General features: G+C 70.7%; 149 protein-coding genes and 11 pseudogenes (1 of these 160 running past the window's edge). 74 read left to right on the top strand and 86 right to left on the bottom strand.

Annotated elements, in window-relative coordinates:
- The 9 genes in view from ABIA35_RS06365 to ABIA35_RS06405 are tightly spaced (each overlapping or abutting the next) and all read right to left on the bottom strand, a layout consistent with a single transcriptional unit that may run on beyond the window.
- Positions 1-2,018: the beginning of an amino acid adenylation domain-containing protein gene (locus ABIA35_RS06365; protein ID WP_370357244.1), read on the bottom strand. Its footprint begins 5,980 nt before the window's first position; the window shows 2,018 of its 7,998 coding nt (coding positions 1-2,018); the start codon lies at positions 2,016-2,018; its stop codon lies beyond the left edge, outside the window.
- Positions 2,011-3,630 carry a hypothetical protein gene (locus ABIA35_RS06370; RefSeq protein WP_370357245.1) on the bottom strand — a complete coding sequence of 540 codons (1,620 nt, stop codon included), beginning with the start codon at positions 3,628-3,630 and terminating at the stop codon, positions 2,011-2,013. Before ABIA35_RS06370 ends, ABIA35_RS06365 begins: the two co-directional genes overlap by 8 nt.
- A complete protein-coding gene (locus tag ABIA35_RS06375; RefSeq protein WP_370357246.1) occupies positions 3,630-5,489 on the bottom strand; it encodes a condensation domain-containing protein in 1,860 nt (619 codons plus the stop codon). The genes ABIA35_RS06370 and ABIA35_RS06375 overlap by 1 nt, the downstream gene beginning before the upstream one ends.
- Entirely contained in the window at positions 5,476-12,336 is a 6,861-nt protein-coding gene (locus tag ABIA35_RS06380) for an amino acid adenylation domain-containing protein (protein ID WP_370357247.1), read from the bottom strand. Before ABIA35_RS06380 ends, ABIA35_RS06375 begins: the two co-directional genes overlap by 14 nt.
- The gene (locus ABIA35_RS06385) at positions 12,333-15,914 is read right to left on the bottom strand and encodes an amino acid adenylation domain-containing protein (RefSeq protein WP_370357248.1); all 3,582 of its coding nucleotides are present in this window, start codon (positions 15,912-15,914) and stop codon (positions 12,333-12,335) included. Before ABIA35_RS06385 ends, ABIA35_RS06380 begins: the two co-directional genes overlap by 4 nt.
- Positions 15,911-21,757: a beta-ketoacyl synthase N-terminal-like domain-containing protein gene (locus ABIA35_RS06390; RefSeq protein WP_370357249.1), complete on the bottom strand. Its 5,847-nt coding sequence runs from the start codon at positions 21,755-21,757 to the stop codon at positions 15,911-15,913. The genes ABIA35_RS06385 and ABIA35_RS06390 overlap by 4 nt, the downstream gene beginning before the upstream one ends.
- Entirely contained in the window at positions 21,750-25,154 is a 3,405-nt protein-coding gene (locus ABIA35_RS06395; RefSeq protein ID WP_370357250.1) for an amino acid adenylation domain-containing protein, read from the bottom strand. The genes ABIA35_RS06390 and ABIA35_RS06395 overlap by 8 nt, the downstream gene beginning before the upstream one ends.
- Positions 25,151-31,585, bottom strand: a complete 6,435-nt coding sequence (locus tag ABIA35_RS06400; protein WP_370357251.1) for an amino acid adenylation domain-containing protein — start codon at positions 31,583-31,585, stop codon at positions 25,151-25,153. The genes ABIA35_RS06395 and ABIA35_RS06400 overlap by 4 nt, the downstream gene beginning before the upstream one ends.
- On the bottom strand, positions 31,582-34,797 hold the full coding sequence (locus tag ABIA35_RS06405; protein ID WP_370357252.1) for an AMP-binding protein: 3,216 nt from the start codon (positions 34,795-34,797) through the stop codon (positions 31,582-31,584). The genes ABIA35_RS06400 and ABIA35_RS06405 overlap by 4 nt, the downstream gene beginning before the upstream one ends.
- 360 nt (positions 34,798-35,157) lie before the next feature.
- Here ABIA35_RS06405 and ABIA35_RS06410 point away from each other — a divergent pair, with 360 nt between their 5' ends.
- From ABIA35_RS06410 to ABIA35_RS06440, 7 genes are read left to right on the top strand one after another with little or no spacing between them, the layout of a single operon-like run.
- Positions 35,158-36,744, top strand: a complete 1,587-nt coding sequence (locus tag ABIA35_RS06410; protein WP_370357253.1) for an amino acid adenylation domain-containing protein — start codon at positions 35,158-35,160, stop codon at positions 36,742-36,744.
- Between the two features lie 6 nt (positions 36,745-36,750).
- Entirely contained in the window at positions 36,751-38,616 is a 1,866-nt protein-coding gene (gene asnB / locus ABIA35_RS06415) for an asparagine synthase (glutamine-hydrolyzing) (RefSeq protein ID WP_370357254.1), read from the top strand.
- Between the two features lie 58 nt (positions 38,617-38,674).
- Positions 38,675-40,246 (top strand): carbamoyltransferase C-terminal domain-containing protein, encoded by a 1,572-nt coding sequence (locus ABIA35_RS06420; RefSeq protein ID WP_370357255.1) that lies wholly within the window; start codon positions 38,675-38,677, stop codon positions 40,244-40,246.
- Positions 40,243-41,262, top strand: a complete 1,020-nt coding sequence (locus ABIA35_RS06425; protein ID WP_370357256.1) for an LLM class flavin-dependent oxidoreductase — start codon at positions 40,243-40,245, stop codon at positions 41,260-41,262. The genes ABIA35_RS06420 and ABIA35_RS06425 overlap by 4 nt, the downstream gene beginning before the upstream one ends.
- A 32-nt stretch (positions 41,263-41,294) precedes the next feature.
- On the top strand, positions 41,295-41,723 hold the full coding sequence (gene panD / locus ABIA35_RS06430) for an aspartate 1-decarboxylase (RefSeq protein ID WP_370357257.1): 429 nt from the start codon (positions 41,295-41,297) through the stop codon (positions 41,721-41,723).
- A gap of 5 nt (positions 41,724-41,728) precedes the next feature.
- Positions 41,729-42,961 carry a glycosyltransferase family 87 protein gene (locus tag ABIA35_RS06435; protein ID WP_370357258.1) on the top strand — a complete coding sequence of 411 codons (1,233 nt, stop codon included), beginning with the start codon at positions 41,729-41,731 and terminating at the stop codon, positions 42,959-42,961.
- Complete coding sequence (locus ABIA35_RS06440) at positions 42,942-44,258, top strand: sulfate adenylyltransferase subunit 1 (protein ID WP_370357259.1); 1,317 nt, start codon at positions 42,942-42,944, stop codon at positions 44,256-44,258. Before ABIA35_RS06435 ends, ABIA35_RS06440 begins: the two co-directional genes overlap by 20 nt.
- 43 nt (positions 44,259-44,301) lie before the next feature.
- Here the strand turns inward: ABIA35_RS06440 and ABIA35_RS06445 are convergent, their stop codons facing one another.
- Positions 44,302-44,892, bottom strand: a complete 591-nt coding sequence (locus tag ABIA35_RS06445) for a TetR/AcrR family transcriptional regulator (RefSeq protein WP_370357260.1) — start codon at positions 44,890-44,892, stop codon at positions 44,302-44,304.
- Positions 44,893-44,975: 83 nt separating this feature from the next.
- Between ABIA35_RS06445 and ABIA35_RS06450 the strand changes: the two genes are divergently transcribed.
- Positions 44,976-45,887 (top strand): alpha/beta fold hydrolase, encoded by a 912-nt coding sequence (locus tag ABIA35_RS06450; protein WP_370357261.1) that lies wholly within the window; start codon positions 44,976-44,978, stop codon positions 45,885-45,887.
- 247 nt (positions 45,888-46,134) lie between these two features.
- Here ABIA35_RS06450 and ABIA35_RS06455 read toward each other — a convergent pair whose 3' ends face one another.
- Positions 46,135-47,640 (bottom strand): glycoside hydrolase family 76 protein, encoded by a 1,506-nt coding sequence (locus tag ABIA35_RS06455; RefSeq protein WP_370357262.1) that lies wholly within the window; start codon positions 47,638-47,640, stop codon positions 46,135-46,137.
- Positions 47,641-48,031: 391 nt separating this feature from the next.
- On the opposite strand from ABIA35_RS06455, the gene ABIA35_RS06460 reads away from it, so the two are divergent.
- The 3 genes from ABIA35_RS06460 (at position 48,032) to ABIA35_RS06470 (ending at position 52,797) form a co-directional block, all read left to right on the top strand.
- On the top strand, positions 48,032-50,362 hold the full coding sequence (locus tag ABIA35_RS06460; RefSeq protein ID WP_370357407.1) for a ricin-type beta-trefoil lectin domain protein: 2,331 nt from the start codon (positions 48,032-48,034) through the stop codon (positions 50,360-50,362).
- A 40-nt stretch (positions 50,363-50,402) separates the two neighbouring features.
- The gene (locus tag ABIA35_RS06465) at positions 50,403-51,518 is read left to right on the top strand and encodes a ricin-type beta-trefoil lectin domain protein (RefSeq protein ID WP_370357263.1); all 1,116 of its coding nucleotides are present in this window, start codon (positions 50,403-50,405) and stop codon (positions 51,516-51,518) included.
- A 175-nt stretch (positions 51,519-51,693) separates the two neighbouring features.
- Positions 51,694-52,797 (top strand): FAD-dependent monooxygenase, encoded by a 1,104-nt coding sequence (locus ABIA35_RS06470; protein WP_370357408.1) that lies wholly within the window; start codon positions 51,694-51,696, stop codon positions 52,795-52,797.
- A gap of 89 nt (positions 52,798-52,886) precedes the next feature.
- On the opposite strand, the gene ABIA35_RS06475 is transcribed toward ABIA35_RS06470, so the two are convergent.
- The 3 genes and pseudogenes from ABIA35_RS06475 to ABIA35_RS06485 all read right to left on the bottom strand — a co-directional run bounded on the left by ABIA35_RS06475 (position 52,887) and on the right by ABIA35_RS06485 (position 55,391).
- Positions 52,887-53,729 carry a fumarylacetoacetate hydrolase family protein gene (locus ABIA35_RS06475; protein WP_370357409.1) on the bottom strand — a complete coding sequence of 281 codons (843 nt, stop codon included), beginning with the start codon at positions 53,727-53,729 and terminating at the stop codon, positions 52,887-52,889.
- Positions 53,730-53,939: 210 nt separating this feature from the next.
- Positions 53,940-54,584, bottom strand: a pseudogene (locus tag ABIA35_RS06480) (amidohydrolase); the annotation flags it as partial.
- A gap of 135 nt (positions 54,585-54,719) precedes the next feature.
- Positions 54,720-55,391: a GntR family transcriptional regulator gene (locus ABIA35_RS06485; protein WP_370357410.1), complete on the bottom strand. Its 672-nt coding sequence runs from the start codon at positions 55,389-55,391 to the stop codon at positions 54,720-54,722.
- A gap of 181 nt (positions 55,392-55,572) precedes the next feature.
- On the opposite strand from ABIA35_RS06485, the gene ABIA35_RS06490 reads away from it, so the two are divergent.
- Entirely contained in the window at positions 55,573-56,676 is a 1,104-nt protein-coding gene (locus tag ABIA35_RS06490) for a hypothetical protein (RefSeq protein WP_370357264.1), read from the top strand.
- 67 nt (positions 56,677-56,743) lie between these two features.
- On the opposite strand, the gene ABIA35_RS06495 is transcribed toward ABIA35_RS06490, so the two are convergent.
- Positions 56,744-57,181 carry a DoxX family protein gene (locus tag ABIA35_RS06495; protein WP_370357265.1) on the bottom strand — a complete coding sequence of 146 codons (438 nt, stop codon included), beginning with the start codon at positions 57,179-57,181 and terminating at the stop codon, positions 56,744-56,746.
- Between the two features lie 684 nt (positions 57,182-57,865).
- Between ABIA35_RS06495 and ABIA35_RS06500 the strand changes: the two genes are divergently transcribed.
- From ABIA35_RS06500 to ABIA35_RS06510, 3 genes are all read left to right on the top strand, one after another.
- The gene (locus ABIA35_RS06500; protein ID WP_370357266.1) at positions 57,866-58,099 is read left to right on the top strand and encodes a hypothetical protein; all 234 of its coding nucleotides are present in this window, start codon (positions 57,866-57,868) and stop codon (positions 58,097-58,099) included.
- Between the two features lie 92 nt (positions 58,100-58,191).
- Positions 58,192-58,884: a response regulator gene (locus tag ABIA35_RS06505; protein WP_370357267.1), complete on the top strand. Its 693-nt coding sequence runs from the start codon at positions 58,192-58,194 to the stop codon at positions 58,882-58,884.
- Positions 58,884-60,719, top strand: a complete 1,836-nt coding sequence (locus ABIA35_RS06510; protein ID WP_370357268.1) for a sensor histidine kinase — start codon at positions 58,884-58,886, stop codon at positions 60,717-60,719. The genes ABIA35_RS06505 and ABIA35_RS06510 overlap by 1 nt, the downstream gene beginning before the upstream one ends.
- Positions 60,720-60,785: 66 nt before the next feature.
- Here the strand turns inward: ABIA35_RS06510 and ABIA35_RS06515 are convergent, their stop codons facing one another.
- Positions 60,786-60,923 (bottom strand): hypothetical protein, encoded by a 138-nt coding sequence (locus ABIA35_RS06515; protein ID WP_370357269.1) that lies wholly within the window; start codon positions 60,921-60,923, stop codon positions 60,786-60,788.
- Here ABIA35_RS06515 and ABIA35_RS06520 point away from each other — a divergent pair.
- Positions 60,917-63,190, top strand: coding sequence for a hypothetical protein (locus ABIA35_RS06520; protein ID WP_370357270.1), 2,274 nt, complete (start codon positions 60,917-60,919; stop codon positions 63,188-63,190). The two genes, ABIA35_RS06515 and ABIA35_RS06520, sit on opposite strands and share 7 nt — an antisense overlap.
- A 16-nt stretch (positions 63,191-63,206) precedes the next feature.
- Positions 63,207-64,481: a S8 family serine peptidase gene (locus ABIA35_RS06525; protein ID WP_370357271.1), complete on the top strand. Its 1,275-nt coding sequence runs from the start codon at positions 63,207-63,209 to the stop codon at positions 64,479-64,481.
- Here ABIA35_RS06525 and ABIA35_RS06530 read toward each other — a convergent pair.
- A pseudogene (locus ABIA35_RS06530) lies at positions 64,478-64,652 on the bottom strand (IS630 family transposase); the annotation flags it as partial. The gene ABIA35_RS06525 and the pseudogene ABIA35_RS06530 overlap by 4 nt on opposite strands.
- Before the next feature lie 200 nt (positions 64,653-64,852).
- Here ABIA35_RS06530 and ABIA35_RS06535 point away from each other — a divergent pair.
- Positions 64,853-64,933 (top strand): annotated as a pseudogene (locus tag ABIA35_RS06535) (hypothetical protein); the annotation flags it as partial.
- 433 nt (positions 64,934-65,366) lie between these two features.
- On the opposite strand, the gene ABIA35_RS06540 reads toward ABIA35_RS06535, so the two are convergent.
- The 4 genes from ABIA35_RS06540 to ABIA35_RS06555 are packed head-to-tail and all read right to left on the bottom strand — an operon-like array spanning position 65,367 to position 68,849.
- Positions 65,367-66,575, bottom strand: coding sequence for an ABC transporter permease (locus ABIA35_RS06540; RefSeq protein WP_370357272.1), 1,209 nt, complete (start codon positions 66,573-66,575; stop codon positions 65,367-65,369).
- Positions 66,572-67,258 carry an ABC transporter ATP-binding protein gene (locus tag ABIA35_RS06545; RefSeq protein WP_370357273.1) on the bottom strand — a complete coding sequence of 229 codons (687 nt, stop codon included), beginning with the start codon at positions 67,256-67,258 and terminating at the stop codon, positions 66,572-66,574. Before ABIA35_RS06545 ends, ABIA35_RS06540 begins: the two co-directional genes overlap by 4 nt.
- Positions 67,255-68,343, bottom strand: coding sequence for a peptidoglycan-binding protein (locus ABIA35_RS06550; protein WP_370357274.1), 1,089 nt, complete (start codon positions 68,341-68,343; stop codon positions 67,255-67,257). Before ABIA35_RS06550 ends, ABIA35_RS06545 begins: the two co-directional genes overlap by 4 nt.
- Positions 68,344-68,345: 2 nt before the next feature.
- The gene (locus ABIA35_RS06555; protein WP_370357275.1) at positions 68,346-68,849 is read right to left on the bottom strand and encodes a hypothetical protein; all 504 of its coding nucleotides are present in this window, start codon (positions 68,847-68,849) and stop codon (positions 68,346-68,348) included.
- A gap of 128 nt (positions 68,850-68,977) precedes the next feature.
- Here ABIA35_RS06555 and ABIA35_RS06560 point away from each other — a divergent pair, with 128 nt between their 5' ends.
- Together ABIA35_RS06560 and ABIA35_RS06565 are read left to right on the top strand one after the other, a co-directional pair.
- Positions 68,978-69,637 (top strand): response regulator transcription factor, encoded by a 660-nt coding sequence (locus ABIA35_RS06560; RefSeq protein WP_370357276.1) that lies wholly within the window; start codon positions 68,978-68,980, stop codon positions 69,635-69,637.
- Positions 69,634-70,755, top strand: a complete 1,122-nt coding sequence (locus ABIA35_RS06565; RefSeq protein WP_370357277.1) for a sensor histidine kinase — start codon at positions 69,634-69,636, stop codon at positions 70,753-70,755. Before ABIA35_RS06560 ends, ABIA35_RS06565 begins: the two co-directional genes overlap by 4 nt.
- Before the next feature lie 421 nt (positions 70,756-71,176).
- Here ABIA35_RS06565 and ABIA35_RS06570 read toward each other — a convergent pair.
- Positions 71,177-71,389: pseudogene (locus ABIA35_RS06570) on the bottom strand (amidohydrolase); the annotation flags it as partial.
- A gap of 491 nt (positions 71,390-71,880) precedes the next feature.
- Entirely contained in the window at positions 71,881-73,152 is a 1,272-nt protein-coding gene (locus ABIA35_RS06575; protein ID WP_370357278.1) for an alpha/beta hydrolase family protein, read from the bottom strand.
- Positions 73,153-73,281: 129 nt separating this feature from the next.
- Here ABIA35_RS06575 and ABIA35_RS06580 point away from each other — a divergent pair, with 129 nt between their 5' ends.
- Entirely contained in the window at positions 73,282-73,878 is a 597-nt protein-coding gene (locus ABIA35_RS06580; RefSeq protein WP_370357279.1) for a TetR/AcrR family transcriptional regulator, read from the top strand.
- Between the two features lie 32 nt (positions 73,879-73,910).
- On the opposite strand, the gene ABIA35_RS06585 is transcribed toward ABIA35_RS06580, so the two are convergent.
- Complete coding sequence (locus ABIA35_RS06585) at positions 73,911-74,099, bottom strand: hypothetical protein (RefSeq protein WP_370357411.1); 189 nt, start codon at positions 74,097-74,099, stop codon at positions 73,911-73,913.
- 394 nt (positions 74,100-74,493) lie between these two features.
- The gene (locus ABIA35_RS06590) at positions 74,494-75,825 is read right to left on the bottom strand and encodes an FAD-dependent oxidoreductase (RefSeq protein ID WP_370357280.1); all 1,332 of its coding nucleotides are present in this window, start codon (positions 75,823-75,825) and stop codon (positions 74,494-74,496) included.
- Between the two features lie 114 nt (positions 75,826-75,939).
- Between ABIA35_RS06590 and ABIA35_RS06595 the strand changes: the two genes are divergently transcribed.
- The gene (locus tag ABIA35_RS06595; protein ID WP_370357281.1) at positions 75,940-76,419 is read left to right on the top strand and encodes a MarR family winged helix-turn-helix transcriptional regulator; all 480 of its coding nucleotides are present in this window, start codon (positions 75,940-75,942) and stop codon (positions 76,417-76,419) included.
- A gap of 1,542 nt (positions 76,420-77,961) precedes the next feature.
- On the opposite strand, the gene ABIA35_RS06600 is transcribed toward ABIA35_RS06595, so the two are convergent.
- The 6 genes from ABIA35_RS06600 to ABIA35_RS06625 all read right to left on the bottom strand — a co-directional run bounded on the left by ABIA35_RS06600 (position 77,962) and on the right by ABIA35_RS06625 (position 84,098).
- Positions 77,962-78,696 (bottom strand): hypothetical protein, encoded by a 735-nt coding sequence (locus ABIA35_RS06600; protein ID WP_370357282.1) that lies wholly within the window; start codon positions 78,694-78,696, stop codon positions 77,962-77,964.
- Between the two features lie 239 nt (positions 78,697-78,935).
- Positions 78,936-79,985, bottom strand: coding sequence for a hypothetical protein (locus ABIA35_RS06605; RefSeq protein WP_370357283.1), 1,050 nt, complete (start codon positions 79,983-79,985; stop codon positions 78,936-78,938).
- Positions 79,986-80,775: 790 nt separating this feature from the next.
- Complete coding sequence (locus ABIA35_RS06610) at positions 80,776-81,372, bottom strand: WHG domain-containing protein (RefSeq protein ID WP_370357284.1); 597 nt, start codon at positions 81,370-81,372, stop codon at positions 80,776-80,778.
- Entirely contained in the window at positions 81,365-82,201 is an 837-nt protein-coding gene (locus ABIA35_RS06615) for an alpha/beta fold hydrolase (RefSeq protein ID WP_370357285.1), read from the bottom strand. The genes ABIA35_RS06610 and ABIA35_RS06615 overlap by 8 nt, the downstream gene beginning before the upstream one ends.
- Before the next feature lie 85 nt (positions 82,202-82,286).
- Positions 82,287-82,409 carry a hypothetical protein gene (locus ABIA35_RS06620; RefSeq protein ID WP_370357286.1) on the bottom strand — a complete coding sequence of 41 codons (123 nt, stop codon included), beginning with the start codon at positions 82,407-82,409 and terminating at the stop codon, positions 82,287-82,289.
- A gap of 486 nt (positions 82,410-82,895) precedes the next feature.
- A complete protein-coding gene (locus ABIA35_RS06625; protein WP_370357287.1) occupies positions 82,896-84,098 on the bottom strand; it encodes a hypothetical protein in 1,203 nt (400 codons plus the stop codon).
- Positions 84,099-84,687: 589 nt separating this feature from the next.
- Between ABIA35_RS06625 and ABIA35_RS06630 the strand changes: the two genes are divergently transcribed.
- A complete protein-coding gene (locus tag ABIA35_RS06630; RefSeq protein ID WP_370357288.1) occupies positions 84,688-85,002 on the top strand; it encodes a hypothetical protein in 315 nt (104 codons plus the stop codon).
- A gap of 149 nt (positions 85,003-85,151) precedes the next feature.
- Here ABIA35_RS06630 and ABIA35_RS06635 read toward each other — a convergent pair whose 3' ends face one another.
- The 5 genes from ABIA35_RS06635 to ABIA35_RS06655 form a co-directional block, all read right to left on the bottom strand.
- Positions 85,152-85,373 (bottom strand): hypothetical protein, encoded by a 222-nt coding sequence (locus tag ABIA35_RS06635; RefSeq protein WP_370357289.1) that lies wholly within the window; start codon positions 85,371-85,373, stop codon positions 85,152-85,154.
- A gap of 51 nt (positions 85,374-85,424) precedes the next feature.
- The gene (locus tag ABIA35_RS06640; protein WP_370357290.1) at positions 85,425-86,708 is read right to left on the bottom strand and encodes a multidrug effflux MFS transporter; all 1,284 of its coding nucleotides are present in this window, start codon (positions 86,706-86,708) and stop codon (positions 85,425-85,427) included.
- 56 nt (positions 86,709-86,764) lie between these two features.
- Positions 86,765-87,409, bottom strand: a complete 645-nt coding sequence (locus tag ABIA35_RS06645; protein WP_370357291.1) for an NAD(P)-dependent oxidoreductase — start codon at positions 87,407-87,409, stop codon at positions 86,765-86,767.
- A gap of 105 nt (positions 87,410-87,514) precedes the next feature.
- Positions 87,515-88,153 carry a winged helix-turn-helix transcriptional regulator gene (locus tag ABIA35_RS06650; RefSeq protein ID WP_370357292.1) on the bottom strand — a complete coding sequence of 213 codons (639 nt, stop codon included), beginning with the start codon at positions 88,151-88,153 and terminating at the stop codon, positions 87,515-87,517.
- A gap of 89 nt (positions 88,154-88,242) precedes the next feature.
- Entirely contained in the window at positions 88,243-88,737 is a 495-nt protein-coding gene (locus tag ABIA35_RS06655; protein ID WP_370357293.1) for a TetR/AcrR family transcriptional regulator, read from the bottom strand.
- A 40-nt stretch (positions 88,738-88,777) separates the two neighbouring features.
- Between ABIA35_RS06655 and ABIA35_RS06660 the strand changes: the two genes are divergently transcribed.
- Positions 88,778-89,224: an N-acetyltransferase family protein gene (locus ABIA35_RS06660; protein ID WP_370357294.1), complete on the top strand. Its 447-nt coding sequence runs from the start codon at positions 88,778-88,780 to the stop codon at positions 89,222-89,224.
- Positions 89,225-89,606: 382 nt separating this feature from the next.
- Here the strand turns inward: ABIA35_RS06660 and ABIA35_RS06665 are convergent.
- Positions 89,607-89,756, bottom strand: a pseudogene (locus ABIA35_RS06665) (IS256 family transposase); the annotation flags it as partial.
- A 306-nt stretch (positions 89,757-90,062) separates the two neighbouring features.
- Here ABIA35_RS06665 and ABIA35_RS06670 point away from each other — a divergent pair.
- From ABIA35_RS06670 to ABIA35_RS06690, 5 genes and pseudogenes are all read left to right on the top strand, one after another.
- Positions 90,063-90,245 (top strand): annotated as a pseudogene (locus tag ABIA35_RS06670) (hypothetical protein); the annotation flags it as partial.
- Positions 90,232-91,612, top strand: a pseudogene (locus ABIA35_RS06675) (amidase). The pseudogenes ABIA35_RS06670 and ABIA35_RS06675, both read left to right, overlap by 14 nt.
- 9 nt (positions 91,613-91,621) lie before the next feature.
- Positions 91,622-92,182, top strand: a complete 561-nt coding sequence (locus ABIA35_RS06680) for a TetR/AcrR family transcriptional regulator (RefSeq protein WP_370357295.1) — start codon at positions 91,622-91,624, stop codon at positions 92,180-92,182.
- A gap of 285 nt (positions 92,183-92,467) precedes the next feature.
- Positions 92,468-94,135, top strand: coding sequence for an APC family permease (locus tag ABIA35_RS06685; RefSeq protein WP_370357296.1), 1,668 nt, complete (start codon positions 92,468-92,470; stop codon positions 94,133-94,135).
- A gap of 147 nt (positions 94,136-94,282) precedes the next feature.
- Positions 94,283-95,296 (top strand): annotated as a pseudogene (locus tag ABIA35_RS06690) (DNA cytosine methyltransferase).
- A gap of 395 nt (positions 95,297-95,691) precedes the next feature.
- Here the strand turns inward: ABIA35_RS06690 and ABIA35_RS06695 are convergent.
- Positions 95,692-97,137, bottom strand: coding sequence for an ATP-binding protein (locus ABIA35_RS06695; RefSeq protein ID WP_370357297.1), 1,446 nt, complete (start codon positions 97,135-97,137; stop codon positions 95,692-95,694).
- A 331-nt stretch (positions 97,138-97,468) separates the two neighbouring features.
- On the opposite strand from ABIA35_RS06695, the gene ABIA35_RS06700 reads away from it, so the two are divergent.
- Positions 97,469-98,131 (top strand): class I SAM-dependent methyltransferase, encoded by a 663-nt coding sequence (locus tag ABIA35_RS06700; RefSeq protein WP_370357298.1) that lies wholly within the window; start codon positions 97,469-97,471, stop codon positions 98,129-98,131.
- Here ABIA35_RS06700 and ABIA35_RS06705 read toward each other — a convergent pair.
- Together ABIA35_RS06705 and ABIA35_RS06710 are read right to left on the bottom strand one after the other, a co-directional pair.
- Positions 98,113-99,669 carry an FAD-binding protein gene (locus tag ABIA35_RS06705; protein WP_370357299.1) on the bottom strand — a complete coding sequence of 519 codons (1,557 nt, stop codon included), beginning with the start codon at positions 99,667-99,669 and terminating at the stop codon, positions 98,113-98,115. The two genes, ABIA35_RS06700 and ABIA35_RS06705, sit on opposite strands and share 19 nt — an antisense overlap.
- A 39-nt stretch (positions 99,670-99,708) precedes the next feature.
- A complete protein-coding gene (locus ABIA35_RS06710; protein WP_370357300.1) occupies positions 99,709-100,542 on the bottom strand; it encodes an alpha/beta fold hydrolase in 834 nt (277 codons plus the stop codon).
- A gap of 71 nt (positions 100,543-100,613) precedes the next feature.
- Between ABIA35_RS06710 and ABIA35_RS06715 the strand changes: the two genes are divergently transcribed.
- Entirely contained in the window at positions 100,614-101,456 is an 843-nt protein-coding gene (locus ABIA35_RS06715) for a helix-turn-helix domain-containing protein (protein WP_370357301.1), read from the top strand.
- Positions 101,457-101,524: 68 nt separating this feature from the next.
- On the opposite strand, the gene ABIA35_RS06720 is transcribed toward ABIA35_RS06715, so the two are convergent.
- On the bottom strand, positions 101,525-102,523 hold the full coding sequence (locus ABIA35_RS06720) for a phosphotransferase family protein (protein ID WP_370357302.1): 999 nt from the start codon (positions 102,521-102,523) through the stop codon (positions 101,525-101,527).
- A 348-nt stretch (positions 102,524-102,871) separates the two neighbouring features.
- Complete coding sequence (locus tag ABIA35_RS06725; RefSeq protein WP_370357303.1) at positions 102,872-103,573, bottom strand: hypothetical protein; 702 nt, start codon at positions 103,571-103,573, stop codon at positions 102,872-102,874.
- A 168-nt stretch (positions 103,574-103,741) separates the two neighbouring features.
- Between ABIA35_RS06725 and ABIA35_RS06730 the strand changes: the two genes are divergently transcribed.
- Entirely contained in the window at positions 103,742-104,290 is a 549-nt protein-coding gene (locus tag ABIA35_RS06730) for a DUF1707 domain-containing protein (RefSeq protein WP_370357304.1), read from the top strand.
- 150 nt (positions 104,291-104,440) lie between these two features.
- Positions 104,441-104,686 carry a DUF6289 family protein gene (locus ABIA35_RS06735; protein WP_370357305.1) on the top strand — a complete coding sequence of 82 codons (246 nt, stop codon included), beginning with the start codon at positions 104,441-104,443 and terminating at the stop codon, positions 104,684-104,686.
- Between the two features lie 65 nt (positions 104,687-104,751).
- Here the strand turns inward: ABIA35_RS06735 and efeB are convergent, their stop codons facing one another.
- The 17 genes from efeB to ABIA35_RS06820 all read right to left on the bottom strand — a co-directional run bounded on the left by efeB (position 104,752) and on the right by ABIA35_RS06820 (position 124,496).
- Positions 104,752-106,074 carry an iron uptake transporter deferrochelatase/peroxidase subunit gene (efeB, locus tag ABIA35_RS06740; RefSeq protein WP_370357306.1) on the bottom strand — a complete coding sequence of 441 codons (1,323 nt, stop codon included), beginning with the start codon at positions 106,072-106,074 and terminating at the stop codon, positions 104,752-104,754.
- 57 nt (positions 106,075-106,131) lie between these two features.
- Entirely contained in the window at positions 106,132-107,367 is a 1,236-nt protein-coding gene (efeO, locus tag ABIA35_RS06745) for an iron uptake system protein EfeO (RefSeq protein ID WP_370357307.1), read from the bottom strand.
- Positions 107,368-107,452: 85 nt separating this feature from the next.
- Complete coding sequence (gene efeU / locus ABIA35_RS06750) at positions 107,453-109,006, bottom strand: iron uptake transporter permease EfeU (protein WP_370357308.1); 1,554 nt, start codon at positions 109,004-109,006, stop codon at positions 107,453-107,455.
- 107 nt (positions 109,007-109,113) lie between these two features.
- Positions 109,114-110,220 carry an LLM class flavin-dependent oxidoreductase gene (locus ABIA35_RS06755; RefSeq protein WP_370357309.1) on the bottom strand — a complete coding sequence of 369 codons (1,107 nt, stop codon included), beginning with the start codon at positions 110,218-110,220 and terminating at the stop codon, positions 109,114-109,116.
- Positions 110,217-111,038: an alpha/beta hydrolase gene (locus ABIA35_RS06760; protein ID WP_370357310.1), complete on the bottom strand. Its 822-nt coding sequence runs from the start codon at positions 111,036-111,038 to the stop codon at positions 110,217-110,219. Before ABIA35_RS06760 ends, ABIA35_RS06755 begins: the two co-directional genes overlap by 4 nt.
- 8 nt (positions 111,039-111,046) lie before the next feature.
- Positions 111,047-112,207 carry an LLM class flavin-dependent oxidoreductase gene (locus tag ABIA35_RS06765; RefSeq protein ID WP_370357311.1) on the bottom strand — a complete coding sequence of 387 codons (1,161 nt, stop codon included), beginning with the start codon at positions 112,205-112,207 and terminating at the stop codon, positions 111,047-111,049.
- 64 nt (positions 112,208-112,271) lie between these two features.
- The gene (locus tag ABIA35_RS06770) at positions 112,272-113,465 is read right to left on the bottom strand and encodes an acyl-CoA dehydrogenase family protein (protein ID WP_370357312.1); all 1,194 of its coding nucleotides are present in this window, start codon (positions 113,463-113,465) and stop codon (positions 112,272-112,274) included.
- The gene (locus ABIA35_RS06775) at positions 113,462-115,801 is read right to left on the bottom strand and encodes a molybdopterin-dependent oxidoreductase (protein WP_370357313.1); all 2,340 of its coding nucleotides are present in this window, start codon (positions 115,799-115,801) and stop codon (positions 113,462-113,464) included. The genes ABIA35_RS06770 and ABIA35_RS06775 overlap by 4 nt, the downstream gene beginning before the upstream one ends.
- A gap of 24 nt (positions 115,802-115,825) precedes the next feature.
- Positions 115,826-116,944, bottom strand: a complete 1,119-nt coding sequence (locus ABIA35_RS06780; protein WP_370357314.1) for an LLM class flavin-dependent oxidoreductase — start codon at positions 116,942-116,944, stop codon at positions 115,826-115,828.
- Positions 116,945-116,997: 53 nt separating this feature from the next.
- Positions 116,998-117,780, bottom strand: a complete 783-nt coding sequence (locus ABIA35_RS06785; protein WP_370357315.1) for an ABC transporter ATP-binding protein — start codon at positions 117,778-117,780, stop codon at positions 116,998-117,000.
- Positions 117,777-118,739, bottom strand: a complete 963-nt coding sequence (locus tag ABIA35_RS06790; protein WP_370357316.1) for an ABC transporter ATP-binding protein — start codon at positions 118,737-118,739, stop codon at positions 117,777-117,779. Before ABIA35_RS06790 ends, ABIA35_RS06785 begins: the two co-directional genes overlap by 4 nt.
- Positions 118,717-119,607 carry an ABC transporter permease gene (locus ABIA35_RS06795; RefSeq protein ID WP_370357317.1) on the bottom strand — a complete coding sequence of 297 codons (891 nt, stop codon included), beginning with the start codon at positions 119,605-119,607 and terminating at the stop codon, positions 118,717-118,719. Before ABIA35_RS06795 ends, ABIA35_RS06790 begins: the two co-directional genes overlap by 23 nt.
- Positions 119,604-120,797 carry an ABC transporter permease gene (locus ABIA35_RS06800; RefSeq protein ID WP_370357318.1) on the bottom strand — a complete coding sequence of 398 codons (1,194 nt, stop codon included), beginning with the start codon at positions 120,795-120,797 and terminating at the stop codon, positions 119,604-119,606. The genes ABIA35_RS06795 and ABIA35_RS06800 overlap by 4 nt, the downstream gene beginning before the upstream one ends.
- Positions 120,794-122,353 (bottom strand): ABC transporter substrate-binding protein, encoded by a 1,560-nt coding sequence (locus ABIA35_RS06805; protein WP_370357319.1) that lies wholly within the window; start codon positions 122,351-122,353, stop codon positions 120,794-120,796. The genes ABIA35_RS06800 and ABIA35_RS06805 overlap by 4 nt, the downstream gene beginning before the upstream one ends.
- A 397-nt stretch (positions 122,354-122,750) precedes the next feature.
- Entirely contained in the window at positions 122,751-123,602 is an 852-nt protein-coding gene (locus tag ABIA35_RS06810) for a DsbA family protein (protein WP_370357320.1), read from the bottom strand.
- Positions 123,599-124,036, bottom strand: a complete 438-nt coding sequence (locus ABIA35_RS06815) for a cupin domain-containing protein (RefSeq protein ID WP_370357321.1) — start codon at positions 124,034-124,036, stop codon at positions 123,599-123,601. Before ABIA35_RS06815 ends, ABIA35_RS06810 begins: the two co-directional genes overlap by 4 nt.
- A 22-nt stretch (positions 124,037-124,058) precedes the next feature.
- Positions 124,059-124,496: an Rrf2 family transcriptional regulator gene (locus ABIA35_RS06820; RefSeq protein ID WP_370357322.1), complete on the bottom strand. Its 438-nt coding sequence runs from the start codon at positions 124,494-124,496 to the stop codon at positions 124,059-124,061.
- Positions 124,497-124,836: 340 nt separating this feature from the next.
- Between ABIA35_RS06820 and ABIA35_RS06825 the strand changes: the two genes are divergently transcribed.
- Positions 124,837-125,433: a flavin reductase family protein gene (locus ABIA35_RS06825; RefSeq protein WP_370357323.1), complete on the top strand. Its 597-nt coding sequence runs from the start codon at positions 124,837-124,839 to the stop codon at positions 125,431-125,433.
- A 60-nt stretch (positions 125,434-125,493) separates the two neighbouring features.
- Here the strand turns inward: ABIA35_RS06825 and ABIA35_RS06830 are convergent, their stop codons facing one another.
- A complete protein-coding gene (locus tag ABIA35_RS06830) occupies positions 125,494-125,739 on the bottom strand; it encodes a hypothetical protein (protein ID WP_370357324.1) in 246 nt (81 codons plus the stop codon).
- Between the two features lie 102 nt (positions 125,740-125,841).
- Between ABIA35_RS06830 and ABIA35_RS06835 the strand changes: the two are divergent.
- The 6 genes and pseudogenes from ABIA35_RS06835 to ABIA35_RS06860 form a co-directional block, all read left to right on the top strand.
- Positions 125,842-126,426 (top strand): annotated as a pseudogene (locus ABIA35_RS06835) (DUF1295 domain-containing protein); the annotation flags it as partial.
- A gap of 120 nt (positions 126,427-126,546) precedes the next feature.
- Complete coding sequence (locus ABIA35_RS06840; RefSeq protein ID WP_370357325.1) at positions 126,547-127,737, top strand: tyrosine-type recombinase/integrase; 1,191 nt, start codon at positions 126,547-126,549, stop codon at positions 127,735-127,737.
- Between the two features lie 68 nt (positions 127,738-127,805).
- Positions 127,806-130,331, top strand: coding sequence for a tyrosine-type recombinase/integrase (locus tag ABIA35_RS06845; RefSeq protein WP_370357326.1), 2,526 nt, complete (start codon positions 127,806-127,808; stop codon positions 130,329-130,331).
- Positions 130,321-130,899 carry a DUF6262 family protein gene (locus tag ABIA35_RS06850; RefSeq protein WP_370357327.1) on the top strand — a complete coding sequence of 193 codons (579 nt, stop codon included), beginning with the start codon at positions 130,321-130,323 and terminating at the stop codon, positions 130,897-130,899. Before ABIA35_RS06845 ends, ABIA35_RS06850 begins: the two co-directional genes overlap by 11 nt.
- 65 nt (positions 130,900-130,964) lie before the next feature.
- Positions 130,965-132,422, top strand: a complete 1,458-nt coding sequence (locus ABIA35_RS06855) for a hypothetical protein (RefSeq protein ID WP_370357328.1) — start codon at positions 130,965-130,967, stop codon at positions 132,420-132,422.
- Between the two features lie 98 nt (positions 132,423-132,520).
- Positions 132,521-132,760: pseudogene (locus ABIA35_RS06860) on the top strand (DUF1295 domain-containing protein); the annotation flags it as partial.
- A gap of 5 nt (positions 132,761-132,765) precedes the next feature.
- Here the strand turns inward: ABIA35_RS06860 and ABIA35_RS06865 are convergent.
- The 3 genes from ABIA35_RS06865 to ABIA35_RS06875 all read right to left on the bottom strand — a co-directional run bounded on the left by ABIA35_RS06865 (position 132,766) and on the right by ABIA35_RS06875 (position 138,409).
- Positions 132,766-133,122: a hypothetical protein gene (locus tag ABIA35_RS06865; RefSeq protein ID WP_370357329.1), complete on the bottom strand. Its 357-nt coding sequence runs from the start codon at positions 133,120-133,122 to the stop codon at positions 132,766-132,768.
- Positions 133,119-137,618 (bottom strand): DUF6531 domain-containing protein, encoded by a 4,500-nt coding sequence (locus tag ABIA35_RS06870; RefSeq protein ID WP_370357330.1) that lies wholly within the window; start codon positions 137,616-137,618, stop codon positions 133,119-133,121. Before ABIA35_RS06870 ends, ABIA35_RS06865 begins: the two co-directional genes overlap by 4 nt.
- Positions 137,619-137,767: 149 nt before the next feature.
- On the bottom strand, positions 137,768-138,409 hold the full coding sequence (locus ABIA35_RS06875) for an MBL fold metallo-hydrolase (RefSeq protein ID WP_370357331.1): 642 nt from the start codon (positions 138,407-138,409) through the stop codon (positions 137,768-137,770).
- 86 nt (positions 138,410-138,495) lie between these two features.
- On the opposite strand from ABIA35_RS06875, the gene ABIA35_RS06880 reads away from it, so the two are divergent.
- Positions 138,496-138,996, top strand: coding sequence for a MarR family winged helix-turn-helix transcriptional regulator (locus ABIA35_RS06880; protein ID WP_370357332.1), 501 nt, complete (start codon positions 138,496-138,498; stop codon positions 138,994-138,996).
- 96 nt (positions 138,997-139,092) lie between these two features.
- Here ABIA35_RS06880 and ABIA35_RS06885 read toward each other — a convergent pair whose 3' ends face one another.
- Positions 139,093-140,040 (bottom strand): helix-turn-helix domain-containing protein, encoded by a 948-nt coding sequence (locus ABIA35_RS06885; protein ID WP_370357333.1) that lies wholly within the window; start codon positions 140,038-140,040, stop codon positions 139,093-139,095.
- A gap of 40 nt (positions 140,041-140,080) precedes the next feature.
- On the opposite strand from ABIA35_RS06885, the gene ABIA35_RS06890 reads away from it, so the two are divergent.
- From ABIA35_RS06890 to ABIA35_RS06900, 3 genes are all read left to right on the top strand, one after another.
- Positions 140,081-140,953 carry a sterol desaturase family protein gene (locus ABIA35_RS06890; RefSeq protein ID WP_370357334.1) on the top strand — a complete coding sequence of 291 codons (873 nt, stop codon included), beginning with the start codon at positions 140,081-140,083 and terminating at the stop codon, positions 140,951-140,953.
- A gap of 99 nt (positions 140,954-141,052) precedes the next feature.
- Entirely contained in the window at positions 141,053-141,517 is a 465-nt protein-coding gene (locus ABIA35_RS06895) for a hypothetical protein (protein WP_370357335.1), read from the top strand.
- A gap of 135 nt (positions 141,518-141,652) precedes the next feature.
- Complete coding sequence (locus ABIA35_RS06900; protein WP_370357336.1) at positions 141,653-143,134, top strand: serine/threonine-protein kinase; 1,482 nt, start codon at positions 141,653-141,655, stop codon at positions 143,132-143,134.
- Here ABIA35_RS06900 and ABIA35_RS06905 read toward each other — a convergent pair.
- Both ABIA35_RS06905 and ABIA35_RS06910 read right to left on the bottom strand, forming a co-directional pair.
- On the bottom strand, positions 143,124-144,146 hold the full coding sequence (locus tag ABIA35_RS06905; RefSeq protein ID WP_370357337.1) for a zinc-dependent alcohol dehydrogenase family protein: 1,023 nt from the start codon (positions 144,144-144,146) through the stop codon (positions 143,124-143,126). The genes ABIA35_RS06900 and ABIA35_RS06905 overlap by 11 nt on opposite strands.
- A gap of 211 nt (positions 144,147-144,357) precedes the next feature.
- Complete coding sequence (locus tag ABIA35_RS06910; RefSeq protein ID WP_370357338.1) at positions 144,358-144,825, bottom strand: hypothetical protein; 468 nt, start codon at positions 144,823-144,825, stop codon at positions 144,358-144,360.
- A 126-nt stretch (positions 144,826-144,951) separates the two neighbouring features.
- Between ABIA35_RS06910 and ABIA35_RS06915 the strand changes: the two genes are divergently transcribed.
- From ABIA35_RS06915 to ABIA35_RS06930, 4 genes are all read left to right on the top strand, one after another.
- A complete protein-coding gene (locus tag ABIA35_RS06915; protein ID WP_370357339.1) occupies positions 144,952-150,699 on the top strand; it encodes a S8 family serine peptidase in 5,748 nt (1,915 codons plus the stop codon).
- A gap of 219 nt (positions 150,700-150,918) precedes the next feature.
- Positions 150,919-151,413, top strand: a complete 495-nt coding sequence (locus ABIA35_RS06920; protein ID WP_370357340.1) for a SigE family RNA polymerase sigma factor — start codon at positions 150,919-150,921, stop codon at positions 151,411-151,413.
- Entirely contained in the window at positions 151,413-151,886 is a 474-nt protein-coding gene (locus ABIA35_RS06925; protein WP_370357341.1) for a hypothetical protein, read from the top strand. The genes ABIA35_RS06920 and ABIA35_RS06925 overlap by 1 nt, the downstream gene beginning before the upstream one ends.
- Positions 151,883-153,100 carry a hypothetical protein gene (locus ABIA35_RS06930; RefSeq protein ID WP_370357342.1) on the top strand — a complete coding sequence of 406 codons (1,218 nt, stop codon included), beginning with the start codon at positions 151,883-151,885 and terminating at the stop codon, positions 153,098-153,100. The genes ABIA35_RS06925 and ABIA35_RS06930 overlap by 4 nt, the downstream gene beginning before the upstream one ends.
- Here the strand turns inward: ABIA35_RS06930 and ABIA35_RS06935 are convergent.
- The gene (locus tag ABIA35_RS06935; protein ID WP_370357343.1) at positions 153,075-153,497 is read right to left on the bottom strand and encodes an STAS domain-containing protein; all 423 of its coding nucleotides are present in this window, start codon (positions 153,495-153,497) and stop codon (positions 153,075-153,077) included. The two genes, ABIA35_RS06930 and ABIA35_RS06935, sit on opposite strands and share 26 nt — an antisense overlap.
- 156 nt (positions 153,498-153,653) lie before the next feature.
- On the opposite strand from ABIA35_RS06935, the gene ABIA35_RS06940 reads away from it, so the two are divergent.
- Positions 153,654-154,598, top strand: a complete 945-nt coding sequence (locus ABIA35_RS06940; protein WP_370357344.1) for a helix-turn-helix domain-containing protein — start codon at positions 153,654-153,656, stop codon at positions 154,596-154,598.
- A 173-nt stretch (positions 154,599-154,771) separates the two neighbouring features.
- Here ABIA35_RS06940 and ABIA35_RS06945 read toward each other — a convergent pair whose 3' ends face one another.
- Positions 154,772-155,125, bottom strand: a complete 354-nt coding sequence (locus tag ABIA35_RS06945; RefSeq protein ID WP_370357345.1) for an ArsR/SmtB family transcription factor — start codon at positions 155,123-155,125, stop codon at positions 154,772-154,774.
- Positions 155,126-155,230: 105 nt separating this feature from the next.
- Here ABIA35_RS06945 and ABIA35_RS06950 point away from each other — a divergent pair, with 105 nt between their 5' ends.
- Positions 155,231-157,246, top strand: coding sequence for a heavy metal translocating P-type ATPase (locus ABIA35_RS06950; RefSeq protein ID WP_370357346.1), 2,016 nt, complete (start codon positions 155,231-155,233; stop codon positions 157,244-157,246).
- Positions 157,243-157,659 (top strand): (2Fe-2S) ferredoxin domain-containing protein, encoded by a 417-nt coding sequence (locus ABIA35_RS06955; RefSeq protein WP_370357347.1) that lies wholly within the window; start codon positions 157,243-157,245, stop codon positions 157,657-157,659. The genes ABIA35_RS06950 and ABIA35_RS06955 overlap by 4 nt, the downstream gene beginning before the upstream one ends.
- Here the strand turns inward: ABIA35_RS06955 and ABIA35_RS06960 are convergent.
- The gene (locus tag ABIA35_RS06960; protein ID WP_370357348.1) at positions 157,610-158,200 is read right to left on the bottom strand and encodes a GtrA family protein; all 591 of its coding nucleotides are present in this window, start codon (positions 158,198-158,200) and stop codon (positions 157,610-157,612) included. The genes ABIA35_RS06955 and ABIA35_RS06960 overlap by 50 nt on opposite strands.
- A gap of 362 nt (positions 158,201-158,562) precedes the next feature.
- Between ABIA35_RS06960 and ABIA35_RS06965 the strand changes: the two genes are divergently transcribed.
- The 6 genes from ABIA35_RS06965 (at position 158,563) to ABIA35_RS06990 (ending at position 167,679) form a co-directional block, all read left to right on the top strand.
- Positions 158,563-160,539, top strand: coding sequence for a ricin-type beta-trefoil lectin domain protein (locus ABIA35_RS06965; RefSeq protein ID WP_370357412.1), 1,977 nt, complete (start codon positions 158,563-158,565; stop codon positions 160,537-160,539).
- A gap of 328 nt (positions 160,540-160,867) precedes the next feature.
- Positions 160,868-162,280 carry an ABC transporter substrate-binding protein gene (locus ABIA35_RS06970; protein ID WP_370357349.1) on the top strand — a complete coding sequence of 471 codons (1,413 nt, stop codon included), beginning with the start codon at positions 160,868-160,870 and terminating at the stop codon, positions 162,278-162,280.
- 333 nt (positions 162,281-162,613) lie between these two features.
- Positions 162,614-163,504 (top strand): carbohydrate ABC transporter permease, encoded by an 891-nt coding sequence (locus ABIA35_RS06975; protein ID WP_370357350.1) that lies wholly within the window; start codon positions 162,614-162,616, stop codon positions 163,502-163,504.
- The gene (locus ABIA35_RS06980) at positions 163,501-164,418 is read left to right on the top strand and encodes a carbohydrate ABC transporter permease (protein ID WP_370357351.1); all 918 of its coding nucleotides are present in this window, start codon (positions 163,501-163,503) and stop codon (positions 164,416-164,418) included. The genes ABIA35_RS06975 and ABIA35_RS06980 overlap by 4 nt, the downstream gene beginning before the upstream one ends.
- A 59-nt stretch (positions 164,419-164,477) precedes the next feature.
- Entirely contained in the window at positions 164,478-166,568 is a 2,091-nt protein-coding gene (locus ABIA35_RS06985) for a glycoside hydrolase family 2 protein (protein ID WP_370357352.1), read from the top strand.
- A gap of 58 nt (positions 166,569-166,626) precedes the next feature.
- On the top strand, positions 166,627-167,679 hold the full coding sequence (locus tag ABIA35_RS06990) for a LacI family DNA-binding transcriptional regulator (RefSeq protein WP_370357353.1): 1,053 nt from the start codon (positions 166,627-166,629) through the stop codon (positions 167,677-167,679).
- A gap of 96 nt (positions 167,680-167,775) precedes the next feature.
- On the opposite strand, the gene ABIA35_RS06995 is transcribed toward ABIA35_RS06990, so the two are convergent.
- The 7 genes from ABIA35_RS06995 to ABIA35_RS07025 all read right to left on the bottom strand — a co-directional run bounded on the left by ABIA35_RS06995 (position 167,776) and on the right by ABIA35_RS07025 (position 175,741).
- Positions 167,776-168,600, bottom strand: a complete 825-nt coding sequence (locus ABIA35_RS06995) for an alpha/beta fold hydrolase (protein WP_370357354.1) — start codon at positions 168,598-168,600, stop codon at positions 167,776-167,778.
- 83 nt (positions 168,601-168,683) lie between these two features.
- The gene (locus tag ABIA35_RS07000; RefSeq protein WP_370357355.1) at positions 168,684-169,481 is read right to left on the bottom strand and encodes a SagB/ThcOx family dehydrogenase; all 798 of its coding nucleotides are present in this window, start codon (positions 169,479-169,481) and stop codon (positions 168,684-168,686) included.
- A gap of 2 nt (positions 169,482-169,483) precedes the next feature.
- Entirely contained in the window at positions 169,484-171,739 is a 2,256-nt protein-coding gene (locus ABIA35_RS07005; protein ID WP_370357356.1) for a TOMM precursor leader peptide-binding protein, read from the bottom strand.
- A 124-nt stretch (positions 171,740-171,863) separates the two neighbouring features.
- Positions 171,864-172,178, bottom strand: coding sequence for a hypothetical protein (locus ABIA35_RS07010; protein WP_370357357.1), 315 nt, complete (start codon positions 172,176-172,178; stop codon positions 171,864-171,866).
- 226 nt (positions 172,179-172,404) lie between these two features.
- Complete coding sequence (locus ABIA35_RS07015) at positions 172,405-174,027, bottom strand: hypothetical protein (protein WP_370357358.1); 1,623 nt, start codon at positions 174,025-174,027, stop codon at positions 172,405-172,407.
- Between the two features lie 74 nt (positions 174,028-174,101).
- Positions 174,102-174,947: an ABC transporter permease gene (locus ABIA35_RS07020; protein WP_370357359.1), complete on the bottom strand. Its 846-nt coding sequence runs from the start codon at positions 174,945-174,947 to the stop codon at positions 174,102-174,104.
- Entirely contained in the window at positions 174,944-175,741 is a 798-nt protein-coding gene (locus ABIA35_RS07025; RefSeq protein WP_370357360.1) for an ABC transporter ATP-binding protein, read from the bottom strand. The genes ABIA35_RS07020 and ABIA35_RS07025 overlap by 4 nt, the downstream gene beginning before the upstream one ends.
- A 124-nt stretch (positions 175,742-175,865) precedes the next feature.
- Between ABIA35_RS07025 and ABIA35_RS07030 the strand changes: the two genes are divergently transcribed.
- From ABIA35_RS07030 to ABIA35_RS07060, 7 genes are all read left to right on the top strand, one after another.
- Positions 175,866-177,125 (top strand): sensor histidine kinase, encoded by a 1,260-nt coding sequence (locus ABIA35_RS07030; RefSeq protein ID WP_370357361.1) that lies wholly within the window; start codon positions 175,866-175,868, stop codon positions 177,123-177,125.
- The gene (locus tag ABIA35_RS07035; RefSeq protein WP_370357362.1) at positions 177,122-177,781 is read left to right on the top strand and encodes a response regulator; all 660 of its coding nucleotides are present in this window, start codon (positions 177,122-177,124) and stop codon (positions 177,779-177,781) included. The genes ABIA35_RS07030 and ABIA35_RS07035 overlap by 4 nt, the downstream gene beginning before the upstream one ends.
- A 146-nt stretch (positions 177,782-177,927) precedes the next feature.
- The gene (locus ABIA35_RS07040; protein ID WP_370357363.1) at positions 177,928-178,851 is read left to right on the top strand and encodes an ABC transporter ATP-binding protein; all 924 of its coding nucleotides are present in this window, start codon (positions 177,928-177,930) and stop codon (positions 178,849-178,851) included.
- Positions 178,848-179,645: an ABC transporter permease gene (locus tag ABIA35_RS07045; RefSeq protein ID WP_370357364.1), complete on the top strand. Its 798-nt coding sequence runs from the start codon at positions 178,848-178,850 to the stop codon at positions 179,643-179,645. The genes ABIA35_RS07040 and ABIA35_RS07045 overlap by 4 nt, the downstream gene beginning before the upstream one ends.
- Positions 179,645-180,496, top strand: coding sequence for a hypothetical protein (locus ABIA35_RS07050; RefSeq protein ID WP_370357365.1), 852 nt, complete (start codon positions 179,645-179,647; stop codon positions 180,494-180,496). Before ABIA35_RS07045 ends, ABIA35_RS07050 begins: the two co-directional genes overlap by 1 nt.
- A 28-nt stretch (positions 180,497-180,524) precedes the next feature.
- Positions 180,525-181,760 carry a sensor histidine kinase gene (locus ABIA35_RS07055; RefSeq protein ID WP_370357366.1) on the top strand — a complete coding sequence of 412 codons (1,236 nt, stop codon included), beginning with the start codon at positions 180,525-180,527 and terminating at the stop codon, positions 181,758-181,760.
- Complete coding sequence (locus ABIA35_RS07060) at positions 181,757-182,455, top strand: response regulator (RefSeq protein ID WP_370357367.1); 699 nt, start codon at positions 181,757-181,759, stop codon at positions 182,453-182,455. The genes ABIA35_RS07055 and ABIA35_RS07060 overlap by 4 nt, the downstream gene beginning before the upstream one ends.
- 16 nt (positions 182,456-182,471) lie before the next feature.
- Here ABIA35_RS07060 and ABIA35_RS07065 read toward each other — a convergent pair whose 3' ends face one another.
- The 4 genes from ABIA35_RS07065 to ABIA35_RS07080 are packed head-to-tail and all read right to left on the bottom strand — an operon-like array spanning position 182,472 to position 186,148.
- Positions 182,472-183,263 (bottom strand): cytochrome c biogenesis CcdA family protein, encoded by a 792-nt coding sequence (locus ABIA35_RS07065; protein ID WP_370357369.1) that lies wholly within the window; start codon positions 183,261-183,263, stop codon positions 182,472-182,474.
- A 31-nt stretch (positions 183,264-183,294) separates the two neighbouring features.
- Positions 183,295-184,848: a sigma-70 family RNA polymerase sigma factor gene (locus ABIA35_RS07070; protein WP_370357370.1), complete on the bottom strand. Its 1,554-nt coding sequence runs from the start codon at positions 184,846-184,848 to the stop codon at positions 183,295-183,297.
- A complete protein-coding gene (locus ABIA35_RS07075) occupies positions 184,845-185,438 on the bottom strand; it encodes a hypothetical protein (RefSeq protein WP_370357371.1) in 594 nt (197 codons plus the stop codon). Before ABIA35_RS07075 ends, ABIA35_RS07070 begins: the two co-directional genes overlap by 4 nt.
- Positions 185,435-186,148: a thioredoxin family protein gene (locus tag ABIA35_RS07080; RefSeq protein WP_370357372.1), complete on the bottom strand. Its 714-nt coding sequence runs from the start codon at positions 186,146-186,148 to the stop codon at positions 185,435-185,437. The genes ABIA35_RS07075 and ABIA35_RS07080 overlap by 4 nt, the downstream gene beginning before the upstream one ends.
- Positions 186,149-186,289: 141 nt before the next feature.
- On the opposite strand from ABIA35_RS07080, the gene ABIA35_RS07085 reads away from it, so the two are divergent.
- Complete coding sequence (locus ABIA35_RS07085) at positions 186,290-186,907, top strand: hypothetical protein (protein WP_370357373.1); 618 nt, start codon at positions 186,290-186,292, stop codon at positions 186,905-186,907.
- Here ABIA35_RS07085 and ABIA35_RS07090 read toward each other — a convergent pair.
- Both ABIA35_RS07090 and ABIA35_RS07095 read right to left on the bottom strand, forming a co-directional pair.
- The gene (locus tag ABIA35_RS07090) at positions 186,904-187,974 is read right to left on the bottom strand and encodes a TauD/TfdA family dioxygenase (protein ID WP_370357374.1); all 1,071 of its coding nucleotides are present in this window, start codon (positions 187,972-187,974) and stop codon (positions 186,904-186,906) included. The two genes, ABIA35_RS07085 and ABIA35_RS07090, sit on opposite strands and share 4 nt — an antisense overlap.
- Before the next feature lie 35 nt (positions 187,975-188,009).
- The gene (locus ABIA35_RS07095; RefSeq protein WP_370357375.1) at positions 188,010-188,780 is read right to left on the bottom strand and encodes a GntR family transcriptional regulator; all 771 of its coding nucleotides are present in this window, start codon (positions 188,778-188,780) and stop codon (positions 188,010-188,012) included.
- Between the two features lie 321 nt (positions 188,781-189,101).
- On the opposite strand from ABIA35_RS07095, the gene ABIA35_RS07100 reads away from it, so the two are divergent.
- Positions 189,102-189,911, top strand: a complete 810-nt coding sequence (locus ABIA35_RS07100) for a phosphotransferase (protein WP_370357376.1) — start codon at positions 189,102-189,104, stop codon at positions 189,909-189,911.
- 35 nt (positions 189,912-189,946) lie between these two features.
- Here the strand turns inward: ABIA35_RS07100 and ABIA35_RS07105 are convergent, their stop codons facing one another.
- From ABIA35_RS07105 to ABIA35_RS07120, 4 genes are all read right to left on the bottom strand, one after another.
- On the bottom strand, positions 189,947-191,011 hold the full coding sequence (locus ABIA35_RS07105; RefSeq protein ID WP_370357377.1) for a class I SAM-dependent methyltransferase: 1,065 nt from the start codon (positions 191,009-191,011) through the stop codon (positions 189,947-189,949).
- Positions 191,012-191,220: 209 nt separating this feature from the next.
- Positions 191,221-192,375 carry a lactonase family protein gene (locus ABIA35_RS07110; RefSeq protein WP_370357378.1) on the bottom strand — a complete coding sequence of 385 codons (1,155 nt, stop codon included), beginning with the start codon at positions 192,373-192,375 and terminating at the stop codon, positions 191,221-191,223.
- Between the two features lie 138 nt (positions 192,376-192,513).
- A complete protein-coding gene (locus ABIA35_RS07115) occupies positions 192,514-192,813 on the bottom strand; it encodes a hypothetical protein (RefSeq protein ID WP_370357379.1) in 300 nt (99 codons plus the stop codon).
- Positions 192,810-194,027, bottom strand: a complete 1,218-nt coding sequence (locus ABIA35_RS07120) for a molybdopterin-dependent oxidoreductase (RefSeq protein WP_370357380.1) — start codon at positions 194,025-194,027, stop codon at positions 192,810-192,812. The genes ABIA35_RS07115 and ABIA35_RS07120 overlap by 4 nt, the downstream gene beginning before the upstream one ends.
- Positions 194,028-194,441: 414 nt before the next feature.
- On the opposite strand from ABIA35_RS07120, the pseudogene ABIA35_RS07125 reads away from it, so the two are divergent.
- From ABIA35_RS07125 to ABIA35_RS07160, 8 genes and pseudogenes are all read left to right on the top strand, one after another.
- Positions 194,442-195,329, top strand: a pseudogene (locus ABIA35_RS07125) (glycosyltransferase 87 family protein); the annotation flags it as partial.
- A 309-nt stretch (positions 195,330-195,638) separates the two neighbouring features.
- Positions 195,639-196,292, top strand: coding sequence for a glycosyltransferase family 2 protein (locus ABIA35_RS07130; protein WP_370357413.1), 654 nt, complete (start codon positions 195,639-195,641; stop codon positions 196,290-196,292).
- Positions 196,289-197,002, top strand: coding sequence for a DUF2064 domain-containing protein (locus ABIA35_RS07135; RefSeq protein WP_370357381.1), 714 nt, complete (start codon positions 196,289-196,291; stop codon positions 197,000-197,002). The genes ABIA35_RS07130 and ABIA35_RS07135 overlap by 4 nt, the downstream gene beginning before the upstream one ends.
- Positions 196,999-197,652: a class I SAM-dependent methyltransferase gene (locus tag ABIA35_RS07140; RefSeq protein ID WP_370357382.1), complete on the top strand. Its 654-nt coding sequence runs from the start codon at positions 196,999-197,001 to the stop codon at positions 197,650-197,652. The genes ABIA35_RS07135 and ABIA35_RS07140 overlap by 4 nt, the downstream gene beginning before the upstream one ends.
- 56 nt (positions 197,653-197,708) lie before the next feature.
- Entirely contained in the window at positions 197,709-198,776 is a 1,068-nt protein-coding gene (locus ABIA35_RS07145) for an NAD-dependent epimerase/dehydratase family protein (protein WP_370357383.1), read from the top strand.
- An 11-nt stretch (positions 198,777-198,787) separates the two neighbouring features.
- A complete protein-coding gene (locus ABIA35_RS07150; protein WP_370357414.1) occupies positions 198,788-199,606 on the top strand; it encodes a purine-nucleoside phosphorylase in 819 nt (272 codons plus the stop codon).
- An 897-nt stretch (positions 199,607-200,503) separates the two neighbouring features.
- The gene (locus ABIA35_RS07155; RefSeq protein WP_370357384.1) at positions 200,504-202,375 is read left to right on the top strand and encodes a flavin monoamine oxidase family protein; all 1,872 of its coding nucleotides are present in this window, start codon (positions 200,504-200,506) and stop codon (positions 202,373-202,375) included.
- A 32-nt stretch (positions 202,376-202,407) separates the two neighbouring features.
- On the top strand, positions 202,408-202,560 hold the full coding sequence (locus ABIA35_RS07160; RefSeq protein WP_370357385.1) for a hypothetical protein: 153 nt from the start codon (positions 202,408-202,410) through the stop codon (positions 202,558-202,560).
- Positions 202,561-203,294 lie beyond the last annotated feature (734 nt).

Genomic DNA, 203,294 nt, shown 5'->3' on the forward strand with positions numbered 1-203,294 from the left:
GTGTAGACGAGGTACGCGAGCTGGTCGGGGTGCGCGGGCAGACCCAGGTTCCGGGCACTGTGCGCGCTGATCTCCGCACGGTCGCGATCGAGCAGCACGACCGGGACCGGCATCTCGGCGACCGTCTCGCCAAAAGCGCTGGTGCTTATCAGAGCCCTAAGTCCGGCGTCGGCAGCCAGGTCCGCGATCCGGCCCGCCGGATCGGCCGGATCGAACATGACGAACGCCGCGCCCGCCTTGAGCACCGCCAGCACAGCCGTCACCGCATCGGCCGACCGGGCCAGCAGAATACCGACCCGGTCCTCACACCCGGCACCGATCCCCCGCAGGAATCCGGCCAGCTGGTTGGCACGCGCGTTCAACGCACGATAGGTGAGCCGCTGCCCACCCTCGACGACAGCGACGGCATCCGGACGCGCCGCGACAGCAGCTTCGAACGCAGCCGCGATCGAAGGCTGATCGAACCCCGCCGCCGGAAGCACATCCGCAGCACCAGCCGCGAGCAGCTCCGGAACCGGAACGTCGAGGTCCTCCACAGCGCCCCGCAGCACCTGCTCCAACAGCTCGGCCAGACGCCGAACAGTGGAATCGGTGAACAATGCCCCGTCGTACTGTAAGGAAATCCGAAGCCCGTCGTCGGTCTGCCGCGCCTCGATCACCACGTCGAAGGGCGCGTTGCCCAGATCGACATCGAGCGCCGACGTCCCCAGCCCGGCCAGCGCGGGCACCGGCGCCGGCGCGTGCGGCAGACACAGCACCCTGATCGGAGCACGCAGGCCGATGCCCTCCTGGGCCCGCAGCATCTCCATGACCTTCTCGAACGACATCTCCTGATGGGCATAGGCCTGCGTGGCCTGCTCGCGGACCGCCTCCCACAACCGGCGGAACGTCGGGCTCCCGGCCACCCGGAACCGCAGCATCAGAACATTGACGAAGTACCCGACCAACGGCTCCAGCTCGGGACGGGTCCGCCCGGAGGTCAACGTCCCGACCACGACATCGTCCTGGCCGGTCACCTCGCGCAAAACCGCGACCAACGCAGCCAGCACCAGCATGAAGTGCGAGCCGCCCTCGGCCCGGCGCAGCCCGTCGAGGCGGGCGGCCAGCTCGGCGTCGAGCACGGCCGTGTGGTTGGCACCGATCCGGTCGCCGCGCTGCGCGGCGTGTACGGCATCAGAAGGCAGCGCCGGCACTGGCAGATCACGGATCTGCTCGGCCCAGAACTCCTCCAGCGCCGCCGCCTCGGATCCGCTGACCCGCTCACGCTGCCACACCGCGAAATCGCGATACTGCACCGGCAACGGCGCGTGAGACCAAGGCCGCCCGGCGACGGCGTCCGCGTAGCCCGCAGCCAGCTCACCGACCAGCACGCCGTTCGACCAGCCGTCAGTGACCGCGTGGTGAATCGTCAGCAGCAGGCAATGGTCCTCGGCCGCGAACCGCAGCACGGTGACCCGCATTAGCGGCCCCCGCTCCAGATCGAAGGGCCGGCGCACCTCGCGCCCGATGAGCGCGCCGACCTCGGCCGGCGGCTCCTCCCCCGACCCGAGCCCGAGCCCGGTCAGATCGACGGTCCGCCACGGCACGCGCGCGCCGGGCTCGACACACTGCACCAGCGCCCCGGAGCGCAGCGCGAACGTCGTCCGCAACGCTTCGTGCCGCTGCACCACGCGCAGAACGGCAGCGTGCAGCGCCGGAAGGTTGAGCGGTCCGGTCAACCGCAGGCCGGTCGCGTAGTTGTCGGTGGCGGTGGCGACCGTGTCGTCACTGCTGCCGACCCACATCCGCTCCTGACCGAACGAGGCCGGCCACGGCCCCGCCCCCGCGGCTCGGCCCACAGCCGCCGGATCAGGCCGGTCGAGCCGGTCCCGCAGCAGCTTCTCGAAGCGCTCGCGCTGCGCCGGGGACAGCGCCGCGATCCGAGCGGCCAGCTCGGGATCGTCGACGCCGACGCCAACACCGACACCGACACCGACACCGACACCGGCGACCTGGTCCGGCGACCGCGGCTCAGACATCGCCGCCGACCACCGTTCCCGGCCGCGCACCCGTACTCGGAACGAGCGTCGCGGGACGCTCGACCGCGAAGTGCACGATCACGAACGGCTCGGCACCGTCAGCGCCGCCAGCGCCGTCATTGACCGCGAGCAACGTCTGTCCGCCCTCGAAGACCACACACCGGCCGGCGGGCAGCGCCTCAAGACCGGATCCGACCCCCAGGCGCGCACCGTCAGGAACCCGGACACCCCAGCAGACAGTGAGTGCGTCCGGGGCGGCGACCGATGGCAGATCCCTGCTCTCCCCCGGTGTCAGAACACTCATGCGCACGGTACTACCAGCCGGAAGTGTCGCTTCGGGAATCGCCGCCAGAACATCCATCGTCACCTGGGCCGACGCCAGGGCCCACGGCGTCCACTGGCCGTCGTCGACCAGCAGCACCGAGCCATCCTCGGAGGTCAGGCCCCCGGAGGTCAGGCCCCCGAGTTCGGTGCCGACCCGGTCGAGCTGCTCGGCGAGGTAGGCCGTGAACCAGAACTCTTCGGCGTCGAGCGTCGCAGAGCCCGAAGTGTCCGCGACGGCCGGCAAGCCCGCGGAACTCGCAGAACTCGCAGAACTCGCGGAGCTCCCAGCACCGCCCGCAGCGTCGATCACCGCCTGAAGCTTCGCGGCGTCGGCCACCCGCTGCCCGGTCGTGCGCAGGAACAGCGCATGGTCGGCATAAGCCTTCTGCGTCGTCATCCGGTGTCGCTGGTAGGTCTCGTCGAACGGCGCCTTGTAGTCCTGGTAGTGCAGATGCTCCACCAGGACCCCGGGCACCGAGTACAGCCGGTCCAGCCGCTCGGCGATGTCGAAGACCCAGGTCTCCACCTCCCACTGGGAGAACATCGTCGGGGTGAAGTAGCCGACCGTCTCGTACCAGACGCGGGTCAGGATCGGGAAGTCGTGGGCCCCCTCGGGGTACTGGCCGCCGTCGAAGAACAGGCACAGCACCTCGTCCGGGCGCTCGGCGGTCAGCTCGGCGACCCGCGCGTCGAGCACGACGTCCCAGCCGAAGTCGACGTAGAGCTGGTCGTCGTTGGCCATCATCAGCAGGTCGCCGCGGGCCGCCGCGGCCAGCTCGTTCCACGCCGCCGGCACCCCGATCGGCTCGCCGACCAGCATCTCGCAGCGGCCCAGCGCCCCGAAGCGCTTGCCGATCCCGGCGAACAGTGTGCGGTACTCCTCAAGGCTCGCATCGTCGGAGTCGACGTAGAACAGCACCTCGACCCGGCCCGGCACGGCCGCGGTGTCCTGGATGCTGCTGAGCATCCGGACCACCTGGGCGGTCCGGCCCCGGGTCGGACACAGCAGCGTCATCGTGCGCTGCGGACCGGTGTACCGGCCCGCCGGCAGACGGCGGAACGCCCGCTGCGAGCGGGTGCGCCGGGCACGCAGCAAAGCGATGCGGGCCGCGCGGCGGATCCACAGGCTCGCGTTCAGCAGCGACACCGTCCACACCCGCTCGCCGTCCGCGGCGCGCAGCGAACGCGCCGCGATCTCCTGCAGTTCGCGCTGCCGGAACCGCGCGCTGTGCCCGAGCAGCAGCCGGGCCAGGTCCTTCAGCGTTCCGGACCGCTTACCGTCGCTCATCAGCCCTCTTCCCGAGCCTCGGACAGCGGTCGCCGGCGCGCGCCGTCGAGCCGGTTCAGAGCCAGACCGCGCCGTTCGCGGCGGCCCTCGTCACGCTGCGCGTGCCACACCCCGGCCACCCGCTCGCGAAGTTCCCCCAGCCGGGTGTCCGGCTCGGCCGTCACCAGTTCCAGCCAGGACAGCAGCGCCCCGGCGGCGGAACCGACCTGCGCCGCGCTCATCCGGCCGTCGTCGTAGCGGGCGCGCAGCACCGGCGCCGCGCCGGGGGCGTATTCCAGGACGAGCGGGTAGCCCTCCTCGACGACCACGGACAGGCCGTCCACCCGCAGCCCGGCCACGACGTCGCCGTCGCCGATCCAGGCCGGGAAGTTCTCCACCACCAGGATGTTGTCGAACAGCCCCGCGCCGAAGCCGAGCCCGGCGGCCCGCTCGACCCGGCTCAGGCCCTCGTGCTGGTGTCCGCGCAACTCGACCAGATCGCGCTGGACGCCCGCCAGCCACTCCAGGGCCGGGACGTCTGGCTGGTAGCGCACGCGCAGCGGCAGGGTGCTGACGAACATGCCCACGCACTCGGTGGCCCCCGGCAGCTCCGGCGGCCGGCCGGACATCGTGGAGCCGAACAGGACGTCATCCTGGTCGCAGTGTTCTGAGAGCAGCAGCGCCCAGCCGCCGTGTACCAGGGTGCTGACGGTCAGTCCGTGCTCCCGCGTGAACGCGGTGAGCCGGGCCGCCGCCGCGGGCTCCAGCGGAACCTCCACGACCGGACGCGCGGCGGTCACGACCCGGCCGTCGGCACACCCGGGCCCGGCGACCCTGGTCCCCGACGTCACCCCGGCGAAGCGATCGCGCCAGTACTCGTCCGGGGTCTCGGCCTGCTCGGCCAGCCAGGCCAGGTAGTCGGTGAACGCCGGACGCACGCGGGGCTCGGCGGGCGATCCGGCGCGCAGCCGCTGGTAGCAGTCGAAGACGTCGCGCAGCACCAGCTGCTGCGCCCAGCCGTCCAGCACCAGGTGGTGATACGTCCACACACAGCGGTAGGCCGCGGATCCGGCGCGGACCAGGGTGAACCGCATCAGCGGCCCGGTCTGGAGGTCGAAGCCGCGGCTGCGGTCCGCCTCCAGCAGGTCCTCGAACGCCGCCTGCTGCTCCGCCGCGCTCAGCGCGGAGTGGTCGAGCACGTCGAAGGGCAGCACCAGATCGGACCGGAACTGCTGGGTCGGCCGGTCGCCGGAGCTCCAGCCGATCACCGCGCGCAGTGCGGCGTTGGCCGCGAAGACCGCGCGCCAGGCGGCTTCGAACGCTGCGACGTCCAGGTCGCCGGTGAGGTCGCAGCGGAGCTGGACGACGTACGCGCCCGGGGTGCTGCCGCCGACCGAGTGGTACAGCATCCCTTGCTGAAGAGGGGTGAGCGGAAACGGTCCCGTCTCCGCGGCGGCCGCGCCGGCGCGCGCGGCAACCGGCGCGCCGGCGCCATCGTCACCGTCGCCAGCACCGTCGCCGTCGCCGTCACCCATGGCCGCAGACCGCTCGGCGAGCTGGCGGATCGTCGGGAACGCGAACAGGTCGGGGGTCTCCAGCTGGACCCCCGCCTCCTGGGCGCGGCCGACGATCAGGATGGCGTGGATGGAATCGCCGCCGAGCTCGAAGTAGTCGTCGTCGATCCCGACCGGCCCTGCTTCGAACTGCTGCTGCCAGATGTCGGCGAGGATCTGCTCGCCGTCCGTGCGCGGCGCGACGTAGTCGGCCGAGGCGCGGCGCTCGGCCCCGGCGGCCGCCTCGTCGTTCTCGGCGGCCAGCCATTGCTCCAGGAGCTCGCGCTTGGCCGGCGACAGCGCCGCCACCCGCTCATCGGGTTCCATCGGTGCCACTTCCCCTCGTCCCCCTCGTCGTCGCGACGGCGCGCGGCCGTCGTCCGGCCAGCAGCGCGGCCGCCTCCTGGTCGGTCAGCCCGGCCAGCCGGTCCAGCAGGCGTCCCAGGTCGTCCTCCGGCCGGTCCGGCGCGGCGGTCGGCGGGGCGGTCTGGGCGGCGAGTTCGGCGGCTGCTGCGGTATCCGATTCGGCAGCCGGTTCGGCGTCCGCGATGCCGGCGAGCGCCCGTGCGTAGCGCTGCCCGATCTCGGCCACCCGGCGCGCCCCGAACACCCGCGGATCGAAGTCCAAGGCCAGGCCGAGTTCGCCGGACCAGGCGTCGACGTGCGCGTGCGCGGTCAGCGGGACGTAGGTCTGGTCCGGCGCTTCCAGGCCCGACACCTCGAGCCCGGCCAGCCGCCGGTAGGCGTGGAAGTGCGTGAACACGAACAGCGTGTCGAACAGGTCGGCGCCCCCGAACCGGCGCTGGAGCTCCAGCAGCGGGAACCGGCGGTGCGGCGCCAGCCGCAGTTCGGCGCGCGCGGCAGCGCGGGCGAGGTCGGCCCAGCCGGCGCCGGGCAGCGACACGCACAACGGCAGGATGTTGTTGAACATCCCGATGACCCGGTCGCCGTCGGCGGCCTCGGGCCGGCCGTTGAACTGCAGGCCGGTCACGACCTCGGCCCGGCCCGCCAGCTCGCCGACCACCTGGAGATGCGCGGCTAGCAGGACGTGCTTCAGACCGGTCCCCCACTCCACGGCCCGCTCGCGCAGCCGTTCGGCCAGCGCCCCGGACAGCGGGACCGCCAGGCGCCGCTGGACCGGATCGTCCTCAATGTCCTGCGACGTTGCCACCAGCGTCGGGGCCCGCCCGGCGAGCTCCAGCCGCCAGAACCGGCGGTGTTCCGTTCCAGCCGTGGCCGCGCGCTCGGCGGCGACGAAGTCGCGGTAGTCCGCGCGCGGCGCGGCCAGGCCGGCGTCGGTCCCGGCGCACCGGGCCGCGTAGTCGGTGAGCAGTTCGGTCAGTACCGTGGCGTCGCACCAGCCGTCCAGGGCGAAGCTGCTCACCGAAAGCCGGAAGCGCGCGCCGAGGTCGTGGGCGGCGAAGCGGACCAGCGGTCCGGTCGCGGTGTCGAAGCGCCGCCGTCGTTCGGCGGCGAACCAGGAGCGCATTGCCGCGGACTGCGCGTCGGCGGTCAGCGCGGTGAGGTCGACGACTTCGAAGGGGGCCGGGCGCTCGGCGTGCACGAGCTGCATCGGCTCGGCGTATCCGGTCAGGTCGAACGAGGACCGCAGGTAGGGATGCCGGCGGCACAGGTCGCGGATCGCCGCCTCCAGGAGCGTGCGCTCCAGCGGCGTGTGGACTTCGAGGCTGGTGAGGTAGACCTCGTATCCGGCGTTGACGTCCTGTTGGAAGAGCAGGGCACGCTGGCCGGCCGAGATCGGGTAGGCGTCTTGCAGGCCCGGTTTCCCGGCCGCCTCCGGACACAGGTGGAACGGCGCGGTGCAGCCGTTGCCGTCCGGCGCCGGGGCGCGCGCGGCGAGCAGGTCTGCCAGGGCACTGACGGTGCGGTCGCGCAGCAGGTCGGTGACGGTCAGCGCCAGCCCGCGCTCGCGCGCGGCGCCGACCAGGCGGACGGCCAGGATCGAGTCGCCGCCGAGGGCGAAGAAGTCCTCGTCGGGGTCGATCGACTCGCGGTCCAGGTGCGTGCGCCACAGGTCAAGGAGCAGGTTACGGACCGGGTCGCCATCGGTCATGGTGATGTCGGTGGCTTCGCTCGCCTGAGCGGGGGCAGCAGGCAGCGCGCGCCGGTCCAGCTTGCCGCTGGCGGTCAGCGGCAGTGCGGCCAGGAGCGTCACCTCGGCCGGGACCAGGTGCGCGGGCAGCTGCGCACGCAGCTCGGCACGCAGCCGTACCGGGTCGATGACCGTGTCGGCGGCGGGGACGACATAGGCGGCGAGCACCATGCCGCGTCCCCGGTCGACGGCGATGACGGCGACGTCCGCGACGCCCGGCTGCCGGCGGATCGCCGCGGCGGACTCGTCCGGCTCCACCCGGGCGCCGCCGATCTTGACCTGGTCGTCGCGGCGTCCCAGGAACTCCAGGGCTTCGTCGGTCCGAGAACGGACCAGGTCGCCGGTGCGATAGAAGCGCACACCCGGCGCGGCGTCCGGGACCGGCACGAAGGACCGCGCGGTCAACGCGGGCTGATTCAGGTAGCCCCGCGCCAGGCAGACGCCGCCGAGGAAGAGCTCCCCCCGGGTCCGCACCGGGACGACGTGCCGGTTCCGGTCCAGGACCCGGCACTCGACGTGGGCGATCGCCCGCCCGATCGGCACCGGGCCCGGATCGCCGGGCTCGCAGCGCCACGCGGTCACGTCGACGGCGGCCTCGGTCGGGCCGTACAGGTTGTGCACCTCGGTTCCCAGGACGGCACTCGCGGCCGAGGCCAGCGTGGCAGGCAGCGCCTCACCGCTGCACACGACGCGCCGCAGCACCCCGCCCGGGCCGCCGGAGTGCGCCGCCTCGGCCACGACCGGACCGAGCATGGTCGGCACGAAGTGCGTGGTGGAGACCCGCTCGCGCGCCATCGTGTCGAGCAAGTAGCGGGGGTCGCGGTGCCGGCCCGGCTCGGCGAGCACCAGGCACCCGCCGGCGGCCAGCGGCCAGAAGATCTCCCACATCGACACGTCGAAGGTCATCGGGGTCTTGTGCAGGACCCGTTCGCCCGGGGTCAGCCGGTACTCGTCCTGCATCCACAGGATCCGGTTGACGATGGCGGCGTGCGGCACCACCACGCCCTTGGGCGTCCCGGAGGAGCCGGAGGTGTAGAGCACGTAGGCAGCCTGGTGACCGTGGACCGGCGCAGGGGCCTGCGGTTCGCGATCGGCTGTGTCCACTGGGACCGGGGCGCGATCGGCCATGTCCGCCGGGACCGCCTCGGCCGGCCATCGCTGTGCCCGCTCCAGCAGGCTCGTCGGGGTCACCGCCAGACGTGCCCCGCTGTCGGCGATGACGGCGGCGACCCGCGGATCCGGATCGGCGGGATCGATCGGGAGCACGGCCGCCCCGGCGTACAGAACACCGAGGTACGCGACGATCATGTCCAGACCGCGCTCGGCGACCACCGCGACGGGCTCGTCCGACCGCACTCCGCGGGTCCGCAGCCGTGCCGCCAGCGCCGCCGCCGACCGATGCAGGGTCCGGTAGCTCATCTGCCCAGCCCGGCCGTCCGGCCCGGGTGCCGCAACCGCCACAGCGTCCGGGCGGCGCCGAGCAGCTTCGGCGACCAGGTGGTGCAGTCCTACCTCCGGACGTACCGGTCCCGGGGCCGGACCGCTGAGGCTATCGGGCAGGGCCCGCGTCAGCGGCAGGTCTGCGATCGGAGTCCCCGGCCGTTCCACCGCCGCCGCGAGCAGACGCACGTAGGCGGCGCCGAGCTCAGCGATCACCGCCTCGGAGAACAGGTCGGTCCGGTACTCCCACACACCGACGAGTTCACCGCCGACCTCAGCGAGCGCCAGCCCGAGGTCGAACTGCGACCAACGCCGGGTGATCGGCACGGTCCGCCAGCCCGGTTCGCCGGACCGCGCCGACCGTGACGCCGCACGCTCGCCCGGCACGCCGAGCGCCAGCGCACGCAACAAGTCGTCCCGCTCGCCGTACTCGGCGTGCATCGTGAACAGGCTCTGCACCAAAGGCGCCCGGCCCGGCGCACGCTCCGGAGCCAGGTCGGCCACGATGCGGCCGAACGGGTACCACCCGTGCTCCAAGGCCCCTGCGACAGAGCGGCCGGCAGTGCGCAGGAACCGGTCGAAGGGCTGCCGGGCGTCGAAGCGCGAGCGGAGCGGCACGACGTCGACCAGATAGCCGACGGTCTCGGTCAGCGCCGGGTCGGCGCGGCCGGACAGCAGGGTGCCGACGACGAGGTCGTCCTGGTCGCACCAGCGGTGCAGCAGCACCTCATACGCGGCCAGCAATAGCGTGAAAGGAGTGCAGGATCGTTCTGCGGCAAGGGTTTTCAGCCTTGTGGTGAGCTCCGGTGGCACGGTGAAGGTCAGTGCTGCGCCGTCGAATCGGCGCTCGGCCGGTGCCGGGCCTTCAGCGGGCAGGTCCAGCAGTGCCGGGACGCCGGACAGTTCGGCACGCCAGTAGCCGGCGCCGCGATCGGCACGCCGGGACTCCATCTGTGAGCGCTCGGCGGCCAGGACGGCGCGGTGCCCGGCGTCGGCCGGCAGCGCCACGGCGGCAAGCTCGACGGCTGTGTCGTCCCCCATCAGGGCACGCAGTTCGCGCATCAGCACGACCAGCGACCAGAAGTCGGCCACGAGATGGTGCGCCACCAGAAGCAGCACCGCCTCCTCGGGCGACCGGCGGTAGACGGTGAAACGCACCGGCGGCCCAGCAGCGAAGTCGAAGGGCCGCTCCGATTCGCGCAACAGCAGGCCGGCGAACTCCTCCTCGGTGCGGTTCGCCGCATCGATCACGCGGACTTCGCCGACCTCGGAGACGACGTGGCAGCTGGGAATCGAGTCCTGGACGGCGAACTCCGTGCGCAGTCCGGGATGCGCGACGATCAGGCGGGAGAGCGCCTGGGCCAGGCGGTCGGCCGGGACTCCGGTCACCGACAACGCGCGGGCCAGGTGGTAGGCGGCCGAGTCCGGCGCCAGCTCCTGTTCGAACCAGAGGGCCTGCTGGCGGAATGTCAGCGGCAGCCAGGCGTCCGGATCCGTCGGCAGCGCCTCGGGCTCCCGGGCATCGCCGTCCGCTGATACCGCCGATGCGGCTGATACGGCTGATACCGCACCGGCCGCGAGTTCGCGCACCACGCGCGCCGCGAGTTCGCCGACCGTGCTGCCACCGAGCAGTTCCCCGACGCCGAGCTCGACCCCGTAGGCCAGGCGCAGGGCGTGATCGAGTTCCTGGGCGGCCAGCGAGTCCGCTCCCAGCTCGGGCACGGTCCGTTCGAGGGTCGGCGGGGTGTCGGCGGGGCCCGTCCCGACGCGTGCGGCGACCAGGCCCATCAGGGCCATGCCGAGCACGTCGGCGGCCTCGGGGCCGGGCAGGGACCGCAGCCGGCCGGCGACCGGCAGCGCGACCGCCGTCGGCCGTTCGGGAGCCGCCTGGCGGTAGACCGGCAGCTCGCCGGCCAGGTAGGACAGCCGGCACTGCTGCCGCCGCAGCTTGCCGCTCGTGGTCTTCGGGACGCCGCCACGGCGCAGCACCACCAGCCGCTCGAGCTCGACCCCGTGACGCCGGCGCAGCTCCTCGGCGATGAGCCGGGCCGCCTCGGACACCTGGAAGTCGGACTTGTAGGCCCGCAGCTCGGCGCACAGCACGACCCGTTCGCCGCCGTCGGCCTCGACCGAGAAAGCGGCGGTGCATCCGGGGCGGAGCGCGGGGAAGGCGTTCTCGGCGTCGAGTTCGAGGTCCTGCGGATAGTGGTTGCGGCCCTGGACGATGATCACGTCCTTGAGCCGGCCGGTGACGTACAGCTCGCCGTCCAGCAGAGTGCCCAGGTCGCCGGTTCGCAGGAACCTGCGTCCCGGTGCGCCGGGCAGGCTCGCGCCCAGCGTCGCCGCCGACGCTTCGGGATCGCCCCACAGGCCCTGGGCCACGCCGCCGCCGGCCACCCAGATCTCGCCGACCGCGCCGGGCCCGTTCTCGGTGACGGTCGACGGATCGACGATCCGCACCTCGGTCTCAAGACCCGGATACCCGCTGCCGACCAGCGGCACGGCCTCGGCGTCGGGAGCGGCTTCGGCGAGCCGGCCGGCACGCAGCGCCACGGGATCGGCGCGGCGGATGCGGGCCGCCGCGTACTTCGGCGGCGCGGTGACCAGCAGCGTGGCCTCGGCCAGGCCGAAGCACGGGAAGTGCGCGGCGTCGGCGAACCCGTACGGAGCGAAGGCCTTGGTGAAACGGCGCAGACTGTCCTGCCGGATCGGCTCGGCGGAGTTGAACGCCACCCGCCAGCCTGACAGGTCCAGGTCCATCTCCGGAGCCGTCCCGTCCGGGCCGCCATCACCGGCCTCGCCGCTTCCGGCCGCCTCCAGCCGGTCCACGCACAGGTCATAGGCGAAGTTGGGACCGCCGCTGGTATGCGCGCGGTAGCGGGACACCGCCTCCAGCCAGCGCAGCGGCCGCTGCAGGAACGCCATCGGCGGCATCAGCACCGACAGCGAGCCCAGGAACAGCGGCTGCATGATGTTGGCGATCAGGCCCATGTCGTGGAACAACGGCTGCCAGCCGACGAACGTGGACTGCTCGTCGTGCTCGCACGCCGCCGCGATGAGCCGCTCGTTGGCGACGATGTTGCTGTGGCCGACCATCACTCCGCGCGGAGTCCGGGTGGAGCCGGAGGTGTACTGCAGGAACGCCAGGTCCTCCGGACGCACGCGCGGGTCGGTCCAGCTGTCGGCTGCCTCATCGGGCACCCGGGCCGTGTCGATCCGCGGCAGCCCGGCCAGTTCCTCAGCCTCCTGCACCGCGTCGGTGAGCACGGCGGCCGGCGCGCAGTCCGAGCGGATCGCGGCCAAGCGCTTGCGCCCGGCCGCCGCCGAGGGCGAGTCGGCGGGCACTGCCACGACGCCGGCGTACAGACAGCCGAGGAACGCCTGGACGTACTCCAGCCCGGAGGGGTAGGCGATGATCGCACGCTGTCCGGCCAGCCCTTGCTCCTGCAAGGCCGCGGCGATGGCCCGGGCGCGCACGTCCAGACCGGCGAAGGTGCAGCGCTCCTGCTCGGTCTCGCCGTCGCCGAGGAAGACGTAGGCCGGCCGGTCCGGGGTGCGCAGCGCATGCCGGCGCGCGATGGCGACAATGTCGCCGGCGCCGTCGGACGCGAAGTCGGTCACGGCGCCCCCACGGTATTGCCGTCGCCGTCGCCATCGCCGTCGCTGTCGGCGCCGACCTCGGCGAGCACGGCCAGGATCGCCTCGCGTTCCCGCTCGGCGCGCATCGTGTCCACGGCCGCCGCGAGCGAGGCGATGTCCAGGGCCTGATAGACCCGGCGCACCGGCGGGTCGATGCGGAAGTCCTCGACGATCCGGGCGTGCAGCTGGGTCACCGTCAGGGAGTCCCCGCCGAGCTCGAACAGGCTGTCCCGGACGCCGACCGCCGAGACCGGGCAGCCCAGCAGACCGGCCACGATCTGCGTCAGCGCCTGTTCGGTCGGCGTACTCGGCCGCTCGGCCCCCGCCCGTCCCGCCGGATCCCGGTCGGCAAGCTCGGCCAGCCGGGCGCGGTCGGTCTTGCCATTGCGCGTCAGCGGCAGCTCCTCAAGCAGGAGCACGTGGGCCGGCACCATGTAGCGCGGCAGGCGTTGAGCCACGTGGTCGCGCAAAGTCCGCTCGTCGGGCGCGGTATCGGCGGCGGGGTCGGCAACGACGTAGCCGACCAGGCGGCTGCGACTCTCATCGGCCCGCAGCACCACAGCCGAGGCGGCCACGCCGGGATGCGAAAGCAGCGCCGCCTCCACCTCGCCGGGCTCGATCCGGTAGCCGCGCAGCTTCACCTGATTGTCGACCCGGCCGAGGTAACCGAGCTCCCGCCCGAGCTGCCGCGCCTGGTCGCCGGTCCGGTACCAGCGCGCGCCGGCACTGGCTCCGGTGGTCGCTCCCGTAGTAGCTCCGGCACCGGCCCCGGTAGCAGCTCCGGTAGTAGCTCCGGCCCCGGTGCTAGCTCCGGTACTGGCTCCGGTACCACCGGCCGGGACGAACCGAGAGGCAGTCAGCCCGGGCCGGCCGAGATAGCCCCGAGCCAGTCCGACCCCACCCACGTGCAGATCCCCGCGGCCGCCGACCGGCACCGGGGCTCCTGCCTCGTCGAGCGCCGCCACCACCTGGCCGGGGATCGGGCCGCCGATCGGGCTGACCGTTCCGGCGGCGTCGGCCGGGACGAGCGTGCGGACCATCGCGTGCACCGTGGTCTCGGTGGTCCCGTAGAGGTTCACCAGCGCCGGCCGTCCGGCCGCGGGCAGGTCGAACCACGGCGCGAGTCGGGCCACCTGGCACGCCTCGCCGGCCAGCAGCACGGTGTGCAGCGCGGCGACCGTCCCGGACTTCAGGATCATCGGCGCCAGCTGACCGAAGGCGCTGGGCGTCTGGCTGAGCACGGTCACCTGCTCGGCGGCCAGGTACGCCCAGAGCTCGTCCGGGGTGCGCGAGAGCCCTGCCGCCGGTATGACCAGGCGCCCGCCGCTGGTGAGCGCGCCCCACATCTCGAACACGGACACGTCGAAGGCCGGCGAGTGGGTCAGCGACCAGGTCTGGTGCGCATCACCAAGATGCCCGCCGAGATGCCCGCCGAGCTGCGGCAGGGCGGCCCGGGTGCCGGCGATCAGGGCGCTGATGTTGGCGTGGGTCACCACCACGCCCTTGGGCGTGCCGGTGCTGCCGGAGGTGTAGATCGTGTAGGCGACGTTGTCGGGCACGGCGCGGCGGCCGGGTACCGGCTCGGCCGGGAGGGTCCAGCCCGCCGGGTCGTCGGCGTCGAGGCGGTCGATGTCCGGGGCGGTCAGCGCGCTGTGCGTCACCAGGATGCCGACTCCGGCGTCGGAGCAGATCGCCGAGCGTCGGGACAGCGGGTCGGAGGGGTCCATCGGCAGGTACCCGGCGCCGGAGCGCAGGATCGCCAGCGCCGCGACGACCAGGTCGATCGAGGGGTCCAGGCACAGCCCGACCAGGGTCTCCGGGCCGGCGCCGCGCGCTTGCAGGGCTGCGGCCAGCTTGCCCGCGCGGGACAGGAGCGCCCGGTAGCTCAGATTCTGCCCGTGGTGCGAGACAGCGATAGCGTCCGGCTGAACGACGGCGACTGCGGCAACCAGGTCCGGCAGGCAGCCCACGGAGTCCGCGGGGAGCTCGACGGGAATCGCGGCCGGCATGCCGGGCACCGCCAGGGCCGCCACCGGCAGGTCGGCCTCGCGATCCGCAGCAGCGGCCACAGCGGCCTCGACAGCAGTCCGGACCAGGGCGGACACCTGCTCCGCGACCTCCGGCGCCAGCCGTCCCGGGTCGTATTCGAGCTCGAGCTCGAGGCCGCCGTCGGCAGCGGCCGATGCAGTGAGCGAGACCGCGAACTTCGGCATCACCGGCGGCGACGGCGCCACCGAGAGCATCAGGCTGGCCGAGGCCAGCCGGGGCTGCGGAAGGTTCTGCAGCGCGAACACCGCCGCGAACAGCGGGTTGTCGTTGAGCGTGCGCTGCGGCCGCAACCGCTCGACGAGCTGCTCGGTCGGCGTCTCCTGGTCCTCCAGCGCGGCCTGCACGACCGGGTGGCTGCGTCGCAGGACCTCGCCGACGGTCGGGCGCCCCGACAGGTCCAGACGCAGCGGCAGCATCGTGACGAAGGACCCGATCAACGGCTCCAGCCGGGTCCGGGTCCGGCCCGCCGCCGGGCTGCCGATCACCAGGTCCGACTGTCCGCCGATGCGGTGCAGCGCGCTGGCGAAGGCCGACAGCAGGACCGTGAACAGAGTCGTCCTCTCCTGCCGTGCCAGGGCACGCAGGTCCTCGACCAGCGGCGCCGGCAGGGTGCTGCGCAGGCACTGGGCCACCGGACGCTGCGCACCCGGCGCGGGCTCGGCCAGCAGGCCCAGGCCGTAGTCGGCGCCGCGCAGCCGCTCGACCCAGCGCTCCAGCCGCTCATCCCCGCCCGGGGCCTCGGCTCGCGCACGCTGCCAGGCTGCGAAGTCGCCGTACTGGATCGGCAGCTCGGCCAGCCGGGGCGCGGTGCCCATGGCGCCGGCCAGATACAGAGTGCTGAGTTCCTCAAGCAGGATGCCCAGGGACCAGCCGTCCCCGGCGATGTGGTGCCGGGTCACCATCAGGCAGTGCCGCTCGGGACCGAGCCGGACCAGCAGCGCCCGCAGCACCGGGCCCTTGGCCAGGTCGAAGGGGCGCCGGGCCTCGGCGGCCGCGAGCTGCTCCAGCGCCTCCTCGCGCCGGGGCTCGGCGAGCGCGGCCAGGTCGATCAGCGGCAGCGGCGGCACGAATGCCGGGTCCACCACCGGCCGGGGCCGTCCGGCCACGGCGCGGTAGCGGGTGCGCAGCACCTCGTGCCGCTCGACGACCCCGGCCAGGGCCGCGCGCAACGCCGCCGGGCGCAGCCGCCCGACCAGGTCGACCCGCAACGGCAGGTTGTACGCGTTGTCCTCGGGGTGGAGCACGGCCTGCAGCCACATGCGCTCCTGTGCGAAGGACAGAACGCTGACCGGCTCGGCGGCCTTCGGGATGTCCGACTCGGCGCGCACCGCCGCCAGCAGCTCGGCCTTGGCCGCGCGCAGGCGCTCGACCAGCGGCCCGGCCAGGACTCCCGGCGGAGCCGAGACCCTGAGCTCGTCCCCGTCGGGGGTGAGCACGACGCCGAGGCCGCGGACCTCGGCGAGCAGCGCCGCGGTCTGCGCCGGGCCGGCCGCCACGCGGGTCTGGCTCACAGCACCACCTCCTCGTGGTCATTCGGCCAGTCCTGATGTCCGGTATCGCGGATGCGCAGCAGAGCCTCGGCGATACCGGCGACGGTCGGACTCTCGAATATCCGGGCGATGGGGATCTCCACCCCGTACTCCTCTCGCAGTCCGGCCAGGAGCCGCAGGGCCAGCAGTGAGTCCCCGCCCAAGGCGAAGAAGTCGTCGTCGGCCGCCATCATCGGCAGGCCCAGCAGCGTCGAGGCATGTTCGGCGACGCGGCGCTGCACCGGGTCGGCCGGCGCCTCGCGGTCCTCGGACGAGGGGGACGAGGGGCCGGACGCCCGCTGCGGCCCGGCGTCCTGGCTGACGCTGAGCCTGCTGACCGCCGCGAGGTGGTCCCCGGTGCTGAAGGCGTCGTGCCGGGCGAGCAGCGCGTCGAAGTCCTGGGTCGAGATGAGCGCACGCGGCGAGACCCGCGCGGCGAGCAGCCGGGCGAAGACCTCCTGGCCCTCGGCGCGGGTGATGCCCCCGAGGATGTCCTCGTTGGGATCCGCCCCGGCCATGGCCGCGCCGCCAGCCACCGCGTACCGGCCGGCCAGCCGTTCCTGCGCCGCGGCCCACATGCCGTCCTCGAGCCAGTCGCTCCAGGCCACGGCCAGGGTGAGCCCGGGGCTGCGGGCCGCGCGGTACTCGGCGAAGGCGTTGACGAAGTCGTTGCCCGCGACGTAGCCGACCTCGCCGAACTTCAGCTTGTACAGCGCCGCCCCGATCGAGGAGCACATGACGAAGAAGTCCAGCGGCCGGTCCGCGACCGCGTCGTGCAGCACGCGGTTGCCCGCGGTCTTGGACCGGATCGCCGCGTCGGTCTCGGCTTTGCCGCGCCGCTGGATCATGCCCGCGGTGTCCAGGACGCCCGCGGCGTTGACCACGCCGCGCAGCGGTCCGAGCTCCTGCTCGGTGCGGCGCACGACCTCGGCCATGCCCGCGGCGTCGGCCACGTCGACCCGTTCGGTCCGGATGTCGCAGCCGGCGGCGGACAGAGCACGAAGCCGCGCGATGGTGCGCGATGTCGCGTCGCCGGTGTCCGGCCAGGAGTCCCAGTCGGCGGCGGCCGGGAAGGCCCGGCGGCCGGTCAGGATCAGCCGGACCGGGACGCGGCCCAGGCACTCGGCGATGCTCAGGCCCACGCCGCCGAGTCCGCCGCAGATCAGGTACACGCCGCCGGGCTCGGGCTGGATTCCGGTGCCGGACGCCGGGGCTGGTGCTGGTGCCGGGGCTGACGCTGGTGCTGGTGCTGGTGCCAACCGATCGGCCGCGAACGACGGACCGAAGCGCCGACGACCTCGGTAGGCCACGATCGCCGACTCGCGGGCGCCGAGGAGTTCGGCGGTCACGAGATCGGCGAGTTCTTCAGGGTCCTGCGTCCCCGATGCGAGGTCAACGGCAGCGCAGGAGATCCACGGATACTCGCGCGGTATGACCTTCACGGCCGAGGAGACCGTCGCGTATTCGGGGTGCTCGGTGTCGCCGCCGAGCACTTCCTGGGCCCCGCATGTGACCGACACCAGCCGGACCGGGTCGCGGCTTTCGGCCTCGCCGAGCGACCTGGCCACGTCCAGCAGCGCGTGCAGGCCGCTGTCCTGGCTGTGCTGGAGGTCGACCGGGCCGCTGGCTGAGACGTTCTCCAGTGGCCAAAGGTGCACGACGAGCCGGACCGGCGTTCTCGCCGCCGCAGACTCGGCCAGGTCCTCAATCCGGGCCACCTCGACGACACGCAGCCCGAGCGCGCTGATCCGTTGCGCGACGGCTGCGGCCAGTGGTCCGCTGCCCAGCAGCAAGCAGTTGCCGGACTCCGGCGCCGGTTCCGGCTGCACCGGCGGCAGGCTGCGCCACCCGGGCCGGTAGCACCACGTGGACAGATCGGACCGCTTCTCGGGCCACGCCGGCTCGTCGGCCGCTGCGGACGCGGACACGCGGGTCCGCGTGGTCCGCTCCTCGCCGGCCGTCTCCTGCGCCAGGATCAACGCAGAGTCCTGCGGTCCAGACGGCAGGACCACATCACTGGCAGCGAAATCGAGGCCTGCCATGAGCCGGTGCCATTCCTCGGCGGCCAGCAGCGGCCCCGCGGACCGGGTGTCGGTGTAGGTCCACCAGTCCTCGGTCAGGCCCCAGATCAGCGAGAGCCAGCGGTCCGCCGCCGTGGTCTCCACCAGCGCCAGCAGGCCGCCGGGGGCGAGCAGCGAGCGCAGCTGGGTGATGCTGTGGCGGACGTCCGGGGTCGCGTGGACGACGTCGAGTCCGCAGATCAGGTCGTAGCGGTGTCCTGCGAATCCCTGCTCGGCGGGGTCGCGCCGGATGTCCAGGACGCTCGTGCGCACCCAGTCCATGCCCCGTTGCCGCGCCTGCGCGGCCAGCCTGGTCGCGAACGCCGAGGAGATGTCGGTGGCGTGGTAGACGAGCCGGTCCGCGTCCGGCCTTCCGGCCAGCACCCGGGTCAGGTTGCCCTCGCCGGCGCCGACCTCCAGCACGCGCACCGGCCGATCGAGCTCCGTGGCCAGCCGGTCCAGCAGCGTTCCGGCGAGCGCCGTGAGCGCGTCGATCGAGCGGTGGTTCACGGTCTGCTCGCCGAGCGTGCGGACCAGCAAGTCGGAGCTGCCGTCGGGGTACAGCACGCCGAGCGCCGCCCCCGGCCGGGACAGCGCCTCGGGGTAGGCCTCGGCGCAGTGCACCACGAGTTCGACGAGCCCTGCGAAGCCGGGGAAGTCGCGCGTCAGCCGCGCCGCGAGCTGCGGGACGGCACTGTCGGCGAGTTCCTCCGGCAGCGGCTCACGCACCACGGTGAAGACCTCACCGGTCCGGCGCACAAGACCGTCGGCGGCCAGCGCGTCGATCAGGGTGTCGATCATCCGGACGTATGCCGGCCGGACCTGCAAGGCCCGTACGACGTCCGCGATCTGGTGCTCGGCACCGAGGCTCAAGCCGATCCCACCGCGGACGAAGTAGCGCAGCGACACCGCCGCGCACAGCTTGTCCAGTCCGGCGCGCAAGCCGGGATGGTCGTCGATGCCGGGCCCGGCGGGTGCGGCCGCTGCTGTCTCGCGCAGCTCTGCGGTGAGCTCGGCCAACGGTGAGAAGTCCGCCGGGAGCGGCGGGGGGCCGATCCAGTGCCGGCGCCGGTCCAGCCGCCCGCTGGGCAGCGCGACCCGCCGGGGCTCGGGGTGTCCGGCGGCTTCCCGGATTGCTGTCCAGTCCACCGCGCAGCCCAGCTCCCACAACCGCGCCAGCACCGGCGCCGGCCAGCCGCGTCCGGCCGCGTCTGCATCTGTAGCTGTATCTGTATCTGTAGCTGCTTGGCGCGGCAGGCAACGCACGGTGTGGTACGGCCCGGCCGGGCCGTCGGGCAGGGCGTCGGCGACCCGCCGGGCCAGTTGCTCAGTGCCCTGATCCGGACCGATCTCGACGACCACCGACGGTCCGAGCTCCAGGCAGTGGCCCAGCGCCTCGCCGAACCGCACCGTGCGGCGCATGTGCTCCAGCCAGTAACCGGGATCGACCACCTGCGCGGAGCCGACCCACTGCCCGGTCGTCGCCGAGGCGAAACGGATCGCCGGCCGGCCGAAGCCGACCCCGGCCAGCACCTTCGCGAAGCGCTCCCGAATCGGTTCGACAGCGGCGGTGTGGAAGGCCGCGCGCACCGGCAACATCCGCCGGGCAATGCCCTGCTCGGCGAGTTCGGCGGCGAAGGCGTCCACGAGCTCTGCGGGACCGGACACCACGCAGCGATCCGGCGCGTTCACCGCAGCGAGCTCCACACCCGGCGGCAGGCGGTCGGCAAGATCCGCCGCCGACGCGGACACCGCCACCATGCGACCCGGGGGCAGGTCGGCGCACAGCTCCTCGCGCGCCGCCGTCAAAGCCAGCGCGTCGGGCAGTTCGAGGACCCCGGCCACCACGGCGGCGGTGTACTCGCCGAGGCTGTGGCCGACGACGGCGGCCGGAGCGACGCCGGAGGCCATCAGGGCCTTGGCGAGCGCGTACTGGACCGCGACCAGGACCGGCTGCGCGGGCACGCCGGAGGCCGTGCGCGATCGCAGATCGAACCCGACGGCGGCCAGATGCCCGGCGCACTCGTCCAGGACCCGGCCGAAGGCGGGGTCGGCCTGCGCGAGCCGGGCCACCCGGTCCAGGTCGAGATCGCCCTGACCGGAGAAGACGAATACCGCATTGCGGTCCGCGCGTACCGGAGGCAGATCGGCCGGCCGGCGTTCGAGCAGTGCGGCGGCGCCGGCGATGTCGGCCACGGACACGGCACGCCGGTAGGGCAGAACGCGGCGGCCGGCCAGCGTGGCGGCGACGTCCGCAAGGTCTGGGGCGGGCTCGGCGCGCGGCCGGGCGGCCACCTCGCGGGAGGAGGAGGCGAGTGCTTCGGGGCTCGCCGCCGACAGCACCAGCACCTGCTCGGCAGCAGCCGCATCCGACAACGACTCCGGCGGCTGCTTGCCAACGACCGCACTCGATCCCGGCTCCGGCGGCTGCTCCAAAACCAGGTGTGCGTTGGTCCCGCCGATCCCGAAAGAACTCACACCGGCCCGGCGCGGACCGTGCTCCGGCCGCCAGTCGGCAGTATGCACGGGCACGTAGAAAGGACTGCGGTCGAGATCGATGTCCGGATTCGGCTCCCGGAAGTGCAGCGTCGGCGGTATCACCCCGTCGCGCACCACCGAGGCGGCCTTGATGAGGCCGGCGATGCCGGCGGCGGCGTCCAGGTGCCCGATGTTGGCCTTCGCCGAGCCCAGGGCGCAGAAGCCGGTGCGCTCGGTGGTCGCCCGGAAGGCCCCGGTGAGGGCGTCGGCCTCGATCGGGTCGCCGAGGCGGGTCGCGGTGCCGTGCGCCTCGACGTAGCCGATCGTGTCCGCGGTGATGCCGGCGACGGCGTGCGCCTCGATGATCGCGGCCTTCTGGCCGGCGGCGCTCGGTGCGGTGTAGCCGACCTTGTCCGAGCCGTCGTTGTTCACCGCCGAGCCGATGATCAGGGCGTGGATCCGGTCGCCGGCCGCCTGCGCGTCCGACAGGCGCTTGAGCAGCACCAGGCCGGCCCCGCTGCCGCCGACGGTGCCGGACGCCGAGGCGTCGAAGGGGGCGCAGCGGCCGTCCGGGGAGTAGACGCCGTCGTCGGTGTGGATGTAGCCGTTCCCGGAGGGGATCTGGAGGTAGACGCCCCCGGCCAGCGCCTGGTCGCACTCGTAGTCCTGCAGGCTGCGGCAGGCCAGGTGGACCGCGACCAGCGAGGAGGAGCACGCCGAGCCGACGGCCATGCTCGGACCGGTGAGCCCGAGCTTGAACGACACCGTGGTCGCCGCGAAGTCCTTGTCGTTGTGCAGCAACAGGTGCATGCCGTCGCGCTGCTGGATGCGCCGCTGGCGGGCCCGGTCGCCGGACATCAGGTTCCGGACCAGGTACGTGCTCAGTCCCGCAGACAGGAAGACGCCGGTCGCCCCGGCCTGCCGGCTCGGGTCCAGACCGATCCGGTCGAAGGCCTCCCACGCCAGTTCCAGGCAGACGCGGTGCTGCGGGTCCATGACCGCGGCCTCGCGCGGGGAGTATCCGAAGAACCCCGCGTCGAACAGCGCCGGATCCTCCGGGAAGAGCCCTTCGGCGCCGACGAAGCCGGGGTGCAGCACGTGCTCCGGGTCGTGGTCGGCCAGCAGCAGGTCGCCGGGGCGGGTGTGGGTGATGGACTCGACGCCGTCCCGGGTGTTGGCCCAGAACCGGTCGGCATCAAGGGCACCGGGGAAGCGTGCGGCCATGGAGACGATGGCGATCGGCTCGGGGCCTTCGCCCTCGTCAGGAGCCTGAGTCTGGTCAGTCATCGCTGGAGCTCCGTCGCCGTCGGACGCCGACAGCCCGGCGCCGCCCGGCCCGGGCCATCGCCGCGGCCGCATCGTCATCGGCGCCGCCGACGGATCCGTCCGAGCCCTCGTCGGAGATGAACCGGGCGAGCGCGGCCACTGTGGGGTGACTGAACAAGTCGCGGACGCTCAAGGCCGGCGCCACCGAGCCGACCAGCTCGCGGTGCAGGCGCAGCAGGGTCAGGGAGGTGCCGCCGGCTTCGAAGAACCGGTCGGTCACCCCGACCTCGTCCAGCTCCAGCACCCGCGACCACACCTCGGCGACCTTCCGCTCCAGATCGGTACGCGGGCCGATCCCCCGGCCCGCACCGACCACCGGCGCGGCCAGGTCGCGCAGCGCCGCCAAGTCCGTCTTCGCGCCCTTGCGCGGCAGCCGCTCCAGGATCGCCAGCCGCAGCGGGACCAGCGCGGCGGGGAGTTCGCGATGCAGGGCCTCGGCCAGCTCTTCGGCCCCAGGACGCGCGCCGCCCTGCGGATCCAGAACCACGAACCCTGCCAAGCCGTCCTCCCGGGACACCACAGCGGCGTCCAGCACGCCGGGCAGCCGGCGCATCGCCTCGGCCACCTCGCCGGGCTCGACCCGGCGTCCGGCGATCTTCACCTGGTGGTCGCGCCGGCCCACGAGCTCGAGGTGTCCCTCGGCGTTCCAGCGGCCGAAGTCACCGGTGCGGTAAAGCCGGCCGCCACCGATTCCGGGAGCGGGCCGGAACGCCCGAGCCGTGGCCGCCGGCCGGTTCAGATAGCCGCGCGCCAGGCACCGGCCGGACAGATGGACCTCGCCCAACGCCCCGCGCGGAACCGGGGACAGCGCCTCGTCGAGCACCGGGCATTCCACGTTCGAGATCGGCCGCCCCAACACGACCGGCCGACCGCTCGGCGGCTCGCATCGCCAGTACGTGACGTCCACCGCGGCCTCGGTCGGGCCGTACAAGTTGTAGACGTCAGCGTCCACCAGACCGAGGGCCCGATGACTCAGCTCGGTGGACAGCACCTCGCCGCTGCACACGACCGTCCGCAACGCCGGCAGCCGCGTCCCGGCGGCCTGCACCTCCGGCAGCAGCATGGCGAACATCGAGGGCACGAAGTGGCAGAACGCGATGCGCTCCCGCTCCATCAGCGAGACCAGATACTGCGGATCGCGCTCGCCGCCCGGCTCGGCCAGGACCAGCGTCGCCTCGGCGATCAGCGGCGCGAAGACCTCCCCCATCGAGACGTCGAACGACAGCGGGGCCTTGGCCAGCGCGCTTTCGTTGGGCCGCAGCGGGATCGTCCTTTGCAACCACTGCATCCGGTTGACGATGGCGCCGTGCGGCACCGTCACGCCCTTGGGCTCGCCGGTGGATCCGGAGGTGTACAGCAGATAGGCGGCCTGCTCGGCGTGGACCGCCCCGGACGGCAGCGGCACGCCCGGCGCCGGAGTGAGGAAGTCCTCGATGACGACCGGCCGCAGCCCCAGCTCCTCGGCGCGCGCCGCCAGGTCCCGATGCGTGACGGCCACGACCGCTCCGCTGTCGGCGACCAGCCGGGCCAGACGCCGGTCCGGGTCGCCGGGCTCCAGCGGGAACATGGCGCTTCCGGCCGCCAGCACCCCGAGGTAGGCCACCGGAAGCCCGATGCCGCGCTCGAGCAGGATGGCGACCGGCTGGTCCGGGACCGCCCCGGCGGTCCGCAGCGCGGCCGCGAGCCGGGAGGCCGCGCGGCGAAGCCCGGCATAGGTGAGGTGCGTCCGGCCGCCGCCGGGGCCAGCGGGACCGTCAGGACTGTCAGGACCCTCAGGACCCTCAGTGGTGCGCACCGCGGCGGCGATGGCGTCCGGGCTGCGGCGCGCGGCGGCCAGGACCAGCTCGTGCAGCACCTCGATCGGTTGCTCGACGTCCACGCCGCGGGCCAGCCGCGCCAGCTCGGCCTGCTCGGTCGTGGAAAGCACCGGCAGGTCGGTGAGAGCACGGTCCGGATTCTTGGCGACTGCGGGAATGAGGGCGGCCAGGTGCCGGGCCACGTCGTCCAGCTCCCCCGGGGAGCAGACCCGGGCATCGCTTTCCAGGACGAGCTCGATCCCGTCCGGGGTGATCGTCGAGGTGACGCTGAGTCCGAATTTGGCGGCTGCGGCCGGGATCGGGCGGACGACGGCGCGCAGCCCGTCCAGCTCCGGCAGCACGGCAGGCTCCTGATGCGCCAGCAGGATCTGGAACAGCGGGGTGTCCGCCGGCGATCCCGAGCGCGGCCCGCCCAGGGACTCCACGATGCGGTGAAAGGCGACGCCCCGGTGGTCGAGCGCGTCCAGCACCGTCCCGCGGGTCCGGCGCAGTACCGTGCGGAAGGAGTCGGTCGGCTCCGCCCGGACGCGCAGCGGCAGAGTATTGACCATCAGGCCGACCACCCCGGCGTCCTCGGCGCCGCGGCGCAGCGTCACCGGGGCGCCGATGACCGCGTCGGTCTGCCCGGTGTGCCGGGCGATCAGGCAGCCCAGGACGGCCAGAACGGCGCTGAACGTCGTCGCGGCTTCCTGGCGGCACAGCATGGCCAGCGGGCCCAGCGCGGCCGGCGCGATCGCGACGGTTCTGCTGATCGGCGCCGGCTCCCGGCCCGCGGTCCTCGGCGGGCCGTCGAACAGCCGCGTCTGGCGCGGGGCGTCGGCCAGCGCGTCCTGCCAGTACCGCAGGCCCGCGTCATCGGTATCGGCACCGGCGCTGTCACCGGCACTGGCACTGGCATGAGCGCCGGTACTGGTCCCGGCCGCGGGCGTCCACGCCTGAGCGGTGACGGCGATGTCGCCGGGCCAAGCCTCGTCCGCTGCGGCCGGAGACGGCACACCCCTTGCCGCAGCGGTGTAATCCGCCTGCAGTTCCCGGCAGACCACACCGAGCGAATCGCGGTCGAACACGAAGTGGTGCACGTCCAAGACCAGCACATGCCGCTGCGGGCCCAGCCGGAACAGCGTCCAGCGCGCCGGCGGGCCTTGGCGCAGGTCGAACGGGACCGCGGCCAGGCCGGGCAGCCGCCGTTCGAGCTCTGCTTCCCGCGCCGCTTTCGGCAGCGCGGTCAGATCCACCAGAGGCATCGCGGGCGGCTCGGCGGCACACACCAGTTCCGGCTCGACGTCCCCGTCCCGCACCACCGCGCGCAGGCTGTCGTGCCGCAGGCCGATGCCGGCCACCGCGGCGCGCAGCGCGGCCACGCTGAGCCGACCGCGCAGCTCGATCGCGGTGCAGGTGTTGTAGGCGACGTCCCGCGGGTCCAGCTGGTGCAGGAACCACAGGCCGCGCTGCCCCGGGGTCAGCGGCCGCGGGGTCGTCCGCGACCGCTGATCGTCCTGCGGCGGTGTCGGTGTCGGAGTCCCGCCGAGCCGGCCGCTCATTGCTCGCGGGCCGTCCGCATGCCGTCGGCCAGCAGCGCCTTGCCGACCTCGGCGGCCAGCTCGCCGACCGTGGCGGCCTCGAACAGCTGGCGCACCGACAGCGAGGTGCCGAAGACCTTGTTGGTCTGGGCGATGGCCTCCATCGCGCGCAGCGACTCCCCGCCGAGGTCGAAGAACTGCTCGTGCACCCCGACCCGCTCCACGCCCAGGACCTTGCTCCAGATGACCGCGACGGCCTCCTCGATCTCGTCGCGCGGCGCGACGTACTCGGTGCCGCCGGCCAGCTGCTCGCGGTCCACCTTCGGCAGCGCGGAGCGGTCCACCTTGCCGGTGGCGGTCAGCGGCACCGCGTCCATGACCACGACCATGCCGGGGACCATGTACTTGGGCAGGTGGTCGCGGACGTAGGTGCGGACCTCGTTGGGCTCCACGTTCTGGTCCAGGGCCGGCACGACGTAGCCGACCAGCGTCTGGCCCGAGCCCGAGCCGCGGGCGACCACGATCGAGCGCTCGATCGCCGGGTACGCGTCCAACAGCGCCTCGATCGCGCCGAGCTCGATCCGGAAGCCCTGGATCTTCACCTGGTGGTCGCGGCGGCCCTGGAACTCCAGCTCGCCCTCCGGCAGCAGCCGGCCGACGTCGCCGGTGGCGTAGCAGCGCGCGCCGGGCGGGCCGTAGGGGTCGGGCCGGAACACCGCGGCCGTGGCCGAGGGCCGCCCGAGGTAGCCGCGGGCCACCCCGGCGCCGCCGATGTGCAGCTCGCCGCTGACCCCGACCGGCACCAGGTGGCCGTGGTGGTCCAGGGGCAGCACCTCGGCGCCGGCGACCGGGCGGCCGATCGGCACCTGCAGCAGCTCCGACACGCCCAGCGGAGTGCCGGGCCGGCTGACCCACCTGGTGGCCCAGACGGTGGCCTCGGTCGGACCGTACTCGTTGGCGAACGCCGCGCCCGGGATCCGGGCGGCGAAGGCCTCGGCGAGGTCCGCGGGGCACGCCTCGCCGGCGGAGATGACCAGGCGCAGGCTGTCCAGCTCCCGGTCGCCGCCGGCGTCGAGCACCATCTTCAGCAGCGAGGGGATGCCCAGGGTGTGGGTCGGCCGGCGCTCGGCGGCCAGCCGCACGAGCGCGGCCGGCTCGCGCTGGAGCCCCTCGGCGGGGAGCACGAGGGTGCCGCCGCAGGTCAGGGTCCAGAAGATGCCGGCGATCGAGCTGTCGAAGGCGTAGGAGGACAGCAGCAGGTACCGTTCGGCGGCCTGCTCGTAGCCGGTGTGCCGGGCAAGGGTGGAGGCCACCGCGTTGCGGTGCTCGACGGCCACGCCCTTGGGCTCCCCGGTCGAGCCGGAGGTGTAGATGACGTAGGCGGTGTTGGCCGGGGTGACCGTCGGCCGCGCCGCCGGCACCGGGGCGCCGTCCAGCACGGACAGCTTCGGGTCCAGGGCGATCACCGAGGCGCCGCGGGTGATCGTGGAGGCCAGGTGCTTCTGGGCGATGACGACGTCGCAGTGCGCGTCGGCCAGGATCGCGGCCAGCCGCTCGGCCGGCAGCGACGGGTCCAGCGGCAGGTAGGCGGCGCCGGCCTTGAGCACTCCGAGCACTGCGACGATCTGCTCGATCGAGCGCTCGGCGAGGATCGCGACCACGGTCTCCGGGCCGACCTCGCGCGAGCGCATCATCGGGCCGATCTTGTCGGCCAGCAGCAGCGCGGCCAGCTGGTCGGCCCGCCGGTTGAGCTGGCGGTAGGTCAGAGCCGCCGGGCCGTACTCGACGGCCACCGCGTCGCCGGCGGTCCGGGCGCGCTGCTCGAACAGCTGGTGCAGGCACACGCTCTCGGTTTGTGAAGTCTCTGTAGCCTGCGCGGCCGGTTCGGCGGCCAGAGCGCGCACCGCGTTCTGGTCCGCCTCCGGTGCGTAGGACCGGGCGTCGTACCGGCCCTCGGGGTCGGCCGCCAGCGCCGCGAACACCTCGGCGTAGCACTGCCGGACGCCGTCCATCAGCTCCTCGGAGAACTGCAGGGCGTCGTACTCCAGCCGGATCTCCAGGTCGCCGGTCTCGCGGTTGAGCCGGTTGATGGCGCAGAACGGGAACGTGGACTCCCCGTACAGGTCGGTCGCCACGTGGCTGACACCGCGGTTGACCCACTGGTCGAGCACGCCGAACACGTGGTAGTTCGTGAAGAAGAACAGCGTCTCGGCCAGCGGCTCGCTGCCCTGGTGCCGCTTGAGCTCGGCCATCGGCAGCCGGCGGTAGGGCATCGAGGCGCGCTCGGACTCCAGGCAGCCGGCGATCAGCTCGGGCCAGGTGCCGCCGGGGGTCGGGACCCGCAGGGCCAGGCTGTTGACGAACAGGCCGATGGAGGTGCTGCCGTCGGCGGACTCCGGCCGGCCGTTGCCGACGGTGTAGGTCAGGGTGTCGGCGTTGCCGCCGTAGGTGGACATCACGACCATGTGCCCGGCCATCAGGACGTTCTTCAGGGGCACGGCGTTGGCCACGGCGATCTTCTTGAGCTGCTCGGACAGCTCCACCGAGACCGGCACCTCGATGCGGACGATCTCGCGGGCGCCCTTGTCGGCGACCGCGCCGCGGCCGAACCGGGGCAGGCGCATCATGGTGGCGTCGGCCAGGTACCGGTCCCAGAACTCGACGTTGGCCGGGTCCTTCAGCGCCTCGATCTCCAGCGCGACGGCGTCGCGCATGGTCGAGGTCGGGGCCTTGATCGAGATCGGCTCGTCGTAGACCACGGAGAAGTACTGGCTGAACAGCTCGGCGATCATCAGCGCCTCGCTCCAGCCGTCGACGATCTCGTGGTGGAAGCCGTAGGTGAACTGCCACTCCTCGTTCGACAGCCGCTGCACCATGAACCGGATCAGCGGGAACTCCCACAGCTCGAAGCCGCGGGCCTTCTCCTCGGCGACCCAGCCCACGACCCGCGCCTCGCGCTCGGCCTCGGGCAGGTCACGCAGGTCCTCCACGATCAGCGGCGTCTCGAACTCGGTGTGCACCAGCTGCATCGGGTGGCTGAAGGTGGTCATGTCGAAGGAGGTGCGCAGCATCGGGTGCCGCTCGACGAGCTGGTGGATCGCCATGCGCATCACCGCGTGGTCCCACGGGGCCTTCAGCCGCAGCGAGGCCAGCGCGTGGTAGACCGCCGACTTGGCCGCGAAGTCCCGGTGGAAGATCATCCCCTCCTGCAGGAGGTTCAGCTGGAAGGCGTCCTCGACGTTCTCCGGCACCCGCGCGCGGTCCTCGGCCGAGATCAGCGAGAACGGCTCGGTGTCCGGGACCCCGTCCTCGTCGTCGCGGGTGGTCAGGTGCTCGGCCAGCCGGCGCACGGTCGGGTGGGCGTGCACGTCGGCGACGGTGACCCCGACGCCGCGGGCCTGCGCCCGGCTGGCGACCATGACGCTGCGGATGGAGTCGCCGCCGAGCACGAAGTAGTTGTCGTCGATGCCGACCGCGTCCAGGCCCAGCACGGTCGCGACCGCGCCGCTGAGCACCTCTTCCAGGTCGGTGCGCGGGGCGACGTAGTCGTCGGTCCGGCTGCCCAGGTCCGGCTTGGGCAGCGCCGCGCGGTTCAGCTTGCCGTTGACCGTCATCGGCAGCGCGTCCAGCACCACGAAGGCCTTCGGCACGAGCTGCTCGGGCAGCCGGTCCCGGCACAGCTGCGCCAGCGCCGCCGGGGTCGGGACCCGCGCGCCGCGCGCCGGGACCACATACCCGACGAGCGTCGGGACGGCCGACAGCGGCGAGGACGAGCCCGGGTCCTCGTCCCGGCGCACGATCACCGCGGCCCGCGCCACGCCCGGATCGGCCAGCAGCACGGCCTCGATCTCGGCGGGCTCGGCGCGCACGCCGTGGACCTTGATCTGGTCGTCGATCCGGCCCAGGTACTCCAGCTCGCCGTCGGCGCGCCAGCGGGCCAGGTCGCCGGTGCGGTAGGTGGTGACGCCCGAGCCGAGGCCGGCCACGAAGCGCTCGGCGGTGCGCTCGGGGCGGCCCAGGTAGCCCAGCGCCACGCCGGCGCCGGCGATGCAGAGCTCGCCGACCGCGCCGTCGGCGACCAGCGCGCCGCGCGGGTCCAGCAGCCCGACGACGGTGTTCGCGATGGGCGTGCCGATCGGCACCGGGCCCTGGCCCAGCGCGCCGGCCGGCAGCCGGTGGACGGTGCTGCCGACCACGGTCTCGGTCGGGCCGTATTCGTTGACGATGACAGTGCCCGGCGAGGCGAACAGCGCCGCGACCCGTCCGGTCAGCGCCTCGCCGCCGACGACCAGCGTGCGGGTCGCCCCGGCCAGCTCCTCGGCGGTCAGCAGCTGCCCGAGCACTTCCAGGTGGGTCGGGGTGAGCTTGACGACGCTCAGGTCGCGGTGCGAGCGCAGCGCCTCGGCCACGGCGCTCACCGCGCCGGCCGACTCCCGGACCAGGATCACCTTCTGGCCCGCGACCAGCGGGCTGAGCAGCGTGGTCAGCGTGAAGTCGAAGCTGATCGAGGAGTGCGCCAGGACGCCGGTCCCCTCCCCCATCCGGTAGGCCTCGGCGCTCCAGGCGAGGTAGTTCGCCAAGCCGCGGTGCGGCACGACGACCCCGGAGGGCTGCCCGGTGCTGCCGGAGGTGTACAGGACGTAGGCCGGGTCCTCGGGGTCCACGGTGACGGCCGGGGCCTGGTGGCCGCCGGCGGCGATCGCGGCCCACTCCTCTTCGAGCACGACGATGCGCGTGGACGCGGATTCGGTGAGGCCGGAGGCGCGCGCGGCGGTGCACAGCAGCACGGCGGCCTGGGTGTCTTCGAGCACGTAGGCCAGCCGCTCGCGCGGGTGCGCCGGGTCGACCAGGACGAACGCCGCGCCGGTCTTGAGCACGCCGACAATCGCGACCAGCAGGTCGGCGGTGCGCTCCAGGCTGACCACGACCTTCGCGCCGCGGCCCACGCCGTGTCCGGCCAGGTAGCCGGCGAGCGCGGCCGAGCGGCTGTCGAGGTCGCTGTAGCTCAGCTGCGCTCCGGCCAGCGAGTCGGCCACGGCCACCGCGTCCGGCGTGGCGGAGCACGAGGCGGCGAAGGCTTCGAGGACCGGCGTGACCTCGGCGTCCGGTCCGGCGCCGCGCCGCAGGACCCGGCCCCGGTCCGCCTCGGTGGTCGTCGCGAGCTCGCCCAGCGCGGCGGCCGGACGCTCGAGCAGGTCGGCCAGCAGGATCCGGAAGGACGCCAGGAGTTCCTGCGGCCGCGCCAGGACCGAGCCCGGCGTGTCCAGTTCGAGGTCGACGGCGTCGCCGGTGCGGATCGCGGTGAGCTGAGCGGCGCCGGCGACGCCGGAGCGCTCGGCGAGGACCTTGGCGCCGGAGGGCAGCTCGGGCTCGGCGGAGTACCGGACCGTGATCAGGCCGGACTCAATGTCCTGAAGCCGGGCCGGGTCCAGGTAGTCGACACGGTCGCCCCAGGTCTGCGCGTCCGTGGCGAAACGGCCGATGAACTCCTCGGCGCCGTCCTGCGCGGAGGGGGCGCACAGCAGCGGGACGACGCGCTCGTAGGCGCCGATCGCCTCGCGCACGGCCTCCGGACGCGCCGGGACGACGACGCCGGCCAGCAGGTCGCGCTCGCCCTCGAAGCGCCAGCACGCGGTCGCGAAGGCGCCGGCCAGGACGTGGCCGGGCTCCAGCGAGCGCGACTGGGCGAATGCGTCGAGCGCGCGCACCAGGTTCTCGTCGAGGTGCGCGGTCGCCGGCGCGGAGGTGTCAGAGTCTGCGGATCCGGGCGCCGACGTATTCGTGGCGGTGGCGGTGGCGTGCTCGGCCGCCACGTTCCGCAGTTCCTCGAGCCGGCCGGCCCAGGCGGCGCGCTCCTCGGCACCGTCGGCATCGGCGAGCAGGTCGTGGTGCCAGGCCGCGAAGTCGGCGTACTGGAAGACTTCCTCAGTGTCAGCCTCAGTGCCAGTTTCAGTGTCAGCGTTCGACCCGGTCAGCAGCTCGTGCGCCAGCAGCCGCAGCGAGGCCTGGTCTGCGATCGCGCCGTGCGCCGTCAGGACCAGCTGCGTGCCCGCGTCCGGGCCGGTGGCCAGCAGCACTCGGAAGCCGGGGCCGGCGGCGACATCCAGCGCGTCCCGCTCGGCGCGGAGCAGAGCGGCCAGTTCCTCAGCGCTGCCGGCCGAGGCGGTGCGCACCGCCTGCGATGCGGTGTCAGCGTCCGCCTCTGACACCGCCTGGCCGACCTCGCCGCCGGGCGTGGCCGTCAGGGTGCTGCGCAGGATCTCGTGGCGGGCGGCCAGGCGTCCGGCTGCCGCGCCCACCGCCGCCGCGTCGGCGGTCCCGGCCTCGACGACGAGCTGGACGAACGATCCGGTCGGCGCCCCGGGACGCCGGCTCCCCACCGCCTCCTGGGTGTACAGACCGCGCTGCAGTGGCGAGGCCTGGAAGACGGAACTGTGCTGGCTGGTCGTCATGTTCCAAGCTCCTGGGGTTCTGGAGGCCACGAGTCCGATCCTGGCTTCAAGTCGTCGAGCTGGGCAGCGATGGCGTGCACGGTGACGCCCTCGTAGATCACCGACACCGGCAGCTCGGTGCCGAGCAGTCCCTCGAGCAGCCGGCTGAGCCGGAGCCCGGTGATCGAGGTGCCTCCGAGGTCGAAGAAGTCGTCGTGCAGGCCCACCGGCGAGGTGCCGAGGATCTGCTCGAAGGCGGTCGCCACCGCCGTCTCCGTGGGAGTCGACGGGGGCACGTAGCGGGCGATGAGTTGGAGCAGGTCGGCGGCGGCGGGCTCGGGCAGCGCCGCCGGGTCGATCTTGCCGGTGGCGGTGCGGGGCAGCTCGGCGAGCTCCACCAGGACGGCCGGGACGGCGTGCCGCGGCAGGCGCTCGCGCAGGTGCAGCAGGACCTCGTCGCGGTCCAGCGCGGCTTCCGGGTCGGCGGCGACGGCGTAGGCGCACAGCGCGTCGCCGTCACGTCCCGGCACCGGCCGCACCACGACGACCGCCTGACGGATCGCCGGATGCGCCGACAGCACGGCTTCGGCCTCGCCGGGGTCGATGCGCCGGCCGTTGAGTTTGACCTGGCGGTCGACTCGGCCGACGAAGTACAGGTCGCCAGCGCCATTACCATCGCGATTGCCATCGCTGTCAGCGTTGGCTTCGCGCCGGCCGAGGTCGCCGGACCGATAGCAGAGCCCGTCGGGTCCGGGCACGAACCGCTCCGCGGTCAGCTCTGGAGCACCGGGGTAGCCCCGGGTCACGCCGGGTCCGGAGATGACGAGCTCGCCGACGAAGCCGTCCGGCAGGGTCCGCAAATGCCGGTCGGCCACCCGGATCCCGACGCCGGGCAGCGGTTGGCCGATCGCCGGCCGTCCGCTTCCGGGCCACCGGTGCGCGGTGGCCCAGACCGTGGTTTCCGAGGGGCCGTAAAGGTTCCAGACCGGGCCGCCGAGCTCTGCTATCCGCTCGGCGAGTCCGTCGCTGAGCACCTCGCCGCCGGACGCGCACACCGTGGGCGGACTGGCTAGCGGTGCCAGGTGCGGCAGCAACGCCTCCCAGACCGTCGGCGTGGCCTCGAAGAAGCCGACCTGTTCGGCGTCGAGCCAGCGGGCCAGCCCCCTGGGGTCGCGCCGGACCGGGGCCGGGGCGACGCTCTGGCATCCGCCGACGCGCACCGCCAGCAACATCTCCAGCAGCGCCGGGTCGAAGGTCGGCGCGGACACCTGGGCGATCCGTGCGCCGGCGGCGACCCCGACGGCGTCCTGGAACGCGCAGACCGCGAACCAGAGATTGGCGTGCGTGGCTTTCACAGCCTTCGGCGATCCGGTCGAGCCGGACGTGAAGACCACGTAAGCAGGCTGATCCGGCCCCGGCGGCACGAAATCAGGGTCCTGTTCCGGGTCTGCCGCGGGGGCTTCGGCGGTGAACAGCGCGAGCTCGGGGAAGTGCTCCCGGTACCACGGCGCGCGATCGGTGACGACAGCCTCGGCCTGGCACGCGTCGAGCAGATAGCGGACGCGCTCGGCCGGAAGGTCGGCGGTGAAGGGGACGTAGACGGCTCCGGCCGCCCAGATCCCGTAAGGGATCTCCGGCGCCGTCCCCGGCTGAAGGTCGACGGCGACGGCCACGCCCGCGCCGATCCCCCGGCCGGCGAACGCCTGTGCCCACCGTGCCGACAGCGACAGCAGGTCGCCGTAAGAAATAGTGCCGGCAGGAGTTCGGATCGCCGGGCGGGCCGGATCCACGCGCCGTATCGCGGCGAAGACGTCCGGGGCGTCGGCGGGTGCGGACCACGGCTGCGGCGCGGCGCTCTCCTTACCGGCCATGGGCAGTTCCCGCACCGGCCGCGACGGCTCCTCGGCCGCAGCCGCGCAGAACGCCACGAAGCCGTCAACCAATGCCGCGACAGCCTCTGGCGGAATCCGGTCCGGGCGGAAACCCAACCGGCAGCCCAGCGAACCGGGACGCCCGGTGATCCATAAGTCGAGGTCGAACTCCGAGGTCCACAGCGGGGTGCGCACCTTGACCGCCTCGATGCCGGCCATCGGCGGCGCCACGAAGTCGCCGGCGCCGGGCAGCCACTGCACGATGACCGTGGGCAGCGTGTCGGTACCCGAGGCGCGAGCAGCGGTCCAACCCGCGAGCGCGCCATAGGGATTGCGCATGCCGAACAGCACCTTGCGCTGACACAGCCGCGCGAGCTCGACGGCTCCCGCCTCCGACGCGACCGGAAGCCGCACGATGCCCAGCGTGGTCGCACCGGAGTCGGCGACGGCCTGCGGCGGCAGCGGATAGGCGATGCATATCTCCTCCTGGCCCGCGAGCAGGGCCAGGTAGGCGCCGAACAGCGCGGTGACCGTGCTGCCGCCGGTGGCCTGCGCGCCGCCCACCGCCGCGACCGCCAGATCAAGGTCGAACTCGACCTCGTCGTGCAGCAGCAACCCCTGCTGCGGCGGCACGGCCCCGGAGCGCGCCAGAGGCAGCTCCAACTGCTCGACCGGCTCGGCGAACTCGCGGGCCCAGTACTCGGCGGACCGCTCCAGCACCCGCGCCGGAACCGGAGCAGCCAAGCTCTCGGCGACCGGGCTCCCGGCAATCGCGCTCTCGCCGGCCGGCCGCTCGGCAACCACGCTCCCGCCGGCCAGACTCTCGGCGACCAAGCTCTCGACGACTGGGCTCTCGGCGATCGACCCGTCGTACAGCCCCAGCAGGTCCCGCATCAGCCGGTCGAAGCCCGTGGCGTCGGCGGCTATGTGGTGCACGCCGACCACGAGCAGCGAGTCCTCGGGTCCGAACTCCCACAGGGTGGCGCGCAGGTGCGGCGGCTCGGCCAGGTCCCAGAACCAGTCCGCGATCGAGTAGCCGACCAGTGCGTCCAGGTCGGTGTCCGGCTCGTCCTGGTTGACCTGTAGGAACGCCTGCGCCTGCGGTGCGGGCGCGCTGCTCAGTTCGCCGTCGGCCAGTTCGTACCGGATGGCCAGCGCCGGATGCAGGGCCGGCAGTGCGCGTACCGCTGCCGCCAGCCGGTCCTGGTCGACCGGGCCGCGCAGGCGGTAGGCGGCGGTGATGACGTAGGGCGCGGAGTCCTGGTGGATGACGCTGGTCAGCCACAGTCGGCTGGCTGCCGCGGTCCAGGGTCCCGCGGACCCGGATGACGGAGCGGGCCCGAAACCGTCCATCGTGTCCATTCAGCCGATGTTCCCGTGGCGGAAACCGGGCCGACATCGGCCGGACACCGAATAAGAAGCCTGAGTCGGATCGGCCGTGTCGGCCGAGGCACTGCGACGCGGCGTAGTAGCCGTCCGTTCGTGGCAGCCGTGCACCCGGACCCCCCTCAGGACCTCGAGTTTCATCAAGATCGCAGGTCGCTGCGGGCGGTCTCGCCACTTTGATCGAACTCTGCGACAGCCATCATAAGGAGTCTGGCTCGCGGGGTGTCAAGCATCTCCGACGGCCCGTAAAAATGCCGTCCCGCCGCCGCTGAGATGTCGTGGTAGCGTGCCGTCCCGTAGGCAGCGACCTCCCCTTCGCACCGAGAGGGCAAGCGCGTGTCCGTCTGGCCGCAGGACCCCGCGAACCCGCCGATGACGATGCCGGACCGGCTCGCGGCGCAGGTCAGACGCACCCCGGACGCGATCGCGGCCGAAGATGGAATCAATACCCTCACATACGCCGGGCTACACCGCCGGGCCGTGGCCCTGGCCCGCGCGCTGCGCGCGGCGGGCGCCGGCGGCGAACGCACGGTGGCGGTTCGCGTGCACCGGGATGTCAATCTTCTGATAGCGCTGACGGCGGTGGCCCGCAGCGGCTCGGCGTACGTCCCGATCGACCCCGGGCAGCCGCCGCGAAGGCAGCAGGCGATCATCGCCGACAGCCGCGCGTGTCTGCTGCTCACCGATGACCCGACCCCGGTCCCCGGCGGCCCGCCGATCGTCCCGGTCAGCGCCCGCGGCCCCGCGGAGGTTCCGGACAGCGGCCCGCCGATCCACCCGGATCAGACCGCTTATGTGCTCTACACGTCCGGATCGACCGGCGAACCCAAGGGCGTGGCGGTGTCGCACCGCTGCGCGCTCAGCTACCTGGAGTGGGCCGCCGAGCGGTACCGCTGCCGCGGCCCGGCGGTCGTGCAGACCTCCCCGGCCTTCGACCTGACGCTCACCGCCTTGTTCGCACCGCTGTTGGTCGGCGGGAGTGTCAGGCTGCTGACGCAGGACGGTCCGGCGGCGCTGGCCGAGCTGCTCCCCACCCGGCCCTGGTCCCTGCTGAAGATCACCCCGTCGCATCTGGACGCGCTCAACGCGCTCGCGGCGGCCGGCCGGCTCGGCCCGGTGTCGGCGTCCGTATCAGCGTCCGTATCAGTGTCGGTGGAAACCCTGATAGTCGGCGGCGAGGCACTGCACCGCAACCACGTCGAGCCGTGGCTTCGCGACCGGCCCATGACAACCATCGTCAACGAGTACGGGCCCACCGAGGCGACCGTCGGCTGCTGCGTCCACGAGGTGACCGCGAACGACCGGGGCGCCATCCCGATCGGTGCACCGGTGCCCTACGCCTCGGCCCGGATAGCCGACGACGGCGAGCTCCTGATCGGCGGCCCCGGTGTGGCCCGCGGCTACCTGCGCCGCCCGGCCGCGACCGCGCAGCGCTTCGTCCCGGATCCGCACATCCCCGGCGCGCGCCGTTACCGCACCGGTGACTTGGCCCGGCTCGACGACCGGAACGTGTTGCACTACCTCGGCCGCACAGACCGGCAGCTGAAAATCCGCGGCCACCGGGTCGAACCGGCCGAGACCGAAGCGGTCCTGCGGTCCGCGCCCGGCGTCCGCGACGCGGCGGTCCGCGGCGAGGTGGTCGCCGGCCGGCTCACTTTGGTCGGGTACGTGGTGCCGCGCCCCGACACGGCTTTCGACCCCCACGCCCTGCGCATTGCTCTGGCCCGGGAAGTCCCCGAGCCCTGCCTGCCCAGCCGACTCGTGCAGCTGCCCGAGCTGCCGCTCACCCCCAACGGCAAAGTGGACTACGACCGGTTGCCCGCCGCCGCGCGCGAAGCCGGCCTGCTCGCCCGGATCGAGGCCATCAGTGAGGCGGAAGCCGAGGCCGCCGGCCGACTGCCCACCAGCCGGGCCGCACGGTAGCCGTCGATGTGCGGAATCCTCGCCATGCGCTCGACCGGCCCTGCCCTCGACCGCACCGCACTGGCGCCCATCGAGGTGCTCCACCACCGCGGCCCGGACTCGGTGACCACGTGGGTGTCGCCATGCGGCACCGTCGGGCTGGCGCAGACGCGGCTCGCGGTCGTCGGCGTCGCCAACGGCGCCCAGCCGGTGTACGACGAGTCGCGGACCGTGCACGCGGTCGTGAACGGCGAGTTCTACGGCTACCGCGAACAGCGCCGCGAGTTGGCCGCCCGCGGCCACACGTTCCGCACCGACACCGACAGCGAAATAGCAGTGCATTTATACGAGGAGGATCCGGACGGATTCGTCGGCCGGCTGCACGGCGAGTTCGCCTTCGTCCTTTGGGACAGCCGGCGGCGCACACTGCTCGCGGTCCGCGACCGGTTCGGCATCAAGCCTCTGTATTACACGTGGATCGACGGCCGGCTCGTCCTGGCCTCGGAAATCAAAGCACTGCTGTCCGCCGGCGCGGCTCGGCGCTGGGACGCCGAGTCCTTCCACGACTACCTGCACGCCTGCTTCGCACCCGACCGGACGCTGTTCGACGGCATCTTCCAGATTCCGCCCGGCAGCCTGCTGCGCGCCGACGACGAAGGTGTGCGCGTCCAGCAGTACTGGGACCTCGACTACCCGCTCGCCGAGGCAGCGGAGTCACTTCAGACAGCCGGGCCGGAGTCGGTCGAGCGGATCGGCGAGGAGATCCGGGCGGCGGTGCGCACCCGGCTGGTGGCCGACGTACCGATCGGCTTCCAACTCAGCGGCGGCATCGACTCCTCCAGCGTGGTCGGCGCAGCCGCCGGGCACGCCGCGCTGCGGACGTTCACCGTTTCTTTCCCCGGCAGCCCGCTGGACGAGAGCGGAACGGCGGCGCGCACCGCGACGATGCTGGGAGCCGAGCACCACGAAGTCCTGCTGGATCCCGGCCTGCGCGCGGAGGCGGCTGCCGAAGCGGTGATCGCCGGCGAGATGCTCCAGGAGAACGACCACGGAACCGCGCGGCTGCTGCTCGCCGGAGCGATCTCCGCCGCCGGACTGCGCGTGGCCCTGGCCGGCGAAGGCGGGGACGAGCTCTTCTGCGGCTACGGACATCTGCGCACTGACGCGGCCCTGTCCTCCCCGCAGCGATTGGCCGAGGCACGCAAGTCCTGGGCCCGCCTGGCGGCCGGCCCGGCACCGGCGACGCTGACCGGCGCCCTGGACCGGCTCGGGTTCGTCCCGGGCTGGCTGATCGACCGGAGCATGACCACCGGTATGCCGTCGGCACCGCTGCTCAGTCCGGCGTTCCGGCAGCGGTTCGCCGGACGCGACGCCCTGGCCGGCCTGGCCGAAGCCGCCGGGGACCAGCTGTCCGGCCGGGCACCGCTGCACCAGTCGCTGTACCTCTTCTTCAAGACGTGGTTCTGCAACTACATCCTGGCCGCCGAACGGCTCGACATGGCCCGGTCGGTGGAGGTGCGGCTGCCGCTGCTGGACGACCGGCTCTTCGAGCAGGCCAAACGGCTGCCCCCGGCCGAGCTGGCGGCCGAGCCCGCCAAGCGGATCCTGCGGGAGGCCATGCGCGACCGGCTGACCGACGAGGTGTACCGGACCGCCAAGCGCCCGTTCTTCGCACCGCCGCCGGGCGACGCCCGCAAGGCCGCCGCCCGGCTCGCGCAGCACGTCGGCGACGGCGCCCTGGACGGCGTCCCTTTCTTCGAACCGGCCGCGGTACGGGCCTTCCTGCAACGCGTCGAGGCCGGCCGGGGTCCGGTCTCGGCGGTCCAGGACCGGCTGACGCATCTGGTGAACAGCGTCGCCGTGCTGCACGACACCTATCTGGCGCGGACCTGAGCCACGCCCCCCGATCTGCCGAACCGGACCACCGCCAAGGAAAAGGACGCCACCGCCGATGCTGATAGTGGGAATCAAACCGGGCCACGACGGGACGCTGGCAGCCATCCGCGACGGCGAGCTGATCCTGTCGCTGGAGGCTGAGAAGGACTCGTTCAAGCGCTACTCCGCGATCACCCCGGCCACGCTGCTGGAGTTCGCCGAGCAGCTGGACGAGCTGCCCGACGTGCTGGCCTTCGGCGGCTGGGACAGCCCCGGGCAGCTGCGCCACCGGCCGTTCGGGGCCGGCTACCTGGGCATCGACGACGGCGAGCAGCGCCCGTCGAGGTTCTTCGGCAAGGAACTGCGGTACTTCACCTCCACCCACGAGCGCTCGCACGTCATGGGCGCGATCGGGATGGCCCCGCGCACCGAGCCCGGCCCGCAGGCGGTCCTGGTCTGGGAGGGCGTCATCGGCGGCTTCTACCTGGTCGACGAGCGCTTCACCGTGGTGAAGAAGCTTCCGGTCCTGGACTTCCCCGGGGTGCGCTACTCCTTCTTGTACGACCTCGCCGACCCCAAGCTGCGCCAGCACCGCGACGTCCCGCATCCGGAGAACGCCGGCAAGCTCATGGCGCTGGCCGCCTACGGCCGTGCCGAGGACGCCGACGACGCCGTCATCGACACGGTGGACCGGATCATCGCGAACGTCGGCTGGGGCCCGCGCACCAAGCCCTCCTTCCGGGGCAGCCCGGTGTACGACGCCGGGTTGCGCTCGCCGGTCCTGGCCACGGCCGCGGCCCTGCTGACCCAGCGCGTCTTCGCCATGTACGCCGAGGCCGCCACCAGCCTGCTCCCGGCCGGGCTGCCGCTGCGGATCTCCGGCGGCTGCGGCCTGAACTGCGAGTGGAACCGGAGCTGGACCGAGCTCGGGCACTTCTCGTCGGTGTTCGTCCCGCCGTGCCCCAACGACTCCGGCTCGGCCATCGGCACCGCGATCGACGCCCAGACCGCGCTGACCGGCGACCCGCACATCGCCTGGGACGCCTACCGGGGCATCCCGATGCGCCACGACACCGAACCGGACCCGGCCGGCTGGACCGCACGGCCGGCCGAGCTGCCGGCCCTGGCCGAGGCGCTGGAGGCGGGCCGGATTGTGGCCTGGGTCCAGGGCCGCTCCGAGATCGGCCCCCGCGCGCTGGGCAACCGCTCGCTGCTGGCCGAGCCGTTCCGGACGTCCACCCGCGACCGCCTCAACGAGGTGAAGCAGCGCGAGGATTATCGGCCGATCGCACCGGTGTGCCGTCTGGAGGACGCCGGCCGGATCTTCGACATCGCCTCCCCCGACCCGCACATGCTGTACTTCCGGCACGTCACCGACGACCGGCTCGGCGCCATCACGCATGTCGACGGCACCGCCCGCGCGCAGACCGTCACCGAGCAGGAGAACCCGCGGCTGCACGCGCTGCTGTCGGCGTTCGCCGAGCGGACCGGCCTGGGCGTGCTGTGCAACACCTCGCTGAACTTCAAGGGATACGGGTTCATCAACCGGGTGTCCGACCTCGTCGTGTACTGCGACGAGCGGGGCCTGGACGACTTCGTGGTCGACCAGACCTGGTACACCCGCCGCACGGAGGCGGCGAGCGCGTGAGGACCTTCGCGATCAGCCCGCGCAACCACGACCCCGGGACGGCCTGGCGGGACATCGACACGACCGTCCGGCTGGCCGACTGCTTCGGCTTCACCGGGATCCTCGCGCACACCGGCAACGACACCATGGTCGACCCTTGGCTGGTCGGCCAGCACGCGCTCGACGTCTCGCCGCGCCTGCGGCCGCTGGTGGCGGCGAACCCGATGTACCACCACCCGTTCGCGGTCGCGCAGCTGGCGGCGTCGCTGTCCTACCGCTACCAGCGCGGCATCTTCCTGAACCTGGTGGCCGGCACCTCCACGCCGGACCGGCTGGCGCTCGGCGACCAGACCGAGCACGACCGGCGCTACCACCGGCTGCGCGAGTTCGGCCAGGCGGTGCTCGGCCTGCTGGGCACCACCGCGCCGCTGACCGTGGACGGCGAGTTCTACCAGCTGCGCGCCGCCCGGCTGCGCTGGCCCGGCCCGGCGGAGTTCAAGCCCATCCCGTTCATCGCCGGAGAGTCCCCGATGGCCCAGGAGTGCGCGCGCGAACTCGGCGCCGTGCGCATCACGATGTTCGGCGCGCAGACCCCGAAACCGAGCACCGGCCTCGGCGAATACGCCGGCCTGCTGGTCCGCGCGACCGACGAGGAAGCCTGGCAGGCCGCCCAGGACCGCTACCCGGCCGACCCCGACCTGCTGGCGGCCGGCGAATCAGCACTGCGCTATACCGACGCGGTCTGGCGGCGGCAGGCGTTCACCGACGCGGCCCGCACGGACCTGGACGCACCGCCCTGGTTCTGGACCGAGCCGATGCGCAGCCTGCGGCTGGACTGCCCGCTGCTGGTCGGCGGCGTGGACACGCTGGCCGGGGTGCTGGCCGAGCACCTGGGCAGCGGGGTCGAGGACTTCATCTTCGATCTGGCGGCCGCCGAGGAGGACTTCTCCTGGGCTTCCGAGGCGCTGCGGCGGGCTCGCGAGCTGGCCGGGCTCCCACAGGCTGACGACTCACCCGCCACGCACTTCGAACACTGACGACCGCCGAGAATCCACCGAAGGTGACGCCGATGTTCCGCACCATGCTCAAATCCAAGATCCACCGCGCCACGGTCACCCAGTGCGACCTGCACTACGTCGGGTCCCTCACGATCGACGCGGACCTGATGGAGGCCGCCGACCTGCTGCCGGGCGAGCTGATCCACCTCGTCGACATCGACAACGGATCCCGCCTGGAGACCTATGTCATCGAGGGCCCCCGCGGCAGCGGGATCATCGGCGTCAACGGCGCCGCGGCCCGCCTGGTCCAGCGCGGCGACCTGGTGATCATCATCGCCTACGCGACCGTCGCCGACGCCGAGGCCGCCGCGCTGGAGCCGCAGGTGGTGTTCGTGGACCGCGACAACCGCGTGGTGAGCCGGGGATCGGCGCTCGCCGCCGTCGAGCCGGGGTTCGGATTGGTCGCCGGCGACGTGCCCGAGCCCGTCGAAGCACAGTGACATCTGTGGATCTCACCTCGTTCCGGCAGTATCTCGTTCGAGCACCCCGGGAACTGTATGCGGCCGCCGGATGGCTCATCACCCGCGTCGCGCTGTACCTGGCCGCCACGGGGCACATCCCGAACCCGTGGCGCGTGCAGGAGAACACCGACGTCAGTGCCTTCTACACGGGCTGGTCCCAGATCCTGCGCAACGGCCACTTCCCACCGAGCAGCGACGTCTTCTGGCAGTACCCGCCGGCCGCCGCGTGGGCGATGCTCATCCCGCGCTACCTGGCGGACTGGACCGGTATCGACTACGTGCCGGCGTTCATGCGGTTCATGCTGCTGGCGGATCTGGTCACCACGGTCCTGCTGGTCCTGCTCGCGCGCCGGAACGGCCGCTGGGCCGGGGTCTTCTTCTGGCTGGGTGTCATACCCCTGATCGGGCCGATGGTGCTGGCCCGGTTCGATCTGCTGACGGCGGTGTTCGTCGCAGCGTTCTGTCTGAGCCGGTCGCCGTTCGTCGCGGGCCTGTTCGGCGGGGTCGGGGCGGCGGTCAAGGTCTGGCCCGGAGTGCTGGTGCTCGGAGTACCTCTTGATCGCAGGCAGCTGATTCGATCGGTCGCCGGATTCGTCACGGGAGCGGCCGTCGTCACGGCGGTCACGATGGTGCTGATGTCCGGCGGAACGGGTTTCCTGCACGCCGAGAAGTCGCGCGGGTTGGAAATCGAGTCCGTGGCCGCTTTCCCGTTCCTGTTGCTGGAGCACACGAATCCGGATCGGTGGAGCAGCGGCTTGTCCTATGGATCCATCGAGGTATCAGGGCCCGGAGTTCAGGCGGTCGCCGCATGCATGGTGTTCGTCACGGCCGCCGCGCTGATCGCATTGATGGCGTCGGTGTGGAAGTTCCGTTCACGACGCCGGGACTCGTGGGCGGTCGAAGTCCCGTTGGTCGCGCTGCTGATCCTGTTGGTCACCAGCCGGGTGCTCAGTCCTCAGTACATGGTGTGGGCCGCCGTCCTCATGGCGGCCTGCCTCTGTTATCCGGACCATCGGCAGAAACGGGCTGCGCGCTACCTCGTCGCAGTGTTCATACTCACCACCCTGGACTTCCCGATCGGCTTCCCCGACCTGGTGAACGGCGATCCGAGCGGCATCGAGATCGTCTCGCTGCGCAACGCCGCGCTGGTCGTCGTGCTGGTCGTCGCCTGGTACGGGCTGCTCAGCGGACGGAGCGATGACTTCCAATCCGCCTGACGCAGGCCTTTTACGGCTGGCCACCGCCGGTTCGGTGGACGACGGCAAGTCGACCCTGGTGGGACGACTGTTGTATGACACCAAGTCGGTACTGGCTGATCAGTTCGAGGCTGTGGAGCGCACCTCGCGCGATCGCGGTCTGGAGCAGGCGGACCTGGCGCTGCTGACTGATGGCCTGCGCTCGGAGCGGGAGCAGGGCATCACCATCGATGTGGCCTACCGCTACTTCGCCACGCCGCGTCGTCGGTTCATCCTGGCCGACACGCCTGGACATGTGCAGTACACCCGCAACATGGTCACCGGCGCCTCGACCGCTGAACTCGCCGTGATCCTGGTGGATGCCCGCAAGGGTTTGGCCGAGCAGACCCGCCGGCACACTGCTGTTTCGGCACTGCTGCGGGTGCCGCGGGTGCTGCTGGCCGTGAACAAGATGGACCTGGTCGACTTCGACAAGGACCGCTTCGCCCAGATCGAGGCCGACTTCGCCGCCTACGCCACCGCCCTGGGTATCGAGCACTACGCGGCACTGCCGGTGTCGGCACTGCGCGGCGACAACGTGGTGGAGCCCTCGGCGGATCTGGCCTGGTTCGAGGGCCCGACGCTGCTGGAGTATCTGGAGAACGTGCCGGTGGCCGCCGAGCACCGCCCGGCCGGCCGGTTCCCGGTGCAGTACGTCATCCGCCATCAGCCCACTGACTACCGTGGCTACGCTGGCACCGTCGCCTCCGGACACTTCCAAGTCGGCGACGAGATCGTGGTCCTGCCGTCCGGTCAGCGTTCCACCATCGCCGCCATCGACCTCCTCGGCCACCCCACCGACCGCGCCACCGCCGGCCAAGCCGCCACCATCCTGCTCACCGACGCACTCGACATCTCCCGCGGCGATTTGATCGCCCCGGTCGATGGTGCACCGGCCGCGGTGCAGGACGTGGTGGCCACGGTGTGCCACTTGTCGGAGAAGCCGCTGGCTGCGGGAGACAGGGTCCTGCTCAAGCACACGACGCGCACGGTCAAGGCGATCGTCAAGGAGATCTCCGCCAAGCTCGACATCTCCGACCCGCTGGCCGCCTCGGGGGCGGACAGCGGTGACGAGTTCGACTGGGACGACGCCCCGGCCACGCACACCCTCCACGCCAACGACATCGGCCGCGTAACCCTCCGCACCGGCGCCCCGATCCTCCTGGAGCCCTACACCACCGACCGCGAAACCGGCAGCTTCCTGCTGATCGACCCGGCCACCGGCGACACCCTCACCGCCGGGATGTCCGGCGACCCGCTGGGAGTCTTCTCGCGCTGACGACCGAGCACTCGCCGACGCTGACGACCGCCACGCGGGCGCGTCACGCCACGCGCACCGCATGCGACAGCGCGTCGAGCGTCACGCCGACGACGGCCCGAAGCTGCGCCGCGTTCGCTCCGCCTCTGCTCATGACGGCCAGAGACTGGTTCACGGCTACCGCGTGCACGGCGAAGTTCTCAGCGTCCTGATCGGCTAGGTGGCCGCCGGCCTTCAGCGCGGTGCGCAGGCGCTGGAGTTGGAAGCCGAGCGATTCCTTGACGCGCGCCGCGACGCTCGTGCTCAGCGCCGGAATCGCCATGGTCGACTGCGTGACCAGGCATCCGTCGGGCACGTCGGGGTCGGCGATGCGCGCGAGCGTGACATCGAAGAACGCGCGCAGGGCGGCGACGGGCTCCGCGGCGGCGCACGACAACGCATTGTCATACATCTCGCCGAAGCGCGCGGCGTAGCGGTCCAGGCAGCGCAGGAAGAGCGCGTCCTTGTCGCCGAACGAGGAGTAGATGGAGCTGCGGTTCAACCCGGTCGCCCGGGACAGGTCGTCGAGCGAGGTGTCGGCGTAGCCGGCACGCCAGAACTGGATCATCGCGGCGTCGAGTGCCGTGTCCACGTCGAACTGCTTCTTGCCTGCCACGTGGCACTCCCCTGTCTGCTTGCTGTCCTGCGCACCATCCTATCTTGAACCAATCAGTTCAGGATGTGCTAGCGTTCGGCCCCATGACGCGCCAGAGCAACCCCGTCCAGGACCTCCCCCTGCACGACCTGCCCGGGTTCACCCACCGCTGGGTCGACGCCGACGGCGTCCGCCTCCATGCCGTCGAAGGCGGCGAGCCGACCGGGCCGGCCGTCGTTCTGCTCGCCGGGTTCCCGCAAACCTGGTGGGCCTGGCGCAAGGTCATGGCCGGCCTCGCCGACCGGTTCCGCGTCATCGCGATCGACCTGCCGGGCCAGGGCCACTCCGAACGTCCCGAGCACGGCTACGACACCCACACCGTCGCCGCGCACGTCCAAGCCGCCGTGGACGCCCTCGAAGTCCCGGCCTACTGGCTGGCCGGCCACGACATCGGCGCCTGGGTCGCCTTCTCCCTGGCCCTCAACCACGAGAGCCGCCTGCGCGGGCTCGCGCTGCTCGACGCCGGAATCCCCGGCATCACCCTGCCCGCGGCGATCCCCCTGGACCCGAACGTGGCGTGGAAGACCTGGCACTTCGCCTTCCACCTCGTGCCCGACCTGCCCGAGACGCTGCTCGCCGGCCGCGAGCGCGAATACGCCGGCTGGTTCCTGACCACCAAGGCCCTTGCTCCCGACGCCTTCGACGAGGCCGAGCTCGACCACTACGCCGCAGCCCTGGCCACCGACGGCGCCCTGAGCGCCGGCCTCTCCTACTACCGGGACGCCGCCGAGTCGGCGCGCAGGAACCACCAAGCGCTCGAACAGCGGCGCCTGAGCGTGCCGGTCCTCGGCATCTCCAGCAGCCACGGCTCCATCCCGGACATGGCGGCCTCGATCGGTCCGTGGGCCGAGAACGTCACCGGAGTCGTCGTCCCCGACGCCGGACACTTCATCCCCGACGAGCAGCCCGATGCCGTCGCCGCCGCCCTGGCCGGTTTCGTCGGCGCGGATCGCTGAGGCTTGCCCGCGTCGCCGCCGGACGCGCACCTGGCGGGTGGCGGCCGTGATCGCGAGAGTGGCCGTCGCCAACGCGGCCAGCGCGCTGAGGGACGTGCGTATTCGTTCGTGCATGGAGTTAGTGCATGGAGGTAGAGCCCTTTCTTAGGGAGCAGCCGGGAGACCGGTCCGACGGGGAACCGGGCGCCAGGCTTTCCGCCAGGGCTCTACGTTCAATCCACGAGCAGCTCAGGGACGCAGGCGCGCGCTACGGAAGCGCCCACTTCTGGTTGGCGCCGCCGTTGCAGTCCCAGATCTCCAACTGCGTCCCGTCGGTGGTGCTGCTGCCGGGATCGTCCAGGCACCGGCCGGACTGCGGATTCACCAGCGAGCCGTTCGACTGGGCCTGCCAGACCTGGGCGCCGGTGCCGTTGCAGTCGTAGAGCTGGACCTTGACGCCGTCGGCGGTGCCGCCGCTGATCACGTCCACGCACTTGCCCAGGACGGACAGGCTGCCGTTGCCGTTCACCGTGAACTGCTGCGCCGCCGACCCGTTGCACGTCCACAGCTGGATCGCGGTGCCGTTCGCGGTGCCCTGATGGTTGTCGTCGACGCACTTGCCGGCCAGGCCGGAGGTGATCGGCCCGACCGGGGCCGCCGGGGCGCCGAGCGCGACGACCAGGGCGGCCTCGGCGCTGGCCTGGGTCCCCGAGGTCGGGTCCTGGAACGGACCGGCCCAGCTCAGACCGAGTTGTCCGGAGCTGTTCGTGTCGTTGGCGATGATGGAGTTCGCCTGGGCTTGCAGGTAGCCGTCATAGGCGGTGGTCCCGGCCGCGGTGGCCAGTGAGCGCAGACCGCGTACGAAGACGCCCTTGAACGACGGCCCGTCCGAGCCGCAGTTGGGCTCGCAGGGTTCGATGACGATCCCGTTCTGGTTGAAGTGCGCCGTCGAGGCGTTGGCGAGGGTCTCGGCGGTGCTGAGCAGGCCGGAGTTCCCGGTGGCGCGGGACAGCTCGGCCAGACCGGCCAGGACCACGCCCTGGTTGTAGGTCCAGACGGTGCCGCCGTTGTTCTGGCAGGAGCTGCTGAGCCCGTCGTTGACCAGGTGCGAGCCGTTGATCATGCCGCTGCCGTTGAACCAGTTCCACTCGGCGTTCGCCCAGCCCAGGTAGGTGGTGTCACCGGGGACGCGGTTGTGCAGCGCCGCGGTGAGTGCCAGGAAGAGCTCGTTGGGGATGGCGTTCTTGTAGGACTTCGCCGTGCTCCACCAGACCCCGCCGCCGCAGGTGGAGTCCCAGTAGCCGTGGATGTAGGCGGCGTCGGTCTCGGCCATGTTCAGGTAGTCCGTGTCGCCGGTGACGTCGTAGGCCTGGACCCACACCAGGCCCCACCAACCGGTGTCGTCCATGTAGGAGTTCTCGAAGTTCGAGCCCTTGTTGGCGTTGAAGGCGCCGGAGATCGCGTAGCTGTAGGACGTGTCGCCGGTGGTCTGCTGGTACGTCATGATCGTGCTCAGCGCGACCGCGGACGTCCACCACCCGTCGCCGCCGATGAGCCCGGTGGTGGAGTCGTAGCTCTCCATCATCACCTTGGCACCGGAGGCCGCCGCCGGGCTGGTCGCCGCCGGTTTGATCGGGGCCGGTTTGATCGCGGCCGATCCGGTCGCGGCCGGGGCCAGGGCCCGGGCGGCTGCCGTCGAACCGGCTCCGAACGCCGCGACGGAGGCCGCCAGCGTCAGCGCGACTGTCAGACTCCTGATCTTTTTCCAGACCATTTCGCCTCCTGAATGCGAGGACGGTCCCAGCCCACGATGTGAACGTTCACACTGGGGTGAGTATCGAGTCGTCTCAAAGTCCTGTCAAGCCCGCGGAGGTTCCGGAACCGGGCACCGTGCCGGGATCGCTCGCTGTTCAGATCTGGTCGATCTTGTTGAAAAAGTCGATCTCATTGCAGACCATTGACAAAACTGCTCAAGAATAACCACGATGCACCACGCACACGAGCCCCGCCCCAGCTCCCGCATCACCGGTCGGAGCTGCGCAATCGTCGCCGATCGGCGCGGGGACCGGTCGGCCCTTCGGAGAGGAAGCCTTGTGAGCACGATCTCCACCCGAACACCGAGATCCCTGTTGTACCTCGCCCTCACCGCCCTGCTGGCGTCGGTGATGTTCGTCGTGCCCGGCGTCCCGGCGCGCGCCGCGACGTCCACGACGATCTCCGCGAACGGCGCCGGCGGCGGCCGCACCTTCGACGGCATCGGCGCCATCAGCGGCGGCGGTGGGAACTCCCGCCTGCTCAAGGACTATCCGGCGGCTCAGCAGTCGCAGATCCTGGACTACCTGTTCAAGCCCGGCTACGGCGCCGACCTGCAGATGCTGAAGCTGGAGATCGGCGGCGACGCCAACTCCACCGACGGCTCGGAGCCCTCGATCGAGCACACCCGCGGAGTCGTCAACTGCAACGCCGGCTACGAGTTCTGGCTCGCCCAGCAGGCCAAGGCCCGCAACCCCAACATCGCCTTCTACGGCCTGGCCTGGGCCGCGCCGGGCTGGATCAACGGCGGGTTCTGGTCCACCGACACGATCAACTACCTCATCAGCTGGCTCGGCTGCGCCAAGGCCGACGGCGTCCCGGTGTCCTACCTCGGCGGCTGGAACGAGCGCGGCTTCAACGCCGACTGGTACATCCAGCTGCGCACCGCGCTGAACAACGCCGGCTACGGGAACGTGAAGATCGTCGCCGACGACTCCGGATGGGACGCCGCCGATGCCGCGGCCTCGAACTCGGCGTTCAACAACGCCGTGTCCATCTGGGGCGCGCACTACTCCTGCAACGGCGGTGACGGCGGCAACGCCGACAGCTGCTCCAGCGACGCCGCCGCACAGGCCAACGGCAAGCCGCTGTGGGACAGCGAGCAGGGGTCGCAGGATGAGAACACCGGCGCGCCCGCGCTGATCCGCGCCATCACCCGCGGCTACATCGACGCCAAGATGACCAGCTACTTCAACTGGCCGCTGACCGCCGCGATCTACCCGAACCTCCCCTACTCGACAGTCGGCCTGTCCAGCGCCAACTCACCCTGGTCCGGCGCCTACACCATCGGCGCCAACACCTGGGCCACCGCGCAGGTCACCCAGTTCACCCAGCCCGGATGGCAGTTCCTGGACTCGGGGTCCGGCTACCTGGGCGGCGCGGAGTCCAACGGCAGCTACGTGACGTTGAAGTCCACCAACAACAGCGACTACACCACGATCGTGGAGACCACCACGGCCGGCGCCGCGCAGAACGTCACGATCAACCTCAGCGGCGGGCTGTCCACCGGCACCGCGCACGTCTGGTCGACCAACCTGAACAACCCCAGCACCGGGGCTTCGCTGGTCCACTCCCAGGACATCACCCCGTCCAACGGCTCCTACACGCTGACCGTCCAGCCCGGGTACGTCTACTCGATCACCACCACCACCGGCCAGGGCAAGGGCACCGCGACATCGCCGGCGGGCTCGGCGCTGGCGCTGCCCTACAGCGACAACTTCGACAGCTACGCCACCAACACCGAAGCCAAGTACCTGTCGGACATGCAGGGCTCCTTCGAGGTCCGGCCATGCACCAACGGCCGCTCCGGCCAGTGCGTGCAGCAGGTCACCCCGGTCATACCGATCGAGTGGCAGAACGACTCGGACGCCTTCTCCCTGATCGGCGACCCGACCTGGTCCAATTACACGGTGAAGGTCGACGTGAACCTCCAGCAGGCCGGCACCGCCGAACTGCTGGGCCGGGCCGGCACCCAGTCCCGGCCGCAGGGGAATCAGAACCTGTACAAGTTCCGGGTCTCCGACACCGGCGCCTGGTCCATCGTCAAGAACTACTCCAGCGGCAGCGCCACCACCCTGGCCAGCGGCACGACCACGGCCCTGGGCACCGGCACCTGGCACACCCTGGGGCTGACGTTCCAGGGCACGCAGATCACCGCCACCCTCGACGGCGCCACAGTCGACACCGTCAACGACAGCACGTTCCTGTCCGGCCAGGTCGGCATCGGGGTCGTCGGCTACCAGACCGACGAGTTCGACAACCTCACGATCACCCCGGGCAGCGGCACCGCGCAGCCGCCGACCGGCCCGATCACCTCGGGGATCGCGGGCAAGTGCCTGGACGACAACGGCGGGTCCACCGTCAACGGCACCAAGGCCCAGATCTGGGACTGCAACAACACCGGGGCACAGCAGTGGACGTACAACGGCGGGGCGCTGCAGGTGAACGGCAAGTGCCTGGACATCACCGGCTCCGGCTCGACGGCCAACGGGACGCTGGTGGAGATCTGGGACTGCAACGGCGGCGGCAACCAGCAGTGGGAGCAGAACGGCAACACGCTGGTCAACCCGGCCTCCGGCCGCTGCCTGGACGACCCCGGCTTCAGCACCACCAACGGCACCCAGCTCGACATCTGGGACTGCAACGGCGGAGTGAACCAGCTGTGGACGCTGCCCTCGACCTGACGCGCGCCCGCGCCCGAAACTCCGAAAGCGAGGACCATCCATGAAACGACCGGCAGCGCTCCTGACCGCCGCCGCCCTGGCAGCCTTCGGCCTGGTGGGAACCGGTGCGGCCACGGCCGGAGCCTCCGCCGCGCCGGCGGCCTCCACCACCGTGCGATTGATGCCCCTGGGCGACTCGATCACCTGGGGAGTCGGTAGCAGCACCGGCGACAGCTACCGCGGCGACCTGTGGAACGAGCTGTCCGCCGAAGGCCACGCCCCGGACTTCGTCGGCAGCGGCCAGAACGGCACCATGTCCGACCCCGACAACGAAGGGCACTCCGGCTACCGCATCGACCAGATCTCCGCGCTCGCCGACGCCACCGTCGACCACTACCGGCCCAACGTCATCACCCTGGAGATCGGCACCAACGACCTGAACCAGAACTACCAGGTGTCCACCGCCCCGGCCCGACTCAGCTCCCTGATCGACCAGCTGACCGCCGACGCCCCCGACGCCACCATCCTGGTCGGCTCGGTGATCGTCTCCACCAGTTCGGTCGAGGAGCCCAACCGCGGCGCGTTCAACCAGCAGATCCCGGGCATCGTCCAGGCCAAGCAGGCGGCGGGCAAGCACGTCGCCTACGTCGACATGAGTGCCCTGACAACCTCGGACCTGTCCGACTCCCTGCACCCGAACGACGGCGGCTACCAGAAGATGGCCGACGCCTTCAACACCGGCGTCCAGGCGGCCGACGCCGCCGGCTGGCTCAAGGCACCGGCGCCCACCGGCGGCGCGGTCCAGTCCGGCATCGCCGACAAGTGCCTGGACGACAACGGCGGCAGCACCACCGACGGCACCGCCGCCCAGATCTGGACCTGCAACGGCACCAACGCCCAATGGTGGTCGGCCTACGCCGACGGCACCCTGCGGGCCGAGGGCAAATGCCTGGACGCCACCGGCGCAGCCACCGCCAACGGCACCAAGATCGAGCTCTGGACCTGCAACGGCGGCGGCAACCAAGTCTGGCAGGCCTACAACGGCGGATACCGCAACCCGGTCTCCGGCCGCTGCCTCGACGACCCGGGCCTGTCCACCACCGACGGCACGCAACTGGTGCTGTGGGACTGCAACGGCGGCGCCAACCAGAAGTGGACGACGCTGCCGGCGGGGTGAGGTAGGCCGGTCGGCGGGAGGTGGGCTGATCGGCCGGAGCCGAGCCGAGCCGGTCGGCCGGAGCTGAGCTGGTTGGCCGGAGCCAAGCCGAGCCGGCAGCAACTTCTGTGCGCGGCCCGCACTGCCTGCGAATGGCAGCGCGGGCCGTTCAGAGCCTCAGCAATCGTTCGTCTGGCTGCGAGACGACGCCGGCGAACGGTCCACGGTCACCGCGGACTACGTGCTCGGCTGCGACGGCCCCCGCAGCGTCGTCCGCGAGCAGATCGGCGCGGTCTACGTCGGCGGACAGGCGCTGCGGCCGAACTTCGGCATGGTGTTCCGCAGCGAGAAGCTGTGGGAGCACGTCCGGCACGGTCCCGCAGTGCAGTACTGGGTCGTCAACCCGGACGCGCCGGCACTCGTCGGCCCCCTGGACCGCACCGGCCTATGGTGGGCGATCGCCTTCGGCGTCGAGGCCGAGGACGGACACAGCCGGGCGCAGCGCATCATCGACGCGCTGGCCGGGACCACGATCGAGGCCGAGGTGCTCTCGACCGATCCCTGGACGGCGCGCATGCAGATCGTGGACCGCATGCGCTACCGCCGCGTCTTCCTGGCCGGCGACGCAGCGCACCTGAACCCGCCCTTCGGCGGCCACGGCCTGAACACCGGCCTCGGCGACGCGGTCGACCTGGGCTGGAAACTCGCCGCGGTACTCGCGGGCTGGGGCGGCGAGCGCCTGCTGGACAGCTACGAGATCGAGCGCCGCCCGATCCAGGAGCGCGTCATCGCCGAGGCGAGCGCGAACATGGCGGTCTTGTCGACGGAGTTGCTCGCCGACAATCTGGAGAACGCCGACGAGGCCGGTGCCATGGCTCGTGAGGCCGCGGGACGGCGGATCCAGGAGACGAAGAAGGCTGAGTTCCATTCGCTGGAGCTGGTTCTGGGGCAGCAGTTCGGCGCCTCGCCGGTCGTCCCCGATGCCGAATCCGGCGATGCGGTGGCTGGCGATGCGGTGGCCGGCGCGCGCCTCACCCATCGCTTCCTGACCGACGGCCGGTCGCTGTTCGACGTCCTGGGACCAGAGCTGTCGCTGCTGGTCCGGCCCGACGGCGCAGCCCGGGCGGAGACCATCGAGCAGGCAGCCAAGGAATGCGGTGTCCCACTTACCCGCGTGGATCTGGAGGACGTGCGGCTGCCGGCCACGCTGGTGCTGGTGCGCCCGGATCAAGTGGTGGCCTGGCACGGCGACGAAGCCCCGGACGCCCGCGCGCTCATCGAGCAGGTACGAGGCGGCTGAACACCGAAGCCCACAAAGCAGTCCCGGCAAAGCAGTCCCGGCCCTGCCTCGTGTGAGGACAGGGCCGGGACTGCTGGTGCTGGAAGTTCTCAGCCGACGAAGGTCTGCGTCAGCGTCCCGATCCCCTCGATCTCGCTGACCAGCACGTCCCCCGGCACCAGCCAGCGCGGGGGTGTCCGCCCGAGCCCCACTCCGGCGGGCGTCCCGGTGAAGATCACGTCCCCGGCGTACAGCGGCAGCAGCGCGGACAGCCGCGACACCAGCTCCGACACCGGGAAGATCAGCTCGCTGGTCCGGCCGTCCTGCATCTTCTCCCCGTTCAGCGAGCAGCCCAGCGCGAGGTCGTCCGGGTCGGCGAACTCGTCGGGCGTGACCAGCCAGGGTCCGGTCGGAGCGAAGCCCGGCAGCGACTTGCCCAGGCTGAACTGCGCTGCCGGTCCCTGGAACTGCGTGATGCGCTCGGACAGGTCCTGCCCGACGGTCAGTCCCGCGACGTGCTCCCAGGCGCGCTCAGCCGGTACGTCCCGGGCCTCGGTGCCGATGACGACGACCAGCTCCACCTCCCAGTCGGTGTGGCCGCCCTCGGGAAGGCGCACCTGGGTCACGGGACCAGCGATGCTCGCGCGGAACTTGGTGAACACCGGCGGCAGACCCTCGGGGACGTCGAACCCTGATTCCCCGGCGTGGTCGCGGTAGTTGAGGCCGATGCCGAAGATCTGCGCCGGCGCCGGGGCCGGAGAGCCCAGGTCCGCGGCCGCGATCGGCTCGCCCTCGGGCAGGTCGGCGGCCTCGGCCCAGGCGCGGAACTGCGGCCAGCGCGCGTAGACGGCCTGCGGGTCGGCGGCGAACATGCCGCCGCTGGCCTGCTCGACGTCCACGGCTCGGTCACCACGGACCAGCACCAGCCGTCCGGCCAGGTTCGCGATACGCATCAGGGTTCTCCTTGTTCTCGTTCTCTGTTCTGCGGTTTTTCGCTCAGGCAGGCAGCGGATATTCAATACCGCCGGCCCAAACCCGCTGGATATTGCGGGTCTGCGTGATGTCGGTCGTGGGGTCGCCGCCGAGCAGGACCAGGTCGGCGAGGCGCCGGGGCGGATGACGCCGCGGTCGTACAGGCCGAAAGACTCCGCCGGGGAGATCGTCGCGGCGCGCAGTGCCTCCACGTTACTGAGGCCGGCCTGCACCAGCAGCTCCAGTTCCTGGTGCAGGCTGGCGCCGTATGCGGGCTGCACCGGAATACCCGGCGTCATGTTGGCGTGGGTCCCGGCCAGGATCGTGACGCCCGCCTGATGCAGCGCCGCGACGCTGCCACTGGCCGCGGCGTAGTTCAGGCCGGGAATGCCCAGCTGCGAGAAACCCTGCATCATCGTCAGTGTCGGCACGGAGACCTTCTTTCCGGACACGTACTGCCCGACCGTACTCGCACCGAGCGCCACGTCCAGCGGTGTGTGGTGGACGGTGTCGACGCCCGCGCCCACCGCGGTCTCGATAGCCTGCGCCGCGGTCGCGTGCGCCATCAGGGCCTTGCCGTACCCGTGGGCCGCGGCGGCCAGCGCCTCGATGATGTCCGTGCTCAGGCCGGGCACGTCGACGATGACCTTGATGTAGTCCGAGCCCTCGGCGACCCGGGCGCTCACGAACGGCAGCGCCTGCTGCGGGCTGGTCAGCAGGGCCGAGGCGGGGAAGCCGGGCAGCCGGCTCTGGATGCTGCCGGGTTCGGCGGCCGGGACGCCGGCGGCTGCCGTGTTCTTGAGGAAGTACCGCCTGGTCCACTCCGTGCTGCACATCGCCTCGATGTCCTTTCTGTGAAGAAGAGGGTCACGTGACGTTCAGGGGTGGTGCGGCACTGAACCTAGCCATGATATTTGATAACAACAAGGGCCCGCCAACGGAGGCGCCGGTCGGGGCGCCGACGGGATCGGTCAGGCGCGCGGCGTCTCGGCGTCCGGCTCGGCCAGCGCGGCGAAGGCGATCTGCTCGTTGCGGGCCAGATGCTGCTCGATGGCCGCCGCGACGGCGTCCGGCTCGCGGGTCCGGAAGGCCGCGACCAGGTCGACGTGCGCCTTCTCGCGCCGCTCGTGCTCGCCGGGGTCGGGGTCGAGCTGGCCGAAGCCGATGCGGATGTAGCGCTCGCCGGCCCGCCACAGCGTGGTCAGCACCCGCAGGTCCCAGGTGCTGGCCGCGGGGGCGAGCAGCGCGAAGTGGAATTCGTGGTGGCCGTCGTAGATGTCGTCCATGCCGCGCCGGACGTCGCCGAACCCGGCGGCCTGCGCCTGCAGCCGGTCCAGGTCCGCATCGGTCAGCAGCAGGCAGGAGCGCCTGGCGATCTCCGGCTCCAGGGTGCGGCGCAGCCGGTAGATGCCGTGCAGGTCCTCCAGGTTCAGCGGGGCGATGACGATGCTGCGGCCGGGCCGGGTGACGACCAGGCCCTCGCTCTCCAGGCTGCGCAGCGCCTCGCGGATCGGGATGAAGCTGACGTTCAGCATCCCGGCCAGCTCGCGCAGCGAGTACTCGGCGCCCGGGGCCAAGGTGCCGGCCAGGATCGCGCGACGCAGCTCGTCGGTGGACTGCTCGACCACCGACCGCGAGGTGATGGGCTGTACGGCCCGGCCGATCGTCGACGCCACGGGGGTCCCTTCCTGATCAAACTCAGTCCAACTCAGTCCTGCTCGGCCCTGCTCAGCGCTGCTCGGTCGAGCCTGCCGATATCAAGTATAGCTTTCAGCACCCGCCACCCGGCATGCTATATGTGATAACAGCTGAGGAGGCGATGCCATGACGGCGGTGATACCGGAGTCCGACGTGGGACGGACGGCGGTCCTGCGCGAGGTGGAGCAGCGGGTCCTGTGGTTGTCGACCGCGATGGTCAACCACGCCAACCGGCGGCGGCCCGCCGGTTCCGGGCTGAAGGTCGGAGGCCACCAGGCCTCCAGCGCCTCGATGGTCACGATCATGACGGCGCTGTGGTTCGAGAGCCTGCGCTCCCGCGACCGGGTCTCGGTCAAACCCCACGCTTCGCCGGTGCTGCACGCGATCAACTACCTGCTGGGCGACCTGGACGAGCGCTACCTGACGACGCTGCGCTCCTTCGGCGGGCTGCAGAGCTACCCGAGCCGGTCCAAGGACCCGGACACCGTCGACTACTCCACCGGCTCGGTCGGCATCGGCGCCACCGCGCCGGTGTGGGGTGCGCTGGCCCGCCGCTACCTGGATTCCCGCCCCGGCACCAGTCCCGTCGGCGAGCCCGCGGGACGGCAATACTCCCTGGTGGGCGATGCCGAACTCGACGAAGGGGCCTGCTGGGAGGCCCTCTGCGATCCGATGGTCGCCGAGCTCGGCGAGGTCTGCTGGATCGTCGACGTGAACCGGCAGTCGCTGGACCGGGTCGTCCCCGAGATCGCCGCCACCCGGCTGGCCGGGATGTTCGCGGCGGCCGGCTGGCAGGTCATCACGGTGCACCTGGTCGGCGGCATCCTTGGCGTGCTGCTGATCGGCCTGTTCGCCACGAAGGAGATGGCCGGCGGATTCATCAACGGCGCGAAGGCCGGCCTGCTCTACGGCGGCGGCTTCACGCAGCTGACCCGGCAGGCCGAGGGCGCCGGCATCGTCTTCCTCTACTCCTTCGTGCTCTCGCTGCTGCTGGGCTTCGCCGTGCACAAGACCATCGGCCTGCGGGTCTCGGCCGAAGCCGAGATCGAGGGCATCGACGGCGCCGAGCACTCCGAGACCGCCTACGACTGGGGCCGGCTGGTCGGCTCGCTGCGCACCGCGTTCGCCGACCATGGCGATCTTGTCGGGCACGGCGATCTTGTCGGGCACGGCGATCTTGTCGGGCACGGCGACCACGGCGGGCACGGCGGCCACCGCGAGCCCTCCTGAAACTCCGCGCTGGATCCGAAGCAGCCACTTCGGATCCAGCACTGCGCCCGGTCGCCCTACGCCTGCCTCACACCACCGCCACAGGCTCGCTGCCGGCCGCCACGGGGACCTTCGCCTTCACCTTCGCCCTGAGCGCGTCGAAGGCCAGCGGCCCCGGCCCGACGATCGCGACCATGAGGAACGCCCACGAGAACAGCGCGGCCGGTTCGCCGCCGTTCTGCATGGGCAGCAACGCCTTCTCCTGGTGCACGGAGAAGTAGGCATAGGCCATGGTCCCCGAGAGCATCACCGCCGACGTCCGGGTACCGAGCCCGATCAGCACGAGCACTCCGAACCCGAACTGCAGAGCCGCGGCCACCCCGCCGGGCCACACCAAGGGGGAGACCGTGTGTCCGTTGACGGGGAAGGCGAACAAGGTGGAGGCACCGTGGCAGGCGATGAGAAAGCCGACCACTATGCGGAACAGTGATGCGCCGTACTCCGGCGCGAGCTTAAGGGTGGACAACTGGTTCTCCGCTTCCGTGTGGCGTCCGCCGGCCGGCGCCGGCGGAGGCGTGGTGGGGTCCCCCGTTTCGGCCGGGTGCGGCCGACTGTCGCAGAACGCTGAAATCAGGGTTCTGGTTCAACGCTCGGAAGTGAATTCTCGGGCGCGGATGAAGGGACTGTTCAGGGACCTTCTGCCATCGGCCTCGGGGGAATCCTGCGCCCTCGCGTTCGCTCACTGGGTGGTCGTGAACGCGACGGTCGCGGCGACGAGCCCGAGCGCGGGTTTCGCGCGCCAGCTGGAGCGAGCGTCGCCAGGTGCGCGCGCTCGATCTCGGCGGCATCCGGCCGGCCGGCCGCGAACAGGACGTCCCCAGCCAGCAACCCGCGCCCGACTCCGTTCCAGTTCGACAGCCCATGGCGGCGCGGCCGTAGCGGCCGCAGGAGCCGTCTCGGCGCGCGATCTGAGATCCGATGGCAAAGCGAATCGCCGCGCCGGCAACTTGTATAGCGCCTTGAACCTCCCTCAGCCCTTGATGGCGTGTCATCCGGCAGTAGGACGGCCGCGAGCTCAAGCCGACAGACGGTTCTTCGCCGTGAACCGTCGCGGTTCGCGGGCTCGGTGCACAGTTGCCCGTCGAGTTCGTCGGAGAAGACCGATTGAGCCACGAACCACAGAAAGCGTGGCAGCGCCGGGGGCCGACCGGTGTCCTTCGACGGCGAGCGGCATCGGGACCGCAACACCGTGGAACGCTGCATCAACAAGACCAAAGCCTGGCGCGACATGGCTATCCGCTATGGCAAGACACCCGACAGCTACATGGCAGGGCTCCAGCTACGCGGATCGCTGATCTGGATCAGGAGCCTTCGCCCCGCCACATGGACACGACTCCGGACGCGGCCCAACCCCCACATCAAACCCATTACACCGCTGCTTTGACAGACCCCCGGCCCGACGATGAATCTTTAGGAAGCTGTCAGGAATGCTGATCTCGCTATCCCGCCACCCTTGACCTTCCTAGAGTCGGTGCGGTGAGTGGCCACATCCTGATCGTCGAGGACGACCCCAAGCAGGCGGAGCTGATCCGCATCTCGTTGGCGAGCGAAGGGTACAGCGCGACCGTCGTCCACGATGCGCCCGCCGCGTTCCGGTGTATCGAGGAATCGCCGCCAGATCTGGTGGTGCTGGATGTGATGCTGCCCGGCACTGACGGACTCGGCATCTGCCGATGGCTGCGCGGCCGGGGCGATACGCCTGTGCTGATGCTGACCGCGCGGTTCAGCGAGGACGACGTGCTGGCCGGCCTCGACGTCGGCGCCGACGACTACATGACCAAGCCGTACAGCCCCCGCGAGCTGGTCGCGCGGATCCGCACCGTCCTTCGCCGGGTCCGGGGCAGTGCCGCCGATCCGAACGCCGCGGTGCTCCGGGTCGGCGGCCTGCTGGTCGACCGGGCCAAACACCTGGTGATCTGCGACCGGCGGCCGGTGGCCTGCACGCCCGATGAGTTCGCCCTGCTGGCGGTGATGGCCGCGGCCCCGGGTCAGGTCTTCACCAGGGCTCAGCTGCTACGGCACACCCGCGGCTTCAACCGGGCCTCCACCGAACGCGCGGTGGACGTCCACGTCATGAACCTGCGCCGGAAGATCGAGCCGGATCCGGCCAAACCGGTCCGGCTGGTGACCGTCTACGGCGTGGGCTACAAACTGGTTGAGAACTGCTGATGGCCGCACCGGTCCCGATGTATCGCAGTCTGCTGGTCCGTCTGCTGGCCGCGTCCTGTCTGATCGCCGGCTGTGCCATCGCGGCCACCGCATGGCTGGCCACCTCGACCGCCACCTCCGCGCTGGCATATCAACAGGGGCAGAGCCTTCAGGCCGATGGTGAGATCGTCGAGCGGCTCAGCGGATACGCCGCGGACCACGGCAGCTGGACCGGCGTCGCGCCCTTGCTCGACCAGCTGTCCGCGCAGTACCGAATGCGGATCGCGTTGGTCGGGGACGGCGGTTCGGTGATCAGCGACTCCACGAAGCAGTCGGCGTCGCTGCCGCCGACGGCCACCGCCACGATCGACCCGCTGAGCTTCGACACCTCCACCACGCCGGGGGCTCAGCGGCCGGGTATCGATCCGCGGGTGGTCGGCCCGTACCTGCTCACCGCACAGGAATCCTCGGCGCTGCGGCAGCTCGCCGACCATGAGGTGAGCTGTCTGACGTCCAACGGGGCGCAGGCTCAGGCGGTCGAGTTGCCCACCGGGAGGTACACGGTCCAGAGCAACGCGTCGGATCAGGCAGTGGCCGGCTGCGGGGGACTCGGCGCACGCGTGAGCGCGCCGACGGCGACCGAGGCGGGGCCGGCGCCGGCCTCGGTCGCGTTCGTGCCGACGGCGACCGAGGCGAAGCCGTTGGCCGATCTGGCGGCGGCCGCAGCCGCCTGCCTGACCCGCCAAGGGGTGACGGTGAAGTTCGACCTGACCGTCACCCCCGGCTTCCAGCTGCGCTCCCGACAGACCGAGGTGCTCGAACAGGGCGGACAGTGCCTGCAGGCCGCTCGTATCGATCAACTGCGCCCCTATGTGGCTCCCCCAGCCCAGCTCTACCTCGGCATCGGCACAACCGCCCGTGAGCATTTCGACCTGACCGGGCAGAACCGAGCCAAGATCATTTGGACGGCGGCGCTCGTGTTGGCGATCACCCTGGCCGTGACCACACTGGTCGGGCTGCGGTTGGTCCGGCCGCTGAGAGCGCTGATCCACACCGCCCGGCAGGATCCGGCCGACTTCGCCCGGGCCCCGGTCACCACCCGGGACGAGACCGGCTACCTGGCCATGGCGTTCAACCAGCAGACCGAGCGCCGCCAGCAGATGGACGCCCAGCGCAAGGCGATGGTCGCGGACATCGCGCACGAACTGCGCTCGCCGCTGACCAACATCCGCGGCTGGCTGGAGGTCACCCGCGACGGGCTGGTGGAGCCGACGCCGGACCTGATCACGTCGCTCCACGACGAGGCGGTGCTCCTGCAGCACATCATCGACGATCTGCAGGACCTGGCCAGCGCCGATGCCGGGACGCTGCGGGTGCATCCGCAACCGATTCCGGTCCTGGCGCTGCTGCGACGCATCGTGGTCGCGCACCGTGCGCAGGCCTCGGACCTCGGGGTCGAGGTGGTGGTACAGGCCGAGCCCGGGCTGGAGATCCACGCGGACCCCGAACGTATCAGGCAGGTACTGGGGAACCTCGTGTCCAACGCGCTGCGGCACACGCCGCGCGGCGGTCACGTCACCCTGACCGCGATCGCAGATCCGGAGGCCGTCGAGATCAGCGTGGTGGACACCGGAACCGGGATCTCCGAAGCCGACCTGCCGTACATCTTCGACCGGTTCTGGCGTGCGGAGAAGTCACGGAGCCGCAGCACCGGAGGCAGCGGGCTGGGCCTGGCCATCGCACGGCATCTGGTGCAGGCCCACAGCGGCACGATCCGGGCGGAAAGCGCTATAGGGGTCGGAACGAATATGACGGTGCGACTACCGTCGCAGACCCCGGAGTATCGGCGCGTGTGACCTCGGCACCCAGCTCCGCCGCCCCGACGGGCGCGATGAGCCGGGCCACCTCATCAGCCGGCTGATTCAGTCGGCGATGCTGACAAGTTCCGAACAAGCACCCGTCACGCTGAAAATGCCGTCGCTTTCAGCGAGCGTGCCGAGATCCCTCGCGCGTTCGCGGCGATCGGCATTGCCGTACTCCGAAAGGATAGAAGTTGACATCACGACCTTCCCGCAGGGTCGCCACCGCGGCCAGGCTCGCGGCGGCGGCGGTGCTGACCGCGACGTCCGTGGCGGCGGCCATGGACACTCCGGCAACCGCGGCGGGTGCGACCGCCTACGCACTTCCGGCGTCCTTGGCCGGCCTGGCGGCGTCCGTCACACTGCCGACCGGCGAGCAGTTCGAGCTCGGCGCGCACGGGACGATCACGCCGCTGGACCCCGGCCCGCACTCGGACCTGACCGGCTTCGACGACCCCAGGGGGGATCGCTATCTGATCCCGTCCGAGGCGATGCCCTATGCCGGCCACCAGTTGGACCTGTCGTTGTTCGATCTGACCAAACTCGCCACCGCGCAGGCGGCTCAGGGCTCCGGCCCGGGTCGGATCCCGGTGCGGTTGTCCTACCAGTCCGGTGTCACCCCGACCGCACCGGCCGGGATCACCCTCACCTCGACCAGCGGCGCCTCGGCCACCGGCTATTTCACGCCGGAGTCCGGCAAGGCCCTGGCGGCGGCGCTGCGTCAGCGACTCGCGGCGGACGTGGCCGCGGGCCGCTCGCCGGGGGCTTCCGGTCTGCCGTCCGGCTTGTCGTCGATGGCGCTGGCCGGCACCACGACGCCGGCGTCCTCGATGGCGCCGGACTCTCGGATGCGGGTCCTGCAGATCAACGCGATCGACGGGTCCGGTCTGCCGGCGAACCTGCCGATCCTGCTGGAGAACACCGACAACTCGCAGATCTCCAGCGTGGTCGCCCCGGTGGTGGACGGCGTCGCGCGAATCGCCGTCCCGGCCGGGAACTACGCCGCCTTCGGGGAGTTCTACCAGGTCGACGCGAACGGCTTCCCGACCAAGGACAGCCTGGTCACGCTTCAGGACTTCCAGGTCCCCGCGACCGGTGACGTCCCGGTGCGGACGCTGGACGCCCGCACCGCGACCTCGCAGGTGAACGTCACCACCGACCTGCCGTCGACGCCGACGGCGTTCGTCGATTTCGCGGTCCGCACCCCGGCCGTCGGGAGAAGTTTCACCATCTACCAGTTTGAGGCGCCCCCGACCGTGATGGCGGTGACGCCGGCGCCGAAGGCGGCCGTCGGGCAGTTCAGCTTCCAGACCCGCTGGAATTCAGCCGGCCCGGCCACCGGCCCGCAGTACCAGTACAACGCGTATTTCACCTCCGATCACGTGGACGCCGACCAGTCCCACACGGCCCACGCCGCTGATATGGCAAAGGTCTCCGACACTTTGGCGGGTGAGCCGGCTTACGGGTCTGAGCCCAGGCGCGTGGAAAGCGCCCCGCAGATACCGGGGCAGGACGCGTTCGGCATCCTGATCGGCAGCACTTTCGCGAACGGGACCACGGGGACCGGCTATTACACGCCCGGCCGGTGGGCCCGCGGGGTGGTCGGGCCGCCCGAGGACGCCGAGGGGCACCCCATCGACCGGTCCTTTGCCCAGGTCGATCCGGTCCAGCTTTCCCACGGAGATCACGAGAAGCACGTGTGGACTCAGGGCCCTTCGACGCCCGGGGTGCGACGGCACGACTCCGAAGACGCCGTCACGTACTGCGGCGCCTGCGTGGGTGGCGGCGGGCTGAATCTGAGCCTGAGCGACATCGGCGACAGCAACGAGGACACCTCGGGGCAGCAAACCGGAAACGTGCAGTCTGCCTACTACTGGAACGGCCGGCCGGTCACCTCGCCCGCAGGCTTCCCGAGCCAACTGGGCCTTGTGCTGGCGACTGTGCCGACGGGTCCGGCGACGGTGCGGGCCGTCATCGACGTGAATCGGGCGCCCCAGGGGGCGACGCAGTCCACGCAGTCCCACACCGATGTGTCGTTCCCGTACACCGGCCAGACCGATCCCGGTGCCACGTTGCCGGCGTCCGACGAGTGCCTGGCGGCCGAGATCGCCGGACATCCGACCGCGGCCTGTCAGATCCTGCCGGTGCTGACGGTCACCTACCAGCTGGCGGGCCTGTCGACGATGAACACCTCGACGCAGCCGGTGCAGACGCTGGCTCTGGACATCGGCCACGAGCACTTCGGCAAGTTCGGGCCGCGGGCGGCGGTGACCTGCGCGCAGGTCTCCGTCTCCACCGACGGCGGCACCACCTGGTACGACGCACCGACTGTCGGCGCCGACGGGCACTACGTGGCCTTCTGGCACAACCCCGCCGCCGGGACGTCGATCACGCTGCGGGTCACCGCGAAGGACGCGGTCGGCGGCACCATCACCCAGACCGTCACCAACCCCTACACCGTCGGCTGACGCGGGAGTAAGAGGAATGATGAAGATACGCAGCCTTGTCGCCGTGGCCGGAGCCACGGCATTGACAGCGGCGCTGACTGTGGCGATGACGACGACGGCCACAGCCGCGACGCCTGCTCAAACCGCGGCGCGGCACACCACGAACGTGATGGACGCCTGCGGCCGCCCGGCACCGGGACAGATGCGGTGCTACGCGCAGGTCCGTACCGACGTGGCGGGCGGCCCCGCCGGAGTTCGCGGCGTCCACGGCGGCGCCCGCACCGCTGTCAGCGCGGCCGCCGCGCCGTTGCCGTCCGGGCTCGGGCCGGCGGACCTGCACTCCGCCTACAACCTGCCGACCACCGGCGGAGCTAACCAGACCGTGGGCATCGTCGATGCCGGCGACGACCCCACCGCCGAGGCCGACCTCGCCGTCTACCGGGCCACCTACAACCTGCCGCCCTGCACCACCGCCAACGGCTGCTTCCGCAAGCTCGACCAGAAGGGCGCGGCCACCCCGCTACCGCCGGATGCCGGCTGGGGCGTGGAGGAAGCGCTGGACCTGGACATGGTCTCGGCGGCCTGCCCGGAGTGCAAGATCGTGCTGGTCGAAGGCGACTCCCCCGATGTGGCCGACCTGGCCGCCTCGGTGGACACCGCGGTGGCGGCCGGCGCCACCGAAGTCTCCAACAGCTACGGCACCACCGAGAACACCGAATCAGCCGCCTACGCCTCGCACTACAGCCATCCCGGCGTCGCGATCCTCGCCTCCACCGGCGACAGCGGATACCAGATACCGAGCTCCCCGGCGGTGTACCAGAGCGTGATCGCGGTCGGCGGGACCTCGCTGGTCAAGGCCGCGAACGCCCGGGGCTGGAGCGAGACCGCGTGGAGCGGGGCCGGCAGCGGCTGCTCGGCCTGGTTCGACAAGCCCGCCTGGCAGACCGACCCCGACTGCCCCGGCCGCATGGTCGCCGACGTCTCCGCGGTCGCCGACCCCCAGAGCGGTGTGGCCGTGTACGTCACCGACAAGACCAGCCTGGGAGGGCGCCTGGTGCCCGGCTGGAACGTCGTCGGGGGCACCAGCGCGGCATCACCGATCATCGCCGGCGTCATCGCGCTGAGCGGCCACCCCGGCCGCTTCCCGAACGCGGCATACCTGTACGCGCACACAGACGGGCTGCACAACGTGGTCGGCGGCAACAACGTCCTCGGCGACCAGGACTGCGGCGGCGACTACCAGTGCAACGCCCTGCCGGGGTACAACGGGCCCACGGGCCTCGGCACTCCGAACGGACTCGCGGCCTTCTAGTGTCCTGAGTCGTTGATCCGTCGGCAGTAGGTTGCCAAGGTCTCAAGGATCTGGTCGGCGGGTCTTGGTCCAGACATCCGGCCCTGGGTCGTCGTTCCAGTCGGCGACCCAGGGCCGGATGTCGCGCTCGAGAGCCTGGACGGAGCGGTGGACGCCGCAGCGCAGCTTCTTGTGGCCAGGAACTTGGGAGGCCCGCTTCCGCTCGGCAAGGCTGCACGCGATCACCGCCTTCCAACCAGCCAGGGCTCGCGCTCATCGGGGCCGGCGCGCAACCGCTCGAGCCCCGGGCCGAGGCCCAGGCCGTACTGGGACAGATCCTGGCGGACCGGCAGGCGCGTTGTACCCGCGTCCTCGACGGATCGCCGTCCTCGGTGCTGCTCACCCAGACAGCCCGTGCCGACTCGATCGTCGCCGGCGCCCGACGAGGCGACGGCGAGCGGCACGGCGTGCGAATCGGCCCGGTGACGGACGCGCTTCTGCAGCACGCCGCCTGCCTGGTGCTCATCGTTCCTCATGTCCGACCCCGCGCACAGCTGAGGGTTCGCAGCCCACCAAGCTGCGCTACTTCGCGTTGTGCGGCACCCGGCGGGCCAGACCAGCATGATTGGCTACAACGTCGGCGGGAGCCATCAGGGGCCGATCTAGCTGCAGGGGCCATGCCGTCGACTACCGGATCGGGAGACCGGACACGGCCCATCAAGGGGCCTATGAGACAAAGCGAATTGTGCCTGCCTGAACAGGGTGGCTCATCATCAGCCCTCAGAGAAGTCGGCTCTCCTGATGCGAAGCATAAGTCGTTCCAACGCAACGCCTACCATCCGCACAAACTCAGTCCCGCCAGACCCAGTGGGGGGACCGCCACCGCGGCGGTCCCCCACGGTTCTGTCAGGAGAGGGCTTGTGTGGGTGGCAGCTTCGCGGCGCGCATTGCTGGATACGCGCCGGCGATGGCGCCGACCAGGGCGGATATCACGACTCCACCTGTCAGCGCCGGCACCGGCAGTACCGCGGGCCAGCTTTGGGACAGGGCGTAGCCGGCGGTCACCAGGACCCCGATCAGCACGCCGACCAGCCCGCCGAGTCCGGACAGCAGGACCGACTCGGCCAGGAACTGACCTCGGACCTGGCGTCTTGTCGCCCCGAGGGCCCGGCGCAGGCCGATCTCGCGGCGTCGTTCCAGCACTGAGATGACCATGGTGTTGGCCACTCCGACTCCGCCGACCAGGAGCGCGATCCCGCCCAGACCGAGGAACAGGGCGCTGTATGTGCTCTGCGTCAGTGCCTGTGCCTGGAGCACATCTGACGGACGCTGCACGGCGACCCCGAATGGTGATTGCGGGTTGATCGTCGCGCCCAACACCGCACGGACGTCGGCGACCGCAGACTCGACCGCTTTCACGTAGACGATCGTGGGGTGTCCGTCGAAGCCGAGCAGCTTCTGCGCGACGGCGCGTCCCACCAGGGCTGAGCGTTCGATCTCCGGGGCCAGGGGCATCGAGTCCAGTACACCGACCACGGTGAACCAGTGGCCTGCGAGGTATACCTGGGTTGGGTGGGCCGGGTCGACGTGGTCGATACCCAGGCGGCTGGCCGTGATCGCCCCGAGCACCACTACCGGGAAATTGTCGTTGCCGGCACCCAGGAATGAACCGCTGTGCATCGTGCCGCCGATGACGTTGAGCAGGTTGGTGTCGGCGGCCAGCACTGACACTCCGGACGTGTCCTCCAGGGGGACCTTGTCCGACCGGCGGATCGTGGCGTTCGGCACCTTCCCGGTCGCGGTGGCGCCGGTGACCGGGCCTATCCGCTTGGCCATGGCTGCGGCGTTCTCGGGCAGTTGCGTGTTGCCGCCGGCCGGCGAGCGGCCGGGGGCCGCGGTGAGGAGGTCGGTGCCCAGGGCCGCGAGTTTGTCGTGCAGCGCTCGCGCGCTGGAGGCGGGCACCGCGAGCACGGCGACCATCGCGGCGATGCCGATCGCGATGCCCAGGGCCGAGAGCACCGCGCGCAGCGGACGGGTCCGCATGCCGTGCGCGCCGAGGGTGAGTACGTCGGTGACGGGCAGCCGGTGGGAGTCCGGCAGGGTGGGTGTGGTCACAGCGCCACCGCCGCTCCGGTGTCCAGCTGGATCCGCCCGTCCAACACCTCGATGCGGCGCGGCATGCCGGCGGCGATCTCGCGGTCGTGCGTGATCACCACGATCGAGGTGCCGTCCGCGCGGAGGTCGCCCAGCAGCTCCAGGACGGCCGCCCCGGTGGCGGTGTCCAGGTTGCCGGTGGGCTCGTCGGCCAGCAGGATCGACGGCTCGTTCACCACCGCGCGGGCGATCGCCACCCGTTGCCGTTCGCCACCGGACAGCTCGTTGGGGAAGTGCTCGGCCCGATGGCCCAGCCGTACCCGGTCCAGCGCGGCCAGCGCTTTGGCCCGGCGCTGCCGCCTCGGCACGCCGGCGTACAGCAGCCCGGCGCAGACGTTGTCGACCGCGCTCACCCCCTCGGACAGGAAGAACTGTTGGAACACGAAACCGATCCAGGCCGAACGCAGCGCGGACAGCCGGCGGTCCGGCAGCCTCGCCACGTCGTGGCCGCGGACCTCGATCCGGCCGGACGTCGGGCGGTCCAGCGTGCCCATCAGCTGAAGCAGCGTGGACTTGCCCGAGCCGGACGGACCGACGATGGCGACCATCTCCCCCTCCTCGACGGACAGTGAAACCTCCCGCAGCGCCTGCACGCCGCCGGGATAGGCGCGCGAAACCCGGTCCGCGCGCAGCACCGGGATCACGATGTCGTCACCACCATCGTGCCGGGGGCCAGCCCGGGCCCGGATATCTCGACCCGGCCGCCGGAGAACAGCCCGGTCTTGACCGGGACCAGGTGGCGCTGCCCGCTCTGGTCCTCGACCTCGACGGCGTAGCCACCCTCGGCAAGCGCGAGCAGCGCGCCGACCGGCACCACCAGCACGCCTTTATGGACGTCTTTCACGAAATGAACGGTGGCCGGCACGGAGTCCAAACCGCCGCCCAGGTTCGGGTCGTCGAGCATGATCCTGACGGTGATCACCACCTTGCCGTTGGGCTGTCCGGTGGCATCCTTGTCGGGTACGGCGACGCGCCCCACGTCGACGACCTTGCCGGTGCCGGTCGCGCCGTTGACGTCGATCTTGACCACGTCGCCGACCTTGGCCAGGTTCTGCTTCGCCGCGTCGAGCTTCACCTCCACGATCTTGCTGGTGCCGGTCGTCTTGACGACGGGGCCGGCGGCGGGTCCGCCAAGCGAGCCGGTCACCGTGGACACGCGGATCGGGCCGGTCGCGAGCACCACGTCGCCGGGTGTGAACGTGCCCGTCTGCGGGAGCCCTTGTGCCTTCTGCCATTGCTTCAACGCCGTCGCGGTCGCAGCGGTGAACTTGTTGTCCGGCGTGCCGAACCCGGTATAGCCCAGGTCCTTGAGGTTCTTCTCAAGCTCCTCGACGTCCGGGCCGTCGGGGACGCCCGCGGACAGATCGCGGTAGAACGGCAGCATGCCGTAGAACAGCGTCACCGGTGTCGCGTCCACGCCGTACACCTGCTTGCCCTGGGTGATCTCCGTCCCCAGCGCTGGCAGCGCCGTGATGGTGCCGGTCCTGCGTCCGGTCAGGTCCGTCTCCGCGCCGAACCCCAGCGTGCCGTCGGTGTCCTCCTGCTCGCTCAGATCGGTCTTGGCGATGGCGGCGGTGGTGACCGGCGGCGGCGGAACCGGCGGCGCCTGCGCCTCCGACACCTGTGTCAGCACGACGACCGAGCCAGTACCCGCCACCATCACCGTCACCGACGCGCCCACGAACCACCGAGCCCGGTGCCCGCGGTGCGGCGTGCTCTGATCGGACATCGTCACCCTCCCACCGACCCGCAGGCCTTCGCGCCTGCCTGGACTTTCGGATCGGCGCCGTCTGGCAGGGGCAAGCCCTCGCCGGGCTGCGGATCGGGGATGTCGACGCCGTGGTCGCGCATGCACTTCGCCCACTCGCGCATCTGGTCCAGCTCGGCCGGGTCCTGCGACGTGGGCTGGCCGCCGTTGGGCAACTGCGACTTGCACTTCTCGTTGGCGCCTGCGAACTTCGGGTCGTCCGGCTTGACCCCCGGCATGTCTCCGCTGCCACCCGGATCGGGCATGTCGTAGCCGTTGTCCCGCATACACTTCGCGTAAGCGCGCATCTGGTCCATGTCGTCGGCCTGGTTCGTGGTGCCGCCGCCGGGAACCGGCGCGGTGCTGACCGTCGGTCTCGGCGACGACAGCGATGCCACCTTGGCCGAGCTGCTGCCGTCGCCACAGCCGGCCAGCAGCACCGCGGTCGCCGCACCGGCGACGGCCAGGATCGTGATGTGTTTCCGCATGACACCCCATCAGTTCAGGACTCTCGGGTTCAGGATTCGAGGAATCCAGTAGTACCGATCGGGCAATCCGGGCCGGTTAAGCAGAATCGTTTATCCCCTGCCTATCCCGACGCCTCTAGCATCGGGACGTGAGAGTGCTTGTTGTTGAGGACGAACGGTTGTTCGCCGACTCGATCGCCGAGGGACTGCGCAAGTTCGCGATGGCGGTCGACGTCTGCTACAGCGGGGAATGCGCGCTGGAGCGGATCGGCGTCCATGAATACGACGTCGTGGTCCTGGACCGCGACCTGCCCGACGTGTCCGGCGACCGGGTGTGCGCCGCCACCGTCGCCGACGGCGGCCGGGCCCGGGTGCTCATGGTGACCGCCGCCGTCGCCGTCGCCGATCGGGTCGCCGGCCTCGGCCTCGGCGCTGACGACTACCTCACCAAACCGTTCGCGTTCAGCGAGCTGGTCGCCCGCGTACAGGCGCTGGCCAGGCGGACCCGGCCCGCGCTGCCACCGGTGTTGGAACGCCACGGCGTAGTGCTCGACCTGCCCCGCCACCAGGCGTCCCGGGAGGGCCGGTTCCTGCCGCTGGCGCCGAAGGAGTACGCGGTGCTCCAGGTGCTGATGCGCGCCGGCGACAGCGTCGTCAGCGTCGAGTCCTTGTTGGAGAGGGCATGGGACGAGAACGCCGATCCGTTCACCAACGCGGTGCGCATGGCCGTGATGACGCTGCGCCGCAAACTCGGCGACCCGCCGCTCATCCACACCGTGCCCGGCGCCGGCTACCGGTTCGGCGCGTGAGGCCGCTGTCCGTGCGGGGCAAACTGACCGCGCTGTACGGCGGGATGTTCGCACTTTCCGGGATCGTGCTCCTGGTCATCGTCTACCTGCTGGTGAGCCAAGCCCTGCCCTCACCGACGAGATTCGCCGATACCTCGATGGGGCAGGTGCCCGCGGACGACACATCCCAGAAATCCCCGACGGTGCCTGCTCTGCCGGAGCAGAACTTCGCGCAAGTCATCCAGTCGCTGACCGCCTACCGCTCCTCGACGCTCACCACGCTGCTGGTCCAGTCCGGCGCGGCGTTGCTGATCACCGCCGTGCTGGCCGTGCTGCTCGGCTGGTTCGTCGCCAGGCGGGTTCTGCGTCCGTTGCACGACATCACCGACACCGCGCGCCGGCTCGGCGCCGAGGACCTCACCCGCCGGATCAAGCTGAACGGGCCCCACGACGAGCTCAAAGAACTCGCCGACACCTTCGACGGCATGCTCGACCGGCTGTCCCGGTCCTTCGACAGCCAGCACCGATTCGTCGCCAACGCCTCACACGAGCTACGCACCCCGCTCGCGCTGCAACGGACCCTGATCGAGGTCGCACTACTCGCCGACGACGTCCCACCCGAGACGCGCCTGCTGGGCTCGCGGCTGCTCGACACGAACGCTCGCACCGAACGGGTACTGGACGGGCTGCTCATCCTGGCCCGCAGCGACCGAGGCCTGTCCGACCGCGTCCCCGTCCGCCTCGACCACTTGGTGGAGACCGCCGCGAAGGACTTCGACGGCGTCGAGGTGCGCACCGGGCCGCGAACCGTGGCCGGCGATCCGGTGCTGTTGGAACGCCTCGTCGTCAACCTGATCGACAACGCCGTCACCTACAACCACACCGGCGGCTGGGTCCGCGTCGAAGTCGCCGACACCCCGGCACTGGCAGTCAGCAACACCGGCCCCCAGATCGACCCCGAAACCGTCCCGGCCCTCTTCGAACCCTTCCACCGAGGATCCCCCGACCGCACCGGCGACACCAAGCACTCCGGCCTCGGTCTGTCGATCGTGCGCTCAGTCGCCGACGCCCACGGTGGCCGTGCTGACGCCCGCTCCCGGCCCGACGGCGGGCTGGACGTCACTGTCTGGCTGCCGTGAGCGGCTCTTGCGCGATCGGCCGGAGGTTGTGGGCACGTTCGGCGCTCGGCGCCGCGCCCCGCGCACGTCCAGGAGCACCCCGTCGATGCCGCCTTCGCCATCCCCGTGTCGATCGCGTTCACCCCTCCTTCGCTTTCATCCTGCTCAGAGGCCGGCACTATGACCGGCTGCGCCACGACGAGCGCGTCCAGGCGTTCCTGTCCGGAGCGGGACCGGCGGCGGTCGGCGCGATCACCGGTGCCGCGATCCCGCTGGGCCTGGCCCTGACGCATTGGTAGCAGGCCGTAGTCCTCACCGCAGTAGCGCTGGCTGCTGGCCACTCGCCGCAGCGTAGTCACCGCCCTGCTCGGGACCGCCGTCATCGGGATCATCGCAGCCCTGGCCGGGGCCCCGAGCAACGGCTGAGGGCGGCAGATAAGCCGTGTGGGCCCATCGTGGCGTGCACGCCTCGGATGCCGCTGTCGCGCAGGGCTTCGATGGCGGCATCGGAATGTGCCGGGGTGCTGGAGTTGTGGGAGAAGTCGAGCATGGTCGTGACGCCGCTGTCGATCGCGGTGAGGGCGGCCAGCTTGGTGCCGGTTTACATGTCCTCGGGCCGGTAGACGGTGGCGTAGCCGGCCAGGGTGGACCTGACATCGACGGGGTGGAAGGTCCGGTCTGGGTCGTTGATCATTTCTCCGCGAATCATGCGCAGGTCAACGGTCTGGGCAACGGCGTCTGGCAGGCGCAGCAGGTCTCGGGCTTCGGTTAGGCGGGTCGTCGCGTAGGCATGGGTCTGGTTATTTGCCGGGGATAACGGCCGGCGCGAAGCCTTTGAACGTGCGGCCGGCGGTCTCCTTGTTCAGAATCAGCTGCTGGGCTGGCGTCGGGCTCCAAGGCGCTGCCGGCACGAGCGACGGCCGCCTCATCAACCAGTGTCAGGAGCTGCTCACCGCGCTACCGGGCCCGCAGTTCGCTGAACGTAGCGCCCTGACGCGTGGTCAGCGAGGCTTGGACGAGGGTTGGCATCTTCCGGGGCAGCACTCGCGTCTGAGCGCCCGACTACGAACTCTCGCATCGAGCGACGGCGGATCAATCGGCGGCGCGGAGCTCGCTCGGAAGCCGCAGCACTGGGCCGTTCCCGAGCTACTCGCCGGTGGCGAAGACCTCATCCAGGAAGTCGAACTCGATCTGGTTGGCCAGGCTGCGGTTGTTCACCGCGCAGTGCGCCTCGCCGCCCTCGAACTCTTGGATGAATCTCTCGGTCTTCGGGCAGGACAGTCGCTGGAAGAACTGCTGGGCTTGGCTCACCATCGAACCCTCCCCGGCGCCTGCGATGTTCAGCAGCGGGCAGGAGATCTCGTCCTCCAGCCCGGCGAGGTCGAACTCGGCGAGGTAGTCGAGGTAGTCCTTGACCGGGCGGTCGAGCATGCCGAACCGCTCCCGCACGTCCCCGAGCAGCAGCCTGGCCATGGGCGAGGACAGGTTGACGCGTGAGTCGAGGTCCTTGATCGCGCCGTACGGCTCCTGCGGGTCGAGTCCGATGAGGCTGAGGATCGATGGGACGAAGGATGGTGTGAGGGAGCTGGCGATGACCGCTTTGATCCGCTTCTCGCGGGCGACTGCTCGGGGAGCGAACAGGCCGCCCATGCTGTAGCCGGTCAGTGACAGGCGTTCGGGGTCGACGTCGGTACGGTTCAGGGCCCAGTCGACGATGTAGCTCATCTGGACGTCCGTGTCGGGCCGGAACGTCAACTCGGGATCGGCGTAGTAGGCGCCGCGCTGGCCCGGGAGCTCGACGAGGAAGGCGTTGTAGCCCCGGCGAACGGCCGCGGCGCCGGTGGTGAAGTAGAGCTCCTCGGCGGTCATGTCCCCTCCCCCGATGATGATCGCCGTGGCCCTCGGCGTCATCGCGGTGTCGGGTTTCACGAAGTATCCGGGCAGGAACTTGCCCGCCTCATAAGGAACCTGAACCGCCTCGTAGCGGATCTCGAGAAGTTCCATGCCCGACTGGAAGCAGACCCGGTTTCGCTTCCAGTTCGGGATCCGGTCCTCGTCCTGCCTCTCCAGGAAGAACCCGGCCGAGCGCCAGTAGGTCGACGCTCGCAGGAACGCCTCGCCCGCGCTGACCGTGTGGCCGCGGGAAAGGCACTGCTCGGCCAGGTCCTCCACCCGCTTCGCGGTTTCCGTCCATGCTCCCTGCCACGCCTGCAGGTCGGCGTCGGGAACCTTCGAGATGCTCGCAAAGCATTCCCCCGCCGCGGAACCTCCGCTGTCCGCGGTCCCGAGCGCGAGCGCCAACTGGAAGTCGAAGTTGGACGCGAACCGGCCCGGCATGCCGGCGGTCGCCGTGAAGACTGTCGTCTCCCGCCGCACCGCGGTGGCCGGCGAACCAGTCGTGGCGTTGTCTGTGGTCATCAATCAGGCCTTCCTGCTTCGCGGAGCGCTCGCCCCGCCGACGAACAGCCGAACAACGCCGGACGCTACTCCATAAGATGCGGACCCGCATCTTAGGCGTTGAGGTAGCCGGCACTGTAAACTCCGTGCGTGATCGCCGAGGAAGCCCAGCCGGCACGGCGCCGGCACGGCGCCGCACTGGAAGACGCAGTACTCGAAGCGTCATGGGCTGTGCTGCGCGAGAACGGCTATGCGGGATTCAGCCTGGGAGCCGTGGCCAGCCGAGCCGGCACAAGCCGTCCGGTCCTCGCCCGACACTGGCCCAGTCGGCACGACCTGGTGCTCGCGACCATCGCGTTCATCGGCGCGGCCCAACCCTCCCCGAGGCCCGACACCGGAAGTCTGCGCGGGGATCTCATGGCCCTGATGCACGGCCTCAACAACTCGCGCCTGGACGTCGCGACCGTCTTGGGCGTGCAGCTCGGCGGCTACTACCAGGAGACCGGCAAAACCCTGGCCGACCTGCGCGACGTGTTGTTGAGCGGCGAAGAATCCACGCTCGACCACATCCTCGACACGGCCGTCGCACGCGGCGAAGCCGACGCGGCACGGCTCACGCCGCGAGTGCGCTCACTCCCGGTGGATCTCCTACGCCACCACGTCTTCACGACCTTCCAGCCGATGCCCGACGAAGGCATCGAGGAGATCGTCGATGACATCTTCCTGCCCTTGGTCCGCACCCGCTGACAGGGTCGTGCGCCGCCCTTCGACCCGCCCTGTCAACCCATCGTCTTCGCACCGTCGAGCGACTCGCGGAGGATGTCGGCGTGGCTGCGGGGTGCGGAGCCCACGGTGATGGTGAAGGTGACCTTGTCCGTGGCGGTGTCGATCACGGCGACGGTGTTCGAGCCGCCGGGACCGGTGTCGCACGTCTTCGGCCTGGTCTCGGTCCGTGCAACGACTGGGATAGAAGGCGTCGAGCACGCGGTGGGCCTGCGCGGCGGTGTCTGCCAGGACGTGGGCGAGCTGGATCGACCGGAACGCGCTCAGCTGCAGGCCGCGCACCATCGCGAGCGCGTCGGTCGTGAGTACAAGCGCGGCGGCTGGAACAGCCACCGAGACCGTGGGCTGCACGCCGATCGCGCGCGTGACACCGACAGTGACGCCAGCACCCCGATCGCGAACCCCGGAACGCGCCACACCAGCGGATCGGACCGGAACAGGGCCAACCGAGGTGTGAAGGCTCCCGAAGCCCACTACACCACCAAGAACAGGACGGAATGGACCAGCGCGGTCACACCCAGCAAAGCGCACCACCCCGTTCACGCTGTACTGCTACACGATCGTCGCCGGTTGTCTGGTTCAGCTCTCTTCGAAACCGCGGTAGGTATAGAGATCGGCCAGGAACTTCCGGCGGAACGCCGGGATCTTGCCGGTGAGGCTGAAGTAGGCACGGGCCGCGAACAGGGTCGCCCGGCGGGTGGCCGGCTTGTACAGCGGATCGTCGCCGCTGGTGCCGTTGCCGGACAGCGAGTCGGCGACGCGGGCGAAGCCATAAGGGATCATCTCCGCCTCGTAGGCTCCGATCGCGTCCAGCAGGCCCTTCTCGCCCCGGTCGGCGGCGGTGAGCTGGCGGCACAACAGGGTCGCGTCACGTAGCGCGGTGTTCGCCCCGACACCCTGGCCGGGGGTCATGGTGTGGATCGCGTCGCCCAGCAGGGTGATGTTCGTGGGCTCCCACGGCTCGACCGGGACCGAGGTGGCGATCTTCACGGCCCAGGCCGCGGAGGGGTCGGAGAGCTCGAAGATGCGGCGCAGGGCCGGGTCCCAGTTCCCGGTCATGGCCAGGGCCGTGCGGACCAGGTCGGCGCCGCGCTGCTTCAGGACGTCGGGCGGGAAGGCGTCGGTCGTCGTCCACATCGAGAGGTTGATGTAGTCGCGGGTGTTGTCGTACTGCAGGCCGTTCCAGCGGGCGACGGTATCGGCGCCGGGTATGCCCGGCTTGGGACGGCCCTCGGCGTCCCACTTGAACTCCATCACGTGCAGGATGCCCATCAGCCCTTTGGTGGCGAAGATCAGCGACAGGCCGTTGAGGACCTCCGGCGGGAGCAGGGCGCGGGTCTCGGGCGTGAGCGGGGTCTTCGTGCCGATCGACAGGATGCCGGCGTCCTTCACCTCGGCCTGCGGGAGGTACTGGGCCCGCACGGCGGAGCGCGTGCCCTCGGCGGAGACGAGCACGTCGCCGGTGGCGATGGTGCCATCGGCGAAGTGAGCGGTGACCATGCCGTCGTCGCGCTGCTCGTAGTGGGTGAACACCTTCCCGAAGTGCAGGACGTCCTCCATGCCGGTGAACAGCAGCTGCCGTAGTGTGGAGCGGGAGACCGACCGTTCGCTGTTGACGTCGTCGCTGTCGTCCCGCAGGGGGATCGACGCGGTCCGCTTCATCTTCTGCGTCAGGACATTGAAGTACTTCGGCGACCGCGCGCAGGTGGCGATGAAGGTCTCGAACAGGTCCGGCGGGAGGCATTCCTTGAGGGCCCGGTTACCGGTCGGGTCGATGCCGACCCGGTAGCCGTACAGCCCGTCGGTGCGGGCGGCGTAGCGCTCGTAGACCGCGACCGAGACGCCGGCCTGCTTGAGGCCGTGGGCCAGGCACATGCCGCCGGTGCCGCCGCCGATGATCAGGACATGCATGAGAACTCCTCAGAGACGACCGGTGCGCGGAGGGCTACGTCGGGTAGGATCCATCTTGAGGATCAAGTATCTTGAAGCTCAAGATATCTCTATGGGATCACTACGGAGGCGGCCATGTCAACCGAGGACCTGAACGAGCTCCGGTCCGGAGTGGGGAGCGGCATGCAGGCGCTGCAGTCGGTGGTCGACGCCTATGACGAAGCCGCGGCGGCGGTGCTCGGGGTCAACCGCACCGACCTGCGTTGCCTGGAGCTTCTGTTCCAGGATGGCCAGAGCACGCCCGGAGCGCTCGGCCCGGCGCTCACCCTGACCACGGGCAGCGTCACCGCGATGCTCGACCGCTTGGAGAAGCGGGGTCACCTGACCAGGTCCGCGGACCCGTCTGACCGGCGCAAGACGCTGGTCCGGATCGCGGACGCGACAAAAGCGCGGCTGTGGGACCTCTACGGTCCGTTCGTGACCGAGGGTGGTGCCATCATCGATGGTTACTCCGGGGCGGAGCTGGAGCTGCTCACCGGCTTTCTACGGCGGTCACGGGAGTTGTACGAGCGGCAGCTGGCGGGACTGCGGGAGCTGTCCGGATCAGGTGGCTGACACACCGCTGGGCAGGCGCTGACGGCCTTCCTTCCGCCGTCGGCGGTGATCTCGACCTTGCACGGCTTGACTGTGGACCAGGGGCCGCCTTGCTCATGCACAGCGTTCGCCGCCGGCCTGAAACTGTGTCGCTGCCTCGAGACGGTGGCTGAGCACTTCCAACGTGGAGGAGAGGTCGTGCTCATCGACGGCACCCTCATTCCCACCCGCCGCCGCACCGGCCAGGCGAACAGGCCCAACTACTCCAGTCAGGCTTCGGCGGGCAGTTCGCCCTCGTCGACGGCGCGTCGCAGCCGGTTCAGGATCGCCGTGTGCAGCCCTGACGCCAACGGCATCTGGATCCAGTCTCCAGCTTGCGCCTTCATAACACAGAGCATGCCGGTCTGGTTTGGAAAGGGGAACCGCATCACGCTGGATGGACGCCGCCAACCGATCGAGTTGGCCACGGACGGTCATGGACCGGGTGGTCTCCTCCTCCACCTCCGCCGTGCGGGCGCTGGCTCACACTCGCAGCCGCCCGGCCGCCGCCTCCGAACCCGCGCTGATCGTCACCGTCCCCGATGCCCCCCGGCACCAACCCGCTGCCCGGCGTGTATACGGAGGCCGACGCCCTGGCCGCTCTGATGCCCGGCGCTTTGCGTCTTGACCATCCCGAATATGCCAGTGTCTTGGCCGCCCTGCCGGACTACCAGACGGAGTCGGCATTCCGGCGCTGAGAGCGGGCTTCGCCGCACCTTGGCCTCGTTACGATCCGCGGGGAGGCACGAGCCCGGACCGAAACGGCTTGGCGCAGGTCATGGCGCGGGTCACGGTATTCGAGTCGCGGGTGAACAAGAAGTCGCCTCGCTGTACGCCCACGTCCTGTCCGTATCGTCCGTCATCACGGCGGCGCGCAGCAGCGGACGAAGTCGTGGAAGTAGCGGTAGCGGTAGCGGTTGCCTCAAAGACCCATACCTCGGCCGCGACGATCGCGGAGCGGGTGCGCTCCATCTCGTTGCTCAGCCGTTGCGGCTGATCCTGGCTGGCCTGTGTGCGCGGCGAAACGCCTCTGCACGCCGGCGACCGGCTGCACGACCGCGCGGGCAAAGAGGTTGACCCGCCGCAGATCACGTATCGGGTCGACGGCGATCCGACATTGGCCGAAACGGTCCTCGACCGCCTGGAGAGCTACCGCGGATCGGCGCCGGTCCGCGTCGGCAACGCGGCTGCCGACCAACTTCACCTGGACACCTACGGCGAAGCCCTTTACCCCCTGTCCGAGGGCGCCGTACTTCAGCGCAGCACCGGGTACTCGGGTGAAAGTCGTTGGCGCACACCTTGGAACTGGCTCGCGGGGTTCCTGGGACCGTCCCGACGGGGGCGTGTGGTAGAGCCCCGGGCGAGTGCCAGGACTTCACGTTCAACCGCGTGATGTGGGCTGATATATCAACAAACGGGACGGACCGCAGCGGCCATCGATAGGGTGGCGTCAGCCCAGCCCTGACGCCACCCCGAGTCGATCTCCCCGAGATTCACCCGCACCCCGTCGCGGGGCTGCCGCTGTCAGCGGTGGTGGCCGTGGATTTCGTTGTGGGCGTCGGCCGCGGCCTTCGTGTCGGCGCTGGCGATGCCGCCGTTGACGTCGCTGATGTGGCCGTTGCCGTTGGCGGTGGCGCCGGAGGAGTCGCCGCCGCGGCCGCCGTTGTTGTTGCCGTTGACGGTCACATGCACGCCGTCCTGGTCGTGCTCGTGGCGGTGGCAGGGCAGGTTGAGCACGTCCTTGGTGAGGTGGACGACGTGGTCACGGTCGCCGCGGCGGTTGTTGGCCCGGTAGTCCTTGTGGTCGCGGTCCCCGCCGATGACGGCGGCGACGTTGATCAGCTGGCACGAGTCCTTCTCGGTGATGCGGGTACGGATGGTGATGGGCTGGCTGGTTTCCCCAGGGGCCAGGTTTTCATCGCTCTTGCAGGTCACCATCTGGTGCGCGGCGTCGCTGTCGCAGTCCCAGTTTCGGCCTTCGGCGGAGGTCTCGGTGAGCCCGTCGGGCAGCGTGTCCGTGACAGCGTAGGTGCCGTGAGTATCGGCGTTGCCGTCGTTCTTCACCCACAGGGTGTAGATCACTGCGTCGTCAGCCGGGTCCTGGTGCGACTTGTGGATCGTCAGCGACGGCGCCTGCAAGGAGCCAGGCTGATGGATGGGACTCGCGTGGGTCGCGGCCTGCGCGAGGCTGGGACAAGCCAGCGCGCCGCCCAGGGTGATCGCGGCCGCGCCGCCGAGCAGCATCCTGCGTAACACCATCATTCCGTCCTTTCTGGTGGATCCCAGCATGGGAGTCCTGTTGTGTCCCATGAGGCGTCGCGCGCCTTACGGGATGTTTGTCCTATAGAAACCATTTGAGTGGTCTCGCACACGTACCGCTAGTTCATCTAGGCCACAGGAGTTAACTCACGCAAGACGAAGCACACTCGACCGCCCGACGAACGCTCGTTCGTACTGACTCTCAGCCAGCCGCGCGGCAGCCACACACGCGGCCCTGATCAACGGCGCCTGCCGATGCGCCGGAGGGGCATGTGGCAACGGACGGCGTGCTGGATGCGGTGGGGCGTGTGCTTGACGATGCTGACGGCGCGGCCGCCGCGGGCCTTGGCCTGCGCCTTCGCCCTGGCCTGTGCCTGCGCCTTCGCCCTGGCCTGTGCCTGTGCCTGCGCCTTCGCCCTGGCCTGTGCCTGTGCCTGTGCCTTTGCCCTGGCCTGCGCCTGCGCCTTGGCCTTCGCGTCTGCGGCGGCTTTGGCTCTGGCCGTGGCGGAACCGCCGGTGACATCGTGGATGTGGCCGTTGCCGTTCGCAGTGGCGCCGGAGGAGTCTCCGCCGCGGCCCCCGTTGTTGTTGCCGGTGACGTTGACTGTCACGGTGACGTTGCCCTTGTCACCCTCGCGGTGACAAGGCAAGCTGAGCACGTCCTTGGCGAGGTGGATGCTGCTGCCGTCGTGACCTTCGCGGCGGTTGCCGGCGCCGGCACCGCTGCCGTAACCGCCCCGGTGGTCGCCCCCGTCCACGGCAGCGATGTTGATCAGCTGGCACGGATCCTTGTCGGCAATGCCGGTGTGCACAGTGATGGGGTCGCTGCTGGCGCCGGGGGCCAGGTAGGCATCACTCCGGCATGTCACCGCCGTTCGCGAGGCGTCGGTGTCGCAGTTCCAGCTCTGGCCGGCGTCGACGGACCTGTAGGTGGCCCCGTCCGGCAGGGAGTCCACGACGGTGTAGGTACCACTGGTGGGGGCGTTGCCGTCGTTCTTCACCCACAGGGTGTACGCCACGGCGTGGTCGGCCGGGTCCTCGTGGGCTTTGTGGATCGTCAGCGACGGCGCCCACCTGTTTTCGACCGGCTGCGCCGGGCCGACCTGGGCCGCAGCCGCGTACGGCACCAGGGGCGCATCCGCGGACTGCACAACGCCGGGACTGGCCTGGTCCGAAGCCAACGACGGCGCCTGGGGTACATCCGCGGCCTGTGCCACGCCGGGGCAGGCCACGCCGCCGCCTATCGCGATCGCGGCGGCACCGCCGAACAGCATCTTCCGAAGAACCATCTTCTACGCCCTTCCGTCTGTGGGGTTTTTGATCTGTCGCAAGGCTTTTGATGCCTATGTGACACATGGTGCGCTAAGGTTGATTTCATATGATTCCCGTCTGCACCGCGAATCGGCATCGGCCACAAGGGCTACTTGCGCAACACCGCAGCGCACCCTCGTGCCCGCCTCCGGCAAGTAGCGGTTCGGCACACTCGCTTCCCGTCGCGATGAGGCAGAGCGTGGAGAGTTGGGAACACATTCAGCGAGCTGTCCGAAGCCCGTGACGGGCGCATCGCGCACCCCGGCCAGAGGCCGCCGCCCGCGTCGGCGCAGGCTGTCCACACTGGTCAGGCAGCTTGCCGATGTCCGTGGATGACTCCACCGGGCAGTTCGGCAGAGCCGTCGTGCTGCCCTCGATCAGGCTGAGCGATCGACGCCCCGGAGGCCACCCTGGCCAGGGAGACGAACCGCCCCGCCACTTGCGCACCGTGTTCACGCGGTGGCGGACACTGGCTCAGCACCGACGGCGGCGGCCACGACACGTTCTCCCAGCGGGCGGATCGCGGCCGATACGCAAGTGGGTCAGATTCAAGCAGTCGCCGGCGTGCTGGTCGGCCTGGCCTGGACGTGCTGTCGCGTTCCCGTCGTTGCTGCTGGCGATACTCGCCGTGACGCTGTTCGGCAAGGGCCTGGGCGCGCCGGTCGTCGCGTACATGTCCTACACGGCCGGGATGGTGCGCGGGCTCACGGCACAGGAGTGATGGCTGTCGGGACCGGCGGGGAGACTCGGTGGCCGCGGCGATGTGCGTCAGCGGGCGGTGGCGTTGTCTGTACTGGCGGCGGTGAACGCTTGCAGGCCGTGGTCGACGAAAGTGATCATCCAGGTGAAGCTGTCGTCGACGTCGGTGCTGTGCTGGAACCCGCCGGCTGCTTCCAGGGATGCGTATCCGTGCAGGACGGTGCGGAGCATCCGCAGTGCGTGTCGCTCCTGGCTGGGATCGATCCGGTACCCGTGCAGCATGGCCGCCCAGGAGGAGACCACCCGCTCCAGAGCCGGGATGAGCGGGTCGTCGGGCCCGGTCGGGCGGGCGGCATTGGCCAACGCGTACCGGCCGTGGTGTTCGTTCACGAACGTCCGCATCGCCTGTGCGCCGGCGAACAGGGCCTCGCTGCCGGCCCGGCCCTGGATCGCGTCGCGGATGGCGTCGGCGCACTGGTTCGTGGCCAGAAGGGCAACCCGGTGGACAAGGTCGGCTTGGCCGGCGACGTGTTTGTACAGCGAGGGCGTCTTGATCCCGAGTCGTTCGGCGAGCAGGCCCATGCTGAGCTGCTCGAAGCCGACCTCGTCGGCCAGCGCGGCGGCGGCCTCGGTGATAGCCGCCGCGGTGAGTCCGGACCTAGGCACTGGCGGCCGTCTTCGCCAGGAACGGCAGGGCCACCGCCAAGACCTGGTCGGGGGTCTGGGCGTGCGGGTAGTGTCCGGCACCGTCGATCACGACCACCTCGCCGAGACCGGCGGGCAGGTCGGCGACGATCTTCTCGCCCTCGGCGCGGGGCTCGGCCCAGTCGGGGTCCAGGCTGCCTTCGACGATCAGGACCGGGCAGGTGACATTGGCCAGCTGGGCGCCGGCGTCGCTGGGCTTGGACTTGCACATCGCCTGCAGCGCCTCCATGCGTCCGGGCTCGGTCAGTTTGGCCTGGATGCGGGCCAGTTCGCCGTCCCAGTCGGCGGGCTTGACCGGGTAGGCCACATCAAGATACTTCATCCAGTTCGCCACGCGTCCCCGCATGATGACCATCGCCATCTGCGTGTAGCCGGTCCGGAAGCGCTTGACCCGCATCAGGCCGCCCAGGCCCATCGGCTGTGCACGGGTGAACGGGGCCAGCTCGATGACACCGTTGATCAGGTCGGGTGCGGTGGCGGCGGCGATGGTCGCTGCGCCGCCGCTGATCGACTGCCCGATGATCACAGCCGGGCCGCCGAGGTGGCGCACGACGGCGACCAGGTCGCCGGCGATGTCGGTGCGGCTGTATCCGTCCCAGCCGAGGCTGGAGTCCCCGCACCCGCGGATGTCGACGTTCGCGACCCGGTAACCGGCGGCGGCCAGGGCGGGAGCCAGGAAGCGGTAGGAGTGCCGGCTGTCGCCGATACCGTGCGCGAGGACGACCAGGGGCCCCTCCCCGGTCACGTCGTAGGCGATGGTGTTCTTGCCGATTCTCAGGTTCTCGGGCATGACGTCCTCCATCGACGGCTAACTTGATTAGCTTTAGGCTATCTAGATTAGCCATCTAGGTCAACACCCTTCCAAGCTGCACCAGTCACTCGCAGGACATCGCCCGCAACGTCGCCATCGTCACCAGGACCACTTCCATGAGCAGTTCGTGGGGCCGCTGTGTGCCCCCGACGTCGCGGATCAGCTGCTGGCATCGCGAGGTTGCCACCGCTGCGCGGCGAGCCGATCGGGAGCCGCATGGAGGAAGCAAGCCGCAATCCAGATGCGGTGGGGTGCGTGATTTCGATCGCCGCCGCAAACGCGCACGCCGAAGGCGTGGGGACGCGGGTTCGTCGTGTTCGTACTCGTCGCGGGCGGTTGTCTGGCGTATCTGATCGTCAGGCGTGGTCAGCGTGGGCGACCGGGTTACCCATCTGGGCTGCCGACGAACGATCTCCCGATAGCACGCGGTTTTGGACTGGTGGCAATCGTCGTTCGAACCATAGGTGGGCCACTACTACCAGGGCCAGGCAGGCCACCAGCGTTCGGCCACTGACTGCGTTGGCGAGCAGGCCGAGCAGAAGCGGGACCGAGTTGGCGGCCGACGCCGGCCTTGGCCCGCGGAAACCCTGCCATGAGACCTGCGGCGGGATTGTCGTCGGCGATGATGCGGCCTGGTCAGTGGGCCCTGCGGCCCCGGCGCAGACCCCGTAGGCTACGGCGTCGAGGCCCGAGCCCGCAGTCGCGACATGGCCTCCGGCTCCGGCCAGTCGCTCACCAGGTATCGGGTGGGGTGGTAGCCGGGCTCGGGGACGAGTCCGGTCTCCTCCGCCACGACCTCCCAGGTGGCGAAGAACTGTTCGTCGTCGCCGTTCTCCGGGAAGGCGATCCACTCCGCCTCCGGCAGCAGTGTGGGCTGGTCATTGCTCCACGTGGCCAGGGTGAACGTGGTGTCGGTGCCGGGTCGGCCGTAGCGCGAGAAGGCGGCGGCAAACGGGTCGCCGGGCCTGGCCGCGGCCCGGAGCCGTTCGGTCTGGGTCGAGTAGACGACCGAGGCCAGTGCTCCCCAGCCGCGGCGGACCACGTCGCGCGCGGGGTGGCCCGCCGGCACGTCGTATGGCACGACCCGCCCGGCGTCGTCGAGTGTGTAGGCGACCGGGGAGATCGAGCGGACCGCCTCGCCCCATCGTGTCTGCTCGCGGTCCAGCAGTGCGATCAGATCATCAGGGCTCTGCGGTTCCGGCACGACCAGCATCCCGCCCTGGTCCGGGACGAACACCAGCGGCCGCCGGTCCCAGCCCGCCGACCAGGTCGCGAGCCAGCCCTCCAGGAGGATCAGCGAGCCGAGGTAGGTGTGGGTCACTCCCATGAAGTCGGTGGCCGCGGGTGCGGCGTCGCCGCGCTCCTCCAAAAGGTTGCGGAACTCGTGGGCCAGGTTCTCGTGCGCCGCCGCGAAGACCTCCTGCGCGCTCACCCCCCATTGGTCGAGGTCCCGCGGGGTCGGGTACGCCATCGCCTCCGGCGTGTCGATCACCACGAACTCACTGAGACACGGCTGCGCGGGCCGCGACAGCACATCCGGTATGCCGTCATGGCCCATACCGAAGTCGGCTTGGCGCAGCACCGGACGCAGCGCCGGCCGGACTTCGGCCCAGCCGGTGGGCACCGGCGGCGGTGCCACGTTCGAGGCGAGCCGGTCCAGCTGCACGCGCCGCTCGTCGGCGTCGAGGCGTTCGCGCTCGCGGAAGGCGTTACCGAGGAACACCTCGCCCTCGCCAGCGCCGTCGTGCCGGCGGACGGTGACTTTGAAACCGTCGGGATCGTATACGGCCGAGGCGACCCGGTTGTCGGCGGCAATACGCGCAGCGACCTCCTGCCCGAAGCGATCCCGTTCCGACAACCGCTTGAATATCCCCATGATCGGCGACCTTAGCGAAGATCACCACCAAACGCTCGGATACTTGGTGAGCAAACCCTAGGACCCTTGGTGGCTGCGGCACCAAATCACGACTGTTTCACCCGGTATGTGCGCAACGTGGTCGTCGCGGCGGCCGGCGGACAGAACACGGTCTTGAAACTCACGATCCGGCGCTTGTTCTGCGACGACGCCGACTATAGGAAGTGACCTTCGGCGAGCAGGTCCCGCACCTGACATTCCACTGCGAACGCTCGACACTTCAGCTGCGGCTGCGCGAGCACGTCGCACGCTGGCGCCAGGCGCACCGAGGCAACATCCGCCGGCCCAGGCAAGGACGCGATGCTGCGACTGGTCCGAGCCCTGCCGGACCCGCCGGCTGGTCCCGCCCAACAGCGCAGGATGGGCACAGCTGGGGACCGGATCCAGATTCGGTCCCCAGCCCGGACATGTGCCGCAGTATCAAGGTGCTCGCCTTCTCGCCCGGCCGGCTAGTGCCATGACCGAGAAGGTCTACCGGCTGGCGCTGGCGGGCTGTGTGCCGGTTGGATGTGGCGAGACGTCTCAACTCGATGGAGCGAGGACCCGACAAATGACCTCTGACGACCTGTTTGACGAGATCGCCACCGACCTCGCTGTACGCGGTGCCACCGCCGGAGCGATGTTCGGCAAACGCGGCCTCAAAGCCCACGGCAAGGCATTCGCCTGCCTCAAGGGCGACCTGTTGGCTTTCCGGTTGGGCGACGGCACCCCCGCGCACGCCGAGGCCCTTGCCCTGTCCGGAGCCGAACTCTTCGATCCCTCCGGCAAGCACCGCCCGTTCAAAGACTGGGTCGCCATCCCCGTCGCCCACGCCCACGCCTGGCCCCACTACGCCGAGACCGCGCTCGACAGCCTCGACGACTGAAGGAGGAAGGCCAGCGGCACAGCCGGTCAAGGTCCGCAGGCTCACGGACCAAGCGGGCCCGCAGTTCCAGCAGGCCGCTGGAGACCGTGCAGGAATGCGGTCACCGGGCCGGTGCATGAATCACAGAGCACTGCGAGTCATGCGCCCGGTCAATGAAACAGCCATCTGAAATGGTGGCATACGGCTTCAAAAGCATCGGCGGCGGGACGCTGACCGAGCAGCACGTTCAATCCGAGCCCAGCGGACATCGCCATCAGGACCACGGCTCCACGATGGATGTCCTCACCAGGATCGATGTCGCCGACTCGCTGGGCCCGAAGGCGTGGCAGGCTCGCCCCCGTGGCGATAGCGCGGCTTCGCAGGCTGGGCACGGAGGTTCTCCTTCATGAGACGGATGGACGGTCATGACCGCGCGTTGTTGATCAGGTTGGGTTTCCCACCCGGGACGCGGCCTCGGGCTCGGGCGTCGTCGAGAGCGGCGACGCCGTGTTCCCGTTCTGCGATGAGCGGATCAGCAGAGTGAAGACCAGCAGAGAGGCCACGCCCAATGCTGCGACGGTGACGGCCATTGGTAGGGCGCTCCTCGCACCGGCTGCGCCCGCCAGCGGGGCAAGCGCACCGCCGATCAGGAACTGGGAGAAGCCCAGTAGTGCGGCTGCCGACCCGGCGTGCTCGCCGTGGTTCTGCAATGCGAGAGCCGCCGCGTTCGGCAGGACGAGTCCGACACTGGCGACCATCACGAACAGCCCGGCCAACAGGGCGGTGAGTCCCGCGTCGGTGAGCACCACGGCCAGTACTGCCAGACCGCCCACTGCGGAGCCGGTCAGCCCGGCGGACAGCAGGGTCCGGGCGCCGACCCGGTGCACGATGCGGCCGCTCACCTGGCCGGCTGCGACCAGGCCCAGGGCGTTCCCGGCGAATACCGCGCTGTACTGCTGCGGGGTGAGCCCGTGGATGTCCTGCAGGACGAACGGCGATCCGGAGATGTAGGCGAACATCGCCGCGAAGGCGAAGCCGTTCGCCAGGACGTAGCCGGTGAATACGCGGTCGGAGAGCAGCTGGGCGAAGACCGGACCCACGGTGCGCAGGCCACCTCGGTGTCGGCGCTCGGTCGGCAGGGTCTCCGGAAGCCCGATAGCGGAGACGAGAAGCATCGCGGCACTCAACACCGCGAGGGCCACGAAGATCCCCTGCCAGGACGTCACCCGCAGCAGTTGGCCGCCAGCGATCGGCGCGAACACCGGCGCCAGCCCGCTCACCAGAATGAGCAGCGAGAAGAACTTCGCCGCGGCGGTGCCGGAGGTGCGGTCGCGGACCACGGCGTTGGCGATGACGATGCCGGCTGCGCCGCCGATGCCCTGCACGGCGCGCAGCCCCACCAGCACCCAGACATCGGGGGCGAGGGCGCACAGGAGGCCGGCCACGGTGTAGAGCGCGAGCCCGGCCAGCAGCGGGCGTCGCCGCCCGAGTGCGTCACTGAGCGGTCCGGCGAGCAGCTGCCCGGCGGCGAGGCCCAGCAGACAGGCGGTGATCGTGAGTTGGGTGCTGGAAGTGCTGGAGCCGAGGTCCCGCGTAAGCTCTGGCAACCCGGGCACATACGCATCGGTGGACAACGGACCCAGCGCGACCAGCGCGCCGAGGATGATGACGAGCCGGGTTCGGCTGGCGGTGCCGCGATCCGACGCGGCAGGCGATGAGGCGCTCATGGACGGTCCTGCCTTTCTCCACCCGCCGGTCGCGAGCGGCGTTGCGCGGTACCGGGTCAGTAGGCGACGGTGATCCGGCGGCGGATCGCGGTGTTCCGTCCGAGTTCGTCGACGAAGGCGACCGCGTAGTCGGCATAGGTGATCTCGCTCTTGCCTGCGCTGTCGGTGAGCAGCTGGTCGCCACCGATGCGGAAGACGCCGGTGCGCTCGCCCGGACCGATGTGTGCCGCAGGCGATATGAACGTCCATTCCAGGTCGTCGACCTCGCGGTAGAGCCCGAGTGCCTCGATCTGCGCCTCGGCGTTCGCCCTCCACAGCTGGGGGAAGTCCGGGTCGTCAATGACGCGTCGTCCCGGGGCCGCCTCAAGGCTGCCGGCGCCGCCGATCGTCACGAGCCGGGTGACGCCTGCCTCGCGCAGTCCTGCTATCAGAGCTTCGGTGGCGCCGACGATCGTGTCCCGGTCGCTCTCCCGGCCCACCTTGGGACCGACCGCGGAGGCCACGGCGTCGTGCGACACGGCGAGATCAGCGACGGTGGCGGGATCGGTGGCGTCGCCGGCGACGGCGGTGAAGCGCTCGTGGACCAGTCCTTCGATCGCGCCCCGACGGGTGACACCGGTGACGGAGTGCCCGCGGGAGAGCAGCTCCTGGGCGATGGCCAGGCCGATGTTGCCACTGGCGCCGAACAGTAGAACCTTCATGTCAAATCCTTTAGTTATGGGTACGATCCATGACGTGGTCAGGGCTGATCACAGGGCCGTCCACGTACGACGGTCCAGGTATGTGGGTGGGTGCTGCGACCGAGATCAGTGTGCGGTGCGCGGCAGCACCCGGAGCAGCGCATCGGGGTCGCCGTCGAGACGGAGTCCCTGGTCCTGCGCCTCGGCGAGGTCGAGCTCCCCGCTCAGCACCGCGGTGAGGAGCTCGGGAGTGCCGGTCAGCGCGGCGGACGGGCTGTCGGCTCGCCCGGGGTGCGTGTGGACGGCGCCTCCGATGACCTCGATGACCAGATCCTCGTTGCCGTCGGCGTGCAGTTGCAGCAGAACCGGCGGCCGGTCCGGGGTGTGATCGACCAGGCGCCGGGCGGGTACCGCGAGCCAGTGGGTGCGGAAGCTGTCGGTGGCGAGAGGTTCGTGCAGGAGCGGAAGGCCCCACCGGCCGAGTTCCTGCAACACCGACTCCAGCTCCAGTCCCCGGTCCGTCAGCGAGAACAGGGTGGTGGCGACCGGTGGCGGTGCCGCTTCGCGCTGGATCAGGCCCGCCTGCTCGAGTTCCCGCAGCCGTTCCACGAGCAGGTTGCTGGCGATGCCGGGCAGCCCGTTACGCAGATCGGTGTGCCGGCAGGGCCCGAGGGCGAGCAGCTCCCGCACTATCAGCAGGGTCCACCGGTCGCCGACCAAGTCCAAGGCTTTCGCGATGCCGCAGAACTGTCCGTAGGTGCGCATGGGTGAGACCGTACACCATGTAGTTTAGAAAAGAGAGCCAGTTGTTGAGTTTCTAAACTTCGATGGGGAAGACATGCCGGTGTTCTTCATCAGCGCCGAGCCTGGACGTGCAACCCCTCAAGCAGAGCTGTCAGGTAACGCTGAGCGACCTCAGCGCGAGCGGCGTAATCGCCGTCGTGGACGTTCGCGGCAAAGGCGATCCTGCACATGAGCGGGACCATGTCGTCGGAGGTCAGATCGCCGTGCACGACTCCGGCGACGCGGGCTCGGTCGAACAGGCTCGCGCCGACCGACCACAGGGTCTGCTTCAGTTCGGTGGTGCGCGGCAGGGCGTCCGTGGACGCGGCGACGACCGGCGCCAGAGAAACCTCCGCGGCCTGTGCTTCGACGGTGCGGGACAGGAATCCGGCGAAGGCGCGCCAGGGATCGTCGTCGACCAGCGCCCGCTCGCCGTGGGCGGCGAGGGCCTCCAGGCAGGGCGTCGCGAGGGTCTCCACCAGCGCCTCGGCAGTGGGGAAGCGACGGTAGACGGTGCCAACGCCCAGTCCGGCGCGGCGGGCGACGTCGTCGAGTTGCAACGGCACGGCTTCGACCAGTGGACTCCGTTCAAGCCTCTCTTGAGGCGTGCTTGTCTTCCGTGAGGCCGGTCTTGACGATTTCGAACACGTTCAACGCCTTTACCGACAGTTGAACCCAAACGGCCCGGAAGTCACGGACGGCTCGGACGCGACCGCGTTCGCCGCGATCATCGATCGGCAGGGCCTGCACCTGTTCGTCCTCGAAGTCGACGGCGCCGTCGTTGCCTCCACCTACCTGAACTTGATTCCCAACCTCACCCGATCCGCCGCACCATACGCGGTCATCGAAAACGTCGTCGTCGAAAAGGCGCTGCGCGGAACTGGCCTGGGCAAACGCATCATGGCGGACACGCTCCAAGCCGCATGGGACGCCGGCTGCTACAAGGCGATGTTGATGACCGGCTCCCAACGGCCATCCACCCACGCGTTCTACAAGGCATGCGGCTTCGACCCCGACGCCAAGTTCGCATTCCTCGCCCGCCCACCGCGATGACCTGACCGCGGGAACGGCAAGATTAGTCTGAACAGACTTCCCGTCAGTCGACCGGACCAATCTTGCCAACTACAAGGCCAACGAGCCTGCGCCTGGCAGCCCTCCGCCGGAACGGACACCAGGGATCTTGCAAGCCATGGTCCAGGATGGTCCAGGGAGCATCTCGAAACACCGTCCCTGACCGGCCCTTCAAACTCGGCTCCGGATCCGCTCCTGTTCTCGGACGGCGATTCAGCCAGCACCGCTGACAGCTGCTGTACGTCGGCGGCGGCGGCCCGATCGAGCCGCCCCGGCAGCGCATCTCGCCGCTGGCTCAGCCGGCCGCGTCCGCGCTGGTGGTGCATGAGGTGGCCAGCGAGCGATCTGTGTTCAGGTTAGGCACTCAGGGCGCTGGTTCGGTGATCGGCTCGCCGTCCTTATTGCCGGTGGCGGTGAGGCATCGGATCGTGGCCAGGACTTCCAGGCCTATGTAGCGGCGCCCTTCGGCCCATTAGTCGTTCTGCTCCGCCAGCACGGCGCCGACCGGCCGGATCCTCGACCAGCCGCAACGACCGGCCTTGGCGAGACGTCCGCCTCCGTTCGCGGACGCGGGCCTGATCAGGTGGGTCGAGCCTGGCCGAGCCGTCGTCCCCGGGATCTCGCTGATTCCCACGGCCGGGCGCACTCCGGGCCACGTCTCGGTGCTGATCGAGGACGCCGGCGAGAGCGCCGTCATCACAGGCGACCTGCTGCACTTCCCGATGCAGATCGCCCACCCCGACTGGTCGGCGGAGATGGACACCGGCCCCGACGCGGCGGCCCGTACCCGAAGAAACTTCGTCGAGCGGTTCGCCGATTCCAGGCGGCCCGCTGGGCCGCCCGCGCCGGGCTCCACCTGCCCGCCGATCGCCACGCGGCGGTCGCGGCCGTCGCCAACCACATCAGCTCCGTCGTGGAGGTGCTGCGCGAGCTGGACTTCGGCGACACCCCGCCGGCCACCGCCTACCGCGCGGGAAGGGAGATCCACGATGCAGCCGTATGAACTGTCCCTGGCCGCAGCCGCCGACGCGATCCGGGAACGGCAGCTGTCCCCCGTCGAGCTGGTGGGCTCGACCCTTCAGCGCATCGCGCAGTTGGAGCCGCAGCTTCAGGCCTACGTCACCATCACCGCCGAGCGAGCCCGCAAGGCCGCGCGTGAAGCAGAACACGAGATCGCGGCCGGCCGCTATCGCGGTCCGCTGCACGGCATCCCCATGGGTGTCAAAGATCTGATCGACGTCGCGGGCGCGGCGACGACGCCCGGCTCCCGAGTCCGCGCCGGCCACCGGGCGCAGACCGACAGCACGGTCGCCACGCGCCTGGCGCAGGCCGGTGCCGTCCTGCTGGGCAAGACGCACACGCACGAGTTCGCCTACGGCCTGACCACCCCGCAGACCCACAACGCGTGGGACACCGACCGGGTCGCGGGCGGCTCGAGGGGCGGATCCGCCGTCGCCGTCGCCGCCGGCATGGCCACGTTCGCCCTCGGTACCGACACCGGCGGGTCCATCAGGGTGCCCTCCGTGCTCAACGGGGTGGTGGGCCTCAAACCGACCTACGGCCTCGTCCCCCGCCACGGCGTCACCTCCCTGTCCTGGTCACTGGACCACGTCGGCCCGATCACCCGAACCGTCGAGGACGCGACCCTCGTCCTGACTGCCCTGGCCGGACACGACCACCGGGACGCCGCCTCCCTGACCGCACCCGCCGTGGACTACCGGCCGACCGCCGGCCCGGACCTGACGGGGCTCCGCGTCGGCGTACCCCGCGACTACTACTTCGACCACACCGACCCCGAGGTCGAAGATGCCGTCCGGCAAGCCGTCGACCTTGCAAGCTCCCGGCGCACGCCTCGTCGACGTGCAGATCCCCATGACGCGCTATATCCAGGCAACCCAGTGGGCTCTGATGGTGCCCGAGACCACCGCGTACCACGAGGGCACCCTGCGCACCGTCCCCGAGCTCTACCAGGCCGATGTCCGGATCCTGCTCGAGGCCGGCGAACTCATGCCCGCCGGGGACTACCTGCGCGCTCAGCGTTCCCGCACCCTCATGCGGCAGGAATGGGCCCACCTGCTGCAGCAGGTCGACGTGATCGCCGCCCCCACCGTCCCGGCGACCGCCGTCAAGGCCGGCCAGGAGACAATCACCTGGGCCGACGGCACCGTCGAGGGTGTCTCCGACGCCTACGTATGTCTGTCGTCCCCCGCCAACATCACCGGAATACCGTCGCTCTCCGTACCGGTCGGCCAGGACACGGCGGGGCTGCCGATCGGCATGCAACTCCTCGGGCGACCGCTCGAGGAGAGCGTTCTCCTACGGATCGGCCATGCCTACGAGCAGTCACTAGAAGCAATGATTTCGCTTTAAAGTGAATCCATGAGCAGAGAAATGGTTCGCCCCGGCGGACGCAGCGCACGCGTCCAGGCCGGGGTGCACGCCGCCGTACGCGAGCTGTCCGCCGAGGTGGGCCGGGACGCCCTGACCGTGCCGATGATCGCCCAGCGCGCGGGGGTGACCCCGTCGACGGTCTACCGGCGGTGGGGGGACCTGCAGGAACTGCTCTCGGACGTCGCGGTCGAGCGGCTACGACCCGACACCACACCCGGCGATCACGGCACACTCCGCTCCGACCTGACGGCCTGGGCCGAGCAGTTCCTCGACGAGATGTCCTCCCCCTCCGGCCGCGCCTACGTCCGCGACGCCCTGCTCGGCGACCCGGACGGCGGCAACGCCGGCCGCTGCTCCGCCTACGCCGCCGAACAGATCGACGTCATCCTCACCCGCGCCACCGAACGCGGCGAGCAGACACCCGCCGTTGAGACCGTCATGGACCGTGTCGTCGCTCCCCTGATGTACCGCATCCTCTTCCGCCCCGACGGCCTCGACGCCGTGTACGCCCGCCAACTCGCGACAGGAATCCTCGAGGTGACTGGATAGGTGCTCCTTTGAATTGGGGCCCGGCTTGATCGTGGCCTGAGATACCGGCGGGATGGCGATCGTGTCGAGACCCTTGACCCGCGTGGTTCAATCCATTGCCGGAGAAGCGGCACCTGGATGCCCCGGGCGGTCAATCGAAAAGTCTCAATCGAATAACGGCGCCTGTCCTTCGCATGATGTTCGGTCTACTTTGGGGCGACTCGTCCGCAAACATTCCGCACACAAGCCGAACACGGCAGTACACGCGGACCCGCCCCCCATGCCATGACCGAAAGGTGCCCCACCTTGGCATCCGTCGAAATCCTCACTCCGCGGGCCGGCTCCGGCTCCTCCGGCGGCCCCGGCCGCTCCTCCCGATCCCTCAAGCGCGAAGTCGGCCTCATCGGCCTGACCTGGGCCTCCGTCGGCTCGATCATCGGTTCCGGCTGGCTGTACGGCGCCCAGAAGGCCGTCGTCGTCGCCGGCCCCGCCGCGATCGTGTCGTGGATCATCGGCGCCGTGGCGATCACGCTGCTCGCCTTGGTGCACGCCGAGCTCGGCGGCATGTTCCCGGTGGCCGGCGGTACCGCGCGGTATCCGCACTACGTCTTCGGCGGGTTCGCCGGCATGTCGTTCGGCTGGTTCTCCTGGCTTCAGGCGGCAACCGTGGCGCCGATCGAGGTCGAGGCCATGATCGGCTACGCCGGGTACTTCAGCTGGGCCAAGAGCTGGCAGAACCCCGACGGCACGCTGACCCACACCGGCTTCCTGGTCGCGCTGGCACTGCTGGCGGTGTTCGTCCTGGTGAACTTCCTGGGCGTCAAGGCGCTCGCCCGGGTCAACACCTCCGCGACCTGGTGGAAGATCTTCATCCCGCTGCTGGCGATCTTCGTGATCTCCGCCGGGCACTTCGAGGTCTCGAATTTCACCTCGCACGGCTTCGCCCCATTCGGCGCCAAGGGCATGCTGGCGGCGATCAGCACCTCGGGCATCATCTTCGCGCTGCTGGGCTTCGAGCAGGCCATCCAGCTGGCCGGCGAGTCGCGCAACCCCGAGCGCGACATCCCCCGCGCGGTCCTCGGATCGGTCGCCATCGGTGCCGGCATCTACCTGCTGCTGCAGCTGTCCTACATCGGCGCCTTGCCGGGCAGCACCTTCGTGCACGGCTGGGCGAACCTGGCCTACAAGGGCATCGACGGTCCGTGGGCCGGCCTGGCCTCGATCGTCAGCCTGGGCTGGCTGGCACTGATCCTGCGGGCCGACGCCATCGTCTCCCCCGGCGGCACCGGCCTGATCTACACGGCCTCCACCTCGCGCATCTCCTACGGCATGGCCCGCAACGGCCTGGTGCCCCAGCTGTTCGCGCGCAGCAACAAGCGCGGCGTGCCGTGGTTCGGCCTGCTGGTCTCCCTCGGCATCGGCGTGCTCTGCTTCCTGCCGTTCCCCAGCTGGCAGCGGCTCGTCGGCTTCATCACCTCAGCCAGCGTGCTGATGTACGCCGGCGCCCCGCTGGCGTTCGGGGCGCTGCGCAAGCGACTGCCGGAGGCCGAGCGGCCCTACCGGCTGCCCCTCGGCGGCGTGATCGCACCGCTGTCCTTCGCGGTCGCGGGCCTGATCATCTACTGGTCCGGCTGGGACACACTGCGCTGGCTGGCGGGCTTCACGGCGGTCGGATACGCACTGCTCGGCAGCTACGCCTGGTACGCGCACGCGACCCGCAAGCCCTACGCGCCGCGGATGCAGTTCAAGTCCGCGTTGTGGCTGCCGGTCTACCTGCTCGGTCTGGGGCTGATCTCCTGGCAGGGCGGCTTCGGCCAGGGCGCAGAGGGCCACATCGGGCTGTGGTGGGACATGACGCTGGTCGCCGCGTTCTCGCTCGCCATCTACTACTGGGCGGTCAACACCGCACTGCACGCCGAAGAGATCCAGGCAAACGTCGCCATGGTCGAAGTAGTCGACGAGGGCGGCCACTGACAGCTCACCGGATGTGCAACGAGACCCGGCCCGGCGAATGATCGCCGGGCCGGGTCTCGTTGCACCATGTTTGCGATTTTGAACCGTACCGGGATGGTGCCATGCTTTTCCGTTTGACAGCCAGGTCGGAGCTGTCCCCAGACCTGGCTGTCAAACCCGTCGCCATGGTCTGAATCCGGACGGTTCACCGGATACGGCGGCCTCGACCTTGCCGCCAAGTCCGTGTTCGGCGCACGCCCCGTCTGGTTCGCCGACAACGACCCCGACGCAGCACGAGTACTGAAGCACCACCACCGTCACGTACCGAACCTCGGCGACATCACCGCCCTGGATTTCACCGACCGAGCAGCGGTGCCGGGCATCGACATCCTCGCGGCCGGATGACCGTGCCAGGACATCTCCATCGCCGGACGCGGCGAAGGACTGAAGAAAGGAAACCGTTCTGGCCTCTGGTTCACCGTCGCAGCCGCCGTTCGCGATCTACGACCCGATCTCGCGCTCCTGGAAAACGTTGCTCAACTCCGACAGCGAGGACTCGACCAAGTCCAAGCCGACCTGGCCGGCAGCGGGTACCACACGGAATGGCTATGCCTCCGAGCGTCCGAGGTCGGCGCCCCGCACCGACGAGCCCGCATGTTCATCCTCGCCTGGAACCCCGGCGAACACGCGCAGCGCCTCCTCGAAGCTGCTGCCCACGCCCCAGGCCCGCGACGGCGACGGACGGGGAGCCTCCGATCCTGCTGTGCGCCGAGCCGGAGGCCACTCAGTGGGACTGGACGATGCGGTCTCGGTCCTGGCGGAACCGCGCTCGGAGGCGATGCTGTTCCCAACACCGAGGGCATCCGACGGGCCGAAGGGCGGGCCGAACCAGCGCGGGTCAAAAGGCGACCTGATGCTCACCTCTGCGATCGCCCGACTGGCCCGGCACCCGACCCGACCGAACCCGGGCGCCACGGTCCCCCACGAATGCGACCGGAGTTCAGTGCCTGGCTGATGGGGCTGCCAACTGACGACTGTCTCGCCGCAGTCCCGGACGTGTCCAGGATCGCCGCACTGCGACTGGCCGGAAACGGCGTCGTGCCGCATCAGGCCGAGACCGCGTTCCGCGAGCTGGCTCGCCGGGCATGTGACTACGGCCAGCAGCACAGTGCAGGTCCTTGAACGGCGGGAGCCCGGCATTCCGGCACCGACAAATGCGTCCCTCGGAGAACACTCATCACTGAGTACGCAGCCTTATGACACGCGCCGGTACCCGCAAGGCGAAGCGCCCTGCACACGAATACAACCACTACCGCTGATCCAGCCCGATTCACGCGCCCGGTGACCTTGCCCTGTCGAGATCACCGGGCCACTGGAGTTCGCGCGGCTGGCGGCGCCCGGCATGCAGGCCGATTCACTTATATCGAAAGCCTGAGCAAGGTCGCGTCGGCCAGCCTTCATTGCGGGTCGCGCCGTGGAAAGAAGGCGAACCGATTCGGCTCCTCGAGGAGACTGCGAAGACCTCCAGCTGATTCACTGCCGTCATCAAGCAGTGCGACCGACACCAGCGTCCTCAATCACGTATCCTCAGGGGCGTTTTCGCTCACGGGTGAATCCGAGGCCGACGGTGCGAGCGTGAAGTAGAACGTGGCGCCCTGGCCGGGAACACTTCGCGCCCAGGTCCGCCCGCCGTGTCGGCCGACGATGCGCGAGACGATCGCCAGCCCGATGCCGGTGCCCGGGAACTCTTCGGCACTGTGCAGGCGCTGGAACGGTGTGAACAGCTTCTTCGCGTACCGCGCGTCGAACCCGGCCCCGTTGTCGGCCACGAAGTAGGTCCGGTCCTCGCCGGTCCCGATGGATCCCACGTGGATATGCGCGGGTGTGCGGCCCGCGGTGAACTTCCAGGCGTTCGCGAGCAGGTTCTGCAACACCACGGCGAGCAGCGTCGCGTCGCCGGTGGCGGGCAGGTCCTCGATGACGATCTCGACCTCGCGTCCGGGTTCGGCGCCGGCGAGTTCGGCGAGGATCTCGCGGGCCGCCTCGCCCAGGTCGACCGGGCGGCGCACCAGTTCGGTCCGCGCGGTGTGGGACAGGCTGAGCAGGGCGTCGATCAGGTCGGACATGCGCTCCGTCGCGGTGCAGACGCGTTTGAGGTAGTCCAGGCCCGTCGCGTCGAGCTGTGCGGCGTAATCCTCGAGCAGGATCTCGCTGAAGCCGCCGATCGTCCGGAGCGGGGCGCGCAGGTCGTGGGACACCGAATACGCGAAGGCGTCGAGCTCCCGGGTCGTCGCCTCCAGCTCGGCCGTACGCTCCCGCACCCGCGTCTCCAGCTCGGTGATCAGCATGCTGACGTGCTTCTCGGCGCGCTTGAGGTCGGTGATGTCCGTGGAGATCCCGCAGACCGCGTGCGGACGGCCGTCCATGTCGGTGATCGGGTACTTCACCGTGATGTAGATGTGGGGGCCGTCAGGGTGCGGGGCGACCTCCTCCACCTGGATCGGCACACCGCGCTTCAGCGCCTTGAGATCGTTGGCGCGGAACCTGTCCGCGATGTCCTTCGGGAACAGGTCGTGGCTGGTCAGCCCGACGATGGTCTCCCGCTGGACGTTGAACAGCAGCTCGAACTCGCGGTTGACCAGGATGTAGCGGCCGTCGATGTCGCGCATGTAGATCACGGCGGAGGTGCTGTCGATCACCTTCCACAGCTGGTCGCTCTCCTTGGTGGCCTCCAGCAGCAGCGTCTGCGTACTGCGCACCGCCGCTTTGGCGCGCGTCGCGACGCGCGCGGCGAACAACCCCGCGGTGCCGAGGACGGCCACATCGGCGGCGGCGACGGCGATCGCCGTCGTGCGGGACGGCTCCGCGCCGGCCGAGGCGAGAACGAGCACGTCGGCGGCACCGGTCACGGCGATGACGGCGGCCATCCCGGCCAGCAACGGCGCGCGTCGCACGGCGGAGGCCCGTACCCGCAGCCTGCGCCGTACCGCACCCGGCTTCGCGGTGCCGTCGCCGGAGGTCACCGGCAATTTCCCCGATCCGTCGCCCCGACAGGTCGCCCCATTGCCTCACCTCAATGCCGACTGCCGCCGACTGCCGCCGACTTCCTGTGCCGCCGACTTCCTCTGCCTCACCTCAGTGGCGACTTCCTCGAGGCTGTGCCTGCCTTTCTCGAGTCTGTGCAGCCCCGGGGCGACCGGCAACCTCACTGAGCCTTGTGGGGCGCATCGGTCGTGCTTGGTCGTGCCTGGTCGTGCTCAGTCGTGCTCAGTCGTGCCCGGTCGTGCTCCATCGCGCTCGACCTTCGCCGCGAGCGGTCCCGCGAGACAATGGCGGTGACCGAGGAGGCCGGAGATGTCGACAGATTCGGCGGCGGAGCTGCGTGCCTACCGGCGCGCCGCGCAGGCGGCGGCGTTCGACCACATCGGCGAGCGCTACGACGACGCGTTCCCCCACAAGGACGGCCAGATCGCCGTCGCCCAGTGGCTCATCAAGCGGCTGCCGCCCAATGCGCGCGTGCTGGACGTCGGGTGCGGTACCGGGCTGCCGACGGCCCGCCAGCTGGTCGCGGCGGGCGCCGACGTCACCGGCATCGACATCTCACCGGTGATGCTCTCGCTGGCCCGGGCCAACGTGCCCGAAGCTGCGTTCCTCCTTGTGGACGCCACCGAGATGGACGTCGCGCTCGGCTTGTTCGACGCGGTCGTCGCGTTCTTCTCGCTGCTCATGCTCCCGCGTTCGGAGATCCCGGCCGCGCTCGCGGCGCTGCGCGGCGTGCTGCGCCCCGGCGGGTGGCTCGTCCTGAGCATGGTCGAGGCCGACCTCGATGACGTGCCCATCTCGTTCCTGGGTGTGTCGGTGCACGTCACCGGGTACTTCGAGGAGCGGTTGCACCGGGTGGTGAGCGAGGCCGGGTTCCGTATCGTCGTCCAGGAGACCGTCCGCTACGCACCGGTCGACCGCTACGCGCCGCCGGAGATCCAGTTGTTCCTCGTCTGTCAGCCCGACGACTCCTGACCCGCCGCGCCGAGCGTGATCGCCTTGGAGGAACCCGCGGGCGGCGGGAAGATCCCCTGTCCCGGAGTCAAGATCCGGCGCGGGTCGTAGCGCTGCTTGGCGGTGACGAAGAACGGCCACTGCGAGCCGTACTGCTGGCGCCAGTCGGCCGTGGTCAGGCCCGGAATGGACCCGACCGGGTACTGGGTCCCGTCGAGCGCCTGGTTCTCGTGGTAGAGCGCGGCGTTCGCGGTGAGCATCGCCGACGCCGGCAGCGCGCCGACGTCCGGTGACGCGGTGCGCAGAATCGAGAACAGGAAAGCGAACTCGCCATGGCGCGGCACCCGCAGCAACGGCGCGGTCAGCTTCGCCACCGGGACCGGGTAGACCAGGACCAGCCCGCTCGCCCCGATGTCGGCCGCGGTCAGCCCGGCGACGGTCGTGCTGACGAAGGCGTCGGCCGCCGCGTCGGGGACCAGCAGGTTGAGCCAGGGGTGGGGGTCGAACCACTCGCCGGTGGACTGCAGGAACGCGACGACCGGCGCGAGCTGGTTGATGAAGTCGACGTAGGCGAAGTCCTGGGTCTGCGGCACCCCGGTGAAACCGAGGCCGGCGAGCACCGCGGCGTCGTTCGGCGGGGTGGCGTCGTAGTAGACGGCCCCTTGCAGGGCGAACCCGGCGGAGGCACCGACCGGGCTGACCGAGCCTTCGAGCCAGTCGAACCGGCCGTCGTGCGCCGCCTGCCGCTGCGCCGCCATCAGGCTCGCGGCCGTGGGGTAGGCGAGCGTGTAGCTGCGCACCGACGTCGGCGCGGCCACCAGCCGCACGGTGCACCGGGTGATCACCGCGACCTGCCCGAGCCCGGCGAGCGCGGCGTGGAACAGGTCGGCGTGCTTGGCCGCGGAGCAGGTGAGCACCTCGCCGGTCCCGGTGACCACGTCGAGCTCGGTCACGTTGTCCACCTGCGCACCGAAGCGCTGCGTGGCCCCGCCGAACCCGCCGGCGGCGACGGTGCCGCCCACCGACAGCTCGATGTAGTCGGTGAACACCGGCGGCGTCAGCCCGTGCGCGACGCTCGCGGTCAGCAGCGTGTGCCACAGCGCGCCGGCACCCACCGACGCCGTCTTCGCGACGGGGTCGACCGAGATCGCGTTCAGCGGCGTCATGTCGATCACCAGACCACCGCTGACCTGCGCCTGGCCGAACGTCTGGTGCCCCTGGCCGCGCGGCGCCACCGGCAGCCCCAACCGCGCGCAGAACCCGATCATCACCGCGATGTCCTTGACCGACCCGGGCTCGAGCACCGCCCGGGGCGTGCGATGGACCAAATGGCCGAAGTCGTCGGCGAACGGCGCGAGATCGGCCGGATCGAGCAGCAGCCGCCCGTCCAGGGGCGGCACCGGCACGACGCCGGACCCGCCCCCGGCCGCACTCCCGGAGTCGGCGGCTCCCCCGGTGTCAGCCGCCGCCCAGACCCGCGCGGTGGGATCGAAGCCAGCGACCAGTACGCCGCCGGCGAGCGTGCGCAGCAAGGTCCGTCGGCTCGGTGTGTGCCCCACGTCTGGCCTCATTTCCCTTGATCGACAGAACGCCGAAAGTTAATCGTGGCGCGCCGCCACTTCATCGGAGGCGCGCCGTGGACGTCCGGCGATGAACCCGCTGATCGCCGTCGCGACAGCGTGCGGTACCTCCAACGGAGACAGATGACCTGTCTCTGGGAGCACCTCCAGCGACGCTGTGCCGATGAACGGCAGCAGATGATCGGCCAGTGTCGCCGGCGGGTCGACGCGGTCGTCGGATCCGGCGAGGACCAGGACCGGCACGTCGATCCGCGCCCCTGCCTCGGTGAGGTCCTCGGTCAGTCCCTCGCTCGGCCACGCCAACCGGGCCTGCGGATTGCCCGCCAAGCTGTCGGCGACGACCTGCGCTCGGAGATCCGGGGTCAGCTCCCCCAGCGTGAGCACGTGGTCGATGGCTGCTTGGACCGCCGCCTCGGACGTGTAGACGTTCTTCAGCTGTTCGCGGGTGTCCTCGTCGACGGTCGGGCGTGGCGGCGCCGGCGCGACCAGAACCACGCCGGCCAGGCCGGGCGGGCGCCGGGAGGCCACGAGTTGCGCCACCTTGCCGCCCATGGAGTGCCCGACCAGGACGAACTTCTGGATGCCGAGCCCGGCCACGATGCGTTCCACGTCGTCGGCCAGCTGCTCCAGGCCGTAGGGCCCGGGCAGCGCTGAGGCGTCGCCCCAGCCCCGGTGGTCGAAGGTGACTATCGGACATTGGCCGCGCAGGCGGTCGACGACCGGTCCCCACGTCCGGCGGGAGCCTCCCCAGTAGTGCAGCATGATCAACGTGGGCTGATCCTGGCTTCCGTCTTCGATATACGCGCGGGTGGTGCCGCCAACTATGGCGATTTCCCGAGATTCGAGTGTCATCGTCGCGTTCCTTTCCTCGTGATCGACACTAGGCGGGGCATCACTGCCAGTACGAGGTATGTTCGGGACTGATGATTGTCAAAAACGGACACTCGCAGCCGATCCGCGCAGCCCGCTACACGCCGGACGCGCTGGGTGTCGAGCTGCTCACCTTCGCCGAACTGCGGCAGATGCGCGCCGGTCAGCGGCCCTGGGAGCTTGTGCGGGCGGACTTCCACGTCATCGCGTGGTGCGAGTCCGGGACGGGCGAGGTGACCGTCGATTTCGTTCAGCACCGGTTCGGCGCCGGCGAGGTCGCGTGGATCCGGCCGGGTTGGACGCACCGCTGGGACGACGTCACCGACGCCGACGGCGCGGTCCTGCTGTTCCGCCCCGAGCTGCTGCGCACCGCAACCGCCGCGGCGCAGCCGCCCGGTCTGGCCGGCAGCCCGATCGCCCCGATCACGAACCTGGCGATGGCGGCGTTCCACCACCTGCGCCAGGAGTCGGCCGCCGGCGACGACAGCCCGGCCGCCGCGCCTGTCATGCGCAACCTTCTGGAGGTGCTGATGCTGAGGCTGGCACCGTCTTCATCGCGGGCAGACGACTCGGCGGACAGCCTGTTCTCGACATTCGCCGCGACGGTGGAGACCAACTTCCCCCAGCACCGGGACTTGGCCTGGTACGCAGCCCGCCTCGGCTACGCGCCCCGCACGCTCAGCCGCGCCGCCCAGGCCGCCGCCGGAGTCGGTGCCAAACGCTTCATCGACGACCGCGTCGTGCTGGAAGCCCAGCGGTTGCTGGCCCACACCGACGACGCCGTGGCGCGCATCGCCCAGCACGTGGGATTCGACGACACGGCGAACTTCGCCAAGTTCTTCCGGACGCGCAGCGGCATGACACCGGGCCGGTTCCGGGAGTCGGTGCGGGCATGACCCTGCTTACCGCAGCAAGGTCGGAACTCGTGTCAGGGCCGGAACGCGTCTCAAGGCCGGAAGTCGTGTCAGGGCCGGAACTCAAGCGCCTGGCGCAGGTGAAAGTCGGCAAGGTCGCGGAACCACTGGCGTTGGGGGTGGTCGCTCTCGGCGATGCGCAGCGGTCCGGCGACCAGGTCGATGTGCATGGCGAACTGGTACAGACGCATCCGGTCTTCGTCGAGGTCGTCGCGGCGCAGGCGGTCGTAGTGCCGCTCGAAGCGCATGCGGGTGAAGACGTGTTCCCACTCGATGTCGAAGTACATCAGGCCTTCGATGTCGATGAGCACGGGTACGCCATCGGGGCCGACCAGGACGTGATCCGGACCGAGCTCGCCGTGGATCAACCCGATCCGCGACCGCGGTACCACCCGGGCGGCGAGGGAATGCAGCATCTCGATGAGGGCACCACGACCGGCCTCGGCACGCGGATCCCGCCCGGCGACCTCGTCAACCTCGGCCAGCGCCCGGTCCAGGACCGTCCTCTCGCACGACGCGGCCCTCGATCGGCCGCCCGCATCGACGAACCCGACCTTGCCGAAAGCAGGCGCGCCATAAGCGTGCATCCTGCCCAGCGACTCGGCCAGCACCTCCAGACTCGCCGCGCCGGCATCGGGCTCACGGCCCAGCAGCTCCTCCAGAGTCGTGCCGCCGGCGTCCTCGACGATGGCGACCTCCGCGGGATACCGGCTACGACTGCGGTCGGCCAACAGAAGAGCAGGGCTGCGAACGCCGAGATCGGCCAGCCGCACACTGGCAGCCTCGAACAGATCCAGCCCTGAGGCATGAGAGAACGGATCGGCCGGATCGGCGGCGTCATCGGGCAGCACACCGTGCCAGTAGTCCTCGACCGGATCCCAGATGTAGACGACGACGCAGGTCCCGTCATCCAACCGCAGCCGATAGACACCCTTCTTGGACCCGTTGGGCAGCCGCCGCGATTCGGCGATCCGACGATCCGTACCGAACGCGGCCGTCACGAGATCGGCGAGCTGGCCGGCGTCGGCAAAACGTCGTTCGGTGTCCAAGGCTGTTCCTCCCCGCAGACGAAGCCGTCACGCTGCCATGCCGCCGTCTCGGGTCGCAAACGATTTCGTTCAACTGATTTCGTTCAACTGGCGCAGACAGCGGCCAACACCCTGGTCGGCGCGGCCGCGACCCAGACACTGGCGCAACGCCGCCTCGACGACACGTCCGGCGAGATCGAACGAGCCACCGACCCCGCCGAGCGGGACCGCGTCCCCTCGCCAGGGTGTCGGCTGCTACCAGACGTTCGAGGGTGGCACGTCCAAACTGGAGCGCGGAGAGCCATACCTATAGCGTCTCCCCGTTCCACGGCCCAGGCTCCGCCAAGACCGCCGTTACGGCGACTCAGACTACTGATGGCTGATCCGGACCACCATCACGCACAGCGCCAGCACAGCGGCGCAGGATCCCGCGACGACGCCCAGGTCCACGCGCGGTTCGGTCCCGAAGGCGAGCACCACCGCGTTGGCGACCAGCACGACCCCGGCCATGAGGCTGGTAAGCATGACGAACTGCGGCACGCCGCGCAGAAGGACGATCCTGTCGCCCCGGTCGCGAGCCGTTGTGACGGCCACCGGCAGCAGGAGCATCGCCAGTCCGAGTAGTAACGATGTACCGGCCAGCTCGGATTGCGTCCCCTCCTTGGCAACGTCCCTGGCCCCCTCGCGCAGCCCGTAGCCGCTGACCGTCACCACCTTGCCCCGCGTCTCGGTCAGGACCAGTTCGTCGCCGCCTTGCGCCCGGCGGACCAGCGAATTCGAGCCGAGGAACTCGACATCGACGTATCCGTGCGCGGTCCAGGCCTCGAGGACGTATTCGAGAGTCCTGCCCGAGCCGGAGCGCGTCACACTTGCCACCGTGCCGATGACGTCCTGCCGACAGTCGGCGTCCCACGCGGCGCCGGCAGGGCACGGTTTCGCAGCAGAGAGCTCCTCCTCGGCAGCGACAGCCCCGATGCCGCGCGGAAGCAGGAACAGCGCGAAACCCAGGCAAGCCAGGCCGGCCAGGCCGGTGCCCAGGGTCCTGCGGTTGAGCCATCGCCCCGTCATCATGCCCCCGAACGCACACAGCCCGGCCGATCCGACCTGCTCGCCTCGCTCGTCTCACGAGCGCCACCGCAAGTTCTACACCCGCTGATCAGGCACAAGAAGCGGCCGAGCTGTTTGCATCTCGTTTGCGTCGCCCGCCCGAACCGGCTCAGTTCTCAATACGATGACCCCATGACAGAGTCGAGCTCCGCTCGGGCACGCCAGCGCGTCAGCCCCGAGGAACGGGAAGAGGCCGCCGAACGCATCCGGCTCGCCGCGGGCGAGGGGCGGCTGAGCCTGGAGGAGCTCGATGCGCGTATCGAGGCCGCGTTTTCCGCGCTGACTTATGGGGATTTGGACGCTCTGGTCGACGACCTCCCCATGCCGCCGGCCCCTGCCGTGCCGGACTCCGTGCGGCTCGCCATCAGTCACGGCCACCTTGAGCGGGTCGGCCTCTGGCAGATACCTCGCCGCCTCGTCGTCGACCTCTCCCTCGCTTCGGCCTACTTGGACTTCCGAACCGCTCCGCTCCCGTCGGGCGGGCTGGAGATCTGGTTCCAGGCCGAGAGGAGCAAGATTGTTCTGGCCGTTCCGGCCGACACGGCCGTGAGCGCCGACGAATTGGGGCTCCATCGGGGCAAGGTCGTGGACCGGGGACGTCCGCGCGGCGTGAGCGGCCCGGCGATACGCCTGACCGGCGACCTGCGGGGCTCCAAGCTGACGGTGAAGCGCCCGGGCTGACGGTGAAGCACCCGGGCCGACCCTGACCGGGCGCTCCTTTCAGCCATCGCGGACCCGCCGAACCATATTCGTGTTCTGCGAAACCCCGTTCGGGAACAAACGAGTCCTGCGCCTGCCCCAGGCCTGGTCCCTCCCGAAAGGAACCCCACGATGCTCCGTCGCATGGTGTTCGGCGCCGCCCTCATCGGCGCGGCGATCCTGGTGCCCGTCAGCTCGGCCAACGCGTTGCCGCCCGGCGGCGGCAACGGCACACAGAACTCCCTGACCTACTACAGCGACGCTCAGCACACACAGGTGGTCGGCGGCCAAGGCTACGACTGCCAGGGCAACCCGTGGCACTGGGGCACCACCAGCCCGTACTCCGTCTTCGCCATCAGCAGCTGCCTGCCGAGCTGAGCTGAGCGCCGCGAGCCGACACCGGGGCCGGACGGGACGGGACTGGACGGCCAACGCAAAGCCGGTCAGGCGAACAGCGTCTTCCCCCACCAATCCCCGGCCGCCCCCAGCCCCGGCGGCACCGCGAACAGGGCGCTGCCGGTGTGCCGGATGTACTCGTTCAAGTTGTCGTGCCGGCCCAGGCGGGTCTGGATGGGCACGAACTGCTTGCGCGGGTCCTTCTGGTACGCCAGGAAGAACAGGCCCGCGTCCAGGAGGCCCGTCGTGGGGTCGATGCCGTCCGTGTAGGAGTAGCCGCGGCGCAGGATCTTCTGGCCGGCGTTGTTCTCGGGGGCGGCCAGGCGGATGTGGGCGAAGTCGGGGATCGTGGGTTGGCCGTCGGGGCCATTGGCGGTGAAGTCGGGGGTGTCGAATTCGGTCTTGCCGGTCAGGGGTGCGCCGGTGGTCTTGGTGCGGCCGAAGACGCGTTCCTGGTCGGCCAGGTAGTCGGTGTCCCAGGACTCGATCAGCATGCGGATGCGGCGGGCCACCAGGTAGCTGCCGCCCTTCATCCACTGCTGGTCGGTCTCCTCGCCGACCCAGACGTAGCCGGCCAGGTCGGCCGAGCTCTCGCCCTTGATGTTGCGGGTGCCGTCCTTGAAGCCCATCAGGTTGCGCTCGGTCTGCTGGCCGACGGAGGTCGACGAGGTGCGGCCGAAGCCCAGCTGCGACCAGCGGATCACGGCCGTGCCCCGGGCCAGGCGCGCGAAGTTGCGGATGGCGTGGAAGGCGACCGTCGGATCGTCGGCGCACGCCTGCACGCACAGGTCGCCCCCGCTGCGCGCGGGCATCAGGGAGCTGTCGCCGGGCAGCGCGGGCAGGTCGGCCAGGGCCGCCGGACGCCGCGAGGCGAGCCCGAAGCGCTGGTCGAACAGGGACGGCCCGAAGCCGACCGTGATCGTCAGCTTCGCCGCGGACAGCCCGTCGGCCTCGCCGGTGTCGATCGGCGGCGCCTGCGGATCGGTCTCCACCGCGCCGACCGGCAGCCCCCGCGTCATCTGCGCCGCGGCAGCGGCCCACGTGCCCAGTAGCACCTGTAGATCCCGAGCCGAGGTGCTGGTGACGTCGAAGGCCGCGAACGCCAGCCGGTCCTGCGCCGGCGTGGCGATCCCGGCCTGGTTCGCGCCGTAGAACCGCACGATGTCGGCCGCGGGGTTCGGCGCCGGGGCGGCGGCGGGCTTGTCGCTGACGGGCTTGTCGCCGGCGGTGGCGCGGGCGACGCCGAACCCGGCCCCGCCGACCGCGGCGGCCCCGGCCGTGACGCCGAGCGCCCGCCCCAGCAGCTGCCGCCGACTGGCCCCGCCGGAGGCCGTGCCGGGCTCTGACGTCTCATCCACTGCGGATCCCATTCCTGTTTCGTCTATTCGTCTGTTCGTCTAGTCGTGTCCGGCGGGCCCAGATCGGCTCTAGGACTTCGTCACCTTCGCCGCCACCTGCGACAGCGGCTCCTGCACCGCCTTCACCGCGGCGGCCAGCTTCTGCTTGTCCGCGTCCTGCAGCGAGGAGTACAGCGCGAAGCCCGAGGCGTTGTCGCCGCTGCGGTACCCGTCGACCAGCTTGTCCAGGGCCGTGAAGGCGTCGGAGATGCTGCCGGTCAGCGCCGGGTCGATCTTCTGCAGCGCCGGCTTGAGGTCGGCGAAGGCCTGCTCGGCGCCCTCGTCGTTGCCCTGGAAGTCGAGCAGGTCGATGTGCGAGTACCGCTCCTCCTCGCCGGTGATCTTGCTGCTGGACACCTCGTCGAGCAGCTCCTGCGCGCCGTTGGCCAGCTCGAAGGGCTTGTACTCCAGGCCCGCGGTCAGCGACTGGAGCTTCTGCACGTTCGTCACCAGCGTGTCGCCGTACTGCGACAGGCCGGCCAGGCTCTTGTCGGCGAACAGGCCCTTCTCGATCCGGTGGAACCCGCCCCACTGGGCGTCCGGCACGTCGCCCTGGCGCGCGTCGATGTCGGCGTCCAGGTTGTCGCTGCCGCTGGTGAACGACTCGGCGACCGGCTCGATCTTCTCGTAGTACGGCCGGGCCTTCATGTACGCCTTCTGCGCGGCGTCCAGGTCCGAGCCCTTCAACGCGGCCTGAAGCGCCTGGCTCGTCTGCACCAGGTACCCCATCTGAGTGTTGACGTAGGCGGCGTACTCCTTGGCGCCCTGCGCCAGCAGCGTGGCGGTGTCGCTGTCGCCGGAGGTCGGCGCGGTGCCGGTGACGGTCAGGGTCTGGTTCGGCTTGCCGGAGCCCGGGCAGTACAGCGAGTACGAACCGGCGTCCACCGCGACGGTGAAGGAGCCGGTGAAGCCCGGCGGCAGGTTCTCCTTCTCGCCGACGATCCGCTGCCCGCTCTGGAGCTCGACCTCGCTGACGGCGGTCGCGTCCTTGTTGGCGATCTCGAAGGTGACCTGGCCGGCCGGGAAGGTCGTCTTGTCCACGGCGCAGCCCTCGGCCGCGGTGATGCTGACCGCCGCCCTGTGCGGGTCGCCGGCCGGGGCCGAGGAGGAGGACGAGGCGGCACCGGCCGCAGCGGACTTCGAGTCCGACCCGCTGGACTTGGAGGAAGCGCATCCGGCCAGCGTGCCGGCGGCGAGCGCCGCCACGGCCAGGCCGGCGAAGGCGGCCCGCGGTCGGCGGGCGGGGACGGCGCTCGTGGTCTTCAAGGCTGCTCCTGACAGGGCTCGGGGAACTTCGGGGCTCGACAGCGAATACTTAAGAGAGCAATTACTTAGGTAAGGCTTGCCTAAGTTACACGGATCCCGAAGGACTCACCGCCGCTTCCGCGGTGACGTGCGTCACATGCGAGCGCCGCTCGCGCCGTGTGAGCATCGCGAGCCAGGCCACGTAGACACAGGCCAGAGCCGTGACGCCCGCACTGAGCCAGGCCCCGGTCACGAATCCGTCGCGGCGGTCCAGCGCGGTCAGGTCGTGCCGGGCCGCGGCGGCCTCGGCGTGCGCGGCGGCGGCGGGCATCGTGTGGTCGGCGGTCGCCACCGGCTTGTCCAGCGCCACGTCCCCGACCGGCGTAGCGACGAGCGTGCCGCGGGTGGTGTCGGTGGATCGCAGATCGATGACACGGCCGGTCTTGGGCTCGACCCACAGGGTGGTCGACGTCGTCTCCGCGTAGTCGACGCGTACCGACCCGGCGTTCTGGCCCTGATTCGCCGGGCGCACGCCCAGGGGCAGCCGTCCGCCGTTGAGCTGGGCCGCCTCGTCGTAGCTCAGTGATGCCGGCCGGCCGGTGGCGGCGCCGGTGTGGGTAGCGGTGTAGACGTCGGTGGCGATGCCGTCGTGCGTCTCAGCACCGGTGCGCTGCGCGGTGACGTCCACCGGCCCGGCGTCGACACCGGCGCCGGTGTCGACGCGGAACGTCGCGGTGGCCGAGGGAGCCTCGGTGTGCGGAGCGGACGGCGCGGCGAAGACCAGCGCGATCGCCGTGACGGCCCCGACGGCGGCCACCCCGATCGCGGCGCGCGCCAGCGGGCCCCGGGCCGGGGTCCGGGTCGGCGGCCAGGCCACGAACAGCCCGATCGGCACCAGGTAGACCAGCCATCCGACGACCTCGATCAGCACCGGATGCTGCTGGACCCCGAGCATCCCGGTGAGCAGCGCCGACTGCACCGAGCCGGGCCGCACCACGCCGCTGAGGTCCACGGTCGACTGCTGCCCGGCGTTCAGCCAGCCGGCCTCGTGCGCGGTGTGCAGCGCGGTGGCCACCAGCCCGGCGGCGACCAGCACCAGCACGATGCCGGTGGCCCGGAAGAACTTCGACAGGTTCAGCCGCACGCCGCCCCGGTAGATGCCGTAGCCGAGCAGCACCGCGACCGCGATCCCGGCCAGCGCGCCGCCGCCGGCCTGCGTGGCGTTGCCGGACTCGTGGAAGGCGGCGAGCAGGAAGACCACCGTCTCGAAGCCCTCGCGCAGCACGGCCAGGAACGCCATGAGCACCATGGCCCGGCCGGCCGCGCCCTGCGCCATGGCGTCGGCGGCAAGTCCCTCAAGCTGCTTCTTCAGCCCGCGGGAGTTCCGCCGCATCCAGACCACCATGTACGTGACCATGCCGACGGCCAGCACGCCGACGACCGTCTCCAGGCCCTCCTGCTGCTTCTGCGGCAGTTCGGCCGAGGCGGCCTCCAGGCCCACGCCGACCGCGAGGCACAGCACCACCGCCGCCGCGATCCCGGCCCAGACCCAGCGCAGCAGGTCCTTGCGGCCTTGCTGGCTCACGAACGCCGCGATGATCCCCACGATCAGCGCGGCCTCCAGTCCTTCCCGGAGTCCGATGACGAAGGTAGGCAGCATGGGTCCGTCCCGTTTCGAGCGCTCGTAAGGATAGGCAAGCCTATGTTAGGTAAGCCTTTCCTTGCGAGGAGCCCCGGGGTTCCGATTCACCGCCCGGGGGACCCGATTCACGGCTTTCGCAGCAGCGGCAGCAGGTTCTCCCCGACCGTGTAGGCCTCCTCCAGGTGCGGCTGTCCGGACAGGATGAAGTGCTCGACGCCCAGCGCGCGGTACTCGGCGATCCGCTCGGCGACCTGCTCGTGGCTGCCGACCAGCGCGGTGCCGGCGTGCCTGCGGACCAGCGCGAAACCCGCCCACAGATTGGGGGCGACCTCCAACCGGTCCGCTCCCCCGGCGGTCAGTGCCGTCATGCGGCGCTGACCGACCGAGGTCGAGGCTTCGAAGCGGCGCCGGGCCACGGCGATGGCGGCCGGGTCCAGCGCCGCCAGCATGCGATCGGCCTCCGCCCAGGCATCGGCCGCGGTGTCGCGAGTGATGACATGCAGCCGGATGCCGAACCGCGGTGGCTCGCGATCCAGGGCGGCGGCACGTTCGCAGACCCGTTCGAGCTGCGCCGCGACCGCCTCGGGCGGCTCGCCCCAGGCCAGGTGGACGTCGGCATGGCGGGCCGAGACATCGGCCGCCGCGGCCGAGGCGCCTCCGAGGTAGACCGTGGGCGGCGGGCCGTCCAGCGGGCGCCCGACGGTCGCGCCGGCCACGTCGTAGTGCTCGCCCACGAAGTCGAAGGGCTTGTCGTCCCAGGCGCCTCGCAGGACGCTGATGAACTCCGCGGTGCGCTCGTAGCGCCGGTCGTGGCCGAGCCGGTCGCCGAAGCGGCGCTGCTCCTGCTCGTCGCTGCCGGTGACGATGTTCAGCGCGACACGTCCGCCGGACTGCTGCTGGAACGTCGCGGCCATCTGCGCGGCCAGCGTCGGCGCGATCGAGTCCGGCCGCAGCGCGACGATGAAGGTCAGGGCGCTGGTCAGGGCGGCCAGCGCGGCGGTGGTGATCCAGGGATCCTGGCACCAGGTGCCGGTCGGCGTCAGGACAGATTCGAAGCCCAGGCGCTCGGCGGCCCGGGCCACATCGGCCAGGTACCCCAGATCCGGCGGCCGGCCGGCGGCACGCGGGTCGTCGGTCGCGGTGCGGGAGTGGGCCCAGCCGACGATGTCCCGGCCGTCCCCGGCGGTGGGCAGGTACCAGTGGACGTGCGGGCCCCGGCCGGGGGTCGTCACCGCGCCGCCGCCGGCTCGGTCGCGGGCCGCACCGCCAGCAGTGAGCGGGCCGGTCCTTCCCCCCGCAGCCGCTCCAGCCACTGCACGACGTGCGCGGCGACGGTGCGGTGGATCGCGTCGTTGAGCACGTCGTGCGACGGAGTCCGGGCCAGCACCAACTCGGCGCCGGGCAGCCGGTCGGCCAGCGCCGATGCCTCCGAGGCCGGCGCGAGCTGGTCGTCGATGCCGTGCAGGAGAAGGGCGGGAATCGCCAGGGAGTCCAGCGCCGGATCGTCGAGCACCGCCGACAACTGTGCCGACACCGGTTCGGACAGCGCACCCCTGACGAAGTCGTGGTCGGCGTCCAGGCGCGCGCGATGCGTCGGACAGGCGGTACGCGCTTCCAGTTCCGCCTGCCAGTCCCCCGGTCCGGCGAACTGCACCCGGCCGGGGACGCCCACCAGAATCAGGCCGCCGATCGCGACTGTGCCGGACAGCGCCAGCGAAAGAGCATTCAAGGCGCCGGTGTCCGAACCGACGAGCACCACCGGCCCCGGGGCAACGGCGGCGAGCCCGGCAACAGTCTCGGCGAGCGCCGCGGCCCCGGCGCCGACACTGGCACCGACACCGACACCGACACCGACACCGACGGAATCACCGGTATCGCCGGCACCGACCGCGTGCACGGCGTAGGCGTCGTAGGCCAGCCGTCGTCCGAAACGCTCGTACACCCCGCCGTGCTCGCCCCGGCCGGGCAGGACCACGACCGTGCCGCGCACCGCCGCCGGGCCCTCGGGCAGCCAGCTGTGCGTCACCGACGCCGTCACAGTCACATTCACAGCCACAGTCACCGCGCCGCCCCGCTCAAGGCCGGTTCGGTCGCGACCGAACCCGATGCCGGCGTGCCGGAACCCTCGTTCTCTCGGCGCGCGACCTCCTCACGAACCAGCGGGATGAGGTGGCGGCCGTAGTCGATCGCGTCGTCGAGCGGGTCGTAGCCGCGGATGAGCAGCGTCGTGACGCCGATGTCCACATAGTCCAGCAGCGCCTGCGCCACCGTCTCCGGGGTGCCGACCAGCGCCGTGGAGTTGCCGCCGGCGCCGGAGGCCTTGGCCGTGGCGGTCCACAGCGCGCGGTCGTGGCGGTCGCCCTTCTCGGCGGCGGCGAGCAGACGCTGCGAGCCGACGTTCTCCGGCGCCTGGCCCGGCGTGCGCCAGGGGGCCTTCTTCGCCGACCAGAACGCGCCGCCGCCTCCGCCCTTGATCTTGTCCAGGATGCGCTCGGCCCGCTCCCAGGCCAGTTCTTCGGTGGCGCCGAGGATCGGCCGGAAGGACACCGAGATGCCGGGTGTGTCGACGCGTCCGGCGGCGGCCGCCGCGGCGTTCACCGCGGCGATCTGCTCGGCGGTCTCGGCCAGCGGCTCGCCCCACAGCGCGAAGGTGTCGGCGTGCTTGCCGCCGACCCGGTACGCGGCCTCGGAGGAACCGCCGAAGTACAGCGGGATCCGGGTGACCGGCTTGACCTCCGCGTGGTGGCCCTCGAACTTGTAGTACTCGCCGTCGTGGTCGAAGGGCTCCTCCGCGGTCCAGACGCGGCGCAGGATGCCGAGGTACTCGTCGGTGCGGGCGTAGCGCTCGTCCTTGGTCAGGTAGTCGCCGTCGCGGCGCTGTTCGGCGTCGTGGCCGCCGGTGATGGTGTGGACCGCGACGCGGCCGTCGGTGAACTGGTCCAGGGTGGCGAACTGCCGGGCCGCCAGGGTCGGCGCGACGAAGCCGGGCCGGTGCGCGACGAGCAGGCTCAGGCGCTCGGTGTGCGCCGCGGCGTATGCGGCGACCTGGCTGCCCTCGGGGAAGCCGGAGCCGTAGCCGATGAGGATCCGGTCGAAGCCGGCGTCCTCGTGGGCCCGGGCGAAGCGGCGGGTGTAGTCGGGGTCGATGATCGGGCCGGGGACGTGGAACGTCTCGGAGCCCGGCTTGGTGCCGATCATGCCGATGAACTCGACGGGCATCGGGATCTCTCCTTGCTCGGTGTCGCGGGTTTCTTGGGTTCGGGTCGATCAGTGCTGGGGTCGATCAGTGCTGGCTGTGTGCGGTGGTGGTGTGGCGGGCCAGGGCGGCGGCCCCGAGCGCGGCGGTGATGCTGTCGTCCTGCGGGGTGTGCACTCGCGAGCACAGGACGTCGCGCAGGTGCCGCTCCAGCGGATTGCGGCGGGTCAGGGCGTTGTTGCCGATCAGCGCGACGGCGCGCTCGACCGCGCCGATCGCCGCGCGGGTGCCGATCAGCTTGGCCGCGCCGCTGTGCTCGGCGGCGCGGCGGTCCCCGGCGTCCACGCGCTCGGCCAGCGCCTCGACCAGCGCGAGCGCCCCGAACAGGGCCGCCTCGATCTCCCCGACCTCGGCCTGGAACCGAGGCAGCGTGGCCAGCGGACGGCCCAGGGCCGAGGGGGTCCGTTCGTGCAGGAAGCCGACGAGCCAGTCGCGGGCGGCCTCGGCGACGCCGAGGTACAGCGCGGTCAGCCCGAGGTTGTTCCAGGCGATCAGGCCGGGGTCGCGCCGGGGGTCGGGCTCGGCGGGGTCGGTCAGGCCGGCGGTGGCCCCGCGCGGGATCCGGACCCGGTCCAGGATCACGTCGTGGCTGCCGCTGGCGCGCAGTCCCAGATGGTCCCAGGTCGGCTCGATGCTCAGGCCCGCCGCGCCGGCCGGGACCAGGAACGAGCCGACGCGCGGCGGCTCCTCGTCGGTCCGGGCCCACACCGCCAGTCGGCGAAGGCCGGGCGCGCCGGTGGAGAAGATCTTGTGCCCGGTCAGCACCCAGTCCTCGCCGTCGGCACGCGCCGTGGTGGCCGGCAGGCCGCCCCGGGCCGGGGTTCCCAGGTCGGGCTCGACGCGCAGCGCGTTGACCAGCGCCGGACCCCGGGCCGATTCCTCCAGCAGCTCGCGGTAGGACTCCTCGGGCCAGGTGGGGTTCGAGTCCTGGAGCGCGTGGGTGAACAGGGTCATCGCCGAGACCAGCGCCACCGACGGGTCGCCGGCGCCCAGAGCGCGCAGGACGCGCACGGTCCCGGCGAGCCGCACCCCGGCGCCGCCGTACCGTTCGCCGACCGTCGCGGTCAGCAGCCCGGCGCGGTGGACCCGGTCGACGCCGTCGAACGGGAAGGACGCGGCGCGGTCGTGGCCCTCGGCGCGCTCGGCGAGGAACGCCGTCACGTCCGCGAGTTGGTCGAACGCCGGCGGGATCAGAGCGGCATCGGTGGTCGGGGTGCTCACAAGTCTTCCTTTCTCAACAGGACCGGCGGTTCGGTGACCGTGACCGGCGGCGGTTCACCCTCGAAGCGCTCGACGTCGACCAGCGCGTGCTGGCCGGTGCAGCCCTGCGACAGCCGCGAGGAGGGGAGGTCGGCGGTGAGGGCGTTGGGGTTGCCGTGCGCGCACCAGGGCTCGTCGTCGAAGCCGGGGACGGGGTCGAACCACGCGCCGGTGGGCAGCTGCACCACTCCGGGCCGCAGCCCTTCGGTCAGCACGGCCCCGGCCAGACAGGCGCCCCGGGCGTTGAAGATCCGGACCAGGTCGCCGTCGGCGATGCCGCGCGGGGCCGCGTCGGCCGGGTGGATCCGGACCGGCTCGCGCCCGCCGACCTTCGAGCCCTGACTCAGGGCCCCGACATCGAGCTGGCTGTGCAGCCGGGTCGAGGGCTGGTTGGCGATCAGGACGAGCGGGGTCCCGGCGTTCGGCTGCTCGTCGGGCTCCAGCCAGGCCGGATACCCCGGGCAGTCCGGGTAGCCGAAGCCGCGTACCTTCTCGGACACGATCTCGATGCGGCCGCTGGGAGTGCGCAGCCGATGCGTGTCCGGGTCGGCACGGAAGTCCTCGAACAGGGTGAAGTGGCTGGGTCCGGCCGGCAGGAGGTACTCCCCCGCCTGCCAGAACTCTTCGAAGGGCGGAACCGCGTGGCCGTCTTTGCTCAGGCCGGCGCGCCAGCCCTCGTAGAGGTGGACCAGCCAATCGCGCGCCGAACGGCCTTCGGTGAACTCCTTTCCGAAGCCCAGCCGTTCGGCCAGGCCGGACAGGATCGTGTAGTCGTCGCGGGCCTCGCCGACCGGGCCGGCGGCGCGGTGCATCGCGATCAGGTGGGTGTCACGGCGTCCGCCGCCAAGGTCCTCGCGCTCCAAGGTCGTGGTGGCGGGGAAGACGATGTCCGCGTGCCGCGCGGTCGAGGTCCAGTAGGGCTCGTGGACGACGACCGTGTCCGGCCGGGCGAACGCGCGACGCAGCCGGCCGAGGTCCTGATGGTGGTGGAAGGGGTTGCCGCCGGCCCAGTACACCAGGCGGATGTCGGGGTAGGTGCGGCGCGCGCCGTCGTAGTCGTACTGCGCGCCGGGGTTCAGCAGCATATCGGCGATGCGCGCGACCGGGATGTACTCGTCCACGGGATTGCGGCCCTGCGACAGGTACGGCAGCCGCAGCTGCGGGCCGTGGTCGCCGACGTCGCCCATGCTGCCGTAGCCGTGGCCGAACCCGCCGCCGGGCAGCCCGATCTGGCCCAGCAGCGCGGCCAGCGCGATCGCGGCCCACACCGGCTGCTCGCCGTGCTGGATCCGCTGCAGCGACCAGGTGACGGTGAGCAGGGTGCGCGAGGCGGCCATGCGCCGTGCCAAGGCCCTGATGTCCTCGGCGGCGATGCCGCACCGGGCCGCGGCCCAGTCGGCGTCCTTGGGAACGCCGTCGGCGGCGCCGCGCACATAGCGCTCGAACTCGGCGGCGCCGACGGTGTACCGGTCAAGGAACGCCCGGTCGTGCAGGTCCTCGACGAGCAGCGTGTGCGCCAGGGCGAGCATCAGCGCCACATCGGTGGCCGGGGCGATCGGGTACCAGGTGGCGTCCACCGGCTCGGGCAGGTCGGCGCGCAGGGGGCTGATGAGCGCGACGTGCGCCGACAGGGCCTCCAGCGCTCCGGGCGTGACGTGCCGGGTCACCCCGCCGGGGGTGACGAACACGTTCTTGGCCGGTATGCCGCCGAACGCGACGATGAGCTCGGTGTTCTCGGTGATGGTCGGCCATGACGAACCGGCGCGCAGCACGGCCTCGGCGTCCCCGACGATGTGCGGGAGCACGACCAGGGAGGTCCCCAGGCTGTAGGAGTTGCGCGAGGAGGTGAAGCCCCCGGCCAGGTTCAGGAACCGGTGCAGCTGGCTTTGCGCGTGGTGGAACCGGCCCGCGCTGGCCCAGCCGTAGGAACCGCCGAACACCGCCTGCGGACCGTGGTCGCGGCGGACCCGGTCCAGCTCGGCGGCGACCAGGTCCAGCGCCTCGTCCCAGCCGACCTCCACGAACGGCTCGCGGCTGCGGCGCGGATCCGGACCCGGGCCGCGCTCCAGCCAGCCGCGTCGGACGGCGGGTCTGCGGACCCTGGTGCGGTGGCGCAGCGCCCCCGGGATGTTGGCCAGCAGCGGGGACGGCGCCGGGTCGGCGGGATGCGGGACCACCGTGATCCCGGCGTCGGTGTGCGTGTCGGCATCGGTGTCAGCGCCGGCGCCGGCCCGCACGCCGAAGGCACCCCAGTGCGAGGTGGTCGGCGAGACCGGCGCGGCGGCGGTCGGCACCATCGGCGGCAACATCGGCAGCGGCCCTCAGACGCCCGCGCCGACCAGCGGCGCACCTTCGTGCTGCGCGCGCACCAGCCGGACGAGGTTGCCGTAGTCCCGGGCGTCGTCCAACGGGGAGAAGCCGCGGATCAGCAGAGTGCTGACGCCGAGGGCGACGTAGTCCAGCAGCGCCTCGGCGACCTGCTCGTAGCTGCCGACCAGGGCCGTGGAGTTCCCGGCGGCGCCGGTCTCCTTGGCCACGGCGGTCCACAGCCGCTTGTCGTGGACGTCGGCCTCGGCGGCGTACTCCAGCAGCCGCTGCGAACCACGCGCGGCGGCGAAGTCCTTCTTGTCGCCGCCCCAGCCCCAGGCCTTGCGCGCTTCGCCGGCCTTCTCCTTGGTCAGCCGCAGCACCTCGGCGGCCCGCTCCCACGCCTCGGCCTCGGTGGCTGCCGGGATCGGGCGCAGGCTGACGCTGAAGCGCGGGTCCCGGCCGAACGGCGCCGCGGCGGCCCGCACCTCGCGGATCCGCTCGGCGATCCCGGCCAGCGGCTCGCCCCAGAACGCGTAGACGTCGGCGTGCTTCCCGCCGACCCGGACCGCGTCCTCGGACGCGCCGCCGAAGTAGACCGGGATGCCACCGGCGTCGGGGCGGATCGCGGACCAGCCGCCGCGCACGGTGTAGAACTCGCCCTCGAAGTCGAAGGGCTCAGTGCTTTCCCATTCCTTGCGCACGACGGTCAGGAACTCGTCGGTGCGGCGGTAGCGGGTGGCCTTGTCGGCCAGGTCGCCGTCCCGGGCCTGTTCGCGGTCGTCGCCGCCGGTGATGGTGTGCAGCGCGACGCGGCCGGGGTGGAAGGCGTCCAGCGTCGCGTACTTGCGCGCGGCATAGGTCGGCGACACGAACCCGGGACGGTGCGCGAGCAGCACCCCGATCCGGGAGGTGCGGGACAGGACCTGGTCGGCGATGACGAAGCCGTCCGGCGAGGCCGAGGAATGCGCGATCAGGACCCGGTCGAAACCGGACTCCTCGTGCGCGAGGGCCAGGTCCTGGAGGTATCCGGGCTGGACCACCGGGCCGTCGGCGACGGCGGTCTCGGTCTCGCTGCCGGGACGGGTCCCGGTGATACCGATGAACTCTATGTGGTTGATCGGGTTTGACACGGTCGTCTCTTTTCTGGCTGGGGCTGCGGGTTCGGGGTCGGCGTCGGGCGAGGTCAGACGGCGGCCGGCCGGAGGCGGCGCAGCCGGGGTGTCGCGGCCACCAGCCGCGCGGTGTACGGGTGTGAGGGTTCTGTCAGGACCCGCTCGACAGGCCCCTCCTCGACGATCCGGCCGCGGTACAGCACCGCGATCCGGTCGGCCAGGCCCGCGAGCGAGGGCAGGTCGTGCGAGATGACCAGCTGCGAAGTGCCCGACCGGTCCCGCAGCCCGGCCAGCAGGGCCAGGACGTGGTTGCGGGCCGCGGCGTCCAGCGCGCTGACTGGCTCGTCGGCGATCACCAGATCCGGCGCGGTGACCAGGGCCCGGGCCAGCAGCACCCGCTGACGCTGACCGCCGGACAGCTGCGCCGGCCGGCGCGCGGCCAGTGCCGGATCCAGGCCCACGGCCCGCAGGGCGTCCGCGACCCGCTCGGCGCGCTCTCCTGCTGGCACCGCCCCGGCCACCGCCAGCGGCTCGGCGACCAGGGCGTTGACGTCCCAGTCCGGGTCCAGCGCCCGCAGCGGGTCCTGGAAGACCAGTTGGAGACGCCCGGTCCGGCGGAAGTCGCGCAGCGCGCGGGCCTTGAGCGCGGTCAGGTCGGTGCCGGCCAGGCTGATCGTCCCGGTGCGAATCGGGACCAGTCCGGCCACGGCGCGTGCCAGGGTGGTCTTGCCCGAGCCGGTCTCGCCGACCACGCCGACGATCTCGCCGGCGCCGACGGTGAGTGCCACGTCGGTCAGCACGGGGCGGCGGCGGTCGTAAGCGACCGTCAGGCCCTTTATCTCCAGGACCGTCATCGCACTCCTCCGGCGGCCGGTTCGCGGTGCCATACCGAGGCGGCCTCGATCAGCGCCCGGGTCCTGGGGTGGGCCGGGTCGGCCACGACGGAGGCGGCGGGGCCCTGCTCGACGATCTCGCCGGCGTCGCACACCAGGACGCGGTCGCAGAGCTCGGCGACGACGGCGAGGTCGTGGGTGACCAGCAGCAGCGCCAGTCCGCGGTCGGTGGCCAGGCGCCGCAGCAGCCCCAGGACGCCGGCTTGGACCAGGGCGTCCAGCGAGCTGGTGGGCTCGTCGGCGACCAGCAGGTCAGGGTCGCCGGACACCGCGATCGCGATCATCACCCGCTGCGCCATGCCGCCGGAGAGCTCGTGCGGGTAGGCGCCGTAGACGGTTTCGGGGTGGCGCAGCCCGACCGAGGCGAACAACTCCAGGGCCCGGGCGCGGGCCCCCTCGCGGTCCAACCCGGTCTTCAGGCGCAGCGCCTCGACCAGCTGGCGTCCGACGGGAATCGAGGGGTTGAGATAGGACGCCGGGTCCTGGAACACCGTGCCGACGCGGGTCCCGCGCACCGCGTCCCAGCCGCGCCGGTCGAGCACGGTCAGGTCGGTGTCCCCGAGACGGATCTCGCCGCCGGTGCGCACGCACCCCGGCGCCAGCAGGCCCAGAACGGCACGGCAGGTCAGGGTCTTGCCGCTGCCGGAGGCGCCGACCAGGCCGACGATCTCCCCGGCGCCGACGGTGAACGAGACCCCGCGGACCAGTTCGGCCCCGCCGGCTTCGACCCGCAGATCCGTGACGGCCAGTGCCACCCGGTGCGCGGCGGGCTTGGCAGGCGCGGCAGGCACGGCGGGCGCGGCAGGCACGGCGGGCGCGGCAGGCACGGCGGGCGCGGCCGCCGGGACAGTCGGTGCGGCCGGTGCGGCCGGTGCGCCGGACTCCAGCGAATCGATCTCAGACAGCTGCGAGGCTGACATCAGCATGCTCCCTTTCCTGTGCGAGCGGCTGCGGACGCGGCCCGTCCAAATCCGGAGCCGCGGCCCCGTCCCGGACCGCGTCGGCCAGGGCGTTGAGGGCCGCGGCGCCGGCCATGATGAGCAGGCCCGGGACCAGCGGCGCCCACGGCTGGACCGACAGGTAGGTCAGGTCGCTGCTGAGGATCTCGCCCCAGGTCGGCAGCGGCGGCTCGACGCCCAGGCCCAGGAACGCCAGCGAGGACACCGTCAGCAGGGCCGCGGCCAGGGCCTGCGCGGTGGTCACGGCGATCGTCGGGGCGACCTTGCCCCAGATGTGCCGGCGCAGGATCCACCACCGGGACGCGCCGGCGAGTTGGGCCGCCTCGACGTACTGGGAGCCGGCCTGGCTCAGCGCCGCCGCCCGGGTGATCCGGAAGAACCGGGGCGCCAGGAGCATGCCGATGGCGGCCATGGCCACGGTGAGGCCGTTGCCCAGCACGCCGGTGACCGCGACGGCGAACACCACGTACGGCAGCGTCAGCAACGCGTCGACGATCCGCGCCGAGACCCACTCGAAGACCGGTCCGAGCCAGACCGAGGCCAGGCCGGGCAGGACGCCGGCGAGCAGTCCGATGCCGACGGCCTCCAGCGCCCCGACCACCGAGGCGCCCGTCCCGGCCATCAGCCGGGACAGCACGTCGCGGCCGAGGTAGTCGGTGCCCAGCCAGTGCCCGGCGCCCGGGCCGCGCAGCGCCGCCGCCGGGTCCTGCGCCAACGGGTCGTGCGGAGCCAGCTGCCGGCCGAAGACCGCCAGCACCGCGATCAGGACGATCACCGCGGCGGCGATCCGCGCCGAGCGGAACCGCCAGGTGCTTCGCAGGATCCTCATGACGCCGCCCCCGCCGTGCCCGCTGCTCCGGCCGCGCCCGCCCCGCCCGCCGTGCCCGCCGCGCCCCGAGCTGCCACGGCACCGCCGATCCGCACTCCGGGCCGCCGCCACGCCGTCCGGCGCCGGGCCCGCGGGTTGAGCCGGACCAGCGCCGCGTTGACGGCGAGATTGCTCACCAGCACCACGGTGATCGTGACCAGCAGCGTGCCCTGCACCACCGGGATGTCATGGGTGGAACCGGCCTGCAGGGCGAGCTGCGCCACCCCCGGCAGCACGAAGATCTTCTCGGCGATCACCGCGCCCCCGATGAGGTTGGGCACTTCCAGGCCCAGCACGGTCAGCGCCGGGCCCGCCGCGTTGCGCAGCACGTGCCGGTACAGCACGCGCCGCGCGCTCAGGCCGCGCGCCGCCGCGCCGACCGCGTAGTTCTCCCCCAGCGCGCCGACCAGCGAGGTCCGCAGCTGCCGGGCCACCGCCGCCGCGGCCTCCACGCTCAGAGCCAGGGCCGGCAGGATCGCGAAGCGCAGCCACTGCACCGGATCCTGGCCCAGCGGCACGTACCCGCCGGACGGCAGCACCTTGAGGAACACCGAGAACACCACGATCAGCGCGATGCCCACCAGGAACGGCGGAACCGTCGCCAGCCCGGAGGCGGTCAGCGTGACCGTCCGGTCCCACCAGCCGCCGGCCCGCCGCGCCGCGCCGACCCCGGCCGCCGTCCCCACCACGGCGGCCAGGAGTAGCGCCAGCACCGCGATCGACAGGTCGACCGGCAGAGCCTGGCTGATGCTCGTGGACACCGGGATCGAGGTGAAGTAGGAGCGGCCGAGGTCCCCGGTCAGGGCGTGGCCCAGCCAGCTCGCGTACTGCACCAGGAACGGCCGGTCCAAGCCGAACTGGTGGTTGACCCGGGCGATGTCGGCCGGCGTCGCGGTGTCCCCGAGCGCGGTCGCGGCCGGGTTGGCCCCGCCGAGCGCGCCGAGGCCGAAGGTGACGAACGAGGCGACGAGGAACACCGTCACCGGGATCGCGGCGAACCTCAGGACCCTGAGCGCGATGCCGGCGGCCCGGCGGGATTCGGGCTCGGGTTCGGGCTCGGATTCGGGCTCGGATTCGGGCTCGGGCTCGGGCTCGGGCTCGGGCTGATCGAGGCCGTCGGCGTCATCCTCGCCGTATCCGTCCGCGCTCACTTGGCCGTCACCCCCTCGAAGCGCTGGACCACGGTGTCGGCGGGAAGGTCGGAGACCGAAGCGGAGTGGGCCAGGATGCGCGGCACGGTGTAGAGGAACACGTTCGGCTCCTGCTGCACCGCCAGCGCGGTCGCCGCCTGGACCACTGCCGGGTAGTCCGGGCTGTCCAGCGGCGTGGAGCTGATCTTGTCGACCGCGGCCTGCAACTCGGGACTGGTGCCCCGGCCGGGGTTGAGCAGCCCCGCCTTGCCGAACAGGACCTGGAAGGCCTGAGCCGTGGAGTCACGGCCGGCGAAGGCGTCGACGGTCAGCGCGCGGGAGTGCTGGACGTAGACGACCTGCGTGAACTGCGCAGCCGGGATCACCTCGATCTTCACGGTGAAGCCGACCGCCTGCAGCTGCGCCTGAAGCTGCTCGGGCACTCCCGCGGCGGCGCTGGTGGTGATGGTGACCGCCGGGTGCGCACCGTACTTGGACGCCGCCAGCAGCGACTTCGCCTTGTCCGGGTTGTACGCGTAGGCATCGCCGACCGCGTCGCTGTATCCCACGTACCCCTTCGGGAACGGCTGGTAGGACACGTCGCCGACGCCGAAGTTCGCGGTCTGCAACAGTGCCTTGCGGTCCACCGCGTACTTCAGCGCCTGGACCACATCCGGGTCGTCGAACGGCGCGATCGTGTCGTTGACGTCCAGGACCGACACCACCAGCGACGGGATCACCTGCACCTTGAGCCCGGCGGACTTGGCCGCGGCCACCAGGTTCCCGGGGATCTGCGCGACGCTGTACTGCCCGGAGGTCAGACCCGCCACGGCGGTCGAGGGATCGGGAAGCGGGTAGAGCTCGAAGTTCGCTATGTGGATCTGCGAGGCGTTCCAGAATCCTGGGTTGCGCACCAGCGAGGCTTTGGAGTTCTGCACATAGGACGAGAGCGTGAAGGGCCCGGCGCCGACCGGCTTGAGCGCCAGACCCGCACGGTTCCCGGTGAACGCTGCCGGGCTGACCAGCATGCCGGTCTTGCCCGCGAACAGCGTCGGGATCTGGAAGTTCGGCTGGGAGAGGTCCACGACCACGGTGTCCGCGTCCGGCGCGCTCACCTGCTTGACGCTGGTCAGCTGCGAGGCGATCAGCGAGTCCTTCTCATCGCGTCCGCGCTCGATGTTCGCCTTGACGGAGGCGGCGTCCAGAGGCGTGCCGTCGCTGAACGTCAGGCCGGGGCGCAGGGTGAAGGTGATCTCGGTGCCGGCGGCGTTGTACTTCCACGAACTGGCCACCGCCGGGACCGCGTTGCCCGCGGCGTCCTCCTGCGTGAGGCCGGAGTAGACCAGCGACAGGGCATGGACATCCCAGCCGGCGGAGGAGGTGACCGGGTCCCAGGAAGTCGGCAGGGCCCACCCCCACTTCAGGGTGCCGGACGCCGCGCCGCCGGTCTTCGCGCTGCCGGTGCTGCCAGTGCTGCCGGCAGTGGCGGTGCCGCCGCAGGCGGCCAGGGACAGGACGGCGGCCGCGGCGGCCAGGCGGCGGCCTGCTTTCAGGAGTGTGGACAGGACGGCGGGCATGGCGGAATCGCCTTTCGGAAAGGAAGAAGTCTTCGGGTGCGGCAACGAGGTGCCGTGCGCCCGCCGTGAAAACGGGAAGGCGACAGCACTCTGCGAAAGGTCGGGTCACAGTGGGATCGGGCGACCTGGTGAGATCGCCACGGCGCCGAGCCTGACCGGGATCGCGCCGGCACGCGGCGATCCGGTCGGGCTTCAGGCGGGTTCGGCAGGGATCGGCACAGGGATCGGTACGGAGAGAACCGGCCGGGCGGCGAGGCTGAGGCTCGCCGGGAGACTCAGCGGCAGGCGCTGGCGCAACACAGGGCGCTGGAGGTACGCCGGAAGTCGACGTAGCGGCAGACCACGCCGGGGTGGATGCGAGTCATGGAGCTCATCGTGGCGGGAACTCGCAGGTCTGTCAATTGATACATGCAGGTGTCTTATCCGGCGAGACGCGAGAGGGGGTCTCTGGGGCGCTCTCCGCAGCACTCTCGGGGGCGATCTCGGGGGCGATCTCTGGGGCGATCGCAGGGGCACTCGCCGATGCGATCGCCTCGGCGAGCCCGGGCGCCACCGCCCGCACCGCGTCGAAGTACTCTGATTCGGGCCGCCACCCGGGCACCACGGCACGGTCGGCGGGGCCCAGGAATACGAGCGTGGGCAGGGCATACCGGAAGCCGTCCTCGGGGTCCTCACCCAACGGCTTGGCCCGGCCCGGATGCCTGCCGGGCGCGTCCAGCTCCAGCACTTCCGGGCACGGCGAGCGGGTCTCGGTCCAGTCCTCGCGCACCGCGGCCCGAGTCAGCGGCGAGGCCGCGTCGGCGGCCAGCCGGTCGATGTCGAGCCCTGGCAGAGCGCGGACCGCGTCCAGGACCCGAGCGGGTGTGTCGGCGGGTTCGCCGTCAACGAACGTGGTCTCCCGCAGCCGCCACAGGACGGCCTCGGCCATATCCGGGCCCTGCGCCTCGGCGGCCTTGGCGGCCAGCGAGGCCGGCCAACTGGTGGCGCTCACCCAGGCCAGGCGTTCCGGGACCGGGGCGCCGGTGTGGGTCGCGATCTCGCGGAGCTCGTTCAGATACCAAGCGGCCTCGGCCGCCGGGTCCGGTGCCGGCGGCTCGCCGTCGTCGAACAGGATTCCGAAGACCCGGCGCCAGCTGACCCGCGGTCCCAGCTGTGTGCGCAGGCGGCGGAACTTCGGCTCCGACCCCCAGGCCCACGGGCAGGCCGGATCGGTGAACTCCACCACTCGCAGCTCCGGGGGCGCTGTCATGTCTGGACCCGCGCCTCGACCTCGACCTCGGCCCACAGGCTCGGCACGTTGACCACGATCCCCTCCTGGCTGCTGCGCGCGATCACCACCACCGCTTCCTCGGTGCCCGGGTTCTCCTCGCGGTGCGGGACGTAGGGCGGCACGAAGACGTAGTCGCCGGGACCGGTCTCGATCCTGGTCTCCTCCTCGCCCTCGGCGAACACGAACACCGGATTGCCGGAGACCACGTAGATGGCCGTCTCGGCCTCGCCGTGGTGGTGGTCGCCGGAGTTGGTGGCCGGCGCGACGTGTGTCTGCCCCATCCACACCTTCCGCGCACCGACCGTCTTGCCGGACACCGCCTCCCGCCGGGTCATCCCGGAGGTCTGGCCGGTGTCCCCGGACAGGTCGGCGGCCTTGATGTGGCGCAGCGGCGCGTGCCAGTGGTCGGTCATGTCGTGCTCCTCACGGGTTGTCTCACGTGCTCAGGGCGACCGCGCCCAAGGCGGCGTGCGCGGTCTGGTCCAGCAGGTCGGCGATGCTGACCGCGCCGAAGACGTCCTCGATCCGCGCACCCAGCGCGAGCCAGAACAGGCCCAGGCCGGCCGCCGGAGCGGGATAGGCGACCTCGGCCGGCGGCACGTCGTTCACGGTGAGCAGGTCGCCGTCGACGGCGCGCACGACGTCGGCCAGCGTGATCGAGGCGGCCTCGCGGCCGATCCAGTAGCCGCCCTCGCAGCCGCGCTGGCTGCGGACCAGGCCGGCCAGGCGCAGATCGCGCACGACGGACTTCAGGAAGCGGTACGGGATCTGCTGCGACTCGGCGACGGCCTCACAGGTCACCGGTCGGGAATCGGCGGCCGCGAGCTCGATCAGCACACGGACGGCGTAGTCGGTTCGGGCCGAGACACGCATGGGCACCGGTCCTCGCGGGGATTCGGGGACGACGTCCGGATGCTGGGCGCGCCGGGCGTCGCGGGGTTGACACCGAGGGACTCTAGCAAAATAGACTCCTGAAGGTATCCTTTGCTCCACACCCCTTCTCGGCGTCCGCGGCACCGGACGCCCGGCCCCGGCGCCGCTCGCGCGCCCGGCCGAGCAGCGCACCTGTTCGCGCAGCTCACCGCAGCACAGCGCTTCCAGCCGCATCGTTCCCACCTGTCTCGTCGCCGATCACCGTCCCGGACACGGTCGCGCATAAAAAGCACCATGTCTATGGGTGACCTGGAGAATGAGACGCCGACAAGGAGCCATCGTGACCGTCCACGCCGATGACATCGAGCACGAGACCCCGGCCGCGCCGGCCACCCCGACCACCGCGCCGAGCCCGATAGCAGTCCCCGTCCCGGCGATCGCCTCGGCCGCGCCAGTCGCCCCGACCCCCAAAGAGCTGCGGACCATGTTCGCCTCGTTCCCCACCGGCGTGACGGCGGTGGCAGCCCTCGTCGACGGCGTACCGGTGGGCCTGGCCGCCAACTCCTTCACCTCGGTGTCGCTGGAACCGGCGCTCGTCTCGGTGTGCGCGGACCTGAAGTCCTCCACCTGGCCGATCCTGCGCGGCCGGCCGAGGCTGGGCATCAGCATCCTGGCGGCCGAGCACGAAGCGGCATGCCTGCGCCTGGCCTCCCGATCCGGTGACCGCTTCGCCGGCCTGGACGTTCGCGCCTCGGCCGACGGAGCGGTGTTCGTCGAGGGCGCCGGCGCCTGGATCGAGTGCTCGCTGGAGGCCGAGTATCCGGCCGGGGACCACGAGATCCTCCTGCTGCGCGTCCACGACATCGGAGCCGACCCCGACGTGGCGCCCCTGGTGTTCCACCGAAGCGCGTTCCGCAACCTGGGCAGGCAGGAGTAGGACCGGTCGGGCCCTGAGCCCCTCGGCCCGCTCCGGGGCGACCCGACCGGTCCCGGTCTGTCAGAAGTCCACGGCCATGTAGGCGCCGGGACCGCCGGGGATGGGAGTGCCGGTGGAGTAGCACTGGTAGGCGCTGATCGTGTGCTGCGCCAGGAGCGTCTGGCCCCAGTTGTTGCACTCGAACCAGTTCGTGAATTGCGCGTAGTCGGGGTTGTCCCAAGTGGTCGCGCTCGCGGTCGTGGCGAAGGCGACCGAGGCGAAGACCCCGACCACGGCGAGCACGATGCCGATCATGACACGCTTCATGAAGTCTCCTGTTCGTGGACAAACGGTGGCAAGGAGCGGAGCCGTTCTCAGAACGCGGGACTCGGTCCAGTGGTTCAGACCACTGCGACGTACAGTCAAAGTATGGACGCGCTCAAGGTCTGCCTGTACGTATACGCGGCCGTCTGCCTGGCGACATGGCTGATGTCGGTACTCACGCGCGAGTACTCGTGGGTCGACCGGATCTGGTCGATCGTGCCGGTCGCCTACGTCGGAATCTTCGCCGGAACGGCGGGCTTCCACGACACGCGCCTGAACGTCATGGCCGTCCTCGTCACGCTGTGGGGCGCGCGACTCACCTTCAACTTCGCGCGCAAGGGAGGCTACGCACGCGGCGGTGAGGACTACCGCTGGGCCGTGCTCCGGGACCGGATGGCACCGTGGCAGTTCCAGCTCTTCAACATCTTCTTCATCACGTTGTACCAGAACGCGATCCTGCTGCTCATCGCCCTGCCCGCCAAGACCGCGCTGGACCACCGCACCTCGTTCACCCTCGCCGACGGCATCCTCACCGCGCTGTTCGCCGGCTTCCTCGTCGGCGAGACACTGGCCGACCAGCAGCAGTGGCGCTTCCAGCAGACGAAGCGCGCCGACCTCGACGCCGGCCGCGAGCCTTCGGCGCGCTTCGTCACCACCGGCCTGTTCCGCTTCTCAAGACATCCGAACTTTACCGACCATGGATTGAGTGTCCGTGTCGCTCGTCCGAGTGGATGTTCGGTTCGTCCCGTGCCCATTTACTGACCATCCGAGTTATCTCCTCGATGTACGTCGATCAGAGGAGGCATCCAGATGCGCAGTGGGATGGTGTTGGGAGACCTGCGAGTTCAGAAGTTGACTCGATCCGGCGGAGGTTCGTCGTACACGATCCTCGGGCCGGACGCGTCCGTCGTCGGGGAGGCCGACGACTTCCTCCGGGAGTACGACGGTCGCGGGACGCAGAAGACCTACGCCTACCACTTGGTAGATCACCTTCGGTGGCGCCAGCGGGAACAGCTGACGACGGAGACGATCACGCTGCGCGACCTTCATCGCTACATGGGCGCCGTCGGGGCGAATGTGGCGATGCCGTTCGGCCAGCCTTGGCGGACTCCGCCCAAGTGCCCCTACAACGCGTCCGCGCTCCAGGTCACAGCTTCGTGCCTCAAGGGTTTCTACCTCCACCGCAGCGGCCTTGGCGTCAACCCGGCACTCGGTGTTGCCCTGGCGGTTCGGCGGCTGCCCACGCGTGCTGATCGCGACCGATCGCTCCTGGGCCACACCCTGACCTCGGTCTCGGCCAACCCGCTGGCCCCCAAGTCAGGCCCGTCGCGCAGGCACCCCAAGATGCTCCCCGACGGGGCTGCTGTAGAACTGCTGGCGGCGGTGACCAGCGCACGGGACAAACTGGTGGTGACGTGGCTGTCCGATACAGCCCTACGCGTCGGTGGCCTGGCCGGGCTCCACCTGGTCGACCTCCACCTGCGACCCGACGCAGGCTGCGGCGAGTGCAAGAGCCCTCATCTTCACGTTTGCCACCGTCCTGGCAATCCGAACGAAGCGGCGGCGAAGACGAAGCCGGACTGGCGGTTCAGAGACGGCGTGGTCAGCGGCGGAGAGATCGTGCGCGTCAGCCCTGCGATGATCAGCTCCTACTTCGAGTACATGACGACCGAGTATCAGTCCTTCGCCTCCGATCACGGAATGCTGCTGATCCAGCTGTTCGGCCTTGCTCGCGGCGAGCCGTGGACGACAGACGGCGTGCGCGGGATGCTCCGCAGAGCCGGTAAGAAGGCCGCACTCCCCGGCAGGATCAAGCCGCACGCCTTCCGCCACACCTTCACCTCCGCAGTCCTTGACGCCTCTGGCGGCGATCTGCTCGTTGCCAAGACTGCTGGCAACTGGTCATCGGTCAAGACCGTCGATGAGATCTACGGCCACCCTGATCTGCATTCGCCGGAGTTCATCAGTGCATTGCGTCAAGTCTGGGGCGAAGAAGAGTGACCGCGCCGGCTTTGAAGCTCGTGGACGCGCACGAGCCGACACGTACGGCGTCCGACAGGCTGGAGATCATGCACGCCCTGATCGCCGCGCCGTCCTTTGACCCGCTGTATCGACATGACGTCATCAACGTCCCCGGAGACCACCCGTTCTACGGCTGGCACTGTCAGGTCGCAGGATGTGGACGGGCCCAGAGCGAGAACAGAGACTTCTGCTCCGGACACGACGTCGAGTGGCTGGCCTGGCGTCGCGGCGGCGGCAACATCGTGGAGTTCAAGGAGGACGCTCAGCCGCTGCCTGCGAGATCCAATCCGACGGTCGTCCCTTGCTCGATCTGCCCGGAGATCCCAGCCACTGGAAGCGACGGCCTCTGCTACCTGCACGCCCAGCGGCTCGCGAGCTGGCGAAAGGCACGTCGGCAGGCCGGGCGGGAGTCGGACCTCAGTTCCTGGGTCGTGACTCAGAAGCCGTTTCCCGGATTCGGAACCTGCCAGGTCGCGACATGCCCCGTCCTCGCCGATACGCCGCTGCGGCTGTGCCGTCGCCATGTCTACCGCTACCAGCGCGAAGGAGTTCCTGGCGGGGCGAGGCTCCCGGTGGGGTGGACGCCCGCGATGCTGCAGCGCGGGCTGGCCGTTCTGGTGCAGTACGACGACGAGCAGGCGTTCCGCCGTTGGTGCTCTGACAGCCGTCCCGCGGCGAGGATGAACGGCCAGTTGTCCCTGCTCGGGTTGCGGCCACTGGTGAAGGCCGAGATCAAGTGGGCAATGTTTCGGGTGGCACAGTTGTCCTCCGAGGTCCGCCTCTGGCCGGTTCCCTGGATCCAGCACCTCGCCGACGCCTGTCGGGAGCAGGACGTCAACTCGCTGCTTGACCTGGATGTGCCGAAACTGCGAACGACCATTCGCCCTCCGGCCAGGGAGATGACCAAGCAGCTACGGCAGATCTACATCTCACGAGACGACACCAAGGACGCGGGCTACATCGACACCGCGCACTACGGCGTCCGCATCGCCGGCCGGGGCTCGTTCATCGACATGTCCGGCGTTACGCAACGCTGGCTGCGGGATCTGCTGTGGGACTGGATCGACGAACGCCTGACCACGAACCCACCACGAGGAATCAGCACCCTCACCGTCCCGCGACAGGCGTGCATCGAACTCAGCGCCTTCCTGGAAGCACACGCCCCCGGCGGCGGCCACGACCCGTCTCAGCTGGCCAAGAAGCATGCCGTCGACTTCGTCGCAGACCAGCGCCACCGCGCGGAGCACGGCCTGCGGTCGCTCGGCATCCACCAGACCCGCTCGACACCACAACCAGCTACCGTCACCAAGTACATGGTGATGCGGACATTCTCGGGCGCCCGCCACGTGTTGCGGGCGACCTTGGACACCGGACAGGCCGACCGGATCGGCTTGGGGCGTGAGTTCGTCTGCGCCATCCCGCTGGCCACCGTCAAACCCGGTCGCCGACGACCTTTTCCCGACGAGGTCGCTCAGGCTCTGGGTGACTCGTCGAATCTGGCCCGTCTGGAAGCACTGGATGTTGACGACCGCGGGCTACGCGACATCTGGGAGATCCTCATCATCACCGGACGGCGCAGCGGCGAGGTATCCGGCCTCCGCCTGGACTGTATCTCTCGCATGCGCAACCTGCCGATGTTCTGGCACGACCAGACCAAGGTCGGCAAGCTCGACCAGGCCATCCGGATCCCAGAGTGGCTCTATGAGCGGATCGAGCTCCGTCAGGCGACGACAACTGCGCGATTCGTCCAAGGTCACGGCCGTCCGCCGACCCACCAGGAACGCGCCGTCCTTGCCCTATTTCCCAGCCGACGTGCCAATCCCGACGGACGACGGAGCGTCACGAACAGTTGGTTCGGCGTGTCGTTTGGCAAATGGATCGACATCCTCGACATCGGGAAGTTCGTGCCCCATCAGGCCCGCCACACGCTGGCCACCAACCTTCTGCGCGCCGGCGCCGATCTCGTCCACATCAAGCGCTACCTCGGACATGTTTCCGAGCGGATGACAGAGCACTACGTCCATATCGCCAACACCGACCCGAGGCTGGAGGACGCTCTGAACGCCGTCTGGGTCGCTGGCCCAGGCGCGGCCCAGCCCGGCATCGTGCTCTCCAGCAGTGATCCGATGACCAGGGAGCAAGCCGAGGCCCTCGCGATCGACCTCACGAGGCGCAGCACCCCGGCCGAAGGCGGATTCTGCACATTCCAGCCCGTGGTCAACGGGAACGCGTGCCCCTGGAACATGGACTGCCACAACTGTGACAAGTTCGTGATGTCCGGCGCAGACCTCATCTACTGGCATCGCAAGCGCGAGCAGTGGCGCATGCTCGCCGAACGAGCACCGGACGGGCCGACGGCCGACTACCTGCACTCCGTCTTCGAGCCGACCGCCCGCGCGATCGAGGGTTTGGAGAAGGCATTGGGCGGACTTGGGCTGCTTGAAGAAGCACTGGCGCTGGACCTGCGTCGGCCACAGGACTACTTCGGAAGGGCCTGGAGCTTGGCATTCCGAGCTCAGGACCTCGCACGCCATGACGTTGAACTCGAAGCGGAGGCCGAATATGGGGCCTGACAGCTCACGGACCGAGGCCGCGATCGCTGCCCGACGCGGCCGTACTCAGATCATGCTGACGCAGGTAGAGAAGGCGATCAGTCAGTTGGTGAGGGAGCAGGGACGCGTCACCGTGCGCTCTGTCGCACACCGCGCAGGCGTCTCGTCGACGTTCCTATACGAGAACGCGGAGGCTCGCAATCTCGTCCAGGCAGCGACGAAAGTCGCTGCAGCCCGGCGTGAGCGCTCCGCCGAGCAAGAGAGCGACCGCATCGAGTCTGGCTGGCGTGAGCGCGCGCTCAACGCCGAGGATGCACTGAAGCGCACCCAGGCAGAGATCCAGGTCCAGCGCCGCCGCATCGGCGAGCTGATGGGCCAGCTCCGCGACACCAGCCAAACGGTCGATGGCGAATCCATCCAGCGGCTGGCGACCGAGAACACGACACTGAAACGGCAACTCGGCGAGCTCACACGGGAGCACCGCGCTCTCCGAGAAAGGCTGGAGGGAGCTCGAACCAATCTACGTTTCGCCGAGAAGCGCGTCGCGGACCTTGAAGTCCAGCTACTCGAAGTCGCGCAGCAGGCATGAGCCCAACCGGATTGCGACTCGGCCGATCATGTTCGAACCAGCGGGCGGCCTGACACCATAGGTCGGTGCCCGCATCCTTTGAACGCCCGGTCATCACGCAGCAGAGTCTGGCGGCGCTGCTGCGCGGCCTGGCTGGCAACCCCGCCGCACCGCCGGAGGTTCTGGCTCGTCTCGCAACGGCGAACATCGATCGAATCGAACTCGCCCGGCGCCGCGACCTGCCCGCGCAAGCCTCGGCGGTCCTGGCCGGCGACGAGGATGCGAACGTGCGGTCAGAGCTGGCCGCGAACCCGAACCTCCCAACCGAAGTCCAGCTTCGCCTCGCCCAAGACGCCGACGCACGGGTGCGCGGCCGGCTGGCGGAAGGAGCGGAGTACTTCACCACCGTCGGCGTCCACGGGCGTCACTTCCCAGGACCCTTGTCCCACGAGGTGTTCGCACTGTTGGCCCGAGACCCCGAGCCGAAGGTTCGCCGGGCCCTGGCCTGGAACCGCCACCTACCCGACGACATCCGGACGCGGATGCTCGACGATGAGGACCCGCGCACGGCCGCCATCGCCGCCGCAGAGTGGAACTCGGCACCGACCGCCCGGATCGAGGAACTGCTTTCGCGGGCCACCGGTGGCTTCGGCCGCCAGATGCTCTTACTGCGATTCGACGGCCCGCTGCCTGCCGCTGCCGCCCGCGCCATGCTCACGGACATCGACTCCTCGGAGGACATCGCGAACAGCGACGGTCTGCTGCGGCAGATCGCCGAGACCGCAGACCTGGACGCCGAGCTGACCGACCGCTTCCTGGCCGACCCGCGTCTGCGCGCGGCGGTGGCGGCCAATCCGACATTGACCCCCGAGCACGTCGCGGCCCTGGCACACGACCCCGACAACCAGGTCCGGGCAGCCATCGTCGCCCGCCGGGGCCTCAACCCGGCGCTGCGGGAGTCGATTTCAGTTGAGTACGACGACCGCAGCAGCGGCAACATCGTCGACTGGCTGCTGACCGAAGACCTGTCCGAACCCGACCAGCTCGCCTTCGCACGAAGTCGTCACCAGGTCCTCCGCAAAACGCTGACCATGCGCACCGACCTGTCGGACGAAGCCGTGGAGATCCTCGCCGCCGACGAGAGCTTCGCGGTGCGGCTGTTCGTATGCGAGCGCCAGCCGAATGCCCCCGGCTGGCTGCTGGCGCAGATCGCCGCCGACTGGAAGAGCTACAGCCGCTGGGACATGCTCGCCCACAAGAACTTCCCCGCCGACGCCGCCACCGCCCTGGCCCGCTCCGACGACCCTCACGACCGGGTCGTTGCCGCGGCACACCCCGGACTGCCCGCCGAGACGATCGAGGGTCTGCTGGCCGACGACGCCGACTACGTACGACGCCGGGCAGCGACCAACCCGAGTATCCCCGCCGACCGGCTGATCACGCTCCTCGAAGCCAACGAGTCCGCGGTGGTCTCCGGGGCGGCCGCGAACCCGACGCTTCCCGTCGCGACGATGCACCACATGCTCGGTCAGGCCGGGCTGTGACGACTCGGCGCCCGGCGTGAAGCCGTCTTGCCGCGTTTCGTCCTCGCGACGTTGTCGCGCAGCTCAGACACGATGCGAACGCTCACGCGGTCGGTAAACCGAACTTCTTCTTCGAGCAGGCGCAGTGGTGGGTCATCGCAGGCTTCGCCGTCGCCGCCGCGCGCGCGGTGCCGTGGACGGTGCTCGGCGCCGTGCTGCTGACCGCACTGTTCGTCGGCTCGACCCGCTTCACCGAGAGCATCAGCCTCTCGCGGTACCCGGAGTACGCCGCCTATCAGCGGCGTACGTCAGCGGTCATACCGTGGCGGCCTCGGCAAAGCGACGCGCCGGCGGCGTGAAGATATCACTTCCCAGCCGCGTTCGATCTCGCTTCCTCAATCGGCCCGGGATCGTATCGCAGCGATTCTTTGTCCACTTCGTAGGGCGACGTCCACCATTCAGGTACCCACCCGTCCGGGTAGTACCCGAAGCTCTTACAGGTGGAGCACCACTGCCATAGCCGACCGGGCCCCTTATATGTTTCTCCGAGAATGACTTTGGGGCGCTCCATCTCCACCAGGTAGAACCGATGAAGTGTGGCGTGCGAGCACACCGGACAGTCCGCCGCCACGTCGGACACCCCTGGATGGGCGTTGAAGACACGCTGGAAGGCCGAGTGGTGGTCGCGGTCGACCTCGTGCCAGTCCGCCGCCTTGGTCATCGATTTCCCTCTATCCAGTCTTGCAATGCGTTGCCTGATCCGTAGGGTGTCCCGTCCCCCATCGAATCGATCCCGCCGTGGACTTCGCCTTCGAATGAGCCGTTGCGGAGGAAATATCTGGCATGGCTGAGTTCGTGGGCGATGGTGTTGGCCGCCGTCGTGTCGTCCACGATCCCGGCGGGACCGATGTTGATGACTCTACCGCCGTCCACTGCGCGGGTGACGCCTTGCAGACCCGGCGCGAGATCCGGGTCGAAGACGACGTCGATATCCTGTCCCGACCCTCGCAGGTTGATTCCGTACTTCTGCGCGACGTCTCTGAGATACGTGTTCTTGTCGAGGGAATTGTCGAGCGTCCGCTCGACGCCGTCCTGGGCCACACCGACGCGATACCGCTCGTCGCCGCTGTACCCGTCACCGTCGCCGACCGTCTCGGCGCACAGGCCGAGGGGGTCCAGGTGGGTGAGGGGGTTGGGGACGTAGGCGTGGTCGTTGGGTGACGGAGCCAGGCCCAGCTGGTCGGGAGTCAGGTAGGCGGCGGTCTCGGGGTTGTAGTAGCGGTACAGGTTGTAGTGCAGGCCGGTCTCGTCATCGTGGTACTGGCCGGGGAAGCGAAGCGGGCAGTCCACCTCGGGATCGACGTGCGTGACGTCGGTACGCCCCCAGAGGCTCGCGGTGGCGTGCCAGGCGATGCGGCCCTCGGGCGTGACCAGTTCGGTGGGGGTGCCGATCAGGTCGGTGACGATCGCGTGGAACGCCTCGTCGAAGTGGCCCTGGTCCGCGTCGCCCCCGGCGCCGCGACGCCTGCGGCGCTGCGCGGCGGGTCGGAACGTGCCGGGATCGTAGTCCCACGTCATGACGACGACGCCGTCGCCAGCATCCGTCATCTGCTCGGCGAGCCGGGGACCGTCCCAAGTGAACTGCACGCGGTCCGCGGCGGTGCCCTCGTCGGTGACACGGTATTTCCCCGTGCGACGTCCCACGGCGTCGTACTCGTAGCTCCAGGTCCCCCGGTCCGGCGTCGTGGTCTGCACGAGCCGGTCCTGGGAGTCCCAGGTGTACGTCCACGTCTTGCGACGACCGTCGAGCGTGCGGCGGACGGTACGCACGAGCCGGGCGGCGGAGTCGTACTCGTAGTGCGTGCGACCGGACTGCCTGATCAGGGTGCGGCTGGAGACGTCTCGCACCTCTGGGTCAGCATCGGCGGCAACCCCGTCGGCGCCGCCGGCCGTCGCGAGGTTTCCATAGGCGTCGTAGGCATAGGTTTCCGTCCATCCGTGCGCTGTCACCGAGGTGACGCGGCCGGAGGTGTCCGAGACGAAGCGACGATCTCCCCGCAGGCTGTCGCTGACTGCCTCCGGGAAGTTGCCCAGACTCCAGTTCCAAGTACGGCTCAGAGCCGCGTTCCCCACGTCCCCTGCGTCCCCCGACAGCCCCAGGCCCTCGGCCACGCGCCGCCCGCCCTGGTCGTACTGCCTCGTGAGCCGGCCCCCGCCACCGAAATCCCGCTGGGTCGGCCGACCGGTGGCGTCGAAGACCGTTTCCAGGAGCCCGCCGCCGGCGGCCAAGGCGACCGAGCGCCCGGCAGCGTCGTAGCTCCACGCCGATTCCGCGCCCGAGGCCGTGATCCGGCCGGTCCGGCGGCCGGCGGCGTCATAGGCATAGCGCGTGGTGCGACCGTCGACGGTCTCGGCGAGTACCTGCCCGAGCGGGTCGCGTTCGTACGTCAGTGAAGTGCCCGGTCCGCAGGCCTGAACCAGGCGACCCATCGGATCATAGGAATACCGGTATTCGCCCTCGGGAGTGTGGCGGGCGACCACGCGGCCGGCGAGGTCGCGATCCATGAGGATCTCCTGCCCCGTTCCGGTCGTCCGCGCGATCAGGCGGCCCGCCACGTCGTACGCGTACTCCAGACGCCGACCGGTGAAGTCGGTCTCGGCCACCAGCTGCCCGGCCTGGTCGTAGCTGTAGGACCAGGACGCGCCGTCCGGGTTGGCGACCGCGAGGAGCTTCAGTTCACTGTCGTAGGTGAACGAGCGCCGCACCCCGTCCGGTCCGGTGCGGGCTGCCAGCGTTCCCATGGGCCCGGGCTCGAATCGGGTGCTGGCACCGGCCGGATCGATGATCTCCGTCAACCGCCCCGAGACATCATGCCGCCACCGCACGACCGACCCGTTGGCGTCGGTGCGGGACACCGGACGGCCGTCGAGGCTCCACTCGATGGTGCTGGTCGCCCCCAACGCGTCGACCACCGCCACGACCCGGCCCGCCGCATCCCGGACCGCGTGCGTCGTGTTGCCCAGCGGATCGACCTGCGCCACCACCAGGCCCGCGGCGTCCGCGGTGAAACGGGTCGTGGCGCCGAGCGGGTCGGTGACCGCCGCCAGGGCGCCGACGGCGGAGTATTCGAGCCGCGTCGCGGCCCCGGCGGGGTCGGTCAGCAGCACCAGGTTGCCGCGCGCGTCGTACTCACGGCGCCACGTCGCGCCGTCCGGCTCGGTGACGGAGAGGAGTTGGTGGAACCCGTTGTACTCCAGGGCGGTGACCGCCCCGGTCGGGTCGACGACCCGGCGGATGTCTCCGGCCTCGTCGCGGTCGAAGACCACGACCGCGCCGAGCGCGTCGGACCGCGACAGAACGCGGCCCTCACGGTCGACTTCGAAGGACGTGGTCCGGCCCAGCGGGTCGGTCTCGGAACACACATGCCCGTGCTCGTCGTACCGGAACGTGGTCGCGTTGCCGAGCGAGTCGGTGTGGACGGTGGTGCGGTTCTCCGGGTCGTAGGCGAAGGAGCCTGCGAGGAACTCGCTCTCGCCATGGATCACACGGCCGAGGCCGTCATAGACGTATCCGTAGCGGAAACCGGTCCGGTCCGTCCACGCCTGGATCCGGTCGTTCTCGTCCCATTCGTAGCAGAACGGCGCGCCCGCGGAGTTCACCACCTCGCGGAGGCGTCCACGCTGGTCGTAGTGGAACTGCTTGACGACGGCGCCGGCCGAGTCACCGTCGGCGAGGCGTATCGCGCTGACGCGGGGACCGGCTTCGGTCACGACGGTGTCGACCCCGACGCGGTAGCCGGGATGCACGACGGCGACCGGTGTGCCCTGGGCATCGCGTTCGATCGAGATCCGGTTGCCGTTGCGATCCGTGATCGCCGTCAGATCGCGGATCTGGCCGAGCTCGCTCTGGTAGTGCACGACCGCGAAGTGGCGGACTTGTCCGGACTTCCAGTCGGTGACGCGGATCTCGTCGGTCTCGCGATCCCAGACCAGCCGATGGTCGCCCCCGCGCGACGGCAGCACTTCCCGGTCACCGGTCGGCGCCGGGTAGTCGAGCCGCTGGGCGTCATCCCCGACGACGTGGATGCCCGCGGCGTTGATCGAGAGCCGCTGGTCCAGCGTCGAAGACCAGCCGGGGCCGAACAGGCGGCCCGCCGAGTAGCCGGAGCTGTAGGCCCGGCGCAACACGACCGGCAACGCACCCGGCAATTCCAGGTCCGTGGCATCGGTCAGCATCCAGCCGGAGACCACGTCGATGGGGTCGCTCTTGCACACCGCGGTGGAGTTTCCCTCGGCGGTGCGTGCCTCGTCGCCGACGGCACTCTCGGCACCCTCGGCCTCGCCCTCCAGGGCTCCGGCCTCGCCTTCCAGGGCCTCGCCCTCGCCACCGGCGCCGATCGCGGCCAGACCCAGCATGCCGACGCCGAGCAGCGCGTCGCCCCAGTGGCCCTGCATGGCATCACCGATGGTGGCCATGGCGGTGCCGGCGAGCGCCACCAGGTTGTCGGCCTCCGCCAAAGCAGCGGTGACGACGTCCACACCGGGAATCCACGACGTCGCCAAGGCGACCACCATCAAGATCGGCGCCAACTCACCGGCGACCTTGGCGATCTCCCCGCCCCAGTCGGACAGGTCCTCGGCGACGTGATCCCACCAGGACTTGTTGTGGATACCGTCGCCTTGGGCCTTGTGCAGGGCACTGCCGCAGGTCTTGGCCGCGGTGATGCGGTCGTTGTAGGCGTCGTTGGCCTGCTTGGTCAGAGCGGCCATCTTGGCCTTGGCGTTGTTCAGGTTGGTCTGCGCGGTGTCGTGCGCTGTTTGCGCGTCGGTGACAGCCTGCTGATTGGGGTTGGCGGCCTGGTTCTGCTGCGCCGTCTTCAGATCTGTCGCCGCGTTGTTGGCGGTGCTGGTGGCACGTTGCAGATCGGCATGCGCGTCCTGCGCCTGACGCAGGGCTGTGTCGGCTTTGGTCTGCGCCGCCTGAAGCAGCGGCGCATACGCCGACAGCGCATCGGAGGCTTCGCTGTAGGACGTGTACAGCTTCTGAAGCCGCCCCGGCAGCGGACCGTACTGATTCTTGAACGCATCGGCGGTCTGACCGATCCACTTCATCGCAGCCGTGTCAGACCCGAACGAATTCAGATTGTGGTACGCCGCCTCGACGTCATGCGCGAAGTCCCCGAACTCCTTCGCCAACGCCTGAACCGACTCCACCACACCCGGAGTCGGATCCCCATCCAAACCCAGAATGTCCCACCCAGACGGACGCACCATCGGTAAAGCCCCTCCCCCGTGTCCAACCCCCCGACCAGCTTTAACAGAATCCTGTCATAGCCGCGGGCCCGGTCGCCAGAAGAATGACTGTCTCAGACCTCGATCACGTCACCGACGGGAACGATCGTCAGCGGGGTCTGCGTCAACATCTCAGGGCTCAGGAACCGGGCCATCGACTGCTGCCCGACCGGGCTGAGCATGATCTCGTGGACCTGGATCAGCTGCCGGGGCCCGACCTCGTCCACGTAGTCCGCCGCCTCGCCGACCTTGGTCCACGGCCCGCTGGTGGGCAGCAGCAGCGTGTCCACCGGCGCGTCCGGGACGTGGTAGGCGTCGCCGGGGTGGTAGAGGCGCTCGTCGACGAGGTAGCCGACGTTCGCGACGCGGGGGATGTGACGGTGGATCGAGGCGTGCAGGTCGCCGAAGACCGCGACGTCGAAGCCCGCGACGGTCAGCCGGTCCCCGGCGGCCACCGCCGTGACCTGTCCGCGGCGGTCCCGCCAGCGGTCCACGACCCCGGCCGGGCCGTAGACCCGCAGCTCGGGGCGGGCCTCCAGGGCCCGGGCGAGCAGCGCCTCGTCGAAATGGTCGAAGTGCTCGTGGGTGATCAACACCGCTTCGGCCGCGGCGATCGCGTCGGCGGCGTCCGGGGTGAACGTCCCGGGGTCGATGACGACGCGTCCGGCCTCGCCGGTCAGCGAGACGCAGGCGTGGGCGTGTTTGGTCAGCTGCATGGCCGATTCCTCCCGGGTCGATGTACAGGGCAATCTGTACAGTGCTTTCTGTACAGTACACCCTGTAGATCTGGTAGCCTGACGCCATGACCGACACGCCCCCGGCCCGGCCGGCCCCCTCCGTCGAGGACCTCGCCGCCCGTCTGCGCAGCGCGGTCGCGGCCCTGGTCCGCGGCACGCGGGCGGCCGACCGGCTGGCCCCGGTCCCGGCGGCGGTGCTGGACCTGCTCGACCTGCGGGGCCCCATGACCACGGCCGAGCTGGCCACCGGCCGCCAGGTGCGCCATCAGACGATGGCGGCGACCGTCAAAGAACTGACCGAAGCGGGATTCCTGACCGCCCAGACCGATCCGGCCGACGCCCGCAAGAAGGTCCTCACCCTGACCGCCTCCGGAAAAGCCGCCATCGACACAGACCGCCGACACCGTGTCGCAGTACTCGCCGAAGCCCTCGGCGAGACGCTGGACGAGGCCGAGCGAGGCGACCTGGCCCACGCCCTGGACCTCATCGACCGGGTCACCCGGAACGTCGACCGCAACAGCCCGCCGGTCACGGCAGCGGCCGGACCCATCACCGGACCCTGGTGACCCTGGTGAGCCCGGTGACCCTGGTGAGCCCGGTGACCCTGGTGAGTCCGGCGAGCCTGGTGCGAGCGAGCCGCGTCCCGGCACGCCGGCCGGGGATCAGCCGCCGGACGTGCCGTGCACCCCTGCCTCGCGCCGATAGTCCGACGGCGCCATACCGGTCCACCGCCGGAAGGCGCGAGTAAGCGCCGACGGCGTCGAGAAACCGAGCCGGGCCGCGATCGCGGTGACCGCCAGGTCCGGCTGGGACAGGAGCGCCAGCGCGCGTTCCCGCCGGAGGCCGTCGACCAGCGCGGCGAACGATGTGCCCTCCTGCGCGAGCCTGGCCTGGAGGGTGCGGGGGCTGACGGCCAGGGCGCGGGCGGCCGCCACGAGGCTCGGCGCTGAAGCGTCCTGGATCACCCGGGTGACGGCCGTCGCCCAAGGCACCTGCTGGTGGGCGATGCGGCGTTCGGCGTAGGGACGAAGCATCGAACGCACGACGGCGTCGGCATCCGGGATGAGGGTGCGCAACGACTCGCTCGTGAAGACGCAGACATCGGCGGGCTGGCCGAACGCGACCTGTCGGGCGAAGGCCCTGTCGTAGTCGCCGACGTCGTCCGGCCGGGCCCGGCGCAGCGCCACGCGGGACGGTCTGGCCTCACCGCCCGCGATGGAGCAGACGATCCTGCACAGCAGCGCGAAACACGCCTCAACCGTGTCGGGGTCCGCGGGCAGGCCACTCGGCGCGCGCAAGGACAGGGACACTTCGTGCGGCCGCCGCGCCAGGAGGATCTGTTCCCGGCCGAACATCGGGTGGAAGCGTTCCAGGTCGTCGAGCAGCGCGCCGATGTCGGGGCTGTTGACGGCGATCGGGCCGACCAGCCCGCCGAGCACGGTGACCTCGGCCCACGCCGCGAACGCCAGGCCGGGCCGGTCCAGGCCGGCCGCGCGCAGCGCCTCCCACGTCGCCTCCGGAGATGAGACCGGCGCGCCGTGGAGCGCGGCGAACCGGGCGAGATGGCCGGCGACCGGATCTGCGGGTGAGGACAAGTGGACTGCGTCCATGGAGCGGTATCCCTCCTCCCCCGGAACCGAGGATTGCGGCATGGAACTCGACAGGCCGACAAGGCCCCTGCTCACCTACGGTACCTATCCCGCGCTCGCGCTCGTCACGGCCGTCGCCCTGTGGTCCGCTCTGCGCTGGAATCTGGACCGCGACGCCGTCATCGGCGTGCTGACCGCGGTGACCATCGCCATCGTGTTCACCGTTGAGCGCGTCAACCCCCTGCTCGACCGCTGGTCCATGACCAGGGCGAGCTTCGTCGGCCGCGACCTGCCGTTCATCGGGCTGGCCGTCGTCGTCGAGCAGCTGGCCACCGCTGGCGTGTCCCTGGTCGCGGCGGCGACCATGCCCCACGACGGCTTCGGCCCCCTGGCCCGGACGCCCCTGCTCGCGCAGGCCGTGTTCGCGCTGGTCGCCCTGGACCTGCTCTGGTACGGGTACCACCGCGCCGCCCACACGGTCTCCCGGCTCTGGCGCGTCCACGGGCTGCACCACTCGCCGTCCCAGCTCTACGTCTTGATGCACCAGGTGTTCCACCCGTTCGATCTGTTGGTGTCCCGCTTCGTGATCTCGCTGATCGTCTTCAAGACCACCGGGATCTCCCCCGACGCGGCCTTCATCGCGATCGCCGTCCTCGGCCTGCAGCAGACGGTCAGCCACGTGAACAGCGACCTGCGCGTCGGCAAGCTGAACTACGTCCTCATCGGCGCCGAGACCCACCGCTACCACCACGCGGCGCACGAACGCGGCAACTACGGCTCGGTGGTCGCGATCTGGGACCTCGTCTTCGGCACGTTCCGCTACGAGCCGCGCCGCATTCCGAACGCCTACGGCCTGGACGACCCCGGCTCCTTCCCGGATCCGCGCCGCTTCCACGCCGTGCTGGCATGGCCCTTCCGGCGGGCCGCCGCCTGAAACCCGACCACGGTCGATCGCGTGGAAGAGGGATTGCTGGGTATGCGCGGGACCCCGTCCATATCCGGCCCTTCGGGTCGGCCGACCAAGGAAGTCAGCATGCTGCTCATTCTCGGCCTCATCATCCTGATCGGCGCCGGTGTCGTGGGCGCCGTCGCCGTACTCGACAACCGCGGCGCGAGCCATCAGCTGCCCGGTGGCTTCCACGCCTTCGGGCACGATTTCCACGGCTCCTCCGGTCAACTGTTCTTCTGGGGAGCGGTCGTCGGCGCGGCCGCCATGTTCGGCCTGTTCGTGCTGCTCGCCGGGCTCCGCCACGAGTTTCGGCTGCGCGCTCAGGCCCGGCGCGACGGCGTCCGGAGCGTGCGGCGCACCCGCCGCGTGCGCGACGGTGGAGACCGCGGCCCGGTCGCCTCGGAGGAGCGCGATCGCGACCGCGATCGCGATCGCGACCGTGACCATGACCGCGATCGTGACCGCGATCGCGAACCGGAGCCGTTGCCGGAGTCGGCGCGGGACGAGTCCGAAGACGGCGCGGACCACGACGGCACCGTGAAGGCCTGACACGGCAAAGCGGTATAAGAACGTGGATCCGGCCGAGCGCATACCGCAATCGGCCGGATCCACGTCGGATTCGCGGCGGCCCCGCAGTCGTCGATAACGTACGCCCGGTGAAGCTGCACAGCGCTCGGCACGCCGGTGGGTAGCCCTGTCACCGAACCGCTCAGCCCCCAGGATCCCCGCGAGATAGGCCCGTTCACCATCGTCGGGCTGCTCGGCGCCGGCGGCATGGGCGAGGTCTACCTGGGCAGGTACGACGGGCGGTACGCCGCCGTCAAACGGGTCCGGTCGCGCCTGGTCTCGATCGAACGGTTCAATCGCGAGGTGGCGATCCTGCATCGGGTCCCCCTCGGTGTCGCCCCGGCCATACTGGCCAGCGACAGCACCACCTGGGACCCCTGGCTCGCGACCGAATACGTGCCCGGACTCACCGTGGACGACGCGGTCCGCTCCCTGGGTCCGTTGCCCGCCGACGCCCTGTGGCTGCTGCTGTCCGAGATCGCCACGCACCTGCAAGCCGTACACCGGGCCGGGATCGTGCACCGCGATCTGAAGCCCGCCAACATCATGCTGGTGCACGACGGCGTCAAGCTCATCGACTTCGGCATAGCGCTCGCGGCAGACCAGTCCCGACTCACCAGGGTCGGCGCGAGCTCCGGAACCCACGGGTTCGTCGCGCCGGAACAGGACGCGGGAAGCCGAGAGGCGGCCGCGCCCGCGGACGTGTACTCGCTGGGTGCCACGCTGGTGTATGCGGCGTCGACCGCGACGCCCTATGCCATGCCCGAGATCGAGAACCTCCGTGCGGTGGATGCCGAACTGGCGGACATCGCAGAGTCCTGCCTGGCCTCGGACCCCGAGGCCCGGCCGAGCGCCGCCGACCTGGCCGCGTCGGCCCGCAGTCGTATCGGCGATGCAAGCCTGTCCTGGCCGGCGCCGGTCATGGGACGGATCGCGGTACGGCGCAGCTTCGCCATGGAGAACGCGGAGAACAGGGAGAAGATGGAGACGGTTCTGCCGACGGAACCGGGCCCGACTGAGGCGCGGCCTGGCCGTCGGTCCTTAGCCGGCTGGCGGCGGTTTGCCATTCCCGTCCTGGCGGTGGCGGCTCTGGGCGGAGCAGGCGCCACCGTGCTGGCACTGTCGCCGGGAACCAAGACGAACCCCAAGACGAACACCAACGCGAACATGAGCCCAAGCACGAAAGCCGGCTCAAGCCCGAGCACGGCTTCACCGAGCCTCGCCCCCAGCCCCACATCCTCACCGATCGCCGGCATCAACAGCGCCGACGACCCCGCACGCGTCTCCGGTTCCGAGATCGACGTCGACTACGTGGCCGGCGACGCGGCGTGCTCGGCCTGGCTGGACACCGACGGCGCCGGCCGCCTGGCAGGCGTGCTGAACACCTCGCTGTACCAGTCCTGTTCCGCCGAAGTGCTCCGCAGCGACGGGATGACCTTCACCTTCAGCGCGTCACAGGGCGCCGAGAAGACCAACTACCTCCCGGACTGGGGCGACACCACCATGCGGATCTGCGTGTGGCACGCGAACGACAAGTCCGACCAGAAGTGCTCGCCGCTGTTCGCCATGAACGGGACCACGCCGGCCGTCAAGGCTTAAGCAGGACCTTGATGGCCCGACGCTCGTCCATGGCCTGATACGCCTCGGCAGCCTGGTCCAGCGGCAGTACCAGGTCGAAGACCCGGCCCGGATCGAGCTGCCGCTTCCAGACCAGGTCGATCAGTTCCGGAAGGAAGCGGCGCACCGGGGCGTTGCCGCCGTGCAGGTGGGCGTGGGAGAAGAACAGCTCCTGGCCGTCCAAGGTCACGCCGTGGGAGACACCGACATACCCGACATGGCCGCCGGGACGCGTGGAGCGGATCGCCTGCAGCATCGACTGCTGAGTGCCCACCGCCTCGATGACCGAATGCGCGCCGAACCCGCCGGTCATCTCCTTGACGCGGGCCACGCCCTCGTCGCCGCGCTCGGTGACGATGTCGGTGGCGCCGAACTCGCGGGCCATCCTCTGCCGCGGCTCGTGCCGGCTCATCGCGATGATCCGCTCCGCGCCGAAGTGCTTGGCCGACAGCACGCCGAGCAAGCCCACCGCGCCGTCGCCGACCACGACGACGGTCTTGCCCGGTCCCGCCTCGGCGGCCGACGCGGCGAACCAGCCGGTGGCCAGCACATCGGAGGTGGTCAGCAGGCTCGGAACCAGGTCGTCCTCCGGCGTGCCCGGCGTGGCGACCAGCGTGCCGTCGGCCAGCGGCACCCGCAGCCGCTCGGCCTGAGCGCCCAGGTCGTTGATCCACTCACGCTGCACGCACGAGGTCTGGTAGCCCGCCCGGCAGTTCTCGCAGGTGTTGTCCGAGACGGAGAACCCGCCGACCACGAAATCACCGGGCTTCACCGTGGTCACCGCATCGCCGACCTGCTCCACGACGCCCACGTACTCGTGCCCGATCGGAGACGGGGCCTGGATCGCGTCGGTGCCGCGGTAGGCCCACAGGTCCGAGCCGCACACACAGGCCGCCACCACGCGGATGACGGCATCCGTCGCCGCCTCGATCTTCGGCTCGGGACGCTCCTCCACCCGGAAGTCGCCAGGTCCGTACATCACGACGCCACGCATGGTCGCTCTCCTCGCCTGGCCGCTCTCCTCGCCTCGATGCGCCAGGCCGCGAACCACGGCCGGGCGGGCTGGGGGCCACACCATCCAGGAAACCGGCATCGCCCTCGATCAGCGAGTTGCAGCCGATGGAGAAGTAGGCCCTGCCAGCGTTTCGCCTGGCAGGGAGGCAAGAAGGCCCGCCACAGCGACGCGACCGACTCGCACGAATGACCTAATCGGAGCCGACCGGCCCGTCCATGATCGCGAAATCGACGAAGTCGACGCGCGGATCGCGGCGCACAGCCAGCAGCTGATCGGCGCTCAGCCGGGCGGTGAGCCAGACACCCGTGACGACCACCTCTGACTCCCCCAGCCCGATCGCGCGCGCCACGTCGAGCGGATCGCCGTCCATCAGCATGGCCGTGTAGCGGTCCGGGGTCCGCGGGTCGGGGGCGATGCCGATGAACGGGGCGAGACGGTCCGGGTCGGGTTCGGTCCGCTCGACCAGCCGATGCCGTTCGGCCGCGGCACGCTGGTCAGGGGTGAGCGCCGCGGTGAAGCCGGCCGAGCCGGTCCGCAGGACTCGGGAATCGTCCAGACCGAGGTCCCTCCGGAGCTCCGGGGGCACCTGACGGTCGAAGGCCGTGTCTCGCAGCACGATCAGCATGGCGATGGCGTCCGGTCCGGTCCCGTCCAGCATGTGATCCCCTCAGGGTTTACCCGACTATCTCAGGCTGCTTAGACTGAGCGGCACTCGCGCTCGCATGTTCGAGCGCTGGGATACACACTTCCGGTCCGTTACCGGGCCAATGCTACGGGGGCAAAGGTGTCACGGGTCAAACCTCTGCGTGCTTCCTTCTTCGCCGCGCTCGTCCTCGGGCTCGCGGTCGGCACCGTCAATCCGGCCGCGGCCGCGGCCGCGGCTGCGGCTGCGTCAACAGCCAGAGCCACAGCCACCCCGCACCATGCGGGCGCGGCCGCCCCGGCGGGCACCGGGCCGATCCTCGACTCCGGCAGCCCGGACGCCGTCGCCGGACAGTACATCGTCGTCCTGCAGGCGTCCGCGGTCACCGGCACGACCACCGCCACGGACGTGGCCCAGAGCCTGACCACCACCTACGGCGGCACGTTCAGCCAGGTCAACGACGGGTTCCAGGCCTTCACCCTGAACGCCACCGACGCGATAGCCGGCGCCATCGCCGGGGACAGCCGCGTCGACTACGTCGACCAGGACCAGTACGACGAGGCGGACGGCACCCCGCCGCCGGTGCAGGACAACCCCGACTGGGGCCTGGCGCGGATCAACCAGCGCGTGGCGGATCTGGGCGGCGATCCCCAGTACGCTGCCGGCTCCTCGGCCGGCGTCACCATCTACGTGGTCGACTCCGGCGTCCAGATCGGGAACCCCGACTTCGGCGGCCGGGCGAGCTACGCCTACAACGCGCTCACCAATACCGTGGGCAACGCGCCGGACTGCTCAGTCGGCGTCGGACACGGCACACCGGTCGCCGCCCTCGCCGCCGGGACCGTCTACGGCGCGGCCAAGCAGGCCACGATCAAGTCGGTGAAGGTCCTCGACTGCGACTCCTCGGGCACGCTCCAGGAGAGCCCGGGCGCGGTCACCGACCGCGGGCTGGGCTGGATCCTGCAGAACGCCACGGCACCGGCGGTGGTGAACCTGAGCCTCGGCGGCGAGGAGGTGAACGCCTCCCGGGCCGACCTCGTCAACCGCCTGGTGGCCAAGGGTTTCATCGTGACCATGGCGGCCGGCAACAAGGGCGTCGACGCGTGCACCGCCACCCCGGGCAGCCAGACCAAGGACAAGGTGCCGCTGGACGCGATCGTCGTGGGGGCGTCGGGCCTGGACAAGACCGTCACCCCGCCGACGGACAAGATCTGGTCGCTGTCCAACGTCGGCAAGTGCCTGACGTTGTTCGCGCCGGGCCAGAACGTCACCTCACTCCGGGCCAACGGCACCCCGGCCACCCTGAGCGCGTTCGGGACGTCGTACGCCACGCCCTATGTCTCCGGCGCCGCCGCGATCCTGTTGGCCGCGAACCCCACGCTCAAGCAGGACCAGGTCAAGCAGGCGATCCTGGACGACGCCACGTCGCGGGCCACCAACGGCGTCGCCGAGCTCATCGCCGGGACCACCAAGACCTTCTCGCCCGACTTCCTCCTGCACGTCACCCCGCCGGCGCAGAACGCGGTCACGGTGGACGGCCCCGCGGTCTCGCAGCAGGTGCCCTCCGGCGCCCAGGCGGTGGACTACACGTTCACGGGCACCGCCGGACAGTCGGTGTACGTCAACGGGACCGCCGGCGCGTTCAACGCCGGCATCGCCCTGTACGACCCGCTGGGCACCGAGTTGGGGAGCGGCAGCCACGCCGGCTACAACTCCGGACAGCAGGAGACCTGGATCAACCCGGTCAACCTCCCGCGCACCGGTACCTACTCGATCCACATCGTCCCGGCCGCGGGCGCGACCGGCTCGGTCTCGGTGCAGGTGCTCACGTTCGCCACCGCCACGGCGACGGTGAACGGCCCCGTGGTGTCCTCGACGGTCACCTCCGCGCTGCCCGGCCGCCGGGTGGTGGCGACCTTCGCCGGCACCGCCGGGCAGACGATCTCGGTCAACGGGACCGGCATCTCCTCGGCGTCCACCATCACGCTGTACGACCCCAAGGGGACGCAGATCGCGAGCGCCTCCAGCTACGCGTCGGACGCGGGCGCCGTGAAGCAGTGGATCCAGGCCGCCAACCTCAGCGCGACCGGGACCTACTCGCTGTACATCACGCCCGCTCCCGGAGCGACCGGAACGTTCAGTCTCCAGGTCCTCGGCGACGCCGCCCTCGCGGCGACGGTGAACGGCCCCGCGGTGTCCTCGACGATCACCTCCGCGCTGCCCGGCCGCCGGGTGGTGGCGACCTTCGCCGGCACCGCCGGCCAGACCGTGCTCATCAACGGGACCAGCGGCGCGTTCAACAGCTCTCTGACTCTGTTCGACCCCAAGGGAACCCAGATCGGCAGCGGGTACAGCTACGGATCAGACTCCGGTGCCGTCAAGGGCTGGATCGCCCCGGTCAATCTGAGCGCGACCGGCACCTACACGCTGTACTTCACGCCCGCCGCGAACGCCACCGGCACAGTGAGTCTCCAGGTCCTGAGCGACGCCACGGCCACCGCGACGGTCAACGGCGCGGCGGTCTCCTCGACCATCACGACAGCCTTGCCCGGACGGCGCATCGCGGCGACGTTCAGCGGTACCGCCGGCCAGACCATCCTCGTCAACGGCACCAGCGGCGCGTTCAACAGCACCCTGACTCTGTACGACCCGAAGGGGTCCCAGATCGCGAGCGGCTACAGCTACGCGTCCGACTCCGGCACGGCCAAAACCTGGATCGCCCCGGTCAACGTGAGCGCGACCGGGGCCTACACGCTGTACATCACGCCGGTCGCCGGAGCCTCCGGCACCGTCAAGCTCCAGGTCCTGAACGACGCCACGGCCACCGCGACGGTCAACGGGGCGGCGGCGTCCTCGACCATCACGACAGCCTTGCCGGGACGGCGCATCGCAGCGACGTTCGCCGGAACCGCCGGCCAGACCATCCTCGTCAACGGCACCAGCGGCACGTTCAACAGCACCCTGACTCTGTACGACCCGAAGGGGTCCCAGATAGCGAGCGGCTACAGCTACGCCTCTGACTCCGGCTCCGCCAAAACCTGGATCACCCCGGTCAATCTGAGCGCGACCGGCACCTACACGCTGTACGTCACGCCGGCCGCGGGCGGGACCGGGACGGTGAGCCTGCAAGTCCTCACCGACGCCACCATGACCGCCACGATCGACGGCGCCGCGGTGTCCTCGACCATCACCTCGGCGCTGCCCGGGCGGCGCATCGCGGCGACGTTCAGCGGCACCGCCGGACAGCGGGTCTACGTCAACGGCAGCAGCGGCACCTTCAACTCCAGCGTCACCCTCGTGGACCCGAAGGGCGTCCAGATCGCCAGCGGTTCCAGCCTCTCGACGGACCTGGGACTTCGAGCGTCGTGGATCTCGCCGACCAACCTGAGCGCCACCGGCACGTACACGCTGTACTTCACCCCCAGCGCCGGGGCGACCGGGACCATCACGTTCCAGGTCATCGGCAGCTTCGTCACGGCGAGCACCGGGGTCAACGGCCTTCCGACGTCGGTGACCATCCCCAGCTCGACGCCCGGCAAGATCATGGCGATCACGTTCTCCGGCAGCGCCGGCAGCGCGGTCAGCATGCTGGGGATCACCGGTGCGATCGGCGGGACACTGGCCGTGTACGACCCGGACGGCCTGAAGATCGCCTCCGGCATCGCCGTCCCGCTCTACCCCTGCCCCGACGAAGAGCTTCCGGGGACCTGCCCGCAGGTGCTGATCGCGCCGGTCACGCTCCCGATCACCGGCACCTACACGGTCTACTTCACCCCGGCGGCGGTGAACACGGGCTCGGTCAGCGTCTGGGTCACCGGCGCCTCCGGCACGCCGCCCACCGTGACCACGATCAACGCCTCGGCGACCGTCGACGGCGCGATCGTGCCGGTCACGATCCCCACGGCGGCGGCGGGCAACCGGGTCGCGGTCACCTTCTCGGCATCCGCCGGGCAGACCGTCTACGTCAACAACAGCAGCAACTCCATGAGCTGCAGCGGCGACACGTTCTCGCTGGTCGGCCCCGGCGGGCAGATCGTCGTCCCCTCCTACTCACCGACGCTGTACCTGTGCAATCTCACCACGGTGCTCGCACCGACGGGCCTGCCGACCGCCGGCACCTACACGCTCTACATCGTTCCGGACGCGAGCCAGCACGGCACCGCGAACCTGCAGGTGCTGAGCAGCCTGCCGACTGTGTCGGCGACGGTGGACGGCGCGATCGTGCCGATCAGCATCCCGACGACGGCGCCGGGCCAGCGGCTGGCGATCACCTTCTCCGGGACCGCCGGCCAGGCCGTCTACCTCAACAACAGCAGCAACTCCATGAGCTGCGGCAGCGACACCTACTCGCTGGTCGGACCGAATGGGCAGATCGTCATCCCGGCGTACTCGCCGACGCTGTACCTGTGCAACCTCACCAACGTCCTGATGGCGACCGGACTCCCGGCGACCGGAACATACACGTTCTACATCACTCCGGACGGAACTCAGCACGGCTCCGCGAACCTGCAGGTGTTGAGCCAGTATGTGAACGTCGCGGCGACCGTCGACGGCGCGATCGTCCCGGTCACCATTCCGGCCACCGCACCGGGTCAACGCGCCGCGATCACGTTCAGCGGGACGGCCGGCCAGGCCGTCTACCTCAACAACAGCAGCAACTCCATGAGCTGCGGCAGCGACACCTACTCGCTGGTCGGACCGAATGGGCAGATCGTCATCCCGGCGTACTCGCCGACGCTGTACCTGTGCAACCTGACGAACGTCCTGATGGCGACCGGGCTCCCGGCCACGGGCACGTACACGTTCTACATCGTCCCGAGCGGCACTCAACATGGCGCGGCGAATCTTCAGGTGCTGAGTCAGTACGTGAACGTCGCGGCGACTGCTGACGGCGCGATCGTCCCGGTCACCATTCCGGCTACCGCACCGGGCGAGCGAGCCGCGATCAGCTTCACCGGAACCGCGGGACAGACGGTCTACCTCAACAACAGCAGCAACTCCATGAGCTGCGGCAGCGACACCTACTCGCTGGTCGGACCCAGCGGGCAGATCATCATCCCGGCGTACTCGCCGACGCTGTACCTGTGCAACCTGACGAACGTCCTGGCGACCACCGGGCTGCCGGTTGCCGGGACGTACACGTTCTACATCGTCCCGAACGGCACTCAACATGGCGCGGCGAATCTTCAGGTGCTGAGTCAGTACGTGAACGTCGCGGCGACCGTTGACGGCGCGATCGTCCCGGTCACCATTCCGGCCACCGCACCGGGCCAACGGGCCGCGATCAGCTTCACCGGAACCGCGGGACAGACGGTCTACCTCAACAACAGCAGCAACTCCATGAGCTGCGGCAGCGACACCTACTCGCTGGTCGGACCCAGCGGGCAGATCATCATCCCGGCGTACTCGCCGACGCTGTACCTGTGCAACCTGACGAACGTGCTGGCCGCCACCGGACTGCCGGCCACCGGGACGTACACGTTCTACATCGTCCCGAGCGGCCCCCAGCAGGGGGCGGCCAACCTCCAGGTGCTGAGCAAGGATCTGGCAGTCTCCGCGACGGTGGGCGGCGCGGGTGTCCCGGTCACCATCCCGGACACCTCGCCGGGCCAGCGTGTGGCGCTCACCTTCGCCGGGACCGCCGGCCAGGCGGTGTTCATCACCAGCGTCAACACCTCGATGAGCTGTGGCGGCGACACCTACTCGCTGATCGGGCCGAACGGACAGCCGGTCGTCCTGAACTACAGCCCGTCGCTGTACCTGTGCAACGCGACCTCGCTGCTCCAGCCGACCGGCCTGCCGGCGACGGGGACGTACACGCTCTACGTCATCCCGGACGGCGCGCAGCATGGCACGGCGACCGTCCAGGTGCAGCAGTACGGCCCCTGATCCCGCGCCTCACAGAAACAGAAACAGAAGCAGCAACAGACCAGACAGCGGGGCCCGGTGAGAGGATCACCGGGCCCCGCTGTCCGTATGTCCGCATGTCCTGGCGGCTCGGGCAGCTCGGACTGCTCAGTCCCGCGCTCGACGCCATTCCTTGTCAACCAGGTTCGCCTCCCGGTGCGTAGTACTGGTGACAGCGTTCCCATCAGCAAGGAGTCGGCATTGACCGAGGAGGAGTTCACCGAGTTCTACACCCACTCGGTTCGTCGGCTCGTCGGCCAGTTGTACACGATGACCGGAGATCTGCACGAAGCCCAGGACGTGGTCCAGGAGGCCTTCGAGCGTGCCTGGGGACATCGGCGTGCCCTGGATCGCGACGGTGCGCCCGAGGCGTGGGTGCGCCGCACCGCCTGGCGCCTGGCGGTCAGCCGGTGGCGGCGGGCGCGGGTCGGGGCGCAGGCCTGGCTGCGGCGCGACGACGCGCAGCTGGTGCCGGGACCGGACCCCGGCGGCGTGGACCTGGCGTTGGCGCTGCGGGTCCTGCCGTCCCGGCAGCGGATATGCGCGGCGCTGTTCTACGTCTGCGATCTGCCGGTCGACCAGATCGCCGCCGAGACCGGGCTGGCCTCCGGCACCGTCAAGACCCACCTGTCCCGGGCCCGGACCGCTCTGGCCGCACTGCTCGGCGAGCCCTCCCCCAGTGAGGAGACCCCGTGATGTCCCCCGACGACGAGCGCATCGCCGCGGCCCTGCGCCACACGGCATCCCGGGCGGCGTCACAGGCCGCGCCGTCCACGGCCGAGCGGATCACCGGCCGCGGCAAGGCCCGCCACCGGCGCCGGATCGCCACGGCGGTGATCGGAGGCGCGGGTGTGGGCGTGGCGATCGTCTTGGTCGTCACCGCGACGGGTTCCCCGCGGAGCGACGAGCCCTCCCCCGGTTTGCACGCGTCGAACACCGCGACGGCGCCGGTGCCGACGACGCCCCCTGCGACCGGGACCAGCCTCCCGGCTGATCCCCTTTCCAGCACCGCCAGCACAGCCGGCTCGGGCAGCACGGCCAGTTCGGCCAGCACAGCCAGCTCGTCCGTCTCGTCGCAGTCGGTCGGCGACCCGTCCTCGTCCACGGGGCCGGCCAGGAACTCCGACGGTCAGAGCTCCGGCGGTCAGAGCTCGGGCGGTCACCCGTGACGCTGCCGCTGCTAGACCACCAGGCGTCCGCGACCACCACGAGTCCGGCGACCCCGACGGCTCCGGAAACCCAGGAAGCCCCGGCAACCGGCACACCAAGCCGGCGCGCCTGGCACGCCGCACAACCGGTGCTGCTCGTCTACGCCATCGCGGCCGTGCTGCACATCGCACTGCTGGTCGCCCTGATCCCCGCCGGCGGCCCCGGCCTCGCCGATCGCCTGCAGGCTTGGGACGGCCAGCGCTACGTGGAGATCGCGGCGCACGGCTATCCCAGCGGATTCACCTACACCGCGGACGGTCAGATCTGGGGCAACAACCTGGCCTTCTTCCCCCTGTTCCCCCTTCTGATCCGCGCCGTCCACCCGGTCACGGGTCTGGGCTGGGAAGGTGCCGCCATCGTCGTGTCGCAGCTGTCGATGCTCGCAGCCCTGCTGGCCGTACACCGCCTGCTGACACGCCTGTACACCCGCCGCACGGCCACGATGGGCATCATTCTGCTCGCGATGGCCCAGCCGATGTCACTGGCGTTCTTCATGGCCTACAGCGAGTCGTTGTTCCTCGCCCTGGCCGCCGGCACTCTGCTCGCGGCCGAGCGTCGTTCGTGGCTCACCGCCGGAGTGCTGGCATCTCTGACAGGGCTTACGCGTCCCGCGGGCGTGGCCGCCGCCGCAGCCCTGGCCGTCGCCGCGGCGCTGCATCTGTACCGGCGACGAGAACTTCAGTGGCGGCCGGCCGCGGGCGTCGTCATCGGCAGCCTCGGCATGCCCGGCTACCTGCTGTGGGTGGCCCACCGGGCCGGCACACCCGGTGCCTGGTTCGCCGTCCAACGCGCCTGGGGCACCCACTGGGACTGGGGCACCTCATTCCTGAAGTATCTGGCGCAATCCCTGACCACCGGGGACGGCTGGATCCAGGTGAGCGTCGCGATCCTGCTCCTTGCGCACCTCGCCGTCACCGCTTTGGTCTGCCGTCGCGGGACCTGGCCCCCACTGCTCGTCTACGGTGCCGTGATCATGATCCTGGCCCTCGGGCAAAGCAACTACTACCACTCCAAACCACGGCTGCTCGTACCGGCGTTGGTGTTCCTGATCCCCCTGGCCGACGCGCTGGCCCGCGCACGCCCCGCCCCCAGAGCCGTCGGCATAACCTGTGCCGCGCTGTTCGGCTGCTGGTACGGCGCCTACATGCTCACAGTCTGGTCGTACGCGATCTGACCGCATGAGTATCGCAGGTCTTTGATGCTCCCGCCCCGCGGGCATGCGGCGCGCGATGCAGCGGGTCGACGGCGTCGGCGACCGTGGGCACGGTCGCGAACTGCGCGGTCAGACCGAGCAGGCTCAGCAGCATGGCCAGGCGCTCGCGGACGCCGGCGAGCACGAACAGCCCGCCGAGTCCCCGCGCGGCACTGTCGGCACGCTCGATCAGGTGCAGGCCGGCCGTGTCGCAGAAGGTCACGCCGGAACAGTCCAGGACCACCAGCGCCGAGGGATTCAGGTGGTAGGCGAGGTGCAGCCACAGTTCGTCGACCGTGTCCAGGTCGACCTCTCCGATGGGGCGAACCACGGCGGTGCCGTTATCGTTGGTGGAGGTGCATGTGAATTGGCTGGTCATCGGGTTCACCGCCTTGTCGCTGCATCACTGCTAACGACAACTTCACAATAAGTATTCGAATGCCTCAACCCGGAATACGAACGCCACAGTACGTAAAGCGTTACCTTCGGCCGGTTACAAGCACGCCATCCGATACAGCGCACAAGGACGACGGCCATGACAGTCCTCGAGGCCACCGATGTGGAGACGATCCGCCAGATCTTCTCCGAGATGTACAACGTCCGGCGGTTCACGCCGAACCCGGAATACAACCGCATCCGAGTGAGCCGGCAGACCGTGAGCTCCTTGGCGCAGCGTCACGACTTCACCTTCAGCATCGACTCCCATGTGCGGGGCGACCCACTTCACGCGCTCTACTTCGGCCACATCCGCACCGGCGCCGTCACCTACCACCGCGGCCACACCAGCCACACCTACGTCGGCGGCGAGGCCTTTCTCGCGGTCCAGCCCGACCATCTTCTGATCGCGGACCTCGTCCATCCCGAAATGGACTACACCGTCTTGGACGAGTCCCTGCTCGACCAAGTCGCCCAAGGCTCATCAGACGCCCCGGACAAGCGGATCCATTTCACCGGCTACGGCCCGGCCACGGCCGCCGACACCGACTTGTGGCTGCGCACGACCGCGTACGTCGACGACATGGCCGCCTCCGCCGGCGACCACGCCCTGGTGACCCGCGCCGCGGCCAGACTGCTGGCGGCCACCGCGTTGAGCGTCTTCCCCAACACCGCGGTGGTCGAGCCCGGCAGCGTCGATCGGCGCGACGCACACCCGCGCACGCTGCGCCGTGCCATGACGTTCCTGCAAGAACACGCGGCCGAGGACATCAGCGCCGCCGACATCGCCGCCGCGTCCGGCACGAGCATCCGCGCCGTACAGCTCGCGTTCCACCACCACCTGGGGACGACTCCGACGGTCTACCTGCGCCGGATCCGGATGCAGCACGCCCACGACGACCTGCGGGCCGCAGACCCGGAAACCACCACCGTCACCCAGATCGCCGCCTCTTGGGGCTTCTGGAACCCCGGCCGCTTCGCTGCCTACTACCGCAGTACCTTCGGATGCGCGCCAGGAGACACACTCCACGACCGCAGTCCGTGACAATGCCAGACAAGGCCGAGACAAGGCCGAGACAAGGCCGACGGGCCCGAGGCGGTATGCCAGGGATCCGTCGCGCCAAGCGGCTGCCTGCTTTTCGAGATGCTGCTCGGCCTTTGCCGTGAGCTGCTCGGCCTTGCCTTCAGCACTCTTGTTCGTCTTCGAACGGACTGGCGTCAAGCCTGGTCGCTCATGCCCATGCGCAGGTGGTCGGCGTGGTAAATGGCCTGGTCGAGCAGTTCGGCGACGTGGTTGTCGTAGAGCGCGTAGATCATCGACTTGCCGTGGCGTTCGGCGGTGACCAGACCGAGGTTGCGCAGCAGGCGCAGCTGGTGCGAGCAGGCCGACTGCTCCATGCCGACCGCCGTGGCGATGGCGGTCGCGGCCAGCGGGCCTTCGCGCAGGCGCGCCAGGATCAGCAGGCGCGACGGGGTGGCGAGGGCTTGGAGCGTGGTCGCGACGCGGGCGGCGCTGGCGGCGTCCAGACGGACGCGCGGCACGGCTTCGGCGGGAGGTGCTCCATGACCCATGGCGACAGTCTACCTCCGGGGAACATATGAATCACTCTTCAAGTGTTCCTGTAGAGTGGCGGGGTTGGATCGTCCTGAACGCTTGTGATCAAGGGCTTGCCTCTGATGTCTTCCCTCCTCGCCACCGGGCCCGAGCGGGCCGCGACCGCCACCCCGCCGGTCGACCGGGCTTCGCGCCGGTTTCAGGTCTTCGCGCTGCCTGAAGTGCGGTGGGCCTCTACGGCGCTGCTGCTTTTCCTGGTCGCGCTGCCGCTTCAGCTGACCGGTGCACCGGTTTGGATCTGGGGCCCGCTCTACGCGGCGGTGTACGTGACCGGCGGGTGGGAGCCGGGGTGGGCCGGGCTTCAGGCGCTCCGGGAGAAGACCCTCGACGTCGACCTGCTGATGGTGGTCGCGGCCATCGGCGCGGCAGCGATCGGGCAGGCGCTGGACGGTGCGCTGCTGATCGTCATCTTCGCCACCTCGGGGGCGCTGGAGGCGGTGGCCACGCACCGCACCGAACAAGCCGTGCGGGGGCTGTTGGACCTGGCGCCGGAACGCGCGACCCGGATCACCGCCGACGGCGCCGAGGAACTCGTGGACGCCGTCGCCCTCGCGGTCAGCGACCGGATCCTGGTCCGGCCCGGCGAGCGGATCGCCGCCGACGGCCAAGTGATCGGCGGCGCCTCCGACGTGGATCAGGCCACGATCACCGGCGAGCCGCTGCCGGTGTCGAAGACCTTCGGCGACGAGGTGTTCGCCGGCACCCTGAACGGCACCGGGGCCCTGACCGTCCAGGTCGACCGCGTCGCGGCGGACACCGTCGTGGCGCGGATCGTGGCGATGGTCGAGGAGGCCTCGGCCACCAAGGCCAGGACGCAGCTGTTCATCGAGAAGGTGGAGCAGCGCTACTCCCTCGGCATGGTCGTCGCGACGGTGCTGCTGTTCGTCGTCCCGCTGCTGGCCGGCGCGGCCTTCCAGAGCAGTCTGCTGCGCGCGATGACGTTCATGATCGTCGCTTCGCCGTGCGCGGTGGTGCTGGCCACGATGCCGCCGCTGCTGGCCGCCATGGCCAACGCGGGACGGCACGGCGTGCTGGTGAAGTCGGCCGTGGTGATGGAGCAGCTCGGCGCCACGACCCGGGTCGCCTTCGACAAGACCGGCACGCTCACCGAGGGCCGGCCGCGCCTGGCCGACATCGCCGTCGTGCCCGACGAGATCCTCGACGCGAAGCAGATCCTCGCGCTGGCCGCCGCCGTGGAGAACCCCTCGGAGCATCCGCTGGCCCGCGCGGTCGTGACGGCGGCCAGAGACGCGGGGCTGCATCTGCCACCGGCCACCGGCTTCGCCGCGACACCCGGACGCGGAGTCAGTGCCCTGATCGACGGCCACCGCGTGGAGGCCGGCAGTCCCGGCCATCTGCTCGGCCACTCCCCCGACGCCGACGCCGGTGCCAACGCCAACGCCGATAGCGACACAGCCACAATGGTCGCCCTCATGCAGGAGTCGGGCCAGACCGCAGTAGTCGTACGCATCGATGGCCGTCCGGTGGCGGTGCTGGGCATCGCCGATCGGGTCAGGCCCGCCGCCCCGCACGCGGTCGCCCGCATCACGTCGCTGACCGGTGCCGCCCCCATCCTGCTGACCGGCGACAACGCCGCAGCCGCGCGCCGTCTGGCGCTCGAAGTCGGCATCAGCGATGTGCGGGCGGGCCTCCTGCCGCAGGACAAGGTGGCCGCGGTCCGCGAGTGGGAGTCCGCCGGCCAGAACGTGCTGCTGGTCGGCGACGGCGTCAACGACGCCCCGGCCCTGGCCGCCGCCCACACCGGCGTCGCCATGGGCCGTGCCGGCTCCGACCTCGCCCTGGACACCGCCGACGCCGTCATCATGCGCGACGACCTGGCGACCGTCCCGGCCGTGATCGCGCTGTCCCGCCGCGCCCGCCGCGTGGTGGTCGCGAACCTCGTGATCGCCTCGATCATCATCGCCGGCCTGGTCACCTGGGACCTGGCCGGAACCCTGCCGCTGCCGCTGGGCGTGCTCGGGCACGAGGGCTCCACTGTGATCGTCGGCCTCAATGGTCTGCGAATGCTGCGCAAGAGCATGTGGCGCAAGGCGATGACGAGAGGGGCCGCGGCATGAGCCGTGCGAAGGACAAGCGTGGCGGCGCCGAGGCGCGGCAGCGTCCCGCCACCGTCACCGTGTGCCGCGGCTGCTGCTGCGGCCGGCCGGACAAGACGCCCGGCGTCGATCACGCCGCGCAGCTGACCGCGATCCGCACGGCCGTCCCCGCCGGGCAGGTGCGGATATCGGACTGCCTGGACGTGTGCGAACGCTCGAACGTCGTCGTGATCTCGCCGTCGTCGGCAGGCCGCGCCGCCGGAGGCCGCCCGGTCTGGCTGGGCCTGGTCCACGACACCGACGTCATGACCGACATCGCAGCGTGGATCGACGCCGGCGGGCCGGGCATGGCCGACCTGCCGCCGATCCTGGAGTTGTACGAGTTCAGTCCCTCGCGTCGGGTCCGAAGCGAATCCGGTCTCGACGCGAGCTGACCGCGACGGCCGGGACGGTCTCGAGCTCGGGCTGGAGCCGGGGCTCGGGCTCGGGCTGGTGCACGGGCTGGGGCTGGGGCTGGGGCTGGGGCTCGCGTGCAGCCTCGACGCCCTCGGGGAAGATGAAGGTCCGGTAGCAGTGCAGGCGGAACAACATGCCCAGCGGCAATCCGAACACGTAGCTGGCGACGTTCATCGCCAGCGTGCCGTCCTGGCCCAGGCCGTACTTGCTGATGAAGACGAACATCACCTCGATGACCATGGCCACGCCGTTGACCAGGAAGAAGAAGAACATCTCCCGGCGGCGGTCGATCTTGTCGCGGTCCTTGTAGGTCCAGTACCGATTGCCGACGTACGCCACGCACGTCGCCAGCGCTGTCGCGGTGACCCTGCCGTAGATCTGCTTGCCGGGCTCGGCGACCAGAAACGCGTTGAACACGCCGGAGTTCACGACCAGGGCGACGGCGCCCACCGCCCCGAACTTGCTAACCTCGTGGACGAGGTGCTCGAAGCGGTTGTACAGAGCACGTACGACCGTCACGCCCGCCACCTGTCTTCCATCGGTTTCGTCATCGCGTTCGAGGCTACCGTCGCGCTCTGAGGTGCTTCGGCGGCCTAGGGAAACCTCCACCAAATCTGCTCACCGGGCTCGGCAACGCGCTCGGGGCTTGTGGCTCGGGGCTTGTGGCGCCGGACATCTCCCGCTAACGTTCCGCGCACATCACTCTGCAACGTTGCAAGACCGTCCGGCGGGTTGCCGCTGCAACGTTGCAGAGACCAGCGATCGAGGAGTTCTCCATGATCCGTGGCAGACCACGCCGATTGTTCCGCCGGCAGCTCGGCCGGGCCGGTATCGCGGCCGCCGCCGCATCGCTCCTGCTCGGCTCGGTGACGGTGGGTGTGATGGTCACCGCGACGCCCGCCGCGGCCGCCGCGATGCCGACCACCGGTGTCCTGTACGCGCCGAACCTGTCCGCCAACCCCACCGAGGACGCCAGCTATCCGCGGGTGATCCGCCTGACCGACAGCGGCTCCGCCAACGGCCAGCTGCTCGCCACCTTCGCCCACTCCGGGGTCGGGTCGCAGAAGGCGAACTTCCCCATCTACCGCTCGACCGACGACGGCCACACCTGGTCCGCCTCGCCGATCGGCACCGTCACCGACACCGTGCACGGCTGGGACCTGGACGGCCCGACGCTGTTCGAGCTGCCGCGGGCCGAGGGCTCGCTGCCGGCCGGGACGCTGCTGGCCTCCGGCACGGCGTGGAACCACGGCGACTTCACGCAGCAGGCCGTCGAGGTGTTCGCGAGCACCGACCACGGCGCCACGTGGAGCTATCGCAGCTCCTGCACGTCGGAGTCCGGGATGGCGAACTCCGAGGGCCACGGCATCTGGGAACCGGAGTTCGCGGTGGCCGGAAACGGCGACCTGGTCTGCTACTTCTCCGACGAGCGGCCCTCGACCAACGGCTACAACCAGGTCCTGGCGCACGTCGTGAGCACCGACGGCGGAGCGACCTGGGGCTCGGAGGCCTACGACGTCGCCGTGCAGGACAACGTTCAGCGGCCGGGCATGACCACGGTCATCAAGCTGCCCAACGGCACGTACGGCATGACGTACGAGGACTGCAAAGCCGGCTTCGACCCGGACTCCGCGTGCTCGGTCTACTTCAAGACCTCGCCCGACGGTGAGAACTGGACCCCCGCCTCGGGCCTGGGCAACCTCGTGCAGACCTCCGACGGACGCCACTTCCTGCACACGCCGGGCCTGGCCTGGTCCCCGACCGGCGGCCCGAACGGCACGGTGCTCGTCTCCGGCCAGCGGGTCGTCTCGGGCAACGACGGGGCGATCACGAACCTGGCCGAGACCGGGACCGTGTTGATGGCCAACACGAATCTCGGCGCGGGAACGTGGACCGAGACGACGGCGCCGGTGAACACCAACCCCACCGGCGGCTACGACAGCGGGGAGACGGCGTGCGCCGGCTACAGCTCCCCGATCCTGCCGTCGGTCTCCGGCTCGACGATCCTCTACCTCGCCGGCACGCACCTGAGCAACGGCAAGTGCGAGGTCCAGTTCGGCTACGACGCGGCCCCGGGGCCGACCGGCGCGGTCAAGGGTCCCGGCACGACGAACAAGTGCGTGGACGTGAACACCAACACCTCCACGGACCTGAACACCGTACAGCTCTGGGATTGCAGCGGCGTGCCCGGCCAGCAGTGGTCGGTCGAGCCGGACGGCACGGTACGCGCCTTCGGCAGCTGCCTGGACATCGACGGCAACGGCACGGCCGACTCCACCAAGGTCGAGCTCTTCCACTGCGACAACGCCGGCGGGCAGCAGTGGCGTGAACAGGCCAACGGATCGCTGCTGAACCCGCAGTCCGGACGCTGCCTGGACGACCCGCAGGCCAACACCGCCAACGGGACCCAGCTCCAGATCTACGACTGCAACGGCCTGTCCACGCAACAGTGGAACCTGCCCGGCGCGCCGACCGCGGCGATCACCGGTCCGGGGTCGGCGGGCAAGTGCGTCGACGTGAACACCAACACGCCGAACAGCGGCAACGCGGTGCAGCTCTGGGACTGCAACGGGGTCCAGGGGCAGCAGTGGGCGATGCAGGCGGACGGGACGGTCCGCGCGTTCGGCAAGTGCCTGAACATCATCGGGAACGGCACGGTGAACTCCACCAAGGTCGAACTCAACGACTGCGGCGGGAGCGGGGGCCAGCGATGGGTTCCGCAGGCCAACGGATCGCTGCTGAATCCGCAGTCCGGACGCTGCCTGGACGATCCGCAGGCGAACACCGCCGACGGTACGCAGCTGCAGATCTACGACTGCAATGGGCTGTCCACGCAGCAGTGGACGACCGCCGTCTGACGACTGGCACTGCGTGAGCAACTGGCACCACCAGCATTACAGGCACGACCAGCACCACTAGCACCACTGACTGGCACCACTGGCACCTGCCGGTCGCCGCATCCGGCGACCGTGCGCCAAGCCGCCCCAAGCCGCCCCAGCGCGGCCGTTCGGCCCACCGCACCGAGCGGGACCGAACCGTGATGTTCACTCCCTTGCAACGTTGCAGAGCCCCGTACTACGGTTCTCTGCAACGTTGCAGAACCCGCGGACCACAGCATTCCCACTGGTCACCGCGCTGGGCCACCGAGCTCGACAGATCGATCGACGACAGAGAGCAGGAACGACGATGCGTACTTCCCACGGTGGCGGCGGCCTGGCCCGCCGCGCGATCACCGGCCGTGGCGGCCGGCGCCTGGCCGGCGTCACGGCCGCGGCCCTGGTCGCGGTCTCCGCGGCGGCGTGCAGCGGCTCCGGGTCCGACGCGACGCCGGCCGCGGCGGGCGGCGGGGCCTCCTCCGGCGCGGCGGCCGGCGCCGGCTGCGCGGCCAACGCCACCCCGCTGACGTTCTGGGGCTGGTCGGCCGGCTACGACCTGGCGGTCAAGGAGTTCAACAAGACCCACCCGGACATCTGCGTGAAACTGCAGAACGCCGGTGCGACCACCGCCGAGTACGTCAAGCTCAACGACGTCCTGAAGGCCGGCAACGGAGCCCCCGACGTCGCGCAGCTGGAGTACTTCGAGGTCCCCTCGTTCGAGATCACGCACAGCCTCGTGGACCTCTCGCAGTACGGCGTGGGCTCCTCGAAGTCCGACATCGCGCCCGCGGCCTGGGCGCAGGTGAGTCAGGGCTCGGCGCTGTACGCGATGCCGGTCGACCTCGGGCCGCTCGCGCTGTACTACAACTCCAAGCAGTTCTCGGCCGCCGGCGTGACCGTCCCGACGACCTGGGACCAGTTCTCGGCCGCCGCCGACAAGCTGCACACCGCGGACGCGAACGCCGCGATCACCAACTTCGACCCGGAGAGCACGCAGGACGTACTCGCCCTGATGCAGCAGTACGGCGCCTTCCCGTTCACCTACGGCGGCGGCCAGAGCGTGGGCATCAACTTCACCGGCGCGGCGCAGACCGCCTTCGCGAACTACTGGCAGGGCCTGATCGACAAGCACGAGGTCACCACGGCCGCCGACTTCTCCCCGGCGCAGTGGTCGAACCTCGACTCCGGCGCGGACGCCGCACGCCTGAGCCCGGCCTGGGGCCCGGTCGGCATGCAGCTGAGCATCAAGAACACGGTCGGCGACTGGCGCGCGGCGCCGATGCCGCAGGCCCAGGCCGGGCAGAACCTGGCCGGCAACTGGGGCGGCTCCACCCTCGCGGTGGTCAAGGGCTCCAAGCACGCCAAGCAGGCCGCGGAGTTCGCGCAGTGGTTCGGCGGCTCGGCCGACGCCTGGAAGATCCTCAGCGGACCGGTCGCCGGCGCCTTCCCGGGCTACGTGCCGCTGCTGAACGACGCGGGCTTCCAGGGCACGACCCTGCCGATCTCGGCCGACTCCAAGCCGAACGCCGTGTTCTCCGACGCCGCGCAGCACCTGGCCCAGACCCAGTGGCCGCCGATCATGACCGCCGCCCTGACCCAGTGGACCTCCACCTTCGCCGGGGTGACCAAGGGCACGGAGACGCTTCCGCAGGCCTTCCAGACCTTCCAGAAGCAGATGACCGACTACGCCAAGGCGCAGGGCTTCACCGTCACCAACGGCTGAGGAAGAGAGTACGAGCACGTGAGCGAGACGAGCGGATTCACGCCGGCGGCGGCGACGCGGCCGCCGGCGGCCCCCGGGCCCGCGGCGCCGGCGGGGCAGGTGCCGACGGCTCGGCGGGCGGCGGGACGGGACGGCACGGCGGGTCCCTCGGCCGGCGGTCGGGACGACAAGACTGGCGGTCCGATCGGCGCAGTTGGCGGTCCGGATGACGCGGCTGGCGGTCCGACCAGCGCGGCTGGCGGTCCGACCGGTAGTCCGGCCAGCGCGGCCGGTGGCCCGACCGGCGCAACCAGCGGCCCGACCGGCAACCCACCCGGCCGGCCGGCGGCGCGCATGCTCAAGCGCCGTCGGGCGCGCAGTCGGCAGTGGCCCGGTGCGGTGTTCGTCGCACCGCACCTGGCGATCCTGACCCTGTTCATGGTCGTCCCGACCGGCTACGCGGTCTACGACAGCCTGTTCACCAGCAGGCTGGTCGGCGGGACGCGCTTCTCGGGGCTGGACAACTATCGGACCGTGCTCAGCTCGTCGGAGTTCTGGGGCGGCGTGTGGCGGGTGCTGCTGTTCGCCGTCGTGCAGGTGCCGCTGACCATTGCGATCGCGTTCTTCTTCGCGGCGGTGTTCGATGCCGGGGTGGTGCGGTTCGGCAAGTTCTTCCGGACCGTCTTCTTCATCCCGTTCGCCGTGCCCGGGGTGGTCGCGGCCGTGATGTGGTCGTTCCTGCTGCTGCCGGGGTTCGGGCCGTACTCGCGGGCTCTGCGCTCGCTCGGGTTCGGGCACGTCGACTTCTTCTCGGCGAAGCTGATTCTGCCGACCATCGTCCTGATCGTGATCTGGGAGTGGACCGGCTACAACATGACGATCCTGTACGCCTCGCTGAAGTCCATTCCGCGTGACGTCACCGAGGCGGCGGTGATCGACGGCGCGCCGCTGCGGACCATCATCCTGCGGATGAAGCTGCCGATGGTCCGGCCGACGATCGTGATGCTGGTGTTCATCAACATGGTCGGCGCGCTCCAGTTGTTCACCGAGCCCTCGATCCTGTCGTCGTTCCAGCCGCAGGCCGTCTCGTACGGGTTCACCCCGACGCTCTACGTCTACAACACGGCGGTCGGCAGCAGCGAATACAACCTCGGCGCCGCCGCGGCCGTGGTGCTCGCGCTGATCATCGGCCTGATCTCGCTCGGCGCCTTCGCACTTCGGCGCAGGAATGGAGAATTCCGGTGAAGCACGGTATCCCGGTGAAGCAGCGCTACGACGACGGCGCCGTCCCGGTCCGGCTCTACGGACTGCGCCGCGGCACGTCGGCCGTCCTGACCCTGGTCTGCGCGGCCTTCGCCGCGTTCATCCTGGCGCCGCTGGTCTGGCTGCTGATCAACGCGACCAAGACGCAGTCCGAGGTCTACACCGGGCCCGGGTTCTGGTTCAGCGGGCCCTTCCGGCTGTTCCAGAACCTGGCCGACCTCGGCAAGGACATCAGCGGCGCCGGTGTGTACCTGCACTGGATGCAGAACACGCTGGTCTACGCCGTGGCCGGGGCGATCGGCGCCACCGCGCTGTCCGCGCTGGCCGGCTACGGGTTCTCCCGGTTCCGGTTCCGCGGCGCGAACTCGCTGTTCTACCTGGTGATGTCCACGCTGCTGGTCCCGATCACGGCGCTGGCGCTGCCGCTGTTCCTGGTCTATGCCAAGGTCGGGCTGGTCAACTCCGTCTGGGGCATGATCCTGCCGAGCATGGTCTCCCCGGTCGGCATCTACCTGATGCGCACGTTCATCGACGCCTCGGTGCCGCAGGACATGATCTCCGCCGCGCGCATCGACGGGGCCGGCGAGCTGCGGATCTTCTTCCGGATCGCGCTGCCGCTGACGATGCCGGGCCTGGTCACGGTGCTGCTGTTGAGCGTCGTGGCGATCTGGAACAACTACTTCCTGCCCCTGATCATCTTCAGCCGCAACGACCTGTACCCGCTGACCGTCGGCCTGTCCTCGCTGTCGCAGGCCGCCGAGACCGGCACGCAGGCGCAGCTGGTCCCGGTGCTGATCACCGGAGGCCTGGTCACGGTCGTGCCGCTGATCGTCCTGTTCCTCTTCCTCGAAAGGTACTTCCGTGGCGGCGCGCTGCGGGGCAGCCTCACCGGCTGACTCCCCGAGCGCGACGCCCGAAGACCACACCCGCACACGCACATCCCTGGGAGCACCCGTTGTCCACCGTTCGTCCTGAATACCCCCGGCCGCACTTCGACCGATCGCACGCCTGGCTCAGCCTCAACGGCACCTGGGACTTCTCCCGCGACCCCGACGGCTGGAGCGGCGAGCAGATCGTGGTTCCGTTCGCCTGGGAGACGGAAGCCTCCGGCTTGCAGGCGCATTGGCTGGAGCGGGGTCGGTACCGGCGCGAGATCACCGCGCCGGCCGGCTGGTCCGGGCAGCGGATCGTGCTGCACTTCGGCGCCGTGCACCACATCGCGACGGTGTCGGTGAACGGCACGCTCGTCGGCGAGCACGAAGGCGGATCCACGCCGTTCGAGTTCGACATCACCGACGCCCTCGACGCCGACGGCCGCGGCACGCTGGTCGTCCAGGTCCTCGCACCGCTCGACAAGCGAGAGATCGTCCACGGCAAGCAGCGCAGCATTCCGCGCGACGTGTACGACGTGTGCGCGTTCACGCCGAGCAGCGGGATCTGGCAGTCGGTGTGGCTGGAGGCGCGTCCGGCGACGTATCTCGCCGACGTCGCGCTGCGGCCGAGCGCGGAGCTCGACGCGATCGAGGCGACCGTTTCGGTCTGCGGCCTCGCCGGCTCGGCGACGCTCACCGCCACGCTCACCGCCACGGTCGCCGGCGAGCAGCCGGTCACCGTCGAGATCACCGACCCGGCCCAGCCGCTCTCGGTCCGCCTGCCGATCACCGCGCCGCGCCTGTGGAGCCCGGCCGATCCGCACCTGTACGAGGTGGCGGTGACGCTCGAGTCCGCCGACGGCACCGACCGGGTCGGCACGGCGACGGGCCTGCGCAGCGTCCAGACCGACGGCGACCAGATCCTGCTCAACGGCGAGCGCCTCTACGTCCGCGGCGTCCTGGACCAGGGCTACTGGCCGGGCACCGGCATCACCGCGCCGGACGACCAGGCGTTCGTGACAGACCTCGAAGCAGCCCGGGCCGCCGGGTTCAACCTGGTCCGCAAGCACCTCAAGCTCGAGGACCCGCGGTTCCTGTACCACGCCGACCGACTCGGCATGCTCGTGTGGGCCGAGCCGGCCAGCACCGGGATCTTCACGCCGGCGGCCGTGGCACGCTTCGAAGCGCAGATCGAGCCGATGGTGCGCCGGGACGGCAACCACCCGAGCATCGTGATCTGGGGCCTGTACAACGAGGAGTGGGGCCTGGACTGGGACGTGCCCGGCGACCCGACCAAGCAGGAGGCCACCCGCCGCGCCTACGAGCTGCTCAAGGACCTCGACGCGAGCCGGCCGGCCGTGGACGACTCCGGCTGGTCGCACGTGGCCACCGACCTGGTCGACTGGCACATCTACGACGAGTTCCCGGACGGCTGGGCCGCCAAGGTGCGCGCGCTGCTCGCCGACGGCAAGCCCGGCTTCCCGGTCCCGATCGGACCCGGCGTCCTGGTCGAGAAGGTGCTGATGGCCGACGGCTCGCCCGCCCCCGCGGTGCCGAACCTGAACAGCGAGTTCGGCGGCGGCCTGACGAGTGTCGAGCGGGGCTGGAACCTGCGCTGGCAGACGCTGGAGCTGCGGCGGTACGACGGCCTGTCGGGCTATGTGTGGACCGAGCTGTACGACATCGAGCACGAGACCGCCGGCATCTACGCCTTCGACCGCACGACCAAGGACGACGGCGGCAACCCGCCGAGCGAGACGAACGCCGTGACCGTCGCCATCCCCGACGTCACGCCGCTGGCTCCGGGCTGCGACTTCGTCGCGGCCGACGGCGCGGTGGAGTTCGACGTGCGGATCTCGCACCACGGCCCGGAGCCGGTGGAGGTGACCGTGGTCCCGGTCTGGGGTCAGGCGTTGCAGCCGTACGCCGCCGCCGCGCAGGCGCTCGACGGCAGCTCGGGCCAGACCGTCAAGGTGCAGCCGTTCCGTCTGAGCGAGCCCCTTCGGATCAGCGAGCGGATACCCTCCGGGGTGGACGTCGCACGCCTGCACCTGGTGCTCGTCAGTACCGGACAGGTCGCCAGTGCCGGAGAGGTCGTCGGTCACACCTCGGTGGACGCCGCGACCCGACCGGTCGGACGCACGGCGATCGACGGCAATCCAGCGGCGCGCTAATACCATGAGCTCTGATATCAGCGTGCTTACCAGCCCGACTTCCCGTAGGAGGACATCCATGGCCGGCGTCCGACTCCGCGACGTAGCCGAACGTGCGGGTGTCTCGATCCGCACCGTCTCGAACGCGGTGAACGGCTACGCTCCCGTCTCCGACGAGGTGCGCGCGCGGGTCGAGGCGGCCGTGGCCGAGCTCGGCTACCGGCCGAACCTCATGGCCCGCAACTTCAAGCGCGGCCGCACCGGGCTGATAACGCTCGTCGTGCCGGAGCTGGACGTGCCGTACTTCTCGGAGCTGGCGCGCGCGGTCATCACCAAGGCCCGCGCGCACGGCTACACGGTCGTCGTCGACCAGACCGACGGCGAACCGGACCGGGAACGCGAGCTGGTCATGCAGGACTCGAACGCGGCGGCGATGTTCGACGGCGTGATCCTGAGCCCGCTGGCGCTCACCCACGCCGACCTCGCGCAGCGCGGCACCAACCAGCCGCTGGTCCTGCTCGGCGAACGCATCGCCGAGAGCTCCTTCGACCACGTCGCGATCGACAACGTCGCGGCGGCGGCCGCGGCGACGGAGCACCTGCTGGCCCTCGGCCGCCGGCGCATCGCGGCCATCGGCGACCAGCCGTGGGAGAGCGGCGAGACGGCACAGCTGCGCACGCGCGGGTACCGCGACGCGCACGCCGCACGCGGCCTCACCGTCGACGAGTCGCTGGTGGTCACGACCCGCCGCTTCCACCGCGCCAGCGGCGCCGAGGCCATGGCGGCCCTGCTGGAACACCCGCAGGGCCCGCCGGACGCCGTGTTCTGCTACAACGACCTGGTCGCCCTCGGCGCCATCCGCACGCTGCTGACCAACGGCGTGCGGATCCCGGACGACATCGCCGTGGTCGGCTTCGACGACATCGAGGCCGGCCGCTACAACACCCCGACGCTCACCACGATCTCGCCGGACAAGACGAAGATCGCCGAGCTGGCCGTCGACCGCCTGATCGCCCGACTCGACAATCAGGACGACACGGCGCCGGAGGAGCTGTGGGCACCGTATGAACTGATGGTTCGGGAGAGCACGGTGACACCGACGGGGACGGCGGCGCCGACGCCGCAGGACTAGTGAGAGGCGAGTCAGCGCAAACACGAACACGAACACGAACACGAACGTGCCCGGACCACAACGGTCCGGGCACGTTCGCGCGATGAGCACTCAGGCTCAGGAGCGGATGAACGCCAGCAGATCCGCGTTGATCGTCGGGGCCTCGACGGTCGGCATGCCGTGCGGGAAGCCCGGGTACACCTTCAGCTCGCCGTTGGGCAGCAGCTCGGCCGACTTCCGCGCCGAAGCGTCGATGGGCACGATCTGGTCGTCGTCGCCGTGCAGGACCAGCGTCGGGATCGTGATCTTGCGCAGGTCGTCGCTGAAGTCGGTCTGGGAGAAGGCCACAATGCCGTCGTAGTGCGCCTTGGCGCCGCCCATCATGCCCTGGCGCCACCAGTTGTCGATGACGGCCTCGTCGGGCTCGCGGTCGGGGCGGTTGTACCCGTAGAACGGGCCGGCGGGCAGGGCGCGGTAGAACATCGCGCGGTTCGCCGCCAGCTGCGCCTGCAGATCGTCGAACACCGCCTTGGGCAGCCCGCCGGGGTTGGCGTCGGTCTGGACCATGAGCGGCGGGACCGCGGCCAGCAGCGCGGCCTTGGCCGCCCGGTTCTGGCCGTGGCGGGCCAGGTAGCGCACGACCTCCCCGCCGCCGGTGGAGTGGCCGACGAACACCGCGTCGCGCAGGTCGAGGTGGTCGACCACGGCGGCCAGGTCGTCGGCGTAGTGGTCCATGTCGTGACCGCCGTCGGTCTGGGTCGAGCGGCCGTGGCCGCGGCGGTCGGCGGCGACCACCCGGTATCCCTGGTTCAGGAAGAACAGCAGCTGGGGGTCCCAGTCGTCCGAGGAGAGCGGCCAACCGTGGCTGAACACGATCGGCTGACCCGAGCCCCAGTCCTTGTAGTAGATGTCGAGACCATCGGTTGTGGTGATGGAGGGCATTGCCGATTCCCACTTCCGTTCGGGGCGACGAAACGAATTTCTTTCGGCGCCTTGAGCTGATCGCATCTTTATCGCCATCAACGCTACAAAGGTTCACCCACCTCGCGCAGTTCCATCCGGTCGGTGCAGGCCGGGATGCCCACAGCCGTGGCGTAGAGCGGGATTTCGAACTCGCCGTCGATGCCGAGCAGGTCGGCGAGATCGTCGTCGAAGAAGCCGCCGAGGTTGACCGCCCCGAGCCCGATCGCCGTCGCCGCCAGGTTGATGTTCTGCATGACATGGCCCGCCTCGAAAAGCAGGTACCGATAACCCCGGTCGCCGTATTTCCCCAGGCTTCGTGCGGTCACCGCGCTGAGCACGATGATCGCCGCGGCATCGGCTGCCCACCGCTGCCCCATGAACAGATAGCTGACGATCGGCGCCGGGAGCGGCGTCTGCGAGATCTCCTCCAGCCCGTCCGCGGCCGGCACGAAGTGGTGGACGCCCGGGCGAAGACCGCTGACCGCGCGCACCATCACGTTCAGCTCCAGGGGATACAGGCCGCCGCCGGATGGGACCGGCCGGTCGGGGTGTTCGGCGAACGGTCCGGATCGCGCGGTCACCCCATAACCGAGGCGACACAGCGTGCCCAGCTGGGCCAGGCTCAACGGCGCGTCGGTGAAGGCCCGGCACGACACGCGCTCGGCGACAGCCGCTGACAGCGAGGCCGTCGGCTCGATGCCGGGCGGCAGCGGCGTCCACGGGGCCCGGGGGTGTTCGCGCCCGGCCGAGAAGTGGCCCGCGTCGGCCGGCGGGGCGGAGAAGGACCACCGAGCCGTGCCGCGATGGAACGTCCATGCGGTCGGTTGTCCGATCCGGAAGGCGGCTGGGTCCGCGGACATCGTCACGCCACCGGGTGCGGGGCCAGGTTCAGGTCGGCGAGGTCGGCCGGGGCGGCGCGCAGACCCATCCGCCACGGCGCTTCGCGCAGCCGCCGGTGGCCGAGCCGCATTTCGCGCGCGCCGAAATGGATCGGCTGGAATCCGGGCACGATCGCTTTGGCGACCCGGACGCCGAGCGGCACGACGTCCTCGGCCGTCACGTCCAGATAGAGCACGTCGCCGGCGACGTCGACCAGTGAGCGGACGACCCGGCGCAGGGCGTCTTCCACGTCCGAGGACGGCTGCGCCCAGCCTTCGGCCCGGTCCAGCGGTGCCTGCTGGAAGAAGCCGAGCGCGGACTCGGCGGTCGCGGGATCGGCATAGAGCAGATCGTGGTCGGAGAGATCGTCGACCAGCGATGGATCCGCGACCAGCATCGCCAAACGATCGCGGGTCTCCGGCACGCGCAGCCGCGCCTTCAGCGAGGGGCGTACCTGCGCCACCTCCAGGACCGCCCGGCGGGCCGCGACCGTGGGCGTGGTGGCGGCGCCCAGTCCGACGACGACGGCGGGTTCGCGGTCGGCCCAGGCGATGGCCATCGCGACCTCGACCACGCTGTCGGTCGGCAGCAGGTGCACGTCGATCCGCACGCCTCGCCGGGCGTAGCCGGCCGCCACCTCCTGCGTCTGCGGATCGGGGATGTCCGTCGCGGCATAACGCCTGCCGGGCAGCCGATGGGTCCAGGCCAGCAGCACCGCGTCGCGTTCGACGACTTCGAGCAGCGCGGCCAGGACCGCCGCACGAAGGGTCGGGCCGGCGGCGAACCCGTTGGAGTTGCCGGGGAACAGCGGCGGGGCGTGATTGGTCGGCAATCCGATGTGGGCCGCGGACAGCGGAACCCAGACGGCCGACTCCAGGGCGACCGAATTGGCGGGCACCCAGTCCAGTTCCGTGTCCTCGGCGTACGGCGAGTAGGGCAGATCAGCGTATTGATGGTCGGCGAACAGCACCAGATCGCGGGGGTCCAGCGCGGGCCCGTCCAGATCGGCACGGACGCCGCGGACCTGTCGGCCGGGCTGCCAGGTCAACGCCGAGTAGCGTTCCAGCGCCTCACCGAGGGCCAGGTTGCGAGCCTCGGTCAACGTCGGCCCCTTGCCGGAACAGCCGACCAGGCCGTGGTCGGTCGGCAGGAACTGGGCGTTGGCGAGGATCGCCTGGACGATGACCGGAGCAGGCGGCTCGTCCGGGTCCTTCGACAGTTCGGCGAGGTCGCGGACGAGCCCGCACAACGGACTGTGCACCGCGGCGTTGATCGACTCGAAATCGGTGTCCCGCCGCGGCTCCTGGACCAGTTCAGGGAACGGGACGCGGTCGATACGCGGCGGTCGCTCTTTTTTTGCGCAGGCCGGGCAATCGGGTCGCGGCAGCACCGGATGGACGCCTTCGGTGAGCTCGATCGCGTCGATGGCCAGCACCGTGCCGGCCAGCCGCGGCCGGGCGACGCCGAGCAGGACGGCGAGGATCTCGTGGCCGACGACGCCGGCCACCCACGGCGGCAGCGTGGGGAACACCGGCCGCGCGGACTCCGGCGGGGTGCGAACGCCGTCCAGCGTCTCCTCGCGGGCCATCGCGAGCCCGAAGTCCTCGGCACAGGCCAGCGCCCGCATCCGCCAGCACAGGTGACACGGTCCGCGGCCCGGCAGCACCAGCGGACCGACGTCGGCCCGGTGGCCCCTGACATCGACGTGCAGGGTCGGGACGTCTTCGGCGAGGCCGGCCGCGTTCACCCAGTGCCGGACGGCCGACAGCCGGCGGTCGACGATCGTCAGCGCGAAGTCGTTGCCCCGCACCAGATCCGTCGTGGCGGCCCGGTCCAGGCCGGCCGGCGCGACGACGTCGGCGTGGGACAGCCCCGCCTCGGCCAGCACTCCGGCCGTCATGGCGGCGACGGGACCCTCGCCGATCACCACCACGCGGGCGGTGTCCGCCCGCTCCGCGAGCGCCGTGCGCTCCAGCCGCGACCCGGCGACCAGCGACAGCCAGCCGTCGCACTGGTCACGCTCGCCTTCCAGGACGACTCCGGCGCCGACCAGGTGGGTCAGCACGCGGTCGAGTTCGGCGGCGGGCAGGTCGGCGAGCCGGCGATGCAGGGTGTCGTCGTCCGGGCCGTCGTGCAGCGCCGGGAGCACCCGGTCCCGGACGACAGTGGCGACGCCGCCCTCCAAGCGCAGCGCCGCCGTGTCTGTCTGCACCAGCAGATCGCTCCCGACGAGGATCACGTCCAGTCCCGCAGCCGGCCATCGCCGCGGTCCGCCGGTGCGCGTGTCGCCGGTGCGCGTGTCACCGGTGCGCGTGTCACCGGCGCGCGTGTCACCGGCGCGGGTGTCACCGGTAAGTGGCCGATCAGGCACCGAGCCCGCCGAACCGGCCGGCGCCGCCTCCGGCACCGGCCTGGATGCACGGACCACATGTGCACTCGGTGGCGCAGTAGCAGGAGTGGCAGACGTAGCACGTGTAGCAGGGATAGCACTTCACGCACGGTGCACAGGGCACCGGGTACGTACTGTCCGCACCGAGCGCAGCCTTCACCTTGTGGTACGTGGCCAGTTCCTCGGGTGTCAGGTCGGCGGCGCTGGGCGCCGCGGCCCGACCCTTCAGAGCATTCTCCAGCTCGACGATTCTGCCTTTGAGTTCGTCGAATTCTTCTTGGGATGGCATCGCGTCAACGCTCCTCTTCGCGGCCGCACGTCATTCGGCCCGCCGCCAGAACAAGACCACGGCACACCATGCGGCCTATTTGCTGACATTAGGAACATATCGAACACCACTCGGTACGTCGCGGGCAGCCCAGCGCGGGTGCGTCGCCTGATTCACACGGACGGCCCAACCACGGGGTGACAGCGCCGGACCACCGGGCCGCTGCCCTCGTCAGGCACCACGCGGCTCATGCCTCCCGCAGGATCGATCTGCCCTCACGCAGCCAACTCGCCGCGGTGCTTTCATCGAGTTCACCGTCCTCGATCACGTCGGGGACGAACACCTCGGTGGCACGATCCGGGGGAAAGCTGGTGTCGCCGTAGACGTCGCCGATGCAGAAGGCGTCGAGTTCGGCGTCGGGGATCGGGAAGTACAGGGAGTAGAACAGCACCTGCGCGCGGATCGTGGCGGCCCACAGGACGCCGCCGTCGTCGCCGTGGTCGCACTGCACGACGGTCGCGACTTCCAGGGTGCCGCCGATGGAGGCCGCGATGCCGTAGCGGAACAGCGCCGCCGGCGCCCACACGTCGCCCTGCACGACCAGCAGGCTGCCGTAGCCGTCGCCGCCGGCGGTCGCGTCGAGCGTGCCGTCGACGATCAGGTCGCCGCTGATCGCGATCGCGTAGCCCGAGGCCTCGCGCTCCTCGTATTCCATCAGCGCGGTGCAGTCGGCGACGTGGAGGTCGCCGTCGTAGAAGCGGATGTGGTCGAACGGGGGGAAGTCCGGCCAGGTGACCTCCGGCATGCGTTCCTTGGCCGCGTCGAGCGGGATCACCTCGAAGTCCTCGACCGCGAGGGGGGTGCGACCGCTGTTTCCGACGGTACGTACCCGTGGCGGGCCGAAGTCCTGGCGGGGAGCGACGTACACCTTGCTCGGGGCGGCTTCGGCAGCGCCGTCGAAGTACACCGCGCCGCAGAACCGATACGGCGGACCGGTTTGGACCCAGCCGGTGTACAGGTGGCCGTCCTGCCATGGCAGAACGCTGGTGAGGCGATACGGCGGGACCGCCGGGGCCAACGCTTGCAGCACACCAGCACCGGCGCCATCGCCATCGCCATCGCCATCGCTATCGCCATCGGGGCCGAGGAAGCCGATGAAGCCGTCCTCGCCGACAATCAAGAAGCCGTCGCGCCGCGGATCGTAAAGGAGGGCCTCAAGATCGAGCGCGGGAGCACCATCGCAGGGCACTGGGATTCCGCCGGGCTCGGCGAGATAGAGCTGACCGGCGTCACCGGTCACCGCGAGGCTGCCGTCGGGGGCATACGCGGCGTCGGTGAGCGGCGCGCGGCCCGAGAACCACGCGTCCACGGTACCGTCCGCGGACCGCCGTATCAGCTGGCTGCCGGCCACGAACAGCGTCTCGCCCTCGGGCCCCGCGACCGCACGCACTACGTTCCCGCTGGTGAACGGCGGCTCGACGTGCAGCTCCCCGGTCTGCGGATCGAGCGTGGCGACAAAGCCCTCATCCCCGGTGACCCAGATGACCCCGCCGATGCGGGCCAGCCCATACAGGCAGCCCTTGTACGCCCCCGTCTCGATCTCCCGGGCCTCCTCCTCTCCGCCGCCGACGATCGCGAGATAGCCGTACTCCCCCGCGACGACCACCGTCTCGGCATCGAGCGGCAGCACCGCGCGCAGGCCGCCGGCATCGAGTTGTTCCGCACGCCAGCCCTCGTCGTCGAACCGCAACAGCGCGCTCTCGCCGCGGCCGCCGCCGGCGGCCCAAATGACTCCGTCGTGGCCGGCCAGCGCCAGCGGCCCCGGCACGCTGCCGAGCAGAGGGTGCCCGTCTTTCAGGAACGCATCCATGGGCCGCGAGAGTACTGTCGGCGTCCGACACGTCGCTCCGGAATCGCGAAAACCGCTGCCCGCGGATCCCGAACTCATGCGTCGCGGGTGGCCCGCCAGGCTCCGAGGCCCACGAAGACCACGAGGTAGAGGCCGAGGTCGAACAGCGCGAAGCCGAGGGAGGGGATGCGTGCGGCGTGCACCCCTGCGGGCGGATGAAGAGTGGCGAGCCTGTCGGCCGCATTGGTCAAGGTGAGGTGGTCGGGCACGTAGGTCGAGCTCTCGAAGGAGCGCGCGATCGGGTAGGTGAGGAAGACCAGGGCGAACATGGCGGACATGGCCGCCGCGGTGTGACGCAGCAGCGCGGCGAGACCGAAGCCGGCCATCGCGACGACGGTCATGTACAGCCCGGCACAGGTCACCGCGCGCAGCGCGTGGGCGTTGGTGACGGCGACGTTCAGGTGCTCGCGGCGCAACACGAGCTGGCCCAGCAGGAAGGCGGCGAAGGCCAGAGACAGGGAGACGAGCAGTGCGAAGCCGCCGAGCACCAGGGCCTTGGCCGTGTAGACCAGTGATCGGCGGGGGCCGGCCGTCAGCGTCGTGCGGATCATCCCGGTGGAGTACTCGGTACTGATCGCCAGCACGCCCAGGGCGCCGAGGGCGAGCTCGCCGAATTGGAAACCGCTGAGCGGATCGCCCACCGGATCGAAGGCGGCCCGATCGGATGCGCTCATGGCGGCCCAGTGCCCGGTGATCGACTGCACGTCCGTCAGACCGACGCCCAGACCCAGGACGAGCGCGGCGGCCACCGTGATCCAGGTCGCGCGGATGCTGTGCAGCTTGATCCACTCCGCACGCATCAGCGCGGGAAGAACGGAGGTGCGGCCGGTGCGGCCGGTGCGGCCGGTGGGAGCCGCGCCCTCGGCGATGAGGCTGGTCATCGTGGTTCTCCTTGAGGCATCGGGGTGCTCGGTTCGGCGCGGTACTGCACACTGGCGGCGGTAAGGCGCATATAGGCGTCCTCCAGTGAGGCGCCCGGGCCGGCGGCTTGCAGGAACTGCGACACGCTCGTGTCGGCGAGCAGCCGTCCCCGGCCGATGACGATCAGATGATCGGCCGTGAGGGCCATCTCGCTGATCAGGTGGCTGGAGACGAGGATGGTGCGGCCCTGGGCGGCCAGGGATTTCATCAGGCCGCGGATCCACCGGACGCCTTCGGGGTCCAGGCCGTTGACCGGTTCGTCCAGCACGAGCACCGGCGGGGCACCGAGCAGGGCGGCGGCGATGCCCAGGCGCTGGCGCATGCCCAGGGAGAAGGACCCGACCCGCTTGCCGGCCGCGCTGGACAGCCCTGTGAGCTCCAGCACGTCCCGGACGCGGTTCGCGGGCAGCCGGTTGCTCGCGGCCAGCCAGGCCAGATGATCGCGGGCCCGCCGCCCGGGATACAGGGCACCGGCGTCCAGCAGCGCGCCGACCTCGCGCAGGGGTTGTGCCAGTGTCCGGAAGGGGCGCCCCTGGATCAGGGCGCGGCCGGCGTCCGGCGTGTCCAGGCCGAGGATCATTCGCAGGGTCGTGCTCTTGCCGGCACCGTTCGGGCCGAGGAAGCCGGTGATCTTGCCCGGCTCGATCCGGAAGCTGAGGTCGTCCACGGCGATCGTGGCGCCGAAGCGCCTCGTCAGCCCGCGTACTTCGATGGGCGGCGTTTCGGTGGGCGGGGTTTCGATGGTACGTGTCATGAGGCCCACGGTGTCGGGTCGGCGCCGCCGGGCACATCTGCCCGCGGACGCGCCTGGCCTCTACCCGCGGGCATACGACTTGCGGGCGATGCCCGGGGCACGCAGCCCGCTTACGCTGGCGAACGTGGCTCTTCCAGCGCTTCCGCCGCTGCTCACGCGGGTACGCCCGGCCTGGTGGCGGGCCTTGGACCGGGCGGCGGCCGCGGGCTGCGGCTTGGCGGCCGCGCCGCTGCTGGCCAAACACGCGGACGGCGTGATCCCGGTCTTGGGCGCCGTGGCCTGCGCGTCGGCCACGGCCTGGCCGATCGCCGGACGCGCCCGCCGGCCCGCGGTCTCGTTCCTCGTCTCGCTCGCCGCGCTGGGTGCGATCGCGGCGTGGCAGCCGCGCTCCGCCTCCGCCGCGCTGGTCCCGCTCGGCCTGGTGCTCTACACGGTGGCCTCGCGCGCCCGCCCGGGCGTGGCCATCGCCGCGTTGTGCGCGGCACTGGCCGTCGCCGTGGCCACGGCGATGCCGGACTTCAAGCACAGCGGAGGCGCCGCGTTCTTCGGCATCGTGTACGCCACGGTGTGGATGATCGGCTTCGCTGTGGGGATGCACCGCCGCTACACCGCACTGTCTCTGCGCGGTCAGGCGCACCTGGCCCGCAGCCGTCTGGAGCAGGCCCGGCACGAACTCGTCGAGCAGCGCATGGACATCGCCCGGGAACTGCACGACGTCGTGGCCCACCACATGAGCGTGGTCACGGTGCAGGCGGGCTACGGCGGGCTGCTGCTGGAAGAGGGCACTGACGCGCCCGCCGCGGCACGGGCCCGAGCGATCCTGGAGGTCATCGAGACAGCCGGGCGGGAGGCGTTGGAGGAGATGCGCCGACTGGTGGAAGTGCTGCGCGCCGAGGAAGTCGACCTGAAACGCGAAGGATCAGGGCCCGGCCTCGCCCCGGCACCAGGACTCGGCGACCTGCAGCAGCTGATCACCCGCGCCGCGAAGGCCGGGGTGCCCTTCACCGTGTCCACACTCGGCGTCGCGCGCCCGCTGCCACCGGGTGAGGATCTGGCTGCCTACCGGATCGTGCAGGAGGCACTGACCAACGTGATCAAGCATGGTGGATCACCGGCCACCATCCGCCTGGACTACGGCCACGAACACCTGACGATCGAGGTCGCCAACGCCCGTCTGTCGCCGGAGCCGGTACCGGAGCCTGGCCGGGCCGCCGCGCCGAGCCCGGGCCGTGGCACGGCCGGGATGCGTGAGCGCGCGCTGCTCTACGGTGGCGAGCTGAGCGCCGGTCCGACCGGCGACGGCGGCTTCCGGGTCCTCGCCAGGCTCCCGCTCCCCCGCGCGCCGGGCGGCCTACTCGGCGAGCGGGTCGAGGCGGCGCGGTGAGCCTGCGCATCGTCGTGGCCGACGACCAGGAACTCGTCCGGGCCGGGCTGAGCGGCATCCTCCAGGCCGCGCCGGAACTGTGCGTCGTCGGCGAGGCGGCCAACGGCGAGCAGGCCGTCGAGCTCGCGCGCGCCGAGCGCCCGGACCTCGTCCTGATGGACATCCGCATGCCGGTGCTCGACGGCATCGAGGCCACCCGCCGCATCACCGCCGAGCAGGACGCCAAGGTCCTGATCCTCACCACCTTCGACCCCGACGAATACGTGTACGCCGCGCTGCACGGGGGCGCGAGCGGCTTCCTGCTCAAAGACATCGCGCCCAGGCGGCTGATCGAAGCGGTCCGCACGGTCGCCGCCGGCGAGATGCTGCTCTCGCCGGCCATCACCAAACGGCTCGTCGCCCGCTTCACCGCCCGGCCACCGGCCGCCACCAAAGGCCCCGCGGCCCTGGAAGCCCTCACCAGCCGCGAGCGCCAGGTACTCGCGCTGGTCGCCGAGGGCCTGACCAACGACGAGATCGCCCGTGCCCTGTTCATCGGCCCCGGAACAGCCAAGACCCATGTCAGGCACCTGCTCACCAAGCTCGACGCCCGCGACCGCGTGCACCTGGTCATCATCGCTTACCGCACCGGATTCGCCGGGCTCGACGCCTCCTGACACCCCCTGCGTATCCGGGCAACACCCCGGTCTCCTCCTCAAGGAGGAACCGTCGAGTGCTTCCAAGCCCGGGTTCCTCCCTGCGGCCGAAGCCGGCGCGGTCACGCTGTTCGTAGCGTCGGCGGCATGAGCGAACTGGACTGCCCATGATCGAGGCGCAGGCGTTGACGAAGGTATACGGCCACACGACCGCGGTGGACGGGATCGACTTCCACGTGAGGCCGGGACTGGTCACCGGCTTCCTGGGGCCGAACGGCGCCGGCAAGTCGACGACCATGCGGATGATCCTCGGCCTGGATCTGCCCTCGGCCGGCTCGGTCACCGTGGACGGACGCCGGTACCGGGGCAAAGTGTGGCCGCTGCACGATGTCGGCGCGCTGTTGGACGCGCGCGCCGTGCACCCCGGCCGTTCGGCCTACGACCACCTGCACAGCCTGGCCGCCGCCAATGGCATCGGCCGCAAGCGGGTCGAGGACGTGCTGGAGCAGGTGGGGTTGGCCTCGGTGGCCGGCAAGCGGGTCGGCGGGTTCTCCCTGGGCATGGCACAGCGGCTGGGCATCGCCGGCGCGCTGCTCGGCGATCCGGGGACGCTGCTGTTCGACGAACCGGTCAACGGCCTGGACCCCGACGGCATCCTGTGGATCAGGACGCTGATGCGCTCGCTGGCCGCCGAGGGCCGCACCGTCCTGGTCTCCAGCCATCTGATGAGCGAGATGGCCCTGACCGCCGGCCACCTGCTGGTCATCGGACGCGGGCGGCTGCTGGCGGACACGCCGCTGAGCGAGCTCATCGCTCGCAACTCCACCGAACGGGTCGACGTCCGTGCGGCCGAGACCGCGCGGATGGCCTCCGACCTGCGGACCGCCGGTGCGCAGGTCACCGTCGAGCCGGACGGGACGCTGGCGGTCCTCGGGCTCGGCGCGGTGCGGATCGGCGAGCTGGCCGCCGCACGCGGCCACGTGCTGCACGAACTGCACGCCGTCCAGGCCTCGCTCGAACAGGCGTACTTCCGCCTCACCGGCGAGAGCGTCCAGTACCGGACTCCCACCCCGGTGGAGCGAGCCGCATGAACACCGGCTTGCTCAGAGCGCGATTCCAGGCGAGCGCCCACAGCGAGTGGATCAAGTTCCGTTCGCTGCGCTCCGGCCCGGCCGCCCTGCTGGCGACCGCCGCGGTCGTCCTGCTCGGCGCGTGGCTGGTGAGCTCCGGATACCGCGACGGCTGGGCCCGGATGGCACCGGGCGACAAGGCCTCGTTCGACCCGGTGTACACCGGCCTGCGGGGCATCGAGTTGGCCCAGCTCTTCGTCGGCGCGCTCGGCGTCATGACGGTGACCGGCGAGTACACCAGTGGCCTGATTCGGGGCACCTTCATCGCGACACCGCAACGCGTCCTGGTACTGGCCATGAAGGCGGTGATCTTCGCTTCGGTCGTCTGGGCCTGGTGCACGGCAGTGTCGTTCACCGCGTTCCTCATCAGCCAGGGCTTCCTCACCGGTCCGGTGCCGCATGTCGTGCTCGGCGATCGGGGCGTTCCCACGGCGGTGGCAGGTGGCGGACTCTACTTGGCGCTCGTCGGCTTGCTCGGTCTGTTCATCGGCGTGCTGGTGCGCCGGACTCCGGCCGCACTGGCCGTGCTGTTCGGGATCCTGCTGGTCGCGCCGGTTGCCGCCGGGATGCTGCCGGGCCGGATCGGAGCGCGGGTGGCGGAGGTCCTGCCGGGCGCCGCCGGGGAGGAGATCTGGAAGTTCCGCCACGACGGCCAGTACGACATGGGCCCTTGGGCAGGCCTCGGTCTGCTCGCCGCCTATGTGGCGGTCACGGCCGCAGCCGCCTTGATCCTCGCCAGAAAGAGGGACGCCTGATGCCCGCCCCGATGCCCGCCCAGATGCCGACGACCCCCGCGGGCATCGCGCCCGCCGCCGGGCCGAGGAGCCCGTATATCAGGGTACGAGCAGTCCTCGCCGCGGAGTGGATCAAGCTGCGCTCGCTGCGGTCCATGCTCGTCACGGTGGCCCTGGCCGCGCTCTTCTGCGTCGGCCTGGCAGCCCTGGTCTGCTCGAACTACACGGCGAACTGGAACCGGTTCAGCACCGCGAAACAGGCCGCGTTCGACCCGCTCGACGTCGATTTCGGGTTCGTGCAGATCGGCACCTTGTTCTTCGGCGTGCTCGGCGCGCTGGTCGTCACGAACGAATACGGCAACGGCCTGATTCGCACGACCTTCGCCGCGACCCCGCAGCGCGGCCTGGTCCTGGCCGCGAAGACGGCGCTGCTCGGCCTGCTCGCGCTGGTCGCCTCGGCGGGCATCTGCCTGACGGCGTTCTTCGCCGGCCAGAGCCTTCTTTCGGCACCTGTGCCGCACGTGAGACTCTCAGACCCGGGCGTGCTCGGCCGGGTGATCGGGGCCGTGTCCTACCTGACCGGGGTCGGCCTGATCGGCGTGTTCGCCGGCGTGCTCGCCCGCAGCACCGCGGTGGCCATGTCGGCCGTGTTCGGCGTCTTCCTTGTCCTGCCGACCATGATCAACAGCCTCCCCCACGGCGCCGTGTGGCAACACACGGTCCCCTACCTGCCCTCCAACCTGGGCAATGCCCTGTGGCACTCGCACGCCGGCGGCCTCGTGAGTCCGGTCGTGGCCGCGTTCGCGTTCCCGGTCTACCTTCTGGCTCTCGGTGCGGCCGGCATGCTCGCGCTGCGCCACCGGGACGCCTGACGAGGCCGAGGTGGGCATGATGACTTCTGTGAGAAAGCAGCCCCGCGTGCCGTCTCCGGCGGACTGGCTCGTGGCACTGATCGTCCTGGTGATCACCGGCTCAGGCTCGACCGGCACGGTCGTCGCCTGGCTCCCGCACTCCGCGATCGCGCTTCTGGCCGTCGCGCAGGGACTGCTCATGCCGGCCAGGCGGCGCGCGCCGGTCGCGACGCTTGCCGGAACCACCGTCCTGGCCGTGGGCATGATCGTCGTCGGCTATCCGGCGGGCTCGGCGACTATCGGTGTGCTCGCCGCGGCCTACACCTTCGGCATGTACGGAAGCCGGCGCGGACGCCTGCACAACGGTACGGCGAGTAGTAGCGGCCAAACCCCCGATGTCAGTGAACGCTCGCAGGCCCTCCGAGACGCGGCAACCGCCGCGATCCCCGCTCTGGCCACCGTCCTGGCGACCGCGACACCGAAGGCCCGCGCGCTCACCGCACCGTGGGGGCCGGCTTCCGTCGGGATGCTCGTCGCGGGGGCCTGGATCACCGGCTACGCGATTCGAACCCGCGGGGCCTATGTCGCAGAGCTCAAAGACCGCGCGGCCCGGCTGGAAACCGAGCAGGGTGAGCGGGCGGCGCGCGCCGTGGCCGAAGAGCGCCTGCGGATCGCCCGCGAGCTGCACGACGTGATCGGCCATTCGATCAGCCTGATCACCATCCAGTCCGAGGCCGCCGCCCGTTCGGCCCGCACCGATCCGGACGCCGTCCCGGGCTTCCTGGCCACGATCTCGGCCACCAGCCGCGAAGCACTGACCGAGCTGCGGCACGTCCTGGCCGTCCTGCGCCCGGACCCCGAGGCCGGTCTGGCACCCCAGCCCGGCTTGCCGGACCTGCCGGACCTCGTGGCCCGGATCGAGTCCGGAGGCCCGCGCGTCCGGCTCGACGTGCCACCGATGGAGCTGCCGCCGGGGATGGGTCTCGCCGTCTACCGGATCGTCCAGGAGGCGCTGACCAACGTGCTCAGGCACGCCGGGCCCGGCGCGTCGGCCGGCGTCACCGTGGCCCCTTCGGCCGGACTGCTGCGGGTGTCGGTGCACGACGACGGGACGGGGCCGTCCGGGCCGAGGCCGGGGCCGGGCGCCGCGCACGGGATCATCGGCATGCGCGAGCGGGTGGCGATGTACGGCGGTTCGCTGACCGCCGGTGCGGGACCGTCAGGAGGATTCCAGGTGGAGGCCGTGATCCCGCTGGCGGGCACCGCAGACCGGAAGCAGCGATGACCACCACGGTCCTGATCGCCGACGACCAGGCCCTGGTCCGCTCCGGGCTGCGCGCCATCATCGAGTCCGAGCCGGGCCTGGCGGTGGTCGGCGAGGCGGCCGACGGCGCCGGCGCGGTCGAGGCGGTGCGCCGGCTCCGCCCGGACGTGGCCCTGATGGACATCCGGATGCCGCACCTGGACGGCGTCGCGGCCACCCGCGCCCTGCTGGGATCCCGCACCCCGCCGCCCACCAGGGTCCTGATTCTGACGACCTTCCACCTCGACGAGTACGTCACCGAGGCTCTGCGCGCGGGCGCCTCGGGGTTCCTCCTCAAGGACGCCACCGCCGACCAGCTGGTCGAAGCCGTCCGGGTGATCGCCTCGGGCGAGGCCATGCTCTCCCCCGCGGTGACCCGCCGACTACTGGACCGCATGGCGGACGACCGGCCCGAAGCGGACGGCCGCGAGCTCAGGGACCTGCTGTCACCCCGCGAGGTCGACGTCCTGCTCATGGTGGCCCGCGGCTCGTCGAACGCCGAAATCGGCGCCGCCCTCCAGCTGGCCGAGTCGACCGTCAAGAGCCACGTCCAGAGCATCCTGGGCAAACTCGGCGTCCGAGACCGCCTGCAGGCCGCGGTGGCCGCGTACGACTCGGGACTGGTGCGGCCCCGGAACCGGTGGGCCGGACCTGGCCGCGGCGGTTCTGGGGGCTAGATCGGACTAGATCGGGCTAGATCGGGCTGATGCCGCCCGATGCCGTCCCCTGGATCAGCGTGACCAGATCGTTCCACACTCCCGCGACCAGCAGGACGCCGATGACCACCAGCATGCCGCCGCCGACGCGCATCACCACCTGGTAGTGGCGTTTCACCAGGGTGAAGGCTCCCATGGCCTTGCGGAAGGCGACGGCTGTCAGGATGAACGGGAGGCCGAGCCCCAAGCAGTAGGCGGCAGCGAGTATGACGGCCCGGCTCACCGCGCCCTCGGTGAGGCCGAGGCCTTCGATCGCGCCGAGGGTCGGTCCCATGCACGGCGTCCAGCCGAAGCCGAACAGCACGCCGAGGACCGGAGCGCCGATCAGGCCGATGCGGGGGTCGCGATGGAAGCGGAACTCGCGGTTGGTCTGGCGGCCGAGTGCGGCGGGGAGCAGGCCGGCGAAGGAGAGTCCCATGACGATCGTCAGGGCGCCGAGGATCCGTTGCAGCAGGATGCGGTGGGACAGCAGGAAGACGCCCGTTCCTCCGGCGACGACGCCGATGAGGATGAACACCACGCTGAATCCGAGGACGAACAACAGCGCGCCGAGCACCATCCGGCCTCGCTTGGCGCGTGCGGCGTCCTCGAGCGACGTCGCGGTGCCCAGATCGATCCCGGTCAGGCCTGTGACGTAGGACAGGTAGCCCGGGACCAGGGGCAGCACGCAGGGTGACAGGAAGGAGATCAGGCCGGCGGCAAGGGCGATCGGGACCGCGAGCAGCAGTGAGCCGGAGGCGACGGTCGTGGCGGCACTGGCGTCGATCATGGGGTGGGTGGTCTCCGTCCGGTGGTCGTGGTCAGTCCGAGAAGTCCGTGGTGAGCCACACCGTCCCGGAGGCGTCCTGCATCACCGAGATCCCGATGCGGTGGAAGTCCGTGCTCAAGATGTTCTGGCGGTGCCCGTCGTTCGGCGGCTTCTCGGCGAGCATCTCGTCGGTCAAGGTGACGGCCATGCTGGCGACGGCTGAGGCCGATCCCCGCGTCGCCCCGCCCTCGCCGATGTTCTCTCCCGCGGAGCTCCAGCTCACGCCGGCAGCACTCTCCCTCGCGCCGAGATCGGGCTCGCCGGGGCAGTTGTGGCTGAGTCCGCATCCGGAGAGCATCGCCTTGTTGTGTGCCGCAGAGCTGTGGTTCAGGCCGTCGGTGCGGGTCAGGGCGGGCAGGCCGTTCGCCGCGCGGGCTTTGTTGATGACGGCGAGGGTTTGCTCCTCGGCCCCGGCCGTCGCCGGCAGGCTTGAGGGAACCGTTGTGGGCTTGGGGCTCGGCGAGGTGGTGGCGCCTGAGGACGTCGGATCCGGCTGGACGACCGGGCTCGCGATGGTGGTCGGCGCCGGGGCCGTCACCCGCGCCGTCGTCGGAGCCGAGCTCGCCGGAGACGTCGATCCGCCGCCGCCCATGCCGACGAAGACGGCGGCGGCACCGCCGATCGCCACCGTGGCGCCGACAGCGCCGACGGCGGCCTTGCCGCTCCAGAGGCCCGAGCGGCCGGGTATCCGCCTGTGCGCGGCTGTCTGGGACAGCCCGTGGTGCCAGAGGGGCCTGACCGCCGCCGGACGGACCACCTTCGAGGACACCATGCCCGCCAGACCGACGGGCAGGGGCAGCAGCCCCGGCAGCAAATGCTCGGCGGGGATCAGGTCGGCTCCGACCCTGACGCAGTCGTCGCATTCGCGCATGTGGCGCGCGAAGCGCTTGCGCCACAAAGGACTGGGCACGCCGGACCAGTCGGCGGCCACGGCGGTGAGGCCCGGGCACGGCGGCGTGATCGCCAGTGCCCGGACGATGGCCCGGGCGACCGCCAGCTGCGACTTCATCCGCGTGACCCGAACCGTGGTCGTATGCGCGCCCACGCCCAGGACCGCGACCATCTCGGCCCGGCTCAGCTGCCCGGCCTCGACCAGGAACCACAGCGACATCAGCTCGCGGTCCTGGTCGTCCAGCCAGGACGCCGCTTTGGCGGTCTCCATGCGCTGCCCCGTCAGCCCCAGCCGCCAGATGGTCAGGTCGGCGAAGTCCGAGACGGGCTCGATCAGGGCGTCGAACGCCTCCAACGGACGCAGCTCGGGGACCCGCTGCCGGTGGTGCCTGCGGACCTCGTTCATGGTGATCGCCAACAGCCAGGAACGGAACGCCGCCGGGTCGCGCAGCTCGGGAAGACCGCGCACGACGTGCAGCATCGTCTCCTGCACCGTGTCATCGACGTCCAGCCCGCGGTTCAGCGCACGCCCGATGACGTTGTAGACCAGCGGCAGGTAAGCGGCGACCAACTGCTCGACAGCGGCCGGGTCGCCGTCGCGGGCCGCCGCCACCAGATCCGCGTCGACGTCGGCGATCGTCGGCAGCCGGGTCATGGGAGGGTCAGCTGGACGGCGTGGCCGCTCACCGGCGGCAGGCAGGCGGACTCACTGCACGCGGCGTAGCCGACCAGCGCGGTCGCCCCGCTCTGCGCGCCTGGCATGCTCTGCCCGCTCTGGCCGGTCGCCCCGCTCTGCGCGCCGATGGCGACGGGCAGGTCGACGGTCACCGGGCCGTCGGGGTACACCGGCAGCGTGAGGTCCGTCCCCGCCAACCGGAGCGTGGTCGCCTTGGTCTGCGCGGCCAGCGGGCCGGCCACCGACAGGGAACCCCGCACGGTCAGCGAGATGGGCCGGCCGACCCCCTGGATCCCGTCGGCCGGCAGGTCGATGCTGTACAGGTGGAAACCCGGCTGCTCCGGGGTCAGGGTGGCCACGAGCGTGGCCTGCGTCGCGGTCCGGTCCTTGACGCCGATGACGACGGTGACACCCTGGTCAGAGAACTGAGCCAGGCGCGTCGCCCCCTTGAGGCCGCTGCTTTCGCCGCCATTGTCACCGCCGCTGTCACCGAAAGTCAGATAGGCCACACCGGCCGCGATGACCAGGACCGCCACCGCCCCGCAGAGCCATACGCTAGCGCGGCTCATCCGGCCCACTTCTTCAGGAACGCCAGGAACGACGACGCGTCGAAGCCCGGATTGCCGCTCTTGTCGGTGTCCACGCGCGTGGCGCCCGAAGGGCTGAGGATGACGATCACCGGCAGGCCATAGGACCCCGAGGAACTCGGCGCGATCTGCGACAGCAGACTCATGTTGTTGTCGACGTCGATCTGGACCAAGTGGTACGACGACGCCAGGACAGCCTGAACGCCCGAAGTGTGGAACGCCTGGTCCATCGCCACGCAATTGCCACACCAACTGGCACCGAAGTCGAGCAGCACCTCCCGCCCGTCGGCCTTGGCCGCGGCGCGCGCCGCATCGATCTGCGCCTTGGAGTTGGCAGCGGGGTCATAGCCGAACGAGGACGGGACGGTTCCGGACGACGAGGACCGCGGCGTCGTGGCCGACGGACTGGAGGAGCTCTTGGGCTTCGGCTTGCTCGGCGCGGACGTGGAGCGGCCGGAAGACGGAGTGGGCGACGTCCTCCCGGTCGAAGCCGGGACGGATGAGGTCACCGTCGGGTCGGGAGCGGACGTCTCAGTGGTGCCGACCGCGCTGGAGGACGCCGTGGTCCCGGCGGCTGCGGGCGAGCCGGGCCCGCCTGCCGCCGCACTCGATTGTGGATTCGCAGACGAAGCACAGCCGCCGAGGGCGGCCGCGAGTATGCCGACGGCCAACGCCGAAGATGCCTTGCGCACCGGTTCTCTCCTTTGTCGAGGGGGTCGTTCATAGCTAGGAGAGTCGTGGCCACCGGCTGGGTCACAGTTTTCGGCGCGTGATTTAGAACATCAGTTGGCCGACCGCCGCTCCAACCATCAGGGCTCTGCCACAGTTGCCCCATGAACTTCTTCGAGAGCTTCCCAGACCCTGCGCCCCCACCCGAGCCGCCGCCGACGCCGCCGCGCCCGACGTGGCTGAAGCCGGTCGCCACCCTGCCCGCCGCGATGGCCGAGAACGCGATCATCATCCGTGACGAGCGGCTCGCGATCGCCGTCGGCGGCCTGTCGGCGTATCCGAACGGCTTCGAGTTCTCGATCCACATCCGCGTTCGGGACAGGGAGAACCTGATCGACCCCTTCGGCCACCGGCGCCGGCGGGACTATCTCCGCGACTCAAGCGGCGGCGAACTCGATGATCCCGAACACAACCTGCGGCTGGGCATCCTGTTCGCGGACGGACGTCGCACCGCCTCCAACCAGCCGCACCGCCTCCGGCCCGACAGCGATCCCGACCCCGACACCCTCGTCATGCAGCGCGGCCACTCCAGTGGCGGCGGCACGTCCTACGACATGAGCTACTGGATCCATCCACTGCCCCCGGCCGGACCCCTCACCATCGTCCTGTCCTGGCTCGCGCAGGACATCACCGAGGTGCGTCACGAGCTCGACGGCTCCAAGATTCGCGCCGCCGCTGAAAAGGCGGTCCGGCTGTGGCCGGAACCGCGTTCGGGTGCCTAGTGCGGCGACGCCGGCCGCGCCCCGCTCGTCAGGATGCGGTGGTTGCTGGCGATTCCGTCGAGATCGATGTAACAGCCCTGGAGATGGCGGTGGCCGTCCGTGGTGAATCCGGTGCGGGCGTGGAGGACGCGGGTGTTGTCGAAGACCATGCAATCGCCGGGGCCGAGGCGGAAGCGGACGGCGGCCTCGGGGTCGTAGAGGAGTTCGGCGAAGGCACGGTATGCGGCGTAGAAGGCTTCGATGTCGGCCGGTGCCAGGTGCACGGGGCGCATGGAGCGGTTGTTGAAGCGGACTTCGCGGACGCGGCCGCGGGCGTCCAGGCCGATCAGCGGCTGGGTCGAGGTCAGCTCGGCGCCGGCGTCGCGGTATCGGAAGGTCACCGGCGTGGTCGTGAGCAGACCGAACGCGTGCGGGTCGGCCGTGCGCAGGCGTCCGGCCGCCTCGAAGCCGTCGACGAGCGCCGAGTCGCCGCCCTCGGCCGCGTTGAGCAGGCAGTGCAGGAGTTGGACGGTGGGCACCGGGTCCCGGTAGGGGTTGTCGGTGTGCGGGGTGATCGGCAGGTTGGTGAAGGCCAGGTTCGCCGCCGCGGGTTCGGCACGGACTTCGAACAGCTCGCCGTAGTTGGTGGTGCGCACGTAGCCGAACTCGGCAGCCACGCGCAGGACCTCGCGGTCGTCGACCGGCACGCCGCTGAGCACCACGTAGCCCCGGCGGAGCACCGCGTCGAGCGCGGCTGCCCGGTGCTCGCCGCTGAGGAAGCCGTCCCACTCGAAGCGCGGGACGGGGTGGTCCGCGCCGTGCCACAGCGTCTTCGCGTCCTCGGTCCGCGGGTTCGGCGCGGCCGGGACTTGCGGGTGGTTCTCCGCCAGCCAGGCGCGGGAGAACGTCGCGACATGGCCGTCGGGGCCGAGCGTGACCGACACCTCGTCTCCCGACTCCTCGACGCGGTCGATCGTCGCGGTGGCGGGCAGGTCGGTGATCCCGAACAGCTTCTGTCCGCTCACCTCGTCCACGCACGTGGGGCAGGGGCAGTTGTCCCGGAGCCAGATCGCCGGGATCTGAGTCACGGGTATCAGGTTGGTCGCCATGAGCTTGTTATCTCTCAGTTCGCACGGGTGGGGCGGATGGAGCGGGTGGAACGGCTCAGTGGTGCGGACGCCACGGAATTGCGCACCGTGAACGCCATCGCGTCGCCCAGATACCGGTCGTCGGACCACTCGAGCGGCTGGCCGGACGGATCGGTCGTCCGTCGGCGCTCCCGCAACAGCGCGGTGCCGGCGGCCGTCTCGAGAAGCCGGGCATCGACGGCGTCAGCCTGGACCGCCTCGATGGTGTGCTCGGCGTGCTCGAAGAAGATCCCGAACTTCTCCAGCGCATCGCAGATCGACTCCCGGTCCAGGTCGACGGCCGACAGCAGGACCCCGACGCGCTCGACGTAGCTGGTGCGCTCGATCATCACCGGACGCCCGGACAACAGCCGAACGCGCGTCAGGCGGAAGACCGGGTCGCCGACGGCCAGGCCGAGCTTCTCGGCCTCGGCCTCGACCTCCGATGCAGTACCCCGCTCCAGGCCGACCGTCCGGCTGGACGGAACCTCGCCGATGAGGCGCGCCCAGCGCGAGAAGGACCGCAGCTCACCGAAGTTCTGTTCCCGGGGCGCCGCCAACACAGTGCGCCGCGCACCCTGGTGCGAGGCGATGACGCCTTCCTCGGTCAGGAGCGCGAAAGCCCGGCGGACGGTGCTGCGCGACACCCCGAACCGCGCCGAGATCTCGTTTTCGGACGGCAGCTTCGCCCCGAGCGGATGGACTCCCTCCAGCACCGCTTCCCGCAGCCGCTCCGCCAGCTCGCGATACCCGAGCACCGCCGCCATCTCGATCCTCCGCCGTCATGGCTCACACGTCATGGCCCACACTGGAGGCGGGCTAACTTGTAGGACCAAGATAGAAGTTGCGGGACCAAGCTGTCCACACCCCGCCGCCGGCTGAACCCCACGCCATCAGCAGTCGGTCGGCCGGTCGGTTGACTCACGGCCTGCTCGACCGCCACCTCGATGCCGGCGCCGATCGCTGCGGGCGCTGGAGAATATGAGGTGGCGGCCGTATCCCCACAGGAAGGCGCTTCGCGCGCTCCGCAACTGCTCGGCGATGATGGCCCCGCAGACCCCTGACGAATGACGGATAAGGGAAGGCCCATGGTGCGCACGACCTTCACCGACCTGCCCGGCGAGGTCCGTGCCGAATTGGCCGAGCTCGCGGGCCCGGTCACGGAGTTCATCCCGGCTGCGCTCGGCAACCACGCCGACCTGGCCGGGGAGATGCGCACCAGCCGGGGGCGGGCGTTCGTCAAGGGCGCCCGCCTTCTCCCGGACCGGCGCGGCGGAGGCGCCGAGGCGTGGTCGCTGCTGAACGAGGCCGAGGTCCTGTCCGCGGTCCGGCCGCACGCCCCCGAACTGCTGTGGCGGTTCGATGCCGCGGGCTGGCGGATCGTCGGGTTCGAATACGTGAACGGACGCCAGGCCGACTACACGCCCGGCTCACCGGACCTGGACCTGATCGCCGCGGCAGTGCAGGACCTCGCCACACGGGAGTGCCCGCCGTCGGTCAAACTGCGGGTCGAGGACCGGTATCGAGCGCTGGACGACCACGCCGAGGCGTTCACCGGCACCGGCCTGGTCCACTGCGACGTGAACCCCGACAACGTCCTGATCACCGGCGACGGCGCGGTCTGCATCGTGGATTGGGCATTCGTCTCCCGAGGCGCGTCATGGCTGGAGTACGGCTTCATGGTGCCGTGGCTGATCCGGGCAGGCCACAGCCCACAGGCCGCCGAGTCATGGCTTGCCGGCTTCCCGCTGTGGAACGCCGCAGACCCAGAGCACATCGACCTGTTCGCGTCCCTGTTGGACCAGAGCTGGTCACGCCGGAACGTCGGAGGCGCTCCCCCGTGGCTGGTCGAATACGCCGGGCTGGTCCGGGCGTGGCGCGAGGCGCGAATGTCGTAGGCCGAAAGCATGCAGGCGGACCGGGCTCGCCATGGTCAGCGCCGTGCCGCGTAGTACACGTTGAGAATGTCGCCCTCGACCCGCTGGACGTCGACGTGCCCGAAGCCCGCGTCGGTGAGCATCTGGCGCGCGGTCTGTTCGCCCCAGACGGTGCCCAGGCCCTCGCCGCCCTCGCCCAGTGAGACGCTCATGCAGTAGAACACTGAGAAGGCGTACAGCGCCGGGCACAGGGGGTGCTCCATGTTCTCCTCCAGGTGGCTGGAGGCGGCGATGTCGCCCATCAGGAACACTCCGTCGTCGCGGAGTGCGCCGGCGATGGCGGCCAGGGTGCGGGTCGGCTGGGCCAGGTCGTGGATGACGTCGAAGGCGGTGATCAGGTCGTAGGGGCCGGTCAGTTCGGCGCTGTCGCCGACCTCGAATGCGGCGTTGGACAGGTCTTGTTCGGCGGCTTCGGTTCGGGCGGCGGCGATGCCCTCCTCGGACTTGTCCAGGCCGCGGAAGCGGCTCGCGGGGTAGGCCTTGGCCAGGACGTTCACGGCGTGCCCCTGGCCGGTTCCGACGTCGAGCACGTCGATGCCCTCGCGCAGCCGGTCTTCCAGGCCGGGGACCAGGGGGACGATCCCGGCCACGAGTGCGAGGTCGTAGACCTCCTTGGACTCCTCGGCCTGGATGGCCTGGAACCGGGGGTAGGCCGAGTACGGCACGCCTTCGCCGGTGTGGAACGCCTTGAGGACCTGCTGCTCGACCTCGGCGAGCATGCTCAGGTCCTGCGCGATCCTGGCGAGGTTGTCCGGGCCCGCCGCGCGGGTGAGCGATGCCGCGTGCTCGGGCGGCAGCGCGTAGGTGGCGTGTCCCGGGTCGTAGTCGACGATCGCGCCGGTCACCATCGCGCCGAGCCACTCGCGGACGTAGCGCTCGTCGAGCCCGGCGGCCTGCGCGATCTGTTCGCTGGTGGAGGGCTGGAGGCCGGCCATCACGTCGAACAGCCCGCTCTCGTGCCCCAGCCCCGCCATCAGGCCCAGGCACGAGTCGTTGAGCACCTGGACCATGCGCCCCGCGAATGCCTCCTGTTTCGTCGCGTCCAGTTCGGCGACAGACATGATCACTCCTCCCGCCGCCGAGCCGCCGGGGGCCGGGTGCCGGGGGGCCGGGAAGGTGCCGTGCGTCCACGGACGCACGGCCAGCGGCTCGGACGAGCTGTATCGGGTCTCGAGCTGTATCGCCTCTCGAGTCTTGTACCAACGGTAGTAGCCCCGATCGCAGTCCGCCCATCGAGACGTCGAGACCGCAGGCCGCGGCGCCCGCCGGATCAGGAGGCCACGACGCCCTCCCCGCCGACGGCGTTCGGCACGAGTTCCGCGCCGATCTTCGTGAGCGTGCCGTCGGGGTTGATCCGGAACGCGTCGAGCGTTCCCGTGGCACCGGTCTGGACATACAGGTACCGGCCGTCGGCGGACGCGGCGGAGTCGACGGTGCCCGGGTCGGTGGGGGTGGGGGTGGTGCCGACCGGCTGGAGCGAGCCGTCGGGGCCGACGTGGAAGATGCTGACGGTGCCGCTGCCGGCATTGGAGGCGTAGACCTCGTCGCCGACCGCGGTGATCCAGCAGGTCGCCGCCTGGCCGGTGGCCGCGGTGTGCAGCGGGGTGAGCGTGCCGTCGTCGTTGACGGTGAAGGTGGCCACGGCGTTCGGTCCGGCCTCGGTCAACGCCAGGCGTCCGGTCTTCTCGTCCGTGACGAAGGCGAACGGCACCGCGCCGGGCAGGTTCGTCACCACCGGGGCCGGAGCCGGGGCGCCGTGCTCGTCCAGGGCGAAGACGTCCACGTTGTTGCCGTTGGCCTTGGTCGTCACGATCAGCTTGCGGCCCCGGTTCGCGAAGCCGACCTGTCCGGGGGTGTTCGTGAACTGCGGGGTGGCGTTCGGATCGAGCCCGAGGGGCCGGTGCCAGGCCGGGTGCGGATCCAGGCGCCCGTCGACGACGCTGTAGCCCTGGATCGAGCCGCCGCCGGTGGCGTTGAGCACGTAGACCACGTTGCCGTGGACCGCGACGCTCACCGGGAACGTGCCGCCGGAGCGGACGACCTGCCGAAGCTGGAGCAGGTCCCCGTACACGGCGAACACCGAGACCGTGTTGCTGCCCGCGTTGACGGCGTACAGCAGCTTGTTGTGGGCGTCGTACGCGAGCGAGCCCTGCGAGGCGAGGTGGTCGACCACGGAGCCGTCCAGCACTCCGCCCAGACCGCCGGTGTCGTAGGCGGCCAGGCGGGTGAGCTGCCCGTCGTCGGCGCGACGGTAGGCGACGACCTGGTTGCCGGTCGTCGCGTCCGTCTGGGCGAACACGACCTGGCCGATCCCCGCCTCAAGACAGCAGGGGCGAGGCTGAGCGGCCGAGGCGGTCCCGGTCCAGATGCCGGTCGCCGTCAAAGCCATCGCGGCGACGGCCCCGATACGCGTAGTGGTCTGCACGCCACATCCCTTCTCGGAAAACGAGTGAAAGCGCTCAAATGCTAAGAAGCCACGCACCCGAATCCGCAGAGGCGCCACGACACACGTCTCCGCAGGTTCACCCGTGTGGATCAAGCAGCGACCCGCTCACCGGATCGCTCACCGGATCGCCACCCGGCCGTGCAGCAGGACCGGGACCGCGACCAAGGCCGTGGCGCCGACGACGAGCAGCACGCCGGCCAGAACCCGGCGGCTGCGGGGCCCGGTGTGGCGGGCGGCCAGCCAGCACAGGACGAACACCGCCGGCGCCAGGACCGCGTCGTGGACCACGACCCCGCCGGCGAGCCAGGCGGCCACGTTCCCGGGGTGCCGGATGGCCGGCTCGCTCAGCAGCCCGGCCGCCCCGTAGACCAGCACCGCCGCACCGACCAGGATCGTGGAATACCGCAGGACCCTCATACGATCGCCTCCATCCGCTGGACCCACTTGGTCTGCAGCACCCCCGGGCGGTTCGGCACGATGATCCGCGCCGGATACCCGTGGTCGAGCGTCAGGGTCCGGCCGTTGAGCCGCAGGGCCAGCAGCGCGGCGGGATCGCGCACGTACTGACGCTCCATGACCATCACCGCGTAGGCGCCGTTCTGCTCCATCGAGACCACCCGGACGTCGGCGTCGTGCGCGATCCCGGCCAGGTCCATCAGGTCGCTGATGCGCACGCCCTGCCAGTGCGCGTCCACCGACCAGCCCTCGACGCAGGCGATGGGCAGGGTGGCAGAGGTCTGCGGCAGTGCGGCCAGCTCCTGCCTGCTCAGGCTGAGCCCGCGCGCACCGCCGCCGACCTGCAGCCGCCAGTCCGACGTCACGGCGGCCGCGGTGATCCCGGCCTGCCCGGCCGTGCGGTTGACCGGCACGCCGAGCTCGCCGACGCCGGTGTCGCGCGCGGACAGCACCGACACCGACCGCAGGCTGCCGACGGACTGTCCCACGGTGGCCACGGTCACCGTCCCGGCCGCGACCGCCGTCGTGGCGATGAAGGCCCGGCGGGAGACGTGATGCGTCTCGGGCAACTCGGCCGGCCCGGCCGGCTCGGGCAGCTCGGGCAGCTCGGGCAGCTCCTCGCCCGGCCTCCGGAACCCGCGGGCGATCGCCGGCGCCTTCACCCCCAGGTGCACGACGAGCGCGCCGACGGTGATCCAGGCGACCCAGTAGTGGGTCTGGACGAACGGGAACTGGTTGCCCCACACATACCACTGCGCCGAGTTCAGCAGGCCGGTGACCAGCTCGAAGACCGCCCCGGCGACCAGAACCAGGATGCTCAGCCGCTCCAGCGCGTGGGCGACCGACTTCAGCGGCGGCCAGGCGAACAGCCTGGGGTACACGGTCCACAGCTTCGCCAGCAACAGCGGGATCGCCGCGGTACCGCTGGCCACATGCAGTCCCTGCGTGAACCGGTAGCCCCAATAGGGCCGGGTCGGCAGGTGGTGCGCCAGCCAGGACGGCGGATGTTGGAGGAAATGGCTGACCAGGCCGGTGAGGAAGGCGGTGGCGAACGCGACGCCGAGCGCGGTGCCGATCAGGGTCGCGGTGCGCTCGTCGTGCAGGCGGCTGCGGAAACGCGGCAGCGGCGGTCGTCTCAGGAGGGAGACAAGATCCTTCGGAATGAGGTTCGGCACAGCACCAGATAACCGCTCGCACGGGGCCCGGCACACGCTTCGACTCCTTACGAAGTGATGACGCCGCCAACCCCACGATCAGGTCTTACAGACTGGTGACGGCTCGGCGCGCTACCTGCTGCCGGCACCGCCGTGTCGGCCATGGTTCTCCCCATGAAGACGGGAATCGTGCCTCAGCCGCCACCGCGCCGACCGCGCCCTCACCGCACCGCCGCCGCGCTGGCGGTGCTGGCCGGGCTGGTCGCGGGAACAGCCGTCGTGGTCCGGCTGCCCGGCGGATCGCCGTGGTCACACGGGGTCCAGGGCTGCGTGCTGCTCGCCACCCTGTTCGCGCTCTACGGCGGCGGCGCGTGGCTGGTCAGTTCCCTGAGGCGGGCCTGGGCCACGGCGCTGACCATCGGCGGCGCGGCGGCGATGCAGCTCGCGGCACTGACCGCGCCCCCGCGGTACTCCGACGACCTGTACCGGTACGTCTGGGACGGCCGGGTCCAGGCACACGGCATAGACCCCTACCGGTACGTCCCGGTCTCCTCGCACCTGGCGGGCCTGCGCACGCCGGATCTCTTCCCGGCCACCGCCGGCCTCGGGCACTGCGTGTCATCGGGTCCTGACATCACCGCCGGCTGCACCCTGCTCAACCGGCCGCTCGTGCACACGATCTACCCGCCGGTCGCCCAGGCCTACTTCTGGGCCGTGCACTGGTCGGGGCCGCGCGGCGTGCAGGTGTTCGCGGCGGTCGCGGCCGTGGTGGTCGCCGCCATACTCGTCCGCGGTCTGCCACGGCTGGGCGCCGACGCGCGGCAGGCGGTGCTGTGGGCCTGGTGCCCGCTGGTCGCGATCGAGGCCGGCAACAACGGGCACGTGGACGTCGTCGCCATGGCCCTGACCGCCGCCGCGCTGCTGGTCCTGGGAAACCGTCGCACGCTGACCGCGTCCCGGGCGGCGGTCGGGGGTGCGGTACTGGGACTGGCGGTCGCCACCAAGGTGACACCGGCGCTCCTGGTGCCCGCGGCGGTCCGGCGGCGTCCGCTGCCGTTGCTCAGCTCGCTGTCCGGCGTCGTGGTGGGCGTCTATCTCCCCCACGTGGCGGCCGTCGGCGGCGGCGTTTCCGGATTCCTCAGCGGCTACCTGAACGAAGAGGGCTACGACAGCGGTAAGCGGTTCGCTGTCCTGGACCTGATCCTGCCGACGTCCTGGGCCGCGCCGAGCGCGCTCGTCGTCCTCGCCGCCACGGCGGTGCTGGTCTGGTGGTACGCCGATCCGGCCCGGCCGTGGCACGGCGCGGTGGTCATGACCGGGGTCGCGCTGCTGGTCGCGGCACCGAGCTACGCCTGGTACGCGGAACTGCTGGTGCTGCTGGTCGCCTTCAGCGGCCGCACGGCCCTTCCCTGGCTCGCCGTGGTGTTCGCCGGGTACGCAGGGCAACTCGGGACGGGCCTGGGATGGACCTACGGCGCGGCAGCCCTCTTCGTCGCCGGAGCGTGGCTGGTGCGGCGGCGCACAGCTTCGAGCGCGGCGCGCGCCGCAGTCGCCGTCGTTCCTATCGTCCCCGACGTTGCCGACGTTGCCGACGTTGCCAGCGGCCAGGCCGCGGCCGAGGGCCCGGCGCCGATCGACGTGATCCTGCCGTGCCTGGACGAGGCGGCGGCGCTGCCGTTCGTACTGGGCCGCATGCCCGCACGGTACCGGGCGATCGTCGTCGACAACGGGTCCTGCGACGGGTCGCCCGAGGTCGCCGCGCGGCTCGGCGCCGTCGTCGTCCACGAACCGCGACGCGGGTTCGGCGCCGCCTGCCACGCCGGACTGCTCGCCGCCACCGCCGATGTCGTCTGCTTCCTGGACTGCGACGGTTCCTTCGACCCGGCCGATCTGCCCAAGGTGACCGCGCCGGTCCTGGCCGGGCAGGCGGACCTGTTCCTCGGGCAGCGCCGGCCGACGTCCCGGAGCGCCTGGCCGCCGCACGCCCGGCTCGCCAACCGGCTGCTCACGCACCGGATCCGCCGCACGACCGGCGTGGCGCTGCGTGATCTGGGGCCGATGCGCGCGGCCCGGCGGACGGCCCTGCTGGATCTGGAGATCACCGACCGGCGGTTCGGCTACCCGCTGGAGATGGTGCTCAAGGCCGCCGACGCGGGCTGGCACATCGGCCAGACCGATGTCCCCTACGCGCCGCGCACCGGGAAATCGAAGGTCACCGGCACGGTCGGCGGCACCGTCAAGGCCGTCGGGGACATGCGCAAGGTCTGGAAGGCGGCCACCGGATGAGCACTCTGATCGTCATCGCCAAGACCCCGGTGCCCGGCCGGGTGAAGACCAGGCTGACGCCGCCGTTCACGCCCCAGGAGGCCGCCGCGCTCGCCGAAGCCGCCTTGGCGGACACCCTGCGGGCCGCCCGCGAAACCGATGTCGAGCACCGACTGCTGGTCCTGGACGGCGTGCCGCGCACGGCGTGGCACCGGGACTTCACCGTGGTGCCGCAGGTCCCCGGCACCCTGGACCGGCGCCTGGCCGCCGCGTTCGCCCAGGCCGCGCTGCGCGATCCCGGTCCAGTGCTACTCGTCGGGATGGACACTCCGCAGATCACTCCCGACCTGCTCCGGTCCTGCCTGCCCGGCGCTGAGGACGCTGAGCACACCGAGGACACCGAGGGCACCGACGCCGCCGCGGACGCCACGCTCGGCCCCGCCGACGACGGCGGGTTCTGGTGTCTGGGGTTCCGGGAACCGCGCGGCCTGGATCTGGAGGCGCACCTGGTCGGCGTCCCGATGTCCACCGACCATACGGGCCGTGACCAGCTCGGCCGGCTCCGGGCCGCCGGCCTGAGTGTGCGGCTGGCGCCGACGCTGCGCGACGTCGACACCGTCGAGGACGCCGATCATGTCGCCGCGCTGGTTCCGGAGTCGCGGTTCGGCGTCCGGTTCCGGGACCTGCGGCAGCGGCTCGACGTCCCGGCCGGCACGGGGCCCCGACCATGAACGCGACCGTGAGCGCGACCGACCGGGCCTGGACCGCGAGTTCGGCCTATGCCGAGGCCCTCAGCGGCCCGGGACACCCGCTGGTGCTGCGTACCAGCACGGGCCGGACCCTGGAGTTGGACGCGGCGCGCTTCACCGCGGCGCCGGACCCGGTGGACCGCGCGGTGCTCGACCGCTGTCAGGGCCCGACCATCGACCTGGGCTGCGGGCCCGGACGGCTGGTCGCCGAACTGGCCCGGCGCGGCGTCCCGGCGCTGGGCGTCGACGTGGCCCCGGCGGCGGTGCTGCTGGGGCGGGCCGCCGGGGCCACGGTGCTGCGGCGCAGCGTCTTCGGCCGGCTCCCGGGAGCCGGCCGGTGGGCCCATGCCCTGCTGATGGACGGCAACATCGGGATCGGCGGCGACGCGGCGGCCCTGCTGGCCCGGGTCCGCGACCTGATCCGGCCCGGCTGCGGGGAGCTGGTGGTGGAGACCGAGGCCGAGGACGTCCATGAGAACCACGTCGTCACCTTCGACACCGGGGGCGAGCCGTTCGGCTGGACCCGGATCGGGACCGAGGCGCTGGCCGCGGTGGCCGCCGGCATCGGCCTGCGCAGCACCGAGCAGTGGTCGGCCGGCGAACGGCGCTTCGTGGCGCTGGCCACCGCATGAGACCAGTTCGTATCGAGGCCGGGCGCGAGCTCGGCGAGAAGGAGGTGTGAACCCTGATGAGAGTCCTGGTCACCGGCGCCGCCGGATTCATCGGATCGCACATCGTGACGGCGCTGATCGCCGCCGGCCACGAGGTCGTGGCGCTCGACGTGCTGCTGCCGGCCGTCCACCCCGACCCGGCGGCGGCCCGGGCCCGGCTGCCCGCCCCGGTCCGGCTGACCGAGGCCGACGTCCGCGACCCCGCGGCGGTCGCCGAGGCGCTCACCGGCGTCGACGCGGTCTGCCACCAGGCGGCGATGGTCGGACTCGGCGTGGATCTGGACGACGCGCCGCTCTACGCCGGCTGCAACGACCTCGGCACCGCCGTGCTGCTCGCGCAGATGGCCCGGGCCGGCATCAGGCGTCTGGTGCTGGCCTCGTCGATGGTCGTCTACGGCGAGGGGCGATACGACTGTCCGCAGCACGGACCGACCGCCGCCGCACCGCGGCAAGAGTCCGATCTGGCCGCCGGCCGGTTCGAACCGGGCTGCCCGCGCTGCGGCGACGGGCTGGTACCCGGGCTCGTCGAGGAGACGGCGGGGATCGACCCCCGCAACGTCTACGCCGCGACCAAGGCCGCCCAGGAGTTCCTGGCCTCGGCCTGGGCAAGGGCCTGCGGCGGGAGGGTGGCCGCGCTGCGCTACCACAACGTCTACGGGCCCAGGATGCCGCGCGACACGCCCTACGCCGGCGTGGCGGCGATCTTCCGCTCCGCACTGGCGGCCGGCCGCGCCCCGCTGGTGTTCGAGGACGGCGGTCAGCGCCGCGACTTCGTCCACGTCCGGGACATCGCCACCGCCAACGTCGCAGCCCTGGAGTGGACGTCCGCCGCGCCGGCCGGGACCTTCCGGGCCTTCAACGCCGGCAGCGGCACCCCGCACACCGTCGGCGAGCTGGCGGCCGGACTGGCCGCCGCCGTGGGCGGGCCGGCGCCGCGGCACACCGGGCAGTACCGGCTGGGGGACGTGCGGCACGTCACCGCGTCCAACCAGCGGCTGCGCGAGGAGCTGGGATGGGCGCCCGCCGTCGGGTTCGCCGAGGGGCTCAAGGAATTCGCCAACGACAGTAGCCAGGAGCCACGATGACGACCGCTGACATCCGCCTCGCCGCGCAACCCGCAGTGGACGATCCATACCGGCGGGCACGCACCGCCGCCGAACGGCTCGTCGATCTGGCCGGACCGCACGATCTCGCCGTCGTGCTCGGCTCCGGCTGGTCGGAAACCGTCGAAGCGCTCGGCCCGGCGGAGCACGAGATCCCGTACACGCAGCTCCCCGGATTCGCCGCCCCGGCAGCGGTCGGACACAGCGGCCGGCTCCGGACCGTCAAGATCGCCGGACACCGCGTCCTGGTCCTGCGCGGGCGCACGCATCTCTACGAAGGCCGCGGCGTCAACGCGGTCGTGCACGCGGTCCGCACCGCGGTCGCCGCCGGCTGCGGAACGATCCTGCTGACCAACGGCAGCGGCGGCCTGCGCACCGACCTGCGCCCCGGCCAGCCGGTCCTGATCAGCGACCACATCAACCACACCGGCGAGTCCCCGATCCGCGGAGCGAATTTCGTGGACCTGACCGACCTGTACTCGCCCCGCCTGCGCCGCCTGGCCCGCACCGTCGCACCGGACCTGGCCGAGGGCGTCTACCTGGGACTGCGCGGACCCCAGTTCGAGACCCCGGCGGAGATCAAGATGTTCCGCGGCTGGGGCGCCGACCTCGTCGGCATGTCCACCACCCTGGAGGCCGTCGCGGCCCGCGAAGCCGGCGCCGAGGTCCTCGGCGTCTCGCTGGTCACCAACCTCGCCGCGGGCATGACCGGCGAGCCGCTGTCCGCACAGGAGGTCATCGCGACCGGCGACGCCTCGGCGGGCCGGCTCGGCGAGCTGCTGCACCGCGTCATCGCACGGGTCTGTGCCTGATAGAGGGTCTGTGCCTGATAGAGAGTCTGTGCCTGATAGAGGGTCTGTGCCTGATAGAGGGTCTGTGCCTGATAGAACGTCTCTGTCTGACCTCAGTCGACGATGTCGACCCGTCGGAGGTGAACTCGATCTCGTGCGTGAAGTGCCGATGGTCTCGGCGAACTCGGCCCCCGTCACCTCGTTGGCCAGGCTTCCGTCGGGGTTGAAGAAGCGCAGGACGGCGTCCAAGCAGGTCGTCGAGAACCTCAGCCAGGTGGCACCGCCCGGTGAGCGGTTCGTGTCTCCGACATCAAGAAGGGCTGGGTCCTGTGGAGCCGGATGCACTTCCTGTTCCCCGTCCAAGGCGCGGAGAAGTTCGGCGTCTCGCCGCAGATCCCCGGCCAGGGACCGCGGAGCCGCCCTGTTCCGAATTGGTCTGGACGTCTTCACGGCGCTTGGAAAATCGGTCTGTCCCCCGCGCCACCCTGAATCCCCAGTTCAGTCCGCCGCGCTGTGGATCGAGCAGGCCGTGCTCGCCGTGGTCGCGGCGGCGATCGGGGTCTGATCCCCGCAGGCGCCGCGCCATCCCGAGCTAGGGTTGCGCAGATGGCTGTGCTGAACAACGCCGCTGCATACTTGATCCAGGGCGGAGAAATGGCAGCGATACTTCAGCGCCCGCGTTCAGAAGCCGGTCTTCAGCAGTCCCTGCGAGCTGCACCGGCTCCGGCCACCACGACACCCTCGGGCCCGCGCGCAGAGGCGTCATAGCGCCGCAAGTGCCGCCGCCCCATCGCAGCCCTCATCAGCACCTACGTCGCCGCACACCCCCGTGCCGGGATACCCGCACGCCATCAGCCGTAGCGCGGGCCTGGCCATCGCGTGCCGACCGCTCTGGCAGAGGACAGAGAGAAGAACACCGTGAAGATCAGAATCTCGAGTCGACCCGGCATGCCCGAAAACGCCGGGGCTTCCGAAGGCGCCGACCGGTCCGAGAACACCGGCGTGACACGGCGCGCGCTGGTCGGCGGTGCGGCCGCCGCCACGCTGGGTCTGCCCGTCGCCACCGCCTTCGGGCTCCCCGCCTCCGACGCCGCCGCCACCGTGCCGCGGACCGACTACCCCGGCGGCGGGGACGAGGCAACGTCCCGGGATCTGGCTCGCAAAGTCCTGCTGGTCAGCGACGACGAGCAGAGCGACCTCAAGCTCGACTATCTCAAGATCCTGATCGACGGCCGGCTGCCCGCGCCGACGGCGCGCAAGCGGGTGCTGATCGTCGGGGCCGGCGCGGCCGGGCTGACCGCGGCGCGCCTGCTCACCGCGGCCGGGCACGACGTGGTGATCCTGGAGGCCAACGGCAACCGGGTCGGCGGGCGGATCAAGACCTTCCGCGGCATCTTCTCCGACCCGCGCCTGCACGCCGAGGCCGGTGCCATGCGCCTGCCCGACGCGCACCCGCTCGTCCTCGCGCTCGGCGACAAGCTCGGCCTGACCCGCCGCCTGTTCTACAACGCCGACGTCGCCCCCGGCGCGGTGTCCACCGGCCAGATCCCGCCGGTGACATACACCTCCTTCACCGGCGAGACCTGGACCAACGGTCCGGGCGGGACGGTGTTCAGCGCGCCGCCGGCCACCGGGCTGTCCCTGATCACCTCGAACGGCCTGTCCCGGACCCGGAACGCGTACGCGCAGAATCCGAGCGCGTTCAACAGCCTGTTCGGAACGAATCTGGCTACCACGACCACGGCCGCGGCGAACACGGCGTTCGCTCCTGTGCTCGTGTCCAACAGTGCGCCGATCGCGGCGCAGTTGGCCGGCTGGACGCAACTCTTCCGCGACTTCGACGCCTACTCCACAAAGCGGTACCTGATCGAGAACCAGGGATGGGATACGGCCCGGCTACAGGCCGTCGGTACCGTGGAGAACCTCACTTCCCGCCTGCACTACTCGCTGATCCCGACCTTGTTCGACCACGCGCTGATCAACCCGACGAGCCGGTACTGGGAGTTCGAGAACGGGACCGCCTCCCTCACCGACGCCCTCGCGGCCCCGCTGAAGGACCTGATCCGCACCAATCGCAGGATGACCAAGCTCGTCCAGGACGGGCAGGGAGTGAGGATCGAGACCACCGCCGAGTCGGGCAGTGAAGACTCCTGCGACGGCGCGCCGATCGGCCCGGTCGAAACCTTCCACGGCGACTACGCGATCATCACCATTCCCTTCAGCGCCCTTCGCTTCTGCCAGTTCGAGCCGCTGATGTCCTACCCCAAGCGGCGCGCGGTGGAGGAACTCCACTACGACAACGCGACCAAGGTGCTCCTCGAGTTCAAGACGCGCTTCTGGGAGCGCGGACCCGGCGGTTTCACCGGCGGCGGCAACATCTCGGACTACCCGAGCCGCTTCACCTACTTCCCCTCGCACGCGCCCCAGGGATCCCGCGGCGGCGTGGTGCTCGCGGCCTACTGCTGGTCGGACGACGCGATGCGCTGGGACTCCCTGACCCAGGGCGAACGCTACGCACTCGCCCTGGACGACATGGCTCGCATCTACGGAACGCAGGTCTACACCGAGTTCACCGGCGTCGGCGCGACTCAGTCCTGGGCCAGAGCCCGCTACGCCCTCGGCGAGGCCGCCGTCGTGACACCCAGCCAACTGCACGAACTGCACCCGGCCACGCGCACCGTCGAGGGTCGCGTGCACTTCGCGGGCGAGCACACAAGCCTCAAGCCGGCCTGGATCGAGGGCGCGCTGGAATCCGCGGTGCGCACTTTCCTCGAAGTGCACGCACGCTGATCCAGCCGTCTTGGTGCGCTCCGTTCTTCACCGTGTTCTCGCCGGTCCGGCTCGACGCGCTGCCGCCGGTGCCGTCCGTACCAGCCACCGACGAGTACGCGGCGCAGGCGATGTGCGGTGGCGCCGTCGACTCTCCCGCGGCGGCCGGCCAGATCACGGCGGCGGTGCGCGGACGCGGGAGCTGAAGCGGCGAGGCGGTGGGTCCGAATCTCTTCGCACCCACCGGGCGAGCGCAGCAACCCCAGGTCATCGACCTGGGGTTTTGCGTTTCGCCACGCTGTTTACAGCATCACGCCCGAACCCCCGCTCTGCGGACCTCCGGCGCGGGATCGGCGAGGTAGTCCGCGATCTGGCCGCATCCGGGGTCGTCCTCCGCGAGGGCAAGCAGAGCCAGGATCCGCGCCCGGCTTGGCAGGTTGCGAGAGGCGCCGAACTCTCGGAAGCGCGCGTAACAGAAAAGTGGGCGAGTTCCGCCAGTCCGGCCGAGCGATGCTGCACGTTTGTTTTCGGCGCCCCTGACTCATGTGTGGCTGGTTGCGGTTTGTTTGTGGGCTGATAGTCACAGGCGTTTCTTGACGGCTTCGCGCACGGTTTACGGGATCCGCTGGTGGCGCGGGTCGGGGGTGGTGCTGGTTTCGCGGGGCGGCGGTGGTGTGGGTAGGTGGTCGGCTCTACTGCGACAGTCAAGAGCAAGAGCGACAGTCAAGAGCGCCTCCGGCGGCGCCTACGCGGCGAGCGGCCTCGCTCCGGGGAGGGGGGGCCGCGCTGCTGGCTGCCGGTCGCTGCTTGTGGTCGCCTCTGTCCCGGATTCCCCGCCGCATCAGCGCCCGGAGGGAACCATCCCGGCCTGGGCGGTGTCAAGCCGGATCACACGCTGCTGTGGTTGCGCCTCGTCCGGCTGGACACCGCCCAGTCCGGG

This window comes from Catenulispora sp. MAP12-49, assembly GCF_041262705.1.
Lineage (GTDB): Bacteria > Actinomycetota > Actinomycetes > Streptomycetales > Catenulisporaceae > Catenulispora.

Excerpts from the sequence above, each read along its gene's own strand:
- ABIA35_RS06370 (WP_370357245.1), bottom strand. The coding sequence starts at position 3,630 with ATGAGCGACGGTAAGCGGTCCGGAACGCTGAAGGACCTGGCCCGGCTG.
- ABIA35_RS06375 (WP_370357246.1), bottom strand. The coding sequence starts at position 5,489 with ATGGAACCCGATGAGCGGGTGGCGGCGCTGTCGCCGGCCAAGCGCGAG.
- ABIA35_RS06390 (WP_370357249.1), bottom strand. The coding sequence starts at position 21,757 with ATGACTGACCAGACTCAGGCTCCTGACGAGGGCGAAGGCCCCGAGCCG.
- ABIA35_RS06395 (WP_370357250.1), bottom strand. The coding sequence starts at position 25,154 with ATGAGCGGCCGGCTCGGCGGGACTCCGACACCGACACCGCCGCAGGAC.
- ABIA35_RS06400 (WP_370357251.1), bottom strand. The coding sequence starts at position 31,585 with ATGACGACCAGCCAGCACAGTTCCGTCTTCCAGGCCTCGCCACTGCAG.
- ABIA35_RS06405 (WP_370357252.1), bottom strand. The coding sequence starts at position 34,797 with ATGGACACGATGGACGGTTTCGGGCCCGCTCCGTCATCCGGGTCCGCG.
- asnB (WP_370357254.1), top strand. The coding sequence starts at position 36,751 with ATGTGCGGAATCCTCGCCATGCGCTCGACCGGCCCTGCCCTCGACCGC.
- ABIA35_RS06420 (WP_370357255.1), top strand. The coding sequence starts at position 38,675 with ATGCTGATAGTGGGAATCAAACCGGGCCACGACGGGACGCTGGCAGCC.
- panD (WP_370357257.1), top strand. The coding sequence starts at position 41,295 with ATGTTCCGCACCATGCTCAAATCCAAGATCCACCGCGCCACGGTCACC.
- ABIA35_RS06440 (WP_370357259.1), top strand. The coding sequence starts at position 42,942 with ATGACTTCCAATCCGCCTGACGCAGGCCTTTTACGGCTGGCCACCGCC.
- ABIA35_RS06450 (WP_370357261.1), top strand. The coding sequence starts at position 44,976 with ATGACGCGCCAGAGCAACCCCGTCCAGGACCTCCCCCTGCACGACCTG.
- ABIA35_RS06455 (WP_370357262.1), bottom strand. The coding sequence starts at position 47,640 with ATGGTCTGGAAAAAGATCAGGAGTCTGACAGTCGCGCTGACGCTGGCG.
- ABIA35_RS06460 (WP_370357407.1), top strand. The coding sequence starts at position 48,032 with ATGTTCGTCGTGCCCGGCGTCCCGGCGCGCGCCGCGACGTCCACGACG.
- ABIA35_RS06465 (WP_370357263.1), top strand. The coding sequence starts at position 50,403 with ATGAAACGACCGGCAGCGCTCCTGACCGCCGCCGCCCTGGCAGCCTTC.
- ABIA35_RS06475 (WP_370357409.1), bottom strand. The coding sequence starts at position 53,729 with ATGCGTATCGCGAACCTGGCCGGACGGCTGGTGCTGGTCCGTGGTGAC.
- ABIA35_RS06490 (WP_370357264.1), top strand. The coding sequence starts at position 55,573 with ATGACGGCGGTGATACCGGAGTCCGACGTGGGACGGACGGCGGTCCTG.
- ABIA35_RS06510 (WP_370357268.1), top strand. The coding sequence starts at position 58,884 with ATGGCCGCACCGGTCCCGATGTATCGCAGTCTGCTGGTCCGTCTGCTG.
- ABIA35_RS06515 (WP_370357269.1), bottom strand. The coding sequence starts at position 60,923 with ATGTCAACTTCTATCCTTTCGGAGTACGGCAATGCCGATCGCCGCGAA.
- ABIA35_RS06525 (WP_370357271.1), top strand. The coding sequence starts at position 63,207 with ATGATGAAGATACGCAGCCTTGTCGCCGTGGCCGGAGCCACGGCATTG.
- ABIA35_RS06550 (WP_370357274.1), bottom strand. The coding sequence starts at position 68,343 with ATGTCCGATCAGAGCACGCCGCACCGCGGGCACCGGGCTCGGTGGTTC.
- ABIA35_RS06555 (WP_370357275.1), bottom strand. The coding sequence starts at position 68,849 with ATGCGGAAACACATCACGATCCTGGCCGTCGCCGGTGCGGCGACCGCG.
- ABIA35_RS06575 (WP_370357278.1), bottom strand. The coding sequence starts at position 73,152 with ATGACCACAGACAACGCCACGACTGGTTCGCCGGCCACCGCGGTGCGG.
- ABIA35_RS06590 (WP_370357280.1), bottom strand. The coding sequence starts at position 75,825 with ATGCATGTCCTGATCATCGGCGGCGGCACCGGCGGCATGTGCCTGGCC.
- ABIA35_RS06595 (WP_370357281.1), top strand. The coding sequence starts at position 75,940 with ATGTCAACCGAGGACCTGAACGAGCTCCGGTCCGGAGTGGGGAGCGGC.
- ABIA35_RS06600 (WP_370357282.1), bottom strand. The coding sequence starts at position 78,696 with ATGGTGTTACGCAGGATGCTGCTCGGCGGCGCGGCCGCGATCACCCTG.
- ABIA35_RS06605 (WP_370357283.1), bottom strand. The coding sequence starts at position 79,985 with ATGGTTCTTCGGAAGATGCTGTTCGGCGGTGCCGCCGCGATCGCGATA.
- ABIA35_RS06615 (WP_370357285.1), bottom strand. The coding sequence starts at position 82,201 with ATGCCCGAGAACCTGAGAATCGGCAAGAACACCATCGCCTACGACGTG.
- ABIA35_RS06625 (WP_370357287.1), bottom strand. The coding sequence starts at position 84,098 with ATGGGGATATTCAAGCGGTTGTCGGAACGGGATCGCTTCGGGCAGGAG.
- ABIA35_RS06630 (WP_370357288.1), top strand. The coding sequence starts at position 84,688 with ATGACCTCTGACGACCTGTTTGACGAGATCGCCACCGACCTCGCTGTA.
- ABIA35_RS06640 (WP_370357290.1), bottom strand. The coding sequence starts at position 86,708 with ATGAGCGCCTCATCGCCTGCCGCGTCGGATCGCGGCACCGCCAGCCGA.
- ABIA35_RS06645 (WP_370357291.1), bottom strand. The coding sequence starts at position 87,409 with ATGAAGGTTCTACTGTTCGGCGCCAGTGGCAACATCGGCCTGGCCATC.
- ABIA35_RS06650 (WP_370357292.1), bottom strand. The coding sequence starts at position 88,153 with ATGCGCACCTACGGACAGTTCTGCGGCATCGCGAAAGCCTTGGACTTG.
- ABIA35_RS06680 (WP_370357295.1), top strand. The coding sequence starts at position 91,622 with ATGAGCAGAGAAATGGTTCGCCCCGGCGGACGCAGCGCACGCGTCCAG.
- ABIA35_RS06700 (WP_370357298.1), top strand. The coding sequence starts at position 97,469 with ATGTCGACAGATTCGGCGGCGGAGCTGCGTGCCTACCGGCGCGCCGCG.
- ABIA35_RS06710 (WP_370357300.1), bottom strand. The coding sequence starts at position 100,542 with ATGACACTCGAATCTCGGGAAATCGCCATAGTTGGCGGCACCACCCGC.
- ABIA35_RS06715 (WP_370357301.1), top strand. The coding sequence starts at position 100,614 with ATGATTGTCAAAAACGGACACTCGCAGCCGATCCGCGCAGCCCGCTAC.
- ABIA35_RS06725 (WP_370357303.1), bottom strand. The coding sequence starts at position 103,573 with ATGATGACGGGGCGATGGCTCAACCGCAGGACCCTGGGCACCGGCCTG.
- ABIA35_RS06730 (WP_370357304.1), top strand. The coding sequence starts at position 103,742 with ATGACAGAGTCGAGCTCCGCTCGGGCACGCCAGCGCGTCAGCCCCGAG.
- ABIA35_RS06735 (WP_370357305.1), top strand. The coding sequence starts at position 104,441 with ATGCTCCGTCGCATGGTGTTCGGCGCCGCCCTCATCGGCGCGGCGATC.
- efeB (WP_370357306.1), bottom strand. The coding sequence starts at position 106,074 with ATGGGATCCGCAGTGGATGAGACGTCAGAGCCCGGCACGGCCTCCGGC.
- efeU (WP_370357308.1), bottom strand. The coding sequence starts at position 109,006 with ATGCTGCCTACCTTCGTCATCGGACTCCGGGAAGGACTGGAGGCCGCG.
- ABIA35_RS06765 (WP_370357311.1), bottom strand. The coding sequence starts at position 112,207 with ATGCCCGTCGAGTTCATCGGCATGATCGGCACCAAGCCGGGCTCCGAG.
- ABIA35_RS06775 (WP_370357313.1), bottom strand. The coding sequence starts at position 115,801 with ATGGTGCCGACCGCCGCCGCGCCGGTCTCGCCGACCACCTCGCACTGG.
- ABIA35_RS06785 (WP_370357315.1), bottom strand. The coding sequence starts at position 117,780 with ATGACGGTCCTGGAGATAAAGGGCCTGACGGTCGCTTACGACCGCCGC.
- ABIA35_RS06790 (WP_370357316.1), bottom strand. The coding sequence starts at position 118,739 with ATGTCAGCCTCGCAGCTGTCTGAGATCGATTCGCTGGAGTCCGGCGCA.
- ABIA35_RS06795 (WP_370357317.1), bottom strand. The coding sequence starts at position 119,607 with ATGAGGATCCTGCGAAGCACCTGGCGGTTCCGCTCGGCGCGGATCGCC.
- ABIA35_RS06805 (WP_370357319.1), bottom strand. The coding sequence starts at position 122,353 with ATGCCCGCCGTCCTGTCCACACTCCTGAAAGCAGGCCGCCGCCTGGCC.
- ABIA35_RS06810 (WP_370357320.1), bottom strand. The coding sequence starts at position 123,602 with ATGACAGCGCCCCCGGAGCTGCGAGTGGTGGAGTTCACCGATCCGGCC.
- ABIA35_RS06815 (WP_370357321.1), bottom strand. The coding sequence starts at position 124,036 with ATGACCGACCACTGGCACGCGCCGCTGCGCCACATCAAGGCCGCCGAC.
- ABIA35_RS06820 (WP_370357322.1), bottom strand. The coding sequence starts at position 124,496 with ATGCGTGTCTCGGCCCGAACCGACTACGCCGTCCGTGTGCTGATCGAG.
- ABIA35_RS06830 (WP_370357324.1), bottom strand. The coding sequence starts at position 125,739 with ATGAAGCGTGTCATGATCGGCATCGTGCTCGCCGTGGTCGGGGTCTTC.
- ABIA35_RS06840 (WP_370357325.1), top strand. The coding sequence starts at position 126,547 with ATGCGCAGTGGGATGGTGTTGGGAGACCTGCGAGTTCAGAAGTTGACT.
- ABIA35_RS06845 (WP_370357326.1), top strand. The coding sequence starts at position 127,806 with ATGCACGCCCTGATCGCCGCGCCGTCCTTTGACCCGCTGTATCGACAT.
- ABIA35_RS06850 (WP_370357327.1), top strand. The coding sequence starts at position 130,321 with ATGGGGCCTGACAGCTCACGGACCGAGGCCGCGATCGCTGCCCGACGC.
- ABIA35_RS06865 (WP_370357329.1), bottom strand. The coding sequence starts at position 133,122 with ATGACCAAGGCGGCGGACTGGCACGAGGTCGACCGCGACCACCACTCG.
- ABIA35_RS06875 (WP_370357331.1), bottom strand. The coding sequence starts at position 138,409 with ATGCAGCTGACCAAACACGCCCACGCCTGCGTCTCGCTGACCGGCGAG.
- ABIA35_RS06880 (WP_370357332.1), top strand. The coding sequence starts at position 138,496 with ATGACCGACACGCCCCCGGCCCGGCCGGCCCCCTCCGTCGAGGACCTC.
- ABIA35_RS06885 (WP_370357333.1), bottom strand. The coding sequence starts at position 140,040 with ATGGACGCAGTCCACTTGTCCTCACCCGCAGATCCGGTCGCCGGCCAT.
- ABIA35_RS06890 (WP_370357334.1), top strand. The coding sequence starts at position 140,081 with ATGGAACTCGACAGGCCGACAAGGCCCCTGCTCACCTACGGTACCTAT.
- ABIA35_RS06895 (WP_370357335.1), top strand. The coding sequence starts at position 141,053 with ATGCTGCTCATTCTCGGCCTCATCATCCTGATCGGCGCCGGTGTCGTG.
- ABIA35_RS06905 (WP_370357337.1), bottom strand. The coding sequence starts at position 144,146 with ATGCGTGGCGTCGTGATGTACGGACCTGGCGACTTCCGGGTGGAGGAG.
- ABIA35_RS06910 (WP_370357338.1), bottom strand. The coding sequence starts at position 144,825 with ATGCTGGACGGGACCGGACCGGACGCCATCGCCATGCTGATCGTGCTG.
- ABIA35_RS06925 (WP_370357341.1), top strand. The coding sequence starts at position 151,413 with ATGTCCCCCGACGACGAGCGCATCGCCGCGGCCCTGCGCCACACGGCA.
- ABIA35_RS06935 (WP_370357343.1), bottom strand. The coding sequence starts at position 153,497 with ATGACCAGCCAATTCACATGCACCTCCACCAACGATAACGGCACCGCC.
- ABIA35_RS06940 (WP_370357344.1), top strand. The coding sequence starts at position 153,654 with ATGACAGTCCTCGAGGCCACCGATGTGGAGACGATCCGCCAGATCTTC.
- ABIA35_RS06945 (WP_370357345.1), bottom strand. The coding sequence starts at position 155,125 with ATGGGTCATGGAGCACCTCCCGCCGAAGCCGTGCCGCGCGTCCGTCTG.
- ABIA35_RS06950 (WP_370357346.1), top strand. The coding sequence starts at position 155,231 with ATGTCTTCCCTCCTCGCCACCGGGCCCGAGCGGGCCGCGACCGCCACC.
- ABIA35_RS06955 (WP_370357347.1), top strand. The coding sequence starts at position 157,243 with ATGAGCCGTGCGAAGGACAAGCGTGGCGGCGCCGAGGCGCGGCAGCGT.
- ABIA35_RS06965 (WP_370357412.1), top strand. The coding sequence starts at position 158,563 with ATGGTCACCGCGACGCCCGCCGCGGCCGCCGCGATGCCGACCACCGGT.
- ABIA35_RS06970 (WP_370357349.1), top strand. The coding sequence starts at position 160,868 with ATGCGTACTTCCCACGGTGGCGGCGGCCTGGCCCGCCGCGCGATCACC.
- ABIA35_RS06975 (WP_370357350.1), top strand. The coding sequence starts at position 162,614 with ATGCTCAAGCGCCGTCGGGCGCGCAGTCGGCAGTGGCCCGGTGCGGTG.
- ABIA35_RS06990 (WP_370357353.1), top strand. The coding sequence starts at position 166,627 with ATGGCCGGCGTCCGACTCCGCGACGTAGCCGAACGTGCGGGTGTCTCG.
- ABIA35_RS06995 (WP_370357354.1), bottom strand. The coding sequence starts at position 168,600 with ATGCCCTCCATCACCACAACCGATGGTCTCGACATCTACTACAAGGAC.
- ABIA35_RS07000 (WP_370357355.1), bottom strand. The coding sequence starts at position 169,481 with ATGTCCGCGGACCCAGCCGCCTTCCGGATCGGACAACCGACCGCATGG.
- ABIA35_RS07010 (WP_370357357.1), bottom strand. The coding sequence starts at position 172,178 with ATGCCATCCCAAGAAGAATTCGACGAACTCAAAGGCAGAATCGTCGAG.
- ABIA35_RS07015 (WP_370357358.1), bottom strand. The coding sequence starts at position 174,027 with ATGGATGCGTTCCTGAAAGACGGGCACCCTCTGCTCGGCAGCGTGCCG.
- ABIA35_RS07020 (WP_370357359.1), bottom strand. The coding sequence starts at position 174,947 with ATGACCAGCCTCATCGCCGAGGGCGCGGCTCCCACCGGCCGCACCGGC.
- ABIA35_RS07025 (WP_370357360.1), bottom strand. The coding sequence starts at position 175,741 with ATGACACGTACCATCGAAACCCCGCCCACCGAAACGCCGCCCATCGAA.
- ABIA35_RS07040 (WP_370357363.1), top strand. The coding sequence starts at position 177,928 with ATGATCGAGGCGCAGGCGTTGACGAAGGTATACGGCCACACGACCGCG.
- ABIA35_RS07045 (WP_370357364.1), top strand. The coding sequence starts at position 178,848 with ATGAACACCGGCTTGCTCAGAGCGCGATTCCAGGCGAGCGCCCACAGC.
- ABIA35_RS07050 (WP_370357365.1), top strand. The coding sequence starts at position 179,645 with ATGCCCGCCCCGATGCCCGCCCAGATGCCGACGACCCCCGCGGGCATC.
- ABIA35_RS07060 (WP_370357367.1), top strand. The coding sequence starts at position 181,757 with ATGACCACCACGGTCCTGATCGCCGACGACCAGGCCCTGGTCCGCTCC.
- ABIA35_RS07065 (WP_370357369.1), bottom strand. The coding sequence starts at position 183,263 with ATGATCGACGCCAGTGCCGCCACGACCGTCGCCTCCGGCTCACTGCTG.
- ABIA35_RS07070 (WP_370357370.1), bottom strand. The coding sequence starts at position 184,848 with ATGACCCGGCTGCCGACGATCGCCGACGTCGACGCGGATCTGGTGGCG.
- ABIA35_RS07075 (WP_370357371.1), bottom strand. The coding sequence starts at position 185,438 with ATGAGCCGCGCTAGCGTATGGCTCTGCGGGGCGGTGGCGGTCCTGGTC.
- ABIA35_RS07085 (WP_370357373.1), top strand. The coding sequence starts at position 186,290 with ATGAACTTCTTCGAGAGCTTCCCAGACCCTGCGCCCCCACCCGAGCCG.
- ABIA35_RS07095 (WP_370357375.1), bottom strand. The coding sequence starts at position 188,780 with ATGGCGGCGGTGCTCGGGTATCGCGAGCTGGCGGAGCGGCTGCGGGAA.
- ABIA35_RS07100 (WP_370357376.1), top strand. The coding sequence starts at position 189,102 with ATGGTGCGCACGACCTTCACCGACCTGCCCGGCGAGGTCCGTGCCGAA.
- ABIA35_RS07105 (WP_370357377.1), bottom strand. The coding sequence starts at position 191,011 with ATGTCTGTCGCCGAACTGGACGCGACGAAACAGGAGGCATTCGCGGGG.
- ABIA35_RS07115 (WP_370357379.1), bottom strand. The coding sequence starts at position 192,813 with ATGAGGGTCCTGCGGTATTCCACGATCCTGGTCGGTGCGGCGGTGCTG.
- ABIA35_RS07135 (WP_370357381.1), top strand. The coding sequence starts at position 196,289 with ATGAGCACTCTGATCGTCATCGCCAAGACCCCGGTGCCCGGCCGGGTG.
- ABIA35_RS07140 (WP_370357382.1), top strand. The coding sequence starts at position 196,999 with ATGAACGCGACCGTGAGCGCGACCGACCGGGCCTGGACCGCGAGTTCG.
- ABIA35_RS07145 (WP_370357383.1), top strand. The coding sequence starts at position 197,709 with ATGAGAGTCCTGGTCACCGGCGCCGCCGGATTCATCGGATCGCACATC.